This is a genomic window from Asaia sp. Ae19-3 (assembly GCF_059801175.1).
Window position 1 is genome coordinate 1722844 of sequence record NZ_JBCHWF010000001.1, and the last position, 230686, is coordinate 1953529.

Below are 230686 nucleotides of genomic sequence, written 5' to 3' on the forward strand. Positions count from 1 at the left end.
CCACACATCATCGCTGAGTTGCGACGCGACGTCATGCAGCACGGCAAGCCCTGGCGCATCGATACCGTCATCATTGGTCAGCAGAACACGCTGGAACAGGGACCCGCTCATTCAGGGATTTCCTTCATGCGATTATGGCAAGGCAAGATGACAAACAAAAACCCGGCACGAGGGCCGGGTTTTCGATCAAGCCCATCACAAGCCTGACAGAGAGATACTGCCAGAGGGGCGCATCGGGCGATCAGAAGGAATCGTCACCCCAGCCGCCGCCACTATCGCCGCCCCAGTCACCAGCGTCATAGCTCTGACCGGCATCCTGCCCGCCGCCCGCAAAGGGATCATTGCCGCCAGCGTCGCCGTAATTATTGTTGATGATGGTCTCACCACCGCCAAACCCGCCAGCGCCTGAATCGTGATGGCCGGAGAAGAGGCTCTCGATCGCGTTGGCTGCCAGCATACCGCCAGCGACGCCCGTCGCGGTTGTCAGGGCCGAGCCCAGAAAGCCTGAACCGCGCTGCTGGAACATGCCGGTAGAATAGCCAGGCGGCAGATTGGCCTGCGGCGGCGGGGCATAGCCCTGACCATAACCCTGCTGCGGCTGACCACCCCAGCCCGGCGGCGGACCAGCCTGCTGCTGGCGATTGGCGCCACCACCGAACAGGCCGCCAAACAGACCGCCACCGCCCTGCGGGCGCTGCTGCTGCGCCTGCTGAAGCTGCGACTGGGCCTGCTGAAGCTGGAATTCGAGCTGGCGAATGCGGTTCTGCGCCTCGGCCAGAGCCACTTCCTGCACGACAGCCATCTGCGTCACGCGGTAACGGGCCTCGGGATATCTCTGGAAATTATCCGCAATCCAGCGATCAGCCTCAGGATCGATGGGGGGCAGATTGGCCGGGGCCTGAGAGCCACCAAACCCGCTATTGGGCGCACCGCCGACGCGGGCGACGAACTGCGAAATGAGATCACGCTCTTGCTGGTTCATGGGGATGACTCTCCATCCGGTCAAAATGATAACGCCCTATAATGTGGTCGGAGGGCGTCTGAGTTGCAAGAGGCGAGCCCTGCGGCCGGGCTCCCTCGTCGCACTTCCCTGTAGGCGGTATTGGGGAGATCAGGGCAGTGCAGCAGGCATGTGGGCGCTGGAGCGAGACGGGCGGAACGATTATGATCCGTCTGTATGACGGGAATTCATGAACCATGATCGACATCCAGCCTCTGGCGATATTGAGAGAGATTCACCGCACCGGAAGTCTGACGCAGGCAGCCGAACAACTCTGCCTGACACAATCGGCCGTCAGCCATGCCATCCGCCGGTTCGAGGATCGTCACAGCGTCAAGCTGCTCGAACGCGAAGGGCACAAGCTGCGATTCACGCTGGCGGGTGAGTATCTTCTAGGTCTCGCGCATCGTGTTCTGCCGCAGCTCGAACACGGCGCAGGCGTGCTTGAGGATTACGCGCGCGGGCGGCGCGGCTCGATCAGGATCGGAATGGAATGTCACCCCTGTCAGGACTGGCTGATGCAGGTGGTCGACCCGTTTCTGGCTGCCTGGCCCGACGTGGAACTGGATGTCACAACGGCCTTCCAGTTTGGCGGGCTGACCGCGCTTCTGGGGCATGAAATCGATATTCTCGTCACCCCTGACCCTATTGAACGGCCCGAACTCGAATTCACGCCCGTCTTCGATTACGAACTGGTGCTGGCCGTTTCTGAAACGCACCCTCTGGCACGCAAACATCATGTCGAGCCAAAGGATCTCACGACCGAGACCCTGATCACGTACCCGGTCTCCCGTGAGCGGCTCGATATCTACACACGGTTTTTGGTGCCGTCACACACACAACCGCGCCGACATCGAACGGTCGAAACGACGGACCTCATGCTACGCCTTGTCGCCTCGGGTCGCGCCATCAGCGCGACGCCTGACTGGCTGCTGCGCAAGGTGAAGGGCGTGAAAGGCGTGAGGATCGGGGACGGTATTCTCAAATCCATCCATCTCGGGCACCGAACAGGTACGGCGCCACCTTATCTGGAAGGTTTCATCAGCCTCGCCTCCAGCGTCGAGATCTGAACCAGATCAGACCGCTCCAGAGACGGCTGCGCCCCTCCCGAAAAAGGACCCAGTTCGCAACATGACAATAAGTCATGTTATAGCGAAATATAATCATTTGTTTTCATGCCTTCCTCTGCGGAATAAACGGGCCTCGCTCGCACCGCGCGGCGGCATGAAGAGCGTGGCGCGGAGATTCTGGATCCAGAAAAGGATACCCGCCCATCATGACCAATGATTTTGCCTTCACGATCAAAAGCCTGCGCTTTGACGAGAATTACTCTCCCGCCGCTGGCACGAGGCTGACGACCAATTTCGCCAATCTCGCGCGAGGCGACGCCCGTCAGGAAAATCTGCGCGCAGCCCTGCGCATGATCGATCATCGCTTCAACGACCTTGCCTGTTGGGACAATCCGGAGGGCAATCGCTACAGGCTCGAACTCGATATCATCTCGATCGAGATGGATATCGCCGGATCGGGGGAGAGCTTTCCGGCCATCGAACTGCTTCAGACAACCATCTGCGATCTGTCGACCGGCAAGCGCCTTGAGGGGATCATAGGCAATAACTTCTCGTCCTATGTTCGCGATTACGACTTCAGCGTGCGCCTGCCAGAGCATAATCGCGGACGTGACGGCTTTGCCGTGCCTGATGATTTCGGCGTGCTGCATGGCCGGATCTTTCAGGAATTCATCGCCTCAGAAAGCTACAGCAGCCGTTTTGCAAAGCTTCCGGTGATCTGCCTGAGCGTGTCCGAGAACAAGATTTATACCCGCACCACCAACCAGCACCCCGTGCTGGGTGTCGAATATGTGCCCAACGAGACATCGCTGACGGAAAGCTATTTCGGCAAGATGGGCATGCAGGTGCGCTATTTCATGCCGTCTGGCGTGAAGGCTCCTCTGGCCTTCTATTTCTTCGGCGATCTGCTGAACGACTATTCCCCGCTCGAACTGATCAGCACGATCAGCACGATGGAGACGTTCCAGCGCATCTACCGCCCCGAAATCTACAACGCGAATTCGGGCGCCGCTGCGGTCTACAGGCCCAGCCTCAAACAGAGCGATTTCTCCAATACCCGCGTCGTTTACGATCGCGAGGAGCGCACGCGTCTTGCCACCGAGCAGGGAAAATTCGCGGGCGAGCATTTTATTGCACCTCACAAATCCTTTCTCGATGAATGGGCGGCAAGGCACGCTGCCTGAGCGCCATTCTGTCTGCATTTCTGATCTGACTATTCTGGAAAACCACGCCTCATGACGAAGCTTCTCCCAACCGCTACCGCTGGCAGCCTGCCCAAACCATCATGGCTCGCCGAGCCGGAAAAACTCTGGTCTCCCTGGAAAATGGAAGGCGATGCCCTTGTCGAGGCAAAGCAGGACGCGCTGCGCGTCTCACTGCTCGAACAGCAGGTTGCCGGGGTCGATATCGTCAGCGATGGCGAGCAGACACGCCAGCATTTCGTGACGACCTTCATCGAGCATCTTGCCGGTGTGGATTTTGAAAAGCGCGAGACAGTCACGATCCGCAACCGTTACGAGGCCAGTGTGCCGACGGTTGTGAGTGCCGTTGCTCGCGAAAAGCCTGTTTTTGTCGAAGACGCAAAATTCCTGCGCCAGCAGACAAAAGCCCCCATCAAATGGGCGCTCCCTGGCCCCATGACGATGATCGATACGCTCTATGATGCCCATTACAAGAGCCGCGAGAAACTGGCCTGGGAATTCGCTGCCATTCTCAACGCAGAGGCGAAGGAGCTGGAACAGGCCGGCGTCGATATCATCCAGTTCGACGAGCCTGCGTTCAATGTGTTTTTCGATGAGGTGAATGACTGGGGCATCGCCACACTCGAACGTGCCATTGAAGGGCTCAAATGCCAGACCGCCGTGCATATCTGCTACGGTTACGGCATCAAGGCCAATACGGACTGGAAGAAGACGCTCGGCCATGAGTGGCGCCAGTATGAGCGCACCTTCCCCAAGCTTCAGGCCTCGGCGATCAATATGGTCTCGCTGGAATGCCAGAACTCGCATGTGCCTATGGAACTGATCGAATTGCTGCGTGGCAAGAAAGTCATGGTGGGCGCCATCGATGTGGCCAGCAACCGGATCGAGACACCGGAAGAAGTTGCCGCAACGCTGCGCAAGGCGCTGCAATTCGTCGATGCGGAAAACCTCTGCCCCTGCACCAATTGCGGCATGGCACCGCTCTCGCGCAATGTGGCCAGAGGCAAGCTCAAGGCGCTGGCCGCCGGCGCCGAGATCGTCCGTCGGGAACTGACCTGTTCCTGATCGACACAGCCGCAAAGACGGGCTCGTCAGACAGCCCGTCTTTGCCTGCCCGGAAATACTTGCCTAGGTATTCCGGGCCTCTGGATGTCTCGAGCACAAGGATACTCGCCCGGTTATGAGGCTTACGGTTTTCGAGGCTGACCCCATTCACCCCACACAAGTTCTGAACACACTGCTTATCGTGGCTTCCCGACCCGCATTATACGGTTTCACAGGACTTCGAGGGTGAAACACTCCCAATCACTGGGTTCGAGACGGTCGCAGCAAATCCGCCCGTCAGATACGGCACAGAGAAAACGATCTGTCTCATTATGGAAAAACGCTATCCTCCCATCGGGAAAACGATGATACCGATAGTAAATTTCAGCTCCCTGATTGTTGTCTTTCTCTACTGACAGACAATCGCCTAACTGAGTAGTAAAGGCTGCCCAGCCTTGGTGGCCAAGATGGGCTATCAACTGGACTATACGCTCGCCGTCACCGGCACCATGGTGCACGATGCCGGTCTGGCGATCAATTTGAACCACGCTCTGATGGAAAGTCTTTATTCTATAGGATTGTTCTCTACTTATACCCTCAGGTTCGTTTACTTTCTCATTACGCCAGACCTGCGCTGCAATGAGATCGATCAGACCACGGGCTGTGTTAGCTGGATCTTCCAGACGGTAGAATGCCGGTTGCCCTGGATCGCGTCTCATCAGCGTGATCCCCGGCGCAGTCACGTAGCGCATACGGGCATTATTTACGCGATCCATGAGGACGAAGTTAGAGGACACCAGTCCATCGCACGTCATGGCAATACCAGCTGGACACTCACAAAAGATATCATTGTGAAAAGCCGAACCAACGAAGCCCACTGTGGGTCGATGCTCAGAAAACAGGCGTAACTGCTGCCTGACTCCCAATGTCTCTGGCGCGATGATCGTCAACCCTTCACGCGCGAGATAGGAAACGACCTCACGCTCGCCCTCAATATGACGCATCTGACTATTGAATTCTGCCCTGGAAAGATAAATCGCTTTCCCTTCGCCAACGTCTTCACCGAATTCTTGGCCAATATTATTGCAAAACTTCGCGAAAGCTCGATGGGCAAAGTGGTTTTCCTCAAATGAGGTGCCTGCAATCATAAGCGCTTTGACCCGGGTCGGTCTTTCGAAGACAACAAAATCATCCCGCTTGAGGCCGAGAAAGGAGAAAAACTCAGCGAGCCAAGGTATGGCAAAAAGGAAGTCCACGGTCTTTTCAGCATGAACGAGTATCTTGAGACCTGCGTAGACCTGACGCCCACACCAATACCGCGGGAGAGTTTCCGTAATGAAATGCCCATAGTGCGGAACAATATTGCCGCCGTAATAATAAAATGGCTCGGGAGACAAGGGGTAGCCGGGCGATGGACTTATGCAAGAACTCTCAGACTGACCAAGCGCATAGTTCGGCCAGCCTCTTCGGGGACCAGCACTTTGAATCATCCGACCGTACGGATCGTAAATTCCATAGTGCGAGTCATAATGACCCGGTATTCGAGGAATATATAGAACATCACGAAAGGTATCTACGTGCGGATCATTCTCAAAAATCTTCAGACCATGATCTACGCAATGAGATTCGAAAATCATAGCAAAGCCCGACCCCACAATTACCTTTAATGATCAATAAAATATAAGATATATTTGTCAATTATTTTATTTATATAATAAATATCTTTGACAGCCTGTTGCGTGGGATAATTTCATCTCATAATGACGCGCATACTCCATCGGGTCGCAGAGTATTGCTCAACAAAAACTGGGGAAATCTTACCGCCATCAGCTCCGGACAGCACAGGGCTTCCATTGTCCAAGCCCCGCTATAGAGAGCATGACATGTGCCTGCACCTGTACCTTTACGGATATCAAAGCATGACCCGGTAAGCCTGCCGCTTTTGCACTCATGGCGGGACGTCTGGGCGAATTACCCGATAAATTCTTTCGGTTCAGGGGCTCATGACATGGGCTATAAAGGTCGTGCCAGGCCGGAGGAAAGCCATGACGACATCATTGACTGACCTACAGGCCTCAGTGGCGCTGCTTCACGGCTATTCGCTGGAAATCACCGCGAAAGAGCTGTCCGCCGCCCATGACATTGCGTCGGCCCTTCCACCGTCAACCCTGATGATGGTGCCTCATCTGGCGAAAACCCCGGATCAGTCGCGTATGGCCGCTGCCTGCGCCATCAGACAGCTGGGGCTGAGCCCTGTGCCCCATTTTTCGGCGCGGCGCATCGCCTCAGAAGAAAGCTGCGCGCACTTTCTGGCGCAATTGGTGGCGGAGGCCGGGGTCGATCACTGTTTTGTCGTGGCGGGCGATCCAGCAGTGCCTGCCGGTCCCTTTGCCGATAGCGCGACCCTGATCGGGACAGGCCTGTTCGAACGCGCCGGTATCAAAGTTCTCGGCGTTGCAGGCTACCCCGAGGGTCATAAACATATGGCGCCTGCCGAGGCATGGCATGTTCTCGAAGCCAAGTGCCGGAATATCGCGGCGCGGGGCATGCAGCCCGAAATCGTGACTCAGTTCTGTTTCGATGCGCCGACCATACTCACCTGGCTTGCCGCCCTCAGAACACGCGGGATCGATTGCCCGGTCAGGCTTGGCATTCCCGGCCCGGCCACCATTGCATCGCTTTTGCGCTTTGCCGCAAGTTGCGGGGTGGGCGCCTCGGCATCCGTGCTTGCTCATTATGGCATTTCCGCCAGCAAGCTCCTCTCAAGCGCCGGGCCGAACAGGCTTGTCGACGATCTGGCAGAGGGCCTTGGCGACGCGCATGGCAGGGTGAGCCTGCATTTTCATCCTTTCGGTGGCCTTGCGCGCCTGATCGACTGGCTCGAACAATATCGCTGACTAAAACGCCTCCTTGCGGTTTTGTCTGCACCCGCTCCCGGAGAAAACTGCTCAGACAAAGCTCGGCAAATGACCTGAGATTGGCTTGTTCCCCTCATCAGGCTAGAACGGATCGACTGAACAAGACCGGAGCCTCGATCCTTGACCCCCTTGCCCGAAAACGGCGGACGCCCCCTTTCCTTTCAGGATCTGATCCTGCGCCTGCATCAGTTCTGGTCGGCACAGGGCTGCGCCCTGCTCCAGCCCTATGATACCGAACTGGGTGCGGGTACGCTCTCGCCGCATACGACGCTGCGGGCATTGGGGCGCAAGCCGTGGAAGGCCGCGTATGTGCAGCCCTGCCGACGGCCTTCGGACGGGCGCTATGGTGAAAACCCGAACCGGCTCCAGCATTATTACCAGTATCAGGTGCTGCTCAAGCCAACACCCGAAGACAGCCAGCGTCTGCTGCTCGACAGCTACCGGGCCATCGGCATCGACCCGGAAAAGCACGATATCCGCTTTGTCGAGGATGACTGGGAAAACCCGACCATCGGCGCCTGGGGGCTGGGCTGGGAAGTCTGGTGCGACGGTATGGAAGTCACGCAGTTCACCTATTTCCAGCAGGTTGGCGGCATTCCGACCGTTGTTCCCTCGACCGAACTGACCTACGGGCTTGAGCGTCTGGCCATGTATGTGCAGGGCGTCGAGAATGTCTATGATCTCGACTTCAACGGTCAGGGTCTGAAATACGGCGATGTCTTCCTGCGCGCCGAGCAGGATTATTCGCGCCATAATTTCGAGCTGGCCGATACCGAAATGCTGATGCGCCATTTCCGCGACGCCGAAGCGGAATCCGTGCGTCTGGCAGAAGCTGGCGTGGCCCAGCCCGCCTATGACCAGTGCGTCAAGGCCAGCCATCTGTTCAACCTGCTCGACTCACGCGGTGTCATTTCGGTGTCCGAGCGCGCCTCCTATATCGGGCGCGTGCGCAATCTCGCAAAGCTCTGCTGCGAAACCTGGCTTGCTGGCGACGAGGAGTCGAAATAATGGCCGAATTCCTTCTCGTTCTCGATTGCGAGGAAATTCCTGCCCGTATGCAGGAAAGCGCCGGTCAGGATCTGGCGCGTCTCGTTTCCGAGGCACTGGCACCGCTTTCACCGCGCGATGTCACACCGTTCTGGGGCGCCAGACGGATCGGTGTCAGCCTGCAGATCGACGAACAGATCGCAGAATCCACCCAGTCGGAACGTGGCCCCCGTGAGAGCGCGCCCGAACAGGCACTCGCCGGATTCCTGCGCAAGCATGGCGCCGAACGCGACGCTCTGGTTCTGGAAAACGGTTTCTGGGTGCTCAACCGCACCCTGCCTGCCATCGGTGCCGCACAGCAGATTGCCGAGACCATTCCGGCTTTGCTCTGGCGCTTTCCCTGGCCGAAATCCATGCGCTGGGGCCATGGCAGCGCCTTTACCTGGGTGCGCCCGCTGCGCCGCGTGATCTGCCTGCTGGACGGTGCGCTCGTGCCGTTCAGCCTGGCGACGGAAAATGACGATGCCCATGGTCTGGTGGCAGGCACGCAGACCGTTGGCCATCGCTTCATGGCGCCTGAACCCTTTACCGTGACGTCGTTCGAACAGCTCAGAGACGAGCTGTTTACGCGCAAGATCGTGCTTGACCCCGCACAGCGCCTGTCGATCATCCGCGACGGGTTGCAGGCCCAGGCAGACAAGGCCGGTCTGACACTCGTGCAGGATGACAAGCTGGTTGAGGAAGTGTCGGGTCTGGCCGAATGGCCGGTCGCGCTTCTTGGCCGTATCGACGACGCCTATATGGATCTGCCGCCTGAAGTGATGCAGGTCTCGATGCGCATCAACCAGCGTTATTTCGCCCTGCGCAGTGCAGACGGCAAGGCGGCACCGCATTTCGCTTTCATCGCGAATATGGATTTTGCCGATGGCGGCGCCCTGACGATCGCCGGTAATGAGCGCGTGCTGCGCGCCCGCTTTGCCGATGCCCGCCATTTCTGGGATCTTGATCGCAAGACGAAACTGGCCGAACGCGTGGCCGCGCTGGATGGGGTAACCTTCCATGCAAGGCTTGGCAGCCAGGGCGCGCGCGTGCAGCGTATCGTGGCGCTGGCCGGTATCGTCGCTCAGGTGATGGGGCTGGATGACACGGCGCAGAAGCAGGCGCAGCGCGCGGCCCTTCTGGCAAAAGCCGATCTGACGACCGGCATGGTCGGCGAATTCCCTGAATTGCAGGGTGTGATGGGCGGCTATTACGCCCGTCATGACAATGAGGGCGATGCAGTTTCCGACGCTGTAGCCGAGCATTACATGCCACGCGGCCTGAATGACGACACACCGCGCGCGCCCGTCTCCATTGCTGTGGCGCTGGCCGATCGTCTCGATCTGCTGACGGCCTTTTTTGCCATGGGGGAAACGCCAAGTGGTTCGGGCGATCCCTACGCGCTGCGCCGCGCCGCACTCGGCATTATTCGTATCATTCGCGATAACGGGCTGCGCCTCGACCTGACGGCGCTCATCGCCCAGGCCGCACAGAACCTGCCTGAAGGGCTGCGCGACGGTGGCGAACTCGAAAGCCTGCCCGGTTTTCTGGCCGAACGTCTGCGTGTGCAGCTGCGCAGCGAAGGTGAGCGTTACGACGTGCTGGCCGCTGTTCTGGCCGGTGGTCTCGATGGCGATCTGGTGCGTCTGCTGGCCCGTACCGCAGCCCTTGCAGAAATGGTCGGCACAGATGACGGGCGCAATCTGCTCGCAGCAGGCAAGCGCGCGGCCAATATCCTGCGCATCGAAAACCGCAAGGACGGCCCGCATCAGGGCGCGCCAGACAGCGCGCTTTACGTGCAGGATGAGGAACGCGCTCTGGGCGAGGCGCTGGCCTCTGCACAGACAGCGATTCATGCGGCTCTTGAGCAGGAGCGTTTTGCGGAGGCCATGATCGCGGCAGCGTCCCTGCGCCCCGTGCTCGATCGGTTCTTCGAGGTCGTGACGGTAAACGACCCCGATCCCGCCCGTCGCCTCAACCGCCTGCGCCTGCTGGCGCAGATTGGTGAAACCCTGACCGAAATCGCCGATTTCAGCCAGATCGAAGGCTGAGCGTTACCGCCCCACCGTTTCACCCGGTGGGGCAAGGCCGTGTCCTACCAGACTGGCGTTTTGATAAGCCGGTCCAAAAACCCCTATGGCCGCGCCCGTTACGGGATCATGGCCGGGGGTGCCTTCCCCGATGGGAAGGAATTGTTTCACGAAATCGACGGCTTTACCGGCGGTGGTGCGCCTTATCGGCGGAGCTGCCATGGCACGGGGCAATGGTGCGGGCTCCCACTGGGCCGCCCCTGCCCCCGACGGCGATCCCCTGGACGCCGGAGAGATAGTCGTTGGCACCTCGACATGAAACGGCAAGACGGTGGAAAAACCACGCGCCATGCACAAAGCGCTGCTGGCTGGCATACCGCCGAGCGTTACGGTCACAAGTGTCAGGCACAGGTTCTTGTTCCTCATTTCGGGACCCTTTTCTGCCAGAAGCATGATTAAGCCGTTTCTCTGGAGCCCGACGCAACCGGAAAGAGCGAAAGACGGGGGACTCGTCTCGTCAGGAGCCCACCGAAAGAGCCTTCCCTCTCTTCTCCGCGCGTGTTGAAAATCGCGTTCTGAGATCATCGAGCAGCCAGCTGCCTGCGCGACCCAGCGCGCGATCGCGCATGGTCGCCGCAAAGATACGCCTTGGGGCCGGGGCATCGGGGTCATCATCGACGATTTCGAGCCTGACCAGCCTGCCATCGCGCAGAGGGGCCTCGACGAGATAATCGGGCATACGACACCAGCCGAGCCCGCCCAGAAGAAAATCGAAGCGTCGGCCCAGTTCGACAAAGCGCCAGCGTCTGGGGCTCAGAACCCCGTAATGGGGGCCACCGGGCGCGGAGGGGTCAGACAGAACGAGCTGAACATGCTCTGCCAGATCGGCCCGTGTTACAACCCGGTTCAGGCGGGCCAGTTCATGATCAGCAGACACGACTGGCACGAGCACAACATCGCAGACCGGCACGGCAATCAGATCTTCGGGTACGCCGAACAGCAGCACACAGAGCGCCAGCGAGGCATCGCCCTGGCGCAGACGCCGCTCGGCGCCGCCCAGCCCCTCGGTCGAAAAGCTGACGGGCAAATGGGGAAACTGCTCTTCGAGGGCATGCAGGCTTTCGATGAAGGCCCCGGTCGGCACGAGGGGGTCGATGGCAACGGCAAGTTCCGGCTCTACCCCTTCCCTGATTGCTGCAGCAAGCGCCTCGAACTGGGCAGCACCGGACAGGACGCGACGTGCCTGCGCCACCAGAACCCGCCCCATTTCGGTCAGAACGGGGCGATGGCCCGACCGGTCGAACACGACAACACCCTGTGTCGCTTCAAGCGTGGCAACGGCCTGGCTGATAGCAGATTGTGCCCGGTTGAGCCTGCGACCGGCAGCCGAGAAACTGCCTGTCTCGTCGATCGTGACCAGCACACGCAGCTGGTCGAGGGAAAGCGTTCCCAGCATCCATCACCCCACACGATAGAATCGATCGGTTTTTTAACACTGATAGTGAGAGAGCAGACAGGATAGGCTTGTCATCATGCAACCCAGTTTCTTCATCAATCACGGCGGTGGCCCGTGCTTCTTTCTCGAACCCGGCCCCATGCGCCGCGCCTGGGCTCCGCTGGAAGACTATCTCGCAGGCTTTGCTGCCAGATTACCGAAGCGACCGGATGCGCTGGTGGTGATTTCGGGCCACTGGGAAGACAGCGTGCCACGCATTCATTTCGGCGGGTCGCCATCGCTGCTTTACGATTATGGCGGGTTTCCGCCTCACACCTATGCGCTGGAATGGCCCGCGCCGGGGAGCCCCACCCTTGCCGCTCGTATCGCAACCCTGCTCGACGATGCCGGTATCGAGACCGCACGCGAAACAGCACGCGGCTGGGACCACGGCGTGTTCGTGCCGCTCAAGATTGCCTTCCCCAACGCGGAGATCCCCGTGGTTCAGCTTTCGCTACGGCAGGATCTCGACCCAGGGGCACATCTCGCTCTTGGCCGCGCGTTGGCGCCGCTTAGAGCGGAGAATGTGCTGATTATCGGGAGCGGCCAGTCCTATCACAATATTGGCGGCTTCTTCTCCGGCACAATGTTCGACCCGGCCGCGGAATCTTTTGATCGCTGGTTGCAGGCATCGATGAACGACCCGGCCACACGCGAGCAAGCATTGCGCGACTGGCGCCACGCCCCCGGTGCCTGCGCCGCCCATCCACGCGAAGAGCATCTTCTGCCACTGATGGTTGCCGCTGGCGCCGCGACAGGGGAAGCAGCCCATCTCGATTTCGCCGCAACCGTGCTCGGCAAACCGCTTTCGGGCTACCGCTTTGGATAAGACCAGCCTCCCATGACTGCTCTGGCGCCCTCACCTTGAGCGGGGTGGGCCATATCGCTCTGAGGCATCGACAACAGTGCGGTCTGGTTTTTACCGGGCGTCATTGTCGCTTATGATGACCGAGAGACGAATGGCGCCATCCGGAAGACGGGCAATGACGTTCCTCATCGTTTCGATTTGCTCCTGGACGCATTGGAAACGGTCATGGCGAGATTTGCACTTATAATTCTGGCGTTCGCCCTGGTCGCTCTTGTCGCCGATATAGGCGTCATCTTTATCAACGGATTCAGCACGCCCTCTGAGGAGGCATCCGTGGCAGTCATTCTTGGCAACAAGGTTTATGCCGATGGCACCGCCTCTCCCCGCCTTCAGGCGCGACTGGATGAAGGGGTGCTTCTTTATCAGACTGGGAAGATCAAACGGATCATTGTCAGTGGGGGTGTTGAGGAGAATGGTCTGAGCGAGGCTCAGGTCATGGCTGGCTATTTGTCGGCGCATGGCGTTCCATCGGACGTAATTGCCATGGACGATACGGGACGCAACACGCATCTGTCCGCCGTAGCGCTATCGAAAATGCTCAGCCGAGAGACGCCCATCATCGTAGTGAGCCAATGGTTCCACATAGCACGAACCAGATTGGCGATGCGTCAATGTCACTTCACCAAGATATCCGGTGCAGCACCGCATTATGTCGATGCCAGAGATATTTATTCTCTTTTGCGGGAAACACTCGCCCTACCCTATTACGCAGTCACCCATAAGGGCTGTTGACGCCTCGAGTTAAGCCGGAACGACATTTTCTCGATGATTTTAGGCAGGCGTCAAACCACAAGCGGTCGCGGTGGATGCTGGACGGCTACTCGATTCCCTCGCTGAGCGACCACATAGGGTACTATCGGTCAGCACAGGGCATCTAAAAATCGAATTTTTCGAACGTTTCTGCCAAATCAATCAATTGGATTGATTTGAAGCGCTGCCGGATACTCGGCCTTACAGAAAGCAGTGAGGCAGATCATGACAGAGATCCACGATATCGCGATTATCGGCGGAGGGGCGAGCGCCACCCTGCTTGCCTGGAATTTGCGCCAGCACCATGGCAGGTCCTGCATCGTGATCGATCCCACCGACCAGCCAGCCCTCGGTCTGGCCTATGGCACACGCAGCGTCGAAAATCTGCTGAACGTCCCTGCCAGCGGCATGAGCGCTCTTGCGGATGAGCCGGGCCATTTTCTCGACTGGCTGAGACAGAAGATCGACCCGCAGATCGACTCACAGGCTTTCATTCCACGAGCCATTTACGGGCTCTATCTGCAGGATCTGTTTCGTCAGGCGCGGCCGCTTCATCTGCGCGCACGGGTCACGAGGCTGACCTGTGACGCCGACATCACGACACTGCATCTCGATGCCAGGAATTCCGGCGAAGGGCGTTGTCTGCGTGCGCGCCATGTCGTTCTGGCGCTTGGGCATTTTGCGCCCCCTCTCCTGCCCGGTATCCCGACAGAGCTGGCGGGCGGCGGACGCTATCATCATCAGGTCTGGGCGCAGAACGCCCTCGAGGCAATTGCACCGGAAGACCCGGTGCTGCTGATCGGAAGCGGACTGACCGCCATCGACCAGATCATGCAGCTTCGGGCCGCAGGGCATAGCGGCAAGATAACGGTCATTTCGCGCCATGCCCGTTTTCCGCAGCGCCACGCCCCCGCGCCGGTTCTTTCAGCGCCTGTCATCGAACCCGGCCAGTGTGCACCGCGCTGCACCGCCTATCTGCATCGTCTCAATGCTGCGTTGAAACAGGGCATTCCCTGGCGCGCCTGTATCGACAGCCTGCGCCCGGTTACCAATGATCTCTGGGCCGCCCTGCCGCCTGACGAGCGGGCACGTTTTCGTCGCCACCTGCAAAGGCGCTGGGATGTCGTGCGCCATCGCATGGCCCCCCGCATCGCCGAAGCGCTCGATGCCGAGCTGGCAAACGGCACCCTTTCGCTGCGCGCAGGGCACCTGCAGAAAATCACGAGCGTCGCAGACGGGTTATGCGTGACACTTCGCTGCGGTGCACAGCTCGATCACGTCACTGTCGCCCATGTGCTCAACTGCACCGGACCGAACCTGCGTTATGACAGGGTGGACTCACCGCTCCTGCGCGACCTGCTCGACAGAAAGCTGGCCCGCTCCGGTCAGGGCGGCATCGGACTGGACACAACGCGTGACGGGCGGGTTATCGCGGCCGATGGTACGGCGCGGCTCCCGCTTCATACGTTGGGGCCTGCGCGACAGGGCACATTGTTCGAATCCATTGCCATTCCCGAGATACGTGGTCAGGCCTATGATCTTGCCCTGACACTCGACGGGCTTCTGAACGAGGCCTCACCCCAGGATCTGTGCGCATGATAAGCCGATATACCGATCACGCTGCCAATGAGCGCACATTTCTTGCCTGGGTCCGCACGGCGCTTGCCATGGTGGCCATTGGCTGCATGCTGGCAAAATTCACCATCTTCCTTCGGCTGATCAGTTCCGAGCATCCCGATGCCATGCCGGCCGGGTCGGGATCTTCTGCCTGGGTCGGGGTGCTGACGATCTGCGCCGGGCTGATGCTTCTGCCGGCAAGCTGGTGGCGTTTTCGCAAGGTGAAGGCCGCACTCTCTGCCGATGAGCCAAGAGACATCGCCCTCAACGGGCTGGAAGGCCTGTTCTGCCTGCTTCTCTCCCTGCTGGTCGGCGCCATTCTGCTCTCGCTTCTCGGGGTTCTGCCCTCGTGACCCTCGAGCAACTGCGTATCTTCATTGCCGTTGCCGAGCGGCAGCACATGACGCGTGCTGCCGAAGCGCTCGCCCTGACGCAGTCGGCCGTAAGCCACGCCATCATGACGCTCGAAAACAGCTTCGGGCTGCGCCTGTTCGACCGGGTCGGTCGGCGCATTCTGCTGACAGATGCCGGTAAAATCTTTCTGCGAGAGGCACGCGCCGTACAGGCACGGGCCCTCGCCGCCCGCGCCTGTCTGGAAGATCTGGGCGGGCTGCGTGCAGGCAGGCTGCATGTCTGGGCCAGCCAGACATTGGCAAGCTACTGGTTGCCCGCGCGCCTCAACCGTTTTGCGGCACTCTATCCCGAAGTGACGCTGGGCATGACCATCAGCAATACGGAAGAGATCTGCGCTCAGATCAGCGCTGGCACCATAAGCTTTGGCCTGATCGAAGGGGCTCCCATTGGCCCGTCTGTTAGAACCGAAACCCTCGCACGCGACCAGCTTCTGCTTGTGGTGGGCCCCGATCACCCCTGGGCGGAATCCCCACCCGAAATATCGGCACTCGACCAGACGCCCTGGGTGCTGCGTGAGAAAGGCTCAGGCACCAGGGCGAGCTTCGAGAACGCCCTGCAGGGCTGGGGCCTTACCACGGACCGCCTTGATATCGTCATGGAGCTGCCCTCCAACGAGGCCATCGCCACCATGGTCAGCACTGGCCGCGCCGCCACAGTGCTTTCGGCGAGCGTGGTTTCAGGATTGATCGAGAACGGGCTGCTCTGCTCCGTTTCCATGCCCTTTCCGGATCGGCATTTTGCCTTCGCCTGCGGCGCGCGCAGTTTGTCACCGGCAGAGCAGGCTTTCTGCACGCTTCTGCGCGGTGACGCATCGCGTACCCCCTGAAACGCTCAGGCCAGCCAGACGAGACGGACGCGACGATGGGGCTGGGCTAGCACTACGGCATTCTGTCCGAAGAGGCGCGCCAGAACTCGCGCTTTGGGGAGTGGACAGGCCACCGCGAAAAAGGGCTCAGACCACGCGTGCCAGCTGCCTTGACCACGCCATGAAGGGGCTCGACCCAGTCGTGCCCGCAATTGCCGCATGAGACGGATATTGACCCCATCGGGCAGGCGCTGCCCACTGGGGTTGCAGGCGCCAATCAGAACGAGGCTTCTGGCGTCAAAGGGCCAGTCTGATGGCCGTCGCCCGATATGAAGGACAACCGGGCCGATGGCATAGTGGGTGCGATGATAGGCTGCTCTGGCAGCCTGGGTCGGCGGCCTGACGCGGCTCATCCTGATGCCGGATCAGTGATCGTCACGCGCTGCTGGCAGATCGCGATCATTGCGATGCACCCAGGAGGAGAGCAGCAGACCAAAACCGAACATCATGGTCAGCATGGCCGACCCGCCATAGGAAATGAGCGGCAGCGGCACGCCACCGACCGGGATCACCCCCATGACCATGGAAAGATTGACCGCACAGTAGAGGAAGAAATCGACCGAAATGCCGAGGGCGAGAAGCCGACCGAACTGGTTGCGGCTGCGCATGGACATGAGCATGCCGCCCACGACCAGCAAGGCCAGAAGCCCTATAACCGAAACCGCGCCTGCATATCCCCATTCCTCACCGATCATGGTGAAAATGAAGTCGGTCTGCTTCTCAGGCAGGAAGTTCAGCTGGCCCTGCGTTCCACGCAGATATCCCTCACCCCACATCCCGCCCGAGCCGAGGGCGATCTTGGACTGGATGATGTTATACCCCGCCCCCAGCGGGTCATGCTCGGGATGCAGAAAAGTGTCGATGCGCGCTTTCTGGTAGTCATGCAGATGGGCGTAGATGAACTTGCCCAGAAAGGGCACGGGGGCGACAAGCAGGGCGATCTGCCACAGACGCATACCGGCAGCGAAGAACATCGTCGCGCCGATCAGACCGATAATGACCGCCGTGCCGAGATTGGGTTCTTTCAGCACAAGCCCGACAGGAAGGAGCGTCAGCAAGGCTGGCGGTATCAGGCGCAGCGGATTGCCCATGCGCTTGTTGTCGATACGATGAAACCAGCTTGCCAGCGCCAGTACCAGCGCGATCTTGGCAAATTCGGAGGGCTGGAACTGCAACCCGGCCAGATTGATCCAGCGTTCGGCCCCCTTGCCCACATGGCCCATATGCAGAACCAATGCGAGCAATATGACGGCCACCAGATAGACCGGGATGGAAAGAAGCCGCAGCAGGCGCGGGCTGGTAAGGGCCACGGTGATCATCATCACCAGACCGAAACCGAAGCGCACCATCTGCGGGCGGGCAAAGGGTTTGGCTGAGCCACCACCAGCAGAGTAGAGCGCGAGATAGCCCACACCAGCCAGAACGCAGATCAGCAGAACATAGAGCCAGTTGATCTGAAGCAGCTTGCCCAAGAGCCGGAAACTCGGCTCAGGGCGCCAGAGGCGTTTTTGCCAGTTCACTATTCGGCGTCCGCGACAGCCTGACCGGGGGCGTGGTCATGATTGACCGGGTCGCGCAAAAGCGTGTCCGTCATGATATCGCGTGCCAGAGGGGCCGCAGCATCGGCACCGCCATTGCCATGCTCGATGACCACCGCAATCGCATAGCGCGGCGCATCATAGGGCGCAAAGCAGATGAAAAGCGCGTGGGGGCGCTCTTCCCAGGGCAGGTTCATCGAGTTGAAGTGACCGCTCTCACGCAGGGCGCGTGAAACGCGTCGCACCTGGGCAGAGCCCGTCTTGCCCGCCATGGCGACATCGGGAATGCTCAGCTTTGCCTTTGGCGCCGTACCACGTGGCGCGTTGACCACGTCAAACATGCCCTGACGGATGACGGCAAGATGCGCATCCGGGATGTCGAGCGCCGGTGCGGCATCAAGCGGCGTATGCTCGGAATCATGCTCGTTGATCTTCCGCACCAGATGCGGCGCGACGTTACGACCAGAGGCGATGCGCGACACATAGGTGGCAAGCTCGAGTGGCGTGACCTGAACGAAGCCCTGACCGATACCGGCATTGACCGTATCACCGCCATTCCAGTGAAAGCCGTGTTTCTGACGCCATTCGGGCGTGGGGATGACACCGGCGCGAGTATGGGGCAGCTCGATATCCAGCTTGGTGCCGAGACCAAAGCCGTTGGCCATGGCCTTGATGGGCTCCATGCCGATCTTGCGCGCCGCTAGATAGAAATAGACGTCGCAGCTATACATGAGCGCCTGCTGCATGGTGATGCTGCCATGCCCCCAGCGCGACCAGCAATGGAAACGCACACCGCCCATGTCATAATAGCCGGGGCAGGTAAAGCGGTCCTGTGAGCTGACAAGACCGGATTGCAGCGCGGCCAGCGCCACGGCAGGCTTGAAGGTCGAGCCCGGTGGGTAGACACCTGCAACCGTCTTGTTGATGAGCGGCGTGCGGACGTTATTGGTCCACTCGATCCACTGGGCGTGGCTCACACCTGAGTCGAACAGGGACGGATCGAAAGACGGCGTGCTGACCATGGCCAGCACCTCGCCATTGCGGCAATCCATCACCACGACGCTCGCCGCCTGGTCGCCAATGCGATTGAGCACCATCTGCTGCAGACCGGCATCGATGGTCAGAACAACCTCGTCGCCCTGCTGGCCGTCGACGCGATCCATCTCGCCCATGACGCGGCCCTTGGAATTGACTTCCATCTCGACCGAGCCCGGTTCGCCACGCAGCAGCAGATCCTGGGTCTGCTCGATGCCGGCGCGGCCGGCGCGCATGCCGGGCAATGCCATCATGGGCGTGGAGGCGACATCGCGCTCATTGGGGGGCGCGACATATCCGACGATATGGGCCAGTTGCGGCCCGTAGGGGTAAAGCCGCGTCGTGCCGACATCGATGAGCACACCGGGCAGGCTCGGCGCGTTCAGTTCGATACGCGCCATGTCATCCCAGCTCAGGAAGTCCTTCAGGGCAACGGGCACATATTTTCGTATATGACGCAGATCACGCTCGATACGGGCCTGATCGCGCTCATCGAGCGCGATGATCTGGCCGAAACGCGCGATGGTCGCATGGATATCGGTCGTCTCCTCGGGCATGAGGAGGGCACGCCAGTTTACCTTGTTACCCGCAAGCTGCAGGCCAAAACGATCGACAATCTGGCCGCGAGCAGGCGCCAGAAGACGCTTGCTCGTGCGGTTTCGGGCCGCGAGATCGCGTAGATGATCGCCTTCATGTACCTGAAGATCGTAGAGCTTCTTGCCCAGCACACCGAGCACGCCCGCCTGGGTGGCCAGCACCAGCAGCGCACGGCGGGTAAAGACACCGCGTGAGGGCTTCACCTCTTCGCGCTTGGCCCGCAGGCGAGACGGATTACGGGACCGGGAGGATTTGTCGCGTCGGAACTTCATTGCGCGATGACAATCCCGCATCGCATTCCGGCCATGGCGACGCGTTCGCCTGTCGGGCGTCCATCAGGAAGCGCTGCGCTGCGACGGAACATCATGCTCAAAACCGGGCCTTCAGGCTTGTTCAGGGTCTGCCACCGTGCGACGCGCCCAGGCAAACAGGGCGCTCAATGTCGGATAGATACCAATTGTCACCGCTGCCTGAAAGAGACTCGGCACCGGAGACATCATTGCCAACGTCCCGATACACGCGATGATCCATCCAAACAACGACAAAACAAGGGCGAGCCCACCCAGCAGAGCCCAGCCGAACAGGAAGCTGATACGGCTGAGCCCGTAGCGCCACAGATGCGCCACGCCATGAAAAACGAGTAACGAAAACACAAACACACCCGGAGGCCCAAAGCTCAGCACCTCACAGACCAGCCCCACGCAGAAGGTCATGAGCGGCGTCATGGATTGCGGCCTGTGCGCCGACCAGAAGAAGACCGTACTCGCCGCGATACCAAAACACAGCTCGTTCTGCCCCGGAATACCAAGCCCCGCCGAGAGAACAAGCGCGCAGAACACGATGAACAAGGAAGGCAGCAGCGCCCGCATGAGCTGGTCGATACGGCGACGCAGGGTCGGGCGTGGCGCGATGCCGGGGTGGATCTCGGGGGCGTGGCGATGGCCAACCATGGTCTAGCCCTGCCCTTTCGTCGGTTTCTGGAACGGCACGAAAGGCAGTTCGGGGGCAACCGGCATGGGCGGCATCAATCTGACACGACCCGGCGCCTCGGGGCCAGCGTGATCGGCGCTCATATAATTGAACACCCGGATGATGTCGGGATGATCGAGCGAGGCCTCAGGCACCACCACAGGCGTACCGGGGCGCAAATAATGCACCGTACCCACGACCAGCCCGCCCGGCATACCGGCAAATGCGCCGTGCTCATGCCCGTCAGGCGCAGGCTGCTCGCCCGTAACCACGCGCTCACCCTCCACTGGCCGATTATCCTGGGCGTAATAGATCAGCCTCGGATAGGGCGAGCCGTCACCCGCCATGATGGCATTGCCACGCGAAGCGGTGAGCATGACCGGAATACGGCTCGCATCGTCATTGATCATCAGGATACGCACTGTGCGCGCGCCTGTCTCCGTCACGCGGCCAAGCAGGCCTGACGCGTCAAGCGCGACGTCACCCGGCACAATATTATGGTTCTCGCCCACCGCCAGAAGAACGGAGCGCCCATACAACCCGCCTGCATCGCGCAGCGCATGGCCACTGACAAAATTCGGGGCGTTATCGGGAATCCAGTGCAGGCTCGCCTTGAGCTGGGCATTTTCGTCAGCCAGCGCGACCGCCACATTATACCAGCGACGCAGCTTCTGGTTTTCGGCCCGCAGCCGGGCATTTTCACCGGCAATATCGGTCAGCCCCGCGACGGTCTGGCGCAGATGCGCAAAAGCCGTCTCTGGGGCTGTCAGGAGCTGATAGGCTGGTGTTAGGCCGTCAGCCAGCCTCATGCGCAGGGAGTCGACGGCCTGACGACGGGTCAGACCGAGCATGATCAGGCCGATTGCCAGAACGAAGAAGAACGGCAGCATCAGCTTTGCGAGTGCGTGTCGCCCCTGAATCGACAGCATCGACCGGATGCTCCCTGGTTATCAGTACATCGAGATCAGGACATTCCGCAGACGACGCATCTCTTCGAGCGCGCGCCCTGTGCCCAGAGCCACGCAGGAAAGAGGCGATTCACCGACAGTCACCGGCAGACCCGTGGCACTGCGCAGCACATCGTCAAGACGATAGAGCAGCGCGCCACCACCGGTCAGCACGATCCCCTTGTCGACAATATCGGCCGCCAGTTCGGGCGGGGTGTTCTCAAGCGCTGTCGCCACGGCATCGACAATCTGCTGCACCGGCTCGGCAAGGCTTTCCGCCACCTGAGCCTGGCTCACCAGAACCTCGCGCGGCACACCATTGATAAGATCGCGCCCCTTCACTTCCTTGATCGGACCGGGATCACGCGGATCATCAGGCAGGCAGGCCGAACCGATTTCCATCTTCACGCGCTCTGCCGAGCTTTCGCCGATCAGCAGATTGAACGTCTTGCGGATGTAGGAAATGATCGCGTCATCCATCTTGTCGCCGCCAACACGCACGGAGCGCGCATAGACGATACCTCCAAGAGAAATGACCGCGACTTCTGTCGTGCCGCCGCCAATATCGACGATCATGCTGCCCGAAGGCTCGGTGACAGGAAGACCGGCGCCGATAGCGGCTGCCATGGGTTCTTCAATCAGCATCACCTTGCGGGCGCCTGCGCTCTCGGCGCTTTCCTGAATGGCGCGACGCTCGACCGCTGTGGATCCCGACGGAACACAGACGATGATCTGCGGGCTCGCGAAGGCGCGACGGTTATGCACCTTGCGGATGAAATGCTTAATCATTTCTTCCGCCACCTCGAAATCGGCAATCACGCCGTCACGCAGGGGGCGGATGGCCGTGATGTTGCCTGGCGTGCGCCCGACCATCAGCTTGGCTTCATCGCCGACCGCCAGAACCTGCTTCTTGCCACGCACTTCAGCGATGGCGACGACAGAGGGTTCATCAAGAACGATGCCGCGTCCCTTGACGTAAACGAGCGTGTTGGCGGTGCCGAGGTCGATAGCCATGTCTGCCGACATGAGACCCAGCAGACGTGAGAACATTCAAGCCTCCTGGCCGAAAGATGTGCGCGCACGGGTCGCATTCCGCCCCGTCCTGCGCGATGGCACCCCCGGAAAGATTTCAGGGAACCACATGACAGATGGGAGCATGACGCGAGATATTCTGGCGGAGGGATTACCGGGGCCGCGATTGAGGGGCAAGTCCCGATCAGGAGAAATTGCAGTTTAATGACCAAAAATGCCCCGCGCGGAAGCATGAGTCACGCCGGGGTGAAGCGCAGTTACTTTTAGTTACAAACCATCCCAAACTGGCCATGGTCGCGCCACGCTTCGAACGCGGCCCGGCAGGAATGATCCCCTCAAGCTGATCACGAGGCAGTGGCGACAGGAAACTCGCGAAATACCGCCCCGTTGAGCCAGAGTAGAATGAATTTTTAGGATAGTAGACATCATGACCAAGCGTGCATTCATCCTTCGTCCGCGCAATTTCGCAGCACTTGCGGCCTGCGTTGGCATGCTGGGGCTGAGCGCCTGTGGCAATCCGTATGACCCCGGCGCACGCGCTGGCTCGGGTGCGCTGATCGGCGCAGGTGGCGGCGCTGCTATCGGTGCTCTGGCCGGTGGCGGTCGTGGCGCCGCCATTGGGGCCCTTGCCGGTGGTGCACTCGGTGCAGCCGGTGGCGCCGCAACCACGCCCAACCGCCCGCGTTCCGGCTACTGATCTGTTAGAGCCTACGAGACCACGATGAGCGCACCCTCCCTTTTCTCTCCTGCACCCATACGGCGCCTTGCCGCCGGAGCCAGCCTCTGCGGGCTGTGCCTTATGCTGAATGGCTGTGGCAGTCCCTACGATCCGGGCGCACGCGCCGGTTCCGGGGCGTTGATCGGCGGTGGTGCCGGTGCCGCGATCGGTGCGGTGGCTGGCGGAGGGCGTGGTGCCGCCATCGGCGCGCTGGCGGGCGGATTGCTCGGTGCGGCAGGTGGTGCCGCCACAACGCCGAACCGCCCGAGCGGCTACTATAATCAGGGCGGGTATTATAATCAGGCGCCCCAACAGGCCTACCCGCAGCAATATCCAACCGGCTATGCCCAGCCTGCCTATCCTGCCCAACAGGCTTATCCCCAGCAGGCCTATCCGCAACAGGCGTACCCGCAGCAAACCTACCCGGCCCAGCAGGGTTATCAGGGCTATCAGAACGGTTACTGACCCCTCCTGCCACCTGACCGGGGCCTGACGCGGAAGAGCTGATGCTTTTACCGCAGCAGGCGCCAGAGAGGTGACGTGATTTTCGGGGCAGAAACCGCGCAAATCCCGTAAGAAAAACCTCCCGCCGTCTCTGACGGTCGGGAGGTTTTTTATAACTATAGAATACTTTGACGATCAGCCTGAAGCGGCGCGCCGAAGTCACACAGCGCGCCTGTTCAGCCCTCCGCGAGTGATCAGACCGACAAAGCCTCAGGCTCGGCGCGGGTGCGCTTGACCACCAGCTTGTTCAGGGCATGCACATAGGCACGCACGGCAGAAACGATGGTATCCGCATCGGCGCCCTGCCCGTCGACCATCTTGCCCCCTTCCTGAAGGCGGACGGTGGTCTTGGCCTGGGCATCGGTACCCTCGGTCACAGCACCGACAGAGAACAGCTCAAGCGCGGCTTCATGCGGGAAGATCTCGCCGATTGCCTTGAAGGCGGCGTCGACCGGACCATTGCCCGATACCTTGGCCGATTTCACGACACCATCGACAAGCAGTTCCAGCTCGGCCTGCGCCGGGCGCTTGGACCCCGCCAGCAGCTCGAGCGACACGAAGCGGATACGATCGTGATCGCGTGTTTCGTCATCGACCAGAGCACGGATATCATCATCGAATACCGTCTTTTTCTGGTCAGCCAGAACCTTGAAACGCTCGAAGGCATCCTGGATCTTGTCGTCAGGCAGGTCGTAACCCAGCGCCTTCAGCTTGTCGCGGAAGGCAGCGCGGCCCGAATGCTTGCCCAGAACCAGCGAGGTCTTGCTCCAGCCGACGCTCTCGGGGGTCATGATCTCATAGGTGGCGGCGTTCTTCAGAATACCGTCCTGATGGATGCCACTTTCATGTGCAAAGGCATTGCGCCCGACGATGGCCTTGTTCGGCTGCACATCGAAACCGGTGATATTGGCCAGCAGGCGCGAGATACCGAGCAGGCGTGGTGTCTCGATGCGGTTCTGGAACGGGATCTTGTCGCGACGGGTACGGATGGCCATCACGATTTCTTCAAGCGCAGCATTACCCGCGCGCTCACCGATACCATTGATGGTGCATTCGATCTGACGCGCACCGCCAGCAACAGCCGCAAGGGTATTGGCGACGCCCAGACCCAGATCGTTATGGTTATGCGTCGAGAAAATCACCTTTTCCGCACCCGGCACGCGCTCGCGCAGCATGGTGAAAATTGCCTGCAATTCGTCAGGCGTGGTGAAGCCGACCGTGTCGGGAATATTGATGGTGGTTGCGCCATGGCGAATGGCACTCTCGACGCAGCGGCACAGGAAATCGGGCTCGGTGCGCGATCCGTCTTCTGCCGACCACTGCACGTCATCGGTGAAATGACGCGAGGCCTTGTTGCCCTCGGCAATCAGGTCCAGCACCGTTTCCGGCTCCATACGCAGCTTGTATTTCATATGAAGCGGCGAAGTGGAGATGAAATTATGGATACGACGACGCGGCGCCCTGGCGATCGCCTCGCCCGCGGCCTCGATATCGCGCTTGCCGCCGCTGCGAGCCAGGCCGCAAACCACGGCTTCGCGCACGGTTTCCGCAATTTTCTGCACGCTTTCGAAATCGCCCGGAGACGCGACTGGAAAACCCGCCTCGATCACATCCACACCCAGCTCTTCAAGCGCCTTGGCCATGCGGATCTTCTCTTCGAGATTCATCGAAAAGCCGGGTGACTGCTCACCGTCACGCAAGGTGGTGTCGAAAATAATGACCCGGTCGTCAGCAACCGTGCCGAAAGAAGGATGGGTAATGGTCATGGTTTTTTCTTCTCAACGCTTTGAACAACACAATCATGAACCCCCTGAACGCGCCAGACCGGCTGGCGGCGAAATGCGCTCAGGGGCTGATAAGTCGAAGCGTACGAAGAAGGAGGCCCGGGCACAGCGAAGCGCGTGCTGATGCACAACGCGAGATGCCAAAAGAGGGGGCCGAGATAATCATGGAACTCGTCTTACTGCACAAACCAGCCCCTTGCCTAGCGGAACCGGACGATTTTCTAGCCCGATCGCGCAATATTCGTGCCTGCACCCTGAAAATAACGATCGATTGCAGCATTCATGGCGCTGGCGACCTGTTGCCGATACGCCCCCTGACGCAGGGCAGCCTCATCATGACGATTGGACATGAAACCCATTTCGACGAGCACCGAGGGGATATCAGCCGATTTCAGCACCACGAACGCCGCGTGCCTGGCGGGATGACGCAGCAGGCCGATACGTGGCTGAAAGGCAGAGACGACACTGGCCGCCATATGGGCGGAGCCACGACGCGTTTCTTCATGAACAAGACTGGCGAGAATATCCTGAACCTCTGACGACATGCCGTGAAAGGCAGGCCCGGCGAAACGGTCGGCACTGTTCTCCGTCTGGGCAAGCGAGGCCGTCTGGGCATCGGAAGCCCCGTTGGAGAGGGTGTAAACGCTTGCGCCACGCACATCAGGATCATGCAGCGCGTCGGCATGCATGGATATGAAGAGCTGTGCCTTGTGCCGATGGGCAAGATCGACACGCCCCTCCAGCGGAATGAAATGATCATCTGCGCGCGTCATGACGACATCATAGCGCCCGGCGGCCTTGATCTGGCGATAGAGCTCTTTCGCTGCGGCCGCGGCAATATGCTTTTCATAAGTACCGCTCACCCCGATGGCACCGGGGTCCTTACCGCCATGACCGGGGTCGAGCATGATCACAGGCTTGGCCTGCGCCGCCTTGCCTGTGATTGCTGGTGCCTTGCCGGGCGCCAGAGCATGTCCCTTTTTGTGCCTCGACGTTGCCAGGGCCGCCGAACAGGGCAGAAGCGTGGCCGTCGCTACAGCGCTGCCAATCAGATGGCTCATCTGACGGCGTGTCGGTTGAGAGAAGGACATGACGGCGGCCTTGCAAGGAGAGCAGGGAAACTGCGGAGACTGGTCATTTTCTGGCATCACAATGCGGTGTCAACATGGCAGGGCTGCGAGTCTTGCACGAGGCGGGTTTTTCGGTCATCCTGCGGGAGAAGAATTGCGAAACGGTCGATCCGGCATTAATGACAGGGCTTAGCTCTTCAACCCGCCGCTCCCGTTTTATGCCGTGCTTCACGTGTCATCATGGTTTGCAAGAGCCCCCTCCCTTCCGCTGGCCCATGCCGCAGGACTGTAAGAGAGGTCAGTCTTCGAGCCAGTGACGCAGATGACAACTCGCTGGGGCCGCATGAAATCTGCCAGTCTCGTTTTGTGGAAAACTACCGGATCGGGTGATGCCCGGGTTCCGACGCTGTTCCGCGAGCGCTGGTCTGATGGCTCCTTTTCTTTCAAACGTCCTCGACATTCTGCCGCGCGCGCCGGAACAGCCACTGTGTCTGCACAGGGCCTGAGACCGGGCGTGACAAGGGCCGACCGGAGTTTTCCTTTAAATGAACAAGCGTATGCTGATCGACACCACTCACGCGGAAGAAACCCGCGTGGTGGTCATGGATGGTGATCGTCTCGAAGATTATGATATCGAAACATCGTCCAAGAAGCAGATCAAGGGCAATATCTACCTCGCCAAGGTAATCCGCGTCGAGCCGAGCCTTCAGGCCGCTTTCGTCGATTACGGCGGCAATCGCCATGGCTTCCTGGCCTTCAGCGAAATCCACCCGGATTACTTCCAGATCCCGGTCGCCGATCGTGAAAAGCTGCTCGCTCTTCAGGACGAGGATCTCCGTGCCGATGAGCGTGTCGAGAGCGAAAGCGACAGCCAGAGCGGCGACGAGACCGAGACGGCAGAAGCTGGCGATCAGGCCGAGTTCGAAGCGCGCCCCGAAACAGTCGGCGGTGAGCATGATACGGGCGATGAAGGCGCAGCCGCCCGTCGCACGGCCCGCTTCCTGCGCAATTACAAGATCCAGGAAGTCATTCGCCGCCGCCAGATCCTGCTCGTTCAGGTCGTCAAGGAAGAGCGCGGCAACAAGGGTGCGGCGCTCACCACCTATGTATCGCTCGCGGGCCGCTATTGCGTGCTGATGCCCAACGCCCTGCGTGGCGGCGGCGTATCGCGCAAGATCACGTCGGACAGCGATCGCAAGCGCCTGCGCGACATCATCGCCGAGCTCGACCTGCCGCGTGGCATGGCCATGATCGTACGTACCGCTGGTGCCCAGCGCCCGGGGCCAGAAATCACCCGCGACTGCGAGTATCTGCTGCAGCTCTGGGACGATATCCGCAACCACACGCTGTCTTCTGTCGCCCCCACGCTGATTTACGAAGAAGCCAATCTGATCAAGCGCGCTATTCGCGACCTGTTCAGCAAGGATATCGAAGAAATCATCATCGATGGCGAACCGGCCTGGAAGAACGCACGTGAATTCATGCGTCTTCTGATGCCGCATAACGCCAGCAAGGTTAAACTCTGGCGCGACCAGACCCAGAGCCTGTTTGGTCGCTATCATGTCGAGGGTCATCTCGACGCGATCGCCTCGCCCACGGCCCAGCTCAAATCCGGCGGCTATCTGGTCATCAACCAGACGGAAGCGCTTGTCTCCATCGATGTGAACTCCGGCCGCTCGACGGGCCAGCGCAATATCGAGGATACGGCAGTCCGGACCAACCTCGAAGCTGCTGAGGAAGTCGCCCGTCAGCTGCGCCTGCGTGATCTTGCCGGTCTGGTCGTCATCGACTTCATCGACATGGAAAGCCGCAAGCATAATTCCATGGTCGAGAAGCGCCTCAAGGATGCACTGCGCAGCGATCGCGCCCGCATCCAGATCGGCCAGATCTCGCATTTCGGCCTGCTGGAAATGTCGCGCCAGCGTCTGCGTCCTTCGATTGCAGAAGCCGTTCTGGTTCCCTGCCCGCATTGCCAGGGCACTGGCCATGTGCGCGGCGTCGAGAGTGCTGCCCTGCACGTTCTGCGTGCGGTTGACGAAGAGGGTCTGAAGCAGAAGGCTGCCGAGATCTGCGTTCACATCACCTCGGGCACCGCGCTCTATATCCTCAACAACAAGCGCGAGTGGCTGGGCGAAATCGAACAGCGTCATCGCATGCATGTGTCATTCCAGCCGGATGACAGCCTGACGCCTGCCGATCTGCGTATAGAGCGCCTGCGTCCGCAGGTTCCTGCCGAAGCACGCCCTGCCCAGAGGCACCAAATTGAAGCCCCAACGCCTTCGGTCGAAACCGTCACGCAGGATGACGAGATCGAACAGGGTTTCGACAATGTCGTAGAGGCAGAAGAAACCCGCGACGCCGCACCGCGTGAAGAGGGAACGAGGGAAGATGGTGGCCGCCGTCGCCGTCGCCGTCGTCGTCGCAATGGCCGTCGTTCGGACGACACTCGCGATACCCAGAATGCGTCGGATAACGGTGCCAACGATGAGGGTGAAGAAGCACCGCACGAGGCCGCCGCTGAAGAAAGCACTTGGGAAGCGCAGGGAAGCAGCGATGCTGAAGCCCTGATCGTTCCCGGACGCCGCCGGATGCGCACACGTCGCGTGTCACGTGACGAGCGCGGCCAGAATGAGCGCGCTCAGGCTGAACGCCCCCAGGCAGAGCCGGCTCGCGAGGCGCGTCATGACGACGAGCGTCGTACACCTGCCGAGCGGCATGAAAACCGCTGGGTGGGACCGACACCTGCCAATCCGTTCGGTGGCGGGTCGTTCGACATTTTCGACATGATCGAACAGGCTGAATCGCGTCTGGGTGCGCCATCTGCCCTCAACAACGAGCCGAAGCCGACCCTCGCGGTCGAGCCCAAAGACGAGGCAGAGGGCTCCGCCGTTGCAGCACCGGTCGCTGCACAGGCAGAAACCTCGCGTCATGGCGTCGAGAATGAGGGTCGCAAGAGCCGTTCGCGCCCTCGTCGCAAGCCTGTGGCTGCCGAAATCGCGGAACCTGCTCCTACTGAGCCGACCGCTATCGACGCAGCCCCCGTGCCGGAACCGGTTGCTGTTGCCGAGGCCGATCAGGACAAGCCTGCTCCCCGTCGTCGCGGTCGCCCGCGCAAGACACCGGTAGCAGCCGAGATCGCCGAAGCATCAGGTGAGTCGGCAGCCGCTCAGCTCGCCCCGACTGCCGTGGTGAGCGAGCCCGAAGCCCCGAAGCCCCGTCGTGGCCGCACGTCGCGCAAGGCAGAAGAGGCCGCAGCTGCTCCGGCAACCGAAGCCAAGGCCCCTGCTGCCAGGACGCGCGCAGCTAAGGCCAAGCCGAAGGCTGAAGAGCCTGTGGTGCAGCCGATCAATGTCGATGACGTTGCTCCGGCCAAGCCGCGCACAGGCTGGTGGAAGCGTTGATCCCAACGCTGCTCATCTGAGTGCATGAAAAACGGGGCGGCTCACACCGCCCCGTTTTTTTATGCACGATCACCGCCGAGACAGGCAGAATACCCTGCCTTGTGCCCGTCAAACGTGACCAGCCGCCTGCTCCCCCTGCTTCAGAAATGCGATCTGCGCTGCCGGGCTGTTTTTTCCGCGCAAGAGCGAAATCTCCGCAAGCGCCTGACCCGGTTGAGGAAGGATTTTTCCAGGGCAGCCCATTTCTCTCATCACCGGAGCGATGCACGTCATCATCGTTGTCACGCGGTCAGGATCATCATCTGGCGTTGCCTAAGGAAGTCTCCCTGACTGACGGGCGATCAGATCGACCGGGTACCAACTCCAGACAACCAGAGAGCCTTACCGCCCGGTGTTCAGGACGTTTCGAGCCAGCCAGCTTCGCGCAGTTTCGCCACATGAGCGCGTGAGACAGGAACGCGATCGCCATTGATAAGGATAAGACGCAGCGCCCGTGGTGTTCCTTCCCATCCAGCAACGGCCTTGCGGGCCACCCACCATGAACGATGGACCTGCAGACCAGCACAGCCTGACTGACGCAACAGCGCCTCGCGAAATACGCCGTGTACCAGACGTGACCCCTCGCGCTGATGGCAGCGTATGTAATGGTCTTCCATCTGCAGGGCGAAAATCGTCTCCGGTCGCGGATAGTCGTCGGCAAGCCTGATGGGTGGTGTCTCATTCCCGACCAATGCCGGGACGCCCTGCCCTACAGCCACCTCCGCGATAGCAGCTGACCTGTTTCGATAGCGAAGGGCAAGCGTCACGAGCACGACAGACGGCCAGGCGATCAGCAGGACCTGCCCATACCATTGTCCCCATCCGGGCAGACGGGGCGACAGACCCGGCCAGACCGACAGAGCCAGATCACGCGTGATCAGTGTCTGAAGCAGGCTCAACACCATCACGAGGCCGGTCATGCCGACCCAGAATTTTAGGCCATGCCATGCGACCCCGAGGCAGCGCATCAGCAAAACCGGACCGGCATAAAGACCAAGGCCGATAAGCGCGCAGCATGACCAGTAAAGGATACGCGCAACCAGACCCGGATTGAGATAGCTGCCATAGGGGCCGAGCAGCCCCAGAAAGATACCGACCGCCACGACGATCAGGGCACTCCTGAGCACAAAGCCGCGCCCGGGCAAGCGCCTGAACGCTTCCTGTGGGTGAGCTGTCTCATTCTGCGCAGCCTGATGCAAATCAACGCCCTCTTACGAAATGAATGTCCTGCGCCTGCAGGGAGACGCCGCTGCGCCGCATACGGATATGCCCACTCGCCCATTCGCGAAATGACGCTGGGCATCAGCGTCTCCAGAGGTTTTCTGGGCATTCCCCTCTCAGGAGTCCAGCCACGATGTCGCCCTTGTCCCGCCTCGTTTTATGCCTCTCGCTTCTTACCATACCCATCATCTCAGATCAGGCTCTGGGCGCTCCAGTCGGTTGCCAGCATATCGTGACACATGACGGGCTTGAGCTTGGCCTATGGTATCCGAGCACCGGCACAGTCACGCACCAGAACCTCGGCCCCTATGAGCAGGACTGCATCGCTGACGGTCCCCTCACGGGACAACATAGACCGCTGATCGTCATTTCTCACGGCACAGGTGGGTCCTGGACGAGCCATCTCGATACCGCCACGCAACTGGCTGCTTCTGGCTATGTGGTGGTGGCACTCACCGAACCGGGGGATAACTGGCGCGATCAGTCACGTGTCACCGACCTGTCCGGCAGAACGCATGCTCTCAGTGCAGCGCTCGATTATGTGCTGTCGCAATGGTCTGGGGCCGCGAAGCTGGACAGCAACAGGATCGGGGCTTTCGGCTTTTCGGCGGGCGGATTGACAGTGTTGCTTGCGCTGGGCGCGAAGCCGGACCTTTCACGCCTGACGCCATGGTGCGCAGCGCATCCAGACAGTTTTACATGCGCGATGATTGCCCACCAGAAAACACCGATAAATGGCCCTCTGCCCCATCTGACCGATCGACGCATCAGGGCTGCCGTCATCGCAGCACCGGCTCTCGGCTTCACAATGAGTCCTCAGGCATTGGCAGGACTGCGTCAGCCGATCCAGCTATGGCAGGCACAGAATGATCGTATCCTGCCCGAACCCGGCTCGGTCGAACCCGTGCGCGATGCCTTGCCCGGCCATCCCGCAATCCATCTCGTGGAAGGGGCAGGACATTTCGATTTTCTTGCACCCTGCCGCCCCGGCCTTGAGACGCTTCCGATCTGTCAAAGCGCAGCCTCATTCGACCGGACCCGCTTTCATGAGCGGTTCAACGCGGCACTGGTGGCATTCTTCAACGAGACGCTGCCTGCCTCGCCCCGGTCAGGCGGATGACAGACGCCCTAGCGGCAGACGCTCGGCGCGCCCGTTGCCGCAATATAGGTGCCTGTCAGAGGGTTGAAACAGGCGTTTTGCGGGCAGGTGCTGCCAGAGCTGATCCCGTCAGGAAAGACCTGTCCGCCCATGCGGTTGGTTTCCTGCTGCACCGCGCCACAAAGGGGCGTGTTGGTCGGCGCGGAAGGATCATTGGTCAGTTGCGCCTCATTGGCTGGCGGCGTCTCAGTCGTCATGCCCGGCGCAAAATCCTGCGGGGGCTGGCGGGTGGGCACCTGTGCCACAGGCTGGGGCTGGCTGGGTTCGGCGCAGCCTGAGAGCAGGGCAAGGCCCAGAAATCCGGCGCCAAGGCCGGTGCGATAGAAACGGTTCATAACCCGAGATCCCCCTGTTCTTCCTTTTCCGTACCCAGAGGGTCGAGCCGTCCCTGACGGGTGCCATCGGCAAAGCGCAGGGTAATTGCGCCGCCGCGTGGTCGCCCAGAGGCTGTCGTCACCGGTTTTCCGCGAGCATCCTGCACCAAGGCATAGCCTCGCGCCAAGACGGCCTCTGGTGAAACCGCCTCAAGCCGACCGGCAATGCCGGTTAATCTTGCGCGATCAAGCCCGATACGGGCGATGAGCGTCTCGGTGCCGAGCCTTGCATGCACAAAGCCAGCCCGCTCCTGCTGCATTCTGTGCCGTATTCCTGCGGCCAAGGCAGCGCTGGCCAGACCGAGCCCGGCCTGTTTCTGCCCCAGAAAATGGGCAGCAGAGGGCATCCGCGCTTCGAGCCCCATCAGTTTCTGTCGTGCGCGCGAAGCCACCATCGGCAGGGCAAGCTCCAGACGCTGGCCGCGTTCATCGAGTCTGAAACGGGCGGTGTCGAGCAGGCTCGGCAGATCGGGCAGTCTTGCTGTCACCTGCTCGGTGTGCGCCCGGGCCAGTTGCAAATGGCGCGACAGCCCCCCGGCCAGACGCGCGCCACGATGCGCGAGATCGGCAATCATCTCCGAGCGCAAAGGCACCGCCATCTCGGCGGCCGCTGTGGGCGTGGGCGCGCGCTGGTCGGAAACATAGTCGATGAGGGTCGTATCGGTTTCATGACCCACCGCAGAGATGAGCGGTATGGGGCAGGCTGCGACGGCGCGCAGCACATTTTCCTCATTGAAGGCCATCAGGTCTTCGAGGGAGCCGCCACCACGCGCCACGATCAGCAGATCGGGCCTTTGCGGCAGGGTCGAAAACCCGGCAATGGCCGAGGCAATCTGGGCCGCTGCCCCCTCACCCTGCACCGCGACGGGCCACACCAGCACCGAACGCGGGAAACGACGCGAAAGCGTGGTCAGGATGTCGTGCAGCACGGCGCCACGGCTCGACGTCACGAGGCCGATCAGCTCCGGGAGGAACGGAATTTTCTTTTTGCGCTCGGGGTCGAAAAGCCCCTCTGCCAGAAGCTTCTGCCGCAGTTTCTCGATTTTTGCGAGAAGCGCGCCCTCACCGGCAAAGCTCATCTGGTCGATGACGAGCTGATAGCTTGAGCGATCGCCATAGGCCGAGACACGCCCGGTGGCGATCACCTCGATGCCATTCTCAGGCACGATGCCGAGACGTGAGACTGACCCGCGCCAGATGACACCGGAAATCTTGCCGCCCTGATCTTTCAGCGAAAGATAGACATGGCCCGACGGATAGCGTTTGAGCTCGGTAATCTCGCCACGCACGCGCACGCGGCCAAAGCTGCCCTCGAGGATGCGCTTGATCGCCCCCGAGATTTCACTGACCGAATATTCGGGAACGTTGCCGCTCGCGCTCTGATCGTTTTCGCTCATGAGCGCAGTCTATGCTACGGAACGCGGGCTACGACCAGTCAGAACAGGAAGAATGACGATGCGGGTGTTACTTGTCGGATCAGGCGGACGCGAACATGCTCTGGCGGCCTGCCTCTCCCGCTCTCCCGAGCTTGAGGCGCTGTTCATCGCCCCCGGTAATCCGGGTATGGCGCCCCTCGGTACGCTGGTGCCGATTGCCGCCGATGATGTCGCGGCCCTTGTCGCCTTTGCAAAAGAGCAGCGAATCGATCTCGTCGTGCCCGGCCCGGAAGCGCCGCTCGTCGCCGGGCTGACCGATCTTTGCATCGAGGCAGGTATTGCCTGCGCGGGCCCGAGCCAGGCGGCCAGTGCGCTTGAGGGCAGCAAGAGCTTTACCAAGGATGTCGCCGACGCCGCGGGCATCCCGACTGCGCGCTGGGAACGGTTTGAGGAAGCCGAGCCTGCCCTCGCTTTCGTTCGCCGCCGCGGTGCGCCTATCGTGATCAAGGCCGATGGTCTGGCTGCGGGCAAAGGGGTGATTGTGGCCCAGACGCTCGAAGAGGCCGAGGCTGCGATCATTGATATTCTGACCGATCGCAGCTTTGGCGAAGCTGGCGCCAGCATCGTGATCGAGGAATGCCTCGTCGGTCAGGAAGTCTCGCTCTTCGCGTTCTGCTCGGATAGCGAGGCTGTGCTGATCGGTGCGGCGCGCGATCACAAGCGTATCGGTGAAGGGGATACCGGGCCGAATACCGGAGGTATGGGCGCGATTTCACCGCCGCCCCATTTCGACCGTGAGGCGCAGGAACAGGCGCTCGATATCATGGTACGCCCGATGCTGGCCGAGATGGTCCGTCGCGGCACGCCATTTCGCGGAATCATTTTCGCCGGGCTGATGCTGACCGACGCAGGCCCGAAGCTGATCGAATATAATGTGCGTTTCGGCGATCCGGAGGCGCAGGCGCTGCTGATCCGTCTCGACTCCGACCTTCTGCCGGTTCTCAAGGCGCTTGCGGAAGGACGGCTCGATAATGCGTCGATCCGCTTTACCGACGAGGCCTCGATATCGATCGTTCTTGCCGCACGCGGCTATCCGGGCACACCGGTCAAGGGCGGCGCCATTCGTGGCATCGAGCGCGCCGAAGCCGTGCCCGGCGTTTCGGTCTTTCAGGCAGGCACAGCCTTGCGTGACGGCGTGCTCGTCGCCTCTGGCGGACGCGTTCTGACCGTATGCGCCAAGGCCGAAACCGCAGTACAGGCCCGCGCGCGTGCCTATGAAGGCGTTGCGGCTATCGAATGGGAAGACGGCATTTTCAGGCGCGATATCGGCCTCTGATATCAGGCCGGCAACCAAAAGCCGCGTCTGTGGCATGACAGGCGCGGCAAAGGCACTTTCTTGTCTGGCTCGCCCGCAGGAAAACGGGCGCGCCGGTTATTTGGACAATGCCCTGGGGCTCAGGTTGCGACGGGTCCATTTGGCTTTCTTTCTCAGGCGACGTGTCCGCATGTGACTTCTCCTCAGAGGGGTTGTTCTCGCCTCACAATCAGCGAGAACCTGCTTGAATGATCCGACAAGTTCAGGCCGTTCGAGGTTTTCTCACGGCCCGGCAAGGCGTTAATGCATGGTCACGCGAAGGGGGGCGTGATCTCCAAGAATTTTCCTGATCCGGCTTTCTGTCAGCGTCGAGACGGCAATCGTCACGACCATTGGCTCGTTGCGGCTCTGGCTCTCACGGTAGAGCGCTGCCTGCTGTCGACGAAGCGCTGCCGGTGGGGGGTGGTCATTGATAAGCCATGCCCAGGCCCCGAAAGGTCGATGGACCTCGTTTTCGAGCGTTATGGCAGAATCCGGCTCGACCCCCATGGCCAGCCGGTATTGATGAATTGATTCTGACGGAATGTCGCACACCAGAAGGTCATCGACAGCGATCTGGGCATGACGGGCGGTGTCGAACACCGCCATGAGCGTTGGCTGCATCATCCTGTTCTCCGTGTCGTCGCGATGGAATCGACGACATGGCCAGAGTAACATCAAGCCTGTTATATAAAACACTTTTCACGTTGTTTTGATGTTACGGAAACAGTTTCACCCGCCAGTGCTCATCCGTCCTCGTGCCTCCTCCTGACGATGGATGATGTGCTGCCCAGCCATGCTGAAGCCATGATTGCGCGCAAGAAATGACTGGTTCTTTCCGGTCAAGGCATCTACATTTTCATGAATTCCAGTATTGTTGCCACTGGTCGCGATGCGCCAAGCAAAGTCATCCGGCGCAATGACGGTATCGATTGCCTGCGCGGCATGGCCATTCTTCTGGTCGTGATTCACCATCTGGCACTGCGTTTTCCGTTATATCACACCGATCTATCTCGTGTTCTGCCCGAGCGTTTCCTGCGGGCGCTTACCTGGGATGGACCCAAAGGGGTCACGGTGTTTTTCGTCATCTCCGGTTTTCTCATCACGCGCAGTATGATGTTGCGCTGGGGAGGCCCGGCGCGCCTCGATCTGGCGAGCTTCATGTGCCGCCGCGCCGCACGAATTCTGCCCTGCCTGCTTGGGCTTATCGTCATTGCCTCCCTTCTGTGGGAGCTGGGCGTTCCGGGCTTTACACCGCAAACGCCAGAGCAGAGACTTCCCGCTGCCCTCATATCTGCGCTGCTCATGCATCTGAATGTCTATGAGGCCAAGCTGGGCTATCTGCCGGCATGCTGGGACGTGCTCTGGTCGCTTTCGGTAGAGGAAGCCTTTTATGTCGTGTTTCCGTTTCTCTGCCTTATGCTGGGCAGGCAACGCCACGGTCTGCTGCTCTGCGCCATTGCGCTCGCGCTCGCTGCCCCTTGGTGCGACTGGTCTTTACGCCACGCATCCGAAATCTGGCAGGAAAAAGCCTATGGACCGGGTGTCTGTGCCATTGCAACAGGCATCGTTGCAGCCCTTCTCCTGCACCATGCGCCGCGCAATGAGCACGGCCTCCTCACGGCTCTGGCCGGATGGGGCGGGCTGGCAGGAATGACTGCCTACCTGTTCTGGGGCGGGCTGATCTGGCCAGTTCTATCCTGGGGAACAGCGCTTTTCTTCAACAGCGCCATCGCCCTTGCCGTCTGGGCTTTTGCCCGTGGCTGGGGCGCCCGGACAACGCAAAAGGGAACGCTATGGTTACGTCGCTGGGGGCAACGCAGCTATGAAATCTACCTGACCCATATGTTTGTCATTTTGCCGGTTGTGGGGATAGCGCATGGTCTGGCTCTCCCCGCCCGTTGGGGCTGGGTGCTGTTCCTGCCGGTTCTGCTTGTGGCTTTTGCGCTGGGCAGCATTGTCGAGCGCGTCTATTCGCGTCCGCTCGACCGGCTGCTGCTCGCTGGTTTCGCCCGCTGGCGCGCCTCTCCTGCGGGTTCTTAAAGCGGTTTTTTCACTGCACCCAGATCTGCGAGAGCAGCATGTGGTTGAGCAGCGAATAATGGTAATTGCCGAGGCGCTTCGAAACGAAATCGACATAACGCATCTGGATGAGCGGAACGAGCGCGCTCTGGTCCATCGCCATGATTCCGGCCTGCTCCCACAGTGATCTGGTCAGTTCAGGATCGAGGCTTTTGCGTGCGCGCTCCATCAGCGATTGCAAAGGCGGATAGCAGAAGCCACTGGCATTGGTCGCGCTTTCGGTGTGCAGCCGGGCATTGTCACAGCCCAAAAGCGCGTCGAGAAAGGTCGAGGGCGACGGATAATCGGCGTACCAATAGGACAGACTGATCTGGACATGATTATCCGAATTGCGCGCATAACCTTCTGCCGTTTCCGGCGTCATGGGCCTTACGCTCGCGACAAAGCCGAGGCTCTGCAGCATGTTGCGCAGATAGACCCCCATACCCAGACCGATTGCCTGATTGGGCACGATCAGCGTGACGCGCCGCCCCGCCTGACCGCTCTTGCGAATGAGTGCGCGGGCACGATCCATGTCCGGCCCTTGCCACGCGCCTGATGGGTCTATCTGACCGAAGCGACAGGGAATATCCGCGCCCGCAATACCATGCGGCACGATCTGGCAGAGCGGCTCAGCAATTGCACTGCCGCCATAGAGAATGGCCATGGCATGGCGATCGACCGCATGATTGATCGCCTGTCGTACCTCCAGCGAGTCAAAAGGGGCTTCGTGCACATTAAGCGCGAGATAATAGAGACCGAGCAGTGGTTGCAGATGGACCTGATCGGTATAGCGCGCGCCAAGTTCGCCCAGCCTGTCCTGAGGTTTGGCATCGAGCATGGAATCATACTGCCCCTGCTCGACCGCAGTGACCTCTGCCTCGTCTGACAGACCGAAATCATAGACCAAGCGATCAACATAACCCTCGCTCTGGGCCTGAGGATTCCACACATGGAAATACGGATTGCGCTCGATCACGAGCTGATGCGACGGATCGTAATGCGTGATGCGATAGGGACCAGTACCCGGCAAGGGCGTAAGGGCTGACTCGGTCGGTGGGACCCCTGCGGGCAGAATGACCGCATGGGGAAAAGCGAGTTTTTGCAGAAATTCACCATCGGGGGCGCTAAGACGGATCGTGATGCGGCGTGTCACCGCATCGGCACTGACCCCTTCGAGCGCGCAATGGGCCGGATCGGTCAGGCAGGCTTTGGCGCCGATGATCGCACCATAAAACGAAGACGCTGTCGGGCTGCCAACGCGATAGAGGCGTTTGAGCGATGCGACGACATCTTCGACCGTGACGCGCGCGCCATTGGAAAAACGCAGCCCTTCACGCAGGGTAAACACCCAGACCAGCCCGTCGGCGCTGACTTCCGGCAGGGCCTCCGCCAGATCGGGCACGACCTCGAGCCCCTTCGCGCCATCGGCCTGGCGATAGGTCACCAGCCCGTCATACATGTTCACGAAAAGCTGGATATATTCGCTGGTATAATTGATCTGTGGGTCGAGCGTGCCCCCGGACGCATCGGCGGTCAGATGCAAAGTGCCGCCACGATGCGGGCTGCCAGTAGTGCGCCCGTTTGCCGGGTCAGGCTCGGCGAGCGCATTTCCGGCAGAGACAACCGACAGCGAGGCGGCGAGAAAGACCGCGCCGCTTCTGCCCGAAAACCGGAAACGCCGCGCGCTCATTCAGCCACGATGCGCGAACTGATGAATGCCTGTCACGAGCGCCTCTGTGCCCGCCGTGGACTCAATGGTCCCGGCATAGCGCCCCTGAGGGTCCATGATCACGATACGCGGGGCAGGCACGTGATAGCTTGTACCGTCATCGCCTTTCACGAGCTCATTGGGAGCGTGGAATTCTTTCGCCACCTGTTCGATCATGCTCGGTGAGCCCGTGAGCGGCACCACATGATCACCCAGCGTCAGGGCATATTTCTTGAGTTCTTCAGACTCGTCATGCAGCGGGTCTAGGGTAATTGCCAGAGGGGCCGTCTTGATCCCCTCGCTCGCCAGCGCCTTCTTGGCATCGCTCATGGATTTCAGCACAGGGCCGCAGAGTGTCTTCGGGCAATGCGTGTCGAAAAACCAGACCATGACCCAGCTTCCCCTGAAGTCGCCTTCGGTGACGTTGCCCTCACCCAGCGCCACGAGGCGATAACTGCCACCGATCTCATTGCCCTGCGTCGAGACGCTTCCCCCGAATTTGACGGAGAGACGATAGCCGCTCCAGCTCAGGGCAGCCGCGAGAATGAGAACGACAACGGCAATGCGCGGGGCAGTCCATCTCGTACGGGAAGTTTTGCTGTTGTTCATTGTTTAATGTGCGTCCGCCCAGTTTGCGCCAATACCTGTTTCCACAACCAGCGGCACACTCAGTGTCGCGGCTTGTTCCATTTCGGTGCGTACGAATTCTGCCAGAGCTTCGGCCTGATCGGCACGGACCTCGAACAGCAACTCGTCATGCACCTGGAGCAGCATTCTGGCGTCCAGCCCAGTCTGTGGCAAGCGCGCGCCCAGGCGCACCATGGCGCGTTTGATGATATCGGCCGCCCCGCCCTGAAGCGGCGCGTTGATGGCCTGACGCTCGGCATAGCCGCGTCGGGCGCCATTCTTCTCATTGATGCCGGGCACGTAGCAGCGGCGCCCCAGCGGTGTTGTGACATAGCCGTCGCGCTTGGCGTCGTCCTTGGTGCGGTCCATGTAGTCACGGATACCGGGATAACGGGCGAAATAGGCGTCGATGTAACGACGGGCCTCTCCAGCCGGAATGCCGAGCTGACGCGCCAGACCGAAAGCGGAAATGCCATAGATGATGCCGAAATTGATGGCCTTTGCGCGACGACGGGTCAGCGGGTCCATGCCTTCAAGCGGCAGGTTGAATACTTCTGATGCCGTACGGGCATGGATATCCTGCCCCAGCGTGAAGGCTTCCTTCAGCGGGCCGATATCGGCCACCTCGGCGAGCAGGCGCAACTCGATCTGGGAGTAATCGGCAGAGACCAGCACATAGCCTTCCTCGGCAATGAAGGCGCGGCGGATGCGGCCACCTTCCTCGGTACGGATGGGGATATTCTGCAGATTGGGGTCGTTCGATGAGAGGCGCCCGGTCGTGGTGATGGCCATCTGAAACGAGGTGTGAACGCGATGAGTGCGGGCATCCATCTGCTGCACCAGCGCATCGGCATAGGTCGATTTCAGCTTGGCCAGCTGACGCCAGGACAGAATGCGTGCAGGCAGATCGTGCCCGGCATCGGCAAGCTCCTGCAACACGGAAGAATCCGTGCCCCAGGCACCGGCCTTGGTGCGCTTGCCGCCCGGCAGATTCATCTCGTCGAACAGGATTTCACCAAGCTGCTTGGGCGAACCGAGATTGAAGCTGCGCCCGGCAAGCTGATGGATCTCGATTTCCATCTCGGCCATGCGGCTGCCGAAATCCGCCGACATGCGGCGCAGTTCGGCAGCATCGAGCTTGACACCTGCCTGCTCCATCTCCTTCAGGATCGCGATGAGCGGGCGCTCCATCGTCTCATACAGCGCCAGGGCCTGACGCTCGCGCAAGGCCGGTTTGAGCGCGAGCCACAGGCGCAGCGTCACATCGGCGTCTTCGGCCGCATATTCCGTAGCGCGGGCAATCGGCACCTGGGCGAAAGGCACGCGATTGCGTCCTGTGCCCGTCACGCTGTCATAGGAGATCGGGTCATGCGCCAGATGCAGCCGCGACAGCTCATCCATGCCCTGACCATGTTCCCCTGCCGACTGGGCGTAGGAGATAAGCATCGTGTCATCGACAGGGGTGATGGTGTCGATGCCTGCATGAGCCAGAACAAGCAGGTCGTATTTGGCGTTCTGGAAGATCTTCAGCACCGATTCATCAGCCAGAAGAGGACGCAAGGCATCAAGGACCGCTTCCACTTCAAGCTGCCCGCCAGCAGGATGCTCCAGCGTGCCCTCATGGCGCAGCGGGACATAGGCGGCCTCGCCCGGTGCAGTGGCCAGAGAAAGACCAATCAGCGTGGCCTGACGGGCATTCAGACTGTCCGTTTCGGTATCGAACGCGAAATAGCCGGTCTTGCGCGCACGCGCGATCCAGGTTTCGAGCGTTTCGAGAGACTGGATGGTCTCATAGGGGCCATAGGGCTTGTCACCCTCAGCCACCGGCTCTGGCGCGGCCTGGGCACGCGGTGTGGCGAGCGCCCCGAGACCCATGCGCTGGATGACCGAATGGAACCCCATCTTTTCAAGGAAATCGCGCAGCACCGCGCCTTCAGGCTCACGGCACCCGAGAGCCTCGACCGGCTCTGGCAGCGGGACATCACGCGCGAGGGTGACCAGCTTGAGCGAGATACGGGCAGCCTCGGCATGGTCGATGAGCGATTGCTGGCGCTTGGATTTTTTCATGGTCGGCGCAGCAGCCAGAATGGCCTCGAGATCGCCGAATTCCTGAACGAGTTGTGCGGCCCCCTTCGGGCCGATTCCGGGCACGCCAGGCACGTTATCGGTGGGGTCGCCCATAAGCGCCTGGACGTCGATCACACGATCAGGCGCCACGCCGAACTTGGCCTCAACCTCTTCTGACCGGATCGGCTTCTGCTTGATCGGATCGAGCAGGGACACACGCTCGGTCACGAGCTGCATCAGATCCTTGTCTGACGACACGATGGTACAGCGCCCGCCTGTTTTTTCGATGATGTCGGCATAGGACGCAATCAGGTCATCGGCTTCGAAACCCGGCAATTCGATCATGGGCACGTTGAACGCTTTTGTTGCGTCGCGAATGAGCGAAAACTGCGGGCGCAGGTCTTCCGGCGCCTCGGGGCGGTGAGCCTTGTATTGCGGATAGATCTCGTTGCGGAAGGTATGACGCCCCGCATCGAAAATAACGGCCAGATGCGTGCCGACATGATCGCGCAGCAGGCGCTGGAGCATGTTGGTGAAGCCGAACACTGCATTGACCGGCACGCCTGCAGGGCTGCTCATGGGGGGCAGCGCATGAAAGGCACGGAAAATGAAGCCCGAGCCATCGACGAGAACGAGATGGGGCGTAGTGCTCATGCGGCAACCGATCGGAATGAGGTCAACAAGAAGCGCGTCTCCTGAATGGGTCTGGCCTGAAAGCAGTCTTTGTTACCGCGCTCTGGCCAGCGCGCCCGGAGGACGCAATACTCTGCCAATGATACGAGAGTTCCGTCCGCATTCAAACCGCTGCCGCGCATTCAGGCCCAGTTCATGGCGCAGCTTCGCGATGGTTTTCGGTCTGTCGCTGCTCGTCGCGTGCGCCTCTCCCAAACCGGCGAGGGCACCGCAACCCCGCTTGCAGGAAGCAGCGCTCATTCCTGCCACGCTGCATCTTGCCCTTTCCGACGGGGATATCGCGCCCATGCGCGTCTGGCCCGCAATCGGTCGGCCCCGCGCCGTCATTCTGGCTCTGCATGGTTTTGGCGATAGTCGCGACGCCTGGGAGTTTTCGGCCCCCCAGCTGGCTGCTGCGGGCATAGAGACCATGGCTCCCGATCTGCGCGGCTTTGGCGAAACGCGCAGCCGCGGCGCCTGGAGCAGCACGGCACGCATGGTGCAGGATGCCCGTGAAGAGGCGATATGGGTGCATGCCCGAAATCCCGGCATCCCGCTTTATATCATGGGTGAGAGCATGGGTGGTGCCGTCGCGACCCTGCTGGCCACCGCCCCGCCACCAGACACGATCAGCGGTGTCATTCTGATTTCTCCCGCTATCTGGCGTTTCGATCCGCTCTCGCGGCTTGTACTCGGAGGGCTGGATATCATCGCTCCCAACTGGGTTTTCACCGGCGCGCATGTACCGGGCGAGCATATCGCCACCAATAATCTGGCGGCCCTGAGGCGCCTCTATTTCGACCCGCTCACCATGCACGGCTTTCGGCTTGATACCTTGCGCGGCCTCGTGCAGCTGATGACCAGCGGGCAGGACGCCGCCCCCCGCGTGCGCCTTCCCCTGCTCGTGCTCTATGGCGATCAGGACCAGATGATCCCTGCCCCGCCGATGGCCACTTTCTGGAGACAACTGCCGCATTCGGCCCGTCGCGATCTGATACCGGGCGGGCATCATCTGCTTCTGCGCGACCGTAACGGGCGCAACGCCACGGGGGATATCGCGTCCTGGGTGCTGACACCCGACAGGCTTTTACCTTCTGGCGGCGACGTGGCGGCAGCGGCATGGATGGCCGGCGATCCAGAACATTTCGCGCCCTGACGCCCGGGTATGCGGGACGCTGTCCCGCGCCCTTAGAAGGGCCGCCGCCCTCTGGAAACCCTTGAAGGGGAATATCGGCGATACAGATTTTGGGACTGGCGCGTTTCCCGAATTCTGGCTATGAAGCGATCCAGCAGGACCCGTAGCTCAGCTGGATAGAGCGTCGCCCTCCGAAGGCGAAGGTCGAAGGTTCGAATCCTTTCGGGTCCGCCATTTCCTTGAAAATTCAGTGCCAGCTCTGACAGCGGCTCTCCGGGTGACTCTGCATCGTGAGCGAGACATGTCACCGGCAGTCTGCAGGGCGTTGGCACGCGCTGATTGTTGCTCTGCGCGGCTGGAAAGAACAGGCGAGAGGGGCAAGGCACCACAAGCTCCATGCCCGTCCTGCTCTGTCGGGAAGTAGTTGGAACTAGCGAACAGCCGCCTCAGCCAGTCGGGCATCCGTCTCGCCTTCGCCGCCGCTCAGGCCAAGGGCGCCAATGACAGCGCCGTTCAGGACAATCGGAACGCCGCCTCCTGCGGGGAGCATGTTCGGCAGGGTGGCAATCATTGTCTTGCCTGTATGAAGCGCGGTTTCCATGGCTTCGGTTGGGCGCAGGAACAAAGCAGAGGTTCTGGCCTTGAGCAGCGCCAGTTCGATGCTGCCAAGCTGGGTGCCGTCATCTTTCTTGAAAGCGACCAGATGGCCGGCTGCGTCGACAACCGCCACAGCGACAGGCACGCCACGCTCGCGGGCAAGATGAAGCGCCTTGTCGATATAGTCCAAAGCCAGGGTGAGCTGCATGGGGAAACCTCTCTCAGCTATGATCGCCAAGAGTATAACGCTGAAAATCCGAGCCGGGCGATTGGCGGGAGTTTAAAACTATTTATACGCCCCCAACCCGGTCAGTGATGAAGAAAACCCATGCCCGTCTGAAGGGCCGTGCGGGCGATTTCAGGCCAGATGCTGCCACCGGAAGGGCCACCACCCGCCCTGCCCTGCTGCATTCTGTCACTCTGCCCCGATTCATCGGACGTTCCATTGACGTCCATATCCGGCCGGGTGCGCTGCGCACAACCCGACAGGATGAGCGCCAGGCAAAAACACAGCGACACGTAGCGGCTTCCTGAAGCACGAACCCGCAGCCTCTTTCCACTAGCCATGTTCATCGTTCCCCCGGTCCTTCTCCTGGCGGGGGTGGCGGCGGACGGCAACCATGGGGAGGTCTCCCATGAGGCCCCTCACTAGGCGGTGGTCCGCGTCTGTCATCACCATCCGGAGGAGGCCCGTCATATCCATTTCCCGGGGGTGGCGGGGGGAGATGCCCTCGCGGCGGCCGTCGGCAGCGCTTGCTGGAATCCTCTCCGTCGGGCGATGCTCCGTCGACAGCACCAGCGGAAGGGGCGGCAGCATAGACCTGCCCGTTATATACCGTACCGCTCTGCGCGCGGGCCGCTCCCGAGGGCAGTGCCACGAAAAGCAGGGAGAGAGCGGATAAGGTCATCCGGCGTGTCATTGAATGGCGCAACCCCGTTCTGAAGTTTCCTACACCGCCCTATGACAGGCACGCTCGATCCGCACGAGGAACGAAGCGAAAGGGACTGTAACAAAGACCGCGCCAGCGTGTCGTATCGGAACAGAATGACGGATAAGGCCCCGCATCCGGGTCGGATTTTTTTAGAACTGGATATCGATCACGATTGTATCGCTATACGCGCCGGGTGCGGGCGTATCCTGCGTGGTCAGGATATGCGCCGTATAACTGAAAATCTGCTGTGAAACGCCATCCAGCGCCGTTGCATCCGTATCGGCTGATGCTGCCCCCGCCGTGATTACCCTCACTGAGACCGTCCGTATCGCTCTGCCCCCTGCCGCACCTTACAGCGAGGGACTGATGCACATCCCTGAAAGCCCTCCCGAGGGGGCAAGGGGTATTTCTCCTCCGCAGTCATGAAAGATGAGGCTTCGCCATGAGTGGGGACGATCAAGAAACGTTTTATCGCCGATAACGTGTCCAATGAGTCCGCTTATCCCGGTACCAGCAAGGCAAGTCCGGCATCAGCTTGCGAATTTCATCAACGCCAGGCCCATGACAATCAGCAGGGCCGCCAAGACACGCGCAGGGCTGAGGGCCTCGCCCAGAAAGGCAACGCCGATCAGAAAGGCGCCCAAAGCACCAATGCCGGTCCAGATCATATAGGCTGTGCCAAGCGGCAGGGTTTTCATTGCCCAGGCGAGAAGCACGACGCTGACAGCCATGCCTGACACGGTCACCACACTTGGGACAAGACGTGTAAATCCAGCCGACTGCTTCATGGCAGACGCCCAGACGATTTCACTCAAACCTGCAAGAAATAGCACTACCCACGCCATGACGGCCTCCATAAATCGGGTTCCGCCGGGCCGTCCCGGTCTTGAAACTCCACTGGAGGCAGGAACGTCGTCTCTGCACGCCTGTGATAGCGCGTGAGGCTTTAGACTGCAATCGCCTGCCCTTTTGCTGAACGCCGATCAAGCAAGGATCGGTTTTTCAACTGCCCCAGAACAGGCACTACGCGCGGTATAAGCCGCGTTAAATAAATACCTGCGCAAGCTGGTATGTCGCTTGGCGCTCTCCTTAGGAAAAGCTGACGCCCCTAAACGGCGCCAGCTCCCGGAGCAGTCAGACGCTTACAGCGCGCGCCGCCTTATCGGCCAAACACACCGCAGAAATACGGCTACAGTGTCTCCCGGCACATTGTCTTATCGAGCGTATAGAGCTCGAAATGGTCGATCGTGACACCAATTCCATCAGCCTTCAGTCGAAGCATGTCCAGTGGCTTTCCTGGATAGACGAGCGCCGTACCGGTTTCGAGATGCTCATTGGCATAAATCTCGAAAGCGCAGCCATCGAGAAAAAGATGCAGGTCGAGCATACGAGCATCTGGATAGAGCGCCGTGTTGATCGGCGCGGCAAAACGCCCGGTATAAAAAGGATGATCGAAGCCGCGCAGCTTGCTGCGATCAAGCCAGATCTGCGCACTGGGTACATCATAGCCCACAGAGAGTTTTTCACCCGCATCATTGGCGAAAGCTATCTCGAAGCGGTTGATCTCAGGACCGCTGATCGCAGGATCGGTCTGGAAAGACTCATCGACCTTTAGGCGAATTACCAGCTCGATGGCCCTGCCTGTGGGTAGCGAGATGTCACGATGCGCGCCCTTTGGCAGGTAGGCCGCTTTTTCGCACAGCAGCGTGCGACGCAGTTTCTCGATATTCATGGGCGTCTGGACCAGACGCGGGTAACCATTGGGGTCTTGGCGGATCGACAGACGACGCGGCAGCGACATGGCACCGCGCCAGTCCTGCGTCGGCAGTTCCTGGCAATATTGCCAATTGCCCATCCAGGCAAAAGTCACGGCCTCACCCGGCTGCAAGCCGCTATAGACCTGCATGGCATAGGCGTCCTTCGCAAAATCGGTCAGGCGCAGAATGGCATCCGAGGGGGTGAACACAGCGCCATCGAACTCACCAATGAAATACTGCGTGACGCTGCCACCCATCGGGCTGCCTGGATTGATCGAGACGAACAATACCCAGCGCAATGCCCCATGCTCATCACGTATCTGGATGAGATTGGGACATTCGTAATTGACGGTCGGCAGACCCGCCGGGCCGAAATTACTGAGATGCGTCCAGTGAATCAGATCGATCGAGCCGTAAAAGCCGATCTGGTGTTTCTCGACCTCAGCAAGCGCCATGACCCACTTGCGCGTAGGCTCATGAAAGAAAACCTGTGGATCGCGAAAATTCGGGCTGCCAATATCCAGAACGGGGTTACCCTGATACTCTTCGAAGCTCTGACCGTTATTCGTACTGACCGCGAGATACTGGCTCTGCCTCGTCGGGAGAGAACGCGTGTAAAGCGCCGCGATGTTTGTGCCATGGGCATTTGGGAAAAGCCCCGAGCTGTTGTCGCGATCCAGAACGGCACAGCCCGTATAGGCCTGGCCATCGATCGTAGCCGGCACGGCAATCGGCTGGTCTTTCCAGTTCAGCAAATCGGTGCTGATTGCATGGCCCCAGCAGATATTAGCCGAAAAGGCGGCGTCGGGGTTATGCTGATAATAGAGATGATATTGCGCGCCATCGAAGATGAGGCCGTTGGGATCATTCATGAAGCCCGCTGGAGGGGTGAAATGGACTGAGGGCCGATACTGACGGCTCATCTTGGAGAAAACGCAGTCGTTCTTCTTTTCAGTCATTTTTTTCCAGAATTTTTTTCGTCAAAATCGCTTCAACTTGCATCAAAGCAAATTTTTTATATTGGCAAAATGCCAAAATTTCAAGAATTTCTCAGAGCCTGCTTCTTATAACGGGAAAAATGGCATTTCATTGAACCAGGAAATAGAAAATAATAATTAAATCCCGGAGACAATACTAAAATCAGCTCTTAAATTCCGAAGGTATGATGAAGAAAAAGAAAAACCCCATCAAAACATTCATCGGCAAGTTCATCCTGCTTGAAGCCATCGTGGCAGCCTTCATAAGCGGAACAAGCGAGCATTTTGATTTTCGCATCACACCGATCATCATCCTGTCGCTAGTTCTCGCCCTTACGTTGCTGTTGCTCCTGCGTCGATTCAATATTCTCTCAATGCGGATCGTTTCGCTCGATAATCTGGCTTATTTCGTCACGCTTCCCCTTCTGCTTGCACGCGTCATCGGCCAGCTCATTAGCAGAGGTAATGCCTGGCTCTTGACAGCGCTTCACCCTGAAGATGCGCTCCAGATCCTGCAGTTAGGCCATGAAGTTGATCCCAGCCCCACGGTGAAACTTCTCTTTTTCCCTTTGACCGGGTCGATCGCCTGGATGGCCATGAGCTGGCGCCTGAACGGGACGAAACGCCAGGTTATATTCCTGCCCCTTCTCTGCCTCGTCGTGTCAGCCCTGTGTTTGTTCGTCCCCTTGATGGGCGCGTTTATCGTGCTTTCCCCTCACCATCGCTGAACGCCCCTCTTTTTAGGCCTAGTGTTTTTCCGTCCGGGCAGCAGGCAGGTTTCCTTTCTCGATCGCCTCGTTGAAGGCTTTCCAGTCCTGCTTCGTCTGCCCGGCATAGCTTTGTGAAAAGGCGACAACAGCCTCGGCGAAGTTGCCAGCCCCCGGATAACCAACGTTTCCCCCCGCAGATGGGGGATATCAGGGAGGAACAGAGGGGGCATCAGGACGCACTCCCCCTCGCCTGACGTTCAGGCGGTAACGATCAAGCGGAGCTTGACCCTCCTTTTTCTCTTATGCGCCACGGGTTCTGGCGCTTCCGGTCGAAAAAAAAGCAGATGGCATCTGTGGTTACATGATGTACTCATGGGACATGATGAATTGATTATATTTGTTTTGTGGTCAGAGAGTTTTCATGGAAACATATGAAAAATTTCTTGAGAATGCTCGGGAGTATTTCCCTAAGAAGCCCCCTAAAAATCTTCTTACTCTCATGGGGGTCGATCATTATGAAAACCAGATCACCAACCTGTTATCTTTTTTTCTGTTCGAAGAAAATGAGCATGGTCTCGGTAATATCTTCCTGAGGGCCTTGATGTCTGCGCTGGATCTGGACGGAGATGATTACAGAACACTTTTGCGCAAACCCAAGCGTGAAGTGGTAACGGAAGATGGAAAGCGCCTGGACCTGATTCTCGAAGGGCATTCATGGTCCATGATCATAGAAAACAAGATCAGACACAACCAGGCAAATCCATTCATTTCTTACGAAAGATATGCGGTTCAGAATCTTCAGAAAAATAATGAGATCTTACATTATGTAATCCTGTCACCTGCCGGTTGGAGCGAACACGCAGGCTGGAAGGGTATAAGCTATCCTGTTTTCATCAAAGCCGTGCGCAGAAGACTTCCAGCCGTCAACGACCAGACATATAGACAGAAATGGCTCATTTTTGCTCATGAACTACTTGAGCATCTGGAGAATATTACATGGGAACATCACATGGAAAACAGAAACCAGAAATTCGTATTCAACAACCTTGCCGATATTCGGAAAATCAAAAATCTCCAGGCTGAAGTCGTCAAACTCTTTACAGGGGAGATATCGAGCGTGATTTCCTCTGCTATGGAAGGACGCAGAAAAGACGTCATCTCAGGATATTGGCCCAACGGCCCGCGATGGGACATCAAATCCTGGAATGGCAGCCTAGAAGTAAAAATATACTTCAGAAGCCTGACGAATACCATAAAACCGCAAATTAGGGTTTATCTCGATGGAAAATCAAAAGCAGAAAACAGGACAGAAGAAAGAAGAGAGATTTTTATCAAACACTTTTCGGACTGGATGACGGAGAGAGGAGTAAAGGAGAAAGAAAACCTTTATGTTTCCTGGAAATCCGATCTTTACGAGAAAGAATTACTCTTCAATAAGCTGCAAGAATGCATAAAACTTACCAATTATTTTTATGATACCTATAATAAACCACGATTATTTCTGGCATAGAACTATCGAACCCGTCGTAAGCATCGCGACAAATAACCATCGGTAATATACCGGAGCCTCGGTTTGCTTGCCAGTTAACTCTCTGGACGAATAAAGTTCGACAATAACTGGCCTCAGGCTCTTCCGACCCGGTTCTACCCTTCAGACGTACCTTGATCAGGCTCTGCGAGATATCCTTCTGAAAATAAAACCTCGTCGATAGAACAGTCTTCATAAATCCACTTGTTCCAGTTATCTTTAATCCAAGACAAGCTTACCGCTGCGCTATCATGCAAGCACTCTGCAGGCAATAATTGAAATATTATCCCTGCCTTATAACCCGTTGTCACAATGAGACCGAAGTAGCTATCGCTAGAAGGCACTCTGCAAAGCATAAAATCGACTATAGACTCATAAGGATATCTTGCAGGTAATCTGAATACACAACCACTACTTACAAAATCTCTCTTCAATAAAGTTATTTTAGTAAAATTATTCACTCATTCACCTGCGCGTTATTTATATGCCACCACACCATTTTTTAATGGCTCGAACTCAAATCCAGGTTCCCCCAAGCTGCGGCCCCATTGGTGCAAGTATGGAGGTCTTATCCAAACTCTGTGTGAATATAAGCGATCTATATTGGCTGACGCACGAGAAGATGGCACGTCTGGAGCCATTCATTCACCAGGGGCAGCGACCAACCAGAGGTTGATGACCGGCATGTATCGCAAGGAAGCATTCTTGTGGACCATAACGGGCTGCCCGGGCGGTATGTCCTGCAGCAGGATGAGCCATCCAGAACACCCAACAATCGCTGAAAGCGCCGCAGGGATTTCACCCCGATAACGGGGAGCATAAGGACTGGCACCATATTGCCACGCGCTACGACACAGAGCCGAGCTCTTTTCTGCCATCTGCTGCGCCGCCGCCCTCACTATGCGTCATGCACCTAGTGTTTTTTCGCCTGGGCCGCAGGCAGGTCTCCTTTCTCGATCGCCTCGTTGAAGGCTTTCCAGTCCTGCTTCGTCTGCCCGGCATAGCTTTGTGAAAAAGCGACAACAGCCTCGGCGAAGCTGTCACCTGAGCCCAGATAACCGGCAATCATTGCCACGTCGCCAGAGCGGGCATGGGCGCGGGCCAAGGCACGGCCACAAAGCGCCGCATAATCATCAAGCCCTTCCTGCGCCACATCGGCGCCGATAGCCGCGAGGCGACTATCCTTGAGACGCCTCACATAGAACTGCCGGTTTGCGCCATCGAGTTTTCCGGCTCGGCGGTCCGGATTGGCCGGTTCGCTATGCGTCCAGCCAAGGAAAGTATCCGAACTGGCCTGCATCAGTCTCTGCCCCATCACGACGCGCTGTCCCTGATTGTCGTAGCGCGGCCCGGCGAGGTGGGAGGCGAGCACCGATTCCTGCGCCTCCTTGATCTGCAGCAGCAGGGTTTCGCCGTCCGGCGTTGCAAACAGACCGATGGCGCAATAGGTGCCGACACTCCCCACCCCGACGACCTTGAACAGGATGTCGCGCAGCCTGTAGCGCGACAGCAGCACCGCACGCTCTGGTGGCTGGGTCAGAACATAGCGGTCAAAAGCCTCGCGAATGGTGTCATCGCGTGCGGGCAGACGCATGACAAGTGGCGGCTTGACTTTCAGACTCGGTACATTCTTGTCGAACGATACGAGTCCAAAATGGTCGCGCGCACTTTCCAGACGGGCCTCGAGACGAGCCGCAATGCCCTTGCGTGTGTGCTTGTCTGCAAAACCCTCTATGGCAGCCGCCAGATCGATCCGGTCGGACCAGATTTCCAGCGGGCTCATTGGCGCGAGGCGGGTCATTTCGTGCTGATAGGTTTTGGCCATGATCAGCGCATTCTGACGCGCCTGACTTTCTGATGACCCGCTTTCAAGACTGGAGAGAATGAAGGACGTGCCCAAGCGCTTGAGGTCCCATTCAAAAGGCGCCGGATAGGTCTCGTCGAAATCGTTGATATCGAAGACTGCCCTTCCCTCTGCCGAGGCATAGCTGCCGAAATTCGCCAGATGGCAATCGCCACAACTCTGCACTACCGGCCCGGTCGCAGGCGTCGTGGCCAGATCAGCGGCCATCACGACCGCACTGCCGCGCAGAAAGGCAAAAGGCGAGGCGCGCATACGCTCGTAACGTATGGGCAGGAGGTCCTGAATGCGGCTCTCCCCCTGCTTGACCAGTAACGAGACAGGGTCGGCCCGGTCTGGCGCTGCGCTCCATTCGGCATGGGAACTGCGACGAGTCTGTTTGCGCAGATCCTGACCACGGTCATGACGTGCCTGCCGTGGTTCGATTACCGGCCCCGCCAAGCCGGAAGCGGAGAACGAAAGTTCAGTCATAATCATGGAGCTCCAGCAGAAAGGATACGGACGTACCGTCATCCTCTATCAGATTGCGAAAACTTGAGGCTTTCGCCTCATTTTGAACCGAAACGAGCCGAACACTCGGACAGTGCCACAATTTCTCCGTCAGAGATGACCAGTTTGAGGTCTTCTATTCGTCCGATCCGCAGGCCTCTCTCTGCTGCACTCGCCTCCAGGGCACGCCTCCAGCCTGGGATGTCGCCATCATAGGAAAGATCACGAAACATTTTCCCGGATGGCAAGGTGAGCGTGCATAAACCAAGAAGACAGGTACCGCCTTCGATATCTATCTTTTTTCCTGAACTGAATATGCTCGTATTGAGAAGGGCACGAAATTGAGTAGACATTGCCGGTTTTTTTGTGCACTCGAAATACATCACTTCTAGCTTTTCATACCTTTCTATTCCAGCGATTCCAATCTCAGATTGAAATACAATCGGACCACCATATCTTTCTTCGAGACTTCTCCGATTTGCCTCAACAATATCGTCATTATCTTCCATGCCCATTCTCCCCACCAGCTTTATCAAGTCGATCTTATACTCTCGAACTGAATGGTGTTGATCCTTTGCCTTGCCATAAGACCGTAGGCGGAGAACGAAAGTTCAACCATAATCATGGAGCTCCAGCAGAAAGGATACGGACGTACCGTCATCCTCTATCAGAGTGCGAAAACTTGAGGCTTTCGCTTCATTTTGGACCGCGACGAGCCGAACACTCGGACAGTGCCACAATTTCTCCGTCAGAGATGACCAGTTTGAGGTCTTCTATTCGTCCGATCCGAAGGCCTCTCTCTGCTGCGCTCGCCTCAAGGGCACGCCTCCAGCCTGGGATATCGCCATCATAGGAAAGGTCACGAAACATTTTCCCGGATGGTAAGGTGAGCGTCCACAAACCAAGAATACAAGTACCGCCTTCGATATCTATCTTTTTTCCTGAACTAAATATGCTCGTATTCAGAAGGGCACGAAATTGAGTAGATATTGCAGGTTTTTTTTGTGATCTCGAAATAAATTACTTCTCGATTTTCATACCTTTCTATTCCAGCGATTCCTGTCTCATAGTCGAATACAATTGGCTCCCCAAAAATTTTTTCGAGACCTCTCCGATTCTTTTCAACGATATCGTTATTATCTTCCATGCCCATACTCCTTATCAGATTCATCAAGTCGAATTTGTGCTCTTATGTTTGATATTCCTGATTTCTGGCCATGCCACCGGACAACTATCAGCCGATTGAGATCTGATTGTACTACCTGGCCCACAATACACCTTTCCGTACGCCATCTCTCGCGTCTGGAAGATCCTGCAGAAGATCGATCTGATCACAATTTCATCCCCCCCCCCCTCCGATCAAGAAGGCTTTTACTTCCGTCAGATGGTCTGCATGATAGGATCAACCTGACCCATGTGGCAGGAAACAGTGATTTCAGACCCTGGCAAGACGACAACGCTCGCCAGCGACGCCGCCTGCGCCGAGCCGCACGATATTTTCTGGCGCGCACACGCTATTCGCGCTTTTCACCGTAATGGCGAGGCAACGGCCTCTCTACAGCATCAGGACCAGCAAAGACGCAGCAAGAGCTGGCAGAGTCAGTATGACGCCATAGCGCATGAAGCGCGCATAACTGATGTTCAGCCCGTGCTTGCGCAGGATAATGAGCCACAACACGGTCGCCAGAGAGCCACTCAGCGTCAGATTGGGCCCCAGATCGACCCCGATCAGCAGCGCATCCTGCAAGGCAGGGCTATGGGACGCCAGCAAAGGTGCAAGCTGCGCGGCAAGCAGGCCGGAAGGCAGATTATTGATGACATTGCTCAACAGACCTAAGCCGAACCCCGTGACCAGAATTGCCGTCGCCCCGTTCCCGTATGACACTATGAGCGAAGCCAGTTTCTGAATGACGCCGCTCTGTTCGACAGCCGAAACAAGCACGAACAGGCTCGCCACGAGCGGAAAGACCGACCACGAAATCTCGCGAAGCGCCGGGAGTGGTGACTGACGACGCAGCATCGTTGCCACCACACCAAGCCCTGCCCCGCTCAGTGCTGTCGCCCAGCCGAGCGGACCATGCAGAAAGGAGACGAGGGTCAGAAGCACGATCACCCCGAAAAGCGCCAATGCGACGAACCTCGCTATCGGGTCGAGGCTTGGCAGATCGCAGGCGCCAGTAAACCGGCTGGCGATCTCGCGTCGCACCAATGCAAAAAGCAGAATGAAGCTCACACCGACCGCGAGGCAGGAAGGCACCAGGAAGCGCTCGAGCCAAGGCAAAAGACCGGGCGGTTCGCCCCCGTAAAGCACCAGATTGGCCGGATTACTGATGGGCAGCAGAAAGCTCGCTGCATTGGCGACAAACGCACAGGCCAGCAAGGAAGGGAATGCGTCGATCCGCGCCTTCTGCGCTACGGCAATGACGGGTGGCGTCAGGAGAATGATCGTGGCGTCATTTGACAGAAATGCCGTGGTGACGATTGCGACGGCAAAGACAAGCAGGAAGAGCCGCCGCCCCGATCCTTTGGCATGGAGCAGCGCCGACGCCGCGAGCCAGTCGAATAGTTTTTCCTGACGGGCGACCTCGCTGAGAACCATCATGCCAAAGAGGAAAAGATAGACTTCCTTGCCTGAGGCGATGGCCTTGCCCGCATCATGCCAGCTGCACAGGCCAAGAAGCGGCACCATCAGCGCCGCAAGAGACGTCCACAGCGCCTCTGGCAATTGCCAGGGTCTGAAAAGCAGCCCGGCAATCGCAAAAGCGCAAAGCCCCCAGAGACTATATTCAATCATCTGACGACGCCCTCAAGCCGCCTGCGGCAGCTTTGACGGAGACTCATCGGACTCCCGCGTTTCAGGCATGAGGCAAAGGAAAAAGACGAAAGCCAGTATGGCAATGGCCGTCAGGGACAGGAACCCCACACGATAGCCCTCATACTGCACGATATAGCCACCGATGAGATTGCTGAGCCCGCCCCCGATCCCGACAGCCAGCGCCACCATCCCCTGCAGGAAATTGAAGCGTCCGGTGCCATCAGTCAGGTCAGAAGCAATGATGACGGCAATCACCCCGAAAATCCCGGCAGCGATACCGTCCAGTATCTGAATGGCCACAATGGCGTAAGGCGCATCGAACCAGGAAAACAGCAGGCCGCGTATCGGCAGGATGGCAAAAGCGAGCAGAAAGATCGGTTTACGCCCGATCCCGTGCGCCATGGCGCGGCCCACCCCCCATGCCACGAGCATCATCACGAATTGCGCAACGATCACGCAGGCACTCAGCGTCACCGCCTCCGCCCCCGGATGGCTTTTCGCCATGACCTGCGCCGCGAAGGGCAGCATGGCTGCGTTACCGAGATGGAAAAGGACGATCGCGCACAGAAACACCCAGACCGGGCGCTGCGAGAGCAGGCGACCGATCGCTATTGGCGGCTCATTGTTATCGTCCTCGCTTCCGCGAGCGATTTTCTGGTCGATTTCTGTCGGGCGTATCAGCAGCAACCCGCAGGCACTGGCGATGGCTGACCCGCAGACGAGATAGAAGATCCAGTTCAGGCCGAGATACTGGCCACACACCCCGGCCAGAATGGCCGAGACGAACGACCCGCAATGGTTGATGCCCTGGTTGCGGCTGATACGCCCGGGCAGGCGCCTGCGACCGACCAGACCCAGAGAGATTGCCGCCAGCGCGGGGGGTATGACCGCCGCCGCCGCCCCCATCAGAATCTGCGCGGCCAGCACAGGGGCCATGCCCGACATCGAGATGATAAGAAGGCAGGCAAGCGCCGTGACGAGCGCCGACACGGCAACAAGCGCACGTTTGTGAATGCTTGAATCGACAAGCAGCCCCGCCGGTATCTGACACACGGCAGCGGCAAACCCGGCCATGGCCATGGCGATACCGATCGGCCCGGCCTGCCAGTGACGCGCACTGGAGAGATAGACCGTCAGGTAGGGCCCTACCCCGCCCTGAACATCGGCTAGGAAGAAATTGGTGAGATCGAGCCCTGTAATGCTGCTAGCTGAGGGAGTTTTACCCGCCCCTTCCGGTTTCTTCCTGTTTTCTTCCTGCATGATGGTCACGCAATCACTTCCTGCATTACTTTTCGCCTGGTCATCAGAGGGTCTTTCGCTACTCGGATAACCGAGAGAATTCTAGATCAATACATATAAGAGGCGTCTTTTTTCAGAAGAGCCAGCAAAACGGGATCGTGAGGGAAAATGGCCGGACGCGCTCAACAGGGACGTTGAAGAGCGACGCGAGAACGTGCTTTCCTGCCATGGCGTTCCTTCAGGCTGCGGAACGTTTTCGTGTTTCATCCAAATCAGCATCGTCTGCCCTCAGGGCGACGGGCTTACGGGCAGAGGCAGTTTCAAAATGACCCAGCTCCTGCGTGCATCGGCCTGGCTTGTCTGCGCCGTGTTTGCCCTGATCGGGCTCGCCAAACCCTATTTCCCGACTCATGTCGGGTTCTTTGTCTATCCCGACCGTCACTGGGCCTTTGGCCTCATCAGGGACACGCAGGGCAGTAGCGAGATACTTGGGGTTTTCGTCATACCGATTGCCCTGAGCGTGGCCGCCTTTCTGTTGCTGACACTCGACAGAGACCGCGCCTGCTCCTGAAGCGGGCCGAAAGACCCGCGCTTGCCGCGGGGGATTCCTGCTGACGGCAGCCCGCTTCCCGAGCGCTCAGGCCTCGCCGTATCTTGCAGCATGGCGTGGCGAGATCCAACGGGCCGCCAGCACGAGACAGATGACGAAAATCATGATCGAGCAGGCAACGCTGGCCAGCGCCGCCCCGGTTACCCCGCAGAGCGCCATCAACCCGGCCAGGATCGCAAAATAGAGGGCGATCACTGCCAGACGGTATTTGAGAATGATGGCCAGACGCCCCATCACGGTCAGTAGCGTTTCGAGCGGAATGATGCAGACTTCCAGAAGGGCACTGAACACCATCAGCAGGATGATCGGCATCTCATTGGCAAAGCTGTCATGCAGCATGAGATGGACGATGGCCTTGCCGCCAAACAGCGCCACGACAACCGCCAGCGCGGAAAACCCGAAAATGACCAGAGCCAGTCGACGCGCGACATGACGCAGTTCGCTCCAGTTCTGGTTGTCCCTGAAGCGCACGAATTCGGGATAGAGGCTGGGAATCATCATCTGGGCGGGTTTGGCGAGGCCGTCGCATATCTGCTTCGTCACGCGATAGATCGCGACATCGCGCGCCCCAAGCATGGCACCGATTATCAGTGTGCCGCCCTGTCTGAACAGCGCATCGAGGATCTGGTTGACACTGACCCGCAGCGTAAAGCCCCAGATACCGAGCGTCTCGGATGGCGTCAGAAATGACGAAACAAGCCTGATATCGCCACCCATATGCCGTCGCAGCAATACGAGGCCACCAAGACTGGTCAGGGCGAAGAGGGCAAACTGGTGCAGGAACCAGATGAACAGGAAAAATTCGAGCGGCGCATGGCAGAGAGAACCAATCAGATAGCCAAGCGTACGCACGCAGGTCGAACCGAAATCGAACAGGGCTGCCAGACCGAAACGATTGCACAGCCTGATTACGCCGGTAGACCAGCCCGTATTCATGAAAGCGACCGTCAGCATCATCCAGCTCGCATCGCGCTTGACCGGGTCTGACCAGCCCAGAAAATGCGTGCTGGTCAGGGCAATCACGATCACCCCTCCGACAAGGCCGATTGCTGCGCTGATCATGTCCGAACGGATGCAATAGCCAAGGACAGGCATGAAACGACGCCGGTCACGCGCCTCAAACGCGGCGGTACCGTAATGAAGCAGGGTCTGCCATGACTGCAGATGCGTCATGTCGGAAACCAGCGTCACAAAGGTGGTGATCAGCAAAAGCACACCGAACGTCTTGAGCCCGAGGGCGTGAACAGCCCATGCCACATAGGCAAAGCTGCACAGCGCGTTGATGATCCGGCTGGAAATCAGAAATCCGGTATTGCTGAAAATGCGGTGCAGCGCCGAGCGTGGTTCAGAAGCCATGGGGCGGCAAGAGATCGCGATAGAAAGGTTTTGTCAAAGGGCATGCCCAGTGAGCCCTGCATGGGCCATCGAGGCCATGGGGCTCTGAGCTGGCATATCGAGACGCTCCATCAGGCGCGGCTCCCCTGACCGGAAACGCATGAGGGCGAGAAAATCCTCGCCCCCTCGCGAGACATGAAAGGGCGCAACGAGGGAAGCAAGGGCTTCGCAATCCGGCGCAGGGTCTGAAAGCAGCGCGCTCATGGCCCCGGCGAGTGCCGCGACATCGCGTGTCGGTACGCTGCGCCCGGCAATGGCGTCGGCAGTCAGAGTGTCGACAGCGGGTGAGCAACGCGTCGAGACGATCTGCCGCCCAGCAGCCAGGGCTTCGAGCAGAACAGCACCGAAGCTCTCGCAATGAGAGGACAGGACGAACAGGCGCGCCTGCTCCAGATACGGGCGGATGCTGGGCACATAACCTGTCAGCGTCACACGCCCGGCAAGACCGAGCCCATCAATCAGGCTTTCGAGCGCGCCGCGTTCCGGCCCCTCGCCACAGATCACCAGCCTTGCCTCGGGGCGCCGGGCGGCGACCGCATGAAAGGCGTTGATCAGCAGATCGAACCCCTTGATCGGCACGAGGCGCCCCGCTGCAAGAATGGTCGCCGACCCTTCGGGCACAGGGCATGGACGCCCCTCATCCCATAATGCCGGCAAGGGCACGACATCGACATGGGCGCACCCCACGATCTCACGCGTCTCACGCGCCAGAGGTTCGCTGAGTGTGGTGATGACATCGGCCTTGCCGAGCAATCGACGCATACGCCAGTCATAACCAATCTGGACCAGACGCGAGCGATTGCTGCGACAGACCGGCGAACTCACCTGCGCCACGATATGAGGGGCCTGTCCGGCGGGCAGGGATTTAAGCATCGGAATGACGGGCCAGTGGCTGTTGCCCGGCACGTAGCAGGACTCGATCCTACGCTGGCGCAGCACCGCGCGTGCGTGAAAGGCGAGAGACCAGGCGAGACGCGTGTCACCCAGAGCAGGGCTAAGGCCCAGGTCAACAATCTCGACCGAAGGGTCGAGCAGCGCCCTTAGCGGGCCATCGTCGCGACCCACCAGAAGGGTGACGGCAATCTGGCGCGACGCCCAGTAATTGGCGAGACCGATAGCCACGCGTTCGCTGCCGCCAAGACGGAAATCACGCAGGACGATGGCGATGGAGCCCGGCACCGAAGCCGACGGGCCGCACTTGATAGGGGTAATGACGGACATAAGAATCAGTCGTTCTGGCCTGCGAGGGAAGACCCGCCCTGATTGTCATAGTTTGACACAAGATACAATGCGTTACTTTTCCGGATACGGCAAATCCGGCCGGACTGCCCTCGCAGGCATAATACCATACGAGAGCAGAACGCAGTAAGGACGTCAGACCGCAATCAATCCTTTGTTGCAGGCGCGTCCGAAGGGGCCGATTTACCAGGCTGGGTCGAGTGTTCGACATCATAGGCCGTGGCTTTTTCTTCATAGCTGCCCTTGGCGCCCGGATGCTCCTTGTCATAGAGCGCGGCCTTTTCACGAGCTTCCTTGCGGTATTCGTGACGCTTGTACATGCCCGTGGCACACCCACCGACAGCGCCGAGCACGCCATGATTGACCAGATGGCCGCCGACAGCACCGGCAGCCCCGTATTTCAGGCATCCGCCCGGTTCGGCATGGGCGAGAGGGGCGGCGACGACGAAGGCCAGCAGGGTGAGGCCGAGAAGTGGACGCATGGACTTTTTCCTTGAATTATCAGGGCCTCCTCACGTTCGAAGACGCCCTGATGGTAGAAGAGTGAAAAACCGCTCGGGTTCAGATTTCGACCTGATGCCCGATTTCAACCAGACGCTCGCGCGGCAGGGTGAACCGGTCGGAAGCACGCACCGCGTTGCGATAGAGAAACCCGAACAGAATGCGACGCGGCGAGACCATCTTGGGTGTCTTGAGATCTGGCACCACGTCGTCATCGCCAGCAAAGAACACCAGCTTGTCGAGGTCCAGCGTGCAGCCCTGCTCTTTTGCCTGGCCGAGCACGTAATAGAGATTGGGTATCTCGACGAAACCGAAGGTGACGTTGATCTGCCAGATCCCGTTGCCAAGATCCTTGGTTGTCATGCGCTCATCGGCAGGGATGCGGGGTACAGTGTCGAATTTGACGTTGAGCACCACAACCTGCTCCGGCAGGCAGTGAAAATCGGCCACATGGCGCATGACGATGGGCGGCAGGGCGCTCTCATAGCGCGAGAGAAAGACAGCCGCTCCCGGCGTTCTGATCATCTCGCCATTGCGCAGCTTCTGCAGAACCTTGTCCGAACGCTCACCAAGGGGCGCCAGACCGGCTCGAAGCAGAATGATACCACGGCGCCATGTTGTCATGATGATGTAGATGAACAGACCTATCAGAAGCGGCACATAGCCGCCCTTGTCGATCTTGAGCAGATTGGCAACGAAGAACGCGATATCGATGATCGCAAAGAACAGGGCAATCGGCAGCGCCTTCCAGAGCGGCCATTCCCAGCGTTCGCGCATCACATCAAAGACGAGCAGTGTCGTCATGAGCATGGTTGTGGAAACTGCCGTGCCATAGGCCCCTGAGAGCGCATCGGAGCTCTTGAAGCTCAGCGCGATCAGCAGCGTCACGACCATGAGCATCCAGTTGACGACCGAAACATAGATCTGGCCGTATTCGCTGTCCGACGTCTGGCGGATATTGAGGCTTGGAAACCATCCGAGCTGCATGGCCTGACGCGTGAGCGTGAAAGCGCCCGTGATGATGGCCTGGCTGGCAATGATGGTCGCAAACGTCGCCAGCACCACCATCGGCAGCACCAGTGCATGGGGCATGGACGCGAAGAACGGGTTGTCCTTGATCTGCGGGTGGCTGACCAGAAACGCTGTCTGCCCGGCATAGCTCAACACCAGCATAGGCAATACGATAACAGCCAGAGCCAGCCTCACACTGGGGCGCCCGACATGGCTCATATCGGCATAAAGCGCTTCGGCACCCGTCACGGAAAGAAAGACGGCACCCAGAATGACGAGACTATTGGCGCCATGCTCATAGAGAAAGTGCAGCCCATAGAACGGATTGAGCCCGATCAGCACTGACGGATCATGGAGCAGCGAGCTGAGCCCGATCCCGCCCAGGGCGAGAAACCAGAGCAGCATGATCGGCCCGAAGACAGCGCTGATGCGCGCCGTTCCCAGAGGCTGGATAGCGAAAATGCCGAACAGGATAACGGCAGCAATCGGCAGGATGTAGGGCTGTAGTGATTTGGTCACGACCCCGATGCCCTCGATGGCACTCAGAACCGAGATGGCAGGCGTGATCGCCCCATCACCGTAGAGCAGGGCAGCACCAAACAGCCCGGCAGCGGCAAGGAGCGTGCCGCGCGTGTACCAGTGCTTGCCGAAGGAGCCGCCGACAAGAGAGAAAAGGGCGAGAATACCGCCCTCACCCTTGTTGTCGGCGCGCATCACGACGGTCGCGTATTTGACCGCCACGACCAGGATCATGGTCCAGACCAGCAGAGAGAAACCGCCGAGAAGCGTCTCGCGGTCTGTCGACCCTGTGTCGTTCAGGACGGTCTGGAGGGTATAAAGTGGGCTGGTTCCGATATCACCAAAAACGATGCCAAGTGCTGCCAGCGCGCCCGGCAGCACCTTCCTGTTTTCTTCGGCCATACGGCTCCCCGTTTTATGCCGCCTCGGCCCTCATTCGTGATGGGAGGCGTCGGCGTCCAGAAGTTTGACGTCGATGATCATCGCGCCTGAAAAATACATGGGCTTGACGAGATGCTTGATGATGTAGTGCCCATCGCCCCCTTCGATCCGCACCGGCACAGTGATGTCGTAACCGGAGAGACGGGCGTCGTAGGTGGCCTCCTCGCCATTAAGCGAAACGAGGGCGATCAGTTCATCATTTGTCATAATTTTCTCCACAATCCCGCGTCGGGCTGGCAGCAACTCATGAGCAAACGACGCGCCAGCCAGCGCGGTTGCACTTATCCGCAGGTCTGCCAGCCGCAACCGATGAAGGCAATGCGTCGACCCGAGGGCATATCCTGCACGACAATGATCTGACGCTCTTCCAGATAGGCGAGCTGTCTGCGCGCGCGACCGAGGGAATGCGTGCCATAGGCTTCGGCAATCGCGTCATCTCCGGGACAGGGAGCGCCATCGAGCGCGGCACGGGCCAGAAGCAGCACCACGCCCTGCACGTCTTCCGGCACTGTGCGGGCAATTTCGAGCGCCTGCTCCCAGCTTTCCTCCTGCGCCTGCTCGAAGCTGGAGCCCGAGCGCACACTGGCCAGAAGCAGGCGGAAGGCCCCGAGATCGAGCACGTTCCGGTCGAGGCGCTCGATACGCGCTCGCAGCTGGAAATCCTGATAGAGCGTCGCCAGAGGACGATAGGCGGAGTCGTTTTCTGCCACCACGGCTTCGGTCAGGCGCCAGAGCAGATCGGGGGCAGCCTCGACAACAGGCGCAACCTCCTCGACCGGCGCTGCGGCGGCGTAGGAGTCGAGCTGGGCCAGCAGATCGGGCGCCGGCGCACGGCGCTCTCTGGGGCGTGGCACGGTTTCGACCACGGGTTCGAGAATGAGGCTGTAATTATCCTCGGCAGGGCGCGCCTCGAATGGCGTCAGGACCGGCCCCGTCGCATGGCTTGCTGTCTCTACCGCACCGATGGACACCATGAGCGGCCTGCGGCTCAGCGCCGGGCCGAGCGCCATGAACTGCCCACGCGCAAGATCGCGGAAGCCTTCTGCCGTGCGCCGCTCCATGCCCAGAAGGTCGGCAGCGCGCAGCATGTCGATATCGAGGAAGGTGCGGCCCATCAGGAAATTGGAGGCCTCTGCCGCAACGTTCTTGGCCAGCTTGGCCAGACGCTGGGTCGCAATCACCCCGGCAAGACCGCGCTTTCTGCCGCGGCACATCAGATTGGTCATGGCACCGAGCGACAGGCGACGCGCCTCGTCAGAGGTGTCACCACTGGCGACAGGAGCAAAAAGCTGCGCCTCGTCCACCACGACCAGCACGGGATACCAATGGGCGCGCGGCGCCTCGAACATGCCATTGAGGAAAGACCCTGCAGCACGCAGCTGCATTTCAGCCTCGACCGATTCCAGATTGAGCACGACAGAGGCGCGATGAGCGCGGGCACGCTCGCCTGCTGCGCGCAGCGTGGCTTCTGTCTGCTCTGACGCATCGATGACAAGATGGCCGTATTTATCGGCCAGGGTCACGAAATCGCCTTCCGGGTCGACAATGACCTGCTGGACGAGTGTTGCCGTCTGCTCCAGCAGGCGGCGCAGCAGATGCGATTTTCCCGAGCCCGAATTACCCTGCACCAGCAGGCGGGTTGCGAGAAGTTCTGTCAGGTCCAGCTGGACATCCGCGCCGTCACGGCCACGGCCCATCGTGATCGATACGCTCATGCGGCTGTCCCTAGCGCAACTCGCCTCCGGAGTCAGCCATCGCAGGGGCGATTACGGGTTTTGTCGCAGGTGGTTTTTCACCCCCTGTGCTGCATGACGCCCGGTGGCAAAGCAGGCCTGCAACAGATAGCCACCTGTCGGCGCCTCCCAGTCCAGCATCTCTCCTGCCACAAACACGCCCGGGCGTTGTCTCACCATCAGCCCGTCATCGAGCGCCGCCTGCCTTATGCCACCAGCCGTCGAAATGGCGCGGGCGAGGGAATCCGGTGAGATGAGGTCGAGCGGGCAGGATTTGATGCATTGGGCAAGCCTGTCGGCGCTCGCATGAGCGGGTGTGGCCTCACGCAGCAGCCAGCGCGCAGCAGGAGACAGGCCCAGACGGCGCAGCTTGCCTGACTGGCTCTCACGCGCCCGAAACCCTTCAAGGCGAGCCTGCAGGACCTGCTGCGTCATACCGGGTCGCAGATCGAGCATGATCTGCAATCGCCCTTCACGCTGCAAGGCGTCGCGCCAGAATGAGGAGAGCCGATAGACGGGCGCGCCCTCGATGCCCTGACGGGTAATCGTCACATCGCCTCTGGCACTCTGCCCTGCCCCGCTGATGGTTATGGAATGCAGCACCTCACCATGAAACTGCTCGTGAAATGCTGCAGGCAGGCCTGTGATGAAACCGCAATTGGCAGGTTGCAGTGGCGTCAGGCTTTCCGGCGGCAAAAACCGGGTCCAGCCGCCATCGCTGCCGAGGCGCGGCCATGACGCGCCGCCCAAAGCGAGAACGGTCGCTGCGGCCGTCACTGTCTTTTTGCCCTGCGGGGTCTCGAACAGCAGGCTTCCGGCTTCGTCCCACCCTGCCCAGCGATGACGCAATTCGAACCGCGTATTGCGTTCGGCCAGTCGCGCCAGCCATGCCCGCAGCAACGGCGAGGCCTTCATCGCCTCGGGGAAAACGCGCCCGCTGCTGCCGGTAAAGCAGGGCTGGCCGAGAGCCTCTGCCCATCGTCTCAATGCCTGCGGAGGATAGGCCCTGATCATCGGCGCCAGCCAGGAAGCTGCGGTGCCATAGCGGGTAAGGAATTTATCGAGATCTTCCGCATGGGTCAGGTTGAGACCGCTGCGCCCGGCCATGAGAAACTTGCGCGCAGGGCTTGGCATCTGATCATAGACGACCACATCGAACCCGTCGGAAGAGAGGCTTTCGGCAGCGGCAAGACCGGCAGGCCCGGCGCCGATCACGGCGATGGTTTGTGGTGTCAGCATGAGGCGGGTTTAAGCCTCTTCACCAAATAGTGCCATAGAACGCCGCTTTTACCTCTTGAGCCTTTTGCGGGAACCGCCACATCATCCCGCGCGCTGCACTCCAGATCCGCGCCCAGACAGGGCCAGTTTCGAACACGCTGCTTCAGCCACGCCCCTTTTGCGCGATTTTTCCTTTCCATGTCTCGTGATCCTTCAGGACAGCCCATGATCGCTCTCAATTCAGAGACCCTCTCGACCCTCCCTGCCAGTGTCGAGGTTTTTCCCTATGATCGAGCCTCCCTGAAAGCAGGGATCGTGCATCTGAGCGTTGGCAATTTCCATCGCGCCCATCAGTGCTGGTACATTGATCGTCTTCTGAGCCAGCCGGGTAATGAAAGCTGGGCCTTTTGCGGGGTCGGCCTGATCGATGATGCGACCGAACGCCTTAAGCTCGAAGCCTTTCCCGCACAGGATAATCTCTACACGCTCACGCGCTATGCGCCTGACGGCACGACGCGACATCAGGTGATCGGCTCCATGCTCGATTATCTTTTTGCGCCTGCCGACCCGCAAGCCGTTCTTGCCCGCATGGCAGCCCCCGAGACGCGCATCGTGTCGATGACCATTACCGAGGGCGGGTATAATCAAGACCACGCGACCGGCAGCTATCGTCTGGAAACGCCACTGACCCAGCGTGAACTCGCCGCACCGACCAGGCCGGAATCGGCATTCGGCTATATCGTCGAGGCCCTGCGGCTGCGTCGTGAGGCAGGCATTGCCCCGTTCACCGTCATGTCCTGCGACAATCTGCGCGATAATGGCGTCGTGACGCGGCGCTCGGTCGTCAGCCATGCGCGCGCGCTCGACCCGGCACTGGCCACATGGATCGAGGAGAATGTTTCCTTCCCGAGCTCCATGGTCGATCGCATCACCCCTGCCGTGCTCAAGGAAGATGCCGACCGGGTGAACATGGAATGCGGTGTTCATGACCGCCTGCCGGTCATTTCGGAAGAATTCGCCCAGTGGGTGATCGAAGACCGCTTTGTCAACGAGCGCCCGGCACTCGAGAAAGTCGGTGCGCAGATCGTGCCTGACGTGCATCCGTATGAGCTCGCCAAGGTGCGTATGCTCAATGCCTCGCATTCCATGCTTGCCTATCCCGGCCAGCTCTCGGGGCTCGAGACCGTGCGCGATGCCATTATCGACCCGCAGATCGGCAAGCTGGTCGAACGCTTCATGAGCCTTGATGTGATTCCGCATCTGAGTGCCCCGCAGGACATGCCGCTCCCGGCCTATCGCGATCTCGTCATTGCGCGTTTCAGCAATCCGAATGTCGGCGACAGACTGGCCCGCATCACTGGTGATGGCGGCAGCAAGCTGCCCGTTTTTCTCGCCCCGAGCTGGAACAAGCTCGTGGAATCCGGCGGAACGCTTGATCGCATGGCGTTCGTTCTGGCCTGCTTCATTCGCTATCTCGGCGGGCGTACCGATCAGGGAGCAGGCTTCACGCCTTTCGAACCCGCACTCTCCGAAGCGCAGCGCAAGCTGGCCGAAAGCTGGGATACGGTGTTCACCATGACGGTTTTCGAGAGCTTTACACTCGACGACACCCATCGCCGGATGATTCGTGAAATGGCGGAAAGCATGGAACAGAGAGGCACAGAGGCCGTTCTGGCTGAACTCCTTGCGGCAGAACCTGCCAGCGCCTGATCCCTCAGGCCGGAACGAGACTGCCGCCTTTTTCGTCCAGAGGCGCCTTTCATGCTCGCATTCTCATCAGCGGGACGCTCATTCCTGCGCTATTCCGGCCTGAGCCTTGCCCTTGCGCTTTGCGCCGCTCCGATGGCGCAGGCGACACCCCTCGCCTCGCTTTCCGGGGCGACATCATGGCTCAATACCCAGCCCCCTTCTGCCGATGCGCTGAAGGGCAAGGTCGTGCTGGTGGATTTCTGGACCTATTCCTGCATCAACTGCCTGCGTGAACTGCCTTATGTCGAGGCCTGGGCCGATAAGTACAAACCCTATGGGCTAGTCATTATCGGCGTTCATGCGCCGGAATTCGCGTTCGAAAAGAACCTCGACAATATCAGGAAAGCGGTCACGAGGTTTCATATCGGCTTTCCTGTTGCTGTCGATAACGACCGGGCCATTTGGAATGGCTTTGGCAATGAATACTGGCCAGCCGCCTATTTCATCGGCGGGGATGGCAAGATTCAGGCCCATCATTTCGGCGAGGGCGATTACGACAATTCTGAACGCCTGATTCAAACCATGCTGCGTGAAAACGGGGCGAAGGATGTTCCGAGCGATCTGGTCCATCCCAAAGCCGTCGCCGAACAGGTCGAGGCCGATCAGTCGGATATCGGATCGCCCGAGACCTATATCGGCTATGAACGCGCCAGCAATTTCATCTCGACCGGTGGCGCGATTCAGGACGCCCCCAATGATTATGTCATCGAGCGGGCCCCTGCCCTCAACCAGTGGGGTCTGAGCGGCAACTGGAGCGTGGGGCCGGAATCAGCGCGGCTGAACAAGGCAGGCGGCGCCATCGTGTTCCGCTTCCATGCCCGTGATCTGCATCTCGTGCTTGGCCCCGTGAAGGGCGACGCTCCGGTAAAGTTCAGGGTGACGATTGACGGCAAGGCACCCGGGGCCATGCATGGCAGTGATTGCGACGAGAATGGCAACGGGATGGTGACAGGCCAGCGCCTTTATCAGCTCGTCCGTCAAAGCGATGACGCTGTAGGCGAGCACGAATTCAGGATCGAATTCCTCTCGCCCGGCGTCGAAGCCTTCTCTTTCACCTTCGGCTGAACAAGAGGGGCGGTTTCGCCAGCCTGTGGCTCAGGGGGCTTTCGCCCCCTGTCCGGTCAGAAGCTGGTGGAAACCGTACCGGTCATGGTGAAGCGGGCGGCAGTCATGAAGGAATTGCCATAGCCGGTATAGGAGGCAAGGCTTCCGCTATAGACCGTGCTCGGATCCTTGGCGCTGTAGATGGCGCCCATCGCCCCGGTGCGCACGATCGAGCCTGTGACATTGGCAAAGTTCAGCTTGATGGTGGGCGACTGGGCAATACCCATCGGCTTGAAGCGATAGCCAAGCGAGATGGTATTGGTCACAAAGCCCGGCATGCGCTGGTCGCCTGCCACGCTGACCGATTGCGGGCCGGTATAATGCAGGCTCGCATTGCCGAAGAACCCGGCATATTTATAGGTCAGACCGAAATTCGCTAGAACGCGCGGCGCCATGATGGCCTGCGTGCCCTTCGAATTCAGCATGGTATTCGTATAGGGGTCGAGCACATTGCTGTCCTGCACGGCATGCAGATATTCGACCGAGGCATAGGGGCTGAAACCGTGGATCGGGCGGCCCGAAATCATGAAATCAAAGCCGCGCATATGCTGGTTACCGATCGAGAACGGCTTGAACTGGTTCATGCCGAGATACTGGTTCACGATGCGGTTGGTGACATTGTAATTGAAGAATGAGGCATCGAGAATGATGTGCTCATCATGATAGCGATAGCCCAGTTCTTCCTTGATTGAATATTGGTTTTTGGGGATCGGCACGCTCGTATAGAGCCAGCCCAGATCGACTGCACTCGGTTGACGATAATCGCCCTCGGCATTGAGATAGATCTGGCTGTGTTCGTCGATCGTATAGCCGACCGAGAGCTGTGGCAGAGGCTCGGTACGGTTATTGGCCATACGGCCATAGAGATCCTTGTTCCAGGTATTGGCCATCACGAATTTGAAGCCAGCCTGGATATCCAGCTTGTCATGCAGATATTTGGCGTGATCTTCGACAAACAGGCTGTGGATCTCGGTGCCGGCATTCTGCTGATCGCCCGCGTCGATACGATAAGCCGCCCAGTTCGGGCTCGGGGCTGCCCCGTTATCCATGGTGTAGCTGGTGGGGTAGGATTGCTGGGTATAGTTGTTTTCATACCAGTAGCCGAACGCCACATGGTTATGCCGGTCGACATCGATCCCGAGCTTGGCGACGGCGCCACGACGCTCTGTTGCGCCTTGCAGGAAGTAGCTGGTGACATTGCGCGTGGAACCATCGGTCTGTGTGACGGTGCCGCCCGGTGAGGCATCCCAGCCCCTGCCGAGATTGTAATAGGGCTGCAGATCGAAAGCGAGACGACGGGTCAGAACGACATGGATCGGGGCCGAGATGAAGACCTGATTCCAGTAATCGGTATTGTTCTTCCAGTAGTTGATATTATTGGAATTGGCGGACCTGCCGTATCCCTCTCCCGTGTGCTTGTACCGGTAGAATTCCTGCTGGGTCGGGTAATTGTCGATCGTGAAATCTTCCCAGTTCCACGAGACGAAAGTCTTGGCGAAAGAGCCGTTCTGCCAGAACTTGTTCAGGCCGAAATCGACATGGCGACGGTCATTGATACCCGCTCCCATCCAGCTGCGCGTATGGGTGTTTGAAAAGGAGACATAGCCACGCACACCGCTATGACCGATCTCGCCCGTATCGAGACGGATGAACTCACGAGACAGATTATTCGTGCCATAAGAGAAATCGACAAGACCGCCGAATTTCTTGTCGGGCGTATGGGTGGTTTCATTCATCGTGCCGCTCGCCGCAGACATGACTGGCAGCGCAGTCTCTGAACTGCCGGGCGTCAGCGAGACGGATTCAACGTTTTCAGTATCGATATTCTCGGTGATGTATTTCGCTGCGGCAGCCGGTGCGCCATCGACCAGAAGCGCCATATCCAGATCGGTCAGGCCGCGGGTCTGGATCTGCCCGCCCTGCATGCCATACGGATCCGGCGTACTGATGCTGACGCTGGGCAGGTTCTGAATCAGATCGAGCGCCGTGCTCGATGGGTTGCGCATCGAGATATATTCATGATCGACGGTCTGCACGTTGCGCGGGGCATGTTCGATACGCATCATGCCGCCACCGCCATTGAGCGCCTGCCGACTGGTCGTGACCGAAATCTGCTCTTCCCCCCTGGCTTCAACCGGCCCTGTGCGCGCGCGCCGCGTGGCGGGCGCCGTCTGTGCGACCGGCTGACGGGCACCCTGTGGCTGAGCAGCAGTTCTGGCGGCGGCCTGCTTGTGAGAAGTCTTTGCATGGGCGGCAAAAGCAGAGCCTGAAAGCGCGATGGTCGACATCAGGCTCGTCGAAACCATCAGACAGGCAAAAGCCATGTAGCGCGGCGAGGGGCTGCGTGACGTCATACAGAATCCTATCGTTACGAACGTGGTGAGCCACTGGCTGCGTCCAGACCGGGGGGCGAAAACGCCAACCTCCAGCCGGGCCAGACCCGGAAACCGCTTTTTTGTATACAAGACGAAATGATACCGCAACGAATCATTTCACCTGACTTTCACAAAATTCGCAGCTTCGTTGTGCGAAAGTCACGCTCACAGACAGAATAGATCAAGAAACCATCTGTTTTTTCCGTTTAATTTCTTTTGCACGAATTTTCGTCGTTTATTGCGCGTATAAGCGCAATGGTCGGCACCCTGAACGGCAAGGAAACCAGCTGTAACTTTGACCGGTCCTCTCGGAAATTGTCGGTCTGTCGAGAGCGAGGGTCAGGGCAAAAAGACGCGCTTCGAACCTTCGCGATGTCTATCGCGAAAGCGCGGGTGTCGCTCCGTTCGCGTGGGTTCTGTGGCGAAAAGTGCGCGTCCAAGCGGCCCTGTTATCGCTATGAGGCGGAGCGCTTACCACCGGCAGGCCCCGTCCTATGCTGTCAGATGCAATGACAGATCTCGTGGCCTGATTGCACCGCCACTTCAGGCAAGGAAGCTCATCCCTTCCCTGCCTGCCTGAAGAGGCGGCGCTGGTTACCGGGCTGAAGCCGCTTTTCAGAGATCGATATCGAGGCCGATATCCAGCGCCTTGACGCTATGAGTCAACCAGCCAAGCGACAGCACCTCGACACCCGTTGCGGCAATAGCCGGGGCCGTTTCCGGCGTGATGCCACCGGAAGCTTCTGTCACAGCGCGACCATTCACGAGCTGCACGGCCTGACGCAGCATGTCGACAGGCATGTTGTCGAACAGATAGGCATTGGCCCCGCCATTCGAGAGCGCGGTCTCGAGCTGATCGAGCGTATCGACCTCAAGCGCTACGGCCATGAGGTGGCCCGCGCGCTTTCTGGCGCCTTCGAGTGCTGCGGCCACACCACCGCAAAGCGCGATGTGATTGTCCTTGATCAGGATCGCATCATCGAGGCGATAGCGGTGATTGCTGCCACCGCCTGCCTTGACCGCATATTTCTGTACCGCACGCAGCCCGGGCAAGGTCTTGCGGGTGCAACAGATACGCGCATTCGTATCCTGAACAGCATCGACCACCTGACGTGTGGCGGTAGCGATACCGCTCAGATGCGACAGCAGATTGAGGGCCGTGCGCTCACCACCCAGAATGGTCTCGGCACTTCCCTCGACCTCGGCCAGAATATCGCGTGGGGCGATACGGCACCCATCCTCCTTGAGCGCTGTGAAGCCGATCCGGGAGTCGAGCAGGGTAAAGGCAAGGCGCACCGCGCTCATGCCAGCCACCACCCCTTCATGACGGGCGCGAAACACAGCGCGCAAACGCTGTCCGGGCTGTGCGATGGCATAGGTGGTGGCATCACCCCCTATGCCAAAATCCTCGACAAGACCGGCGCGGACAACAGGTTCCCACATCAGATCCGGCAGGGGAGAAATGAAAGAACTCATGCGTAGACAATGCTCCGTTCCTGAAGACCGATATCCTTCAGGGTAAAATGAAAACGCTCGGCCTCGGTGGCCCCCTGACAATCGACACGCCAGTGACTACCCCGGCTTTCGCGTCGGCGCAGGGCCGCAGAAGCGATGGCAGCACCAACCAGCGCGTGATCGTCGCGATCGGCGAGCGGGGTAAGATAGGTGGCCAGCGCCTCCAGCCCATCCTGATCGCGAAGAATACCCGCCCCTTTATCCATCTGCTGGCCGAAACTTGCTGCCCCCAGCCGCGCCGGACGCGATGGATCCTGACAGGAATGGCGCTCGCGCGGCCCATTATTGACGTCCCAGGCAACAGCCCGCCCCATGACGAACGCCTCAAGCAGCGAATTGCTCGCCAGACGATTGGCACCATGCAGCCCCGTGCATGCCACCTCGCCACAGGCCCAGAGCCCGGCAAGACTGGCGCGACCATGCAGGTCGGTCGCGACCCCGCCCATATGATAATGCACCGCCGGACGCACCGGGATGGGCTCGCGATCCGGATCGATCCCGTGCTGTCGACAGGAAAGCGCAATACCGGGGAACTGACGTGAGAAGATCTGTTTGAGCCCCTTGCCCGCCTTGCCGCTTCTGGCATCGAGAAAAACGCGATGCCCTTCGAGGCGATGCCGTGCAATCGCCCGCGACACCCGGTCGCGTGACTGCAACTCGTCGGTGAAACGGGTGCCGGTCTCGTCAATCAGTACGGCACCAGCGCCTCTGACGGCCTCGCTGATCAGCGGCGAGCGCGCACCGCCCGTTTCAACATCGAGTGCGGTCGGATGAAACTGCACGAATTCCATATCCGCCAGTTGCGCCCCGGCGCGGGCCGCTGCGGCAAGGCCGCGCCCTGTATTGCTGTTGGGGCTTGTCGCCCCGGCATAGAGCGCCCCTGCCCCGCCACACGCCAGAATACAGGTATTGGTCGGAATGAACTGCCCCGTGTTGAGCCAGACACCACGCACCCGTCCCTCGACCGCATGGACATGTTCGAGTGTCACGCCATCGAGCACCACAATGCGTGGCAGGCTTTTCACCTGGGCAATGAGCGCCTGCATGATGCCAGCGCCGCTGCCATCGCCGCGCACATGGGCGATGCGGGCACGCGAATGCGCGGCTTCGAGATGCAGATCGAGGCTGCTGCTCCCTTTACGGTTGAAGGCGACGCCCCAGTCGAGCAGGGTCTCGATGGCAGAAGGCCCGGCTCCGATAATGGCCTCGACGGCCCTGCGATCGCACAAACCGTCACCGGCAGCCAGCGTATCGCGAATATGCAGTGCCACATCGTCATCATGACCGATGGCGGCAGCCAGCCCGCCCTGCGCCAGCATACTGGCGGCTTCCTCACCGAGCGGGGTCGGGCTGAGAACCACACAGGGCCGGTCGAGATGCAGGGCAGCGGAAAGTCCGGCGAGCCCGGCACCTGCAATGACCGGCCAGCCTGCAAACCGGGTGAGCGTCATCATCACGGCGCCCTCAGATGGCCAGCATCCGCTCGACCGCTCGACGCGCCTGCGGAAAGAGCGCCTCCGGAATGGTGACTTCCTCTTCCATATTTTCCAGCGCGCGACGGATGGAAGACAAGGTGATGCGCTTCATATGCGGGCAGAGATTGCAGGGACGCACGAATTCCACTGCCGGGTTGAGCGCTGCCAGATTATCGCTCATCGAGCATTCGGTCACGAGGAGCACCTTGCGCGGCTGTTTTACGGCCACGAATTCCATCATCCCTGCCGTCGAGCCGGCATAATCGGCCTCGGCCACCACGTCAGGCGGGCATTCGGGATGAGCCAGTACAACCACGCCGGGATGCATGCGGCGATACTGACGGATTTCGAGAGGGGTGAAGCGCTCATGCACCTCGCAATGACCGGGCCAGGTGAGCATCTCGATGCCGGTCTCGTTCTGGATGTTCTGCGCCAGAAACTCGTCAGGAATCATGATGACACGCGGCACACCGAGGCTTTCGACAACCTTCTTCGCATTGCCGGAGGTGCAGCAGATATCGGTCTCTGCTTTCACAGCGACCGAACTGTTGACATAAGTGACGACCGGCACGCCGGGATAGGTCGCCTTGAGCGCGCGCACATTCTCGGCCGTGATGGATTCTGCAAGCGAGCACCCGGCCATCGAGTCAGGAATGAGTACCGTCTTTTCCGGGTTCATGAGCTTGGCGGTCTCGGCCATGAAATGCACACCCGCCATGACAATAACTTGCTCCTGGGTGTTCTGCGCCTCTCGCGCCAGAGCAAGACTGTCACCGCGTATGTCGGAGATGCAGTGAAAGATCTCCGGGGTCTGATAATTATGCGCGAGGATCACCGCATTGCGCTCGCGCTTCAGGCGCAGAATGGCCCTGATGTCATCGGCGAAATTCTGCTCCCAGTCCTCGCGGGTCATCAAGCGGGAAACGGGCTCGTAAAGCGCATCGCTGCGGTCTCTGACGAGGGTCATCTGATCCATGAGATCCACTCCGCTCTTTATGCTCTTATTGAGCATAATAGGGATAAAACTGTTCGTTCCCCTACATTGGGATCGCCCCCCGGTATTTCAAAGCCACGATCCCGTGATTTCGATGAATTTTCCAGCCTTGGGAAATCAGCTCGCCACCGCGTGGTTTCAGATCGATCGTGCGATGGGCAGTTTCGACCCCATGAGATGACGCGTGCCAATCACGGCGCCCTTGAAGCGATAGAGCCGCGCCGGACGCCCCTGCGCCTGCATTTCCGCCTCGCCGGTTTCTTCCACCAGATCCTGGGCAAGAATGAGCCTGCGGAAATTCTGTTTATGCATCGGGCGCCCGGCAATAGCCTCGACCGTGCGCTGCAACTGCCAGAGGGTGAATGTCTCTGGCATCAATTCGAACACGACGGGGCGATAGCGTATCTTCGCGCGCAATCGGGCCAGAGCCGTGGCCAGAATACGCCGCCTGTCCGATGGCATGGAGCGCCCTGGCGCGAGCCATGACGCCGGATGGCGCGATTCCGGCAAAAGCCCTGCTTCCCAGAGCAGCTCGTAACGGTGCAGCACCAGCTCGTCGTTCCAGGGTTGCCCGTCGAGCCCGAAGGTTTCGGCACATCGCCACAACCGGGCCGCATCACGCCCTGCCCATTGGGAGAGAGCACGGCCTATTTCCGCATCGAGCTGCTCGGCGCCTTTTTCGCGACGGTTCTCCCATGGGAAATACTCGTAAAGCCCCCGCCAGCCTTCCTGCGCATCCTCGAGCCGGGTGAGCCCCATATAGGAGATACGGATCAGCCTTGGCTGATCCTGACCACCGGCCTCTTCTCCCGTCGCCTCGGCAAAGGTGTAGAGCTGTTCGATATGCCCGAGATGGCATTGTGTCTGCTGTTCGACCCAGAGCCTCATCCCCCGCTGCAAGGAACGATGGGCGGTTTCGAGCGGACCGGAGGGCAGATTGCGCCCATGATCGAGAGTCAGGACCAGAGGCATTTCATCCTGCACCGCAATCAGCACGGCCACGAGTTCCGAGCGTATCTCATTCATGCCGAGACGACCCGACCTGTCGTGAGCAGAAGCAGGCCGCGCAGGATTTCTGCCGGTGTCGGCGGACAGCCTCTGAGCGCCACATCACATTGCTCCACCCCGGAGAGACCGGCCTCCATGATTCCCCCGAGCGTTGCATAATTCGTGCTGAACGGCCCCTGCCCCAGCGCGCAATCGCCAATGGCAACAACGCCCTTGGGTGAGGGCATGGCTGCCCAGCGGGCCTGAAGCGCAGGCAGCAGGGCGCGTGTCACACACCCGACGACAAAAAGCAGTTCGGCATCATGAGGGGTATCAACAAAACGTATGTCATGCCGCGCGAGATCATACGCTGCCCCCTGCAGGGCATTGGCCTCGATCAGACAACCATCGCAACCGCCACCGGCAACGAGATGCAGCGTCAGGGGGCGCGGTGCCGGTGGCAGGGCGCTGCGGGGCCGCCAGCGATGGGCGTCCAGAAGCGCGCGCAGGTAAATCATGGACAGATCCGCTCATTCAATTCGACCCGGATTTGATCACAAAGAATGCGCGCGAAAAACCCCCGCCCCCGTCGCGTCATCGGTTCACGCCCTGTTTGCCCCGCCCGGTCGACAGGACCGGAGCACGCCTGACCGCAACCAGAAGCCAGCGTGGCGCGCCATCAACAACGGGGGCAAATCGCCGGGCTGCGTCGTTTTGCCCATGACGATATGCACAAGTTGCGGTAAGCCGGAAACATGACCTGCGACACTGCCCTCCCTTTCGATGCCGATGCCTTGCTCGCCCTTGCCGCCCGACTGGCAGATGAGGCGGCAACGCTCATCAACGCCATTCGTGACCGTGGATTTGAGACGATCATCAAGGCTGACAAATCACCGGTAACAGAGGCTGATCAGGCAGCAGAGCGTCACATTCTGGCCGGTCTGCGCGCTGCCACTCCCAATATTCCTGCCATCGGGGAAGAGGAAGTTGCCAACGGCACCTTCGTTGAACCCGGCGAGACCTACTGGCTGGTCGACCCGCTGGACGGCACGCGCGAATTCGCGGCCGGACGCGATGATTTCACGGTCAATATCGGGCTGGTTCACCAGAACCGTGCCGTTCTGGGCGCCATGGCGCTGCCCGCCTATGGCCAGCTCTATACGGGTCTGGTTGGCAAGGGTGCCTGGCGTCGTGACAGCAATGGGCTGAACGAGATTTCTGCGGTTCTCCCCCCGGAAGGCGGTTTGCGCATTCTCGCATCGCGCCATTATGCCGATGATCCGAGGCTGAAAGAGTGGCTGGCAGGTCGCAAGGTCGGCACGCTGGGCAATATCGGCTCTGCCGCAAAATTTGCCCGTGTGGCTGAAGGCGCCGCCGATTTCTACCCGCGCCTTGGCCCGACCATGGAGTGGGACACGGCCGCGCCCCAGGCCATTGTCGAAGCCGCTGGTGGCCATATTCTGGATGAGCAGGGCAAGCCGCTCACTTATGGCAAGCCCGGCTGGTTCAACCCGCCCTTTCTGTGCACTGGCCGTCATCCCGCAGGAGAGCACGACGCATGACCGAGATCCTGAAAGCCGATCCCGACGCCATCGCCCGTGCCGCCGCGCTTCTGCTCGACGGCAAGCTGGTCGCTTTTGGCACCGAGACCGTTTACGGGCTTGGCGCTCTGGCCACGTCGAACACGGCGGTTGCGCATATCTTCGCTGCCAAGAACCGCCCGCGCTTCAACCCGCTGATCAGCCATTTTGCCCGTACCGAAGCGGCCTTCGCCCATGTCGAGCCGACAGAACTGGCCTATCGCCTTGCCGAAAAATTCTGGCCCGGCCCGCTGACCATGATCCTGCCGCGCAAGAGCGGCTCGACCATCTGCGATCTGGCGACTGCAGGTCTGCCGACAGTGGCGTTGCGTGTGCCACGCGGCAAGACGGCCCTAGCCCTTCTTGAGGCGGTCGGTCAGCCCGTTGCTGCGCCATCTGCCAATCCCTCAGGCCGTGTCAGCCCGTCCGACGCTTTTCATGTGCTGCGCAACATGCATGGCCGTATCGATGCCATTCTTGACTCCGGCCCCTGCTCGGTCGGGCTGGAAAGCACCGTGATCGATCTGTCGCGCGAAGTGCCTTTCCTGCTGCGTCCAGGCGGAATCACGCTTGAGCAGCTCGAATCCGTGTGTGGTACGATCCGCAACCCCGATGATTATGCGACCAAGCTGCCCTCATCGCCGGGCATGCTCGCCTCGCATTACGCGCCTGGCCTGCCCGTGCGGCTGAATGCTGAATCGGTTAGCGAAAACGAGGCCCTGCTGGCTTTCGGTGACACGCTTCCCGGTGCCGGACTCGTGTATAATCTCAGCGAAACAAGCGATCTCGAAGAAGCCGCCGCGCGTCTCTTTGCCGGGCTGCGCTTTCTCGATGGGGAAGGCCAGCGCCGGGGGCTGCAGACCATCGCCGCCATGCCGGTACCCCGCCATGGGCTTGGCCTGGCCATTCTCGACCGTTTGCGTCGCGCAGCGAGCCCACGCCCTGTCGCCGGTGGCGATGACGACGATCTGGAGAGCATGATCGGCTGATGTCCGGCTCGTTCGACCCCAAGGAACTCAAGGTTCTCTCGGATATTCTTGCGCTCGTTCTCGAAGAGCAGGAAGGGCAATCCATCGCAGCGCTCAGCGCGCTGCGCTCACGTGCGAAGAAAAGCGCCATGACCGGGGGGGCACTGAAAAATCTTTTTGTCGCGATTGCCCCCAACCCACCACCTCGCGCCAAACCCAGAGCGACACGCACGACAAAGACCGCCGAGAGCGGTGCCGACACACTGGCTGCCCGCCAGCAGATCGTGACGCTCACCAATAATCTGCGCCAGATGGATCTCGAATTGCGCAATTCCCGCGCAAGACTGGAATCCGTGAGGTCGGAACTGTTCCAGACCCAGCAATCCCGCGCTGAGCTTCAGTCGAAACTCCTCACCAAGGAGTCACGCAAGCCTTTTGCCAGAATTCTCATCTGGTGCGGTTTTGCTGCGGGCATTCTGATCGGCATTGCTGGTACGCAGTTCATTCATTCGGTCGTGGATACACCGCGCATGGATCGCTCGATCTATCTTCGCTAAATTTCCGGGCACTGCGTTGCTACCCTGAACAAAACCATTCGGGCCTTGCGACCTTGTTAAGGCCCGGCGTCCAGTTCCGACGGAGCTTTTCCGTGATCGAACACTTGGTGAAACGAGACGATCGGCCCGTAATTCTGTTCCGAGTTTATGTACTCCACACAAAAATTACGGTCTGGGAAGGTCCGCCTCAAAGATACATCCCATGCAAAGGCGATTATTTTTCCAGCGTCTTCATATGACCTCTCTTCTGCCCCCCAAGGAAACAGATCCCAGATCTTCACCAAATTGAAGCTACGCTCATCCTTCCCCTTGGCTTTACATTGCGGGAAACGCGCTCTCACCATATCTTCATCCACGAAATCAGAAAGGAATACGACATCATCAAATATAAAAAACTCTGGAAATAACACTTTCGAAAAGACGACAATATCACTCGCATCGACCCTGTCCTGTATGTAGGACATGAAACCGAGATCATTAGGCTTTATGAACTGATCAACCCAACCAGAAACCTTCTCTGGAATATCGATCCCACGTATAGTCTCTATTCGTTCCATTTGAATTTACACCTTTATTCGCGACGAGTATTGGCCCGCACAAGGCTCTGGAACAGATCGATGAGGTGCCACGTATGCATCGCCCAATCTCACTTGGGCGGGTGAACAATCGCAATACAACAGATAATCCCGCAATACTGCGCTCGTCATCTTCAATTAAAGGTGCGGGAGCAAACTTGTCTGACGCAGTTTCGCGCAGCGCCCGCAGTCAGGTTTCAGTCACGCAACCCACCCATGATGGGTCGGAGCTCAACGCGGCTCTGGCTGCGTCGCCGGGCGGGCGGGCGGGGCTGGCAGGAGACGAAGTAGAGCCCCATCGTAAAAATCATGTTCGATACGATCATGAAAAGACTGGCCAGCATCAAAGCGCCGCTGCCGGTTACGCCAACCCATAATGAGTAGATCAGAAAACCGACATTGAGCGGGCGCATACCAAACAGCATCGAACGCAGCGGATTGGCCTGACCCGGCTTGACCAGCCCGCGCATTCTCATGATGGCGAGATAGAAAGCGACGAACAGGACCCAGTTCAGGATATTGAATACGGAGTCACCAATCGAGGCATAGCCGCTGATGGAAAGGATGACGATCGCCGCCAGGAAGAAGACGATCGCCCCGAGTTGCAGGCTCATCCCGAGTTCCGCCGAAGGGAGCTTTTCGGGCAACCTGTCTGAGACCGGCTGAAAGACCCTATCGAGCAGCCAGAGATCGGCCTGATTGATGCGTTCGACAAATGTGGACATGGGACTGATTTACCGCGCTCGCGCTCTTCACGCACCCGTTTTCTTCGTCGCCGCAAGAGGGGTCCCCTCCCACCGGACGCCCCCGACAGAAGCGCAGGCATATCCCAATACAAGATAAAATCTCTGAAAGTTAATCATATAATTTTTGACAATAAATACCGTTAAAAAGATGATAAACGTTCCGAATCGACAAAGGTTATCCCTCTATGCTTCATCCGGCCCTTCTCGATCGTCTCTGCAAGACTTACGACGGCAGGAAAATTCTGGATGATATCAGCGTTTCTCTGGCGCCCGGCAGTATCAATGCGCTCCTGGGGCCTAACGGCGCCGGTAAGACGACCCTCATCGGATGCCTTCTGGGGTTGCTCGTGCCTGACTCAGGCGCTGTTCGCATCTGGGGTGAAAACGCCGACAAACTGAGCCCTGAAACGCGGTGTCGCATCGGCTTCGTCCCCCAGACAATGACAGGCCTTACCTGGTTTCGCGTGCAGGAACTCAAGGATTATCTCTCCGCCTTTCGCAACCAGCCGGACGGCGCGGAAGACAGGCGCTGGGCAGATTGGGCGGCACTCGATCCCAAAGCCCGCATCTCCACCCTGTCAGGTGGAGAGCGCCAACGCCTTGCCATCGTGCTGGCCCTGCGCTTCTCACCCGATCTGATCATTCTCGACGAGCCGGTCGCGAGCCTCGACCCGATGGCACGGCATGATTTCATCGCGCTTTTGTCTGAGACCGTACAGCGACGCGAGACGACAGCCCTGATCTCGTCCCATATCATCTCCGATCTGGAACGCATCTGCGATCGCTTTCTCGTCATGAAGAAAGGAAGATTGATCGGCGATCTGAGCGCCGAGGTTTTTGCCGGTGAGATACGGCGCCTCGCCATATGGCCCGATACGGCGCTCGGTCTGGAGGTCCTGGCTGACCTGCCCGATGGCAGTGTCTGGGTGCGTGGCTGGCGACCTGAACTGGACGCGAGGAATCTGCCGGTTCTTGCAGGCGATATGGAAGCCTATTTTCTGGCGCTGACACGATGAACGCCGCCAGAAACCCCTCGATGACACAAGTCCTTCAAGACTGCCTCCGCTCCATGCGGCTTTATGTCTCGCCTGTTTTCCTGCGCGAGAACCCTCTCGTTATCCTGGCCGTTTTTTATACGGCTCTTTGCTTTACTCTCGCATTCCTGTTCTGGAATGTCCGGTCCTGGCATAGCGGGCACTACGCCATTCCCCCTGTTCTGGCCCCGACCTGGTGGGTTTCGCTTTATGCCGGATTTTCGGCAATCAGCCTGCATTACTGGCGACAGGTTCGAACACCGACGACCTATCTCCTCAATCGGCTGCAGCGCGCTGAATATCTTGCCATCCTTGTCATGGCGCTGGCCTTGGGTGTCCTGCTTGCTCTTCCTCCTCTGCTGACGGGCGCCCCCGCGGTCAACTGCTTCGCGCTGGAAGCCATTGCCATGGTTCTCTGGTGCAGCCCCAGGCCCGTCAACCGCGCAGCGGCCCTGCGAAGCGTGATGACGCCACTGGGTATTGTCAGAGCGCTCGGGTTTATCTTTCTGCTTGTTCCCAGAATGCAGAACTATCTGTTCTCCATGCCCTGGTACACCGCAATCGGCATCATGATCGTCTGTCTCGGTATGGTCCTGCACCTCTATCGTCTGAGCGATTACCGTCTGGCAGCCCAAACGCCTCGCCCTATCCTTGATGGCAGCACGAAGCGCATCTCCACTGTCGTTGAGCGTCTCAGCGCCGTCATCCTCTGGCGCCCTTCATGGCTTGTCCGTCTGCCTCTCGCCGATCCTCTTCAGACCGGCAGCCCGATTGCCGTCATCCTGATGGTTGTCGTCGCAACGCTTATTTTCGGAGGCGTGACAGAAATCATTGCGTGGATGGCAGACGGGGTCGCCCCCTCTCTCATCGCCCTGCGCCATCGTTTGCCTGACCTCGCGCGTCAGAGCCTCCTTCTGATCGGCGTAAGTCTTTCAGCCTGGATGACCCAGCGCGCAGACTGGCCCTTTCTCCTGACGCTTGGGCCTTACGGAAGCAAACGCGCCTTTGCCCAGGCAGTCTATCGTCTTCATCTGCAAAGGGCCCTTCAGGCCAGTCTCATCGCGGGTACGATGATCGCCCTGACTGGATGGTTCGATCATCGGGCAACGCTCACCTGGGCTTTGGCGGCAGGCTGGTCCTGTGGCCTGGCTCTGATAGGCACCAGTTGTCTGCCTACGCTCGCCTTTATCATCCCGCGACTCAATCGTCGGGCGACAATCGCGTTTCTAAATATCGGCGCCATGGTGCTGGGATTGCAACTCGCGACATCCCTCATCCTGCAGACAGGGTTCTGGTGGCGCTGGCTGCTGGCACCGGCATCGCTCATCATTGCCGCCCTGTTTTATGTTTTTGTCCCGCCACGTCTTGCCGCACAGGACTGGCCGATCGAACCGCCCCGTTAGCCGCAAGCAACATGGACAGACTACGACAAGCTGTTACGCTGCCTGCTATTCACCGCTTTTCCTGCCATCAGGAGTTCAACATGGCCGTGCTGCCTCATCTGCGCAAAATGCTTCTGGCGTCGAGCCTGCTCGTCGCCCCCGCACTGACCCTCCCCGCTCTGGCAGCCCCCGCCACTCCGGCCCCTCATGCGGCCACTGCGATGGACAGTGCCGTAAAGGCCACCCTGCCGAACGGGCTGCGCGTCGTGATCGTGCCCGATCGCCTTGCCCCGGTGGTGCAGACACAGGTCATCTATCTTGCCGGTTCGGCAGCTGCACCCAATGGCTTTCCGGGTACGGCGCATGCGCTCGAACACATGATGTTCAATGGCTCCAAGGCCCTCAGCCGCGACCAGCTTTCGACCGTCAGTGCGCGCATCGGCAATGTCAGCAATGCCTTCACGACTGAAGACACGACACAGTTCTATTTTCAGGCACCCGCGCATTACCTCGATCTCCTGCTCAAAATCGAAGCCGATCGCATGCGCAATGTCCTGCTGACAGACGCTGATTGGGGACATGAGCGCGGTGCTATCGAACAGGAAGTCGCCCGCGACCTTTCGATGCCTTTCCAGCGCTATACGATCGCGCTGAATCGCGCCCTGTTCGGGGGCACGCCCTATGAGCACGATGCGCTGGGTACGCGTGACTCCTTCGACAAGACCGACGCAAAACTGCTGCGCGGCTTCTATGACAGCTGGTACCAGCCAAACAACGCGATCCTGCTCATTGTCGGGGATATCGATCCGGCGACCACGCTCGACAAGGTGCGCAGCCAGTTCAGCGCCATCCCCTCGGGCAAGCTCCCCGCCCGCCCCGTGGTCGAGCCGGCCCCCGTCACGCCGCAGACCATCAAGATCGACAGCGACTACGCCACAGGCATTCTGAGCATCGCCTATCGTATGCCCGGCTCACAGAGCCCGGATTACGCAGCGGCGCAAATTCTTGCGGATGTCCTGAGCAGTCAGCGCGGCGCCCTTTTCGCTCTTGTGCCCCAGGGCAAGGCATTGGGAACCGAATTTTCCTATAACGCCCGCGTGCATGCCGGTGTCGGCAGTGCGCTGGCCGCCTTCCCCAAGGGGCAGGACCCCAGCGCGCTGCTGGGCGAAGTGCGCGGCATTCTCGAAACGATCCGCCAGAAAGGCGTACCTGCCGATCTGGTCGAGGCGGCCAAGCGCAAGGAAATTGCCGCTCTTGAATTCAACGCCAACAGCATTACCGATCTGACCCAGAGCTGGGCCGATGCCTTGGCCTATAGCGGCGTGAATTCGCCCGCCGATCTGGTGAAGGCCTATCGCGGCGTCACGCTTGAGCAGGTCAATGCTCTTGCCGCCCGCCTGCTCGACCCGGCTCATGCTGTGACCGGCATTCTGACTCCGTCGGGCGGCAAGTCACCCCAGATCGGTGGCGCCAAGGGGCCGGAATCGCTTCTGCCGCCGCCCAGCAAGAATATCACCCTGCCCGACTGGGCTGCGACGGCTCTGGCCGATCTGCCCAAGCCCGAGCCACTCAGCCTGCCCGCACGCTACACGCTCAAGAATGGCATCACGCTTCTGGTGCAGCCCGAGCATGTCAGCCATACAATCCGCCTCTACGGCTCCATCCGCCATAACAGCTACCTGCAGCAGCCCAAGGGCAAGGAAGGCGTTGCCGATCTGACGAGCGATCTTTTCCTGTTCGGCAGCACGAGTCATGATCGCCTCGCTTTCGCAGCGGCCCTCGACGCCCTCGCCTCTGATGCCAGTGGGGGTGTCTCCTTCTCTCTCAGCACGCTAAGCGCCAATTTTGACAAGACGCTGGCGCTCCTGGCTGAAAACGAGCTTCACCCGGCTTTTCCCGCGCAGGCTTTCATGATCATGAAGCAGCAGGCCATCGCGACGCAGGCAGGCGTTCTGCAATCGCCCGGCTATCGCTTCCAGCGTGCCGTGACAAAAGCACTCTCCCCCGCTGATGATCCGTCACTTCGCGAAACCACACCCCAGACGCTCTCGTCGATTTCGCTGGCTGATGTGCAGGATTTCTACAAGGCGGCCTATCGCCCCGACCTGACCACCATTGTCGTGATCGGTGACATCACCCCCGAAAAAGCCAGGGCTTCGGTTGAATCGGCGTTCAGCGCCTGGGCCGCGACAGGCCCACAACCTGCGGTTGACCTGCCCGCGCGTCCCCAGAGCAAGCACTCGCAGGCGATCATCGACGACCCGGGTCGCGTGCAGGATTCCGTCTACCTTGCCCAAACCGTCGCCAGCGGCGTGAAGAACCCCGATCGCTATGCACTTGAAGTCGGCAATGAAGTTCTCGGCTCAGGCTTTTCGTCGCGTCTCATGCAGGATCTGCGCGTGCGCAGCGGCATGGTCTACACCACAGGCTCCGACTTCGCCTGGTCGGCCAATCGCGGCGCTTTCATGATCTCTTACGGGTCGGACCCGGACAAGACCAGCAAGGCCCGCGATGCTGCCCTGCGCAACGTCTCGTCCATGCAATCCAGCCCGGTCTCTGACGACGAACTGCTCAACGCCAAGGCGTCGATCCTGCGCGCTATCCCGATGGAGCGCGCCAGCTTCGGCGGTATTGCCGGTCAGTATCTGTCGCTTGTCGATCTCGGCCTACCCCTCACCGAGCCCGATGACCGCGCCAGGACCGTCTACGCCATGAGCGCCAGACAGGTGCAGGAAGCCTTCCATCACTGGGTTCGCCCTGATGAGATGGCCCAGATCATTCGTGGTCCTGCGCCGAAATAACGGGTCTTTTCGGGGCTTTGCCCCGAGCCTTGCGAACAGGCAGTCGGCCTTTGAGGACGCCAGAGTCAGCAAGACGAGAGAGGGTACGCCCTCTCTCGTATGGAACAGGGCTCAGCCCGGCAGCGCGGCGGGGCGTTCCTGTTTCAGAAGGTGCTTTAGGGGCTCTGCCCCGAACCCCGCCAAAGGGCGGTCGCCCTTTGGATACCCGTTTTTCAGAAGTCTGAAGGGGCGGCGCCTGAGGCTTCAGCAATCGCCGCAGCCTCCTCTTCAAGATAGGCTGCCAGATCGCCGCCAGTAGCCGAATTCAGATCGCGTTCGGAAATACCGGCCTCACCAGCCGCAGCAACACAGGCCTGAGCGGCCTGCTCTGGCGTGCCCCAATGCTGGTGATGCGTTTCGACCCAGCTATCGAGCCATTCATCAATATCTTCGCTGGTCATGATCAGCGGGTTCCAAACAGGCGGTCGCCTGCATCGCCCAGACCCGGGCGGATATAGCCTTTTTCGTCCAGACCGCGATCGACCGCACAGGTCACGACACGCACATCGGGATGACGCTCTGCCAGGCAGGCCACACCCTCAGGCGCAGCAAGCAGGCAGACAAAAATGATCTTGCGTACGCCGCTGGCCTTGATGCGATCGAGTGCCGCCGCCGCGCTGTGGCCAGTGGCCAGCATGGGATCGACCACAATGCAGTCGCGCTCGGCGACGTCATCAGGCAGCTTCATGTAGTATTCGACCGCTTCGAGCGTATCGTGATCGCGATAGAGCCCGACATGGCCCACACGGGCTGCGGGAATGAGGTCGAGCATACCGTCCAGAATGCCGTTGCCCGCACGCAGGATCGACACGAAGCAGAGCTTCTTGCCGGAGAGCTGACGCCCCTCCATGCGCTCGAGCGGGGTATCGATCTCGACCGGCTCGGTGCTGAGGTCGCGCGTGGCCTCATAGCACATAAGCAGGCTCAGCTCGCGCGTCAGCCTTCTGAACCCCGCAGTCGAGGTAGAGGCCTGACGCAGACGGGTCAGCTTGTGTTGAACGAGCGGGTGGTCGAGCACGACCAGGGAGTCAGGAAGGGCAGTCATGGCGCGATCCTTACCGAAAAATCGTTGCGCTGTCAGCTTGGTTCGAAGCGAAGCGCCACACCATTCATGCAAAAACGCAATCCGGTCGGTTTCGGCCCGTCAGGGAAGACATGACCCAGATGACCCTTGCACCCGGCGCAATGCACCTCGATACGTGTCATGCCCAGCGTCTTGTCGACCGTGGTTTCGGTCATGCCGTCGCGCGGTCTGAAAAAGGACGGCCAGCCACTGCCGCTCTCATATTTGGTCGAGGAGTCGAACAAAGGCTCGCCGCAGCCGGCACAATGATAGACGCCCTCGCGCTTTTCATCATTGAGCGGGCTCGAACCCGGTCGCTCCGTGCCATGCTCGCGCAGCACGCGATGCTGCTCGGGGGTCAAGGGCAGGCCACAGCTTGGCATCTGGATATCGTCGCTCATGGAAAGGATCCTTTTCCGGGGCGGGTAGACGGGAGAATACGCCAGATATGGCGCCTCAGCGTGTTTTTTCCAGCGCCTCACTCTGCTTGCGGTTCAATTTCAGCCGGTCGACAAGACGGGTGAGAAAGTCATCGGCAATGGGACGCGTATGATGCCTCATGGGCTGGGCTGCGAAAAGCGCACCCGATGGCAGGCGATAGCCAGGCAGGACGCGCATGAGCCTGCCCTCTGCCAGAGGCTGCGCACATAATTCGAGACTGGCTGCAATGATGCCGCTGCCTGCACAGGCAAAATCGAGACGGATCGGCGCGGGTGTCGCAGCAATGCGACTGTCGAGCGGAATATCGATCTGCCCTGCCGCACATCGTCCCTCCTCCTCTTCGATCGGAATAAGTGTCCAACTCTGCTCGCCGGGGCGGGTAAGGCAGGGAAACGAGGAGAGATCCTGCGGTATGGCGGGATGGCCCTGCCTCGCGAGAAACTCCGGCGAGGCGAACAGGGCGATGTCATAGGTGCCAATACGCCTGATGCGATAATCGCCCTCATTCATCTCATCTCGCCGGTGGCTGAGAAAGATATCGCATTCGGCGCGTTTGAAATCGGGCAGACTAACGCTGGCCTCAAGCGACACCCGCATGGCCGGGTTCTGCGACAGCATTTCCCTGACAATCGGATTGACGCAGGAAATCAGAATTTCGGGCGGCGCCGCAATGCGCAGCACACCACCGCTGCGGGCATCACGACAGAGCGCCGCCACACCATTATCGAGCGTATCAAGCAAAGGCGCCACAAAGGCACTGAGACGCTCTCCGGCTTCGGTCAGACGCAGGCCGTCAGCCCCTGTCTCGACAAGGCTCAACCCGAGACGGGTTTCCAGCCGCTCGACACTGCGCGAGACGCTGGTGGCATGCACACCGAGCCGTCTGGCAGCGCGCGTGTAGCTCAGACTATCGGCGACTGCGACAAAAACACTGTATTCGTTCCGGCTCATCCCTGAATTTATGCAGTCATGACCTGCGTTATTGCAAGATTTCGGCCTTTCGAACTGCGTTATGATCTCTCCAATTCAGTCGGAAAGGCGGCAGTCCTTGCCGTCTCCTGACACAAAGGAGATTTCCCGTGACGAACACCATAATCGAACAGGCCAGAACACGTCCCGCAGCAGTCATTGGCGCGGGTACGCTCGGCAGACGCATTGCGCTGATGCTCGCGGCGCGTGGCGGGCAGGTACGTCTGTTCGACAGCAACGCCTCAGCGGCCCAGGCCGGTCTCGACTACGCACGACAAACACTTGCGAGTGTGGTCGCCACACTCGAGGGTGGCGTGGCCGGTCAGATCGACAGCGCCCCCACGCTGGAGGCCACAATCGACGGCGCCTGGCTGATTATCGAGGCGCTTCCCGAGCGACTGGATCTCAAGATCCCTCTTTTCGGCACGCTGTCGCAAAAAGCCGCACCCGACGCGATTCTGGCCACGAATTCATCGTCTTACCCTTCCAGCAAGATGGCGGCGGAAGTTGCGGACAAATCTCGCATGCTCAATACGCATTTCATGATGCCACCCGAGCAGCGTGCGGTGGAACTCATGTCTTGCGGCGCCACGAGACCGGGATTGATGGAAGAACTCGCTGGCTATTTTTCGACGCTGGGGCTTTCACCCTATATCGCGCAGAAAGAAAGCATCGGCTTCATCGAAAACCGTATCTGGGCCGCCATCAAGCGTGAGGCGCTCTGCGTTGCCGCCGAAGGGGTCGCCACTCCCGAAGTGATCGACCGCATTTACTGCGAGACACAGGGCACGCCCATGGGGCCGTTCCGTGCCATGGACCGGGTCGGGCTCGATATCGTGCTGCAAATCGAGGAGCATTATGCGCGCGCCTATCCGCATCTGCCCGAGGCGCCGCGTGTGCTTCTGAAAAAGATGATTGCCGAGAACCGCCTTGGCCTCAAGACAGGTCGCGGCTTCTATGATTACAGCGAAAAGGGAACCGCATCATGAGTGACGATCCCATCCTCTACACACTCGAAACCGCGCCGCCTGCCATCACGGCGCTGTCGACACGCGACGGGCGCGTCGTTGGGCATGTCGACGCACGCTGGGGAACGCCTGACGGAATCTGTGTCGATCAGGCTGCAGGTCAGATCACCTGGACGAATATGGGGGCAGACTGGGAGGCCCCCGACGGTACGATCGAGCGTGCCCGGCTTGATGGCAGTCAGCATGAGATACTGGTGGGCAAGGGCCAGATCGTCACTCCCAAGCAGCTTGCCGTCGATCAGCACGGCGGGCATCTCTACTGGTGCGACCGCGAGGGCATGAGGATCATGCGTAGCGCTCTCGACGGAACGGCCGTCGAGGTGCTGCTGAAACGCGGAGACTATCCGCAGGACATGCCCGACTTCTCGCGCCAGTGTGTGGGCATCGCCCTCGATCTGGTCAACCGTCAGATCTATTGGACGCAGAAAGGCTCACCCAAGGGCGGTATCGGCCGGATCTTTCGCATGCCCATGGCAATGGCTGACGGCGACGATCCGGCAGACCGCCACGATATCGAGATTCTGGCCGATCATCTGCCTGAGCCCATCGACCTGCATGTCTTTCCCGGCTCCGGTCACCTTTACTGGACCGATCGTGGAGCGCCGCCGGATGGCAACAGCCTGAACATGGCGCGCATCGACCGAAGAGGACTTTTCGACCGCAAGGTAATCCTGCGCGGCCTTGACGAGGGCATCGGCCTCGCCATCGACAAGGCAGAAAAACAGGCCTTCGTCAGCGATCTGGGGGGAACGATCCGTGTGGTCGATCTGGAGACGGGCGAGAGCCGCGTGCTGCGCCAGCAATCAGCGACGACAGGCGTTTATCTGGTGGAATGAGCGCAATTCCCTCCATCCTGAAGAGCGTCTAGAGGGGCCAGCGCCTGCTGGCCCCTCACTTTTCTTGTGATCGCAGTAACCTCAATAAAATTGCCTCCGCCCTCGGGGGGAGAGTTCGCATAAGCGCCGAAATGCGTCATGATACGCGCAAAATTGCAGGAGACTTCTCATGTCCGCATCGCATTCCGGCACGCCACGCCCGGTCATGCTCGTCATCCTCGACGGGTTCGGTGACAGCGCAACCCATGAAGACAACGCTGTTGCCCTCGCCAACACGCCGAATTTCGACCGTCTTTGGGCCAGCTCCCCCCATGCCTATCTCAAGGCCTGCGGTGAAGATGTGGGTCTGCCCGAGGGGCAGATGGGCAATTCCGAAGTCGGCCATCTCAATATCGGTGCCGGTCGCGTGGTCATGCAGGATCTGCCGCGCATCACCCGCGCCGCACGTGACGGCTCTCTGGCCCAAAACCCGGCTCTCTGCGCCTTCATCGATGCGCTGAAAGCCAGCGGTGGCACCTGTCATCTCGTCGGCCTTGTCTCGCCGGGTGGCGTTCATGCCCATATGGATCACATCGCTGCCCTTGCGAAAATCGTGGCTGCCGCCGGGGTAAAGGTGGCCCTGCACGTGTTCTCTGACGGGCGCGACACGGCTCCCGATTCAGGCGATGGCTATATCCGCACCCTTGCTGCCGAACTGCCCGCAGGGGCGTCGATCGCAACCATCAGCGGGCGCTACTACGCCATGGATCGCGATAACCGCTGGGAGCGGGTCAGCCTTACCTATGACGTGATCGTATCCGCCAAGGGCGAGCACGCCGCCGATGCGCTCTCCGTTCTGCCCGCCAGCCAGGCGAAGGGCGTGACCGATGAATTCGTCATCCCGACCGTGATCGGTGACTATGCCGGCATGAAGGATGGCGACGGCATTCTGTCGGCCAATTTCCGCGCAGACCGCATCCGCGAACTGCTCGACGCCATGCTCTTCCCTGATTTTGACGGGTTTGTGCGCTCGAAGATCGTCAAGTTTGCCTCTGTCTGCGGCATGACAGCCTATAGCTCAGCTCTGGCGCCGTTCATGAGCGTGATGTTCCCCAAGCAGTCGATGGAGCATCTTCTGGGCGATGTCGTCTCGCAGGCCGGCCTGGCACAGCTGCGCATGGCCGAAACCGAGAAATATCCGCATGTGACCTACTTCCTCAACGGCGGGCGCGAAGCCATCCTGCCGGGTGAAGAGCGCATTCTGGTCCCCTCACCCAAGGTCGCGACCTATGACCTTCAGCCGGAAATGTCGGCACCTGAGCTGACCGATCGTGCGGTTGAGTCGATCGAGAGCGGCAAATTCGACCTGATCGTCCTCAATTTCGCCAATCCGGACATGGTGGGCCATACGGGCGTGCTGTCTGCCGCCATCAAGGCCTGCGAGGCCGTCGATACCGGTCTTGGGCGTATCGTCGACGCCATCGACAAGATGGGCGGTGCGCTTATCGTCACGGCTGATCACGGCAATTGCGAAACCATGCGCGACCCGGTGACGGGTGGTGTGCATACCGCGCACACGCTCAACCGCGTGCCGGTCATCCTGCATGGCGGGCGCGGCATTCCCGCGATCCATGACGGCCGTCTGGCCGATCTGGCCCCGACGCTGCTGACCCTGATGAACCTGAAGAAGCCGGCAGAAATGACCGGTAAATGCCTCATCAACGGCTAAGCCTGTACATGCCGGTCAAGAAACCGCTCCTGACCGGTTCCCTGCTGCTTGGGGTCTGTCTCATGGGACCGACCCCGACGCTTGCCGCGACCAACGCCAGACATGTCGCCCAGAGCGCCAGCCAGAAGGCCCTCGACAAGGCAAAGCATGACCGCGAGGCTCTGCTTTCGCGCAAGGCCCGCGAAGCAGCGCTGATTGACGCCCAACGCAAGGCCCAGACAAAAGCCGCTCAGGATGCCGCTTTGCAGGCGGAACGCGCGCGCCATTTTTCTGCCCTGAGCGATCAGGCTGCGACAGCGCTCGCCGAGACAGAAAAACAGATCGACAGCCTCACGCAGGAGATTGCGCAGCTCACCGAGCAGCAGAAGCGGCAAACGGCGGCTCTTGCCCGCAGACGGGCCAGCCTGCAGGCCATTCTGCCCGTGGCGCTCCGTCTTGCGCGCTACCCGAGCACGTCATTTGTCGCCCTGTCCGGTCAGGCAGATGAGTCGGTTCAGGGGCTGAGCCTCATTGCAGGTCTGGCCCGCCTCACCACCCGGCAGGCAGACGATCTTCGCGGACAGGAAACCCTTCTTCGCCAGACCGCGCAGCATCTCGCAGAGCGCAACGAGGCACTCGAGACAGCCAGAAAGACGCAGGCAAGACTGCGTGACGCCAATGCGCGCAAGATGGACGATGCGACGAAGCAACAGGAAGAAGCCGAGGCCCGTCTGAAAGAGGCTCGCGCCGAAATCGCTTCGGCCACAGCCACTGCCGCAACACTCGATGACGCGCTCACCGCCATAGACAGGACTCAGGCCCGTCTGCGCGCGCGTATGGAAGAGGAAGCAAAGGCGCTTGCGCTGCAGAACCAGAAGGAAAAGGCCCAGGCCATGAGCAGCCAAGCCAGACGCCTGAGCAGCTCGGCAGGCGGCGGCATCAGCCATGGAGGCGGGCATGGCCCGGTTGCAGGCAGTGTCGTTACTGCGTGGCATCAGGACACGGAAAGCGGCCCGGCCACGGGCATCACCTATATGGCGCAGGCATCGAGCCCGGTCAGCGCGCCCTGCGCCGGTCAGATCGATTTTGCGGGGCCGTTTCGCTCTTTCGGCAATATGATCATTCTCGATTGCGGGCGCCATTACCGCTTTGTCCTGTCCGGCATCGGGCAGCTTTCCGTGGCGAGCGGTCAGAATGTCAGTCGCAACATGGCGCTGGGCGCCATGGACGCTGCGGGCGGGCGGCTCTTCGTGCAGTTGCGCTCTGGCAGAAAGATCATCGATCCGCGCCCCTATCTCTGACGGGAGGCGCGACAGGATCGGGCAAACCGAATTGCATGATCGCGCTTGGCGAGTCTGTGTTGTTTCGACAGACTGCGTTAAGAACGCTATAGATTTCAGACTTCCGCCCGGCAGGGTTCCCGGTTTTCGGGTCCTGCAGGCAAAGAGACGCTAACAGGATCGGCTCCGGGCCGGATTCAAGGGATGAATTGCATGAAGCTCCGCACTGGTCTGCTGCTCGGAACGGCATTCCTGGCCGGAATCACCGCCGGTCCGACGTTGGAAGCCCTGATGGCGCCAAGCCTTGGGCAGATGATCAGCAGCAAGGCCTTCGCGAAGGAGGTCGCCGCCGACCCCGATAATCACAGCGAGACCCTGCGCCTGCTGACCCTGTTCGGCACCGTGCTCGATCTGGTGCGCGCCGAGTATGTCGAACCGGTCAGCGACAAGGATCTGATCAACAACGCGCTCGACGGCATGGTCGGCGGTCTCGATCCGCATAGCTCCTATATGAACGAAAAGCAGTTCAAGGACATGCAGATCCAGATCAGCGGCAAGTTCGGCGGCCTGGGCGTTCAGGTCCAGCAGCAGAACGGCCATATCCGTGTGGTTTCGCCCATCGATGGCACCCCCGCCTCGCGCGCCGGGCTCAAGCCGGGTGACTACATCACCGAAGTCGATGGCAAGTCTCTCGAAGGCATGACGCTTGATCAGGCCGTCACCAAGATGCGTGGCGATCCGGGCACCAAGATCACGCTGACGATCATTCGCGCCAAGGAGCCCAAGCCGCTCAAGATCACCATGACGCGTGAAGTCGTGCATGTGCAGGTCGTGCGTTCGGCGCTCTATGGCAATATCGGCTATATTCGCATTTCCGAATTCGACGACGACACCGAAACCGCAATGCATGAGGCCTTTGACAAGCTCAAGGCCAAGGCGGGCGGCAAGCTGCAGGGTCTCGTGCTCGATCTGCGTCTCAATCCGGGCGGCAAGCTCGATCAGGCCATTTCGGTCAGTGACGATTTCATTCCCGAGGGTGAGATTGTCTCGATCCGCGGGCGCCATGCTGAAAACAACCGTCGCTGGGATGCCAAGGGCACCGATATCACCGGCAAGCTGCCCATCGTGGTCCTGATCGATGGCGGTTCGGCCTCGGCTTCGGAAATCGTGGCCGGTGCGCTTCAGGACCATCGTCGCGCCGTTCTTCTGGGCGAAAAATCCTTCGGCAAAGGTTCGGTCCAGTCACTTATCCCCGTGCCCGGTCATGGCGCGGTGCGCCTGACCACGGCACGCTATTACACGCCCTCCGGGCGCTCGATCCAGGCGCTGGGCATTGCCCCGGATATCATGGTGAAGGAGAGCAAGGAGGACGATGGCTACGGCTATCGAGAGGCCGATCTTGCCCATATCATCACCAATACAGGCGGCAACAAGAACAAGGCACCGGTACGCACCGATCTGCCGTCGATCTCGACCAGCATTCCCAATGCCCCGCCGGAAAACTGGCCGCGCTTCGAACTGTCCAAGCCCGCGACGGATTTCCAGCTTCAGCAGGGTCTGCGTGTGGTGCGCGCCATGGCCTCTCTTCCCGACGAGGCGCTTCCTCTGGGTCAGCCAGCCGCCGACAAACCGTCGGACAAGAAAGACCAGAAACCGGCCCCGGCACCTGCCGCTCCGCCGGCACCGGCACCCAAGCACTGATCTCACCCCTTGCCGGCCCCCTCAGTGGGGCCGGTTTCTTATGAGCCTTCCGTCATGATCGATCCTGAAACCCTTCCCTATCGCCCCAATGTCGGCATCATGCTGTTCAATCGCGCGGGCGCGCTTTTTCTGGCCAGACGCACTGACCTCAAGGATGTATGGCAATGCCCGCAGGGGGGCATAGACGACAATGAAACCCCCGAAGAAGCCGCTATCAGGGAGCTGCGTGAAGAGACCGGCCTGCGTCATGCCACGCTGCTCGGCAGTTTTCCCGGCTGGTTGTCCTATGATCTGCCGCCCCATCTGATCGGCAAGGCGCTGCATGGCAGATATCGCGGCCAGACACAGCGCTGGTTTGCAATGCGCATGACCGAGGAGGACAGCGCCATCGACCTGATGGGCGACGGCACCGAACCAGCAGAGTTCGACCGCTGGGAATGGGTCGCACCTCAGGACGTCACGCGTTTCAATCTGGGCTTCAAGCAACCGCTCTACGAAAAGCTTCTGCCCGTTCTCACTGCGCTCGCCCCCGCCTTATAGGGGCGCGTTCTCCATCGCCTGCTGCGGCGCGTCCTGCGGGACAGCGACAGGCACGTCCACAAGGTCGAGAGACTGGTTGCGTACGAGGCGGGCGTATAGTCCGCCTTGGGCCTGAAGTTCGGCATGGGTACCAAGTTCGACAGCCATGCCCTCGCTCATCACAATGATCAGATCGGCGCTTTTGACCGTCGAGAGACGATGCGCCACGATGATCGTGGTGCGGTCGCGCCTGAGATCGGCAAGCGTCTTCTGAACCTTGGCTTCGCTCTCAGAATCGAGCGCGCTGGTGGCTTCGTCGAGCAGCAGAAGGCGCGGGTCACGCAGAAGCGCACGCGCCAGGGCCACGCGCTGACGCTGGCCACCGGACAGACGCTGCCCGCCCGGCCCGACACGCGTATCCAGCCCCTCAGGCAAGGTGTCGGCAAAATCGACGGCAGCGGCGAGGGCTGCTGCCTCGACTTCGGCACGGCTCGCATTCGGACGGCCGATGCGGATATTTTCCAGCACCGACATATCGAAAAGCGTGGTGTCCTGGCTGACATAGGCGATGGCATCGCGCAGATCGGCAAGACGCAGGTCACGAAGATCGACCCCGTCCAGCAATATCCCGCCGCCATTCACATCATGCAGACGAGGGATAAGCGACAATGCCGTCGATTTCCCTGCGCCTGACGGCCCGACAAGCGCCACGGTCCAGCCTGGACGCACATCGAAATTCAAGCCCTTCAGGCCGATCCGCCCATCGGGATAGGCAAAATGGGCATCCTGAAAGACGAGACGACCATGACCCGGTGGCAAGGGGCGCGCATCGGCACGTTCTGCAACGGCGGGAGGCTCGTCGATTACGGAGAAAACGCGCTCAAGCCCGCCAAGCCCTTCCTGAAGGGCCGCATTCAGCGAGCCAAGCGACCGCAACGGACGCGAGGCGGCGAAAAGCGCTGCGATGAAAGCCGTGAAATCGCCAAGCGTGGCGCCGCCCATGGCCGCACGCCACCCGGCAAATCCGAGAACGGCGGCAATAGCTGTACCACCCAGCACTTCAAGCACGGGATCGACCCGGGCGCGACCGCGTGAGATGCGCCAGAACGCGTTGTGCAGCAGGGTGAGCGAACGATCGATACGCGTCGCTTCGCTGTCTTCCATGCGGTAGACACGAACCTGACGCGCCAGAGCGAAGCTCTCATTGAGCAGGGTCGCCGTCTCACCGATCTGTTCCTGCATGCCGCCAGAGGCACGACGCACACGCTTGCCGAGCTTCTGGATAGGCACAGCCGCGACGGGATAGAGCACGAGCGCAATCAGGCTCAGTTCCCAGTCAGTATAGATCATCGAGGCAACGAGGCCGACAACCGTCACCACATCGCCCAGCGCATTGACCGCTCGGATCATGGCCTCGCGTATCGACACGGCATCGGTAGTGAAACGCGCGGCCCATTGTGCCGGTGCCTCACGCTCGATACGGGCGATATCGGCCGTCAGCGCGTGGGCGAACATGCGCGATTGCAGGCCGCGTATGACCACCAGGACCAGACTCTGCACGGAAAGGGTCTGTCCGTACTGGCTGGCGGCCTTGAGCCCTGTCACTAAAACCACAAGTGCAGGCACCTGATAGAGGATGCGCGGATCATGCACGGCAAACATGTCGACAGCGCGCTTGATAACGAGAGGATAAAGCGCGGTCAGACCTGCTGTCAGAATGGTCAGAACCACCACACCAGCCAGCCGACCGACATGCTGGCGCACTTCTTCGCGCCAGATACGCCAGAGCATCTGTCGGCCCTGCGCACCCTGAGGATCGATGCGGCGCAAAGGGGGCTGGCTTGCCTGCTGCGGTATTTTCATTCCTGCCATTTACCGCCCAAGGCCTTGCGGGGAAAGGGGCAGACGGTTTTTGAGTTCCCTCAGGCAGGCGTCTCGATCGGGCAGGCAGCCTCTGGCGCGCCACCAGCGCGTCACCGCCCCTATCAGCACGCCGATATCCTTGCCTGCCGGAACCCCGAGCGCCACGGCATCGCGGCCCGCAATGGGAAAGACCGGCACGACCATTGCCGCAAGCCGCGCCCGGAGTATGTCCCAGCCTGACTGGCCCTGCTCACCAGAATCGGCCTGGGCAGACCAGCTTCGATCGATCAGGCTTTCTTTCGGGTGGCAGGATAGAAGGCGACGAAGGCAATCATCGCTCAGCTCCGGCACAAACATTGCAGCCTCGGGCATGACACCCCCATCCCGATCGAAGGATGTCAAGCGGTTTGCCGGGTTCATACGTGCCAGACGCTCGCTCTGCTTGCCTGACAGTCGCAGTTTTCTCGCCAGATCGGGCGCATCGCTCAGCACGCCCAGACGCAGCAGCCCGTCTTCAGGCAGACCGTTATCGAGCGCTCGCGCCAGCCGGTCGAGACGCGGGGCAGGAACGATCGGCGCCAGAATGCCAGCCTCATCCATATGCCCGAGCGTGCGCATGAGATGCGGGCCGACCAGAATGCGCAGCATCTCGCTGGCCAGTCTTTCGCCAGACAGCCCGGCAATAAGCCCGGCACGGGCAGTTATGGCAGACAGGGCCTCTGCATCCGGCTTTTCGCCGCCGAACCGGGCATCGAAACGGAAGAAGCGCAGGATACGCAACGCGTCTTCCTCGATACGCTGACCGGCATCGCCGACAAAGCGCAATCGATGCGCCTTCAGATCGTCCTGTCCACCGAAATAGTCGTGGATCTCGCCGTGACGGTCGCAGAACAGTGCATTGATGGTGAAGTCGCGCCTTGCCGCATCTTCCTGCCAGTCTGTGGTCCAGGCTACCTCAGCATGACGGCCGTCAGTCGTGATATCCCGGCGCAATGTCGTGATCTCATAAGGCACGCGTGCGATCAGCGCAGTGATCGTGCCATGGGACAGACCCGTAGGGATGGTCTTGACCCCGGCGGCTTCCAGCCTCGCCTGCATCTCTTCTGGCGGTTCGGGTGTCGCCAGATCGAGATCATGCACATCCTGCCCGCCGAGCAGAAGATCACGCACTGACCCTCCGACCAGACGCGCCTGTGGCAGGATCGACCAGATGCGGTCGAGGCCGGAACGGTCAGGCAGGAGATCGAGAATCGTCACGTCAGATCCAGTGGGAGGGAACGAACCCCCGCCCTGTCTTCAGGATCAGGGCATGGGGGCGAGTGGAAAGAAGCAATCCTGGCTCCACACACCCATGCAGGGCCGGCAGCCAACATGACCCGGCACAGCCAGGGCAACGAGTTCATAATAGACCGGGCGCGACAATCGGGCGAGTATCGGCTTGTCACCATCGCCACGCCTGACCTGCACATAGGGAATCGCCGCACAATCCTCAGAGGGTGGGCGCTGCCAGTCGACGATCAGCGGATGGGCCGGGCCGACGCAGAGCAGTTCATCCATGTTCGTGCGCAGACAGAGATTCTGCTGCCGACCGCATACACCTCTGAAATCGAGCTCGCGCACGATGAACGGCACATCCTCGACCTGAATCGTTCCGTTCTCACTCGGGGTGCGCAGCCAGTACGCCCCCTCTGCGTCGCGTGTGAGCATGGAGCCAAACAGACAGAGCATCTCCTTGCGTCGCACCGGAGAGCCCCGATAGAGCCATGTGCCGTCACGCTTGATGAGAAAAGGCAGCACGCGGGGTGTCACTGCCCCTGCCGCAATCCCGTCATGCCTTTCGACACCGGAAAGACACTCGACCTCATGCATGCCCTGCATCTCTGCGCAATCTGGTGTTTCTGCGCAGTCTGACGTCCGTTTTGCCACTCCGTCTTTCAACGCTCTCTCCGCTTGCGGTCCAAAAATCTCGTCTCATGCTGCAAGTTGGGTCGTCTTATGGCTTGATGAAACCCCCGGAACTGTCAGATTGACAAATATGAGCCAGAACGACCTCTCTTCCTTTTCCGCCGATAGTCCTGCCGATCTCGCCATGGCCGAGCGCCTGACCGCGCAACTCGGCGCTGTCAGAGACGCAATCGGGCAGATTGTGCTCGGGCAACGCGATGTGATCGACCGACTTCTGGTCACCATTCTGTCTGGTGGTCACGCGCTTTTGATCGGCGCACCCGGTCTGGGCAAGACGCTGCTTGTCAGTACGGCGGCGCAGGTGCTGGGGCTCGACACACGGCGCGTGCAGTTCACACCCGATCTGATGCCCTCCGACATCACGGGCAGCGATATCCTCGATGAGGATGAAAACGGCCGTCGTTTCTTCCGTTTCGTGAAGGGGCCGATCTTCACGCAGCTTCTTCTGGCCGATGAAATCAACCGCGCCAGCCCGCGCACCCAGTCCGCCCTGCTTCAGGCCATGCAGGAATATGAGGTGGCTCAGGCTGGCACCAATCACAAGCTGCCGCGCCCCTTCCATGTTCTGGCAACCCAGAACCCGATCGAACAGGAAGGCACCTATCCGCTGCCGGAAGCACAGCTCGATCGCTTCATGCTGCGTATCGCCCTGTCCTTTCCTGAGCGTGATGCCGAGCGCGACATGCTGCTACAGACAACCGGCGCCCTTACTGCAGAAGCGCCTGTGCTGCTTTCGGAACGCAGTCTGATCGAGGCACAGGCGCTCGTACGTCGCCTGCCCGTAGGCGAAAAAGTACTTGAGGCCATTCTTACCCTTGTGCGCGGGCTTCGTCCGGAAACCGCCTACAGGCCCGAACTGGCAAGCTCCCTTCTCTATGGCCCCGGCCCGCGTGCGGCACAGGCGCTCATGCTGAGCTGCCGCGCCCAGGCCCTGCTCGACGGACGACTGGCGCCAAGCCTGGACGATGTCGCCGAACTGGCCGAGCCCGTGCTCGCCCACCGTATGGCGCTGAGCTTTTCGGCCCGTGCCTCGGGGCTCAAGGTCGAAGAGCTCATCGCCAAGGCCGTTGAGGCGCTTCTCTGACCGTGAGCGGTTTTTTCGGGAAGTGGCGGCGTCAGAAAAGCACCGCCAGCGCTTCGTCGGCCCAGACGCCCGCGCTCACGCTAGAAGCCGAGGCCCTTCTGCCTCCTCTGGTGATCGAAGCCGAACGCATCGGGCAGCAGCTTCGCGCAGGTGTGCATCATCAGCATCGTGCCGGTGCAGGCGAGGATTTCTGGCAATATCGCCCGGCCCATGATCATGAGCCCGCCCATCGCATCGACTGGCGCCAGTCGGCGCGCAGCGACCAGCTCTGGGTGCGCGAACGTGAGGCCGAAGGCGCGCAGCAACTCACCTTGTGGTGCGACCCCTCGCCTTCAATGGACTGGCAGTCACGCCCCGACCTGCCACGCAAGAACGCTCAGGCGCAGCTCGCCACTCTGGCCCTTGCCGCAGCGGCGCTGCATGGCGGCGAGCGCGTCGCCCTTCTGAACGGACCGGAACAGGGACGATCGGTCAGCGGCCCTCATGCGCTGCCCCGCCTCGCCCAAAATCTCGTTCTCGGCCCGTCTGTTGCCCTGCCCTCACTCGATACGCTGCTCCCCTATGGCCAGCTCATTCTGGTGAGCGATTTTCTGATCACGCCTGAAGCGATGGAAAAACTGCTGGCCGATGTTGCCGCACGACCGGCACGCACCGAACTGCTCTGTGTGCTCGACCCGGCAGAGCGCAGCCTGCCCTATGCAGGGCGCATCACCTTCGACAGTCTTGAAGCCGAGGGAGATCTGACGCTGCCCGCCGTAGAGACGCTTGCGGAATCCTATGAGCGCGAAATGCGCGCCCATCTCGACCGGCTGTCTCACATGGCCGAAGCCCATCGCGCAGGCTTCACGCTGCATCACACCGATCAACCCCTGTTGCCTGCCCTGCTCGCGCTATATGCGCGGCTCACAGGGGGGCGTCTGCACGCATGATCTTTCTTACCCCCCTTGCGTTGATCGGGCTGGTTGCCCTGCCCGTCATCTACTGGCTGGTCAAGGCGACGCCGCCCCCGCCAAAAGAGCAGGCCTATCCGTCTCTTCAGATCCTGCGCCGCCTGCGAGCTGGCCGGGCCGATACGGCACGTTCGCCACTCTGGCTGCTGGTTCTGCGCCTGCTCGCTGTCGCTCTTCTGGTGCTTGGCCTGTCCCAGCCTGTCTGGCTTGGTCGCGATCTCAGCGCACAGCCTTCCCAGGATCTGGTGCTGGTTCTCGATAATGGCTGGGCAGCCGTCCCTCACTGGCAGGAGCGCCTGCGCGCTGCACGCAGCCTTGCCGAAAGACGGTTTCGCGCCGGACATGAGGTCACGCTTCTTCTGAGCGCGCCCGATGCCGATGGCAGCATGGCTGCGCCGTTTACCACCCGTGACCGTGCCCGTTTCGAAGAGCGTCTTCTCGCGCTCACGCCACATTCCTGGCCTTCCGACCGGGCACAGAGCGCAAGACAAGTCGATGCGCTTCGGGACAATACGTCGCAGGGCACCGTGCGCGACATCGTGCTGCTTTCGGATGGTGTCTCGACCCCGGCCGATCCGTCACTCGCCAGGGCCCTGCATGCCTCAGGCAGTCGCGTGAGTGACATGCGCTGGCCGGGCTGCGACACGATGCTGCTTTCGGCACATCAGGGTGATAACGGGGCCCTGACAGCGTCTTTCAGCGCGCTGCCCTGCCCCACACGCCCTCTTGCCGTGCGGGCACGTGACGAGAATGGCGGTACGCTCGGCATTTTCCCCCTCACCGGGAAAGATGCCAGCGGCACTGACCTCCCCCTGCCGCCTCTACTGCGCGATCGCGCCACCCGTCTGGCGCTGGAAAGCGACACGCTGCCTCTGCCCGGCCCTTCTGCGCTCTATCTGCTTGACGCAGGACAGCGCCGTCACCCGGTGGGCCTGCTGACCCCCGGCACGCAGGACACGCCCCTGACAGGTCAGGGATTCTTTCTGGCACAGGCCATCGAGGGCGTCGGCGAGCTTCATCGTGGCGCGGTGCCTGATCTGCTGAAGCAGAAGCACTCGGTTCTGATCGCGACCGATGGCACGCTTGCCGATGACGACACCCACAGACGCGTTGCCGACTGGGTGCGTCATGGTGGCGTGCTGATCCGCTTTGCCGGTCCGGTTCTCGCATCGGACCCGAACGCATCATCCCCCGACAAGGCCAAAACCCTGCTGCCCGTGCCGCTGATGGGCGGTATGCGTCAGCTCGGTGGCCCTATGTCATGGGGCAAGCCGCAAGTGCTTTCGGCCTTTGCCGAGCATTCGCCTTTCGATGGCCTGGCCCTGCCCAAGGAAGTCACTGTCACCCGTCAGGTTCTGGCCCAGCCCACCGCCGAGCTGGGCGACCATGTCTGGGCACGGCTGAGCGATGGCACGCCGCTGGTGACCGCAAGCGCCTTCGGGCAGGGTGAGCTTGTGCTGTTTCATGTGACAGGCACAGCCGACTGGTCGAGCCTGCCGCTTTCCGGGCTTTTCCCTGCGATGCTCGAGCGGCTGGTTCAGCGCTCTGTCGGTCAGAAAGACCAGTCCGAACTGCGTCAACTCGTTCCCTTCACCATGCTCGACGCGCATGGACAGCTCGTTGCCCCGCCTGAAGCCGCACGCCCGCTATCGGTTGAGGCCTTTGCCACGACCAGACCCGATGTGCAGCATCCGCCCGGCTTTTACGGCCCGCGTCTGTCGCGTCGTGCGTTCAATCTGGGCGACCATCTGCCCCCCATCACGCCGGAAGCCCTGATGGGAACGGCCCTGACGCCCGATCATGTCTCACCCGATCATGCACTTGCCCCGTATTTGCTGGGTGCGGCGCTGCTTCTGCTGCTGGCTGATTTTCTCGTCGCGCTCTGGCTACGCGGGATGCTCGGGCGTCTGGCAATGCTTGGTCTTCTGGTCGCAGCACCAGCTCTCATGGCGCCCCACTGCGCCCTGGCGCAGGAAGATGACGAAGCCCCGAAAACCCAGGCCGTCACCCATGGCACCGTGCCGGGAGCCGCACTCGAAACCCGCCTTGGCTATGTGCTCACAGGTCATGACGATATCGATGAAGCCTCGCGCGAAGGGCTTCAGGGCCTGTCGAATTATGCCTCGGATCGCTCATCTGCCGTGATGGGCCATCCTGATGGGGTGACCCCCGGCAAGGACGATCTGGCCTATTATCCGATGCTCTACTGGCCCATCACCGAAGACGTGCAGGAGGACCCGAAACGCTCTGCGGCCCTGAACAGCTTCATGGCGCATGGCGGTATCCTGATGCTCGACACGCAAGGGGTCGGCTCGGAACTCTCGACGCAGGATGAAGGTCAGACACGCTCGGCCCTCAAACGAGCTACCGCGGGTCTGGTCGTGCCGCCGCTGAGCAAGCTCGACGACCATCATGTTCTGGCCCACAGCTTTTACCTGCTTCACGATTTTCCCGGCCGCGTGCAGGGTCTGCCCGTCTGGGTGGCGCGCAGCGGCGATGACAGCAATGACGATGTCAGCCCTATCATCATCGGTGCGGGCGACTGGGCTCATGCCTGGGCCATGGATGCGCAGGGCAATACACCCTATGCCGTCATTCCCGGCGGTGACGACCAGCGCACCCAGGCCTATCGCTTTGGCGTCAATCTGCTGCTCTACGCCCTGACCGGCAATTACAAGGCCGACCAGATGCGTGTTCCCGAACTTCTGAAGAGGATGGAACAATGATCCATCTCACCTTCATGCCCCTCATCCCGGTCTGGCTGCTCGCACTGGCCGCCGGGCTGGCCGTCATTGTCGGCATCTACGCATTGCTGCGCCGGGTTCCGGGCAGTCTGGCACGCGTGCTGGCGCTGCTGCTGCTCGTCTTCTGGCTGGCCGGCCCGCGCCTGAGCCGTCCTTTATTCGAACCGGCTCCGCAGGATGTCCTGCTGGTGGTCGATCACTCACCCTCCATGGCGCTGCGCAACCGCCTCGACAGCGCCGAAAAAGCCGCTGCACGCCTTCAGGAAGAGGCGCGCGCCATACCGGGCCTCACCTTGCACACCGTCACTGTTCAGGGTGGCGAGGGTCATGGCACACGTCTTTTCGACGCCATCGACCAGGCGGACCTCCCCCCGGGGCGGTTCAGCGGCGCCATTCTGCTGACCGATGGCATGGTGCATGATGCACCCTCTGCCCTCCCCCCGCTTTTCCAGCGTGACGGCAGGATTCTGCCGCTGCATGTTCTGCTGACGGGCAAGGGTGAGGAAACAGATCGCAGACTGCGCATCCTGCAGGCGCCCCCTTATGCCCTTGTCGGCAAGGATGCGACCCTGCGCATGGTGGTGGACGATCTCGGCGCAGCAGGAAAGCAGCCCGTCACGCTCACCCTGCGTCAGGGAGACGAGCCGCCACGGCAAATTCCAGCCATTTCCGGCGAACCGCTCGAACTGACCGTGCCGGTCAGGCATCCGGGTGAAACGCTGATCACGCTCTCGGCTGCGCCTCTCGCCGGTGAGGTCAGCCCGCGCAACAACAGTGCCATCGTGCGCATCAACGGGGTGCGCGACAGACTCAAGGTATTGCTGGTTTCCGGCACACCCAATCAGGGCGAGCGCGTCTGGCGTCGTCTGCTCAAGGCTGACCCTTCCGTCGATCTCGTGCATTTCACCATTCTGCGGCCACCGGACAAGGATGACGGCACGCCGCTTTCCGATCTCGCCCTGATTCCGTTCCCGATCAAGGAGCTGTTTCAGGACAAGATCAAGCAATTCGATCTGATCATTCTCGATGGTTTCCACAATGCCGGAATCCTGCCGCAGGATTACCTCGCCAATATCGCCGATTACGTGCGTGAGGGCGGCGGACTGCTGCTGACTGCCGGGCCGGAATTCACCGAGGACGGCACGTTGCAGGATACGCCTCTGGCCGACATCCTGCCCGCGCATGTGCCATCGAATGGTGTGATCAACGAACGTTTCGTACCGAAACTGACCGAGTCAGGCCAACGTCACCCGGTAACGGCGGGCCTGCCCCAGCCATGGGGACCGTGGTATCGCGGGCTGGCATCGGATTCGCTCCACGGCACGTCCCTTCTGACGGGGCCCGAAAACCAGCCTCTTCTTGTGCTCGACATCGTGCGCAAGGGGCGCGTGGCACTGCTTCTGTCCGATCAGCTCTGGCTCTGGTCACGTGGCGAAGGCGGTGGCGGCCCCCAGGCCGAACTGCTCAAGCGGCTGTCTCACTGGCTGATGAAAGAGCCTGAGCTGGAAGAAAACCAGCTTCGTGCCTCGATCAAAGAAAACAGCCTGCATATCGAACGTCACAGCGATTCGACCCGTCTGACCAGCCCTGCACGCGTGACGGCGCCGGATGGCACCATTTCATCCGTCACCCTCAAACCGGCGACAAATGGCGTGTTCACCAACACTGTGCCGACCAATGGTCAGGACGGTTTGTGGGTGGTGCGGCAGGACGGTCTCACGGCTGTCGCCGCACAGGCGACGCGCAACCCGATCGAGGATGCCGATCTGCGTGCTACGGCGACCATTCTCTCGCCTCTGGCCAGGCAGACCCATGGTGCCACGCTCTGGCTGGGTGAGAATACGGCAACACCGCAGATCAGGCAGGTCACGTCCGGCAATTTTGCGGGTTCGGGCTGGATCGGGTTTCCGCGTCAGCTTGTGCCGGTTGCCTCTTCGAGCCGCCTGACTGAACTCTGCCCGTCCTGGCTTGCCCTTTTGGGTACGCTGGCCCTTCTCTTTATCGGATGGTGGCGCGAAGGCAGACTTCGCCGCCGATAGGGAGTCGCCAGCTTCTTAACGATCGCTTATAGTCTTCTCATGCGCCACTCGAGACGTCACATGAATGTCAAACGACTTTTTCCCCTGATGCTGACGACGGCTCTGGCCGCGTCGCCCGTGTTCTTTATTCCGTGGCATGCCGCGCATGCGCAGTCTGCCGACGATGCGGAAGCGGAACAGGAAGCCGAAGAGGCGCAGAAGAAGGCAGAGGCACGCCGCGCTGCCAAGGCTGCTGCACCGCCATCGGCCCTTCCCGGAGCTGACTCTCAGGAATCGGATGCAGGTCACGCCAATGTCGACCTCAACCCGACCGAGGCCCTTTTCGACGCCATCAACCGTGGCTCGCTGAACGCCGCCAAGGAAGCGCTCAATCGTGGTGCGGACATGAACGCCAAGAACGTTCTGTTCCAGACACCGCTCGATATGGCCATCGATCTGAACCGCAAGGACATCATGTTCCTGCTGCTCTCAATGCGTAACTATGGTGATAACGGTTTCGCCGCCGAAACCACCCATTCTGAGATCGAAACCGACTCTAAGGGCAATGGTCACCTGACCATCAAGGGCAAGGGCCGCAAGGGTACTTCCGCCATGGCTGTTGCGGGCAAGCCCCGGCACGATGTGTCCGGCGGTCAGCCCCAGCCCGCCATCGGCTTTCTCGGCTTCGGCGGCTAATCTTCTCCTTGGCGTTCGATCGCCCCGTCTCCTGACGGGGCGTCGAATACCGGCGCGGATGATCTGAATCGATCCGCGCCCCTTCATATCTTCAGTCTATCGGCGCGTCATGGCGCAGGGAACGCGTCCAGCGCGGCAGAGCAAGGGTAGATCCTGTGATCGGGGTCAACGCATCGCTGCGCACTTCAAGACGATAACGCCCTGCCTCTCGTACCCATTCCTCCCCTTCAATCCGGGCAAGGAGGCGCTTTTCGATCTCTACGGCGACAGAAGCCGTCTCACCCGGTGCGAGCGAGACTTTCGAGAACCCGACCAGACGCGGCTGGAACGACGCATCACCGTCGCGCAGGGCGTAGATCTGCACGACTTCCGCACCAGCAACCGGCCCGACATTGGTGAGGACCACGCTGACGGAGGCGAGATCGGCCTCGGATTGCAGCGGACCGTACTCGAATTGCGTATAGCTCAGCCCGAAGCCGAAGGGATAAGCGACGCTTTTTCCGGTACGGGAGAACCAGCGATAACCGACATCCGCGCCTTCAATATCATAGTCCCGATGCACGATCGGCTTGTCCACGGGCTCACCGGGATTGGAAATGACGGTGTCCGGGTTGATCTGCTCCGGTCTTGGCAGATCCGCCTCACTCAGCGGCGTAGTATAAGGCTGACGTCCTGAAGGGTTGACCTGACCGAACAGGATCGCGGCGATGGCCTCGCCACCACCCGAACCGGCATAGAAGGCGTTCAGAATGGCCGGAACCTGCTCACGCCACGGCATGAGAACAGGCCCTCCGGTTTCCAGCACCACGATCGTCTTCGGGTTTGCCGCAGCCAACTCGGCAATCAGTGCCTCCTGCCCATCCGGCAGGGCAAGCCCCTGAACGTCCTGACTTTCTGTACGCCACAGCTCGGCAAAGAAGATGACAACGTCCGCCTCACGCGCCTTCTCAGAGACGGCGGCATGGTCCTTGCCATCGTCATAGATTACTTCCGTATTGGGCACGAGCTGGCAGATTGCCTGAACAGGCGATGACGGATGATAGACTTTCTCAAGCGGCACACCGGCAAATTCTGCGCCCTTCAGCTTCAGACTGCCTGTTGGCGTGACAGAGGATGACCCACCGCCGGACAGCACACCGCTATCGGCATGGGCCCCCACGACCAGAATACGATCGAGAGTCTTGCGCAGCGGGAGAAGCGCATTTTCGTTACGCAGCAAAACGATACCGCCTTCGGCCGCACGCCTGGCGATTGCCTTATGCGCCTCGTAATCGATCGTCCCGCCCGGTTTCGCAGGATGATCGACAGCACCGACGGCAAACAGACTGCGCAGCTGACGGGTGATGGCTTGATCAAGACGCTCGGCAGGCACGGTGCCGGTCCTGATCGCCTCGTTCAACGGCGCGCCAAAAAACGGCTCGGGATCGATATTGGCGCCGGATTGCACATCCAGCCCGGACATGATCGCCTTGACGGTCGTATGGGTGGCGCCCCAATCGGACATGGCCCAGCCGCGATAGCCCCAGTCATCACGCAGCTCCTGGGTCAGCAGAAACGCGTTTTCCGACGCCCAGACCCCGTTGACCAGATTATAGCCCGGCATAACGGCACCCGGCTGACCGATCTCGATAGCCATTTCAAAAGCCAGCAGATCGCTCTCACGCAAGGCGGCCTCGCTGATATCGGAGCTGATCATCACACGACCCGTTTCCTCGGGATTGATCGCATAATGCTTGATGGTCGACACGACATGACAGGACTGGATGCCAGCAACCGATCCACCGGCGATATGGCCGGTCAGGAGGGGGTCTTCCGACACATATTCGAAAATACGCCCGCCACGAGGCTCACGCAGCAGATTGGCGCCGCCACCCAGCACGACATTAAAGCCTTTTGCGCGCCCCTCACGCCCGACGACCTGTCCGGTTTCTCTTGCCAGGGCAGGATCGAAAGAGGCGCCGAGCATCAGTGAGGAAGGGAGCGCCGTCGCTGTATCGCCCGGCCTGACATCGGCCAGATTGCCTATGCCCAGACTTGCATCGCTCTGCTGCTGCGCTGGCAGACCCAGCGCAGGCATGGCGGGGAAATAACCGGCTGACCCTATCGCGCCTTCGGGCTTCTTCGCGCCGTTGCCGGGAATGGCCATCGGACCGGAAACCCACGACATTTTCTGGTCGTGGCTCATGGCGCGGGTTGCAGCACGGGCGCGGCTGTCGGGGTCGCGGGCCGGGTCCAGCCATTCCTGAGCGTTTTCGAGCTTTTTCTCGTCCATGATCGCTTGATGCTCCTGCGGTCTCAACTCGTACCCGCCCTGCCCCATGGCTGCGCCCTTGCTGCCGGGAAGAGGGATCCGTGCCAATGCGGCGGCACGATCCCCCCCCCCTAAATTCGGAGGCGGGAGCACAGGCACTAAGGTCATCAGAAAGCAGGCCTGTTTTCTGAACGCAGAAAAAGACGATGTTTTTCACAGGAAAGACGCAGGAAGACGCCCGGCAATCATTTGTAAAGTTTTTTATTTCGATATAATAACGAAGTGTCGATCATCATCATTGAGCGAATCCGGTCAATCGTCACCGTGAATACAGGGTGCGAATACTTTCAACTATACCGGACCCATCATCATCCTTTGGTCTTGTTATCGCAAAATCGCCAACAAGACCCGGGATTTACCTGATCGACTTGGCGTTCAGCCAACGTTGCGCAGGGGCGTCTGGGCCTGCTCGGTACGCAGGATATCGATCTGCAGGACTTCACCCTGGCGTTCGAAATACCAGAAGGTCCAGCCATTGCATGAAGGCGCATTGGTCAGAATGGCCCCCATCTTGTGGATCGACCCGCGATGCGAGCCGGAAACAAGACTACCATCGGGCATGACGGTGGCGCTCAGACGACGCTGGCGGTCGAACAACTCCGTTCCGGCAGGCAGTGCCCCCTGCTCGACGAAGCTTCCGAACGGAACGCGCGGCAATTCGCGCTTGGCTGGTGTAATGGCCAGCTGGTCGTCCGACAGACGGGTTTCGGCTTCGACGCGCGCCCGTGCCGCCTCGATATAGTCGGGGTGGCGCTCGATACCGATGAAACGACGCCCGAGACGCTTGGCCATAGCCGCTGTGGTACCGCTGCCCGAAAACGGATCGAGCACAATGTCATCAACGACGGTCGAGGCAATCAGAACGCGATGCAACAGGCTCTCGGGCTTCTGGGTCGGGTGCAGCTTCAGACCATGGGCGTTGCGCAGACGCTCATTGCCGGTGCAGAGCGGCAGGTACCAGTCACTGCGCATCTGCATATCGTCATTGAGGGCCTTCATGGCCTGATAATTGAAGCGGTATTTGCTCTCCGGCCCACGCGCTGCCCAGATCAGGGTTTCATGCGCATTCGTGAAGCGGCGGCCGCGGAAATTCGGCATCGGATTGGCCTTGCGCCATACGATATCGTTCAGGATCCAGAAACCGAGATCCTGCATAATGGCGCCGAGGCGGAAGACGTTGTGATACGAACCGATTACCCAGATCGTGCCATCCTTGGTCAGGAGGCGACGCGCTTCAGCCAGCCATTCGCGGGTGAAATTGTCGTATGTGGCGTAATCGGCAAACTTGTCCCAGGCGTCATCGACACCGTCGACAACGGTTTCATCGGGACGGCGCAATTCGCCACGCAGCTGCAGATTATAGGGCGGGTCGGCGAAAATGCAGTCGATGCTCGCATCGGGCAGGCTGCGCATCGTTTCGATGCATTCACCGCACAGGATCTGATCGAGGGGAAAATCCTGCATTAGATGGCTCCGACCATATGGGCTGCGCCAGCGAGATGGGCGCGTATAGGGGCAAATTCGCGACGGTGATGAGGCGTGACACCAGCCTGTTTCAAACCGGCCATGTGCAGGGCCGTGCCGTAACCGGCATTCTTTTCCCACCCATAGGCATTGTGACGCTCGGAAAGACGCGTCATGAGCCGGTCGCGCGTCACCTTGGCAATGATGGACGCGCCGGCAATAGAGAGACTTTTGCGATCGCCGCCGACAACCGCCACGGCAGGGCAACCCAGATCAGGCAGGCGATTGCCATCGACCAGGGCGCAATCGGGAATGATGCCCAGATGCTGCAACGCCCGCTTCATGGCGAGATGGCACGCCTTGCTGATATTGATCGCCTCGATTTCTGCAACCGATGCGGCGCCCAGCCCGACACGCACCGATGGTGTCTGCATGAGGGCCGCATAGGCGGCATGACGACGCTTTGCCGTCAGCTTTTTCGAATCATCGATCAGCGCGGCCAGAGCCGCGACGGGCGGCGTCAGGAAAATCAGCGCTGCGGCGATGACGGGACCTGCCAGCGGACCGCGTCCGACCTCGTCGAGGCCGACCACGCTCTTTTCAGGTGCCCCATTGGCAGATTCGAGAGCGTAGTCTGGCATGAGCGGTCGCAGGATCCTTGACGAGAAGAAACAGGTCGGACTGCCCGAGTCGCACAGTCATTCGAATCGCTTTTGAATCACCCGAATCGCGCTGTAAACCCCTGTTACGCGTCGCGGATTCTTTTTTCCTCTGTCAATACGAAGAAAGGGGACCGCATCACTGCGATCCCCCCTCCGATATACGTCCCTGACGGGCGATATTATTTCTTCTTCGAACGGCCGAAGAAGATCGCGCCAAGGATCGTGCCGACCAGAATGGCCACGCTGAGCGAGATCAGCGGACGGTCCTGCACAAAGGCGGTTGCCTTTTCGAGCGTGGTCTCGGCATCATCGTAAAGATCGGCGAATTCCTGCTGCGCCATGCCGGAAAGCTGGTCGATCTTGCCTTCGGCCTGAAGCTTTGCGTCGCCCGTTAGGCCACCGGCAGCATCCTTGAGACGGCCCTTGGCCTCGTCGAGCAGGCCTTCACCCTTGTTTTCAACTGCATCGGCCATTGTCATAATCCTTTCACTAAACGGAATGCGAAACATCCGTGACGATAAGAGCAACGAGGCATAAGCAAAACGGTTTCGTTCGGCTACACGCAATATCGGCAGCCATGCGGCGATGCGACGTAACGCAGTGTGTTTTGAATTGTTTCGTCATTGAACTAGAATTTAGCTGACGTCATGATAGGGCGGCCTCAAATAACGTATGTCTCAGACACCAGAACGCACATGTGACCGCGCCTGGATTTGGGTGATGGAAGACGAGAAGAGATGACTGACCAGACGGGCCCCGATCGGACCCAGCCTGCGCGCCATACTGCGCCCCATGCCTCAGCTTCGCCCATGCCGGGCAAGCCGCGCCGGAGGCGCCGCCTGCTCTTCGTGATAGGCGGGGTAATCGTTCTGCTTCTTGCCGTCGCGTTTCTGCGCCCGCACAGCACAACCCATCACGCGGGCCGTGGCAGCCACAGGAGCGGCGCAAGCGCGCAGCGCAATAGCGATGCGAGCCCCGTTGCGGTGGCCGTGGTCAAGACCGGCAACATGCCCGAGATCCTGACCGAACTCGGCACGGTTGTGCCCATCACCAATGTCACGGTGCAGGCGCGTGTGAGCGGCTACATCATGAATGTCGAATTCAAGGAAGGTCAGCACGTCAAGGCAGGTGACGAGCTCGTGCTGATCGATCCGCGCCCCTATCAGGTGGCGCTCGAGCAGCAGCTCGGCACGTTGCAGCAGGACAAGGCCCAGCTTGCCGACGCCCAGGTCAATGCGGCCCGTTATGCCAAGCTGATCGCCCAGAACTCAATCGCGGCCATGACGGCAAAAGACGCCGAATACAAGGTTCAGCAGCTCGAAGGCACGGTCAAGCTCGATCAGGCCAATGTCGATAATGCCCGCCTCAACCTCTATTACTGCCACATCCTGGCGCCTGTTGACGGTCGCGTCGGTATCCGCGCGGTCGATATGGGCAATTACTTTACGGCAGGTCAGTCGGGTGGCCTCACCATCCTGACCCAGATGCAGCCGATCTCGGTCATCTTCACCCTGCCTCAGGACCAGCTGCCGCAGGTCATGGATCGCCTGCGACAGGTGGGCGAGCTGCCGGTCGAGGCCTGGGACAGCGCCAATCTGAACCGGATCGCCACCGGCTCGGTCAAGGCTGTCGACAGCCAGATCGATACCGCCACCGGTACGGTGCGTATGCGCGCCATCTTCTCGAACGAGGATGAGCATCTCTTCCCGAACCAGTTCGTGAATGCCCGCCTGCTGGTCGACACGCTGCATGATGTGATTCTGCTGTCGTCCAATGCGCTGCAGACGGGGCCTGACGGGCAGTTCGTCTATGTCGTGAAGGATGACAACACGGTCGAGATGCGCACCGTCACCACCGGCATTGCGAGCAATGACGTGACCGTCATCAAGTCCGGCCTCAAGCTGGGCGAGCGCGTCGTGACCGATGGCACGAACCATCTGCGCCCCGGTGCCAAGGTGACCATTCCGGCTGATGACAGCGACAAGAGCGCAGACAAGGACGATGCCAAGCCGGCAACGCCTTCCGCTCCCGCCGCCAAGCCCGCGCAGTAAGCCCGCCCATGAACCCGTCACGCCTCTTTATCGATCGTCCGGTCGCAACCTCGCTGCTGATGCTGGCGATCATGCTGACCGGGTTTCTCGGCTATCACTTCCTGCCGATATCGGCCCTGCCTCAGGTCGAATATCCCACCATCACGGTCTCGACCTTCTATCCGGGCGCTGGCCCGGATGTGATGGCCACCTCCGTCACGGCGCCGCTTGAGACGCAGCTCGGCCAGATGCCGGGCCTCGACCAGATGACCTCACAGTCTTCCGGCGGTGCCTCTGTCATCACGCTGCGCTTCGGGCTCGACATGTCGATGGATATCGCCGAGCAGGAGGTGCAGGCGGCCATCAACCAGTCCAATTCGCTGCTGCCGACCGATCTGCCTGCCCCGCCGATCTATGCCAAGGTCAATCCGGCCGACACTCCCGTCCTGACCCTTGGCATCACCTCGCGCACCCTGCCCCTTACCGAAGTGCAGGATTTCGTGAATACGCGCCTGCAGCAGCGCGTCAGCCAGATTTCGGGGGTTGGTCTCGTCACGCTTTCGGGCGGCAACCGCAAGGCCATCCGGGTCAGGCTCAATATTCCCAAGCTGACTTCCTATGGCATCGCGATCGATACGGTTCGCACCACCATCGGGACGGTCAACATCAATTCGCCGACAGGCACGTTCGACGGGCCGCATCGCTCGACCACGCTGCGTATCGATGGCCAGATCTCTTCTGTCGACCAGTTGATGAACCAGATCATCGCCTATCAGAATAACGGCCCGATCCGCCTGCGCGATGTCGGCACCGTCGTTCAGGGGCCGGAGAATGATCAGCTCGCCGCCTGGTCGGACAAGACACCTGCGCTCATCCTGAACGTTCAGCGCCAACCCGGCGCCAATGTCATCTCGGTGGTCGACAATGTGCTGGCCGTGCTGCCGGAACTGCGCAAGACCCTGCCCCCCGGCATCGAGATCACGCCGCTGACCGATCGCACCACCACCATTCGCGCCTCGGTGTCGGATGTGGAATTCGAGCTGGCCATGGCCATGCTGCTCGTTGTCGCGGTGATCTTTGTCTTCCTGTTCAACGTGCCTGCCACGATCATCCCAAGCCTGAGCGTACCGCTGTCACTCATCGGCACGCTGGCGGTCATGTATCTGCTCGATTTCTCTCTCGATAACCTCTCGCTCATGGCACTCACCATCGCGACAGGCTTCGTGGTCGATGACGCCATCGTCGTGATCGAGAACATCGCGCGCTATATCGAGATGGGCGAAGACCGCTATACGGCGGCCGTCAAGGGATCGCAGGAGATCGGCTTTACGATCATCTCGCTGACGGTCTCGCTGATTGCCGTGCTCATTCCGCTGCTGTTCATGAGCGATGTCGTGGGACGCCTGTTCCATGAATTTGCCATGACGCTGGCCATCACCATCGTGATCTCGGCCATTGTCTCCATCACCCTCGTGCCGATGATGTGCGCCCGCCTGCTGAGCGAACGCCCGCATGATGCCGAGCATGGCACGCGCTTCCAGCGTCTGGCTGCGAAGGTTGGCAACGCGATCGATCGTGTCATCGCCGGGTATGCGCGCTGGCTCGATTTCGTGCTGCGCCACCAGACGGCCACGCTCATTGTGGCGCTGGGTACGTTCGTGCTGACCTTCGTGCTGGCCATGGCCATTCCGAAGGGCTTCTTCCCCCGTCAGGATACGGGCGTGGTGCAGGGCATCACGGAAATGGCCCAGGCCATCTCCTTCGACAGCATGAAAAAGCATCAGGAAGCGGTGATTGCCGAGGTCCTGAAAGACCCCGACGTCGCCAGCGTGTCGAGCTTTGTCGGCGTTGATGGTCAGAACATGACGCTCAATGTCGGGCGTATGCTGATCAATCTCAAACCGATAGAACAGCGCACGAGCGGGCTTTCAGCCATTCTCAAGCGCCTGGCCGCCAATGGCAGCGCGACGCCCGGCGCCCGGCTCTATCTGCAGCCGGTGCAGGATCTCTCGCTCGATTCAACAGTTTCGGCCACGCAGTATCAGTTCCTGCTTGAAAACCCCGACTACGACACGTTCAAGATCTGGGTTCCCAAGCTCCTGACCGCGCTGCAGAACGAACCCGCTCTGGCCGATGTGACCTCGGACCTTCAGGCTGAAGGACTGGTGGCCCATGTCAATCTCGACCGCACCAATGGCGCGCGTTATTCGATCACACCCCAGACGATCGACAACCTGCTCTATGACAGCTACGGCCAGCGTCAGATCTCGACGATCTACACGCAGTCGAACCAGTATCGCGTGATCCTAGAGACCGAACCGCGCTTCCAGCACGATCTGGCGAGCCTGAACCAGCTTTATCTGCCCGGCATCTCCAGCGAGGCAGGCCAGAGCTCTTCAGGCCCCACACGACTGCCGACATCGGGGCTGGTGCCGCTACATCAGGTGACGACCATCACCAAGGGTCTGGCACCGCTGCTCATCACGCATTTCGGCCAGTTTCCGGCAACCACGATCTCGTTCAACGTGGCCGATGGCTATTCGCTCGGTACGGCGACCAATGCCATCGATCATGCGGCGACAAGCATCGGCCTGCCGCCAGCCTTCCAGAGTGCGTTCCAGGGCACGGCAGCGGCTTTCCGTTCGTCGCTCAGCAATGAGCTCTATCTGGTGATTGCGGCCCTCATGGCGGTCTATATCGTGCTCGGTGTGCTCTATGAGAGCTTCATCCATCCGATCACCATTCTCTCGACCCTGCCCTCAGCCGCCATCGGGGCGCTGCTGGCCCTGTCGCTTTGCGGCATGGATCTGGATGTAATGGGCATTATCGGCATCGTGCTGCTGATCGGCATCGTGAAAAAAAACGCCATCATGATGATCGACTTCGCCCTTGAGGCGGAACGTCTCGACGGGCTTGCGCCTCTCGATGCGATCCGTCGCGCTGCGCTACTGCGTTTCCGCCCGATCCTCATGACCACGCTGGCTGCGTTCTTCGGCGCGCTGCCGCTGATGCTGGGCCAGGGTGTCGGCTCCGAACTGCGCCGCCCGCTTGGTGTCGCCATTGTCGGCGGGTTGCTGCTGTCGCAGCTCCTGACGCTGTTCACCACGCCGGTCATCTATCTGCTGATGGATCGCATAGCTGCGGCCACACGCCGTCGCTTCGGTATGCGCAGCATGTCCGAGCGTCTTGCTGAACAGGGTGGCGAGTGAACATCACCCGTCCCTTCATCCTGCGGCCGGTCGCGACCTCGCTTCTGACCGCAGCGATGCTGATCGCCGGCCTTCTGGCCTATACGATGCTGCCCGTGGCCGATCTGCCCAATGTGGATATGCCCGTCATCATGGTGCAGGCCCAGCAATCGGGCGGCTCACCCACTGAAATCGCCAGCACCATCGCGGCGCCGCTCGAGCGCCATCTGGGCGCCATTGCCGGTCTGTCCGAGATGACCTCGCAATCGATGGTCAATCAGGCCCGGATCATTCTTCAGTTCGATCTATCGCGTGACATCAATGGTGCCGCACGTGATGTCGAGGCGGCGCTGCAGGCGGCCCGCGCCGATCTGCCCACCACGCTGCGCACGAACCCGAGCTATCAGAAAGCCAACCCGAACGGTGCGCCCATTCTGGTCATGGCGCTGACCTCGCCCACCAAAACGCCCGCCATGCTCTATGATCAGGCAACGAATGTGCTGCAGCAGCAGCTCAGCCAGGTGCAGGGCGTGGGCGAGGTTGAAGTGGGCGGCGGCGCGCTACCTGCCGTGCGTGTCGAGGTCAATCCGCTTCTTCTCTACAAATACGGCATCGGCTTTGAGGACGTGCGCGCCTCTCTGGCCTCTGCCAATGCCAACACCCCCAAGGGCTTCATCGATTCCAACGGGTTTCGCTTCACCCTCGATACCAATGATCAGGCAGAAAAGGCGCAGGCCTATCGCGATCTGATCATCGCCTATCGCAATGCGCGCCCCGTGCGCCTGTCGAGCGTGGCCGAGATCAATGACAGTGTCGAAAACCTGCGCACGCTCGGCGTCTATAATGGCCAGCGCGCCGTCGTGGGGCTGGTCTTCGCGCAGGCAGGGGCGAATGTCGTCAAGACCACGGATGAGATCAAGGCGCGGCTGCCGCTCATCCGCGCTGCCCTGCCGCCCGATATCGACCTGCATATCGCCGTCGATCGCTCCAAGACCATCCGTGCCGCGCTCGATGACACCAAGCTGACGCTGATCCTGGCCGTCATTCTGGTGGTGCTGGTCGTTCTCGTCTTCCTTCAGTCGGCACCGGCCATTCTGGTGCCTGCCATCGTGGTGCCCACCTCGATCATCGCGACATTCGCAGCCATGAAGCTCATGGGGTATCAGCTCGACAACATGTCGCTGATGGCCCTGACCATCTCGACAGGCTTCGTGGTCGATGACGCCATCGTGGTGCTGGAGAACATCACCCGCTATCTCGAGCAGGGATTGTCACCGCTCAAGGCCGCCCTGACCGGCGCTGGCGAAGTCGCCTTTACGGTCGTCTCCATCACGCTTTCACTGATCGCTGTTTTCGTTCCCATCATCCTGCTGGGGGGTATTGCCGGACGCCTGTTCCACGAATTCGCCATGACGATCTCGATCACGCTGGTGATCTCGATGATCCTCTCGCTCTCTCTTACCCCGATGATCTGCGCCCTGCTGCTGCGCCCTGCAAAGGCAGAACACAAGCGCGCGCGCATCGCGATCTATCTCGACCGCCAGATCACCCGCATTACCGACGGTTATGTGGTCTCTCTTGACTGGTCGCTGCGCCATCGCTGGCTCATGCTGCTGAGCCTGCCGCTCACCCTGTTCATCGCTGGCGCCCTTTTCGTGAAAATGCCGAAAGGGTTTTTCCCGGACGAAGATACCGGCATGATGATGGGCCACATCATTGGCGACCAGTCTTCCTCCTTCAGCCAGATGAGCGACAAGACCTATGAGGTGGCCAAAACGGTCTCGCAGGATCGCGACGTGGAGGCAATTGTCGGCTTTCTTGGCGGCAGACAGGCCAATCAGGCCAATCTTTTCGCCTCGCTCAAGGACAAGTCCGCGCGCAATGACACGGTGACCCAGACCATCGAAAGGCTGGGCCGTAAGTTCAGCAAGATGGTTGGCGCCGAGATCTTCTTCATGGCTCCGGGCGCCGTCCGGGCAGGAGCCCGTGGTGGCAATGCCTCTTACCAGTATGCACTGCAGGGCCCGGATGCCGACGAGCTTTTCACTCTGACGCCGAAAGTCGTCGAAGCCTTCCAGAAGCTTCCCGAGCTGATGGATGTCTCATCAGACCTCAGCGAGGGTGGCTCGGCGCTTGATGTGAAGATCAATCGCGACCTCTCCTCACGCTTTCAGATCACCCCGCAGCTCGTCTCCAACATTCTCTATGACGCCTACGGTCAACGCACGGCTTCGGTCATCTACAAGCCCATCAACCAGTATCATGTGATCATGGAAGCCGCGCCGCGCTTCTGGAAAGACCCGACCTCGCTCAATCAGGTCTGGATCAGCACATCCGGTGGCACGGCTTCTGGCAGCGTGGCGTCGAACCGTATCCGCGTCGTCACGACCAGCACGGATTCGACCAGTGTTTCGACCGCCGATTCAAATTACCAGAACCAGATGGCCAATAGTCTGGCCGGGGGCAGCAACACCTCATCGGGTTCTGCCGTTGCGACCAGCACCGAAACGATGGTGCCGCTTTCCCTCACCTCTCATATCCTGCCCGGTACGACCGCGCTCAGCGTCAATCATCAGGGGCAATCAGTCGCCACGACCATTTCCTTCAACCTGCGTCAGGGCGTATCCTTGGGTGATGCCGTGACCGCCATCAACGCGGCGCTGGTCAAGCTGCACGTGCCTTCTGACATCCAGGGCGGTTTTGCAGGCAATGCCGCGCTGTTCCAGAAATCGGTCAATGACGAACCGCTGCTGATTCTCGCAGCGCTGGCAGCGGTCTATATCGTGCTGGGCGTGCTGTATGAGAGCCTGGTGCATCCCATCACCATTCTCTCCACCCTGCCCTCTGCCGGTGTGGGTGCCATTCTGGCCCTGCAGGTTTTCGGCGAGGAGTTCTCGCTGATCGCCATGATCGGGGTGATCCTGCTTATCGGCATCGTCAAGAAAAACGCCATCATGCTGATCGATTTCGCTATGCAGGCCCAGCGCGAGGGCGCCACGCCCGAAGAGGCCATCCGCATGGCGAGCGCGCTGCGGTTTCGCCCCATCATCATGACCTCGCTCGCCGCAGCGCTCGGGGCGGTTCCGTTGATCATTGCCAATGGTTATGGTGCAGAATTGCGCCGCCCTCTCGGCATTTCCATTCTCGGTGGTCTGGTGGTCAGCCAGGCCCTCACCCTTTACAGCACGCCCGCCGTGTTCCTGACGCTCGACGCCATGGGACGCGCGGTCAAACGCCGCCTTCATTCTCTCGTCGCACTCTTCCGCCCGCGCCATCAGGATCAGACTCAAGGATGACTCCCTTTCCGTCCCGCTCAGCCCGACGCTTCAGCCTCCTTGCCGCATGTTGCACGCCCCTGCTTTCAGGCTGCTTCATGGTCGGTCCTGACTATCACCGCCCTCATGCTGTCATCTCGGCCAAGTTCAAGGAGGCCCCAAAGCCACCCCCGGGCTGGGGCGTGGCACAGCCACAGCTCGCCGAGGCCTCCAAGGGGGCCTGGTGGGAGATCTATCATGACCCGCAGCTGAACTGGCTTGAGTCGCAGGTCGCGATCTCGAACCAGAACGTCAAGCAATACGAAGCCCAGTATCGCAAGGCGGAAGCCACGATCGATTCGATCCGCGCCCAGCTCTTTCCGACGCTTTCGGGCTCGTTCAGCTTCAGCCGGAACGCACAGGGTGGCAGTTCGCGCAGCGCAAGCACGGGGTCGGTGGTCAATTATTCGTCCACCACCACGGTCAATACCTGGAATACAGGTCCTTCCGCTTCCTGGACGCTCGATGTGTGGGGGCGTATTCGCAGGCAGATCCAGCAGCAGGTTACCGCCACTCAGGCCAGCGCAGCCGATCTGGCCAATGCCCAGCTCTCCTATCAGTCGCAGCTGGCCAATGCCTATTTCAACCTGCGCTACCAGGACAGCCTGAAGAAGCTCTATCAGGACAATGTCGGCTATTTCCAGCAGGCCCTGACGATCGTGCAGAACCAGGTCGATGCCGGCGTGACTGACCCGAGTTCGCTCTGGCAGGCGCGTTATCAGCTGCAGCAGACACAGGCACAGGCCACACAGGCTGGCGTGGCGCGTGCCCAGTACGAGCATGCCATTGCCGTCCTGATCGGCCGCGCCCCTGCCGATCTGAGCATTCCGGTTGGCACCCTGACGACAACGCTGCCGACGCCTCCGACGGCCGTTCCGTCGCTGCTCTTGCAGCGTCGCCCCGATATCGCTGCGGCAGAACGCAACATGGAAGGGTATAATGCCGAGATCGGCTATTACATCGCCGCTTTCTATCCGGAGATTTCGGTCAGCGCGACCTATGGCTATAGCGGCAACCCTCTGCAGACCCTGATCCAGGCAGCCACACGTTTCTGGTCGCTGGGTGCCTCATCGACCGAGACCCTGTTCAATGGTGGCGCTCGTACGGCGGCAGTGCGTTCGGCCCGTGCCGATTACGACGCCTCTGTCGCAACCTACCGTCAGACCGTGCTGACCGCCTTGCAGGGCGTGGAGGATAATCTCTCCAATCTGCGTATCCTGAACGAACAGATGATCGATCAGGATGTCGCGGTGAAATCTGCGCAGGAAGCCGTTCGCGTGTCGATGAACGAATATATTGCTGGTACGCAGACCTACACGACCGTGCTGACCAGCCAGCAGAACGCCCTGAGCTACGAGGTGCAGGCACTGGGCATTCACCAGAATATCGCCATCTCACATGTCGACCTGATTGTGGCCCTTGGCGGTGGCTGGGATGCCTCGCAACTGCCGAGCAAGGCGTCGCTCCAGACCAACAACCCGCTTCTTCCCGAATTCATGTCCAGGACGAAGCAATAAGGCTCGGGCGTTCAAAGGCCGGAGCACAAAAAAAGGGGAAGGCCCAAAGGCCCTCCCCTTTTTTGTTGTTCAGACTGCTGGTCGGTCAGGTCACGGCCTTGCCGACGAACACCGCAATGACGAGAAACAGCACGAACAGCGCGATGAACAGGAAGAAGAGAATCTTCGCGATACCGGCGGAAGCGGCCGAGATACCGGTGAAGCCGAACAGACCCGCAATCAGCGAGATGATCAGAAAGAAGATAGCAAGCTTGAGCATGGGAGAGCCCTCATTGTTCTGTCCGGGGTCAACGCGATGTCGCAATGAAAGTTCGTCCTGTAATCTCCCTCCGGTTGGCGCATGTCTTATCGGATTTCGGGAAACACAAACACGACAGCAAATTCCTCGCACCAGAGCTCCATCGTCTCATTGAACTGGTTCAGGCGGCTGAAATAACGCTCATGCTCGCGCCGCCAGTACGCGAGGCTTCTGTCGCCTTCCCCTTCCTTTGCAGCGAAATCCTCGCCCACATCGCAATAGCGTCTTTTCTCGAGGCTGCGCGTCTGCGTAATCGCCCGAGGCTGATCCCTGCCGTCACAGACGACGCTCAATTTGCCGATATACGTCTGCTGCCCGTCGGAGGCAGCCCAACAGGTTCCGGTCTTGAGACCGCGCAGAACGAGATCGAGAAGTTCGTCGGCCAAGGCCGGACTATCGCCGAAGGAGAAGCGCTCAAGGCTTTCCCAGTCTTCTGGCGGTTTGGGAAGAAGATCAGACATCGACCCAGAAAAAAGGCGCCGTCGACAACTGTCAACGGCGCCTTGCGAGTGCAACAGATAACCTCGCTGCGGCGGGGCCTAGTGCCCGACTGCCGTGATGCTCTCACCCCGGGCGAGCGCCTCCTGCGTATAGCGGCGGGCTTCATCAGAGATGCGCAGGGTGACCGTCATGCCAGCGGCGGCGAGATAGATCAGGGCGAAAGCCCAGATGATTCCCTCCATGCCGAAGCCGAAGACACTCTCGCAGATACCGGCAATGGCAGGGCCAACCCAAGTGCTTGCACCCGCGCCCAGACCAAGAATCGACAGCGCTGCAGCCTTCTCCTTCGGGCAGATCTGCGGCATCAGGCCGGAGAGCGGCACGAAGGCGGCTACTGTGGCGCCATAGAAGATGCCAACTGCTGCCGCCGCGGCGAAATTGCCCGGATACCAGACAGGAATGTAATAGAAGAGCGGGATCGAGACAAAACCACCAACGCCGCCGAAGACCGACACGATGAACCGGTGACCCAGCGCATCAGCCAGCATGCCTGACACCAGATTGAACAGGATGTTGCTGAGGAAAATCAGGGAGAGCAGGTTCAGCCATTGCCCCTGGGTGAAGCCCAGATGGTCAATGAAGAAGGCGGGCATGATCGCAAGGAAGGCATATTCCGACGACGTGTCGATGGTGCGCACGATACCCGCAATCAGGGTCTTGGGCTCACGCCACATGATGCTGATCGAGCCAAAGAAGATGTCTTTCGTGCTCACATGGTCGGGCAGGAGACGCTTCTTGCCAGTGGGTTCATGCGTAAAGAGCAGGGCCACCAGACCACCCAGAATGACGAGGCCGAGCGAGCACCAGAATGTCGCCAGTTCGCCGATGGCAGGAATGGCATAGCGCGCAAACTGCGAACCCAGCGTCGGCAGACCGGCCGAGAAGGAAAACCAGAACCAGCCAGCAGCGGAGCCCAGCATGTTGGCTGGCGTTGCGGCCGCAATCCACACGAGAAAGCCGTAGGCAAAGAGCGGATAGGCAAAACCGCGCAGCGTGTAGAACAGGAGCGTCATCGTGAAGTTGTTGGGGCCGAGGCCGAGCGCGAGCAGCCCGACTTCCAGAACCGCCCAGAGGATCAGACCGATCCACATCACCTTCTTGGGCCCGTAAAGATCGGAAAGCGGCCCCGAGAACCAGGCCGAGATCATGACCGTTATACCATAGGTCGTGAACAGCAGGTTCACGTCGCCCTGGGTATGACCGTTATGGAGCATGAAGGTATCGAGATAGCCTGCCTCAACGCCGTCACCGATCATGAACAGCAGCAGACCGACGAAGCCGAAGAAGAGAGGGCGTGGAATACCGAGGATCTCTGCGATCCCGCGTCTCTGGGTGGTGGTTGCCTCAGACAAAGAAGCTCTCCTGTATCTACACGCAGCACGAGCGTTGCCGGACCTCATTGCCCGGGGCGGCATGGGATGCGTGGTGACTGGTCCTACGAGAGTGCTCGGACCTGTATGGGGGTCAGGATCGATGAACGCCGTGATGCGCCCAGATATCCGTCCTGACATCGCAATTCCGCATGAATACGGCGATGCGACCCAATCTGCTCATATATCCCACGCTTCGCGCTCAGATTGATCAGATCGGCTTGTTGAGACGGTCTTAACCGAATTGAGAAGAATTTGTAAGCCAAAAACAAAAAGGGCCGGACAGATCCCTGCCCAGCCCTCCCTGCACTCACTGAAGCGTGTAGCTTCAGGCAGCCATCGGCTCTTCACCGGACTGGTTGAACACCGGGCCGCTATCCTTGCCCTTGGCGTCAACGTCGCGGTCAACCATTTCGACAACAGCCATGTCAGCGTTGTCGCCATAGCGAACGCCAGCCTTCAGAACGCGGGTGTAACCACCCGAACGGCCCTGATAGCGCTCTGCAATGGTCGAGAACAGCTTGGTGACGATGGTCTCGTCGCGCAGCTGGGCAAAAGCCTGGCGGCGAGCGTGCAGCGTGCCACGCTTGCCGAGGGTGATCAGCTTCTCGACGATCGGGCGAATTTCCTTCGCCTTGGGCAGCGTCGTCGTGATCTGCTCGTGCTTGATGATAGCCACGGCCATGTTGCGGAACATGGCAGCGCGGTGGGTCGAGGTAACATTGAGCTTACGCCCAGCAACACCATGACGCATGATCGGGTTTCCTTACTCTACTTTCTTCCGGATGGGGCTCAGAACGTCTCGTCGAGACGCTTTGCCAGATCCTCAATGTTCTCGGGAGGCCAGGCCGGAACATTCATGCCCAGCGACAGACCCATGGAAGTCAGGACTTCCTTGATTTCATTCAGCGACTTGCGTCCAAAATTCGGCGTGCGCAGCATTTCCTGTTCGGATTTCTGCACGAGATCGCCGATATAGACGATGTTGTCGTTCTTCAGGCAGTTCGCGCTACGAACAGAGAGTTCGAGCTCGTCAACCTTGCGCAGCAGGTTACGGTTGAACGGCAGATCGTCACGCGGCTCTTCCTGACGGACCGGGCGCGGCTCATCGAAATTGATGAACAGCTGCAGCTGGTCCTGCAGGATGCGGGCTGCGAGAGCGAGGCTGTCTTCCGGAGTAACGGCACCGTTGGTCTCGACCGTGAGCAGAAGCTTGTCGTAGTCGGTGACCTGACCAACACGGGTCGGTTCAACCTTGTACGAGACCTTGCGAACCGGGGAGTAGATCGCGTCGATGGGGATAAGCCCGATCGGTGCGTCTTCCGGACGGTTTGCAGCAGCCGGGACGTAGCCCTTGCCCATGTTGACCGTGAATTCCATGCCGAGCTTCACGCCGTCATCGAGCGTGCAGATCACGAGGTCGGGGTTCATGATCTCGATGTCATGACCGGCCTGGATCTGGCCTGCACGCACTTCGCCGGGGCCAGTGGCCGTCAGCACCATGCGCTTGGGGCCTTCGCCATGCATGCGCAGGGCAAGCTGCTTGATGTTCAGCACGATATCCGTCACGTCCTCGCGGACGCCCGGCACGGACGAGAACTCATGCAGCACGCCGTCGATCTGGATCGCCGTTACAGCGGCGCCCTGAAGCGAAGACAACAGAACGCGACGGATCGCATTGCCGAGCGTCATGCCGAAACCACGCTCCAGCGGCTCGGCGATCACCGTGGCTGTCTGCGTGGGCACGGAGCCGGGCGCGACTTCCAGCTTTTCCGGCTTGATAAGGGACTGCCAGTTCTTCTGGAGGACCAATGTCGTGGCCTTTCAAACAACTTGTCCCGCTGGGGCCCAACGGAACATCAACCGCGCCAGAGCGCGGTCAGAACGTGCCGGTGGCCTCTCCCGGGGGAGAAACCACCTACGGACGGGTGGTGACAGACGAGCGGCCCCCGAGGGGGCCGCAGTCAATCAGACGCGACGACGCTTGCGCGGACGGCAGCCGTTATGCGGCACCGGGGTCATGTCGCGGATCGACGTGATGGAGAAGCCAACGGCCTGAAGGGCGCGAAGCGCGCTCTCACGGCCCGAACCCGGACCCGAAACTTCAATTTCCAGCGTCTCCATGCCGTGGTCGCGAGCCTTGCGGCCAGCGTCTTCAGCAGCAACCTGAGCGGCATACGGGGTCGACTTGCGCGAACCCTTGAAGCCCTGGGCGCCAGCCGAAGACCAGGCAATCGAGTTGCCCTGGGCGTCGGAGATGGTGATCATGGTGTTGTTGAACGTCGAAAGAACGTGCGCGACACCAGAGATGATGTTCTTGCGCTCCTTCTTGCGGATACGCGGAGTTGCGGCCTTGGCCATAGTGAGGTCGTCCTGTCAGTCTTGGCAATGAGCGAAGGGCAGAGGACAGCCTGTTGGCCGCCACTCGCCACGATCCGCTTAAGATGCGCGAATTAGCGCGTAGCTTTCTTCTTACCGGCAATCGCCACGGCCTTGCCCTTGCGGGTGCGGGCGTTCGTGTGCGTACGCTGGCCGCGCACCGGCAGACCACGGCGATGACGCAGGCCACGATAGCAACCAAGGTCCATCAGACGCTTGATGTTCATCGCGGTTTCGCGGCGGAGGTCACCCTCGACGCGGTAGTCGCCATCGATCAGTTCGCGGATCTTCACGATCTCATCGTCGCTCAGCTCGTTAACGCGCTTCGCTTCAGGTACTTCGAGCTTGGAGCAGATTGCCTTCGCCGTCGACGGACCAATGCCGTAGATGTAGCTCAGGGCAATGACTACCCGCTTGTTCGTCGGAATATTTACGCCGGCAATACGCGCCACGCCACTCACTCCCTGCCCGACCGAGTAGGTCAGGCTCTCTTTTTGCTTCGACCCAAAGCTTGGGCCAGTTCAATCGAAACTGTTCAGTCCGCTAAAGAATCGACCGCTCTGAAAGGGTCGATCACCGCGTCTGACAGCACCTGTGTCGAGGGCGCGCAATATATCGAGCACCCCCTGCGAGTCAAATAAAACCGTTCACTTTTGCGTGATCGACTTCGTGAGCCTCATTTGTCAAGGCCGAGCGCCGCCACGATTGACGCATGCACAGCCTCAAGGCTCTGCATGCCATCAACGCGGCGCAGGCGACCAGCATTCTCATAATAAGGCAGGATAGGGGCCGTCTGGTCCTTGTAGACCTGGATACGACGACGCACCGTCTCCGGCTCGTCATCCGCACGCCGCGAGCCATCAGGCGCACGACGTGACGCAAGACGGGCCACAATCTGCTCGGCATCGACCTCGATGAGGATCACGGCGTCAATCTTGACCCCGCGCTCCTGCAACATGACGTCGAGTGCCTCTGCCTGGCTTTCCGTACGCGGGAATCCGTCGAGGATGAACCCCTGTGCACAATCGGCCTTGAGCGTGCGGCTCTTGATCAGGTCGATCATTACCTCGTCGGAGACAAACTGCCCGGACTCGACAATGCTCTTCACCTTGAGGCCGAGCGGTGTCCCCTCTGCCATCTCGCTGCGCAGCATATCCCCGGTGGAGATATGAGCGAGCTTGAATTCCTGCTCCAGCAGATCGGCCTGGGTGCCTTTTCCTGCACCTGGCGGGCCAAGAAGGATGATGTTCATCGACGACGCATTCCTCTTGCCTGATCCGCCTTGCCGTTACCGCGACCGCGCTGCTTGCGAATCAGACCCTGATAGCGATGGGCAACGAGATGCGACTGAACCTGGGTCATGGTGTCGATCGTCACCGAGACGATAATGATCAGACTCGTGCCACCAAAATAGAAGGGCACGTTGTAACGGCTGATCAGGATCTGCGGAAGCAGACACACCGCAACAAGATAGAGAGCGCCGATCGTCGTCAGACGCGAAAGGATACGATCGAAATAACGCGCCGTGTTCGACCCCGGACGGATGCCCGGCACGAATCCTCCCTGCTTGCGCAGGTTCTCAGCCGTTTCTTCCGGGTTGAACGTCACCGCGGCATAGAAATAGGAGAAGAAGAGGATCATCACCGCGTAGAAGACCATATAGAGCGGCTGGCCCTGCCCGAACTCCTGCCCAAGGGTGTTGACCCAGCCAGGCACGTTCTTGCCGTTCATGAAGCCCGAGATCGTGACAGGGATCAGCAGCACCGACGAGGCGAAGATCGGCGGAATGACGCCAGCCGTATTCACCTTGAGGGGCATATGCGACGAATCACCGCCGAACATCCGGCTGCCGACCTGGCGCTTGGGATACTGGATGACCACACGACGCTGCGCCTGCTCCATGAACACGATGAACGCGATCGTAGCACCGGCAAGCACCAGGAAGAGCAGCACGAAGAAGGGCGACAACGCCCCCGTGTAGCCCAGCTGGAAGAGGCTTGAGAGCGCGTGGGGCAGATTGGCAACGATACCGGCGAAGATGATCAGCGAAATGCCGTTGCCCACGCCACGCGAGGTGATCTGCTCACCCAGCCACATGAGGAACATCGTTCCGCCCACAAGGGTGATCACACTCGACAGGATGAAGAACGGACCCGGTGAAACCACCGCAAGCGTACCGGTCTTCGTCGCCATGTGCTCGAGCCCGACCGCGAGACCATAGGCCTGGAACAGGGCAATCAGCACCGTGAGGTAGCGCGTGTAAGCGTTGAGCTTCTTGCGCCCCTGCTCACCTTCCTTCTTCAGCGCTTCCAGCGACGGCAATGCTGTCGAGAGCAACTGCACGATAATCGAGGCGCTGATATAGGGCATGATGTTGAGCGCAAACACGGCCATACGACCGAGTGAGCCACCGCTGAACATGTCGAACATGCCGATGATGCCGCCCTGGTTCTGCTGCAGCAGCTGCCCCAGGACTGTCGCGTCGACACCGGGCACCGGAATATAGGTGCCGAGGCGATAGATGATGAGCGCGCCCAGCGTGAACCAGATACGCTTTTTCAACTCGGTCGCCTTGGCGAACGAGCTCAGATTGAGATTGGCGGCAAGCTGCTCGGCTGCGGAGGCCATCCACCGGTCCTTTCAACAAAAACAGCGTCACCGCGCAGGCGCGGGACGCTGTTCATGATTACCTGTGCCCGCCCTGCACCGCAACGGCACAGAGCGTTCTTATCGGGCGATCAGGCCTCGGCGGGAGCCTCGGCCTTGGCGGCAACCTTGACAGAGCCACCAGCCTTCTCGACAGCCGCGATAGCGGTTGCGGAAGCACCGGAGACTTCGACGGTCACAGCGCGGGTCAGCTCGCCCTTTGCCAGCAGGCGGATACCGGCATACTTGCCAGTGCCAACCAGACCAGCGGCGCGCAGCACCTCTTCCGTGATCGTCACGTCTGCCTGAAGCTTGCCATCAGCCAGTGCACGGTCGATGGCGCCCAAGTTCACAGGAGCAAATTCCTTACGGAAGATGTTCTTGAACCCGCGCTTCGGCATACGGCGATACAGCGGAAGCTGACCACCTTCGAAACCATTCAGGGATACGCCTTCACGAGCCTTCTGACCCTTGACGCCGCGACCCGAGGTCTTGCCTTTGCCCGAGCCGATACCACGACCCAGACGCTTCTTGCGGTAACGCGCACCGGCGTTATCGCGCAGTTCATTAAGGTTCATATCAACCCTCCACCTGGATAAGGTGGGCAACCTTGCGGATCATGCCGCGAACTGAAGGGGTGTCCTCCAGCTCGCGCTCACTGCCGATTCCGCGCAGACCGAGACCCACGAGGGTATCAGCCTGGCCGGGCTTGCGCCCGATAGCGGAAGCGATCTGCTTGACGCGAACAGTCTTGTTCTCAGCCATGGGTCGCCTCCGCTGCGTCTTCGGTCTGCGAATCGCGCTTGGCGAACAGCTCGGAAGCCTTCTTGCCACGGCGGCTTGCGACAGCGCGGGGGCTGCTGCAACGCTCGAGCGCGTCGAAGGTCGCCTTGACCATGTTATGCGGGTTACGGGTCCCGAGGGACTTCGCAACAACGTCGTTTACGCCCAGCGATTCGAAGACAGCGCGCATCGGGCCGCCTGCGATGATCCCGGTTCCGGCTTCAGCTGCACGAACCACGACCTTGCCAGCACCGAAATGCCCGAAAGAATCGTGATGAAGCGTACGGCCTTCCTTCATCGGAACGCGGATCATGGTGCGCTTGGCGCGTTCAGTCGCCTTGCGGATTGCCTCGGGAACTTCACGAGCCTTGCCCGCACCGTACCCAACGCGACCCTTCTGGTCACCAACCACAACCAGAGCGGCAAAAGCGAAACGACGTCCGCCTTTCACCACCTTGGCCACGCGGTTAATGGTTACCAGCTTGTCGACCAGATCGTCGCCTTCGCGTTCCCGCTCGCGACCACCACGGCCGCCTTCTCTTGGCTCACGTGCCATGTGTGATCCTTCCTTAGAACGAAAGGCCGCCCTCACGGGCAGCTTCGGCCAGCGCCTTGACGCGGCCATGATAGAGATATGCACCGCGATCGAACACGACCGCCGTCACGCCAGCGGCGAGAGCGCGCTCTGCAACCAGCTTGCCGACAACCGAAGCGGCTTCGACATTCGCGCCGGTCTTGCCAGCTTCGCGCAGGGTCTTTTCGAGGGTCGAAGCGCTGGCGAGCGTTACGCCCTGCGCATCGTCGATGACCTGTGCATAAATGTTCTTGCCTGAACGGAAGACCGACAAACGCGGCCGGCCACCGCTCTTGCGGCGAAGCTGGAAGCGAAGCCGCTGACGGCGCCGTTCCTGCAATCCATGCTGCGTAGCCATTATTTCTTCTTGCCTTCCTTACGACGGAGAACTTCGGTCTCGTAACGCACGCCCTTGCCCTTATAGGGTTCCGGCTTGCGGAAGTTACGGATGTCGAGCGCAACCTGACCAACACGCTGCTTGTCGTTCCCTTCGACCGTGATGGCCGTAGGACGAGGCGTGGTGATCTTCACGTCGGCGGGGATCGGATAGACGACGTCATGGGAATAACCCAGGTTCATCACCAGGTTCGAACCCTGCACGCTGGCACGGAAACCCGTTCCGGTGATTTCCAGCGTCTTGCTGAAACCCTCGGAAACGCCCTTGACCAGATTAGCGACGATAGCGCGGGTTGTGCCCCACATCGTCCAGGTCTCACGCGAACGGTTACCGACCGGCTTGATCGACACCTTGCCGTCTTCAACCTTGGCCTCGACGAAACGCGTCAGCGGCATGCTCAGAGAGCCACGCTTGCCCTTGGCCGTCAGCGACCCGTTGGCAATGGAAACGTCCACGCCTGCAGGAATGACAACCGGATACTTGCCTACTCGTGACATGTGATCCTCCTTAGAAGACGCGGCAGAGGACTTCGCCACCGACATTCGCGGCGCGAGCCTCGATATCCGAAAGGATACCGCGCGGGGTGGACAGGATCGACACGCCGAGACCGGCATACACGCGCGGCAGTTCCTTGATCTTGGAATACACGCGACGGCCCGGCTTGGAGACGCGGTGGATTTCCTTGATCACGGGCTGGCCGTCAGCATATTTCAGCTCGATGCGCAGCTGGGAGATACCGGCACGCAGCTCTTCCGTGGTGTAACCACGAATATAGCCTTCGCGGCGCAGCGCTTCCAGAACGTTTGCACGCAGCTTGGAAGCAGGTGCGATGCAAGCCGCGTGACGGGCACGCTGGGCATTGCGAATGCGGGTGAGCATATCACCCAACGGATCGGATAGGGACATTCGCTTCTACCTTACCAGCTCGACTTGACCATACCGGGGATCTGGCCGGTTGAGGCCAGGTCGCGCAGAGCGATACGGCTCAGCTCGAACTTGCGGTAGTTCGCGCGGGGACGTCCCGAAACCTTGCAGCGCAGACGGAAACGAACACGCGACCCGTTACGCGGCATTTCTGCCAGCTTCAGGGTTGCGTCGAAACGCTCCTCTACCGGAAGGGTCCGGTCCTTGATGATATCTTTCAACGCGGTCCGCTTCGCCTTGTCGCGCTGCGCCATATAGGCGCGCTTGGCGTTGCGGTTCACGGCGGAGATTTTTGCCATGCTAAATCTTCTCCCGGAACCTGTCGGGCCAATCCCAACGGTTTTCCAAACAGCGTGTGTATATAGGGAGCCGGGATTGCTTTGGAAAGCAAAAAACCCGGCTCAACCCGATAAATCAGGCAGTGAAGGGCAGATCGAACGCCTTGAGCAGCGCTTTTGCCTCTTCATCCGTCTTCGCCGTGGTGACGAAGATGATGTCCATGCCACGTACGGAGTCGATCTTATCGTAATCGATTTCCGGGAACACGATCTGCTCCTTGATGCCCATGGCAAAGTTGCCACGACCGTCAAAGCCCTTGTTCGGGGGCAGACCGCGGAAGTCACGGATGCGCGGCATCGCGATCGTCACGAGACGATCGAGGAATTCGTACATACGCGTGCGACGCAGGGTCACCTTGCAGCCGATGGGCAGGCCTTCACGAATCTTGAAGCCGGCGATTGCCTTGCGGGCAACCGTCTTGACGGGCTTCTGACCGGAGATGGCTGCCATTTCGGCAACGGCGGCATCGAGCTGCTTCTGGTCGCCGGCGGCTTCGCCAACGCCCATGTTCAGGACGATCTTTTCCAGCTTCGGAACCTGCATGATGTTCTTGTAGGCAAACTGCTCACGCAGCTGGCTACGAAGGACATCATTGTAACGCTGCTGCAGGCGCGGCTGAACGCGGATAATGGTCTCGCTCATGGTCGCCCCCTTAGCCTTCGATTACTTCGCCGGTCACCTTGGCGACGCGGACCTTGCGCCCGTCCTCGAGCTGACGGAAACCGACGCGGGTCGGCTTGCCGCTCTTCGGATCGACGAGCTTCAGGTTGGACAGATGGACCGGCATTTCCTTGGCGATAATGCCGCCTTCCTGGTTCATGCGGGTCGGCTTCTGGTGACGCTTGGCCACCGCAACACCGCGCACGATGGCCTTTTCGACCTTCGGCAGAACAGCAAGGACCTCACCGCGCGTGCCGCGCGACGAGCCGGAGAGGACCAGAACCTGGTCACCCTTCTTGATACGAGCAGCCATTATAGCACCTCCGGAGCCAGGGAGATGATCTTCATGAACTTGCGCGCACGCAGCTCACGAACCACCGGGCCAAAGATACGCGTGCCGATGGGCTCCATCGACTTGTTGATCAGCACAGCCGCATTCTTGTCGAAGCGGATGGCGCTGCCGTCAGCGCGACGAACAGGATAGGACGTGCGAACGATGACGGCCTGATGGACGTCACCCTTCTTCACCTTGCCGCGGGGAATCGCTTCCTTGACGGACACGACGATCACGTCGCCGACCGAGGCGGTTTTCCGCTTGGAGCCGCCCAGCACCTTGATGCACTGCACCTGACGAGCGCCGGAGTTGTCGGCGACTTCCAGATTGGTCTCGGGATGGATCATTTCTCAGTCCCCTCTTACGCTGACGCCTGAGCCGGTGCCGTCGCCGCTGCCTCAAGGGCTGCGCCGTTACGGGTGATCACCGTCCAGGTCTTGCGCTTGGAAATCGGAGCGCATTCTTCAATGCGCACCGTGTCTCCGATCTTGCACTCATTCAGCTCGTCATGCGCCGCATATTTTTTAGAGCGACGAATGAACTTCTTGTAGAGCGGGTGCATAATGCGGCGATCAACAAGAACGGTAACCGTCTTGTCCATCTTGTCGCTTGTCACTCGCCCTGTCAGGACGCGCCTCGGCATCGTCCGTCTCCTCTCAGGACTCTGCGGTGGACGTTTTTGCGCCCACCTTGTTCTTCGATTGATGCGCAACCGTCTTGATGCGAGCAATCGCACGACGGAGTACGCGAACGCGGCCGACTCCCTCTGACTGGCCCGTGGCAGCCTGGAACCGGAGGTTCAGCTGCTCACGCTTCAGGTCGAGAAGAAGGGCATCGAGCTCATCAGCGGATTTGGCGCGCAGATCGGCTACCTTGTATGCGTCAGCCATGATCAAGCCTCCCCAATCCGGGTGATGAACTTGGTCTTGATCGGCAGCTTTGCTGCGCCAAGAGCCAGTGCCTCACGTGCCACTTCAGGCGGCACGCCTTCGATTTCAAACAGCACGCGGCCAGGCTTCACGCGGGCCACCCAGAACTCGGGCGAGCCCTTGCCGGAGCCCATTCGGACTTCGGCAGGCTTCGTGGAAACCGGCAGATCCGGGAAAATCCGGATCCACACGCGACCTGCACGCTTCATGGCGCGGGTGATCGCGCGACGTGACGCTTCGATCTGGCGTGCCGTGATACGTTCGGGTTCGAGAGCCTTAAGGCCGAACGCGCCGAAATTCAACGTCGTTCCGCCCTTGGCCAACCCATGAATGCGGCCCTTGTGGGCCTTGCGAAACTTAGTCCGCTTCGGGGAAAGCATGGTGTCGTATCCTCATGCGCCTCGCGGCGCTTGTCATAATCTACTGCTCAGCGCTGCGGCGCTTGTTCCGCTGCACGACGGTCCTGAGCCATCGGATCATGGGCAAGGATTTCACCCTTGAAGATCCAGACTTTCACACCGCACGTACCATAGGTCGTCTTGGCAGTGGCGATACCGTAATCGATGTCGGCGCGCAACGTATGAAGTGGCACGCGACCTTCGCGATACCACTCGATACGAGCGATTTCCGCACCACCGAGACGGCCGGAGCAGTTGATACGAATACCCTGTGCACCCAGACGCATGGCGGACTGAACCGCACGCTTCATGGCGCGACGGAAGGCAACGCGACGCTCGAGCTGCTGCGCGATGTTCTCGGCGACCAGGGTCGCGTCGATCTCGGGCTTGCGAATCTCGACGATGTTCAGCGCAACATCAGTCTTGGCCAGACGGCTAAGATCCTTGCGCAGAGCATCGATGTCCTGCCCCTTCTTGCCGATGACAACGCCCGGACGTGCTGCATAGATCGTGACGCGCGGCTTCTTGGCCGGGCGTTCGATCACAACGCGGGAGACGCCTGCACCTGACAGTTTGCGACGCAGGTAGGCGCGCAGCATCAGGTCTTCATGCAGCAGACGGGAATAGTCGTTGCCAGCGTACCAGCGGCTATCCCATGTGCGGTTTACGCCGAGCCGCAGCCCGATCGGATTGACTTTGTGTCCCATATCAGGCTGCCTTCTGCTCTGCTGCGTCCTTGCCCTTGCCCTTCGGCGCAGGCGCTTCGTCTGCAGCGCGCTCGGCAACGACGATCTTCAGATGGCTGAAGAACTTCTCGATGCGCGAGGAACGACCACGGCCACGAGCGTGGAAACGCTTCATGACGATCGACTTGCCAACTTCTGCGGTCTTGACCACGAGCTGATCGACATCGAGCTGATGATTGTTCTCTGCGTTTGCAACAGCGCTCTCGAGGGTCTTGCGGACCTCCTGAGCGATGCGACGACGCGAGAACGTCAGCGCTGCGATTGCCTTGTCTGCCGGCTGGTTGCGAATCATCGCTGCAACCAGGTTCAGCTTGCGCGGGCTGACGCGGATGTTGCGGGCAACTGCCTGCGCTTCCGTGTCAGCGAGTGTGCGAATGTGCTTCGGCTTGCTCATGATCAGCCCCGCTTCGACTTCTTGTCGGAAGCATGACCCGGGAACGTGCGCGTCGGCGAGAACTCACCGAACTTGTGCCCGACCATGTTTTCCGTCACCTGCACCGGCAGGAACTTGTGGCCATTATAAACGCCGAACGTGAGTCCGACGAACTGCGGCAGGATGGTGGAACGACGCGACCAGATCTTGATCACCTCATTACGACCCGAAGCGCGTGACGCCTCGGCCTTGCCGAACAAGTACCCGTCAACGAACGGGCCCTTCCAGACGGAACGTGCCATCTCTGTTTGCCCCCTTCTTACTTGCCGGTCTTGCGGCGACGGATGATCAGGCTGTCCGTCTTCTTGTTAACACGAGTCTTGTAGCCCTTGGTCGGCTTGCCCCACGGCGTAACCGGATGACGGCCACCAGAGGTACGACCTTCACCACCACCATGCGGATGGTCGACCGGGTTCATGACGACGCCGCGGTTATGCGGACGACGGCCGAGCCAACGGTTACGACCGGCCTTGCCGAGATGCTGGTTCATGTTGTCGGGGTTCGAAACCGCGCCAACAGTCGCCATGCATTCGCCACGGACGAGACGAAGCTCACCGGACTGCAGCTTGATCTGCGCATAGCCGGCATCCTTGCCGACCAGCTGGCAGTAGGTGCCGGCCGAACGGGCGATCTTGCCACCTGCACCGGGCTTCAGCTCGATGTTGTGCACGATCGTACCGACAGGCATCGCGCCCAGCGGCATGGCATTGCCCGGCTTCACGTCGGTGCGTTCGCCAGCGATCACCTGATCGCCAACCTTAACGCGCTGCGGCGCCAGGATGTATGCCAACTCGCCGTCTTCGTACTTGATCAGTGCGATGAAGGCGGTGCGGTTCGGGTCATATTCCAGACGCTCGACCGTACCGGCAACGTCGAACTTACGACGCTTGAAGTCGACATAGCGGTAGGACTGCTTATGCCCGCCGCCACGGAAACGCGACGTGGTGCGACCGTGGTTGTTACGACCGCCCGTCTTGTTCTTACCCTCGGTCAGCTGCTTGACCGGCTTGCCCTTATAGAGCTCGCTGCGGTCGATCAGGACCGTGCCACGTGTGCTCGGCGTCGTGGGATTAAAGTGCTTGAGTGCCATGGTATCCTATCCCGCGTCAGCCCAGCTTCGCGGTAAGGTCAATGGACTGACCTTCCGCAAGCTGAACATACGCCTTCTTGATGTCCGAACGGCGACCAGGACGGCCCTTGACCATCTTGGTCTTGCCCTTCTGCACCAGCGTGTTCACGGAGACGACCTTGACGCCGAAGAGCGTCTCGACCGCAACCTTGATTTCCGGCTTCGCGGCCGTCATGGCCACGCGGAAAACAACCTGGTTGCGCTCGGAAAGGGCCGTCGCCTTTTCGGTGATGAGCGGCGCGCGAACGATGTCGAACATCGATTCGCGTGTCATACGCAGCGCCTTGTTACGGCGCGCAAGAACGATGCTCGTGGTCATGCCAGGCGCTCCTTGAGACCCTCGAGCCCAGCGCGCGTCAGCACGAGAACGTCGTGGTTCAGAATGTCATACACATTGGCACCGATCGTGGGCAGCACGTCGATCTTGGGCAGGTTGCGCACAGCGCGACCGAAAGCCACATCGACGGCACCGTCAACGATCAGGGCAGAGGACCAGCCGAGCGCTGCCAGCTTTGCAGCGGCTTCGCGGGTCTTGGTCACACCTGCGGCCTGATCGATCACGATCAGCTTGCCTGCAGCTGCCTTCTGCGACAACGCAGAGATCAGACCAAGGCGACGCACCTTCTTGGGGAGGTCATAGCCATGATCGCGAACGACCGGACCATGAACAACGCCACCGGTACGGAACTGCGGAGCGCGCAGCGAGCCCTGACGAGCCGAGCCGGTGCCTTTCTGGCGGAACGGCTTCTTGGTCGTGCCAGAGATTTCGCCCATCCCCTTGGTGCGGTGCGTACCGGCGCGGCGCTTGGCCAGCTGCCAGTGGACGACGCGCGCCATGATGTCCGCACGCGGAGTCGCGCCGAACAGTTCCTCTGGCAGAGACACCGTACCGGCGCTGCCATTATCGAGGGTTTTGATATCGTATTCCATCGCCCTCAGTCCTTAACCGGCGGCCGCCGCAGTCGCTGCCGGGTACGGCGCATCTGCATGGCGGGCCTTCTTGATCGCATCGCGGATCATCACCAGGCCATCCTTGGCACCCGGAATCGAACCACGAACCATGATCAGGTTGCGTTCGGCATCAACGGCTGCCACTTCGAGGTTGAGCGTCGTGATACGCTCGTCGCCCATGTGACCGGCCATTTTCTTGCCCTTGAAGACCTTGCCCGGATCCTGGCGCTGACCCGTCGAACCATGCGAACGATGGCTGATGGACACGCCGTGGGAGGCTTCAAGACCAGCGAAGTTCCAGCGCTTCATGACGCCGGCGAAGCCTTTGCCCTTGCTGGTGCCGGTGACGTCGACCTTCTGGCCAACGACGAAATGGGCCGCAGAGAGCTTCGTGCCAGCCTCAAGCACGGCATCTTCTGCCACGCGAAACTCGACAAGAGTCTTCTTCGGCTCCACCTTGGTGCGAGCATAATGGCCACGCATCGGCTTGGTGACGTTCTTCACCTTAGCCTTGCTCATGCCGACCTGTACTGCCGTGTAACCGTCACGCTCCTGCGTGCGGGTATCCACAACCTCGACTTCGTCGAGATGCAGCACTGTGACCGGCACGTGTGTGCCATCTTCCTTGAATAGCCGGGTCATACCCAGCTTTTTTGCGATCAATCCGGTACGCATCGTCTGGACCTTAAAGTTTGATCTCGACATCAACGCCAGCGGCGAGGTCGAGCTTCATGAGGGCGTCCACGGTCTGCGGTGTCGGCTCGACAATGTCGAGCAGGCGGCGATGAGTCCGAATTTCGAACTGCTCGCGGCTTTTCTTGTCCACATGTGGGGAACGGTTCACGGTGAACCGCTCGATATGCGTCGGTAGCGGGATAGGACCCCGAACCCGCGCACCCGTACGCTTCGCCGTGTTTACGATTTCCTTCGTGCTGTTGTCGAGCACGCGGTGATCGTACGCCTTTAGGCGAATGCGGATGTTCTGGTTGTCCATCTTACCAATAATCCAACTCGTTGGGGTTCGGGTCTTACCCTGCTCCCTCCTGGCCCCTGGTAAAGCCGACCCCGGCCGGATCACTCCGACCGGGGCCAGCCAATTCAGGGCCCGTGCTTAAAATCAGGCGCTGATCGAAGAGACCACGCCTGCACCGACGGTGCGGCCGCCTTCACGGATAGCGAAGCGGAGACCTTCGTCCATGGCGATCGGAGCGATGAGCTCGACGTCCATGGCGATGTTGTCACCCGGCATGACCATTTCCGTGCCTTCCGGCAGCTGAACGACGCCCGTGACGTCGGTCGTGCGGAAATAGAACTGCGGACGGTAGTTTGTAAAGAACGGAGTGTGACGTCCGCCTTCTTCCTTCGTGAGGATGTAAGCCTCAGCCTTGAAGTTCTTGTGCGGGGTGATCGAACCCGGCTTAGCAAGAACCTGGCCACGCTCAACGTCTTCACGCTTCGTGCCACGAACCAGCGCACCGATGTTGTCACCGGCTTCACCGCGATCAAGCAGCTTGCGGAACATCTCAACGCCCGTAACGGTCGTCTTGATGGTGTCCTTCAGGCCGACGATCTCAACTTCGTCACCAACGTTCACAACGCCGCGCTCAACACGACCCGTAACAACCGTACCACGACCCGAGATCGAGAACACGTCTTCGATCGGCATCAGGAACGGACGGTCAACCGGACGCTCCGGCTGCGGGATGTAGGTGTCGACAGCTTCCATCAGCTCAAGCACGCGGTCTTCACCGATCGTGGCGTCGCCGTCTTCAAGCGTCACCAGAGCCGAACCCTTGACGATGGGGATATCGTCGCCGGGGAACTGGTAGGACGAGAGAAGCTCACGGACTTCCATTTCGACGAGCTCGAGCAGCTCGGCGTCATCAACCTGGTCGACCTTGTTCAGGAACACGACGAGGGCCGGAACGCCAACCTGGCGAGCGAGCAGGATGTGCTCACGCGTCTGCGGCATCGGGCCGTCAGCAGCGGACACAACCAGAATCGCGCCGTCCATCTGGGCGGCACCCGTGATCATGTTCTTGACGTAGTCAGCATGGCCCGGGCAGTCGACGTGGGCGTAGTGACGGTTCTTGGTCTCGTACTCAACGTGAGCGGTGGAGATCGTGATGCCGCGAGCGCGCTCTTCAGGAGCAGCGTCGATCTGGTCATACGCACGGAAGGTCGCGCCGCCGGACTTGGCGAGCGTCTTCGTGATTGCAGCCGTCAGTGAGGTCTTGCCATGGTCAACGTGACCGATGGTGCCGATGTTGCAGTGCGGCTTCGTCCGCTCAAATTTAGCCTTAGCCATCATTCTCTCCATAACCCACCGCCGAATAAGCGGCGGGGAAGATTGCTAATTCGTACCGGGCGCTCCGTAAAGGGGCACCCGGGGAAACAGGTCAGCTTTTAAAGCTTACCAACGATAGTGGCTGAATGCCTTGTTGGCTTCAGCCATGCGATGCGTGTCTTCGCGCTTCTTGACGGCGGAGCCGCGATTGTTGATCGCGTCCATCAGCTCGTTGGAAAGGCGTTCCTGCATCGTGTTTTCACCGCGTTTGCGCGAGGCGTCGATCAGCCAGCGAATGGCGAGTGCCTGACGGCGCTCGGTGCGAACCTCGACGGGGACCTGATAGGTCGCACCGCCGACGCGGCGGGAGCGAACCTCTACGGCCGGCTTCACGTTGTCCAGGGCCGCATGGAACATGGCAACCGGGTCAGCCGTAGCACCACCACGGCGGCGCACGGACTCCAGCGCGCCATAGACGATGCCTTCGGCTGTGGACTTTTTACCGTCGTACATCAGGGCGTTCATAAAACGCGTGATGACGACATCTCCGAATTTCGGATCGGGAAGGATCTCACGCTTAACAGCGCGATGACGGCGACTCATGCCTGAATTTCCTCTTACTTCGGACGCTTCGCGCCATACAGCGAACGGCGCTGACGACGCTTGGCGATGCCCTGCGTGTCAAGCACGCCGCGCAGGATGTGATAACGCACACCCGGCAAATCTTTTACACGGCCGCCGCGGATCAGCACGACGCTGTGTTCCTGCAGGTTATGGCCTTCACCGGGGATGTAGCTCACGACCTCATACCCGTTGGTCAGGCGCACCTTAGCCACCTTACGCAGGGCCGAGTTCGGCTTTTTCGGGGTAACCGTATAGACGCGCGTGCAGACGCCGCGCTTCTGGGGGCAACCCTGGAGGGCCGGCACTTTATTCCGCTTGGCGGCAGGCTCGCGGCCTTTGGCGATCAACTGGTTGATGGTCGGCATACGCCCTTCCCGATCCTTGTTCACTGCGAGACCGGACCAGGGCCCGATCTGCTCGCTTCCAACAAAATGCAGCGCGCGACAGAATGTCGCCCGCTTTGACTCTTTCACTACCGGCCTGAGCCTCACCCGAAGGCGGCGGCACCGTTAGCGTTTGATGCTGTCTATCAACGGCTCAGACGCCTTACGAGACGGGGGTAGCCGAGGGCGCGAACCCTATGACCGCTCCGAACGAAAGTCAAGCATTCTCTAGAGTTCTGCCCGATTCTCGTCCGAGTCCCGTTTCGAATCGCCGGATACGAAATCGGGCGGGTATTACCCCGCCCGATCTCAAACGTAAACTAGTTTTTCCGAGGTGACGCGGCGTCTTTACTCTGCCGCGTCATCCGTCACTGCCGGGGTGGCCCGGCTGACGCGCTGACGGTCCTGAGAGGCCGCCATGGCGCGCAACTTGTTCATCACACTACCCGTACCCGCCGGGATCAGACGCCCGACGATCACGTTCTCTTTCAGGCCATTCAGCGTATCAACCTTGCCGGCTGTTGCCGCTTCGGTAAGCACGCGTGTGGTCTCCTGGAAGGAAGCCGCAGAGATGAAGGACTGCGTCTGTAGCGAGGCCTTGGTGATGCCCTGCAGGATGGGCATGCCACGAGCCGGCTCTTCACCCATCTTCACGCGCTTCTCGTTCTCGACCTCGAACTCGATACGATCGACCGTCTCACCGATGAGGTAGGTCGTATCACCCGGCTCAAGGATTTCCACCTTCTGCAGCATCTGACGAACGATGACTTCGATGTGCTTGTCATTGATCTTCACGCCCTGCAGTCGATAGACGTCCTGGATCTCGTTGACGAGATAATCGGACAGTGCCTCGACGCCCATGACCTTGAGAATGTCATGCGGCACGCGCGGACCGTCGACCAGCGGATCGCCCTTCTGCACGAAGTCGCCTTCCTGCACCGAGACGTGCTTGCCCTTCGGGATTAGGTAGTTGGTCTCTTCCCCGGTCTCGTCGTTCTTCACGATGATGCAGCGCTTGGACTTGTAATCCTTGCCGATCTCGATCCGGCCTTCGGTCTCTGCGATGATCGCATGATCCTTCGGGCGACGGGCTTCGAAAAGCTCGGCCACGCGCGGCAGACCACCCGTAATGTCACGGGTCTTCGAGCCTTCACGCGGGATACGTGCCAGCACGTCACCGGCATGGACCGTGGCGCCGTTCTCGATCGAAAGCAGCGAGTCGGGCGACAGGAAGTAGCGCGCCTCATTGCCATTGGCGAGACGAACGACGTTGCCAGCCGAGTCCTTGAGCTGCAGGCGCGGACGAAGATCCACACCCTTGCTGCCCTGCTTGTAGTCAACGACCACCTTCGAGGTCAGGCCCGTCACTTCGTCCATACGCTCGACGAGTGTGATGGAGTCGATCAGGTCGAGATATTCGACCGTACCGGCCTGCTCGGTGATGATCGGCAGGGTGTATGGATCCCACTCGGCCATCTTCAGACCGCGTGTGACATCCTGGCCCTCATTGACCATCAGACGGGCGCCGTAAGGCACACGATAGCGGGCGCGCTCGACACCCTTCTCGTCAGTCAGCAGGATTTCGCAGTTACGCGACATCACGATGGTGACGTTCTGGCTGTTCTGAACCACGTTGCGGTTGCGGATGGTCACCTTGCCGTCACGCGACGCCTCGACCATCGACTGCTCTGCACCACGTGTAGCCGCACCACCGATATGGAAGGTACGCATGGTCAGCTGCGTGCCAGGCTCACCGATGGACTGCGCGGCGATAACGCCCACGGCCTCACCGATATTGACCGGCGTACCGCGAGCAAGGTCACGGCCATAGCAATGTCCGCAGACACCGACGCGGCTGTCACAGGTCAGCACCGAACGGATCAGGACGCTTTCAACGCCTGCCTTCTCGATGATCTCTGCTTCGGCTTCCTCGATCAGCGTGTTGCGCGGGAAAAGAACCGCACCGCTCACCGGATCGGTCACGTCAGCCGTCAGGGTACGACCCAGGATACGCTCGGAAAGCGAGGAGATGACCTCACCGCTATCCATGACCGCACGAATCGTCAGGCCACGCTCGGTGCCGCAATCGTTCTCGACGATGATGCAATCCTGCGCCACGTCGACGAGACGACGAGTCAGGTAACCCGAGTTAGCCGTCTTCAGAGCCGTATCCGCGAGACCCTTACGGGCACCGTGGGTGGAAGTGAAGTAATCGAGAACCGAAAGGCCTTCCTTGAAGTTCGCGATGATCGGCTGCTCGATGATCTCACCCGACGGCTTGGCCATAAGGCCACGCATACCGGCAAGCTGCTTCATCTGTGCTGGCGACCCACGAGCACCGGAATGGCTCATCATCCAGACCGAGTTCGTCGGCTTGCCGATGACCTGACGGGAGATCTCCTTCATCATCGCTGCCTGGACTTCGTCCGTGCAACGCGACCAGGCGTCAACCACCTTGTTGTAGCGCTCGCCAGCCGTGATCAGACCATCCTGATACTGCTGCTCGAATTCCTTGATCTCGGCCTGGGTGCGCTCGACCAGTTCCTGCTTCTCGACGGGGATGATCATGTCATCCTTGCCGAAGGAGATACCGGCGCGTGCAGCGTGACGGAAACCGAGGCCCATCAGACGGTCGCAGAAAATCACTGCTTCCTTCTGACCGCAGTGACGATACACGGCGTCGATGACGTCAGACACGTTCTTCTTGGTCAGCTGCTTGTTGACCAGCGAGAACGGAATAGCGACGTTGCGCGGCAGGATCTGCGCGATGAGCGCACGGCCCGGCGTGGTGATCAGGGTCTGACGAACGGTCTTGCCGTCGGCATCCTGTGTCTCCATGCGCAGACGGATCTTGTCGTGCAGCTTGAGCGTGCCTTCGTTCATGGCCAGCTCGATCTCGGCCACCGATGCATAGGCAGACGGACCGGCCTTCACGAGACGACCCTCGGCATCATACTCGGCCGTGTCAGGCGTCGTGTGATACTCGGGAACCTCGAGGCTCAGATAATAAAGGCCAAGCACGATGTCCTGCGACGGCACGATGATCGGCTTGCCGTTCGCGGGGCTGAGGATGTTGTTGGTCGACATCATCAGCACGCGGGCTTCAAGCTGAGCTTCGAGCGACAGCGGCACGTGAACGGCCATCTGATCGCCGTCGAAGTCGGCATTGAACGCGGTGCAAACCAGCGGGTGAAGCTGGATGGCCTTGCCTTCAATCAGCACGGGCTCGAAAGCCTGGATGCCGAGGCGGTGGAGAGTCGGGGCGCGGTTCAGCATCACGGGATGCTCGCGGATGACCTCTTCAAGGATATCCCAGACTTCCGGACGCTCCTTTTCCACCATGCGCTTTGCAGCCTTGATGGTGGTGGCGTGGCCGTATTTTTCCAGCTTGCTGTAGATGAAGGGCTTGAACAGCTCGAGCGCCATCTTCTTCGGCAGGCCGCACTGATGCAGCTTCAGCTCGGGACCGACCACGATGACCGAACGGCCAGAATAGTCGACACGCTTGCCGAGAAGGTTCTGACGGAAGCGGCCCTGCTTGCCCTTGAGCATGTCAGAGAGCGATTTCAGCGGACGCTTGTTGGCACCTGTGATGGCGCGACCACGACGACCGTTATCGAACAGCGCGTCAACAGCTTCCTGCAGCATGCGCTTTTCGTTACGGACGATGATGTCCGGCGCACGCAGCTCAATCAGACGCTTCAGACGGTTGTTACGGTTGATCACGCGACGATAGAGGTCGTTCAGATCGGACGTCGCGAAACGACCGCCGTCCAGCGGCACGAGCGGACGCAGTTCCGGCGGGATGACCGGCACGAGGTCAAGAATCATCCATTCCGGGCGCGAACCGCTCTCGGAGAATGCTTCGAACAGCTTCAGGCGCTTGACGAGCTTCTTGCGCTTGGCTTCAGACGTTGCTTCACGCAGGTCTTCACGCAGCAGGTCGCCGTCAGACTTGTCCTGATCACGGCCGTCACGATCGATCAGACCCGGACGATCGGTCTCGGTGGAGAGCAGACGGGCTTTCCACAGGATCTTCTTGACCGCCTCGGCGCCGATACCGACTTCCAGGCCTTCATCGGCATAGTCGTCCATGGCGTCGAAATACTGGTCTTCCGACAGCAGCGAGTAGCGCTTGAAGGGGCTCGTGCCGGATTCGAGAACGATATAGCTCTCGAAATACAGAACCTTTTCCAGATCCTTCAGCGTGATGTCGATCATCGTCGCGATGCGGCTCGGCAGCGACTTCAGGAACCAGATATGCGCAACCGGCGACGCCAGCTCGATATGGCCCATGCGCTCGCGACGAACCTTGGCGAGCGTGACTTCCACGCCGCACTTCTCGCACACGATGCCGCGGAACTTCATGCGCTTGTACTTGCCGCACAGGCACTCATAGTCCTTGATCGGGCCAAAGATACGCGCACAGAACAGGCCGTCGCGCTCGGGCTTGAACGTACGATAGTTGATGGTCTCGGGCTTCTTGATCTCGCCGTACGACCAGGAACGGATCTGCTCGGATGAAGCGAGCTGGATTTTGATCTGGTCGAAAGACAGGTTCTGGCCCGTCTGACCAAGGATCTTCATGAGTTCGTTCATGCGCCGAAATCCCATTTCACGGAGCGGGCCGGAAGACCGGCCGCGCCCGCGTTAGCAACAAACACAGAAAAGACAGTGGCGGAAATCATCAGACGCCGCTCTGCTCCAGATCGACATTCAGGCCGAGCGACTTCAGTTCCTTGATCAGAACGTTGAAGCTCTCGGGGATACCTGCCTCGAAATCATCCTGCTCACGCACAATGGCCTCATAGACCTTCGTACGGCCGGAAACGTCATCGGACTTGACCGTGAGCATTTCCTGCAGGGTGTAGGCGGCACCGTAAGCTTCAAGAGCCCAGACTTCCATCTCACCGAAGCGCTGGCCGCCGAACTGCGCCTTACCACCCAGCGGCTGCTGCGTGACGAGCGAGTACGGACCGATCGAGCGTGCATGGATCTTGTCATCGACAAGGTGATGCAGCTTCAGCATGTAGATGTAGCCCACCGTCGTACGACGCTCGAAAGCCTCGCCCGTACGGCCGTCGATCAACTGCGACTGACCCGACTTGTCGACACCGGCCTTGACCAGCATGTCTTCAATGTCAGGGATCGACGCGCCGTCGAACACCGGGGTCGCAATCGGCACGCCCTTGCGCAGGTTACCAGTCAGCTCAAGAAGCTGCTCGTTCGGCAGGGTCGCAATGTCGCTTTCGAACACGGCATCGCCATAGACGTCACGCAGGCTCTCGAGCAGCTCAAGCTTGCGCTCACCGGTGCGCTGGTAGTCATCGGCAATCTTGCCAATGTTCTGACCAATATTCGCACAGGCCCAGCCCAGATGCGTCTCGAGAATCTGACCGACGTTCATGCGCGACGGCACGCCCAGCGGGTTCAGCACGAGATCGACCGGTGTGCCATCCTCAAGGAACGGCATATCTTCAACCGGCACCACGCGCGAGACGACACCCTTGTTGCCGTGACGACCGGCCATCTTGTCACCCGGCTGAAGCTTACGCTTCACGGCAACGAAGACCTTGACCATCTTCATCACACCCGGCGGCAGCTCGTCACCGCGCTGCAGCTTCTCGACCTTACTGTCGAAACGGGCCTGAATCTTGCCAACGGCAGCGTCATATTCGCGACGCAGCGTTTCCAGCTCGGACATCACGCTGTCATCGGTGACCGTGATGTTGCGCCAGGCGCCACGCGGCTGCTCGTCCAGCACCTCATCAGTGATGACCGTACCAGCGCGGATACCCTTGAAGCCGGCAGCTGCCGTCTGGTTGAGCAGACGCTCGCGCAGACGCGCAATGAAGCTGCGCTCCTGAATGGCGCGCTCGTCATCGCGATCCTTGGTCAGGCGTTCGATTTCCGAACGCTCGATGGCCATGGCGCGCTCGTCCTTGTCGACACCGCGACGGGAGAAGACGCGAACATCGACGATCGTGCCGCTCGTGCCCGGGGGCAGCTTGAGCGAGGTATCGCGAACGTCCGAAGCCTTTTCACCGAAGATGGCGCGCAAAAGCTTCTCTTCCGGCGTCATCGGGCTTTCGCCCTTCGGCGTAACCTTGCCGATCAGGATGTCGCCCGGATTTACCTCGGCGCCGACATAGACGATACCGGCTTCGTCGAGGTTGCGCAGGGCTTCCTCACCGACATTGGGGATGTCGCGGGTGATTTCTTCCTGACCAAGCTTCGTGTCGCGGGCCATGACTTCGAATTCCTCGATATGGATCGAGGTGAACACGTCATCACGGGCAATACGCTCGGAGATGAGGATCGAGTCTTCGAAGTTGTAGCCGTTCCAGGGCATGAACGCGACGAGCACGTTGCGGCCCAGAGCCAGTTCACCCAGCTCGGTGGACGGACCGTCAGCAATGATGTCACCGGCATGAACCGTGTCACCCACGCGCACCAGCGGACGCTGGTTGATGCAGGTGGATTGGTTGGACCGCATGTACTTGCGCAGACGGTAGATATCGACGCCCTGGGTCGAACCGGCTTCGTCGGTAGCGCGCACAACGATACGTGCACCGTCGATCTGGTCGATCACACCATTGCGCTTGGCAACGATGGTCGCACCCGAGTCATGGGCCACAGCGGCTTCCATGCCCGTTCCGACCAGCGGCGCATCGGCGCGCACCAGCGGCACGGCCTGACGCTGCATGTTCGAGCCCATCAGTGCGCGGTTGGCGTCATCGTTCTCAAGGAATGGGATGAGCGCGGCGGCGACCGAAACAAGCTGCTTGGGCGAGACGTCGCAAGCCGTGACCTGCTCAGGCGGCACCAGGCGGAAGTCACCCGAACGACGGACAGAGACCAGCTCGTCTGTCAGACGACCCGTGCTCTTGTCCTGCGCGGCGTCAGCCTGGGCAACGATCAGCTTGTCCTCTTCCATGGCGGAGAGGTATTTCCAGCCGGCCTGCAGCACGCCGTCCTGAACGAGGCGATACGGCGTTTCGATGAAGCCGTACTTGTTCACCTTCGCATAGGTCGAGAGCGAGTTGATCAGACCGATGTTCGGCCCTTCAGGCGTCTCAATCGGGCAGATACGGCCGTAATGCGTCGGATGAACGTCACGGACTTCGAAGCCTGCGCGCTCACGGGTCAGACCGCCCGGGCCAAGCGCCGAGAGACGACGCTTATGCGTGACTTCGGAGAGCGGGTTGGTCTGGTCCATGAACTGGCTGAGCTGCGACGAGCCAAAGAACTCACGCACGGCAGCAGCGGCAGGCTTGGCGTTGATCAGGTCATGCGGCATGACCGTATCGACATCGACCGAACCCATACGCTCACGAATGGCGCGCTCCATACGGAGCAGACCGACGCGGTACTGGTTCTCCATCAGCTCGCCGACAGAGCGAACACGACGGTTGCCGAGATTGTCGATATCGTCGATCTGGCCGCGACCGTCCTTCAGCTCGCACATGATCTTCACGGCGCGCAGGATGTCTTCCTTGCGCAGGACGCGCATGGTGTCAGGCGCATCGACTTCGAGACGCATGTTCATCTTCACGCGACCAACGGCCGAAAGGTCGTAGCGGTCGGCATCGAAGAACAGGCCCTGGAACATGGCTTCAGCCGTTTCCGGGGTCGGCGGCTCGCCGGGGCGCATGATGCGATAGATATCGATAAGGGCTTCGTCACGACGGTTGTTCTTGTCAACCGCGAGCGTGTTGCGGATCCAGGGGCCATGCGAGGAGTCGACGGCAAGCATTGGCAGCTCGGTGACGCCCGATTCCTCAAGCGCTTCGAGGCGTGCTTCGGTCAGTTCTTCACCGGCTTCGGCGTAGATCTCACCCGTCTCTTCATTGACGAGGTCCTGCGCCATGAAACGGCCCAGCAGATCGGCGCGGCCGACGAGCACGTCCTTGGTCGTCTCGGCGATCTTGCGCACCATGCGGGCGGTGAGCTTGGCATCGGCTTCGGCAACAACCTCACCCGTATCGGCGTCATAAAGCGGCTCGAGCAGCTTCATGCCACGGAAGGCTTCGGGATCGAAGGGACGGGCCCAGCCCTTAGGCATGCGGGTGAAGGGCACGGTGCCGTAGAAATAGGCCAGGATTTCATCCTGATCCATGCCACGGATCGCCATGGACTCAACGTCGCCACCCTCTGCCGCCTTGGCGGCGCGGGCTGCGATGGAGTGCTCGCCTTCAAGGGCATAGAGCAGCGTGGTGACCGGCAGCTTGCGCTTGCGGTCGATACGCACATAGATCAGGTCCTTGGCGTCGAATTCGAAATCGAGCCAGGAACCGCGATAGGGGATGACGCGGGCAGCGAAGAGATACTTGCCGGAAGAATGCGTCTTGCCCTTGTCGTGATCGAAGAACACGCCGGGGCTGCGATGCATCTGGCTGACGATGACACGCTCGGTGCCATTGATGATGAAGGTGCCGTTATCGGTCATGAGCGGCATGTCGCCCATATAGACCGGCTGCTCCTTGATATCGCGGATCGAGCGCGATCCGGTATCTTCATCCACGTCCCAGACGATCAGACGCAGGATGACCTTCAGCGGCGCTGCAAAGGTCAGACCACGCTGAATGCATTCCTCGACATCATATTTCGGCTCTTCGAGTTCGTAGGAAACGAACTCGAGACGGCCACGTCCCGCAAAATCGTTGATCGGGAAAACCGACCGGAACACTTCCTGAAGACCCGTCTGCTGACGGCTGTCAGGCGCCACGTTCATCTGAAGGAACGTCTCGTAGCTTGCGCGCTGCACGTCAATCAGGTTGGGCATCGGCGCAACTTCGGGGATCCGCCCGAAGCTCTTGCGAATCCGCTTGCGTCCTGTGAACGATTTGGTGATTGCGTTCATCTATCCCTGCCCTCTCGCACCAGACCTTCGGGTCGTCCACACGCCAGGAACCCTGCCATGTCGGGCGACCGGAACGACCGGCACCGTGAATTCGTGATGTTGTTGCGTGACAACCGGCCCTTATACAGGGTTTGTCCGCAACGGCAAATCGGGCGGAAACCCGAAAGGATTTCCGCCCTGACCTGTCTCAATCCACAACCGGCCCCGCCCGAAGGCGAAGCGCGGTTCGTGGGCTTGATTACTTGACTTCGACCTTGGCGCCGTTGTCTTCAAGCAGCTTCTTGATCTTGGCTGCTTCGTCCTTGGAAACGCCTTCCTTGACGGTCTTCGGAGCGCCTTCGACCAGGTCCTTGGCTTCCTTCAGACCCAAGCCCGTGATGCCACGGATTTCCTTGATCACGTTGATCTTCTTGTCGCCGGCTTCGGCGAGGATCACGGTGAACTCGGTCTGCTCTTCAGCAGGAGCAGCGGCAGCAGCCGGGCCAGCAGCAGCAACGGCAACCGGAGCAGCAGCGGAAACGCCCCACTTCTCTTCGAGCAGCTTCGAGAGTTCAGCAGCTTCGAGAACGGTCAGAGCGGACAGTTCGTCAACGATTTTGTTCAGATCGGCCATGATGATGGTCCTATATGGTAACTGGTTTTCGATTCACAACCCGCGCCCCTGAAGAGGAGCGGCGCTGCGTAAGACAATTCAGGCGGCTTCGCCGGTCTTGGCATAGGCGCCGAAAACGCGAGCAAGCTGGCCGGCCGGAGCCTGGACGACGCCTGCGATACGCGTAGCGGGGGTAGAAATCATACCCACCAGCTGCGCACGCAGTTCGTCCAGCGACGGCAGTGCGGCAAGAGCCTTGACACCATTCGCATCAAGCGTCTGGCTACCAAGGGCACCACCGAGCACCACAAGCTTCTCATTCGTCTTGGCGAACTCGACGATCGCCTTCGCAACTGCAACCGGATCCTCAGACCACGCAAGCGCGGTCGGGCCCTTCAGCAGCGGAAGAATCCCGTCGAATTGGGTCCCATGCAGAGCGAGGCTGGCCAGCCGGTTTTTCGCAACCTTGTACGTCGCACCCGCCGCACGAACGCGTCGACGCAGCTCCGTCACATCAGCTACCGTGAGACCTTTGTTTTCGGTCACGACAACCATGGACGTGCTGTTGAACACGTTGGCGAGGAATTCGACGAAGGCCCGTTTTTCCTGACGGTCCAAATCCATTCTCCTCGTCAGTCCGGAAACCTTGGCTTCCAGACCGGGTTACCCATGGCACTTCCCCGCAATCGGAAAAGTACCGCTCGCCTGTCCATTCAATCGGAACCCAGCATTCCGGCAGGTTACCCCGCCCTGTCTGCTGGCGCCCCGTCTCCCGCTCGCGGATCTCTCTCAAGATCCCTTAGACTGTTCCGTGGAACAGCACGCCCGGTCTCGGACAGGTTCGGAAGCGGGAAAAACTCCCCGCCCCTGCGCCGCCGCACGGTCAGACCGTACGGCGTCATCTCTCAAATCAGGCCGTGAACGTCGCGACGTCGACACGCACACCCGGACCCATCGTGGAAGACAGGGCTGCCTTCTTCAGATAGGTGCCCTTGGCGCCGGTCGGACGAGCCTTCTGGACGGCATCGACCAGAGCCTTGATGTTCTCGACCAGCTTGCCTTCGTCGAACGAAGCCTTGCCTACGCCGGCATGGATGATACCGGCCTTCTCAGCGCGGTATTCGACCTGGCCGGACTTGGCTGCCTGAACGGCACCCTTGACGTCCATGGTCACCGTGCCCAGACGGGGGTTCGGCATCAGGCCACGCGGGCCGAGGATCTTACCCAGACGACCGACCAGTGCCATCATGTCCGGGGTCGCAATGCAGCGATCGAACTCGATTTCACCGTTCTGGATCTTCTCGGCCAGATCATCTGCACCGACGACTTCTGCACCAGCTGCTTTGGCTTCTTCAGCCTTCGGGCCGCGGGCGAAAACGCCAACGCGCAGGGTCTTGCCCGTGCCGTTCGGCAGCGAGATCAGACCACGGACCATCTGGTCAGCATGACGCGGGTCGATGCCGAGGTTCAGCGAGATTTCGATGGTCTCGTCGAACTTGGCCTTTGCATTGCCCTTTACCAGAGCAACAGCTGCGGCGAGGTCATACTGCTTGTCGGTGTCAACCGTCGCGCGGGCGGCGGTCAGCCTCTTGTTCTTGGCCATAGGATCAGCCCTCCACCACGTTCAGACCCATCGACTTGGCCGAACCGGCCAGCATGCGCACTGCGCCGTCGATGTCATTCGCGTTCATATCCTTGAACTTCTCTGCAGCGATCTCGCGCAGCTGCGCGGTCGTGACAGAACCGACTGCGGCGGCCTTGCCGACGGTCTGGCTGCCCTTGGAGACCTTGGCGGCCTTGAGCAGGAAGTAGGTGTTCGGCGGGGTCTTGGTGACGAAGCTGAACGTACGATCCGCATAGGCCGTGATGACGACCGGGATCGGCATGCCGGGCTCGAGGGTCTGCGTCTTGGCATTGAACTCTTTGCAGAACTGCATGATGTTCAGGCCGCGCTGACCCAGGGCCGGACCGACTGGCGGCGACGGATTCGCCTTACCTGCCGGGATCTGCAACTTGATGTAGCCAACAACTTTTTTGGCCATATCCGGGACTCCTTGATGGTTTGCCCGAACCGCGGTTCCAGTGAGGGGCTGCCCGCCTTGCGGCTGGCACACCCTCTCCCGCGTTCCGAATTGGAGCGGCCCCTTAACGCCCCGAAGACGCGGCTGTCAAGTCTTTCATGGGGGGATTCGCTGGCGTCACCCCGCTCAAATCCTGGTCGGCAGGGCTTGTACGGGTATCGACATCGCCCGCCGGACGGGGGTGATGCAGCCCGTCATATTGCAGGATACCAAAGGGATTGATGTCCTTGACCGCAGGCAGGGCGACCTTGTCCCAGCCACCGCCCAGCGCCTTGATCAGACGGACGCTGGCCTGCACCTGAATGGTCTGGGCCTGCACCGCATCAATGCGCGCCACAAGAGCCGCCTGCTGCGCCACGACGACGTCGAGGTAATTGGTCAGACCACCCGTATAGAGCGCCATGGTCATGCGCTGTGTCCGCAATGCGGCATCGACAGCAGCCATCTGCTGCTTCTGCTGGTCAGCAAAGGCCTGCGTCTGGGAGATGCCATCCTCGACATCCTGAAACGCGGCCAGCACGGTCGAGCGGTAATGATCGGCGCTCTCGCGATATTGCGACCAGGCACGCTGCAGGGCGGCACGACGCAGACCACCCGTGAAGAGCGGCTCGACCGCCTGCACGCCATAACTCCACATCGAATTGCCCAGACTGGCGAGGTCGAAGCCGTTATTCATGAAGCCACCGTTCAGGCTGAACGTGACATCCGGATAAAAGGCCGCACGAGCCACACCGATAGCCCGGCTATTGGCCGCCAGATTGCGCTCGGCAGAGGCAATATCAGGGCGACGCTCGAGCAATTGCGACGGAAAGCCCGTCGGAATACGCAGGATTGTATAGGGCAGCGTCTGGCTTGTTGACGGGGCGATATGGAAACTGCCCGGCACGGTATTCACCATGACGGCAATGGCATGTTCCATGACCTGACGCTGTGCGCGCACATTGCTTTGCGACGCCATGGTCGCGAAGAGCTGGTTTTCAGCTCGGGAAACGTCCAGTCCGGCTGCAATCGCACCAGCCTGACGTAGCCGGGTGATCTTCACCGCGGTCTGGTAGTAGCGGATCGAGTCGTCATAGACCGCGTATTGCGCATCGAGCCCGCGCAGGCCGAGATAATTCGAGGCCAGCTCTGCCTCGAGCATCAGGCGAAGATTGGCGTAATCGGCCGCACTCGCCTGAGCCATGTTCTTCTGCATGCGCGTGGCGTTGCGGATGCGGCTGAAGAAATCAGGCTCCCACGTCGCAGCGCCGCTATAGAACACGCTGGACTCGGTCGTCGGCGAGTTCGCATTGGCGCCTCGCCACAGCCGGGTAAGCGATGTCTTGTTGTTCGACATCCCGGCTGACCCGTTGAGCTGCGGCGCCAGCTGGGCCTGTGTCTCGCGGGCGATATCGCGTGACTGGGTAAAGATTTCAGCTTGGGCCTGCAGGTCGGGGTTCGAGGCCAGCATCTTTTCTTCAAGAGCATTGAGCTGGGGATCATGGAAGACCTCCCACCATTTGCCCTTGGGAACGTCATCGGCAGGCTTGCCGTCTACCAGCACGCCCTTGCCGCTCCACCCATTGGGATAGATGAATTTGGGGGCTTCATATTTCGGCGCCAGATCGCAGCCGGACAGGAGAGACAGGCAAAGAACCGCGCTTGCCACACCGCCGCGCAATGCGCGGCGCTTGAAACTCTCTCTCATCGACGCGCCCCGTTCTCGTTGCCACCATCATCGTCTTCAGGAGCGACGGGTTTCGGTGCGGGCGCAACATTCTTGCGAGGCGCTGCCGTCGCATCGTTATAGCCGCGGGTTGCGGCAACCACCTTGACCTCATCGCCTTCAAGCATATCGGCGGTCGGGTTGGCCACGATCTGGTCCTTTGCCTCGATGCCCCCAAGAATCTGGATGGTCATGCCGTAATTGATGCCGGTCTTCACGTCGATCAGATGAACATGATTGTCGACAACAGTGGCAAGCTGGGTGCCCTGGGCTCGGAAAATCAGCGAGTTGACCGGCACGATCAGCACGCCCGGCTCACCCGGCGCGGTGAAATGCGCTGTTGCGTAGGAATCAGGCCAGAGTGACCCGTCCTCATTGCTGAGTTCCAGCTCGGTCGTGACCGTGCGCGTTGCCGCGTTGAAGGCCTGAGCCGTGGCGAGGAAGCTCGCATCATAAACCCGCCCCGGGAATTGCGGCAGGGTCAGTTTGGCAGCGAGCTTGTCGGAAATGACCGCCGCATAATCCTGCGGCACGGAAACGAAGACGCGCATGCGATGCGTGTCGGCAACCGTAAAGAGCTCTGATGCATTGCCACGAGAGTTGAGATCACCCCCACCCGCATTCACGTAGTCGCCCACGTTCACCAGACGCGACGTCACGATGCCATCGAACGGCGCCACGATGCGCTTGAAGTTCTCCAGCGCCTCGAAACGCTCGACCTCGTGCTGTGCCTGATCGACCTGCGCCTTCTGGGCGGCGGCGTTAGCCGCCTGCACATCGACTTCCTGACGCGACACGGCCTGGGTGTCTCGCAGATCGGCCCAGCGCTTGGCCGTAATCACGGCCAGTTTGTAGCGGGCCAGCACGACATTGTAGTTGGCTTTTGCTGCCTCATACTGCGCATCAAGGCTCGGCGTGCTGATTTCGGCCAGGAGATCGCCCGATTTCACATGGGCGCCGTAATCCTTGTACCACATTTTCACATAGCCGGAGACCTGCGCGTAGATCGGCGCCTGATACCAAGCGGCCAGATTGGCCGGCAGATCCAGATGGCGCACGGCAGGGCCAGGTTGCGGGTTGATCAGGCTGACACGGGCGCGGGCATTGTCGTCCGCCTCTTTCTCGAGACTGCTGTAATGCACCGAACGGGTGAGTATCCCCCAGGCAGCCACAAGCAGGGCAATACCCAGCACGATGAGGATGACAAGGCGGCCCCGCTTGCGGTTCGGCTCGGCACCGGGATTCTGGTGCTGGGTCATGCGTGGGCTCCCTCATCTCCGCGTTCGCGCGGCTTTCTGTAATGGACGATGGCAAAGACACAGGGGACGAACAGAAGCGTCGCTGCGGTCGCTACAATGAGGCCGCCGATAACGGCCTTGCCGATCGGGGCGTTGTCGGAATTGCTCATGGACATGGGCACCATGCCGATGATCATGGCGAGTGCTGTCATCAGCACGGGGCGGATACGTTCATACCCGGCCTCGAGTGCGGCCTTCAGCGCGTCGCCGTGAACCTCCATACGTTCACGCGCAAAGGAGACCACCAGAATGGCGTTGGCTGTGGCGGTACCCATGCACATGATGGCACCCGTCAGGGCAGGCACCGAAAGTGAGGTATGGGTCAGGAACAGGCTCCAGGCGATACCGCCCAGGGCTCCGGGCAGCGCCGTAATGATCACGAACGGATCGAGCCAGGACTGAAAATTCACCACGATAATCAGATAGACCAGCGTGATGGACATCGCGAGGCCAACGATCAGCTGCGAATAGGCATCTGTCATCGTGACAGCCTGACCACGCACGACCAGATGCGAGCCGCGCGGCAGTTCGGACTTCATGGAATCCGCCACGCGCTGCACCGAGCGTGCCACCGTGCCGAGATCGATATCCTCGTTTGAGGCGTAGATATCGAAGACCGGCATGATGTTGTAATGCGCGACTTCCGCCGGTGTGCCCGTCTGCTCGATATCGGACAGCGCGCCCAGAAGCTGGGGCTGGGCATTGGTCGGGTTGCCGTCGCCACGGTCGATCGGGAGGGTCTTCAAATCGTTGAGCGTCTGCAGGTAGTTCGCAGGCGTCTGCACGTCGATGAGCTGCGCCACACCCGAGGCGTTCAGATAATATACCTGCCCCACCTGAGCTGAACCCGACAGGGCGACGAGTGCGTTCTGCGCGATATCCTGCTCGGTGATGCCTGTGCCGAGCGCGAAGCTGCGCTTGGCGTTGATGCTGAGCGTCGGCTGCGTCATAGGCTGCTGGATCGCCACATCGGTAATGCCCGGTATGGCGGCAAGCTTGCGACGCAGCTTCTTGGCGAAAGCAAAATTGCCGTAGAGATCGCGCCCGACAACCTGCACATCGAGCGGTGCAGGCAGGCCGAAATTCAGGATCTTTGCCGTCAGATCGGCAGGCTGAAAGGTGATCTGCGTGCCGGGGAAGGCTTCGATCAGACCCGCGCGTATCTTGCGGCGATATTCGGCTGTCGGGCTCTCGTCATTCTTGAGCGAGACAGTGATATCGCAATCTTCCGTACCGACGGTTGGTGTCGGGATGAACGCCTGATTGAGCTGCGAGAAGGGCAGACCGCAGTTATTCAGCACTGCATCGATCTGGCCCGGCAGAATTTCGTGCATCTTCTTTTCGATCAGCACGGAAATCTTGCCCGATTCCTCAAGGCGCGTACCGATGGGTGCGCGCATGTGGAGCTGCAGCGTGCCGGATTTGATCTCCGGGAAGAAATCCTGCCCGACGAAGAAATACAGCCCACTGGAGGCGATCGAGACAGCCATAAAGAACGGCACGAATTTTGCGCGCTCTTCGATCAGGCCACCGAGCACCACCTTGTAGCGCTCGCGGAAACGGGTGAAGCCGCGCTCGAAGCCGCGCTGGAAGCGGCCGAAAAATCCGGGCTCCTTGCCATCGTCGCCGCGCTCATGGGCAGCAACCTGCGCCGCGAGCATCCAGTTTGCCATGGTGGGCACCAGCGTACGCGACAGGATGAAGGAGGCGATCATGGCGAAGATGATGGCTTCGGCCATTGGCATGAACAGCCAGCCTGCAACGCCGGTCAGCTCGAAGAGCGGCAGCCAGACGATACAGATACAGGTGGTCGAGACGAAGGTCGGTATGACGATCTGGTTGGCAGCATCGATGATGGCCATTTCCAGATCCTTGCCCATCTCCAGATGGGCATCGATATTCTCGATCATGACGGTCGCGTCATCGACGAGAATACCGACCGCCAGCGCAAGCCCGCCCAGCGTCATGACATTGATCGACTGCCCGGCAAGACTCAGCCCGATGACCGAGCAGAGAATGGCGAGCGGGATCGAGGTCGCAACAATCAGCGTCGAACGCCACGACCCGAGGAAGAGCAGGACAGCCAGAGAGGTCAGAAGTGCCGCGATGATCATTTCGCGCACAACGTCTTCAACCGAATCCTTCACGAAGCCGGAGGCATCGGTCAGGATCTTGATGCTTGTGCCCTTTGGCAGGGTGTCGATGACCTGGGGCAGCAGTTTCTTGACGCCCGCCACCACGTCGAGCGTCGATGCATCGCCGCTTTTCATGATGACCATCATGACCGCCTGACGGCCCTTCACCAGCACCATATTGGCCTGTGGCGGTCCGCCGCGATGCACATAGGCCACGTCGCGCAGATAGACCACCGCGTTACCCACCTGCTTGAGCGGCAGGTTGTTGAAGGTTTCCACCTCTCGGGGCTGGGCGTTGGTACGGACCATGTAATCGAATGGCCCGACACGCTGGTCGCCGGCAGGAAGAACGATATTCTGCTTGTTGAGCGCCGCGCTGACATCCACCGCCGAGAGATTATGCGCCATCAGCTTGGCAGGATCGATATCGACCGTGATGTAGGGCGCAAGACCGCCATAAGGGTTCGGGATCGAAACGCCCGGCACGGAAATAAGCTGTGGCCTGATCAGGTTCGAGGCCATGTTGTACAGCTCTGACCCGTTCAGCTTGTCCGAATTGATCTGCAGCGTGAGCACCGGCACGGACGAGGCGTTGTAGGCCAGGATAAGTGGCGGCGTGGCCCCTGTCGGAAGCTGCTTGATGACGGTCTGGGAAACGGAAGTGATCTGCGTCTGGGCGACCGACGTATCGGTGCCGGGCTGGAAATAGACCTTGACGATACCACGACCGTAATACGACCCGCTTTCGATATGCTCGATATTGTTGACGGTCGTGGTCAGGGTGCGTTCGTAATAATAGACGACGCGCCCCGACATATCCTCAGGCATGAGCCCGAGATAGGACCAGACAATCGCGACAACCGGGATGTTGATGTTCGGGAAGACGTCTGTCGGTGTCTTGATGACCGACCTTACGCCGAAAATCACGATGAAAATGGACAGGACAACGAAGGTGTAGGGCCGCTTCAGCGCGGTGATGACAACCTGATTCATGCAGCTGTCCCGAGACGCGATGCCCGCCCTGCCCGATGCCTGTGCTCATAGACCGGCATGAGGAATCCCCATCCGTTTCCCGATATCATCAAGGACATTCCTTTTCCTGTTACGTCCAGAAATACAAATACGCCCGGAGGCGACAAGGAAAATTCCTTTTAAGTTCCGATCTGGAACGACCTTTCATCTCTCTGTCACAGCTCCGGCCCTGCCGGCGACAACAGCGCATAAGCCCGCGTTCATGCGCTTTCGGAGACCGCCGAAAGCTGGAACACCATCTCGAAAGCGCATCCCGGCATTTCGGGAGAACCATCTCCATCAGCGATGGCAAGATCGACCCCGTGCAGCCTGAGAATGGCCATGACGAGGCTGAGCCCGAGTCCGCTGCCCGGCACGTGGCGGCTTTTGTCTGACCGATAAAAACGCCCCAGAACAGCCTCACGTTCCGCCTCAGGAATACCGATGCCGGTATCGGCAACGCGAAGCCTGATCGCACCCGGGGTCGAGACCGCCGAGACGGTCACGCGACCACCGGCAGGCGTAAATTTCATGGCGTTGTCGAAAAGATTGGCCAGAACCTCAACCAGCAGATCACGATCCCCGAACGTCGTCATAGCTTCGGAGGTAGCGGGATCCTGCGCGATGGCATTGGTCAGAACGAGACCATTCGTCTCGGCAATGGGCTCGTACAGATCAACGATATCGGCCACGAGATCGCCCAGATTGACCTGGGCAAAGCCCGCGCGCCTGCGGCCATTTTCGATTTCGCCAATGCGCAACAGCGCCGTGATGACGGAGAAGCACTGGTCCAGATCGAGCGTTGCCCGCTCGATGACCGAATTCAGATAATCGGCGTCATGAGGGCTCGACGTCGCCCGCTCCAGCCGCGCCCGCACTCTCGAAAGCGGTGTACGCAGGTCATGGGCGATATCGTTACCCACATCGCGTATCTCATCCATGAGATGCTCAAGCCGGTCGAGCATACGATTGACCGAACCGGCCAGCCGCTCCAGCTCGTCACGCTCGCGTGCTGCAGGCAGGCGCTCATGCACATCGCCCTGCATGATACGGTCGATCGCCTCATGCATGGTCTTCACACGCGCCAGCGCCCTGTGGCTCAACACGACACCCGTCAGAAGGGCGAACATCACCACCGGAAAGACCGAGAGCAGCGCACCGCGACGGATCATGTAACGCAATTCGGAAAGCAGGTGCAGCGAATGGGCCAGCACCAGAACGCGTCCGCCCGGCACCCTGACCGCGAGAAACCGCATTTCATAGGGTTCATCATCGGTAGGAGAGAGTGTCAGCCGATGTACCTTGCCATCGACGACCAGCCCTTCAGGCCAGCTTTTGAGATCGCCCGCGATATGACGATAGTGACCGTCGAACAGCCCCACCCAGTTGATGACCACACGCAGGTCATTGGTGGCGCGTTCGCGCACCTGATATTCGAGCCGCTCGGGTGTTTCCTGCACCAGCACATCGGCTTCACGATGCAGGATGCCGCTCGATCTCTCGGCCTCGAAATGCGTCATCTGCACGAAAAGCAGGACGAATTGCAGCACCATGCCGCAGATGATCGCGGCAACGAATGCCAGTGTAAGCCGGAACGTCGCCGTCCGGAAAATGCCGAAGCGGGAGTTCTCAGAGAGCGACACGCAGCATGAACCCCGATCCTCTGATGCTGTGGATCAGGGGCGTTTCACCCGGTCCATCGACCTTGCGACGCAGCTTGCCGATATGCACATCCACCAGATTGGTCTGGGGGATAAAGCGGTAATTCCAGACATCTTCGAGCAGCATGGTGCGCGTCAGAACCTGATTGGGCCGGCGCATCAGATATTCGAGCAGACGGAACTCACGCGGCAGCAATTCGATCTCGCGCCCTTCGCGCATGACGGTGCGATCGATCAGATCCATGTCGAGCGGACCAACGCGCAACGTGGTCGCACGGGTATCATTGGGGCGACGCAAAAGTGCTTCGATACGCGCGACCAGCTCGTCCATGGCAAAAGGCTTGGTGAGATAATCATCCCCCCCTGCCTTGAGACCCGTCACGCGGTCATCGACGGCAGAGAGTGCCGACAAGACCAGAACCGGAGACTGAACGTTCTGGCTGCGCAGTTTCTCGATGACCGAAAGCCCGTCCAGAAGGGGCAACATGCGATCGAGCACCATCAGGTCGTAGGACTCACTGATGGCGGCGTCGAGCCCGGCCTGGCCGGTCGAAACATGGGAAACGGCAAAACCGCGCGCCGAGAGTTCCTCAACCACTTCACGGGCGAGAGTGTCGTCATCCTCGACAAATAACAGGCGGGCCTTGGCAGGCACCTCAGGCGGGGCAAAAGAGAGGCTCTGATCCGATGTCATGCTGTCATCTCTGCCCAAACCCTTGCTGCTTCGATAGTAAATTCGGCTTAAAGCTCTTCCAGTGTCTCAAGGTCGTCGCCCGGCGCCTGTCCGTCAAGTCCTCGCAATTTGCGCCCCAGCACACGGGTGCGCCGCCTGGCTTCATCGATCGTATTGCTCATGGCACCCGCGCCACGCGAGAGTTTTTCAAGCACGCCATCCATGCGCAGCATTTCCTGCCGTGTCAGCCCGAGCAGGCGCGCAATCGCGTCCGTCCGCTCCTCAAGGGCCAGGGTCACATATCCGAGATGAACGGTGCGCAGCAACGCAGGCATGAGAGACGGCCCCATGATGATCACCCGGTGCAGACGCCCGATCTCATCGATCAGCCCCGGAATGCGCGCCACCTCCATGTAAAGCCCGTCAGTAGGCAGATAGAGGACCGCAAACTCGACGGTGATGGGCGGCTGGATGTATTTCTCACTGATCTTGCGCGCTTCCAGACGCACCGCATTATCGAGGGCCCTGCGGGCAATACGCTCGGCTGCCTGATCCGTCCGGTCCACGGCGTCGAGCAGACGCTCATAGGCTTCAGTCGGAAACTTGCTATCTATGGCCAGCCTTGGCGGCACGGCACTTCGAACAGGCATGCGCAGGGCGAATTCCACGGCCTCGGTGCTGTCGCCGACGCGAAAATTGCTGTCATACGACCCGGCAGGCAGAATATCGTCGAGAATGGCGCGCAACTGCGCCTCACCCCATCCGCCACGCGTCTTGACGTTGCCGAACAACCTCTTGAGATCGCCGATCTGGGCCGTGACGGCCGAGACCTCGCCGATCGCTTTCTGCATGGCTGAAAACTGCTCTACCACGCGCTGGAACGAGGTCTGCATCTGCTTTTCGACGGTGACGTGAAGCTGCTCGCTGACAGAGGCCCTGATCTGCGCCAGCTGTTCCGCATTTTCGCGCATCATGTCTCGCAGCATTTCCGACTGGGCGAGCCTCGTTTCGGCGAGTTCCTGACCCAGACGGTGGCTCAGGCTCGCGAGGCGGTCGCTCGTATCGCTGCGCTGCTGGTCGAGCCTCGCAGCGAGGGCGCGCTCGGTTTCGACCAGCGCCTTGCGCTGGAAATCGAGATCGGCACTGCGCTCGGCAGCCTCACGCTCCAGCAGTACATAGATGCGCGAGAGAAGATCGCGATCAGTCCCACGCCGCGAAAGACGCGACCACAGAAAGACGGCGACGGCCAGAGCCAGAACGGCCACAAGCCAAGGGAAGAAACTGAAGAAATCCTGCGACAATTCGGGCTCCGTATTCTGCTCCCTCTATAAGAACAAAATAGGAATAGCGAAAGGCGTTTCGGCTTTGCCAGCCTCCCCCTTCACCTTAGGGCAAGGCTGGCAGGGAACGAACTCAGGGCTGATGGATATTCCCGTAGGAAGCCGCACCAATACCGGGGCAGGAGCACGGATTGCCGAGCGGCACCTGGGTTGGCATCTTGCAGGTATAGATGCCAGCCTTGCAGGTGTAGCCATAGCCGACCACCTGCATACCCGGCGGCGTCGGACCCGGCGCTGCGGTGCCCTGGCAGGCAGCGAGCAGCATCAACCCGGCCAGACCGCCAAGAATGCGGGCGGAACGGCGAAATGATGTCGGTGATGTCATGATAATCCCTTTTCTGCTTCGGGTCCGTCACCCATCAGACTGGATGGGTCCGGACCGCCTTGCTGCGAAGAACGACCGAAAATGAAGGCAGTTTTCAGGCAGTTTTGTCACGATATTGCGCTACCACGGCATCGCAGAAAGCAGGCAGATCATCAGGGCAGCGCGAACTGACCAGATTGCCATCGATCACAACCTCACGGTCCAGCCAGTTTGCACCGGCATTAAGCAGATCGGTCTGGAGCGAGGGCCATGAGGTCAGGCTGCGTCCCTTGACACCACCCGCCTCGATCAGCGTCCACGCACCGTGACAGATACTGGCAATCGGCTTTCCCTCAGCCACAAAGCCGCGCAGAAAGGCGACAGCTGCCTCGTCCATGCGCAGCTTGTCGGGGTTGGTTGTGCCACCTGGCAGCACGATACCCGCCAGTTCCATGTCGGCGGCAACGCCGATCGTCGCATCGACCTTGTGCCGCGACACCGGCGTGACATCGCCCTCCATCGCCTGGACCTCGCCCTTTGCGGGAGAGACGAGCAGAGTCCTGATGCCGGCGTTTTCGAGCGCCTGACGCGGCTGGACGAGTTCGCATTCCTCGACACCGTCGGTTGCGAGAATGGCCACGCAAAGAGTCATGAAATCGACCTTCCTGAAGCGGGTCCGCATTGCTGCGGCCTCTAGATGAGCGTGGGCTCAAGACGTATCAGGACCGGACAGGTTCGAAAACCCAGAGCATCAGACGCTCAATGCCGCTCTGCAATCGCCCTGCCTGCTGCGACGCCGCTCGACCATGCCCACTGGAAATTATAGCCGCCCAGCCAGCCGGTCACATCGACGGCCTCGCCAATAGCGAACAGCCCCGGCACATCCCGCGCTTCCATGGTCTTGGAAGACAACACCCGTGTGTCGATACCGCCCTTCATGACTTCTGCCTTGGCGTAGCCTTCGGTGCCCGAAAGCTTCGGCTTCCAAGCCGAAATCTGGGCGGCCAGCGAAGCGATACGCTTGTCGGGAAGATTGGCGAGCGTGCAGGTGAGATCGGACAATGTATTCTCGGCGATATGACGCGCCAGACGCTGGGGCAGATCCTGCAAAAGCGAGGGCGGCTCGGCCCGCGGCCGCGCCTTCTTGATGGCGCCCAGAGCTTCCCTTGCATCGCGCCCGGGCAGCATGTCGATCACGGGCGCATCGAGCGGCCCGTTCTGATAGGACGAAATCTGCAGAATGGCCGGACCGGAAATGCCGCGATGGGTAAAGACCATGCCATCGGTGAAGCCGATCTTGCCCATGCTGGCCCGCACCGGCAGTGAGACACCAGCCAGTTCGGGCAGAGGGGTCTCAAATGTCAGCGGCACGAGACCCGGCACGGTTGGCACGACAGACAAGCCGAACTGACGGGCAAGGCGCAGAGAGAGATCGCTCGCCCCCAGCTTGGGAATGGATAGGCCGCCCGTGGCCAGCACCACATTGCGGGCGCTGAATTCGCCCATATCGGTCTGGATATGAAAGACATCGCCCCTGGTAACGCTGCGTATGGCGGTGCTGAAACGCATCTCGCAGCCCTCAGCCTCACGCAGCAGAAGCGACACGATTTCGCGGGCCGAATTGGCGCAAAAGAGCTGCCCCTTGGCTTTTTCTTCCCACGAAATGCCGTGGCGCTCCACCAGCGTGAGAAAATCACGCGGCGTATAGCCTGCCAGCGCCGAGCGCATGAAATGGCGATTGGCCGAAAGGAAGTTATCCGCCTTCGTCGCCAGATTGGTGAAATTGCAGCGCCCGCCGCCGGAGATCAGGATCTTGCGACCGGCTTCTGCCGAGTGATCGAGCACAAGAACGGACGCCCCGCCCTTGCGCGCGGTGGCAGCCGCCATCAGCCCGGCAGCGCCCGCCCCGAGGATGACAGCATCGAAAATCTTGTTCATTCAGAAATCCAGATCGGCGTAATGCGCAGGCGGGTTGAACCCGTTCACTCGGTCGTTGAGCAGCGAGCGAAAGCTCGGACGCGACTTCATGCGGGCATACCAGTCCTTGGCCGCAGGCGCCTTGGACCAGTCGATATCACCGATGAAATCGAGACAGGAGAGATGCGCCGCCGCGGCAAAATCGGCAATCGACAGCATGTTGCCCGCCAGCCACGAGCGCGTTTCTGCCAGCCAGCCGATATAATCGAGATGGAAGCGCATATTGGCATAACCGGCGCGCAAGGCCGTTCCGTCGGGGTTGCCACGACCTGCCAGACGCTTGTCTACCTTCTCACCCAGAAGATTGCGCGAGACCTCGTGTCCGAACTTGCCCTCGAACCACGCCATCAGACGGCGCACCTCGACGCGCTCGGCGAGAGTGCGCCCCATGAGCGGCGCATCGGGATAGGCCTCTTCGAGATATTCGCAGATCACCCAGGCATTCGGAATCGACAGCCCGTTCTCTTCAACGAGCAGGGGCACATCACCCGCGGGATTGAGCGCGAGATATTCCGGGCGATTTTCCCAGACCTTTTCGGTCTTGGGCTCATAGGGTAACCGTTTCTCGGCAAGAACAAGCCGGACCTGACGGCTTTGCGGCGAGAGCGGCAGATGGTACAGAATGCGCATCCTGCATTCTTAAGCGTCTGCCCCGTGGCGAAGCAAGAGAGCTGCATAGTCAGACCGACCGAATTCCCGTTCATGAGCCCTCAGAGCGTTCCCAGACGATGACAGACCAGACGACAAGCGCCGATCTCGACCCTGCCCCCGCCAGAGCGCCAATGCGCATCAGGGCACGCGGGCGTTCCTTTCTGGCGCTCGTCCTGTCTCCCGAAGCGCCGCTCGATGCATGGCTCGAGGGGCTCGACAACCAGATCGCCCGCTCTGTCGGTTTTTTTGTCGGCCGCCCCGTCATTCTCGATCTTGGCCTCGTGGCACAGGATGCCGAGGGGCTCGAAAGCCTTCAGGCAGCGCTGAAAGAGCGCAGCATCCACATGATCGGCATCGAGGGGGCCGACCGCAGCTGGCCGGCCCTCGCTGCATGGGACTGGCCGGCATCGCTCGAAGGTGGGCGCGCAAGCGGCGCCGTCGAGTTTCCCGAAGCCGAAGGCGAAGACCCGGCGCCGGTCGAAGCGCCGCCACAGCGTGCTGAAAGCCTCATTATCGACCGGGCCATACGCTCGGGCCAGAGCATCATGCATCTGGATGGCGATGTCGTGGTCATCGGTTCGGTCGCCTCTGGCGCCGAACTGGTCGCTGGCGGGTCGATCCATGTTTATGGCGCGCTGCGCGGACGCGCCATCGCAGGCGTGGGCGGTCAGCCGAATGCGCGTATCTTTGCTGCCCGTATGCAGGCTGAATTGCTGGCGATCGATGGTTTTTACATGATTGCCGAAGAAATGGACGCGGAGATTCATGATCAACCGGCGCAGGCCCTGCTCTCGGAAGATCGTGTTACAGTAACAAAACTCCCCTGAAGGGAACTATTTGCGCGCAAGAGATTGCGGCGCAAACCCTTTCCTCATTAAGATTGCGACGCCGCACCATCGGGATTGCGGTAGTTACCGTTAAAGTTTTGGTGGAGCGCACATGGCCAAGGTGCTGGTAGTCACTTCCGGTAAGGGCGGGGTCGGAAAGACGACCACGACAGCAGCACTGGGTGCCGCTCTAGCCCAGTCGGGACAGAATGTCGTCGTGATCGATTTCGATGTCGGTCTGCGTAATCTCGATCTGGTGATGGGTGCCGAGCGCCGCGTCGTGTTCGACTTCATCAATGTCGTTCAGGGCGATGCCAAGCTGTCGCAGGCGCTTATCCGTGACAAGCGCTGCGAAACGCTCTCGATCCTCCCGGCCTCGCAGACGCGCGACAAGGATGCCCTGACCGCCGAAGGCGTTGCGCAGGTCATCGACGAACTGCGTGAGAAATTCGACTGGATCATCTGTGACAGCCCGGCCGGTATCGAGCGCGGCGCACAGATGGCCATGTACCATGCCGATGTGGCCGTGGTCGTGACCAACCCCGAAGTCAGCTCGGTGCGTGACAGCGATCGCATCATCGGCATGCTCGACAGCACGACGGAAAAGGCCAAGAACGGCGAGAAGGTGGAAAAGCACCTGCTCATGACCCGTTATGACCCGTCGCGCGCCGCCAAGGGCGAAATGCTGAATACGGAAGACGTGCTGGAGATCCTGTCCATCCCGCTGCTCGGCATCGTTCCCGAAAGCGAGGAAGTGCTGCGCGCCTCCAATGTCGGCTCGCCCGTCACGCTTTCGAATCCTGAATCCGCTCCGGCACGCGCCTATTTCGATGCAGCGCGCCGCCTGCAGGGCGAGAAGCTCGAAATACAGATCCCGATTGAGCGCAAGGGGTTGCTCGACTGGCTGTTCAAGAAGAGGGTCGCATGAGCCTGTTCGGTCTTTTCACCAAACGCAACACCAGCGCCGTCGCCCGTGATCGCCTGCAGATCCTGCTGGCCCATGAGCGGTCGGGAAATGGCAACTCCGAACTGATCAGCCAGTTACATCGCGAGATCCTTGAAGTGATCAAGCGCCATGTCGCGGTCGATCAGGACAAGGTGCAGGTCAAGCTCGATGGCGGCCTCGATGGCTGCTCGGTTCTGGAAATCGATATCGAGATGCCGCAGATCGACAAGGAAACAAGACGCTCGGCCTGAAATCTCCGGGCCGGGCCAGAAACGGGAGACAAGGTTTGAGCGGTTTTTTAGGTTCCATGATCAATTCCGCCCTCGGTTCCATGGGTGACAAGCTCAGGGAAAAGCTCGGCGGCGGCCTTGGTGAGTATCTCACCAGCGAGCAGGGCCTGCAGGTGCTGATCGATCAGGCGCGCAAGGCCGGTCTCGAAGACAAGGTGCGGTCATGGATCGGCTCGGGTGAGAACCTGCCGATTTCCGCTGACGAACTGCGCGCGCTTCTGACCGACGAGCAGATCCAGATGCTGGTCTCAAAGACTGGCCTGCCCGCAGGCGCCCTGCTTCCGGCACTGGCCCAGTTCCTGCCGGGCGTGGTTGACCAGCACACCAGCGAGCAGAACGGGACGCCGTCAGCTTCCTGACGGCACTAACAGGTTTTTGCGAAGGGCCGGATCGTGATGCGATCCGGCCCTTTCTCGTTTCAGGGCTCTATTTCGGCTGACGCTCAGCCTTAAGGTCTCTCTCGCCGGCGAATGACTGATCGTCTTTGCTGTTCCCCAGGCACTGACAGTCTGTTTCCCGAAAACCGTTCTCCTATTCATGCTCATCATCATGGGCCGAGAAGAGGGGAGACTGATCCTGCCTGTATTCACTGGGGGCATTTTCGCCCGGTCTTCAGTCGCATCAGGAGACGCGCTTTCACGTTCACCATGGATGACCAGAGATGTCGAAACCGCATCAGGGCCGAGGCGGTGGCAGGCATCATCACCACGTCCAGATAGGTGCTGACCTCAAACGTCGTGAGCCAGACAACGGCATCTGGCAGGGTGCTGGCAGCAACGCGTATCCCGTCGCCTCGACCGTACCACGCGAGAACTGCGCCAAGCCCGATGACAGCGACCGCAATGAGTATGTGCAGAGGCGTGATTCGGTTAAGCATCCGAGCTGGCATGACGACCATCAGACGGTGCAGAAAACGCCCTGTCGGCGTTTCGTCCGATACGGTCATCAAGGCCAAGACTGTCAGAAATATCACCACAACCGACATTGCCTGCCCTGCGCCCTGCCTTCTTCCTCCCTACACCCTTTCTTTGCGTCTCTGCTCGGTTTTCAGTTCATCAGGGATGCGCAACGTTACGCATCCCACCCGGCGACGCTGGAAGCCTCGTGCCCACTGTCTATTTCCGGGGCGCCTCTGGTGCCGCGTTGAGCGGCGTGAGCGGCTCGACCGGAAAACGTATCAGCAGATAGGGCGGCCTGCGACGGTTCTGCCCCTCATTGAACGATGGCAGACGATTCCATTGGCCAAGAGTGCAATAGATCCAGTCCTTCGTGGCGCAGATGCCGTCGGGCGACAGGATGCGTGAATCCCTCACCGCCATCGCAAAGGACCCATCCGGGTCCCGGCGCAGGATGCAGTCATGCTCGTAATTGGTCGTATAGAGACGATTATGCCGGTCGAAGCACAACCCGTCTGCCGTGCCTTTTTCACCCTCATCACGCACCAGCGCCCCGAGGGCCTGATCATCGAGAGCCTTGTCTGCAAGCGCCTTGGTCGGCAGGCTGTAAAGACGGCGGCTGGTGAGCGGCGAATAGTAAAGCCGCGATTCATCGCTGGGCAGGGCGATGCCGTCTGCCCCGCCTGAAACCATCTGCGGGTGATGGGGAATATAGCGCCTTGGCTCCCCTTCAACGATCGCCATGAAGCCCTCCACTGCCTGGGTGGAAGGGTGATGGGACAGCATCCGCCGCGCTTCACCGGTGGCAATATCGGCCACCACAAGCGCAGGCTCCGTGCCAAAGGAGGAATCCGTCACGAATACCGTCCCCTTCTCGCCCACAGACAAGGCCACGCGCAGGTCATTCATATGGCTGTCAGGCCGCATCGCAGGCGCCTTGAGCACGATGCGATGCACGATCTTGTCCGTGGCCGGGTCGATGCAGATGATCTTCGCCGCCCCTTCGGGGATATCGTGCTTGGCCAGCTTGCCGTCATCAATGAGCCAGAGCCGGTTCTGACTGTCGAGCGCGAGCCCATGCACTGACATCAGCCTGTCAGCCGGAGCGCGATTTGAGGGGAGGCTTACTTCTGCGGAAGGGTAGGGAATGATCTTGCCATTTTTCACCTCTCCCAGCGTCGCGCCGGGGTGGTTGTCAGCATGGCGGGGGAAGCTGACAAAAAGGCGTCCGTCGGGCAGCACCGCCACACCCGATGGCCCCGGCCCTGTAAATTCGGCCACGATATCGAACACGCCTGACGAGCTGGTGCCGTCATCGGCATTGCCGCTCGCCTTCGCCTCCCCCGTCATACCGAGAAGGGGCGCGCAGGAGGCAGCAGAGAGAAAGGACCGGCGTTTCATGGCATGGCACCTTGGCAGAAGCATGGACGGATCAGGGCTGAACGCCCCATCGTCACGCAGGCTCCCCGATTAAAACGCTTTTCACAGCGCCAGCCCTGTCGCCAATTTGTCACGCTCTGACACAATATGGGCAGAGAACACCGCGAGGGATTGTTATGTTATATCATACACAATAGGAACGAGATCGATCTGTTTCGCTTCCAGCCCGTGGATTGTCATGATGTCTCCCCGATCCCTGTGGTCGTCCAGCCTGCTCCTCTCCTGCTCGGTTCTGGCACTTACCCTGCCCGCCCATGCCCAGACGAGCGACACGACCACTACGCCTGCCTCGACCCTGCTGCCTGAAACGAAGCAGGCCAAAAAGGCTGCGGCCTCGCCGTCACAGGGCACGACCGGACAAGGCGCAGCGCGTTCCACCGATCAGGCGTCGCGCACCTCTTTCGATGGCGACCAGACGGCCCCGGCCTCGGTCGAGGCCACTCATGAGGAGCACATCATCGTCAATGCGCGTCTGGACGAGATCCGCTCGGCGCTGCAATCCTCGACCGGTGCCACGACCTATCGCTTCACACGTCGCGATATCGAAACCAATCCGGGGGGTGACAACGCCCCGCTCAACACGCTCCTGCTTCAGGCACCCGGCGTCGCGCAGGACAGTTTTGGCCAGATCCATGTGCGTGGTGACCATAACGAGGTGCAGTTCCGTCTCGATGGCGTGCAGTTGCCTGAAGGGCTCAGCGTTTTCGGCCAGGCACTCATGACGCGCTTTGCCCATTCGGCGTCGCTCACCACAGGGGCCCTGCCCAGCGAATACGGATTTCTGCAGGCTGGCGTGATCGATATCACCACTAAGAACGGCAGCGCCGATCCGGGTGGCGATGCGTCTGTCTATGGGGGCGCACGCGACTATTTCTTCCCGTCGCTGCAATATGGCGGTCATGCGGGCAAATGGGATTTCTTTGCGACCGGCGATTTTGTGCATAATCGTGTGGGCGTCGAGAACCCGACCCCCAGCTTCAACGCCATCCATGATCTGAGCAACCAGTACCATGCGTTGGGCCATCTGCGGTACACGGCGAACGAAAACACCCGTATCAGCCTGACCGGTGGCGTTTCGAACGCGCAATATCAACTGCCGAATAATCCGGGCCAACAACGCCAGTTCGCCAATCCGAGCTTTCTCGACTCCGCCCTGTCGCAGCAGGTCTATGGCAGCGTCGATAGCGCGAGCCTGAACGAACGCCAGAAGGAAATCACCGATTTCGGGATTCTGTCGCTGCAAAAGGACATGGGTAAGGTCAGCCTGCAAAGCTCGATCATCACCCGCTATTCCTCGCTCGGCTATTCACCGGATCCGCTGGGCGACCTGGTCTATAACGGCATCAGCCAACACGCCGCGCGCTCCGTCTTCTCAACCGGCTCGCAGACCGACGTAACCTGGAAGGCGACGCCCAAGCACACGGTGCGTTTCGGCTATCAGGTCTATGTCGAGCGCAACAGCTCCAAGACGGATTCCATCGTCTATCAGCAGACAGGTGCCGAAGATGACGGCACGCCGATCTATGACGGCAGCACCACCAATGTGCATGACGGCAGCGGGCGCACCGGCTGGATGTATGGGCTCTACGCCCAGGATGAATGGCGCCCGGTGCGCGATCTGACCATCAATTACGGTCTGCGCTTCGATGGCGTCGATGAATACACCCATTCCAAGCAGGTGAGTCCGCGCATCAACATCGTCTGGCGTGCCTGGCGCGGCGGCGTGCTTCATGCCGGTTATTCCCGCTATTTCACACCGCCGCCTTTCGAGCTCGTGGCCAATACCTCGCTCAGCAAATATGTCGGCACGTCCAACGAGCCCCAGACGCTGCAGAACAACACGGTCAAGGCCGAGCGTGACCATTATTTCGACGCGGGTGTCACCCAGTCTCTCCTGCCCGGCTGGCATGCCTCATTCGACGCCTATGTGAAGCTCGCCAAGAACATGATCGATGAGGGCCAGTTTGGGGCACCGATCATTCTCTCAGCCTTCAACTACCGACGCGGTCAGGTGAATGGCTACGAGCTTTCAACCAATTACGAGCACGGGCCGCTCTCTCTTTACGGCAATGCCTCCTGGTCGCGCGCCATCGGCAAGGATATCACCACAGCCCAATGGACCATGGACCCCGATGATCTGGCCTATATCCAGCATCGCTGGATCCATCTCGATCATGACCAGCGCTGGACGGCCTCGGCAGGTGGCAGCTACTCCTTCTTCTACCATACAGGCCACCCGACACGGATTTCAGCCTCCATGGTCTATGGCAGCGGGCTGCGCGCGGATGGCACCGTGCCGAATGGCCGCTCCGTGCCGATCTACGCGACGTTCAATCTCTCTCTTGTTCAGTCCTTCAGGGATCTGTTCCGTGTGCCGTTCCTCAAGCGCACCGAACTGCGCCTGGATGTGCTGAACCTCTTCGACAAGACCTATGAAATCCGTGATGGCTCGGGCATCGGCGTCGGCGCCCCGCAATACGGACTGCGCCGCACGATCCTGACGGGTATTTCCCAGCGTTTCTGATACTGCTTCGGGGTCTCGCCCCGAACCGCACGAAAGGCGGCAGACTCTGGAACCCTATCCAAGGGGATGAAAGGGGTGCGCCCCTTTCCGGGGCGCGGGGCAGCGCCCGCATCACCCTTACACAAGCGGAAAATGACACGCCACGCGGCGCTGGCCCGATCGTTCCTGCAGTTCCGGCCGATCGACCGCACAGCGCGGCTGGGCCACAGGGCAGCGCGTGTGAAAGCGGCATCCTGTCGGCGGCGAAAGCGGGCTCGGCACGTCGCCTTGCAGGGGCGTCCCCAGCCGTTTGCCCGGCTGAGGCACAGCCTCGACAAGGGCAAGGGTATAGGGATGTGACGGTGCTGCGAGCAGCGCGAGCGTCTCGCCCTCCTCCACGATTGCGCCAAGATACATGACCGCAATGCGGTCTGAAATCTGACGCACCACGGCAAGGTCGTGGGAGATGAACAGGCAGGCCAGATCGAGATCGGCCTGAAGCTGACGCAGGAGATTGACGATCTGCGCCTGTACCGAGACATCGAGTGCCGAAACCGGCTCATCCGCCACGATCAGACGGGGCGACAGAGCTATCGCACGGGCGATATTGAGCCTCTGACGCTGGCCACCCGATAGAGCCGCGGGATAGCGGTCGAAGAATGCAGCCGAAAGCCCGACACGGTCGAGCAGGGTTTCAAGACTCTCGCGAGACCAGGGGCGCCCGTGAATGCGAAAGGGCTCGGCAAGCGCGTTGCCAATGGTCCAGCGCGGGTTGAAAGCCGAGGCGGAATCCTGAAAGACCATCTGCAACTGACTGCGCAGCGCGCGCTGCTCTCGTGCGGAGCATTTTGCGAGATTCTGGCCATCGAACAGGATCTCGCCGCTATCCGGGCGGTCGAACCCCATGAGAAGTCGGCCTAGAGTGGATTTGCCACAGCCGGACTCGCCCACAAGGGCCAGCGTCTCGCCGCGCGCCACATTGAGAGAAATACCATCTACCGCACGCAGGGCAGCGCCACCGCCGAGCTTGTACATTCTGGCGACATTTTTCGCCTGAAGAAGCGCCTTCATGGCACCAGCACGCAGGCTGCACGATGCGCCCCCTCCCCCCGCATGGGCGGACGGATGGCACAGTCATGCGTGACTTGCGGGCAGCGTGGCGCGAACACGCAGCCCACGGGGCGGGTATCCGGTGAGGGTGGCACCCCGTCAATGACCGGAAGGCGCTCTGGCCGTGGGCCAGTCATGGGCGGAATGGCGCGCAGGAGGGCTTTTGTATAGGGGTGGAGCGGCGCCTGAAGCACTTCAGCGACCGGGCCGGTTTCGATCACCACGCCAGCATAGAGCACGGCCACATCGGTGCAGCTTTGCGCCACCACGCCCATATCGTGCGTGATGAGCATGACGCTGGCCTCGCGCGCGCCGATCTTCTTGAGAAGGGTGAGGATCTGGGCCTGAACCGTTACATCCAGCGCCGTTGTCGGCTCATCTGCGATAAGAAGCTCGGGATCGCAGGAGAGCGCCATGGCAATCATCGCGCGCTGACGCAGGCCGCCGGAAAGCTCATGCGGAAAACGCTGCGCCGTCTGCTCGGGCGACGGCACGCCCATGCGCCCCAGAAGCGACACCACACGCTCTCGCGCAGCCTGATGCGAAAGCGCGGTATGCACTCTTATCTGCTCGACAATCTGTGGGCCGATGCGCCGCACCGGCAGAAAAGCCGTCATCGGGTCCTGAAAGATCATGGCGGCGCGACGCCCCCGAAACCGACGCCAGTCACGAGAAGAGAAACGGGTCAGATCTTCGCCGTCAAACCTCAGGGTGCCGCTGATCTGGCCCTGGGGCTGCAAACCCAGCACGCTGAGCCCCGTCAGGCTCTTGCCTGAGCCGGACTCCCCCACCACACCCAGTATCTGGCCCCGTTTGACGGTCAGGGACACCCCATCGAGCAGAATTCCTGCCTGTCGATGCTGCAGGCGAAGATCGGATACGCTGAGAAGTGCCTCACCCGTCATGAGACCCCCTTCCCATACGTGGGTCCAGCAGGCGGTAAAGCCCGTCGATCAGGGCATTCGCAATAACCACGAAGAAAGCGGCATAGAGCACTGTCGCCATGATCAGGGGCAGATCGAGCGTGCTCAGGCCCTGATAGGTGAGATGCCCGACACCGGGCAAGGCGAACACCACTTCAATCAGCAAGGCGCCACCGCCCAGCAACTGCGCAAAATCGAGACCGAAAAGAGAGAGCGCGCTCAACCCCGAAAGACGCAGGGCATGGCAGAACCAGAGGCGCCACGGCCCAACGCCCTTGGCGCGCGCCGTGCGAAGCGCATCGTCCTGCATGGCTGTAAGCAGATCGGTTCGCAGTACGCGGCTGTAGAGACCGATGAAAGCGACAGCGAGTGTCATGGCGGGCAGGATCAGAGCCTTGGCCCAGCCAAGCGGGCTGGTCATGAACGGCACATAGCCCAGCGGCGGCACCCAGCTGAAAAGCCAGCTGTCATGAAAACGGCTCTGGCTCACCAGATTGACCATTTCTCCCAGCCAGAAAACCGGGATCGACAGACCGATCAATGCGAGCAGGGAGACCAGACGATCGATCCACTCGCCCTGAAACGCAGCACCGATCAGACCGAAAACAAGGGCGCCTGCGACCCAGAACAGAGCCGCCCAGAGCACGAGAGAGAGCGTGACAGGCGCCGCCGCGAACACTTCGGACACGACATTCTGGCCGTGATTGACATAGGAGGTCAGGTTTCTGGAGATGAAAAGATGGTCCATCATCGTCAGATAGCGCATGGGCAGGGGACGATCGAAACCATAGGCGTGACGCACCCGCTCGATGACCTCAGGGCTGGCCCCTCTTCCTGCAATACGCACTGAGGGATCGGAACCCGGTGTGGCAAAGAACACCGCAAAGACCAGCACCGAGATGCCGAAAAGCACCAGCACCATCTGACCAAGACGCGAGGCAACGCCCTTCATCTTCTGCCTCGTGCGCGAAGTTCGGCCTGCGCCGCGTCACCCAACGCGTTGAGCGCGAGCACAGTCAGGATAATGGCAACACCGGGCGCAATCGCCACAACAGGACGGCTATAGATCAGCCCCTCGCCATCATGGATCAGGCTCCCCCAGGACGCGGCAGGCGCCTGCACGCCCAGACTCAGAAATGACAACGCTGACTCGGCAAGCAGGCAGAGCGCCATGATGAGGGGCGAGAGAACCAGTACCGTCTCTGCCAGGAGAGGCAGGATCTCGCGAAACACGATACGCAGCGACGACGCCCCAAGCCCGCGTGCGGCCAGCACGAAACCGGCACTCGACAGGCTTCGGGTGCGGGCTCTGATAGGCCTTGCGGCATAAGGCACGTAGATGAGCGCGATGATACCTATGGGCAGCAACAGACTATCGGGTTGCACGTGAAACGGCCCGAAAGACAGATCATGCCCGACCGTTACAACGCTCAGGCTGATGGCAAAGAGATAAACCGGCACAGCCCAGAGAATATCGAGCGCCCGGGAGATGATGATATCGATCCAGCCACCGCAATAACCGGCCAGCAATCCGCAGAACGTCGCCATGACAAGACAGAGACAGGCCGCGGAAAAAGCGATCAGCAGTGACGCCCGCGCGCCGTAAAGCAGACGCGCGGCAATATCGCGCCCCTGGGAATCTGCCCCAAGCGCATAAGCTCCCCATCGCCATGACGGCCCGATAGGAGACAGGCCCAGATGAAGCGGGTTGTCATTGGGCTGCATGATATCGACACGCTTCCCGTCACGCAGCACCGTGCCCGCCAGAGAGGATTCCATCGGGTCGACGCCGACGTTTTCTGCGTAAAGCGGCGCTGCAAGAGCGCAGAGTATGAGTAAAAGCAGCATGCCCAACGCGGCCGCAGCGCTTTTCCGGCGGTACAGAAATCTTCCGGTCGCAGAGAAAATCATACCACGCACCAGGCCTTGCCAGCGTGATCCGGCATCAGGGCCTGCGACAGGAGGATGAAGCAGAGACGACTGATCGGATAACCTCCCCCTGTCAGAATACGGCACTCTCAGCCGTGGCAGAATCACGGCATAATTTCAACGCAGGAATGATCGCGGACCGAGACAAAGCTGGGCGATCAGACGGCGCGACAGGGCAAGATCGGGGCAACCCGTCTGCTTGCAGGCCAGCTCGAACCCCTGCACCGCTTCGCAGGCCCGCCTCAATCCCGCACCATCCCAACGCTCGAGCGCCTTGGTAAAACTGTCCATTTTTTTGAAGAAGACGGGCGGCTTGAGCAGCTTGATGGCTTCCTGGCGCGATTTTCCCTCATCCATCCAGTCGAGCACGCGCTGAAGTCGCGTCATCAGGGAAAGGCAGGCACGCGCAAGGGCTATGGGAGAGAGACCATCGGCAAGGGCCCGCTCGAGCGCGATATCGGCCACGGCGCGGTCGCCTGCCATGGCAGCGGTCGTCGCATCATCGAGCGTGGCATTGGCCGAATCACCAATACAATCCTGCACATCATCGAGCGAGAGCTTGCCGCCTTCCCCCGCATAGAGCACGAGTTTTTCGACCTCGCTGCGCACTGCCGCCCGATCGGCGCCCAGAACGGAAGAAAGCCAGAACAGCGCCTCCCGATCGACCGCCACAGAGGCATCGCGAAAAAGATCGCTCAGTGAGGCGATCAGCGTACGCCCCTCTTCAGGATAGCAGCCGATCGAGGCGATTTTCGGATGGGCTTCGAGGGCGCTGCGCAGTTTGGCGCGTGACGCAAGGCCGGGGGCCTCGATCACCAGCACAGTATCGCTATCAATGGCCAAGGCAGAAGTCACACGAGGAAGCAGCGCATCCTGAGCATCACGCACCCAGACCACGCGGCGCCCGCCGATGAGTGAAAGCGCACCGACTTCTTCTTCCACGCGACCATGCTGTTCCTGGTCGAGCAGGGCCACACGAAACGGATCATCAAGCGAGTCAGCAATCTGACGCACGCATTGCGCGGCGCGCTCGCGGATCAGCCCCAGATCATCGCCGTAAAGCAGAACCCCGCGCCACTTGCCGATTTCGGCAAGTGTACGCGCAGTCGAACGGGCATCGATCTTCATGCGCGATCAGTCGTCGTTCTGGCTGTTCATGTCTGTACGACCCGTCGCCGCTGCAGGGAAGCCGTCAGGACCGGCCTTTTCGTAGGGCTGTCCATCCTTGGTCGGCATGGCTGTCGGATCGAAATAGGACGGTATTTCGCTCGGGTTGTTGCGAGAAGGCTTGATCTGCGTCTTGAACCAGGTTGCGATCTGCTGGCGAATGGCGCCAGCGAGGGTTTCGGCAATACGCGCCCTGACCGTCTCGTCATTGAGTGTCTGGGCAAGATATTGCTCGAAGGTCGCATTGAACCCATCAAGCGTCGATACATCGCCCTCGGCGAGGAATTTGGGCGACGGCTCGACGGTCCACAGACGCCAATGGGCCGTGCCAAGCTCGCGATACCGACCCGAGGTATTGTCGCTGTGAATATCGATGGCTGATTGATTGACGCCAAAACTTACATTCAGCGTGTAGCCATCAGGCGCCTTGGTGCTGGCGCCACCAAGCTGCTCCTGCAACGCCAGACGCAGTTCCTGCCCCTGACGTTCCGGAATTCTGGCAACGTAGATGCGCTGCAACTCATGCATGACGTGCGCCCCGCCTGCCCCGTTGCTTCCGTAAAGCGGCTGGAAACCACAGCCGCTCAAGGCCAGAGAGGCAAGCAGAACGAAACGACGCATGAAATCAGCCTGCCACCACGAAATTGACGATACGGTTCGGCACGTGGATGCGCTTGACGATCCGCTTGCCTTCGAGCATCCGCGCCACATTGGGCTCAGCCTCGGCGAGAGGCAGGACCATATCAGAGGGCGCATCAGGCGGCACCTGAATTGTGCCGCGCAGCTTGCCCATGATCTGGATACCAAGCGTGATGCTGTCGAGCGCGAGGAATTCCTCGAGCGCAACCGGCCAGGCACGTTCGACAACCATCGCGCTTTCCGGCTCGAGCAGCGCCACCATTTCCTCGGCCAGATGGGGCATCATGGGCGCAATGAGAAGCGCCAGCGCCATGGCGGCTTCGCGACGGGCTGCACCGATCCCTTCCTCATCCGTTTTTTCGGCTTCGGAAAGCGCTGCGCTCAGCTCATGCAGACGGGCCACAGCCACATTGGGCGTGAACCCTTCCAGGGCTTCGGTCACGGCCTTGATGGTGCGATGCGTCGCCTGACGCAGGCTGCGCCCACCCTCGGCAAAAGCGGCACCCTGCGGTACCGAGACTGCAACGGCCTGGACCAGACGATAGAGACGCTGGCCGAAACGGGCTGACGCCGCAACACCTGCCTCGGTCCATTCCATATCGCGTTCCGGCGGGCTGTCAGAAAGCACGAACCAGCGCGCCGTATCGGCGCCGAAACGCTCGATGATCGCGACCGGCGACACCGTATTACGCTTGGATTTGGACATCTTCTCGAGACGGCCAAGCTGTACCGGGCCGCCATTGTCACGGCGCACATAGCCATCGCCCGAACGCACGACATCTTCCGGGGCCAGCCAGCCATTCTCGTCGCGATAGCTCTCATGGGTGATCATGCCCTGGGTGAACAACCCGCCAAAAGGCTCGTCGAGATCGAGATGCCCCGTTTCATGCATGGCGCGCGTGAAGAAGCGCGCATAAAGCAGATGCAGAATCGCGTGTTCGATGCCGCCGATATACTGATCGACCGGCAGCCAGGAATTGGCTGCGATCGGGTCCGTCGGTGTCGAGGCATGAGGCGCCGTGAACCGCGCAAAATACCAGGAGCTGTCGACGAACGTATCGAAGGTGTCGGTCTCGCGCCGCGCCGCGGCCCCGCATTGCGGGCAGGCGACATGTTTCCAACTCGGATGATGATCGAGCGGGTTGCCGGGGCGGTCGAACGTCACATCATCCGGCAGCTTGACCGGCAACTGGTCATCAGGCACCGGCACGGCGCCGCAGGACTCGCAATGCACGACGGGGATCGGGCAGCCCCAGTAACGCTGGCGCGAAATACCCCAGTCGCGCAGGCGCCAGTTCACGACTGAACGGCCAATGCCCATTCCTTCGAGGCGTTCGATGGCCTTGCGCTTGCCTTCTGCCGTGCTCAGCCCGTCGAGGAAGCCCGAATTGATCAGTGTGCCATCACCCGTGACGGCGGTCTTGCCGACGGTAAAGCTGCTTTCTTCCTGACCTGTCGGCAGGATGACAGGACGCACGGACAGATCATATTTACGGGCAAAATCGAGATCGCGCTGATCGCCGCAAGGGCAGCCGAATACGGCGCCCGTGCCGTAATCCATAAGCACGAAATTGGCGATCCAGACCGGCACCGTTTCGTCAGGGGCAAACGGGTTGCTGACGCGCAGCCCGGTATCGAAGCCACGCTTTTCGGCTGCTTCGATCGCCTCTTCAGACGTACCGAGGCGCTGGCACTCCTCAATAAACGCACGCGCGCCCTCATTATCCTGCGCCACCTTCGCGGCAAGCGGATGATCTGCCGCAATGGCGACAAAGCTCATGCCGAAAAGGGTGTCGGGGCGTGTCGTGAAGACCTCGACAGAGTCCAGATCGACATCGAACCCTTCCGGCGGCGCATGGAGCGCAAAGCGCACGCGTGCGCCTTCCGAACGGCCGATCCAGCGTTCCTGCATGACGCGCACACGCGCAGGCCAGCGATCGAGCTTGTCCAGCCCTTCAAGCAGGGGGGCAGCAAAATCGGTGATCTTGAGGAACCACTGCGACAGGCGCTTCTTCTCGATCAGCGCGCCTGAACGCCAGCCGCGGCCATCGACCACCTGCTCATTGGCCAGCACCGTGTTGTCCACAGGGTCCCAGTTGACCGCCGATTCACGACGTTCGACCAGGCCCTTGCGCCACATATCGAGAAACAGCTTCTGCTGATGTCCGTAATATTCCGGCAGGCAGGTGGCGATTTCACGCTCCCAGTCCAGCGAGAAACCCAGGCGCTGCAACGTGCCACGCATGGCGGCGATGTTGTCGAGTGTCCACTGGCCAGGATGCACACCGCGTTCGCGCGCCGCATTCTCGGCAGGGAGACCGAACGCATCCCAGCCCATCGGATGCAGCACCGAGAAACCGCGCGCACGCTTGTAGCGGGCAACCACATCGCCAAGCGCATAGTTGCGCACATGGCCCATATGGAGCTGACCAGACGGATAGGGAAACATCTCGAGCACATAATATTTCGGCTTGTCGGCAGCGGGATGATCCTCCGCTGCAAAAGCGCGCGCGCTATCCCATCTGGCTTGCCATTTGGGCTCGGCCTTGTCGAAATCGTAGCCGAGTGTCTCTTGTTCCGTCATGATCTTCTATCGTTTGTTCCGGTCGCGTTTACGTCGAAAGGCCGGGAATTAATCCCGGTTGCCATTATCAGCACGAAGCTGACGCGCGCGGGCGAGAATACGGGTGGTGATGTCGGAGGTCGTGTTGGGCGCCACAGGGGTATCGACCCATTCCGTGCCCTGCTTTTCCTGACGGAAAACCGAGACGCGCAGTGCATCGGAGCGCAGACGACGGTCAAGAATATAGGCCGCAATCTTGAAGCGCTCGTTGGTGCTGGCCGGCGGCTGATACCAGTCTGTCAGGATCACGCCACCATTGGCATCGGCCGATGCAAAGGGCATGAAAGACAGGGTATCGATCGCACCACGCCAGAGATAGGCATTCACGCCACCCTTGAGCTCGTCGTCACCGCCTGTCGCGCCACGATCAACGCCCAGAAGATGGTTGCGGGGCTGGGTCAGGCTGTCCGGATCGCGACCACCGCCACAGGCGCTTAGCGCCATCAGGGCGCAAAGCGGCAGAACGGGCAGAAACCGTCCCAGAGAGAGGGGCGCCCTGACAGGCGCATTGAGAGGGGCAATCGGCTGCAAACGAGGAGTCATGATGTCCCTATTAGACTGGCACTGGCCGCGTGTCGAAATCCCCGATCGCGATACCCGCGTCCGGCGCTGAAAACAGTTCATATCGCGCCCGCCCGGTCACGCCAAGCGGGGCAATAGCTTTATCCTCTGGGGATACTGACGCGTTCAAGCATCTCGCGCAGCCATGTCTGCATGGTGTCAGGCAGATAGGCATGGCGTGAGAGGACACCAGCGATGGTCACTTCCGGCACCAGACGCAGGAGATGACGCTTCACGCGCTCGGCCTCTTCACCCACGCCCTGTGCGGCGAGTGCGACAAGGTAGTACAGCACACCAGCTGCACTTCTCGGATAAAGACTGACAAAAGCCGCACCGGCCTGACGGGCTTCCTCGGCATTGCCGGACAGTTCGAGCACGAGAATGCTGAAGGGCTCGGACAGCACGGCGAAAGGCTGAGACGCCCGCAAGGCGCGGAACTGCTGGATCTCTTCCAACGCGCTGGCTTTCTCCTCCGAGAGAAGGGCTTGCGTTGCCTTGAGTGCGTGAATGGAAGGCGAAATTGCAATTGCCGGGAAGACACCGCCTGCACCGGTATATTCGGTTGTCAGCGCCTTCGCCTCGTCCAACTGCCCCGGCGTAAAGGTGCGGGTGATCATGGAGAGCCAGACGCCCAGCGGGTTCGCCCGAAGCTGGATCGCGACATAACCGGCAGCAGAGGCAATCTCTTCCATCTCCTCCTGTGCGCTGCCGGACCAGTTATCCTGATAAAGGAAGAACCGGATGAGCGACCGCACATACAGGACGAAAACCGATTCCTGATCGGATTGATAGGCACGCTCGGCGAGTTCGCTCACCTCGCTCGACAGCGTAACATCGCAGCGCAACAGCAGGGTCAACGCCCGGATGGCCATCTGGAAAGCAGAGAGCTCGGCAATCGGACGCGACATCATCCGCTGCCCCTCGGAGAGGAACAGAGACCATTGCAGCGACTTCATGACGTAGAACAGCAGCGCGCGCTGGGCGCGTGTGTCCTTCGGCAGCTCGAAACGATCTGCCCAGACAACGCTTCCTTCCTGACGCAGGCTCAGCAATCTGATGATCACATAGCCTTCCGACGTCTCATCATGCGCGCAATTGGCGCGCACCAGACCCGAAATAACGTAATCGGTACCCGGATTATGGGTATTGCCCAGAAGCGGCCCGGTCTCTCCCTGAGGAGTCTCGGGGAAAGGCACGACCGTGAAGGTCTGCAGGCCTACCAGCTTCACCTCGAGACGTTCCGTCAGCTCTGCCGCAAGGGCCTCGGCATGCTCGCCCCCCGTCGCCTTGATCGGTGCGACGGCAATCGAGCCCAGCGTGCGCAGTGGCGGGCCAGCCGATAGAAATGAACCCTCTCCTCCCGCCGCGGCGAAAAGACCCACGCTTTCGGCATGGCGGTCGGCGTGAATCAGAGCGGAATCGACTTCGGGCGAAGCACCATGATGTGACTTGGCATAGGAATCGAAAGCGATTCGTTCCTGCAGCCCACGGACCAGACCCATGGTTGCCGGGCCAGGCACCGTGCCAAGCTGATCCTGAAAAAGCTGCACGACCTGATCGCCCAGGGCAGCAGCCTGAGCGTATTCACCCTTGGTCACCCAGGCCTGGATACGCGCGCGCCAGGCAGCTTCGTTCAGACCGTCGCGCAGCAGCAGATGATCGGCCGTCTCAAGGATCGCATCCGGATCGACCTGTGTGCGCAATGCACTTTCGAAAAGCTGATAGATGTGACGGTTAAGGCGCGTGCGCTGCCCTTCGATCCACTCATTGAAAGCAGGATCGATGCCATTCAGTTCACCCAGCAGAACCTCGCTCGGTGGAGGCAGTTCGCGCAGGATAGATTTGCCACCATTGAGAATTCGCTCGACATCGACCGAAGTCAGGGCAGGCTTGAGAGCAAGCGCATGACGCTGGACATCGATTACATCGACACCGAGCGGGCTCAGCGCATCGAGAAGGCGATGAATTTCCTGACGCAGTGACGCACGCGCCAGATCATCAGGGCGACGGCTCCATAGCAACTCAGCCAGATGCGACCGCGCAACGGGTTTACGATCCGACAGCGCAAGTATGGCGAGCAGGCCCTTGGTCTTTCCGCCGACAGGAAGCACACTTTCGCCAGTAAGCGTTGTCGCTTCCATGCGACCGATAAGTCGCAAACGCAGCAGGGTGGAATCAGTTTTAGCAACACCACGGAGGGCCAGATCGAACATTACTTCACGCTTTCACTTCTTAAAGCCTTATATCACATTTTTATCTCGGTTTTTTTACGAAACGTATTTCACACTTCAACATCGCGCGCAGTCGAAGGAAAGACGGTGGTGCCGAGACTGTGCTTGTCGACAATGGCCCCTTGGGGGACAAGACGCAGTAAATCTTTCGTCCCTCACAAACAGAACATCTCTACATACCCGACGTCGACCGGGCAGGAGACTTACTACAAGAAACAATCTTAGTTTGACTTGGCAGTATTGCAACCGATGATAGGGAACAGAAAAATTTGAAAGCCCGGCGCTTGCCTAGCCTGCGTGCGGCCCCTAGAATGGCTATGGTGGTCCGCGTAGCTCAGCAGGATAGAGCACAGGATTCCTAAAAATTGGGCGCCATGGTCGGAAACGTCATGGTGGATCTGCTCAAATTCGGGGAAAGCTCTGGCAATATGCCGTGCCAATCCCGAGCCAAGCGCTTCTCTGAAAAGAGCGGTGAAGGTGTAGAGACTGTACGGGCAGCGCCTGTCGTCCGGCTTGCCGGGCCATGGTGAAGAGACAGTCCAGACCACGAACGACAAGCCGGGCTCTCTGCCCGCCTGTCGGCGGCGAAAGCCGAAGTGGGATGAATCCTGGGGCCGTGGGTTCGAATCCCGCCGCGGACACCATTATTTCATGATCACCGCAAAATCCGGATTTTGCCTGACCGGCCCCTTTCGGGGCACTGACCGATGGCTGGCGTCAGAACGCGACCGCAGTCGTCTCCGGGGCAAACAGCGCGTGCAACAGCAATGCGATCAGAACGACCCCGATCAACACCCCGAAAAGACGTCCGAAGAGACGAAAAGAGCCCACGACAAGGAGGAGGAGCAGCAGGGCCAGAAGCGCCGTCTGCACCTGATGTGGGATGCCCAGCGCAACAAGGCCTCTTCTGGCCGCCTCTTCGATTACGGCGATCACGGAAACGATCAGGGTAAACAGCCCCAGAATCAGGCCGACCACCACCGAGATTGCATTCTGGATCACGCTATTACCCTCCGACGCGGCCCGACCGCTGTGTTGCCACGCTTGGTGTTCATATTACCGAGATCGTTCCCCCTCACAACGCGCCATTTGCTTGCAGCCCTGAAAACCGCTGCAAACCACCATGTCACCATCGACCCGTTCCGCGAGCGTCATTTGATATACTGTGACGTAATGGCCTAGACCATGAGCCATCGGGAGCCCCTGCCAGACCGGACAGGGTTGCCCGATGGGCTGTTTCCCGATCTGCGCCGCAATAGCGTATTGTCTGGCGGATCAGTTTAAGGCCCGGTCTTCAGGAAGGAAGAAACATCACCATGAAGCGCATGAGTATGACCACGATCATCGTCATCGCGATGCTGCTCGGCATCGGCGTAGGCGGTACGGCCCATGCGCTTATTGCCGACACTGTCATGCAGCAGCATTTCGCGCATTACGTCTCGATCGGCTCGACCGTCTTTCTGCGCCTCATCAAGATGATCATCGCCCCGCTGGTTTTCTCGACGCTTGTGGTGGGCATTGGCCACATGTCCGACGCTGCCTCGGTGGGGCGCGTAGGGGCGAAGGCGATGATCTGGTTCGTAGCGGCCTCCCTCTTCTCGCTGACGCTCGGCATGGTGCTGGTCAATCTCTTCGGTCCGGGCCTTGGCATGCACCGCCTTCAGGGCGTTGCAACCTCGCCGGTTGCCACGGCTGGCATGTCGCTCGACAGTTTTGTAAAACATATCGTGCCGGATTCCGTGTTTCGCGCCATGACCGATAACGAGATCCTGCAGATCGTGGTGTTCTCGGTGTTTTTCGGTATCGCCTGCGCCTCGATGCCTGAGAAAGCCCGTGTGGTCATGGAATGGACCGAAAGCCTGTCCCATATCATCCTGAAAGTGACGGGCTATGTAATGATGCTCGCACCCGTAGCGGTTTTCTGCGCCATGGCCGCCACCATCACCACGAACGGGCTCAGCGTTCTGATCAATTACGGCAAGTTCATGGGCGAATTCTATATCGCCCTCTTCCTGCTGTGGTGCGCCTTGATCGCAGCAGCGTTTCTCATTCTCGGGCGACCGGCACGTCGCCTTGTCTCGCTGATGCGTGAGCCCTTCCTGCTCGCCTTCTCGACGGCGAGTTCAGAGGCCGCCTATCCGCTGATGCTCGACCAGCTTTCACGCTTCCCGATTTCGCGCCGGATCTCGTCTTTCGTGCTGCCGCTCGGCTATTCGTTCAATCTGGACGGCACGATGATGTACTGCACCTTTGCCAGCATCTTCATCGCGCAAGCCTATGACATCAGCCTGCCCTGGAGCACGCAGATTATCATGCTGCTCACGCTGATGCTGACGAGCAAAGGTGTGGCGGGTATTCCGCGTGCCTCTCTGGTAGTGATTGCTGCGACACTCAGCCAGTTCAAGCTGCCGGAAGAAGGCGTGCTGCTCATTCTCGGCATTGATACATTTCTGGATATGGGCCGCTCTGCCACGAATGTCGTTGGCAATTCTCTGGCGACCGCCGTGGTCGCCAAATGGGAGGGCCAGCTCCCGTCTGAACCCGCCCAGCCCGTCAAGGGCTGAGCGGAGCAGGTCGCAGGGTCAGGCCCTGCGACGGCTCAGGGCGATCAGCCCCCAGCCAAGGGCCAGGATCAGCCCAATGAACGGTATGGCGATAACCGTGTAGGTGCCCTCGGGGTAGTCGAGGGCCATCATCACAACCACAAAGCCCAGAAAGCCGAGGGTCAGCCAGGCGGTATAGGGCGCACCCGGCATACGGAAGCCTGCGCTCTCGATCTCACCGCTATTGACCAGTTTGCGCATGCGTATCTGGCAGATCAGGATGAAGCTCCAGGTGCTGATGATACCCAGGGCTGCCACATTCAGCACGATCTCGAAGACGCGCGCGGGAATGAGATAGTTCAGCCCAACGCCTACGAGATAGACGCCAACCGTGGTCAGAATGCCGACATAGGGCACTGACTGACGGTTCATTTTGGCCAGAGCACGCGGCGCCGACCCACCGAGCGCCAGAGCGCGCAGAACACGTCCAGTCGAGTAGAGGCCCGAATTGAGGCTCGACAGCGCCGCCGTCAGCACGACGATGTTCATGACCGTATCGACATGTGGCACACCAAGCGCCTGAAAGAAGGTCACGAAGGGGCTGATACCCTTGTGATAGGCCGTCCAGGGCAGCAGGCAGACCAGCAGGATGACCGATCCGACATAGAAAAGGCCGATGCGCCAGATCACGCTGTTGATGGCACGGGGAATGATCTCACGCGGATTGGCACACTCACCTGCGGCAGTGCCCACAAGCTCGATGGCCGAATAGGCAAAGACCACGCCCTGCATCAGAAACAGGGCCGGCATGATGCCATGCGGGAATATGCCGCCATTTTCCGAAATGAGGTGAAAACCGGGTACAGCGCCACCAACGGGCATTTTCAGGCCAAGCACGACGCAGCCGAAAATCAGGAAAAGCGCGAGAGCCACCACCTTGATGAGCGAGAACCAGAATTCCAGCTCGCCGAAATAGCGCACGCCAATCATGTTCATGGTGCCGACGATGCCGAGCGCCACGAGTGCAAACACCCATTGCGGCACATGATCGAACGTGCCCCAGAAATGCATGTAGAGCGCAACAGCCGTGATATCGACAATGCCGGTCATGGCCCAGTTCAGGAAGGACAACCATCCCGCTGCATAGGCCGCCTTCTCACCAAGAAACTCACGGGCATAGGAGACGAAGCTGCCCGCACTCGGGCGATACATCACCAGTTCGCCAAGGGCTCGCAGGATGAGGAAGCAGAAAAGACCGCAAACCAGATAATCGATAGCCAGAGACGGCCCTGCCTGTTGCAGTCTCGTCCCTGCCCCGAGGAACAGGCCGGTGCCGATGGCGCCACCGATGGCGATCATCTGGACCTGACGTCGCCCCAGATCCTTGTGATAGCCCTCATCCACTTGTGGCGGCGGATGGTGATGTGACTTGGATGGAATGTCCAAAACTTTGTAATCCTGACCCAGTTGACGAATTTTCTTATGTAATCGTAACGAAATCTTTGACCTCTGCCAATCGTTTACATGAACGACGGGCCGAAGGCGGCGATAATGAAATCGAGATCACAGGGGCCTCTCTGTCAAGACATGACCCGTCCCGCAGGCGCGCTGGACACCTGGATTTCAGGCAGGATCAGGGGCCGCCCAGATGTCACATCAATGTGTCTTTCATCACATCGATATGTCATATTCCTGAACCGTTTCCCCTCCTAGTCTGACCGGCCTGAACGACATAGAGGGCGCAAAAGCCCGGAAACTGACGCGGAGACGAAGCATGAAGCGGTTTTTCAACACGCGCGAGACCATTGTGAAAGAGGGGCTGGAGGGCCTGCTGCGCTCCTCCTATGGAGCCGATCTCTGCCGGTTGGATGGCGCGGAAGACATTCACGTCATCCTGCGCAAGGACTGGCAGAAAGAGCGCGTCGCCGTGCTCTCCGGCGGTGGCTCGGGTCATGAGCCCGCCCATGCCGGATTCGTCGGCAAGGGCATGCTGACAGGCGCAGTCTGCGGCCAGCTTTTCGCCTCCCCCGGTGTCGACGCCATTCTGGCCGCCATCAGGGCTGTCACCGGCGAGGCGGGCTGCCTTCTGATCGTCAAGAACTATACCGGCGACCGTCTGAATTTCGGCATCGCAGCCGAACAGGCAAAGGCACTGGGGCTGAAAGTCGATCTGGTCATCATCGGTGACGACATCGCCCTTGGCCGCACCGACAAGGCGCGCGGCATCGCGGGCACCGTCCTCGTTCACAAGATCGCTGGAGCAGCCGCTGAAGCAGGTCAGTCGCTGGCAGAAGTCGCCGCTCTTGCCCGCAAGGTGGCAGGCTCGCTCAGTTCGATCGGTCTGGCGCTGAGCGATTGCAATGTGTTTACCCCGGACCAGAAGCCACGCCTTGTCGATAACGAGGCAGAACTCGGGCTTGGTATTCATGGTGAAGCCGGGGTCGAGCGCATCCCCATGGCAAATCTCGACACCCTCATGGCGCGCACGGCGGGCAAGCTCGAAGCATCCCTGCCGGATGAGGGTAAATTCGTCATTCTACTGAACATGCTCGGCAGCGTGCCCCCTCTCGAGGCTTTTGCGCTGCTGGATGGTTTTTCACGCACGTCTCTGGCCGGTCGCACGGAATGGATCATAGGCCCGGCACCCCTCATGACCGCGCTCGACATGAACGGGTTCTCGCTGACAGCCCTGCCCGCAGACCCGGCCTTCATCGCTGCCCTTGCGGCCGATGCCGCGCCGCGATCCTGGCCGGGACTGGCGCATTTCGCTCCCGTCGCGACGCTGCCCTGCCCGGCCCTGCCGGATACTTTCGTCGATGCGCCTTCCGATGATCCCATCCTGCGCAAGCTGATCACAACAGGTGCTGAGGCGCTTCTGGCCAATGAGGCGCGGCTGAACGCCCTCGACGCCAAATGCGGTGACGGTGATGCCGGATCGACCTTTGCAGAATCTGGCCGACAGATTCTCAAGGCGCTCGACTCATTGCCGCTCGCTTCACCACAGAAGCTGCTGGCCACAATCGGGCGCCTGCTGGCGCGGCATAGCGGCGGCTCCAGCGGCGTTCTGCTTTCGATCCTTGCCACGACAGCGGGGCATGACGAAAACTGGCGCGAAGGCCTGCAGAAAGGCGCAGCGCAGATGCAGGCCTATGGGGGGGCCCATGCGGGTGACCGCACCATGCTCGACGCGCTGCTCCCTGCTATCGAAGCGCTCAATGCTGGGAAGTCCCCGGCTGCAGCCGCTGCTGCTGCCCGCGCAGGAGCTGATGCCACACGGAGCATGAAAGCCCGCGCTGGCCGTGCCTCGTACATCCCCGCAGACCAGCTTGCCGATATTCCCGACCCGGGCGCTGAAGCCATTGCGGTGCTTTTCGAAAGCCTCGCAAAGAGTCTCTGAAAAGAGCGGCTTTCCCATCATGGCGACGGGGAAGCCGAATTCTTCCCGCTTTGCACATCGGCCTCGAAAAGCAGGAAGCGCCTTGTGACCAACGCAATCGATGAAAACGATACCGCTCTGGTCACTTCCCATCCGGGCGGGCGTCTCATGAAGAGAGGCATCGCGGGCCGCAACGCACAGTCGATGTCGGGACAAGGCATTATGTGACGGTTCAGCCCACCATCTCAGCGTCGCTGCCGGAGAGAGTCGCCGCTCGCCACAGCTCTTTCGTTCACGAGCGTCTGGCCTGATCTCCTGCCCGGCCTGTCGGGCAGAAAAGCGGCGTTCTGTTTATTCACTGTGCAGAAGTTTCCCCCGCTACGCAGCGCCCCGTCCTGATCAGCCGTGAGCGTCGTAGACCCGCTGAAGCCTGGTTTCAAACCTCGAGCCGGTCGAGCAGGCTTTCGACCATGCCGAGATAGGTCTGGCCGAAAAGCCGATAATGCACGAGGGCTGGCCACAGGCGATAGACATCAATCGAACGATCATAACCGCCAGGCAACGGGCCGTAGCTGCGCCAAAAGCTTTCGGGCGGTGCGGAGAAAAGTGTCAGCATCGCGAAATCGGCACTGGCATCCCCGATAAGCGATGCCGGGTCTATCAGCACAGCTTTGGTCTCGGCGCGCTCGGTTCGGGTCAGAATGAAATTCCCGCCCCACAGATCGCCATGCAGCAGACTGGGACGCGGCGCCTCGGGAAGGAAACGCTCGAGCGTCCTGCCGATATGGCTGACTCTTGCGGCAATCTCTCTGGGTAAAAAGGAGAGACAGGGTTCCAGCCGGTAATCGCGCCAGAAACCACGCCAGTCGGAGGTCCAGGCATTAGCAATCGGCATGGACCCGAAAGCATAATCTTCAGACCAGCCATAACGGGGCGGTTGATTGGCCGCGTGCAGGGTCGAAAGGGTTTTTCCCAACGCGGCCCATCCTGCCTCGGAAATCCTTGCCGCCCTGATGAAAGATAGAACGAGCAGATCCCCCTGTGCTGCCAGTATCTCCGGCACCGGGGCACCGGTCGCCCCAATGGCACGTAGCATGGCCGCCTCTGCCGCAGCCTGACCGCCAAGTTTGACAACCGCCTCACGACCCGATTCGAAACGCAGATGCCAGATTTCAGAGAGGTCGCCGCCGCCCATCGGCGCGGCGTCGAAACTGAATGACTCTCCGATCAACAGGGCCGCGCTTTCAAGCCGTGTGGGCATCAGGAATCCAGCGTGAAACTGGCAAGACTGGCGCAACCAAGCGCGATTTCCTGCCACGCTGTCTCGAAGTCGATATCCTTGCCATAGAACGGGTCGGAAATTTCCTCCCCGCTACGTTCGGGAACGTAATCGAGCAGGAGGCGGATGCGTTCATGATCCGCCTTGGGTGCGAGGCGACGCAGGGCCCGCAAATGGCCGGAATCTAGGGCAATGATGTGATCAAAGCGGGTGAAATCGTTCTCCTGAACCTGCCTGGCGACATAGTTCTCGATATCGAGGCCATGACGCTTGGCAACGCGGCGGGCACGGATATCGGGCGCTTCGCCCACATGCCACACGCCGGTGGCAGCAGAGTCGATATCCAGAGTCAGACCGCGTTTGGCAGCTTCGGCGCGCATGGCAGCTTCAGCGAGCGGGGAACGGCAGATATTGCCTGTGCAGACAAAGAGAAAAGAAGGCAGAGGCATAGGGATATTCCCGCTTGATCACTATTCAGAGCCCATGGCGGGGATAACGCCCCTGCCATTAAAGGATCGATACAGAATAGACCGCCCAGCGCCGTTGAAAATGGCGCGCCTTATCAAGACTTTGCTACTTCAGATAAACGGAACTTTCCTCCTGATGGAAGATCAGCCCGTCAGCGCGGCCAGTTCCCGAGAATGTCGTCCCGCACAAAAGCCGGCAGGGTGATGTAGTCGAGCTTTCTGGCCTCATCCTCTCCATCGCGCAGACCAATTTCGAAGAACCGCCTGACCTCCGGGTGCGAGGCTCTGGGTACGATGGCATAGGTTGCACTCATGATCGGCCAGGCGTTTGCGCCGGGCCCATCGAGCAGATCGATCACATGGCCCTGCGCGTGCTGCCAATCAGCCTGTGCCGCCGCAGCAGCGAAATTCGCCGGATTGGCCTCAACATACGCCCCGTCATGGCTCTTCATGCGCGCCATAGGGATGTGGTTATGGCTCGCATAGGCATATTCCACATAACCGATCCCGCCAATCGTCTCGCGCACACTGGCCGCTACACCATCATTGCCGCGCGCGCCTGCGCCCTCGGTCCAGGCGACGGAGGTGCCAGCACCGGTCGTGGCGCGCCATTCGGGCGAGACGTGAGAAAGATAGGATGTGAACACAAAGCTCGTTCCCGATGCGTCGGCACGATGGATAGGGGCCACATCGATATCCGGCAGGGTCAGATCGGGATTCAGCGCCTTGACGCGCGGATCATTCCACTCGCTGATGCGTCCATCGTAAATCGCAGCAAGCGTCGGACCATCGAGACGCAGGATGCCGGCAGGTAGATCGGGCAGATTGACGATGACCACAATGGCACCGAGCGCCGTCGGGAATTGATAAAGCTGATGATCAGCCAGAAGCGCCTTCCCGGCAGGCTTGTCCGAGGCGCCGAAATCGACCGTCCCCGCCACAACCTGATTGAGGCCCGCGCCAGAGCCGACACTCTGGTAATTGACACTGATACCGCCCTTGCCTCGTGCCAGCACGCCCCAGCTTTCGTAAAGTGGAGCAGCAAAGCTTGAACCGGCGCCCGTGACGCTCTGGGCATGCGCCACAGAGGGCGAAACGAAAGCTGCCAGAGTAAGCAAAGTCAAAATACGCGAAGACGAAATCATGTCACCGATCAGTTTTCTGTAACAACAGCGGGCCTCTTCAGGGTAGCGTGAGCGCAGAAGACCCGACTCTTTCATTACCACAGCACGGCAAAAGGATCGAAATCCCCATGCAACCCGGTTTTTCTCAGGCGTGGCCTGTTTCTCAACGCAGCGAACGGGCAAGGCGTTGGGCCTGGATCGTGCACATTCTGTTCATCGCGTCGTTTTTCTTCGGCATCACCAGTATTCCCGGTGTGATCGTGGCCTATCTCAAGCGTGGCGATGCAAAGGGCACGATCTATGAGAGCCACTTCACCTACGCAATCCGCACTTTCTGGCTGGGTCTGTGCGGCGCGGCCATCTCAGGCGTCCTCTGCCTCGTCTTCGTCGGCTATATCCTGTTCAGCCTGCTTTTCGTCTGGTGGCTGATTCGCGTTATCCGTCCGATCATTGCGCTCACCGACGAAGTACCCATGCGTAACCCGCGTGGCTGGTTCTGAAGCTGTCTCTGCGCCTCCCCTGCGGGAGGTAGGTCAGCTCGCCTTTGGCAGCCAGATACGGCAGGTCATGCCTTTGCCAAGGGCGCTTTCGATACGAAGGCGCCCACCATGGCGATCAACGATGTGTTTCACGATCGCCAGACCAAGCCCGGTCCCGCTCTGGGAAGCCGTGACGCGCCCTTCCACCCGGTAGAAACGTTCGGTCAGCCGTGGCACGTGCTGCGTATCGACACCACGCCCATTGTCAGAGACCGAAATCTCGACCCCCCTGCCATTATCGGCGACGATCCCGACACGGATCTCGATCTCAGACCCTGCATATTTGAGCGCATTTTCGACCAGATTAAGCAGAACCTGCACAATCTGGTCTTCATCTGCGGGAAAGAACAGATCTTCATCCGTCGGCAGAAGGATCAGCTTTGCGTCTGAGGATCGTATCAGGATCTGGCTGTCTTCCAGCAGGCGATCCATGATGTCCTGCGCCGCCACGAGATCATTGGGGCGCATATGCTCGAGACGCTGCACGCGGGAGAGATAGAGTAGACGCTCGATCAGACGCTCCATACGGGCGGACTGAGCCGCCATGACAGCCAGAAACTGCTGCTGCGCCGCCGGATCGTCAGAAGCAGGCCCCTGCAAGGTCTCGATGAACCCGATCAGCGAGGCGAGAGGTGTGCGCAGTTCGTGGCTAGCATAGGCCACGAAATCGGCGCGCATACGATCCACCACCTCGACTTCCGAACAATCCTCGAGCACGGCAAGAACGCCATCAACCCAGCCGATATCGCTTGCGAAACGCTCGGACCATTTGCGGAAGGTCACCTGCACGATGCGTCGCACAGGCACGTCTAGTTCGACACGCGTGACGACACCGGTCTCAGGCGTCAGGGTCGCGAGTACCGATTGTACCGCCGGATGACGGATTACCGCACCCAGCGCATCGCCAAAGGTGGAATGCGCGACACGATTGGCATGATAGATACGCCCGCCCTGATCGAGCAGCACGGCCGGAATTGGCAGTAGATCGCAGAAAACCGGCGCCCCTGGCGCCTCACCTTGAACGGGCTTGGGCGTCAGGGCGGTGGGGGGAACCAGAACCAGCCGGCGCCGCCAGGCGCGCCATGAAAAACCCCACCCCAGAAGCGAGAGCGCAAGAAGCGCGATAAGAGCAAAGGTCAGGGCCGGGCTCCCTCAGGCCTGATCGTCGAGGGCGTAGCCGGCAGAGCGCACGGTACGCACATAATCCATCTCGTCATCCAGATTGAGCGCCCGGCGCAGGCGCCGGATATGCACATCGATCGTCCGCAATTCGACATGCACATTCGAGCCCCAGACCTTCTGAAGCAGATCCTCGCGCGAAAAGACGCGCCTCGGGTGGCGCATCAGGAACTCAAGCAGACGGAACTCGGTCGGGCCCAGCGTAAGGGCGCGCCCGTTGCGCTCGGCACGATGTGTCTGCAGATCGAGTTGCAGGTCGGCAAAATTCAGCACGTTCTGCTTGACCGGTTGGGTGCGACGCAGCAGCGCGCGCAGGCGGGCGTCGAGAGCCTCAATGCTGCATGGTTTGGCGATATAGTCATCCGCCCCGCTGTCGAGGCCGCGAATGCTGTCCTGCTCGTCAGCACGGGCCGTCAGCATCAATACCGGCAGGTCGTGAAGCGACGACGTGCCTCTGATGCGCCGACAGAGATCAAGGCCCGACATACCCGGCAGCATCCAGTCGAGCACAATCGCATCGGGACGTGCGCGCGAAATATGCTCCCACGCCTGCTCGGCTTCAGGGAAGGCCGAGACGTCATAGCCAAGCTTGTCGAGATTATAGCGTATCATCAGCTGAAGAGACGGATCATCTTCAACGACAACGATCTTTACGAGGGCACCGCTCATCGTGAAACCAGATCATCCCCGGCTGCAATCCCGCCACGCGGGCGCACCGCAGGCAGATTCTCACCCGTCACAGCATAATAGACGCGCTCGGCAATATTGGTCGTGTGGTCACCGATACGCTCGAAGTTCTTCGCGATGAAGAGCAGATGCGTACAGGGGCTGATATTACGCGGGTCTTCCATCATATAGGTAACAAGCTCGCGGAACATCGCCGTGTAGTATTCGTCCACTTCGCGGTCAGCCTGCCAGACTTCCGTCGCGCGGTCAGAATCCTGCTGGGTGACGGCATCGATAACGCGACGCAGATTTTCCTGCACAAGGCGCCCCATGCTGCGCAGGCCCGAAAGCGAGATCTGACGGTCAACCAGGTCAAAACGCTGGCTGCGACGCGCGATGGAGGCCGCGTAATCGCCGATGCGTTCGAGATCTCCCGTGATCTTGAGTGCAGCCACGATCTCGCGCAGATCGCCAGCCATCGGGCTACGCAAGGCGAGCAGACGAATGGCCAGCGCCTCGACATCGCGCTCGAGCATATCAACCTGCGGGTCCTGCGCAGGGGCCGCCTGGGCCGCGTCTTCATCATGCTCGGTCACGGCGGCAACGGCCTGCGCCACCTGGCTTTCGACGATGCCCCCCATACGCGCCATCATGGCGCGCATGCGGTCTAGTTCCTGCTCGTAGCTCTTGACGGTGTGAAGGCTGTCCGCTGGCATAATTGCTTGTCCCTACCCGCTTGGGGAAAACTTAACCGAAACGCCCGGTAATATAATCTTGTGTCTGCTTCTGACGCGGATTGGTGAACATCCGGTCAGCACTATCCATTTCAATCAGAGAGCCAAGATAGAAAAAGGCCACCTGATCGGCGCAGCGTGCCGCCTGCTGCATGTTATGCGTCACGATGGCGATAGTGAAATCCTGTTTGAGCTCGTCGAGCAGTTCCTCGATACGCGCCGTCGAGATGGGGTCCAGCGCCGAGGTCGGCTCATCGAGAAGCAGAACCTCGGGCTTTGTCGCAATGCTGCGCGCAATGCACAGGCGCTGCTGCTGACCGCCCGACATGCCGCCTGCCGGCTCCTTCAAACGGTCGCGCACTTCCTTCCACAGGGCCACGCGCGTCAGGACGTCCTCAACGCGGGCATCCATCTCGGAACGCGAAAGCTTTTCATGCAGGCGTACCCCGAAGGCGATGTTGTCGTAGATCGACATCGGGAAGGGCGTCGGCTTCTGGAAAACCATGCCGATACGCGACCGCAGCATGTTGAGATCAAGGCCCGGATCGAGAATATCCGCACCATCGAAAAGCACCGTTCCCGTGGCTTTCTGACCCGGATAGAGATCGTACATTCGGTTGAAAATGCGCAGCAGCGTGGATTTGCCACAGCCCGATGGGCCGATCATGGCGGTCACATTCTGCTTGCGAAAATCCATGGTGATGGATTTGAGAGCCTGTTTCTCACCGTAATAGAAATCCAGCTCACGCACAGCGAGAGCGGCCTCAGGCGAGGCGGGACTCTGCGACGAGAGGGAAAGATCCTGCAGGGCTTCGCTCATGAGCGTAACGTCCTCTTGCTTATGACTGTTTGCTGCGGAAGCCGAACCGCACGATGATATTGATGCTCAGAACGCCAAGTGTGACCAGCAAGGCGCCGGTCCAGGCAAGGCGAACCCAGTCGTCATAGGACGCACCAGCATATTGATAGATGGCGATCGGTAGGCTCGCCATGGGTTTGTTGAGGCTGAAAGACCAGTTCTGATTGCCCAGCGAGGTAAACAGGAGCGGCGCCGTCTCGCCGCTGACACGTGCCAGCGCCAGCAGGATGCCCGTCAGGACACCCGGCAGGGCCGAGCGCAGGCAAAGGAACAGCACCACACGCCAATGCGCTGCCCCAAGCGCCGAGCCAGCCTCGCGCATAGCCACCGGCACGAGGCGCAGCATGTCTTCGGTCGTGCGCACGATGATGGGCACAGCCAGAATGGCAAGCGCCACCGATCCGGCAATGCCGGAGAAATGGCCGAACGGCGCCACGAGAACGAGATAGACGAACAGACCGATCAGGATGGACGGCGCCGAAAGAAGCACGTCGGACACAAATCGAACCGCTGTCGCAAATTTCGAGCCACTGCCGAATTCGGAAAGATAGATGCCGCAGCCAAGGCCGATCGGCGTTGCCAGAATGAGCGCCACCGCCGTCTGAATGAAACTGCCGAGAATAGCATTGGCCAGACCGCCGTTGCTGCCCGGCGGCCCCATCGGATGGATCAGCGCTGCGATGGAAAGACCGGCAAGGCCGTTCCAGAGCAATGTCCAGAGGATGGATGCCAGGGCAAGCACGAGAATGCCCGTCGCGACGAAGCTCATGCCCGTTGCAAGGCGGTCCATCACGAGGCGCTGTGTGGCGCGCGGGTCCTTGCGCCAGCCCTCTCCCATGGTCTTGCTCATGCCTTTTTCTCCCGCAGCAGCCAGCGCGCAATCGCAAGGGTCGTGAAGGAAAGCAGCATCAGAATGAAGCCGAGTGCGAGTAGCGAGGAAAGCTTGAGACTACCTGCAGCACTTTCGGGAAATTCTAGTGCTACCAGCGAGGCCACCGTGTTGCGCGGGGCAAAAAGCGACCAGCCGATCGTATTGGCGTTGCCGATCACGAAGGTGACGGCCATCGTCTCGCCAAGGGCGCGGCCCATACCCAGCACCACACCGCCGATCATGCCAGCGCGTGACCAGGGAACAATGACCCGTCGCATGACTTCCCAACGCGTGGCGCCCAGCCCATAGGCACTCTCCTTGAGCATGGAGGGCATGACAGCAAACACGTCACGCATGACGGCCGTGACGAAAGGCGTGATCATGACGGCCAGAACGATGCCGCCCGTCAGCAGGCCATAACCAAACGGTGCGCCATGCACGAGCCAGCGGATACCGGGCACATGACCAAAATGGTGACGAAAGAAGGGCTGCACATGCTGCGCCATAAAAGGCACGACGATAAAGAAGCCCCACATGCCGAAGATGATCGACGGCACGGCGGCAAGAAGCTGCACGGCTGTACCGACAACACCAGCCACCATCGGGGGTGCAATATTGGTCAGCCAGAAGGCCGCGCCGAAGGCCAGAGGTACACCGATCAGGACTGCGATAAGCGTGGAGCCGATCGTGCCGAAAACCGGAGCCAGCGCCCCGTATTCGTTGGTAACCGGGTTCCAGACATTGCGAATGACAAAGGATGGACCGAAGGTGCTGAACGCCTTGCTGCCGCCGAATGCCATCGTGAGAACGAGCCCGCCGAGCGATACCAGAACAAGCAGGGCGCAGGCAGCGACAAGCAGCCGAAAGAGGCGATCGCCCTTCCAGAACGGGATTTTTCGGGCTTCCTGTATCGGTGCAGGCTGGGTCCGCGGAGCGGCGGCGCTAGTCATTCGGTCGGTACGTCCTGGCTCAGACAAGAAGTAAACAGGTCAACAAGGCACCATGTGCCAGTCTGTCGTGTAGCTTCCCCGTCACGCTGAGACAACAAGCCTCGCCAATCGGGCGCCATGAATATTTCATGACATGCTCAAAACTGCCGCCCTTCTGCCCAGCCGTGAAGGAGGAAATGCATCAATGGGCCAAGAGCCCAGCCTTTCACATCCTCATGCCGCGCCTCATAGGCGCTGCTGGACCAGGGCTGAACCATCCGACTGTCGCGCATCAGAACCGGAGCATTATCGAGATGCACAGGCAAGGCTGACGCAGATTTCGCCCATGGCAGGTAAAGATGGAGCATACCATTATAGCGTGACAGGTAATACTCCTCGTCCTCAAGCAGGATATCGACGAGATGACGTCCCGGAAGATTGGGGGTGGCCGCATAGCGCGTCAGCATGGTGCGATCGGTAGGATCAAGCAGGGAATTGGATAGTTTCACCCGGGTCCGGCGCTGCATTTCCTCATAATCATGGTTATGCCAGTGCAGATAGGAAAAGCGTGTCATCGCGTAGCCGGATGCCAAGCGCGAAGATGGATTATGCTGCCCGTTATCCATCACCCCGATGCTGCAGGCGGGAACAAAGCCCTTGAAAAACTCGATATCAAGGGCGAACCAGCCGGGACTGGAAGGGATATTGAAAAGGGAGCTTCCAATACGGAGCGTCCGTCTCTCACCGATATGCGCGCTGAATTCGCGCATTATGCTCTCTCTGCTCGTCGATATTCCGAAATCTCCAAAGACGACGAGGAACTCATCGCAATCGACAGGCAAGGCGAAGTCGTAATGATCGCCTTCATCCCAGAGCCGGATCTGCTCCGCCAGATGAAGACCCTTGCCATGAAAATCGGCCGGATCGTTTCGGTCGCGCCTGACGGTCGCACCACATCGCGCGGCGTGGTCAAGCAGATGGAGCGTAAAGGGGTCGCACGACCCATTGTCGAAGATCGTCAGATTCTCAAATCCGAAGATCTGACCGTAATAGGAAAGCCATGCCATGAGCATGTTTCCCTCATCACGCTGCATCATCACGACGCGTATTCTGGGCTCACCTGTTCTGGGCTTGGGCCTCATGAAACAGCCCCATCGGGTCGAAATCGGGGCATTTATCTAGCCATAAAGATGGAACTGCGGCATCTCTGGAAGCAACGACGCAAAACGGTTATCGATCCGATCGGCACGAAAGACAGAATATGCACGCTGCCCCAGCCAACAGTCCGTTCATCGGTTATTGCGATGGTGTCCATAAGGACACCCTGATCGGATGGGCCGTCAACAGGCTCGACCCGACAACCTCCACACGCCTGCATATTCTGATCGACGGACAGGAAATTGCCCAGATCCTGGCAGATCAATCGCGCAGCGATGTGCAAACAGCGCTGAAGGCGCCGCATGACAGACTGGGATTTACATTTTCCATTCCACCGAAATTCATGGATGGAAAAGAACATAATATTTCCATACGCCTTCCCGATCGGACAATTCTACCAATTACAGACCAGACTGCACCAGAAGGCAAAACATTATTTCATGTTTTTACAATAGAATCGAGAGCTGAATACACCAGCTGCGTCGATGGTATCAAACAGGGCGCGCTCAAAGGCTGGATCCTGCAGAAAATGCCAGGCGAAGACGAATGGCGTGGCGATTGCGTGGTATCGGTGTCGGCCAATGGCGTTCTGGTGGCGCAGGTCAGAGCCGATCGTTACCGCGGAGACGTGGCCGCCGCCGTTGGCTGCGCGCCCAATTGTGGATTCGATATCCCGATTCCGCAACGTTTTCGTGGGTCTTCCCCACGCAGCTTTTCGGTCAAGGTTCTTCCCGAGGGCGATGAACTCATGGGAAGTCCCTTTACCAGTTCCATCGCTGACGATGCGCTCGAAACCCGCCTGCTCGATATTGCCGATACCATCGACAAGCTTCATCGCGAACTGACCAAGCTTCGCACAGAAATACGCAGCGCCATCCCGCAGGCGGGCTATAATCTTGGCAATTATGACCGCTGGGCATCACTTTACTACACTGCGCTACGCGAGCGCACTGCGATGCTGCGTATCAAGGCGCCGATTGCAGAAGAGCCTTTGATCAGCATTCTCTGCCCGACCTACAAACCTCTCCGGGCCGATTATGTTACGGCCATCAACTCGGTTATCAGTCAGACTTGGCGCAACTGGGAATTGATCCTGATCGATGACGGCATGGTCTGCCCGCAGACCACCGCACTCATGGAGGATTTTGCGGCAAAGGACAGCCGCATCCGCATTCTGCCCCTCAGCAAGAACCTTGGCATCTCAGGCGCGACCAACGAAGGCATGAAAGCTGCGACAGGGCAGTATACGGTCTTCTTCGACCATGACGATATGCTGGTCGATGTCGCCCTCGAAACCATGATGCGCAAAGTGCAGGAAACCGGCGCGCGTCTGCTCTATTCAGATGAAGACAAGGTTGATCAGGCCAATAACTGGCAGTCGCCCAATTTCAAGCCGGATTTCAATTATCGCTATCTGCTGGGCTGCAACTACATCTGTCATCTGACCATGATCGAAACCGCCACCATGCGTGACGTCGGGCTTCTGCGTGCAGAGTATGACGGGGCGCAGGATCACGATTTCATTCTGCGCGCCTGCGAGATCCTGCCTCATGACGAGATCGCCCATGTGCCAGAGCTGCTCTATCACTGGCGCATGACCCCCAACTCGACGGCGGTGACGGTCGGCAACAAGAATTACGCCATCGCAGCCGGGGTCAAGGCGGTATCCGACCACCTTGCGCGCCGGGGATACGAGGCCGCGGTTTCCTCCATCAACGGGCTGACGCTCTATCGCGTTGACTGGCGCCTGACAGACACGCCCTCCGTGTCGATCATCATCCCCTTCAAGGACCAGATCGACATCACCCGGCGTTGTGTCGAGGAATTGCTCAACCATACGGATTACAGCAATTTCGAAATCGTTCTTGTCGATAACTGGTCGGTCACAGCCCAGGCACGCGACTTCATGCGGGAATATGCCGCAAAGGAAAAAATACGCTTCCTGACAATCGAGGAGGCTTTCAATTATTCACGCCTGAACAATATTGCCGCCCAGACCTGCACGTCAGACTACCTCCTGTTCCTCAATAACGATGTTTTCGTCGAGCAGGCTAACTGGCTGCGTCTGATGATGAATGAGGCACTGGCGGGCAATCGCGTCGGCGCTGTTGGCGCGCGCCTTCTCTACCCCAACCAGACGATCCAGCATGCCGGTGTCGTCGTGGGGCCGGCAGGTGTCGGTGCCCACGCCCATCGCGGCTGCGGCCCCGAGGATTACGGCTATATCGGGCGAATTCTGCTTAGCCATGAGGTGACCGCCGTTACAGCAGCCTGCATGCTCGTGCGTCGTGACATCTTTGACGAAGTAGGATGCTTTGACGAGGAGCATCTCAAGATCGCCTATAACGATGTCGATCTCTGCCTCAGAATTCGGTCGGCAGGGCATCGCATCATCTATTGCGCCGAAGCCGTTGCAGCCCATCATGAAAGCCTCACCCGTGGCTCCGATGACGTGCCGGAGCACGAGGCCCGCTTCTTCGAAGAGGGACAGGTGATGCAGCGGCGCTGGGCAGGACAGGCGCTCTATGATCGCGACCCTGCTTATCCGCGCTTCTTCACAGTCGACCTGCAGCCTTTCTTCGACCTGGTCGATCCGCGCAGCACATAAAAAAGGGGGCCGAGGCCCCCTTCCCCTTATTCACGGGATGGCTCAACTTTCTTGTTCTTGAACTCGTCGGCGATGCTCAGGAGATAGATGGCAAACCCGCCCAGGGAGAGCGCCAATCCAACCCAGCCGACAGACGTCCAGCCGAGCCCGGCGGAGATGGCAAGACCGCCGAGCCAGGGCCCCACTGCATTGGCGATGTTGAAGGCGCTCTGGTTGAGGGCTGCCGCCAGGCCTTCGGCACCAACCGCAACTGTCAGCAGACGCGCCTGCACCACCGTTGCCAGACCACCGCTCGCACCGATCATGAACACGTTGATGGCCAGCGGTATGAATTTATGCGCCGCCTCTGGAAAGCCAGCCATGGCTGCCGCCCCCATCAGAAGCACACCAGCGAGGGTTGGCATCATCTTGTGGTCGGCCAGCCAGGCGCAAACCAGTGTCCCGATCGTCATGCCCACACCGAACACGGCAAGCATGATCGGCACATAGGATTCAGGCACCTGGGTTACATGGATCATGATCGAGGCAAGATAGGTATAGACGCAGAACACACTACCAAATCCGACCGCTCCGATGGCGAGGGTAAGCCAGACCTGCTTGATCTTGAGTGCCGTAAATTCATTGAGAATGCTGGCATCCTTACGCGGCGCATCCTTGGGGGCGAACAGGATGATGAGAAGCGCCGTGCAGAGTGCGAGAGCCGCGATAAGACCAAAGGCCCAGCGCCATCCCACAATCTGCCCGATCCCGTTTGCCAGCGGCACGCCACCGATCGTGGCAATCGTCAGGCCGAGAATGACCCGTCCCACTGCCTGCGAGCGCTTGTTCGGCGGCACGAGAGAGGAAGCCAGAATGCTCGCGATGCCGAAATAGGCACCATGCGGCAGACCGCTGATAAAGCGGCAGACAAGAAAAAGCAGATAATTGGGAGCAACCGCGCTCAGCCCGTTCCCGAGCGTATAGAGCAGCATCATGCTGATCAGCATGATGCGACGGCTGATTCCGGCGCTGAAAAGCGCGATGGCCGGCGCACCGATACACACACCAGCGGCATAGAGCACGATGGCATGACCAGCCTCGGGATCACTCACACCAAAAGTATGGGCGATCATCGGCACGAGACTCATCGCGGCAAATTCTGCCGTGCCGATTGCAAAGGCACCCAGGCCAAGACTAAAAAATATGACGCGTATGTCACGCATCGACCGTGCCAGATCGCCAGATCTCAAGCCGCTCATGCCACCCTCAGCAATTCTTTCCAAAATTGTAATCTTGAATCAGGGCGCGCCCATGGACCTTACCGCCAACCCCGAGACAGTTTCAGCCCTTAGCCTAGCTTCGGATCAATACGAAGAGGCTTTGGCGCAGAATGATGTTGCGACGCTCGACGCATTATTCTGCGACGACTCGAACGTCATCCGGCTGGGAGCGACCGAAAATCTCTTCGGCCCTCTCGAGATCGCAGAATTCCGCCGTCAAAGGCGTGGCGGAGCCCCGCCACGCGAGCGGCTGAGGCGCGAAATTGTCGCTCTGGGGCCAGAATCAGGCTGCGTGACAGTCATCTTCAAAAATCTGCGAACAGGCCAGACCGGGCGCCAGAGCCAGACATGGATTCGCCAGAATGGCGTCTGGCGCGTGCTGGTTGCGCATGTGTCTTTCCTTGTCTGAGCGCGCAACCGTCCCATGTCTTTCACGTTCAATCATCATCGCTTTCTGCGACTGTCCGATAGAAAATCGTAAGGGTGAAACCATGACAACGAAACATGCGATGCACACGACACAGAATGCTCTCAAGTCGAATGCAAAGACCGTCTCGATCGAGACGCTGAATGCCCGCCTTGCCGATCTTATTGATCTTGCGCTGATCACCAAGCAGGCTCACTGGAACCTCAAGGGCCCACAGTTCATCGGCGTTCATGAAATGCTCGACGGCTTCCGCGACAGTGTCGATAATCTGGTCGATGAAGTGGCTGAACGCGCTGTCCAGCTCGGTGGCACGGCTTACGGCACAACGCAGGACGTGACCAAGAGCTCGTCTTGCAAGCCCTATCCGACCGACATCTACAAGATTGCCGACCACATCTCGGCACTGATCGACCGTTACGCCACGGTTGCGAACAACGTGCGCGCCTCGATCGACATTACCGATGAAGCCGGCGATGCCGATACCGCCGATCTGTTCACCGAAGCGTCGCGCGCGCTCGACAAGCATCTGTGGTTCCTTGAAGCACACACCCAGGAGCCGACCGGCCAGATGCGCGACGGCGATCACGATGGCACCCGGTAATCTAAATTTTTCTTAAATATTTTGAATAATTTAGAAAAATCCCTGCCTCCAACCGGTGGCAGGGACTTTTTTTGTCTTATCAGTCAGCAAAAGCATCTACATAAGCGCGAAGACCCATTAATTATTTTCTAAATTAAACAGTATAATTATGTTTTGATGTTTTTTGACGATTTAAGGACGCTTATGAACGATAATCTTATAAAGATAACGTAACTGGTCGTTTCAACTACACTCGTTTAACGACAATACGCTCGTAGCGCCCCCGGGCTTCCTAAATGAGGGTGGAACATTATGAGCATTGTCACGATTGTCGGGAGTTCCGGCACCGCAATTCACGTCACTGTCGGCGGCGGCAAGGCGCAGGACCTCGCTGAGGTCTATGCGCGGCAGATGGTCGACGCCCTGGCGCGCGACAAACTCACAACTGTCCTCCTCTCACCCGGTGTTTCCACCCCCCATGACGCGGACGGGAGCCTCTATAGTGGCTTCGTCACAACCGGAGGCAGCTACGCTCCTACCGGCACCTATGATTTCATCGGGGTGGGGGCACTCAACGACGCTACGAATTCAATGGCCTCGCTCAATGAGCGGGTCACGGTCAACGGTTCGGGCATCAACGCCACGGGCGTCCTCTCGGTGCTCGGCGGCACTACTGCGGGCCTGACCTACGAAGCTGGCGTAAGCGATGGCAGCTTTCTGGCGGTGACTGGCGACAACTATTTCAACGGCGGTACACAAAGCGCGAACTGGACTATCGTCACGGCCGGTGGCAACGACACCATTCTTGCTACGAACGGCACCAACTCCATCGACGCAGGCACCGGTAACAATCTGATCCTGCTGCAGCAGGGAACGAATAACGTCGTCTCCGAGGGAAGGGACACGATTACGGGTGGCACAGCAGGCAATGCCTCCATCACAATCCAGGGCGGCAATACAATCGTCTCGTTGGGCGGCACCGCTTTCATCAGTGACGATGCCACGATCGGCAGTCTTATCACGGTTGGCGATAACAGCACGGTGCAATCGGGCCAAGGCTCTACCGTGGTCTTCTCTGGTGCCAACGGCACATTATCTGGCGCGCAGAATGACACTGTTTCGGCGTTGGGCAATCTGTCGGTAGTTCACGGCAGCAACCAGACGATCAGCGTCTCGGGTTCGCTGCAGTTCATCGCGGGCACGGGCAGCACCAATATCTCGGCCGCTCAGAGTACGCTCTGGGGTGCCAACGATCTCTCAGCGACCGTCTCCGCCGGAAACACGGCCCTGTGGACCGGCAACCAGCTGGGATCGAGCAGTAACCAGTTGATTGATGCCTCTTCTTCGAAGGGAACGCTGGAAGCATGGACGGGCGCTGGTGATCAGACCGTCATCGGGGGACAGGGAAGCGATCATTTCGTCTTCGGTACAGAATATGACGGAAACACCGACGCTACTCATGTAACCGTCTCAGGCGGCAGTGGGTCAGCCAACTCTTTCGGCGTTCTTGCAGGTCACACGGCGGGCGACATTACAATCACCGATTTTGCTGCGGCCAGCGGCAACAAGTTCTTCATGTATAATTACAAGCCGGAAGACGCCGAAGCAGCCGTAAAGAACCTGCTTGCCACAGCCACAGTCCAAGGCGGTAATACCTCAATCATGCTGGATAATAACATGAAGGTCACGTTTATGGGCGTGACCGACCTCAACTCGTCGAATATCAATATCAGCTGAGACAGCTTTTGACCGTCCGCAATACGGAAGATGAGGTTTCTGCCTCAGCGATTGACGAGCGCCATATTGCCTTCGTTATAGCGCGGCCCCGACACCTGATCGGCTGTCAGCGCCCTGTCGAGCTGGGCCATATCCTCATCGACCAGGCGGACATCCAGAGCACCGAGATTCTCGTCGAGATAACGCGTACGCTTGGTGCCCGGGATTGGCACGATATCGGGCCCCTTGGCCAGCAGCCAGGCTAGAGCGATCTGCGCAGGCGTGACCTGATACCGCGCGGCTACGTCTCCGACGCAGGCCGCAGCCTTCATATTGGCCTCGAAGCATGCCCCCATGAAACGGGGATCGGTATGGCGGAAATCCGTAGCAGGATAGGATTCCGCAGGTTGCGCCGTCCCCGTCAGAAAACCGCGCCCCAGCGGGCTGAACGGCACGAAACCGATACCAAGCTCGCGCAGAACGGGCAGAATGTCAGATTCCACATTGCGCTCCCACAGGGAGTATTCGCTCTGAACCGCCGTCACAGGATGCTCGGCATGAGCCTCTCTGATGGCGGCAGCTCCGGCTTCTGACAGGCCGAAATGCAGAACCTTGCCTTCCTCGATCAGGCGTCCGACTGTGCCTGCCACCTCAGCCATGGGCACCTCGGGGTCGACGCGATGCTGATAGAGCAGATCGATCCTGTCGGTTTGCAGACGCTGCAGCGATGCCTCGACAACCTCACGGATATGGGCGGGACGGCTATCAACGCCGTTCACCTTTCCATTGTCGATTTTGAAACCGAACTTGGTGGCGATTTTTATCCGACTGCGCCTTGAGGCCAGGGCACGACCCAGCAGCGCCTCATTGGTGAACGGACCATAGACCTCGGCCGTATCGAACAAGGTAACACCGCGCTCGATGGCACGGTCCAGCGTTGCAAGACTCTCCTGCTCATCTGCCGCGCCATAGGACTGGCTCATACCCATGCAGCCCAGCCCGAGCGCGGAAACCCTGAACCCTGACGATCCGAGAACCCGATAGTCCATCCCTCATACGCTCCCTGCCTGTCTGATCTTGGGAATGAGAAAGCCTTTCCGGGTTCAGGGTTGCCTTCATGCGTGGGTCACGTTGGCGGGTTTGCGCAAAAGCCGCGTGAGATAGCCCATCATCATGGTCTCATCCGCAGAGAGATCATGGGCACCGGCTTCGCTGTCCAGCAGGGTTTCTGCCTTGCGCGCGAAGGCTTCTCGCAGACTGCCATCGAGATAGCCCGTCAGGATCTGGGGATGGATGTAGCATTTCCGGCAGACCGAGGGCGTGTTGCCAAGCTGCGCTGCGACATGCTCGATCGTCCGCAGGACGTTCTTCTTGGCCCGAGCCTTGGTATCGCTCTGTGCAAGACTGGACAAGGTAAGGGCGGCGAGATGGGTCGCGGCCCAGGTCCGGAAATCCTTCGCCGTTATATCCTCGCCCGTGATTTCCTGCAGATAGGCATTCACGTCATGCGAATGAATATCGTGGCGCGCGCCCTCATCATCGAGATATTGAAAGAGCTTCTGGCCAGGCAAATCCTGCAATCGCGTCAACACCCGCACAAGACGGGCATCCTTGATTGCAAAATGCGCCTCGATCCCGTGCTTGCCCTTGAAATCGAGCGCGACCTGCCCGCCCTTCAGCTTGACGTGCCGATGACGCAGCGTCGTGAGCCCGAAACTGCGATTGTCACGCGCATAGCTTTCATTACCAATGCGCGCCATGGTGCGTTCCATCAGACGTACGACGGCAGCAAGCACGCGCATACGATTGAGTTGGGGATGACGCAGATCTTCATCCACACGACGGCGGATTTCGGGAAGTTTTTCGCCAAAGACAAGCATCCGCGCGAACTTGTCTTCATCACGCACGAGGCGCCACCGGGGATGATAGCGATATTGCAGTCGGCCACGCTTGTCCTTGCCGACTGCCTGAAGATGACCACGCGGATTGGCGCAGATCCACACCTCATCATAAGCAGGCGGGATGGCGAGCGATTTCAAACGTCTGAGCGTTGGCTCATCGGTAATCCGCTCACCCTGCGTGTCGCGATAGAAGAAGCCGCGCCCAGCGCGATGCCGGGTTATGCCGGGTCTGGTGCGGTCGACATAAATCAGGCGCGCCGCTTTGGCGTGATCGCGCGCTTCCTGCTCTGCACTCGAAGTCGTCTCGTCGCTCATGAACCGCTCTTCCCTCCGGGAGGGGGAGAGCGCAGGAGAGGGAAAATGGTTCCGGCCCTCTCCCGCAGGATCGATCAGTTACCCGGCAGACGGATCAGGTAATCAAAGGCTGAGAGAGCTGATTTGGCGCCATCGCCGACGGCGATGACGATCTGCTTGTAAGGCGTTGTCGTCGCATCGCCCGCAGCGAACACGCCCGGCACCGATGTCGCCCCGTGATCATCAACCCTGATCTCACCGAAATCATTCAGCGCCAGGGTATTGCGCAGCCATTCGGTATTGGGCAGCAGACCGATCTGTACGAATACGCCTTCGAGGTCGATATGATGGTCCTTACCATCGCCACCACGATAGGTCAGGCCATTCACCTTGGTGCCATCACCCTCGATCTGCGTGGTCAACGCCTCGGTCAGCACCGTCACATTGGGCAGGCTCAGCAGCTTGTCCTGCAGCACCTTGTCGGCTTTCAGCTTCGAACTGCGCTGAAGCAGCGTGACATGGCCGACAATGCCAGCAAGATCGATCGCTGCCTCGACACCACTATTGCCACCACCTGCAACGGCAACGCGCTTGCCCTTGTAGAAGGGGCCATCGCAATGCGGGCAGTAGGCCACGCCCTTGGTGCGATACTGTTCCTCACCCGGCACACCGAGCTGGCGCCAATGAGCCCCTGTCGCCAGAATTACCGTCCGGCTGTGCAGAATGGCCCCACTCTCGAGCGCGATCCCATGCAGCCCACCGGGCTTGGCAGTCGGGAAGAGTTCCTTGGCGCGCTGTCCGGAGATGATCTCGACGTCATAGCTGCGGACATGCGCCTCGAGTTGTGCCGAGAGCTTCGGCCCCTCAGTCTCCTTGATCGAGATGAAGTTCTCGATTCCGGCCGTATCCATCACCTGACCGCCAAAGCGATCGGCCACCAGACCCGTACGAAGCCCCTTGCGCGCTGCATAAACGGCTGCAGAGGCACCGGCAGGCCCGCTACCGATGATCAGCACATCGAAAGCAGGCATGTCCTTGAGACGCTCGGCAGCGCGACGCGGCGCATCATCATCGAGCCTGGCCAGGATCTGCTCGACATCCATACGGCCGGAGCCAAACACCACGCCATTCAGATAGATCTGCGGCACGGTCATGATATTCTTAGAAGCGACTTCTTCCTGGAAAAGAGCGCCGTCGATGGTCGTTACTTGGATAGCCGGATTGAGCACGCTCATGGCGTTGAGCGCCTGTACCACGTCAGGGCAGTTCTGGCAGGAAAGCGAGACGAAGATCTCGAAGCGGAAATCGCCTGCCAGCCCTTTGATCTGGTTTGCAATCTCGGGGGAGATCTTGGGTGGATGGCCCCCGGCCTGCAACAGGGCCAGAACGAAAGAGGTGAACTCATGCCCCATCGGAATGGCAGCGAAACTCACCCCGTGACGCAGATCTGCCCGGCGAATGACGAAGGAAGGGCGCCGTTCGCTGACGCCCTCTTCCGAAAAGGACAGGTTTTCGGAAAGGGCAGCTACTTCCACCAGCAGGTCGCGCATTTCGCGTGCCTTGTCGCTGCTGTCGAGAGAGGCTTCCAACACGACCGGATGGGCCAGATTGGCCAGATAGGTCGTGAGCTGTGACTTGATGGCGTCCTGCAACATCAGGCTTATCCTGCTCTTTTCCGAAAAACTGCATTATCGCGGCGCGCCATCGGGGCGCGCCGGAAATGACCCGGCGCAATACGCCGGGTCATGACGACCTCAGATCTTGCCGATCAGGTCGAGCGACGGGGAAAGGGTGGCTTCGCCTTCTTTCCACTTGGCCGGGCAGACTTCACCCGGATGCGACGCGACATACTGCGCTGCACGCACCTTTTCGATCAGTTCGGCTGCCGAGCGACCGACGCCACCGGAGGTGACTTCGATGTACTGGATCTTGCCTTCCGGATCGATCAGGAACGTGCCGCGATCGGCCATGCCTGCTTCTTCGATCATGACGTCGAAGTTGCGGCTGATGGTGCCGGTCGGGTCAGCAAGCATGACGTACTTGATCTTGCCGATAGCCGGCGACGTGTCGTGCCAGGCCTTGTGCGTGAAATGCTTGTCGGTGGAAACCGAGTAGATCTCGACACCGAGCTGCTTGAAGGTCTCGTAATTCTCTGCGAGGTCTTCAAGTTCGGTCGGGCAGACGAAGGTGAAGTCAGCCGGGTAGAAGAAGAAAACGGACCACTTTCCCTTGACGTCGGCGTCGGACACCTTGACGAACTTGCCTTCGTGATAAGCGTCGGTTTCGAAAGGCTTCACTGACGAATTGATGCGTGGCATGTCATATGCTCCTGGGTTGCACATCTCTATTGGGTGACGGGGAGACTGTCACACGCATACGAACGCTTCGGAAATCGTTTCTGTCAATGGCAGTTATCGGTAAAACCTTTTTCCTCTGACACAAGGATTGGTCCTATCTATGGGTATGACCTATATTCCTCTTTCAGGCCTCTCCCTGCGCGATATCGAGTATGTGGTGGCGGTTGATGATCTGCGCAACTTCTCACGTGCGGCCGAACGCTGCGGCGTCAGTCAGGCTGGATTGTCAGAACAGGTACGTAAGCTCGAATTGCTGCTGGATGTCACCTTGTTCGAGCGGTCTCGCCGCCATGTGGCCCCGACTCCGGACGGAATCCGGCTGATCGCCATGGGCCGCGAGGTTCTTGCCTCGGCCCGCGCCATGATCGAAGCCGCCCGTGCACGCACCGGCCCGCTTGAAGGGCTGCTACGCATGGGGGTGATTGCCACGCTTGGCCCCTATTATGTGCCAAGTCTTCTGCCGCTTCTGCGCCGCGCCTATCCCGAATTGCGGCTGCAACTGACAGAAAGCCTCACCCATCTCATGCTGGCCAAGCTGCGTCAGAACGAGCTCGACCTCGTCTTTGCCGCCCTGCCTATATCGGGGGAGAGCTTCGAGACAGCACCGCTTTTCGAAGAGCCCTTCATGGCTGTCTTTCCGAAGCCGCATCCACTGGCTGCGCGTGAGACGCTGACGATGGAAGATCTGGCGAGCCACGATCACGAAAACGGGCTTCTGCTTCTCGAAGACGGTCATTGCCTGCGTGATCAGGCGTTGTCTGTCTGCGGCATGATGCCAATGCGCGACCAGCAGCGCCTGGCCACGAGTCTCGAAATGCTCTGGCATATGATCGGCGCCGGTGAAGGCTACTCTCTCATTCCGCAGCTTGCGCTCAGAAACCGGGCGGAATGGGACGAACTGGTCGTTACCCGCCCCATGACACCCGCCAGCCGACAGATCGGCCTGGTCTGGCGCAGCTCCGACCCACGCGGACCCGCCTTTCGCGATTTCGCCGCGTTTCTGGCCAGCAAGATCCCTGAAGGGTGCCTGCCAGTCACGGCAGAATGACCCGTTGGGTCTGACCTGAAGGGAGGAACAAGCCCCTTCCCTTCAGGTCAGCCCCGGAAACCCGAGCGCCGCGACAGCGTCAGAACAGCCAGCTCCAGAAGCCCTTGTCCTTGAGATCGCTCTCGCAGCTTGAATATTGCGCGGCATAGACATTGGCGCGCGCGCCTACCTTCCTTGCTGCCGTCATCAGCCAGCCCTTGCTGGCGTAGGAACGCTTGCGATAGCCACCCCACCCTTCGTGATAGGCAAGATACTGCCGCATCCCGTCGGTCACGGGCACCCGCGCCTGTTTCTTCGTGTTGGTGACATACCAGTTGATGAAATCGAGCGAGTCGGAGAAATTCTCACGGCTGGCGCTGGTATCGGTCGCCTTCTGGTAATCCTGCCAGATATCCGTCTTGGCCTGAGGATAGCCATAGGCGGTGGTCACGTAGCCCCAGGGGATGAACCAGAGCAGATAAGTCCGCTTGGTGTGCAGGTTACTGTGGAAGCCCGACTCTTGGTACATGATGGCCATGGGTACCGAGAACGGGACATTCCATTTCTTCTCCTGCCGCAGAGCCGCGTGATACCAGCCGCGCTTTTCGTGAAAGACGGAGCAGATATCGTCCGGATGGGCCGGTGGCGCCGGGGTGCAGGCACAGAGAAGCAGGGATGCCAGAGAAGAAGATGAGACGATCCTGCTGACTGACACCTTGTTCCTTACCCTTCCCTGCTCAAAGCCGATCCCTGCCGACCGGCTCTTGTGCAGGGTCAGGAACGATGCGGCGCCTCAGTCCTCGAGTTTGACATCTCCGGCCCACTGGTCGCGGGGCACGAGTGTCAGATCGGCTGCGCAGGTGCCGACCATATAGCGATCGGCATCCCAGGACCAGATTTCGGGTGCGTTCAGCGGCTCATCGCCACCATAGGTTGGCAGCGAAAACGACAACCCTACTGCGCCTGTCTTGATTGCCTCGAAGAGGCTGTCCAATGTCGGATACATCATGTGCCGTGTGCCTTTTGTTGCGATGAACCGGTTATTGTTTTCCGGCTTGCAGGCAAAACCTTCCATGCACAGGCGAGTTTCCCTTGAGCGTCTGGAGACTCGTCTCACATTTTCGACAGTACCGAGAAGGATCTTTCCCCGTGACACATAGCGCCGAAACGGAGCGTTCCGATGAGCAGGAAAGACAGCGGCGCCTGAATCTGCTGATCGACAGGCTGCCTGAACGGCTGCAGCGACTCACACGCTGGCTGCTGGCCCCCTCCCGTATCTGGGTGAGAATACCGGCAGGCATCCTGTTCATGATCGGGGGATGTCTCGCGTTTCTGCCCATTCTCGGCGTGTGGATGCTGCCGCTGGGCTTCTTTCTTCTGGCCGAGGATGTGCCGTTTCTGCGCCGGCTCAGCGGGCGCCTGCTGCTCTGGATAGAGCAGCGTCATCCAGGCTGGATGGGTCTCAAGGACTGAGCCCCCCGCCCGGGCTCGCCCCTACTGCGCGGCGGCGGCAGGCTCTGGTGCCTTGCGGACACAGGCATCCTGCGTCTGCACCTGGTCGGTGCATTGTGGCAGAGGCTGCGTGGCTGGAACCGGCCAGAACAGCCGGATGCCAAGCGAAACCAGGACCAGCACAAGCGCCACCAGGGCCCAGGGCATGATCGAGGGCAGTTTTTTCGGGGGCTCCGGATCAGGAACCCCCTCCTGCATGATCCGATGAAGATCGTTCACCCGCTCAGCCCTTTTTCAGGACGGCCTGCATCTCTTCCCATTCGCGCTTGGTCAGCCCGGAATCGGACTGGGCAACCACTTCACCGGCAAGCTGGCGACGCAGCACGTCGATCATGCCGGCAGAGAAGGTAAAGGCACCCAGACGATAATCCTCGAAAGCGAATGCCGTGATCGGCACCCAGGCGCGCAGCACATCGAGCATCGCCTCGGCATAGACGCGTATCTCATACTGGGCGTGGCTGTCGGCGCGCAGGCTCAGGAAATGCAGCAGGTTGTGAAGATCGATCTTCCAGTACCACTGCGTGTAGGTGTTGAGCGTCAGGTTCATGCGTGCGAGTTCACGCGCCAGACCCAGACCCTCAGGATCGAGCATGGTCTCATAGTTTTCATAGCAGCGCGACGCATCCTGACGCAGCAGATCGAGCACTTCCGCCGCCTTATCAGGCGAGAGGGCCTCTGCCCGGCCCTGACGGTTCGAGACGCTCTGGGCCGAAACCTGACCGGGTTCGGGCAGATAGAATTCGCGGTCGAGAATTGAATAGCGCGCCGAATATTCGTTCACGCTCGCCATACGATGGCGAATCCACTGACGGGCAACGAAGACTGGCAGTTTCACATGGAACTTGATCTCGCACATCTCGAACGGCGTCGAATGGCGATGACGCATGAGATAGCGGATCAGCCCGGTATCTTCAGAAACCTTCTTAGTGCCGCGCCCATAGGAAACGCGGGCGGCCTGAACCACGGCCCCGTCATCGCCCATATAGTCGATAACGCGGACGAATCCGTGGTCGAGCAGCTCGATAGGGGTGAAAAGAAGCGCCTCGAGCGCAGGCACGGTCGGCCGGCTCGTCTGGGAGGGCGCAAGGCGGGAGGCGTCGATCTCGGCGCGTTGTTCTGGTGTCAGCGGCATGGGGCGAGGCTTACCACAAGATGCCGGGTCATGACACCGCTCGATGGGGTCACAACGCAGTTTGCCCGGCGTACTTCCTGCGCCTGCAGCCCCGCACAGGGCCCCTTGTCGCCGGAGGCCAGAGCGCCTATATGCAGCGGTGCCGGAGGGCTTGCCCTTGGCTATGGTGATAAACGGTAAGTGGAATAATCGTTACGGACCCGGGGGCAGTGCCCGGCGTCTCCACCATTCTTTCCTTATGGAAAGTCAGGGGACGAAACAGGCTCGACGTGCGTGGTAAAGACTTATCTTTTGCTCGGCATTGTACCGCCGTTATCGGGCTAAATCACAAGTGCCAATGATAACACAAAGGTGCTCGCTGTCGCTGCATAAGCGATAAGCGCGGTTCGGGAGGGCACCGGGCAACAGAAGCCCTCCCACTTTTCTCCATCCCCTTCTCTGCCCTTGCCATGAGGCATGAAACGTCGCATCCCTGCGGGATCGTTTTTCGAAAAATGGATGGGTTGGAATGAGCGACGATCAGGGCGACGGCATGGATCACGATTTGCCAGAAAGCCTGCTGCCCTATGACGAGTGGGTCGAGGACGCCTATCGCGAGGTCATGCTGCGCGCACTCGATTACGCCGGCGCCGAAGGCCTGCCGGGCGAGCATCACTTCTATCTGACTTTCCTGACCGATTATCCGGGCGTCATCATTCCCGACCGTCTGCGCGCGCAGTATCCGCACGACATGACGATCGTGCTCCAGCACCAGTTCTGGGACCTGAAGGTTGATCGTGAAGCCTTGACCGTCTCTGTCGGACTTTCTTTCGGCGGGATCGGCAGCGTGCTCGTCATTCCGTTTGCAGCGATCACCGCCTTTGCCGATCCGCATATCCGCATGGCACTGCGCTTTACGGTCGCGCCGAGCGAGATAGCGACGGAAGTGGAAGAGCCCGAGGCCGAAACGCCCGAAGAATCCTCCTCTCAGGCATCTGGCGAGGAAGGTCAGGTCGTGAGCCTCGACGCCTTCCGCAAACGCCCTCACTGATTTTTCTACTACGGACCGACAGGTTTTGCTGTCGGTCCGTTCAGGGTTTCAGGCGGCGCTGACCAGCGAGAAGACGAGTTTGCGGATCTCCGCCTCGACCGCCCCCTGCCCCTCACCTGTCACGAGCTGCGGTGCCAGCTTGAGCACATGAAGCAGCACGATACCGCGTGCCGCTGCAGTGTCCTGCGCTTCAGGACAGGTCTTTTCCAGAACAGCCACGACACGCGCCAGAAACTGGTCGCGCCACGCCTTGCCTGACTGCTCGGCATCGGGACGCGCTGCCAGAAGCAGCGTCGTATAATCACGCTCGTCACGCTTATCGAGCCAGGCCCCCAGCAACTGCCCCGTCACTGCATCGCAGTCACCCGGTCGTGCTCCGGCGCAGATCTCGTCGAGCCGCGCCAGACGATCATGGATGAAGCGCTCGAGCAGGGTGAGAGACAGGCTCTCCTTGGTTGGAAAGAAGCGATAGAGCGAGCCGATTGCCGTGCCAGAGCGCGCGGCAATCTCTGTCATGGTCGCACCGTCAACCCCCTTTTCGAGGAACAGGGCTCCAGCCGCGTCGAGAATACGCGCCACGCGCTCACGCCCGCGCTGTCTTTTCGGCGCAATAGCGTTTGACTTATGCGAGGATTCCCTCTCATAAGTGGGGGGTGACGTGCTCATAAGCGGAAAGATCTCCCATGCTTGCTCTTGATCCCAAAACGACAGCGCTCGTTCTGATTGACCTGCAGAAAGGCATTCTGAGTATGCCTGTCACGCCCCATTCCAGCAAAGACGTGCTGGGAAAAGGCACGTCGCTAGCGCAGCGCGCTCGTGCCGCGGGCGTGCCGGTGGTGCTCGTTCATGTCGGCTTTGCTGCCGATTTCGCCGATGCGCCGCCCCAGAATGTCGATGCCCCTCTTTCTTCCGCAGCGCCACTTCCCGCTGACTGGAGCGATTTTGCTTCGGGCTTGCAGCAGGAGGGCGATCTGGTTGTGCTCAAGCATCAATGGGGCGCTTTCACCGGAACCGATCTCGATCTGCAGCTGCGCCGCCGCGGCATCAAAACCATTATCCTTGCAGGCATCGCGACCAATTTCGGGGTCGAATCAACCCTGCGTCATGCTTGGGAACTCGGCTATGACCTCGTGGTTCCCGAAGATGGCTGCACCTCTCTCGACAAGGACCTGCATGAGATGGCGTTCACACGCGTCTTTCCGCGGCTTTGCCGTGTGACACGCACCGACGAGATCAGCTTCACGGCATGAGGGCATGATCATGACGACCAGAGCGCAGACGAGAGCACGGACACTTGCCGGGCTGGGAGTGCTCTCCGCGCTTCTGACCGGGGGCCTTGCTCTTGCAGGTTTCCCTGCCGCGTTTCTGGTCGGCCCCATGATCGCCGCGATCATCATCGCCGTGATGGGTGCAGACATACCACTCGATCGACGATTGCCGCCTCTGGCGCAGGCCGTGATCGGGCAGCTCATGGCGCATAGTCTTACGCTCAAAGTGCTGCATGAAGTCGCAGCGCAATGGGCCATTTTTCTTGGCGGCGTTTTCTCAGTCATCATTCTCAGCTTCACGCTCGGCTGGATACTCGCGCGCTTGCGGGTCATGCCGGGCAATGTGGCGCTCTGGGGAGCCTCTCCCGGCGCCGCCACGGCCATGACATTGCTATGCGAGAGCTATGGGGCCGATCAGCGCCTTGTCGCCTTCATGGTCTATCTGCGTGTCCTTCTGGTCACACTGGCCACTTCCATTGTCTCGCATCTCGTTGTGACGACACGCAGCCCCGTTCATGCCCTGACATCAGGGGCAGACCTGCCCTGGTGGCCCAGCCTGGCCATTGTGGCTGTGACGGCCCTGATCACGCCTCTGGTCAGACTTGGCGCAGCCCCGCTGCTGCTAAGTCTCGCAGGCGGGCTGATCGTGCAGACCGGTCTTGGCTTTCACTACCGGCTGCCGCTCTGGCTGCTGGCGCCGAGCTATGTGGTTATTGGCTGGATGATCGGGCGGCGCTTCACCAGAGACGTGCTTCACCATGTCTGGCGCGCCCTGCCTGCTGTCACGGTTTCGACCAGCATCCTGATTGCGGGCTGCGCTCTGCTTTCCTGGCCATTGGCGCATATCGCGCATGTCGATCTGCTGAGTGCCTATCTGGCCACAAGCCCCGGCGGCGCCGATTCCGTTGCTATTATTGCCGCCTCAACGCCGATCGATGTGCCGTTCGTCATGGCCATGCAGATCGCCCGTTTCATGGTTCTGATCCTTGTGGCGCCGGGCATCGCCACCTTTCTCACCCGCTTCCTTCCGGCTAACGGGACATCAGGTGTTAGGGCCCGCTAGCGCTTAAGAATATAGCGGAATGACGGGACTCCTTGCGATGAACAGGATGCAGGGTGTGGTATCTGATTGGGGATAGAGGACGCAGAAAGCGCTGCTTGATGCGAGACGCACGGAAGGTAAAACATCGGCTCGGGCTGTGCGTTGAGCAGTAGTGGCCATTGTCTGGTGTTACCAACAGCGCGCAACGTGGTGCGTTCCTTCTGGAAAGCCTGATCACCAGGTGGGCGCTACCCGCCTATCCATCCTTCAGACGAAGCGAGGCGTCTGGGCAGACTTCCGGGATAGAGGGGTCGACCCGCTTGCCCTGCAGGTGCACCACGAAACTGCGCTCGTCCCCCGAATGGGCCTGATGCCACTGAGATCTCGATGCCAAGCTCCGGGCAAGTCTCAGAAAATGGCGCGCTGTCGAAACACGACAGCAAAAAACCACGTCTTCCCTCCCCTTGGTGACTCGCATTGCGTCCGCCGCAGATCGCTTCCGGAACCGACAGACCCTAGTCAGGCAGGGCGCAACCCTGATAGTGCTTGATCCGCTTCTGTTTGATGCGCCCCTGTCAGCGAAGGTTCGGCCCGCATGCGTTTTACCGTCGATCGCCTCGACCATATCGTTCTCACGGTTCGTGACCGTGCGCTCTCCGCCAACTGGTATCAGCGCGTTCTGGGCATGGAAATCGAGGAATATGGCCGCAACAACCGTGTCTCGCTGAGCTTTGGCGGCCAGAAGATCAATCTTCGCCCCGTCGAGTCCGAGGGCTGGACCACAGCCGAGCGCGCTGCCCCCGGTGTAAGCGATCTGTGCTTTACCACGGCCATCGACTCAGAAAATATCCAGCGTCATCTCGAGAAATGCGGCGTTGCCGTGATCGAGGGGCCGGTTATCCGTATCGGCGCGCTGGGGCCGATCACCTCGGTCTATATTCACGACCCTGACCAGAACCTGATCGAGATCGCTTCCTATCAGGGATAGGCTGAAAGGCGGGGCATACCCCGCCTTTCGATAGTCGTGCTTACCAGTTCTTGCTGATGAGCCAGAACTCTTCGGATGTCAGCGTGACCAGACCGCCGCCCGGCAGCGAGGTTTCTGCCGCTGCTGAGGCGAGGGCCTCGATGCGCTCGACCATGACAGTCTTGCGCACATGGGTCTCGGACTGTTCCTTGACCTGACCAAGAGCAGTCAGGGCAGATTTGGCGGCCTTGGCGACGCGGGCGGCATCGAGTGCTGCATAAGACATGGCGGATCTCCTGTGACGTTTGTTCTTTCTGTCTAATCCATTCCGCCCGTCACTTCACCCCCCGGAATGCGCGGGGCAAAACCGCTTACGGTGCCTGATCGGCAACAAAGTCGAAGGTGACTGTCACAGGCAGACCGACCCACTGCCCCGAAGCCCATGGCCCCTGCCCCACACCGAACAGGGCGCGTGAAAAGGCAGCCTGCCCCTGGGCATGAGCTTTGCTCCCATCGATATGCAGCGTGAAATCGAGCGTCACCGGATGGCTGAGATCGCGCAATGTCAGCGTGCCAACAGCCTCATAATGGTCACCCGAAATCTGACGGACGCTCGTGGAAACGAAATGCGCCTTTGGAAAATGCGCGATATCGAACCAATCGCTCCCCGGCAGAGCCGTATCGCGCTGCGTGTCGCCAGTCTTCGCGCTGGCGAGATCGATTGTCAGTTCGAAATGCGCCTTTTCCGGCGCAGCCGGATCGAGAATGATCGTCGGTTCGTAGCGCGTGAAAACGCCCTTGAAAGCCGAGCCCGTCTGGGTGCCGGCAAAGCCGAGCTGGCTATGGTCCTTTTCCACCTGCCAGCTCGCTGCCTGCGCAGTAGCCTGACAGGCAATACCACCGCACAGCAGAAGCACGGGCACGAAGGGCTTGAGAACAGACATCATATCAGAGGTCCTCGTGTCTGGTTCGACGCCATGAGGGCAGCATCCGCATCAGCACGGCGTCGCGCAGAATGAAATGATGGCGCAGTACCGCCAGAATATGCAGCGCGAGCACCGCCATCAGAAAATAGGCGCCGTAAGCATGAAGCGTGGTGAACACAGCCTCGACCGGGCGCTTGTCCGCGAGATGGGGCAGATAGGGAAGATCGGGCCACGGAATCAGACCGAACAGCACAGTCGGTATGGCAAAGACCGAACTCGAGACCAGCGCCCAGCCCGTCAGCGGCAAAAAGAACATTTCACCGTAAAGCAGGAAATGGCCCAGTTTCGCCAGCCGGATCTCATGCTGCGCCATGCTGGCAGGCAAGCCAGGCGGTCGGTGCAGAAGGCGCCAGATCAGCCGCAGCAGCGCCGCAAGCAAGATCGTGATGCCGATCGATTTGTGCAGCTGGAACAGGCGGAACATGGTGCCCGGATCGAGTGACCCATGAACCATGATCAGCCCGATGGCGAGAAGAGCCAGGATGCCAAGGGCCATGATCCAGTGCAGGATCATGGCCACGGCGCCATAACGTTGTGTCGCTAGCGACATGTCCCGTCATCCACCTGAGAGTCAGATCAGGACTGGCGCTCGAACGCACCTGCGATATGCAGGGTGACACTGTCGCCCACCAGCGGCACATAACGGCTCACGCCGAAAGCCGAGCGCATGATGACGGCATTGCCCTCGAAACCGACCGTTTCCTTCTTGTCGAGCGGGTTGATGCCGCTCCCGATCAGGCGGGCCTTGATCGTGACCGGATGAGTTATGCCATGAAGGGTCAGATCGCCCGTAATATTGGCAGTTTTCGCGCCGGTCTTGACCACCTTGGTCGAGACAAAATGAGCGGTCGGGAATTTGTCGGCATCGAACCAGTCAGCGCTCTTGAGCTCGCCATCGAGCTTTGCCACCGTGGTCTGGACCGAGTTGATCGGCAGGGTGATATCGAGCTTCGTGGCATCGATATGCGCCGGATCAAGGGTCAGCGTACCCGAGGCCTGTGAGAAGAAACCCGAGAAATCGCTGAACCCCATATGGAGCAACGAGAAGCTGATCTGGGTGTGATAGGGCTCGACTGCATAGCTACCCGCCTGAACGGCCTTCGGGTCGGGCGATCCGCCCTGCTGGGCGTGCGCCCGCGGCGTGCCGGCAGCGGCTAGGGCGGTGATGAGGGCGGCGCTGGCGAGAAGGGTCTTGTGCATGAACAAATCCTGTTGGCTAAAAAAGACTGGATCGGGGTCGGCCCGAGAGAAGACTCCCGGGAAAGAATCAGAGAGCGAGCGCGGCAATTTCAGCGCGGGCAGCGCTCATGGCCGTCTCGCGGGAATCACCGCCGCGGCTCAGGCCTTCGGCGCGGATCCAGGTGACATCCTTCAGCCCGACAAAGGCGAGAACGGCAGCGAGATAGGGCTCCTGATGATCCATCGAGGCTGCCGGATGACCTGCACTGTACTGGCCGCCGCGCGTCGAGATCAGAATGGCCTTCTTGCCCTCGGGCAGCAGGCCGACCGGCCCTTTTTCGCTGTAGCTGAAGGTCTTGCCCGCCACCATAATCCGGTCGATCCAGTTCTTGAGCTGGGCAGGGACCGTGAAATTGTACATCGGCACGCCAATCACCACGATATCGGCTGCGAGCAGCTCGTCGATATGCGCGTTGCCACGGGCCAGATCGGCCTGAAGCGTCTCATCGGTCACCTCACCGCCAAAGCGCGCCGCGATATGTCCTGAGCCAAGCTCGGGGATCGGCTGGGCAGCCAGGTCGTGATAGGTGATTTCGGCCTCGGGATGAGCGGCCTTCAGATGGGCAATCGTCTCTGCCGAAAGTGTGCGGCTGGCCGAATTATCACCCAGAATGCTCGAATCGAGATGAAGGATCTTCATGAGAGCTTCGCCTTATGTCGTGTCGGATGAAGCGGTCCGGCATGAAAGGAAAAACATACCGGTCCGCTGGTCTTTGTTACCGTCCCACATCGTGACCCATCTCGACAGTCAATATATTCCGATGGATAGTATCGCTTTACACGATAGGTGAAGGCTCCATGCTCGACAGGATCTCTCTCGACCAGCTGCGCGTATTCATAGCCGCTGCCGACGAGGGCAGCTTCTCTGCGGCTGCACGACGCTTCAGGCGTTCGCAGCCCGCCATCAGCGAAATGATCGCAACCCTCGAATCACAGATCGGCGTTCAGCTTTTCGACCGTATCGGTCGCTATCCGCAGCTGACCAAGGCCGGTGAAACCCTGCTGGCCGATGCACGCGGCATTGTCATGAATGTCGATCATATGAAGGCGCGTGCCTATGGCATGTCATCGGGTATCGAACCCGAGCTGTCGGTCGTGGTCGATGTGTTCTTCCCCATGGACCGCATGACCCGCGTGGCGCGCGGCTTTCGTGAGACTTTTCCCCATACGCCGCTGCGCCTGTTCGTCGAGGCTCTTGGCGGCGTCTTTCAGCCTGTTCTCGACGGGCGCGCCCAGATCGCGATTGCGGGGCCCCTGCCGGACGTACCGCCGTCCTGCTCGACCGAAACCCTGGGCGATATACGTTTCATGATGGTGGCCTCTGCCGAGCATCCTCTCGCCCGCCATAACGGCCCGATCCCGCGTGACGAACTCGCGCGGCATGTGCAGCTCGTGCTGACCGACCGCACCGATCTGTCGGCGGGACGCGAACGCGGGGTGCTTTCTCCCTTCACCTGGCGCCTCGCCGATCTCTACGCCAAGCATCATTTTCTTCTTGGCGGGCTCGGCTGGGGCGGCATGCCGGTCCATAGCGTTGCCGATGATCTGGAGGCTGGCAGACTGGTCGAACTGACCATTCACGGGATCTCGCCGGGTGGGGCGAACATGCCCATGAGCGTGGTCTATTCGACAGCTGAACCCCCCGGCCCTGCGGGGCGCTGGCTGATAGACCATCTCAAGCTCTGCCCCAGAAGACAGGCTGCGCGTGAAGCTGAAGAAGGCATGAACGAGGAGCAAGCAACGACCCTCGCGATCTGACCCCCGCGACTGCCATCGCTGGGCGGCGGCGGTTGGCGCTGACGGAGAACCCGGTTTTTCCTGATTTGCGCTGGCATTTTCCGACCGATCTGGCCTAAACGAAGCCGCCCATGCAGATATCCGATTTCGATTTCGATCTTCCGCGCGAGAATATCGCTCTGGAACCCGCCCGCCCGCGTGACAGCGCCCGCCTGTTGCGCGTTGCTGCCGGTCAGAATCTGGCCGAAACGCGCATCAGCGACCTGCCCGGTCTGCTCGAACCCGGCGATCTGCTGATTGCCAATGACACGGCAGTCATCCGTGCCCAGCTCGCAGCAAGGCGGGGCGAGGCGAAAATCGGCATCACGCTCGATCGTATCCTGAGCGACGGCAGCTGGCATGCGCTCGCGAAAAACGCCCGCAAGCTGAAGCCGGGCGACACGCTGCATTTCGGCACGGACCCGGTGACCGCCGAGGTGGTCGAGAATGAGGGCGATGGCGCGATCTCGATGCGCTTCTCTGCCGAGGGCGAGGCGTTTGACGACTTCCTCAAACGGGCCGGTGTGCTGGCCCTGCCGCCCTATATCGATCGTCCTACCGGCCCAACCATGCAGGATGACAGCGACTACGCCACGATTTTCGAGCGCCACAAGGGCGCCGTCGCCGCTCCGACAGCGGGGCTGCATTTCACCCCCGATCTGCTGGCAGCGCTCGATGCGCGCGGTGTGAAGCGTCACACCCTCACCCTGCATGTGGGAGCTGGCACCTTTCTGCCTGTGCGTGACGAGATTGCCAGCCACAAGATGCATGCCGAATGGGGCCGCATCGACGCCCGGACGGCACAGCTCATCAATGACACCCGCGCCAGTGGCCGGAAAATCGTGGCCGTAGGCACAACCAGCCTGCGCCTGCTTGAAAGCGCCGCAGACGAGCACGGCATCGTTCACCCCTGGGAAGGTGAGACCTCGATTTTCATCAAGCCGGGCTATCGTTTCCGTGCGGTCGACAGGCTGATGACCAATTTCCACCTGCCGCGCTCGACCCTGTTCATGCTCGTCTGTGCGCTGGCCGGAACCGAGACCATGCGCGACGCCTATCGCCATGCGATTGCCGAGGGCTTTCGCTTTTATTCCTACGGAGATGCCTGCTTGCTGGACCGCGCCCCATGACCGAATCCGCCACGAAAATGCAGTGGAAGGCCGAGGCCTGTTGCGGTCAGGCGCGTGCGGGCCATCTGCATACCGCCCATGGCACGATCCCGACGCCTACGTTCATGCCGGTCGGCACGGTCGGCACGGTCAAGGCCATGACCATGGATGCCGTGCGCTCGACGGGTGCGGGTATCATTCTGGGCAATACCTACCACCTCATGCTGCGCCCCGGCGCCGAGCGCGTGCGCAAGATGGGCGGCCTGCATCGCATGATGGACTGGTCCGGCCCGATCCTGACCGATTCAGGTGGTTTTCAGGTCATGTCGCTCGGCGCGCTGCGCAAGCTCGATCAGGACGGTGTGACGTTCAACTCGCATATCGATGGCTCGAAGCATCGCCTGACGCCGGAAAGCAGCACCGACATCCAGCACGCGCTCGATGCCACCATCACCATGTGCTTCGATGAATGTCCTGCCCTGCCCGCCACGCCGGAGCGTCTCGAATCCTCCATGGAATTGTCCATGCGCTGGGCAGCGCGCTCGCGCGAGGCCTTTGTGCAGCGCCCCGGCTATGGCCAGTTCGGCATTGTGCAGGGTGGCACGGAACGCGATCTGCGTGCCCGCTCAGCGAAGGCCCTGACCGATATCGGCTTTGAAGGTTATGCCATTGGCGGTCTGGCGGTGGGCGAAGGTCAGGAGCTGATGTTCTCGACGCTCGATTTCACCACCCCGCTCCTGCCGCAGGACCATGCGCGCTATCTGATGGGCGTGGGCACCCCCGATGATTTGCTGGGCGGTGTCGAGCGTGGCGTCGATATGTTCGATTGCGTCATGCCCACGCGCGCAGGCCGCACGGCACGCGCCTATACCGAGCGCGGCACGCTCAATATGCGCAATGCGCGCCATGCAGAAGACAACCGTCCGATCAGCCCCGATTGCGATTGTCTGGCCTGCTCACGCCATAGCCGCGCCTATCTGCATCATCTCTTCCGTGCCAATGAAATTCTGGGGCCGATGCTGCTGACATGGCATAATCTGGCTTATTACCAGCGGCTGATGCGCGAGATAAGGGTTGCCATTGTCGACGGCACCCTGCCGCAGAAAGCGCTTGCCCTGCGCGCCGACTGGGCTGCCGGAGACTGGGCACAGGACGAGTTCCCCCAGCCGGACTGGCCGCCCGTCCCATGACGCCTCTCTCCCCATGAGCAAGAGCATCGAAGACCGCATTGCCGACCATGCGCGGCATCTCGGTTTCGATGCGATCGGCTTTTGCGACGCCTCCCTGCCCGAAGAAGCCCGCACGCGGCTGCGCCAGTTCGTGGAAGACGGGCGGCACGGCACGATGAGCTGGATGGAGCAGCGCATCGAACAACGCGGCGACCCCAAGGCCCTCTGGCCTGAAGTCCGCAGCGTGATTTCACTCGGGCTTTCCTACGCGCCTGAGGCCGATCCTGCCGAAACGCTCGACCAGCCCGATACGGGCACGATCTCGGTCTATGCCCGCCATCGCGATTATCATGACGTGCTCAAAGGCATGCTCAAGCATCTGGCGCAATTCGTGGTGCGTCAGGATGTTGGCGGCGACGACACGCAGGTAAAGGTGTTTGTCGACACCGCGCCGGTCATGGAAAAGCCCCTGGCCGAACAGGCCCAGCTTGGCTGGCAAGGCAAGCACACCAATGTCGTCTCACGCATTCATGGCTCCTGGCTGCTTCTGGGCGAAATCTACACCACGCTTGAACTCACCCCATCGCCGCCCCGCGCCGGGTCATGCGGCAGCTGCACACGCTGCCTGACAGCCTGCCCTACCGATGCCTTTCCGCGCCCCTATGCGCTCGATGCGCGGCGCTGCATTGCCTATCTCACCATCGAGCATGACGGGCCGATACCGGTCGAATTTCGCAAGGCCATGGGCAATCGCATCTATGGCTGCGATGACTGCCTCAATGCCTGTCCGTGGAACCGGTTTGCTGCGACCTCGCGCCACATGAAGCTCCAGCCCCGTGCCGATCTGATGGCCCCCAGACTGGATGATCTGGCCCGGCTGGACGATGCCGGATTCCGCAGCTTTTTTTCCGGCTCACCTATCAAGCGCATCGGGCGCAATCGCTTTGTACGCAATGTGCTGATTGCGCTCGGCAATTCCGGCAATCGCGCGCATCTGCCTCTGGTCGCGCATCTGACGCAGGACGAAAGCCCGATTGTCGCCGACGCTGCCGCATGGGCACAAACCGAATTACAGGAAGCCGCATCGAATGAGTGATCTCGTCAAACGCAGCTTCACCTTGTCACGCCATCGCACCAGCATCGCCCTCGAGCCTGAATTCTGGGCCGTGCTGGAAGAGATGAGCGCAGAGAATTCTCTGGCCTCACTGATCGCCAGCATCGACGCAACCCGCCCACCGGAGCGCCCGCTCGCCTCGGCATTGCGGGTGGCCTGTCTGGTTTTTCAGCGCAGCAGGTGAGCGTGATCCATCGAACTGCCGCCCCTTGCCCCAATACACTCCACACACATAGGAACCACCATTTCATTCAAAGATGATTGATTCGTTTTCCTTTCACCACCAAAGCTGCACATGCAAAAGCATAAAGACAAAAAGATCATGCAGCGTATATATCCAATAGATTTGATCAATATCAAATGGAAATGAAAATGGCATTAAATAACTACCATCAAACCACGTTCGCGCAGCCTATGATCAAATGCGAAAAATGTAACGCCCTTTTCCCATGCAATAAAAATATCATTGATACGATGTTCACAAATGAGAAAATAAAATGTTCGAATTGCAATAAACATCTAGATATAAGGCAATCATTTCTGAACACTATGTGCTCCGAACTAGGAGCGGAAATGGTTTCTCATTTTATCGGCTACAAATCAAAAATATTCGAAATATATTTATCGGAAAACCAAACTATAGAGTTAGATTTTACTAAATATGGCATTACCAAATTATCAAGAATTATTAGAGTGAATTACACTGTTCAGGGACCACCGCATGTCCATCCAATTGAGATTCACGCAAATGATGTACCCATGCGTCGCGCTGGCACAACAGTGTCTTTATATGGCCGCCCTTGGCCCGGGCAACCATTTACTCGTTCCCCCTCAAAGGTTTGCGTATATGTAAATTTTTTTGAACCCGCCGATGACGAACATGCACAATCTGAACTTGCAAGAGCCTATGCTAGCTTCTTCGCTGGAGAGTACGCAGAAATGATTGTCCCCGCTGTAATCTCGATTGAATTTTCTTGTAAAAAATTCATTAGGGACTTGAAAGGATCTATCAGCATAGAAAGAGAAAAAGTCCGCGATAAAGAAATATTTTCTAAAATTATTATTAAAGAAATTGCCCCTCTATTACACGCCCCAAAATTTCCTACGGGAATGCTAGATCCAATAAAAAGACTATGGGGGCAGCGAGATAATATTTCTCACGAAGGAAAAATACATCAGCCATATGAAAAATCGAATGCAGCATCTCAATTAATAGCAACAATATTAGCAGTTCGCTACTTGCAAAAGTTGAGAATTATTGCAAAAGTAAAGGGTTATATAAGGCCTGATTTTCAAATAACTCATAAATTTGATATGCCATACAATATATATTTCAATATTAAGGAAATATATGTTCGAAATCAAAAAGAGTGATTTGAACTCCTTTCCGAGAGAAATTTCCCTCAAGAGGCGACTCAAAATGTCGATAGAGGTGCCTGCGCCGCGCTTGGCAGCAAAATCATAAGCCACCAAGCGCCGCTTTCTAGCCTTTACGCCGCCTCTCACCCGATCGTGAGCGAACCCCTAGCCAATGACGATTGTTGTCGATATTTAACGACAACATCATATTGCTCACCTCTGTGACGCTGGGGCTTCATCGATCCATGACGTCTTGCCCATCTGGCACTGCCACTTCTCCTGACAGCCTCGAAGCCTTCATCGACGCCGAGATCACGCGTGGCAGCTTTGGGAGTGAGCGCGCCATGATCGAAGCCGGACTGACCCTGCTGCGTGAGAAAATGGCTCTTTCGGCAAAGCGGGAGGGGATCGCCTTTCCTCCTGCCGGGGGGCAATGCGGGGCGCTGATACGCGGGCTGGACTGGTCACAGCATGCCGTTGGCCCGACGCGCATATGGTCTGATCCGCTGAGAGCGACGATAACCAATGTCGTCAATTCCCCGGTGGCCAAGATGCTGCTCTGGGGGCCGGAGCAGATCCTGTTCTATAATGACGCCTTCAGTGTCATTGCTGCCGACCGCCATCCCTGCGCGCTTGGCACCTCACTCGCCAAGGCTTTCCCTGAACTCAATGACTGGACGAGACCCGTTCTCGAATCGGGGCTGCGCGGAGAAGCTGCCAGTTTTCTCAACCGAAAGGTCAGGCTCAACCGCAAGGATCAGGTCGAGACGCTGATCCTCGATTTCTACTTCACCCCTGTCTACGAAACGGCCGAGACGCCCGGGGGGGTGCTCTGCACGATCGTCAACAACACCGAGCGCGTCCATGCCGAGACGCGCCTTGCCTCAAGCGAGTCCGAATTGCGCCGCGTCACTGATGCGACGCCCATGCTCGTCTCCTATGTCGATCAGGCGCATGTCTATCGCTTTGCCAATGCCGCTTATGAAGCCTGGCTTGGCCTGCCGCTGGAGCGCATCGTCAACCGCCCCGTCACTGAGGTGCTGGGTGCACGCGTCTATGAAGACCGGCGCCCCGATCTCGAAGCCGCACTCTCGGGTCGGTCGATCACGGCTGAAACGCTTCTACCGCAGCCTGACGGTACAGAGCGACATACAGAGTTCCGCTATGTGCCGCATATCGATGATGACGGCCTGGTGCATGGCGTGCATATTCTTGGCATCGATATTGAAGACCGGGCACGGCGTATCGCCGAGGTTGCAGCGAGCGACCTGCGTTTTCGCACTGCCATGCAGGCGGTTCATGGTGTGCTCTGGACCAATAGCGCTGATGGCCGCATGACTGGCGAGCAGCCCGGCTGGGCGGCACTGACGGGACAGACCTACGAGGAATATCAGGGTTTCGGCTGGGCCAATGCTGTCCACCCTGACGATGCCGCCGCCACTGTTGTCGCATGGAACGCCTCTGTGAGGGCGCGCAGCATGTTTGTGCATGAACATCGCGTTCTGAGCCGTGATGGCGCCTGGCGCAATTTTGCCATTCGGGCGCTGCCGATCCTGAATGAGAAGAACGAGATCACCGAGTGGGTGGGGGTGCATACCGACATCACCCATCAGCGCGCTGCCGAGGCTGCCCTGCGCGAGCGCGCCGATGATCTGGCCCGTCAGGTGCGCCATCGCCAGCGTGCAGAGGAACAGCTCCGCGCACTCAACGAGACGCTTGAAAACCGTGTGATTGAAGAGATCACTGAGAGACGCGCTGCCGAAACACGCCTGGCTCAGGCACAGAAAATGGAGTCGATCGGCAAACTCACCGGCGGCGTCGCCCATGATTTCAATAATCTGCTTCAGGTCATCAGCGGCAATCTGCAATTGCTGGGCAAGGATGTGGCAGGCAATGCCCGTGCCGAGCGCCATGTCGCCAGCGCCATGGGGGGCGTGCAGCGCGGCTCGCGGCTCGCCAGCCAGCTGCTCGCCTTCGGGCGCCGCCAGGCGCTTGAGCCCAAGATCGTCAATGTCACGCGCTTCGTACGCGGCATGGATGACATGCTGCGCCGTGCCATAGGCGAAGGGATCGAGATCGAAACCATCGTTTCGGCTGGGCTGTGGAACACCTTCATCGATCCGAACCAGATCGAGAATGCCCTGCTCAATCTCGCCATTAACGCGCGCGATGCCATGGACGGTCACGGCAAACTCACGATCGAACTCGGCAATGCCCAGCTCGACGATGCCTATGTGCGTCAGCATGACGACGTGAAAGCTGGTCAGTATGTCCTGCTTGCCGTTTCGGATACCGGCATGGGCATGACCCCGGAAATCCTCTCGAAAGTTTTCGAGCCCTTCTTCTCGACCAAGGCCGAGGGCAAGGGATCGGGGCTTGGCCTGTCGATGGTCTACGGCTTCGTCAAACAGTCGAACGGCCATATCAACATCTATTCGGAGCCCGGTGAGGGTACGACTATCAAGCTCTATTTGCCCCGCGCCATGGATGCCGAGGATATGGAGATCGATCTGCACATGGCCCCCGTCACCGGCGGGACCGAAACAGTGCTCGTGGTGGAAGACGACGACGAAGTGCGTGCGATCGTGGTCGAGATGCTGTCAGATCTCGGCTATCAGGTACTCAAGGCCACAGACGCTGCCAATGCGCTTGTCGTGATCGAAAGCGGCATGCCTATCGACATTCTGTTCACAGACGTGGTGATGCCCGGCACGCTGAAAAGCCCCGAACTTGCGCGCCGCGCCAAGGAACGCCTGCCCGATATCGCGGTCCTGTTCACCTCCGGCTACACCGAAAATTCCATCGTGCATGGTGGCCGGCTCGATGCCGGGGTCGAGCTGCTTTCAAAGCCCTATACGCGCGACGCCCTCGCCCGGAAGTTCCGGCATGTGCTCGCCAACCGCCAGCAGCGCCAGCAATCCGCCACGTCGATTACCCACACCGCCGCAATGCCGCCCATCGATAACGCGCCGGTCTCGACACCCCCGTCACAATCGCTGTGCATGACGATCCTGTTGGTGGAAGATGATCGGCTGATCCGTCAGGCCACATCGGAAATGCTGAAGGAGTCGGGTTATCTGACAGTCGAGGCCGCAGATTATGATGAAGCCCTGATTGTGCTCCAGACCATGCCTGTCGATGTGCTGCTCACTGACGTGAACCTGCCCGGCCTCTCAGGCAAGGATCTGGCAGAACAGGCGCGCAGCCTGAAACCCGATATCGGGGTGGTGTTCGCCACAGGCGACAGCCACGCGATACAGGGAGATAGCTCGGTCGAGATACTGCCCAAACCCTACGACCTCGCCCAGATGCGTGCAGCCATTGCGCGAAGCCTGCCGCGCCTTGCTGCCGAGCCTGAGAATAGCGAGACGTCGCTGGCCACACCGGACCGACCGGCAACCGTTTGAACTTCTGCCGCGCGTCATGCTACCGATAGGCCATGGCATTCTGGGGCAAGATGTTCGGCGGCGTGGCCGGTTTCGCTGTAGGCGGACCGATGGGCGCTCTCATGGGGGCAGCACTCGGTCATGCGGCCGATCGCGGGTCGCTGCTTGAAACACCCGCAGGGGGCTGGCACGAACACTGGCGCACCAAGGGGCAGCCCGACCCCAACGGTGCGGCCTTCATGGCGGCCGCCAAGATGTCGACCCTGCTTGGCAAGACAGATCAGCTTTATGCCATCGGTTTGGTCGCCCTTTGCGCCAAGATGGCCAAGATCGACGGCCCGGTGAACAAGGCCGAAATCTCGACCTTCAAATCGCTCTTCCAGTTTCCTGCCGATAACAGCCGCGAAGTGGGTATGCTCTTCGATCGGGCACGCGACCGCACAGATGATTTCGAGATGTATGCGCGTGAACTGGGCAAAGGCTTTGCCAAGGATCGCGCACCGCTCGAAAACCTGCTCATGGCCCTGTTCGTCATCGCACGGGCTGACCTGCCCCCCGGTGCGGCACTCCACCCTGCGGAAACCGCTTTCCTGAGGAAGGTGCACGCTGCCTTCGGCCTGCCCCCCGGCGCATGGGACCGTGCAGAGACGGGGCGCTCCGGCTCGGCGAGCAATGAAAACGACGCCTATATCGAGCTTGGTCTGGCACGCTCTGCAAGCGATCAGGAAGTTCGGACACGCTGGCGCGTGCTGATCAGGGAGCATCATCCGGACGTGCTGGGACAGAAAAATCTCAGCCCCGAAGCGATGGCCAAGGCCGCTGACCGCGTGGCCCGAATCAACGCCGCCTGGGACCGTATCAAGCGCGACCGCAAGCTCTGAGAGCTGCGACAAACTGACATGATTTGATATCTATATGAGAATTGTTCTCATGTAGACTGCTGGCCAGCCCTCCTCCTTTCCTGCCCGAAGCCGGGCGGTCGATACGGGATGCACCGGTCATGCTGGTTTTTCTGCTGCTGTTCTGCCTGTCCTGCGCTGCTTTCACCATTTCCTCGGTCGCGGGCGGTGGCGCGGGTCTGGTCATCATGCCGGTTCTGGGCCTGATACTGGCAGCGCCTCAAATACCGGCTGCGCTTTCCATCGGCACGATGTGCAGCACTGTCGGCAGGATTGCGACCTTCCGGCGCGCCATAGACAGGCGCGTCGTGCTCTTTTTCCTTCCCGCGGCTCTGCCCGGCGCGGCGCTTGGCGTGTTCTGCCTGCGGCTCATGCCCCCGGTCTATCTTGAATTGCTTCTGGGCCTGTTTCTGAGCGGCAATGTGGTGCTTCTGCTCCGTCCCGCCGCCCCGATTGCGCTTGATGAGGGCGCCTGGAAGCGCCTTCCGGCTATCGGTTTTGCCGCTGGTTTCATTTCAGGCTTTACCGGCGCGACGGGACTCTTGTTCAACCGGTTCTATCAGAAACTCGGCCTGCAGAAGGAAGCCATCATTGCAACACGTGCGGCCAATGAGGTGCTGCTTCACGCCCTCAAACTGATACTCTACGCACAGTTTGGCCTCTTCAACCGCTCGGTTCTCATCGCCGGGCTTTGCGTCGGCGCGTCGGCAGTTGCTGCGCTCAAGGTCACCAGACTGGTCCTTCCCCTCCTCACCCACGCCCAGTTCTGCCGCATCGGCCATGCCGCTGCCGCCCTTGCCGGAGTGTTCATGCTCGTCTCAGCGTCCAGACAGATCGTACAGAGAGACGCCATGTCGCTGCATTATGGGCA

213 protein-coding genes, 1 tRNA gene, 1 other RNA gene and 1 pseudogene (2 of these 216 running past the window's edge) are annotated in these 230686 nt (G+C 60.0%); 73 read left to right on the forward strand and 143 right to left on the reverse strand.

The window, feature by feature from the left end; genetic code table 11:
• On the reverse strand, nt 1-111 hold the start of the coding sequence (gene surE, locus AAID99_RS07440) for a 5'/3'-nucleotidase SurE (protein ID WP_498493555.1). The gene continues 672 nt to the left of window position 1, outside the view; the window shows 111 of its 783 coding nt (coding positions 1-111); it begins with the start codon at nt 109-111; its stop codon lies beyond the left edge, outside the window.
• A gap of 130 nt (nt 112-241) precedes the next feature.
• Entirely contained in the window at nt 242-982 is a 741-nt protein-coding gene (locus AAID99_RS07445; protein WP_188425967.1) for a DUF2076 domain-containing protein, read from the reverse strand.
• A 215-nt stretch (nt 983-1197) separates the two neighbouring features.
• Here AAID99_RS07445 and AAID99_RS07450 point away from each other — a divergent pair, with 215 nt between their 5' ends.
• The 3 genes from AAID99_RS07450 to AAID99_RS07460 all read left to right on the forward strand — a co-directional run bounded on the left by AAID99_RS07450 (nt 1198) and on the right by AAID99_RS07460 (nt 4337).
• Nucleotides 1198-2070 (forward strand): LysR family transcriptional regulator, encoded by an 873-nt coding sequence (locus tag AAID99_RS07450; protein WP_498493556.1) that lies wholly within the window; start codon nt 1198-1200, stop codon nt 2068-2070.
• Between the two features lie 206 nt (nt 2071-2276).
• Nucleotides 2277-3254 (forward strand): putative oxygenase MesX, encoded by a 978-nt coding sequence (locus tag AAID99_RS07455; RefSeq protein ID WP_498493557.1) that lies wholly within the window; start codon nt 2277-2279, stop codon nt 3252-3254.
• A 51-nt stretch (nt 3255-3305) separates the two neighbouring features.
• Nucleotides 3306-4337, forward strand: a complete 1032-nt coding sequence (locus AAID99_RS07460) for a methionine synthase (protein ID WP_188425970.1) — start codon at nt 3306-3308, stop codon at nt 4335-4337.
• 209 nt (nt 4338-4546) lie between these two features.
• Here the strand turns inward: AAID99_RS07460 and AAID99_RS07465 are convergent, their stop codons facing one another.
• Nucleotides 4547-5953: a glycosyltransferase 61 family protein gene (locus AAID99_RS07465; protein WP_188425971.1), complete on the reverse strand. Its 1407-nt coding sequence runs from the start codon at nt 5951-5953 to the stop codon at nt 4547-4549.
• Nucleotides 5954-6361: 408 nt separating this feature from the next.
• Between AAID99_RS07465 and AAID99_RS07470 the strand changes: the two genes are divergently transcribed.
• The 3 genes from AAID99_RS07470 to glyS all read left to right on the forward strand — a co-directional run bounded on the left by AAID99_RS07470 (nt 6362) and on the right by glyS (nt 10311).
• Nucleotides 6362-7213: a methylenetetrahydrofolate reductase gene (locus AAID99_RS07470; RefSeq protein WP_498493558.1), complete on the forward strand. Its 852-nt coding sequence runs from the start codon at nt 6362-6364 to the stop codon at nt 7211-7213.
• A 141-nt stretch (nt 7214-7354) separates the two neighbouring features.
• Complete coding sequence (locus AAID99_RS07475) at nt 7355-8242, forward strand: glycine--tRNA ligase subunit alpha (RefSeq protein ID WP_031240773.1); 888 nt, start codon at nt 7355-7357, stop codon at nt 8240-8242.
• Nucleotides 8242-10311 carry a glycine--tRNA ligase subunit beta gene (glyS, locus tag AAID99_RS07480; RefSeq protein WP_498493559.1) on the forward strand — a complete coding sequence of 690 codons (2070 nt, stop codon included), beginning with the start codon at nt 8242-8244 and terminating at the stop codon, nt 10309-10311. The genes AAID99_RS07475 and glyS overlap by 1 nt, the downstream gene beginning before the upstream one ends.
• A 3-nt stretch (nt 10312-10314) precedes the next feature.
• On the opposite strand, the gene AAID99_RS07485 is transcribed toward glyS, so the two are convergent.
• Both AAID99_RS07485 and AAID99_RS07490 read right to left on the reverse strand, forming a co-directional pair.
• Nucleotides 10315-10716, reverse strand: coding sequence for a hypothetical protein (locus AAID99_RS07485; RefSeq protein WP_498493560.1), 402 nt, complete (start codon nt 10714-10716; stop codon nt 10315-10317).
• 91 nt (nt 10717-10807) lie between these two features.
• On the reverse strand, nt 10808-11746 hold the full coding sequence (locus AAID99_RS07490) for a LysR family transcriptional regulator (RefSeq protein WP_498493562.1): 939 nt from the start codon (nt 11744-11746) through the stop codon (nt 10808-10810).
• Between the two features lie 76 nt (nt 11747-11822).
• Between AAID99_RS07490 and AAID99_RS07495 the strand changes: the two genes are divergently transcribed.
• The 5 genes from AAID99_RS07495 to AAID99_RS07515 all read left to right on the forward strand — a co-directional run bounded on the left by AAID99_RS07495 (nt 11823) and on the right by AAID99_RS07515 (nt 16260).
• Nucleotides 11823-12614: a DODA-type extradiol aromatic ring-opening family dioxygenase gene (locus tag AAID99_RS07495; protein WP_498493563.1), complete on the forward strand. Its 792-nt coding sequence runs from the start codon at nt 11823-11825 to the stop codon at nt 12612-12614.
• A gap of 312 nt (nt 12615-12926) precedes the next feature.
• Nucleotides 12927-13385: a YdcF family protein gene (locus tag AAID99_RS07500; protein WP_498493564.1), complete on the forward strand. Its 459-nt coding sequence runs from the start codon at nt 12927-12929 to the stop codon at nt 13383-13385.
• A gap of 243 nt (nt 13386-13628) precedes the next feature.
• Entirely contained in the window at nt 13629-15002 is a 1374-nt protein-coding gene (locus tag AAID99_RS07505; protein WP_498493565.1) for an FAD/NAD(P)-binding protein, read from the forward strand.
• The gene (locus AAID99_RS07510) at nt 14999-15373 is read left to right on the forward strand and encodes a YidH family protein (RefSeq protein ID WP_498493566.1); all 375 of its coding nucleotides are present in this window, start codon (nt 14999-15001) and stop codon (nt 15371-15373) included. The genes AAID99_RS07505 and AAID99_RS07510 overlap by 4 nt, the downstream gene beginning before the upstream one ends.
• Nucleotides 15370-16260 carry a LysR family transcriptional regulator gene (locus AAID99_RS07515; RefSeq protein WP_188425981.1) on the forward strand — a complete coding sequence of 297 codons (891 nt, stop codon included), beginning with the start codon at nt 15370-15372 and terminating at the stop codon, nt 16258-16260. Before AAID99_RS07510 ends, AAID99_RS07515 begins: the two co-directional genes overlap by 4 nt.
• 5 nt (nt 16261-16265) lie before the next feature.
• Here AAID99_RS07515 and AAID99_RS07520 read toward each other — a convergent pair whose 3' ends face one another.
• From AAID99_RS07520 to AAID99_RS07545, 6 genes are all read right to left on the reverse strand, one after another.
• The gene (locus AAID99_RS07520; RefSeq protein ID WP_188425982.1) at nt 16266-16652 is read right to left on the reverse strand and encodes a DUF3293 domain-containing protein; all 387 of its coding nucleotides are present in this window, start codon (nt 16650-16652) and stop codon (nt 16266-16268) included.
• 12 nt (nt 16653-16664) lie between these two features.
• Nucleotides 16665-17819: a rod shape-determining protein RodA gene (gene rodA / locus AAID99_RS07525; protein WP_188425983.1), complete on the reverse strand. Its 1155-nt coding sequence runs from the start codon at nt 17817-17819 to the stop codon at nt 16665-16667.
• The gene (gene mrdA / locus AAID99_RS07530) at nt 17819-19741 is read right to left on the reverse strand and encodes a penicillin-binding protein 2 (protein WP_188425984.1); all 1923 of its coding nucleotides are present in this window, start codon (nt 19739-19741) and stop codon (nt 17819-17821) included. Before mrdA ends, rodA begins: the two co-directional genes overlap by 1 nt.
• Before the next feature lie 111 nt (nt 19742-19852).
• Nucleotides 19853-20419, reverse strand: a complete 567-nt coding sequence (locus tag AAID99_RS07535; protein ID WP_188425985.1) for a hypothetical protein — start codon at nt 20417-20419, stop codon at nt 19853-19855.
• A gap of 3 nt (nt 20420-20422) precedes the next feature.
• Nucleotides 20423-21367 (reverse strand): rod shape-determining protein MreC, encoded by a 945-nt coding sequence (locus tag AAID99_RS07540; protein ID WP_498493567.1) that lies wholly within the window; start codon nt 21365-21367, stop codon nt 20423-20425.
• Nucleotides 21368-21388: 21 nt separating this feature from the next.
• Nucleotides 21389-22435 carry a rod shape-determining protein gene (locus AAID99_RS07545; protein WP_188425987.1) on the reverse strand — a complete coding sequence of 349 codons (1047 nt, stop codon included), beginning with the start codon at nt 22433-22435 and terminating at the stop codon, nt 21389-21391.
• 409 nt (nt 22436-22844) lie between these two features.
• Between AAID99_RS07545 and AAID99_RS07550 the strand changes: the two genes are divergently transcribed.
• Entirely contained in the window at nt 22845-23114 is a 270-nt protein-coding gene (locus AAID99_RS07550) for a YMGG-like glycine zipper-containing protein (protein ID WP_188425988.1), read from the forward strand.
• A 24-nt stretch (nt 23115-23138) separates the two neighbouring features.
• Nucleotides 23139-23405: pseudogene (locus AAID99_RS07555) on the forward strand (YMGG-like glycine zipper-containing protein); the annotation flags it as partial.
• A gap of 428 nt (nt 23406-23833) precedes the next feature.
• Here AAID99_RS07555 and AAID99_RS07560 read toward each other — a convergent pair.
• Nucleotides 23834-25405, reverse strand: a complete 1572-nt coding sequence (locus AAID99_RS07560) for a 2-isopropylmalate synthase (protein WP_498493568.1) — start codon at nt 25403-25405, stop codon at nt 23834-23836.
• A 239-nt stretch (nt 25406-25644) separates the two neighbouring features.
• Nucleotides 25645-26484, reverse strand: coding sequence for an N-acetylmuramoyl-L-alanine amidase family protein (locus AAID99_RS07565; RefSeq protein ID WP_498494281.1), 840 nt, complete (start codon nt 26482-26484; stop codon nt 25645-25647).
• A gap of 554 nt (nt 26485-27038) precedes the next feature.
• Here AAID99_RS07565 and AAID99_RS07570 point away from each other — a divergent pair.
• A complete protein-coding gene (locus AAID99_RS07570) occupies nt 27039-29894 on the forward strand; it encodes an Rne/Rng family ribonuclease (RefSeq protein WP_498493569.1) in 2856 nt (951 codons plus the stop codon).
• A gap of 395 nt (nt 29895-30289) precedes the next feature.
• Here AAID99_RS07570 and AAID99_RS07575 read toward each other — a convergent pair whose 3' ends face one another.
• On the reverse strand, nt 30290-31078 hold the full coding sequence (locus AAID99_RS07575) for a LytTR family DNA-binding domain-containing protein (RefSeq protein ID WP_498493570.1): 789 nt from the start codon (nt 31076-31078) through the stop codon (nt 30290-30292).
• Nucleotides 31079-31287: 209 nt separating this feature from the next.
• Here AAID99_RS07575 and AAID99_RS07580 point away from each other — a divergent pair, with 209 nt between their 5' ends.
• Entirely contained in the window at nt 31288-32274 is a 987-nt protein-coding gene (locus tag AAID99_RS07580; RefSeq protein WP_188425993.1) for an alpha/beta hydrolase family protein, read from the forward strand.
• 8 nt (nt 32275-32282) lie between these two features.
• Here AAID99_RS07580 and AAID99_RS07585 read toward each other — a convergent pair whose 3' ends face one another.
• Both AAID99_RS07585 and xseA read right to left on the reverse strand, forming a co-directional pair.
• The gene (locus AAID99_RS07585) at nt 32283-32648 is read right to left on the reverse strand and encodes a hypothetical protein (RefSeq protein WP_188425994.1); all 366 of its coding nucleotides are present in this window, start codon (nt 32646-32648) and stop codon (nt 32283-32285) included.
• The gene (xseA, locus tag AAID99_RS07590) at nt 32645-34084 is read right to left on the reverse strand and encodes an exodeoxyribonuclease VII large subunit (RefSeq protein WP_498493571.1); all 1440 of its coding nucleotides are present in this window, start codon (nt 34082-34084) and stop codon (nt 32645-32647) included. Before xseA ends, AAID99_RS07585 begins: the two co-directional genes overlap by 4 nt.
• A 58-nt stretch (nt 34085-34142) precedes the next feature.
• Here xseA and purD point away from each other — a divergent pair, with 58 nt between their 5' ends.
• Nucleotides 34143-35399: a phosphoribosylamine--glycine ligase gene (gene purD / locus AAID99_RS07595; protein ID WP_188425996.1), complete on the forward strand. Its 1257-nt coding sequence runs from the start codon at nt 34143-34145 to the stop codon at nt 35397-35399.
• A 279-nt stretch (nt 35400-35678) separates the two neighbouring features.
• Here purD and AAID99_RS07600 read toward each other — a convergent pair whose 3' ends face one another.
• Nucleotides 35679-36044 (reverse strand): hypothetical protein, encoded by a 366-nt coding sequence (locus tag AAID99_RS07600; protein WP_188425997.1) that lies wholly within the window; start codon nt 36042-36044, stop codon nt 35679-35681.
• Nucleotides 36045-36278: 234 nt separating this feature from the next.
• On the opposite strand from AAID99_RS07600, the gene AAID99_RS07605 reads away from it, so the two are divergent.
• A complete protein-coding gene (locus AAID99_RS07605; protein WP_498493572.1) occupies nt 36279-37460 on the forward strand; it encodes an acyltransferase family protein in 1182 nt (393 codons plus the stop codon).
• A gap of 10 nt (nt 37461-37470) precedes the next feature.
• Here the strand turns inward: AAID99_RS07605 and AAID99_RS07610 are convergent, their stop codons facing one another.
• From AAID99_RS07610 to polA, 3 genes are read right to left on the reverse strand one after another with little or no spacing between them, the layout of a single operon-like run.
• Nucleotides 37471-39171: an ABC transporter substrate-binding protein gene (locus AAID99_RS07610; RefSeq protein ID WP_498493574.1), complete on the reverse strand. Its 1701-nt coding sequence runs from the start codon at nt 39169-39171 to the stop codon at nt 37471-37473.
• Entirely contained in the window at nt 39172-39798 is a 627-nt protein-coding gene (locus tag AAID99_RS07615; protein ID WP_188426000.1) for an SCO family protein, read from the reverse strand. It lies immediately after the preceding gene.
• A gap of 3 nt (nt 39799-39801) precedes the next feature.
• Nucleotides 39802-42537, reverse strand: coding sequence for a DNA polymerase I (gene polA / locus AAID99_RS07620; RefSeq protein ID WP_498493575.1), 2736 nt, complete (start codon nt 42535-42537; stop codon nt 39802-39804).
• A gap of 190 nt (nt 42538-42727) precedes the next feature.
• On the opposite strand from polA, the gene AAID99_RS07625 reads away from it, so the two are divergent.
• Together AAID99_RS07625 and AAID99_RS07630 are read left to right on the forward strand one after the other, a co-directional pair.
• Nucleotides 42728-43711: an alpha/beta fold hydrolase gene (locus AAID99_RS07625; protein ID WP_498493576.1), complete on the forward strand. Its 984-nt coding sequence runs from the start codon at nt 42728-42730 to the stop codon at nt 43709-43711.
• Between the two features lie 136 nt (nt 43712-43847).
• Nucleotides 43848-43924, forward strand: a tRNA-Arg gene (locus AAID99_RS07630).
• Between the two features lie 196 nt (nt 43925-44120).
• Here the strand turns inward: AAID99_RS07630 and AAID99_RS07635 are convergent.
• The 5 genes from AAID99_RS07635 to AAID99_RS07655 form a co-directional block, all read right to left on the reverse strand.
• Complete coding sequence (locus AAID99_RS07635; RefSeq protein WP_498493577.1) at nt 44121-44495, reverse strand: GlcG/HbpS family heme-binding protein; 375 nt, start codon at nt 44493-44495, stop codon at nt 44121-44123.
• Nucleotides 44496-44596: 101 nt separating this feature from the next.
• On the reverse strand, nt 44597-44806 hold the full coding sequence (locus tag AAID99_RS07640) for a hypothetical protein (RefSeq protein WP_498493578.1): 210 nt from the start codon (nt 44804-44806) through the stop codon (nt 44597-44599).
• A gap of 562 nt (nt 44807-45368) precedes the next feature.
• Complete coding sequence (locus AAID99_RS07645) at nt 45369-45533, reverse strand: hypothetical protein (protein WP_498493579.1); 165 nt, start codon at nt 45531-45533, stop codon at nt 45369-45371.
• 216 nt (nt 45534-45749) lie between these two features.
• The gene (locus AAID99_RS07650) at nt 45750-46064 is read right to left on the reverse strand and encodes a DMT family transporter (RefSeq protein ID WP_498493580.1); all 315 of its coding nucleotides are present in this window, start codon (nt 46062-46064) and stop codon (nt 45750-45752) included.
• 344 nt (nt 46065-46408) lie between these two features.
• Entirely contained in the window at nt 46409-47935 is a 1527-nt protein-coding gene (locus tag AAID99_RS07655; RefSeq protein WP_498493581.1) for a glycoside hydrolase family 32 protein, read from the reverse strand.
• A 203-nt stretch (nt 47936-48138) separates the two neighbouring features.
• Between AAID99_RS07655 and AAID99_RS07660 the strand changes: the two genes are divergently transcribed.
• Nucleotides 48139-48681: a hypothetical protein gene (locus AAID99_RS07660; protein WP_498493582.1), complete on the forward strand. Its 543-nt coding sequence runs from the start codon at nt 48139-48141 to the stop codon at nt 48679-48681.
• Nucleotides 48682-49084: 403 nt separating this feature from the next.
• The gene (locus tag AAID99_RS07665) at nt 49085-50173 is read left to right on the forward strand and encodes a PD-(D/E)XK nuclease family protein (protein WP_498493583.1); all 1089 of its coding nucleotides are present in this window, start codon (nt 49085-49087) and stop codon (nt 50171-50173) included.
• A 134-nt stretch (nt 50174-50307) separates the two neighbouring features.
• Here AAID99_RS07665 and imm45 read toward each other — a convergent pair whose 3' ends face one another.
• From imm45 to AAID99_RS07690, 5 genes are all read right to left on the reverse strand, one after another.
• The gene (imm45, locus tag AAID99_RS07670; RefSeq protein WP_188426009.1) at nt 50308-50652 is read right to left on the reverse strand and encodes an Imm45 family immunity protein; all 345 of its coding nucleotides are present in this window, start codon (nt 50650-50652) and stop codon (nt 50308-50310) included.
• A gap of 452 nt (nt 50653-51104) precedes the next feature.
• Nucleotides 51105-52523, reverse strand: a complete 1419-nt coding sequence (locus AAID99_RS07675) for a DUF2252 domain-containing protein (protein ID WP_188426010.1) — start codon at nt 52521-52523, stop codon at nt 51105-51107.
• A gap of 77 nt (nt 52524-52600) precedes the next feature.
• Nucleotides 52601-53050 carry a hypothetical protein gene (locus AAID99_RS07680; protein WP_188426011.1) on the reverse strand — a complete coding sequence of 150 codons (450 nt, stop codon included), beginning with the start codon at nt 53048-53050 and terminating at the stop codon, nt 52601-52603.
• A 1046-nt stretch (nt 53051-54096) separates the two neighbouring features.
• Nucleotides 54097-55335 (reverse strand): SLC13 family permease, encoded by a 1239-nt coding sequence (locus AAID99_RS07685; protein WP_188426012.1) that lies wholly within the window; start codon nt 55333-55335, stop codon nt 54097-54099.
• 12 nt (nt 55336-55347) lie between these two features.
• A complete protein-coding gene (locus AAID99_RS07690) occupies nt 55348-56616 on the reverse strand; it encodes an MFS transporter (protein ID WP_188426276.1) in 1269 nt (422 codons plus the stop codon).
• 304 nt (nt 56617-56920) lie between these two features.
• Between AAID99_RS07690 and AAID99_RS07695 the strand changes: the two genes are divergently transcribed.
• The gene (locus AAID99_RS07695) at nt 56921-57166 is read left to right on the forward strand and encodes a hypothetical protein (RefSeq protein WP_188426013.1); all 246 of its coding nucleotides are present in this window, start codon (nt 56921-56923) and stop codon (nt 57164-57166) included.
• Nucleotides 57167-57232: 66 nt separating this feature from the next.
• Here AAID99_RS07695 and AAID99_RS07700 read toward each other — a convergent pair whose 3' ends face one another.
• From AAID99_RS07700 to AAID99_RS07730, 7 genes are all read right to left on the reverse strand, one after another.
• Nucleotides 57233-58561, reverse strand: coding sequence for a lipopolysaccharide biosynthesis protein (locus tag AAID99_RS07700; protein ID WP_498493585.1), 1329 nt, complete (start codon nt 58559-58561; stop codon nt 57233-57235).
• Between the two features lie 33 nt (nt 58562-58594).
• Nucleotides 58595-59821 (reverse strand): glycosyltransferase, encoded by a 1227-nt coding sequence (locus AAID99_RS07705; protein ID WP_188426015.1) that lies wholly within the window; start codon nt 59819-59821, stop codon nt 58595-58597.
• 164 nt (nt 59822-59985) lie between these two features.
• A complete protein-coding gene (locus AAID99_RS07710) occupies nt 59986-60321 on the reverse strand; it encodes a hypothetical protein (RefSeq protein ID WP_267312456.1) in 336 nt (111 codons plus the stop codon).
• 79 nt (nt 60322-60400) lie between these two features.
• Nucleotides 60401-62272: a potassium transporter Kup gene (locus tag AAID99_RS07715; RefSeq protein ID WP_498493586.1), complete on the reverse strand. Its 1872-nt coding sequence runs from the start codon at nt 62270-62272 to the stop codon at nt 60401-60403.
• A gap of 30 nt (nt 62273-62302) precedes the next feature.
• Complete coding sequence (locus AAID99_RS07720; RefSeq protein WP_188426018.1) at nt 62303-62518, reverse strand: hypothetical protein; 216 nt, start codon at nt 62516-62518, stop codon at nt 62303-62305.
• 74 nt (nt 62519-62592) lie between these two features.
• Entirely contained in the window at nt 62593-64026 is a 1434-nt protein-coding gene (locus tag AAID99_RS07725) for a helicase HerA domain-containing protein (protein WP_498493587.1), read from the reverse strand.
• A 51-nt stretch (nt 64027-64077) separates the two neighbouring features.
• Nucleotides 64078-65283 carry a TIGR03862 family flavoprotein gene (locus AAID99_RS07730; protein WP_498493588.1) on the reverse strand — a complete coding sequence of 402 codons (1206 nt, stop codon included), beginning with the start codon at nt 65281-65283 and terminating at the stop codon, nt 64078-64080.
• A gap of 204 nt (nt 65284-65487) precedes the next feature.
• Between AAID99_RS07730 and AAID99_RS07735 the strand changes: the two genes are divergently transcribed.
• Together AAID99_RS07735 and AAID99_RS07740 are read left to right on the forward strand one after the other, a co-directional pair.
• Entirely contained in the window at nt 65488-66972 is a 1485-nt protein-coding gene (locus tag AAID99_RS07735; protein ID WP_498493589.1) for a mannitol dehydrogenase family protein, read from the forward strand.
• Between the two features lie 51 nt (nt 66973-67023).
• Nucleotides 67024-68076, forward strand: coding sequence for a redoxin domain-containing protein (locus AAID99_RS07740; protein ID WP_498493590.1), 1053 nt, complete (start codon nt 67024-67026; stop codon nt 68074-68076).
• Nucleotides 68077-68132: 56 nt separating this feature from the next.
• On the opposite strand, the gene AAID99_RS07745 is transcribed toward AAID99_RS07740, so the two are convergent.
• The 6 genes from AAID99_RS07745 to AAID99_RS07770 form a co-directional block, all read right to left on the reverse strand.
• Complete coding sequence (locus AAID99_RS07745; protein WP_498493591.1) at nt 68133-70469, reverse strand: TonB-dependent receptor; 2337 nt, start codon at nt 70467-70469, stop codon at nt 68133-68135.
• 636 nt (nt 70470-71105) lie between these two features.
• Nucleotides 71106-71966: a carboxylating nicotinate-nucleotide diphosphorylase gene (nadC, locus tag AAID99_RS07750; RefSeq protein ID WP_267312449.1), complete on the reverse strand. Its 861-nt coding sequence runs from the start codon at nt 71964-71966 to the stop codon at nt 71106-71108.
• Entirely contained in the window at nt 71963-73459 is a 1497-nt protein-coding gene (locus AAID99_RS07755) for an L-aspartate oxidase (protein ID WP_188426025.1), read from the reverse strand. Before AAID99_RS07755 ends, nadC begins: the two co-directional genes overlap by 4 nt.
• A gap of 10 nt (nt 73460-73469) precedes the next feature.
• Nucleotides 73470-74447: a quinolinate synthase NadA gene (nadA, locus tag AAID99_RS07760; RefSeq protein ID WP_371869851.1), complete on the reverse strand. Its 978-nt coding sequence runs from the start codon at nt 74445-74447 to the stop codon at nt 73470-73472.
• A gap of 165 nt (nt 74448-74612) precedes the next feature.
• The gene (locus tag AAID99_RS07765; RefSeq protein ID WP_229719731.1) at nt 74613-75500 is read right to left on the reverse strand and encodes an NUDIX hydrolase; all 888 of its coding nucleotides are present in this window, start codon (nt 75498-75500) and stop codon (nt 74613-74615) included.
• Nucleotides 75497-75979 (reverse strand): NADH-quinone oxidoreductase subunit B family protein, encoded by a 483-nt coding sequence (locus AAID99_RS07770; RefSeq protein ID WP_188426027.1) that lies wholly within the window; start codon nt 75977-75979, stop codon nt 75497-75499. Before AAID99_RS07770 ends, AAID99_RS07765 begins: the two co-directional genes overlap by 4 nt.
• A 237-nt stretch (nt 75980-76216) precedes the next feature.
• Here AAID99_RS07770 and AAID99_RS07775 point away from each other — a divergent pair, with 237 nt between their 5' ends.
• The 3 genes from AAID99_RS07775 to AAID99_RS07785 are packed head-to-tail and all read left to right on the forward strand — an operon-like array spanning nt 76217 to nt 78566.
• Nucleotides 76217-77023, forward strand: coding sequence for a 3'(2'),5'-bisphosphate nucleotidase CysQ family protein (locus AAID99_RS07775; protein WP_188426028.1), 807 nt, complete (start codon nt 76217-76219; stop codon nt 77021-77023).
• Nucleotides 77020-78030 (forward strand): L-threonylcarbamoyladenylate synthase, encoded by a 1011-nt coding sequence (locus AAID99_RS07780; RefSeq protein ID WP_498493592.1) that lies wholly within the window; start codon nt 77020-77022, stop codon nt 78028-78030. The genes AAID99_RS07775 and AAID99_RS07780 overlap by 4 nt, the downstream gene beginning before the upstream one ends.
• Entirely contained in the window at nt 78030-78566 is a 537-nt protein-coding gene (locus tag AAID99_RS07785; protein WP_188426030.1) for a hypothetical protein, read from the forward strand. Before AAID99_RS07780 ends, AAID99_RS07785 begins: the two co-directional genes overlap by 1 nt.
• A 56-nt stretch (nt 78567-78622) precedes the next feature.
• On the opposite strand, the gene AAID99_RS07790 is transcribed toward AAID99_RS07785, so the two are convergent.
• Complete coding sequence (locus AAID99_RS07790; protein ID WP_188426031.1) at nt 78623-79123, reverse strand: hypothetical protein; 501 nt, start codon at nt 79121-79123, stop codon at nt 78623-78625.
• A 215-nt stretch (nt 79124-79338) separates the two neighbouring features.
• Nucleotides 79339-79866 (reverse strand): hypothetical protein, encoded by a 528-nt coding sequence (locus AAID99_RS07795; protein ID WP_188426032.1) that lies wholly within the window; start codon nt 79864-79866, stop codon nt 79339-79341.
• Nucleotides 79867-80072: 206 nt separating this feature from the next.
• Here AAID99_RS07795 and AAID99_RS07800 point away from each other — a divergent pair, with 206 nt between their 5' ends.
• The 3 genes from AAID99_RS07800 (at nt 80073) to AAID99_RS07810 (ending at nt 85104) form a co-directional block, all read left to right on the forward strand.
• Nucleotides 80073-80903 (forward strand): ABC transporter ATP-binding protein, encoded by an 831-nt coding sequence (locus AAID99_RS07800; RefSeq protein ID WP_188426033.1) that lies wholly within the window; start codon nt 80073-80075, stop codon nt 80901-80903.
• A 20-nt stretch (nt 80904-80923) separates the two neighbouring features.
• Nucleotides 80924-82324, forward strand: a complete 1401-nt coding sequence (locus tag AAID99_RS07805; protein WP_188426034.1) for a hypothetical protein — start codon at nt 80924-80926, stop codon at nt 82322-82324.
• 80 nt (nt 82325-82404) lie between these two features.
• Nucleotides 82405-85104, forward strand: a complete 2700-nt coding sequence (locus AAID99_RS07810) for a M16 family metallopeptidase (protein WP_498493593.1) — start codon at nt 82405-82407, stop codon at nt 85102-85104.
• A gap of 212 nt (nt 85105-85316) precedes the next feature.
• On the opposite strand, the gene AAID99_RS07815 is transcribed toward AAID99_RS07810, so the two are convergent.
• Genes AAID99_RS07815 through AAID99_RS07830 form a run of 4 tightly spaced genes read right to left on the reverse strand, consistent with a single transcriptional unit; the run spans nt 85317 to nt 87598 of the window.
• Complete coding sequence (locus tag AAID99_RS07815) at nt 85317-85544, reverse strand: hypothetical protein (RefSeq protein ID WP_188426036.1); 228 nt, start codon at nt 85542-85544, stop codon at nt 85317-85319.
• Between the two features lie 2 nt (nt 85545-85546).
• Nucleotides 85547-86188, reverse strand: coding sequence for a uracil phosphoribosyltransferase (gene upp, locus AAID99_RS07820; RefSeq protein ID WP_188426037.1), 642 nt, complete (start codon nt 86186-86188; stop codon nt 85547-85549).
• Nucleotides 86189-86220: 32 nt separating this feature from the next.
• Nucleotides 86221-86607, reverse strand: coding sequence for a peptide-methionine (R)-S-oxide reductase MsrB (gene msrB / locus AAID99_RS07825; protein ID WP_188426038.1), 387 nt, complete (start codon nt 86605-86607; stop codon nt 86221-86223).
• Nucleotides 86608-86662: 55 nt separating this feature from the next.
• Nucleotides 86663-87598: a LysR family transcriptional regulator gene (locus AAID99_RS07830; protein ID WP_188426039.1), complete on the reverse strand. Its 936-nt coding sequence runs from the start codon at nt 87596-87598 to the stop codon at nt 86663-86665.
• 128 nt (nt 87599-87726) lie between these two features.
• On the opposite strand from AAID99_RS07830, the gene AAID99_RS07835 reads away from it, so the two are divergent.
• The 6 genes from AAID99_RS07835 (at nt 87727) to AAID99_RS07860 (ending at nt 94688) form a co-directional block, all read left to right on the forward strand.
• Nucleotides 87727-88605 carry a 3-hydroxyacyl-CoA dehydrogenase family protein gene (locus tag AAID99_RS07835; RefSeq protein ID WP_498493595.1) on the forward strand — a complete coding sequence of 293 codons (879 nt, stop codon included), beginning with the start codon at nt 87727-87729 and terminating at the stop codon, nt 88603-88605.
• Nucleotides 88602-89480 (forward strand): SMP-30/gluconolactonase/LRE family protein, encoded by an 879-nt coding sequence (locus tag AAID99_RS07840; protein WP_498493596.1) that lies wholly within the window; start codon nt 88602-88604, stop codon nt 89478-89480. The genes AAID99_RS07835 and AAID99_RS07840 overlap by 4 nt, the downstream gene beginning before the upstream one ends.
• Nucleotides 89481-89649: 169 nt before the next feature.
• Nucleotides 89650-91188, forward strand: coding sequence for a 2,3-bisphosphoglycerate-independent phosphoglycerate mutase (gpmI, locus tag AAID99_RS07845; RefSeq protein ID WP_188426041.1), 1539 nt, complete (start codon nt 89650-89652; stop codon nt 91186-91188).
• Nucleotides 91189-91196: 8 nt separating this feature from the next.
• Complete coding sequence (locus tag AAID99_RS07850; RefSeq protein ID WP_188426042.1) at nt 91197-92468, forward strand: murein hydrolase activator EnvC family protein; 1272 nt, start codon at nt 91197-91199, stop codon at nt 92466-92468.
• A 192-nt stretch (nt 92469-92660) separates the two neighbouring features.
• Complete coding sequence (locus AAID99_RS07855) at nt 92661-94148, forward strand: S41 family peptidase (RefSeq protein ID WP_188426043.1); 1488 nt, start codon at nt 92661-92663, stop codon at nt 94146-94148.
• Nucleotides 94149-94202: 54 nt separating this feature from the next.
• Nucleotides 94203-94688 (forward strand): RNA pyrophosphohydrolase, encoded by a 486-nt coding sequence (locus tag AAID99_RS07860; protein WP_498493597.1) that lies wholly within the window; start codon nt 94203-94205, stop codon nt 94686-94688.
• On the opposite strand, the gene AAID99_RS07865 is transcribed toward AAID99_RS07860, so the two are convergent.
• From AAID99_RS07865 to AAID99_RS07875, 3 genes are all read right to left on the reverse strand, one after another.
• Entirely contained in the window at nt 94683-96458 is a 1776-nt protein-coding gene (locus AAID99_RS07865; RefSeq protein WP_229719766.1) for an ABC transporter ATP-binding protein, read from the reverse strand. The two genes, AAID99_RS07860 and AAID99_RS07865, sit on opposite strands and share 6 nt — an antisense overlap.
• A gap of 81 nt (nt 96459-96539) precedes the next feature.
• Nucleotides 96540-97787, reverse strand: coding sequence for a CCA tRNA nucleotidyltransferase (locus AAID99_RS07870; protein ID WP_188426045.1), 1248 nt, complete (start codon nt 97785-97787; stop codon nt 96540-96542).
• A 45-nt stretch (nt 97788-97832) separates the two neighbouring features.
• Nucleotides 97833-98399 (reverse strand): DUF1285 domain-containing protein, encoded by a 567-nt coding sequence (locus AAID99_RS07875; protein WP_229719736.1) that lies wholly within the window; start codon nt 98397-98399, stop codon nt 97833-97835.
• A 166-nt stretch (nt 98400-98565) separates the two neighbouring features.
• Between AAID99_RS07875 and AAID99_RS07880 the strand changes: the two genes are divergently transcribed.
• The 5 genes from AAID99_RS07880 to AAID99_RS07900 all read left to right on the forward strand — a co-directional run bounded on the left by AAID99_RS07880 (nt 98566) and on the right by AAID99_RS07900 (nt 105987).
• Nucleotides 98566-99579, forward strand: a complete 1014-nt coding sequence (locus AAID99_RS07880; RefSeq protein ID WP_188426047.1) for an AAA family ATPase — start codon at nt 98566-98568, stop codon at nt 99577-99579.
• 2 nt (nt 99580-99581) lie between these two features.
• Nucleotides 99582-100508: a DUF58 domain-containing protein gene (locus tag AAID99_RS07885; RefSeq protein WP_188426048.1), complete on the forward strand. Its 927-nt coding sequence runs from the start codon at nt 99582-99584 to the stop codon at nt 100506-100508.
• On the forward strand, nt 100505-103255 hold the full coding sequence (locus AAID99_RS07890) for a DUF4159 domain-containing protein (RefSeq protein ID WP_498493598.1): 2751 nt from the start codon (nt 100505-100507) through the stop codon (nt 103253-103255). Before AAID99_RS07885 ends, AAID99_RS07890 begins: the two co-directional genes overlap by 4 nt.
• Nucleotides 103252-105312, forward strand: a complete 2061-nt coding sequence (locus tag AAID99_RS07895; protein ID WP_498493599.1) for a VWA domain-containing protein — start codon at nt 103252-103254, stop codon at nt 105310-105312. Before AAID99_RS07890 ends, AAID99_RS07895 begins: the two co-directional genes overlap by 4 nt.
• Before the next feature lie 87 nt (nt 105313-105399).
• Nucleotides 105400-105987 (forward strand): ankyrin repeat domain-containing protein, encoded by a 588-nt coding sequence (locus tag AAID99_RS07900; protein ID WP_229719767.1) that lies wholly within the window; start codon nt 105400-105402, stop codon nt 105985-105987.
• Nucleotides 105988-106078: 91 nt separating this feature from the next.
• Here the strand turns inward: AAID99_RS07900 and AAID99_RS07905 are convergent, their stop codons facing one another.
• From AAID99_RS07905 to AAID99_RS07920, 4 genes are all read right to left on the reverse strand, one after another.
• Complete coding sequence (locus tag AAID99_RS07905) at nt 106079-108346, reverse strand: beta-glucosidase (RefSeq protein WP_498493600.1); 2268 nt, start codon at nt 108344-108346, stop codon at nt 106079-106081.
• A gap of 327 nt (nt 108347-108673) precedes the next feature.
• Nucleotides 108674-109762 (reverse strand): site-specific DNA-methyltransferase, encoded by a 1089-nt coding sequence (locus tag AAID99_RS07910; protein ID WP_188426053.1) that lies wholly within the window; start codon nt 109760-109762, stop codon nt 108674-108676.
• Nucleotides 109762-110403: a ribonuclease HII gene (gene rnhB, locus AAID99_RS07915; protein WP_188426054.1), complete on the reverse strand. Its 642-nt coding sequence runs from the start codon at nt 110401-110403 to the stop codon at nt 109762-109764. The genes AAID99_RS07910 and rnhB overlap by 1 nt, the downstream gene beginning before the upstream one ends.
• Nucleotides 110404-110603: 200 nt before the next feature.
• On the reverse strand, nt 110604-110897 hold the full coding sequence (locus tag AAID99_RS07920) for a CsbD family protein (protein WP_188426055.1): 294 nt from the start codon (nt 110895-110897) through the stop codon (nt 110604-110606).
• A 264-nt stretch (nt 110898-111161) separates the two neighbouring features.
• Here AAID99_RS07920 and AAID99_RS07925 point away from each other — a divergent pair, with 264 nt between their 5' ends.
• From AAID99_RS07925 to AAID99_RS07940, 4 genes are read left to right on the forward strand one after another with little or no spacing between them, the layout of a single operon-like run.
• Nucleotides 111162-112475 (forward strand): efflux RND transporter periplasmic adaptor subunit, encoded by a 1314-nt coding sequence (locus AAID99_RS07925; RefSeq protein WP_188426056.1) that lies wholly within the window; start codon nt 111162-111164, stop codon nt 112473-112475.
• A gap of 8 nt (nt 112476-112483) precedes the next feature.
• A complete protein-coding gene (locus AAID99_RS07930) occupies nt 112484-115663 on the forward strand; it encodes an efflux RND transporter permease subunit (RefSeq protein ID WP_498493601.1) in 3180 nt (1059 codons plus the stop codon).
• The gene (locus AAID99_RS07935) at nt 115660-118938 is read left to right on the forward strand and encodes an efflux RND transporter permease subunit (protein ID WP_188426058.1); all 3279 of its coding nucleotides are present in this window, start codon (nt 115660-115662) and stop codon (nt 118936-118938) included. The genes AAID99_RS07930 and AAID99_RS07935 overlap by 4 nt, the downstream gene beginning before the upstream one ends.
• Nucleotides 118935-120473, forward strand: coding sequence for an efflux transporter outer membrane subunit (locus AAID99_RS07940; protein ID WP_498493602.1), 1539 nt, complete (start codon nt 118935-118937; stop codon nt 120471-120473). The genes AAID99_RS07935 and AAID99_RS07940 overlap by 4 nt, the downstream gene beginning before the upstream one ends.
• An 85-nt stretch (nt 120474-120558) precedes the next feature.
• Here the strand turns inward: AAID99_RS07940 and AAID99_RS07945 are convergent, their stop codons facing one another.
• The 49 genes from AAID99_RS07945 to fzlA all read right to left on the reverse strand — a co-directional run bounded on the left by AAID99_RS07945 (nt 120559) and on the right by fzlA (nt 163828).
• Nucleotides 120559-120732, reverse strand: coding sequence for a DUF1328 domain-containing protein (locus AAID99_RS07945; RefSeq protein ID WP_023978976.1), 174 nt, complete (start codon nt 120730-120732; stop codon nt 120559-120561).
• Between the two features lie 86 nt (nt 120733-120818).
• A complete protein-coding gene (locus AAID99_RS07950; RefSeq protein ID WP_498493603.1) occupies nt 120819-121232 on the reverse strand; it encodes an ASCH domain-containing protein in 414 nt (137 codons plus the stop codon).
• 78 nt (nt 121233-121310) lie between these two features.
• A complete protein-coding gene (locus tag AAID99_RS07955) occupies nt 121311-122672 on the reverse strand; it encodes an MFS transporter (RefSeq protein ID WP_188426280.1) in 1362 nt (453 codons plus the stop codon).
• Nucleotides 122673-122970: 298 nt separating this feature from the next.
• Nucleotides 122971-123396, reverse strand: a complete 426-nt coding sequence (gene rplQ, locus AAID99_RS07960; RefSeq protein WP_062164123.1) for a 50S ribosomal protein L17 — start codon at nt 123394-123396, stop codon at nt 122971-122973.
• A 38-nt stretch (nt 123397-123434) separates the two neighbouring features.
• Entirely contained in the window at nt 123435-124454 is a 1020-nt protein-coding gene (locus AAID99_RS07965) for a DNA-directed RNA polymerase subunit alpha (RefSeq protein ID WP_023978980.1), read from the reverse strand.
• Between the two features lie 156 nt (nt 124455-124610).
• Nucleotides 124611-125003, reverse strand: a complete 393-nt coding sequence (gene rpsK, locus AAID99_RS07970) for a 30S ribosomal protein S11 (protein ID WP_023978981.1) — start codon at nt 125001-125003, stop codon at nt 124611-124613.
• A 92-nt stretch (nt 125004-125095) separates the two neighbouring features.
• A complete protein-coding gene (gene rpsM, locus AAID99_RS07975) occupies nt 125096-125473 on the reverse strand; it encodes a 30S ribosomal protein S13 (protein WP_023978982.1) in 378 nt (125 codons plus the stop codon).
• Nucleotides 125474-125697: 224 nt separating this feature from the next.
• Nucleotides 125698-126273 (reverse strand): adenylate kinase, encoded by a 576-nt coding sequence (locus tag AAID99_RS07980; protein ID WP_188426061.1) that lies wholly within the window; start codon nt 126271-126273, stop codon nt 125698-125700.
• Complete coding sequence (secY, locus tag AAID99_RS07985) at nt 126270-127649, reverse strand: preprotein translocase subunit SecY (RefSeq protein ID WP_188426062.1); 1380 nt, start codon at nt 127647-127649, stop codon at nt 126270-126272. Before secY ends, AAID99_RS07980 begins: the two co-directional genes overlap by 4 nt.
• A 110-nt stretch (nt 127650-127759) precedes the next feature.
• Nucleotides 127760-128245, reverse strand: a complete 486-nt coding sequence (rplO, locus tag AAID99_RS07990; protein ID WP_188426063.1) for a 50S ribosomal protein L15 — start codon at nt 128243-128245, stop codon at nt 127760-127762.
• A gap of 1 nt (nt 128246) precedes the next feature.
• Complete coding sequence (rpmD, locus tag AAID99_RS07995) at nt 128247-128432, reverse strand: 50S ribosomal protein L30 (protein ID WP_025840910.1); 186 nt, start codon at nt 128430-128432, stop codon at nt 128247-128249.
• Entirely contained in the window at nt 128425-129006 is a 582-nt protein-coding gene (gene rpsE / locus AAID99_RS08000) for a 30S ribosomal protein S5 (RefSeq protein WP_188426064.1), read from the reverse strand. Before rpsE ends, rpmD begins: the two co-directional genes overlap by 8 nt.
• Nucleotides 129007-129019: 13 nt before the next feature.
• Nucleotides 129020-129382, reverse strand: a complete 363-nt coding sequence (gene rplR, locus AAID99_RS08005) for a 50S ribosomal protein L18 (protein ID WP_035446907.1) — start codon at nt 129380-129382, stop codon at nt 129020-129022.
• Entirely contained in the window at nt 129382-129918 is a 537-nt protein-coding gene (rplF, locus tag AAID99_RS08010; protein ID WP_188426065.1) for a 50S ribosomal protein L6, read from the reverse strand. The genes rplR and rplF overlap by 1 nt, the downstream gene beginning before the upstream one ends.
• 10 nt (nt 129919-129928) lie before the next feature.
• Nucleotides 129929-130327, reverse strand: coding sequence for a 30S ribosomal protein S8 (rpsH, locus tag AAID99_RS08015; RefSeq protein ID WP_188426066.1), 399 nt, complete (start codon nt 130325-130327; stop codon nt 129929-129931).
• Nucleotides 130328-130338: 11 nt separating this feature from the next.
• Nucleotides 130339-130644, reverse strand: a complete 306-nt coding sequence (rpsN, locus tag AAID99_RS08020; RefSeq protein WP_188426067.1) for a 30S ribosomal protein S14 — start codon at nt 130642-130644, stop codon at nt 130339-130341.
• A 115-nt stretch (nt 130645-130759) separates the two neighbouring features.
• Nucleotides 130760-131326: a 50S ribosomal protein L5 gene (gene rplE, locus AAID99_RS08025; protein WP_188426068.1), complete on the reverse strand. Its 567-nt coding sequence runs from the start codon at nt 131324-131326 to the stop codon at nt 130760-130762.
• A 10-nt stretch (nt 131327-131336) separates the two neighbouring features.
• The gene (gene rplX, locus AAID99_RS08030; protein ID WP_025840917.1) at nt 131337-131657 is read right to left on the reverse strand and encodes a 50S ribosomal protein L24; all 321 of its coding nucleotides are present in this window, start codon (nt 131655-131657) and stop codon (nt 131337-131339) included.
• Nucleotides 131657-132025 (reverse strand): 50S ribosomal protein L14, encoded by a 369-nt coding sequence (gene rplN / locus AAID99_RS08035; RefSeq protein ID WP_025822040.1) that lies wholly within the window; start codon nt 132023-132025, stop codon nt 131657-131659. Before rplN ends, rplX begins: the two co-directional genes overlap by 1 nt.
• Nucleotides 132026-132039: 14 nt before the next feature.
• A complete protein-coding gene (gene rpsQ, locus AAID99_RS08040; RefSeq protein ID WP_025885438.1) occupies nt 132040-132321 on the reverse strand; it encodes a 30S ribosomal protein S17 in 282 nt (93 codons plus the stop codon).
• Nucleotides 132322-132334: 13 nt separating this feature from the next.
• Nucleotides 132335-132568, reverse strand: a complete 234-nt coding sequence (rpmC, locus tag AAID99_RS08045; RefSeq protein WP_025822036.1) for a 50S ribosomal protein L29 — start codon at nt 132566-132568, stop codon at nt 132335-132337.
• Between the two features lie 2 nt (nt 132569-132570).
• Nucleotides 132571-132987 carry a 50S ribosomal protein L16 gene (gene rplP, locus AAID99_RS08050; RefSeq protein WP_023978997.1) on the reverse strand — a complete coding sequence of 139 codons (417 nt, stop codon included), beginning with the start codon at nt 132985-132987 and terminating at the stop codon, nt 132571-132573.
• 47 nt (nt 132988-133034) lie between these two features.
• Nucleotides 133035-133712 (reverse strand): 30S ribosomal protein S3, encoded by a 678-nt coding sequence (rpsC, locus tag AAID99_RS08055; RefSeq protein ID WP_023978998.1) that lies wholly within the window; start codon nt 133710-133712, stop codon nt 133035-133037.
• A gap of 1 nt (nt 133713) precedes the next feature.
• Complete coding sequence (gene rplV / locus AAID99_RS08060) at nt 133714-134145, reverse strand: 50S ribosomal protein L22 (RefSeq protein ID WP_188426069.1); 432 nt, start codon at nt 134143-134145, stop codon at nt 133714-133716.
• A 2-nt stretch (nt 134146-134147) separates the two neighbouring features.
• Complete coding sequence (rpsS, locus tag AAID99_RS08065; protein WP_023979000.1) at nt 134148-134426, reverse strand: 30S ribosomal protein S19; 279 nt, start codon at nt 134424-134426, stop codon at nt 134148-134150.
• A gap of 17 nt (nt 134427-134443) precedes the next feature.
• A complete protein-coding gene (rplB, locus tag AAID99_RS08070; protein WP_188426070.1) occupies nt 134444-135274 on the reverse strand; it encodes a 50S ribosomal protein L2 in 831 nt (276 codons plus the stop codon).
• A gap of 16 nt (nt 135275-135290) precedes the next feature.
• On the reverse strand, nt 135291-135587 hold the full coding sequence (locus AAID99_RS08075) for a 50S ribosomal protein L23 (RefSeq protein WP_188426281.1): 297 nt from the start codon (nt 135585-135587) through the stop codon (nt 135291-135293).
• 41 nt (nt 135588-135628) lie between these two features.
• A complete protein-coding gene (rplD, locus tag AAID99_RS08080; protein ID WP_188426071.1) occupies nt 135629-136243 on the reverse strand; it encodes a 50S ribosomal protein L4 in 615 nt (204 codons plus the stop codon).
• A gap of 12 nt (nt 136244-136255) precedes the next feature.
• Nucleotides 136256-136939: a 50S ribosomal protein L3 gene (gene rplC, locus AAID99_RS08085; protein ID WP_025822021.1), complete on the reverse strand. Its 684-nt coding sequence runs from the start codon at nt 136937-136939 to the stop codon at nt 136256-136258.
• Between the two features lie 10 nt (nt 136940-136949).
• On the reverse strand, nt 136950-137258 hold the full coding sequence (gene rpsJ / locus AAID99_RS08090; RefSeq protein ID WP_007282720.1) for a 30S ribosomal protein S10: 309 nt from the start codon (nt 137256-137258) through the stop codon (nt 136950-136952).
• Between the two features lie 123 nt (nt 137259-137381).
• Entirely contained in the window at nt 137382-138572 is a 1191-nt protein-coding gene (gene tuf, locus AAID99_RS08095) for an elongation factor Tu (protein ID WP_188426282.1), read from the reverse strand.
• A gap of 105 nt (nt 138573-138677) precedes the next feature.
• Nucleotides 138678-139154 (reverse strand): 30S ribosomal protein S7, encoded by a 477-nt coding sequence (gene rpsG, locus AAID99_RS08100; protein WP_025822017.1) that lies wholly within the window; start codon nt 139152-139154, stop codon nt 138678-138680.
• 14 nt (nt 139155-139168) lie between these two features.
• Nucleotides 139169-139540, reverse strand: coding sequence for a 30S ribosomal protein S12 (rpsL, locus tag AAID99_RS08105; RefSeq protein WP_023979007.1), 372 nt, complete (start codon nt 139538-139540; stop codon nt 139169-139171).
• Between the two features lie 366 nt (nt 139541-139906).
• Nucleotides 139907-144157, reverse strand: a complete 4251-nt coding sequence (gene rpoC / locus AAID99_RS08110) for a DNA-directed RNA polymerase subunit beta' (RefSeq protein ID WP_188426072.1) — start codon at nt 144155-144157, stop codon at nt 139907-139909.
• Between the two features lie 88 nt (nt 144158-144245).
• Entirely contained in the window at nt 144246-148421 is a 4176-nt protein-coding gene (gene rpoB / locus AAID99_RS08115) for a DNA-directed RNA polymerase subunit beta (protein ID WP_188426073.1), read from the reverse strand.
• A gap of 238 nt (nt 148422-148659) precedes the next feature.
• On the reverse strand, nt 148660-149034 hold the full coding sequence (gene rplL / locus AAID99_RS08120; protein WP_023979011.1) for a 50S ribosomal protein L7/L12: 375 nt from the start codon (nt 149032-149034) through the stop codon (nt 148660-148662).
• A gap of 78 nt (nt 149035-149112) precedes the next feature.
• Nucleotides 149113-149631 (reverse strand): 50S ribosomal protein L10, encoded by a 519-nt coding sequence (rplJ, locus tag AAID99_RS08125; RefSeq protein ID WP_062165691.1) that lies wholly within the window; start codon nt 149629-149631, stop codon nt 149113-149115.
• A gap of 292 nt (nt 149632-149923) precedes the next feature.
• Complete coding sequence (gene rplA, locus AAID99_RS08130; protein WP_188426074.1) at nt 149924-150616, reverse strand: 50S ribosomal protein L1; 693 nt, start codon at nt 150614-150616, stop codon at nt 149924-149926.
• Between the two features lie 4 nt (nt 150617-150620).
• Nucleotides 150621-151055 carry a 50S ribosomal protein L11 gene (rplK, locus tag AAID99_RS08135; RefSeq protein WP_023979014.1) on the reverse strand — a complete coding sequence of 145 codons (435 nt, stop codon included), beginning with the start codon at nt 151053-151055 and terminating at the stop codon, nt 150621-150623.
• 103 nt (nt 151056-151158) lie between these two features.
• Entirely contained in the window at nt 151159-152781 is a 1623-nt protein-coding gene (locus AAID99_RS08140) for an efflux transporter outer membrane subunit (protein ID WP_188426075.1), read from the reverse strand.
• Nucleotides 152778-154058, reverse strand: coding sequence for an efflux RND transporter periplasmic adaptor subunit (locus AAID99_RS08145; protein ID WP_188426076.1), 1281 nt, complete (start codon nt 154056-154058; stop codon nt 152778-152780). The genes AAID99_RS08140 and AAID99_RS08145 overlap by 4 nt, the downstream gene beginning before the upstream one ends.
• Nucleotides 154055-157225: an efflux RND transporter permease subunit gene (locus tag AAID99_RS08150; RefSeq protein ID WP_267312410.1), complete on the reverse strand. Its 3171-nt coding sequence runs from the start codon at nt 157223-157225 to the stop codon at nt 154055-154057. The genes AAID99_RS08145 and AAID99_RS08150 overlap by 4 nt, the downstream gene beginning before the upstream one ends.
• A gap of 239 nt (nt 157226-157464) precedes the next feature.
• A complete protein-coding gene (locus AAID99_RS08155) occupies nt 157465-158886 on the reverse strand; it encodes a sensor histidine kinase (protein WP_498493605.1) in 1422 nt (473 codons plus the stop codon).
• Entirely contained in the window at nt 158873-159598 is a 726-nt protein-coding gene (locus AAID99_RS08160; RefSeq protein ID WP_188426078.1) for a response regulator transcription factor, read from the reverse strand. Before AAID99_RS08160 ends, AAID99_RS08155 begins: the two co-directional genes overlap by 14 nt.
• Before the next feature lie 47 nt (nt 159599-159645).
• Entirely contained in the window at nt 159646-160878 is a 1233-nt protein-coding gene (locus AAID99_RS08165) for a DNA recombination protein RmuC (RefSeq protein ID WP_371869845.1), read from the reverse strand.
• A 112-nt stretch (nt 160879-160990) separates the two neighbouring features.
• Nucleotides 160991-161242 carry a hypothetical protein gene (locus AAID99_RS08170; RefSeq protein ID WP_267312407.1) on the reverse strand — a complete coding sequence of 84 codons (252 nt, stop codon included), beginning with the start codon at nt 161240-161242 and terminating at the stop codon, nt 160991-160993.
• Nucleotides 161243-161336: 94 nt separating this feature from the next.
• Nucleotides 161337-161873, reverse strand: a complete 537-nt coding sequence (locus tag AAID99_RS08175; protein WP_498493606.1) for a type 1 glutamine amidotransferase domain-containing protein — start codon at nt 161871-161873, stop codon at nt 161337-161339.
• Between the two features lie 107 nt (nt 161874-161980).
• On the reverse strand, nt 161981-163159 hold the full coding sequence (locus AAID99_RS08180; RefSeq protein ID WP_498493607.1) for a BaiN/RdsA family NAD(P)/FAD-dependent oxidoreductase: 1179 nt from the start codon (nt 163157-163159) through the stop codon (nt 161981-161983).
• Nucleotides 163160-163828, reverse strand: coding sequence for an FtsZ-binding protein FzlA (gene fzlA, locus AAID99_RS08185; protein WP_188426082.1), 669 nt, complete (start codon nt 163826-163828; stop codon nt 163160-163162).
• A 98-nt stretch (nt 163829-163926) separates the two neighbouring features.
• Here fzlA and minC point away from each other — a divergent pair, with 98 nt between their 5' ends.
• The 4 genes from minC to AAID99_RS08205 all read left to right on the forward strand — a co-directional run bounded on the left by minC (nt 163927) and on the right by AAID99_RS08205 (nt 166271).
• Entirely contained in the window at nt 163927-164676 is a 750-nt protein-coding gene (gene minC / locus AAID99_RS08190; protein WP_498493609.1) for a septum site-determining protein MinC, read from the forward strand.
• Nucleotides 164677-164788: 112 nt separating this feature from the next.
• On the forward strand, nt 164789-165604 hold the full coding sequence (minD, locus tag AAID99_RS08195) for a septum site-determining protein MinD (RefSeq protein WP_188426084.1): 816 nt from the start codon (nt 164789-164791) through the stop codon (nt 165602-165604).
• Nucleotides 165601-165873, forward strand: a complete 273-nt coding sequence (gene minE / locus AAID99_RS08200) for a cell division topological specificity factor MinE (RefSeq protein WP_127100476.1) — start codon at nt 165601-165603, stop codon at nt 165871-165873. The genes minD and minE overlap by 4 nt, the downstream gene beginning before the upstream one ends.
• Complete coding sequence (locus AAID99_RS08205; protein WP_498494286.1) at nt 165870-166271, forward strand: YidB family protein; 402 nt, start codon at nt 165870-165872, stop codon at nt 166269-166271. The genes minE and AAID99_RS08205 overlap by 4 nt, the downstream gene beginning before the upstream one ends.
• Before the next feature lie 227 nt (nt 166272-166498).
• Here AAID99_RS08205 and AAID99_RS08210 read toward each other — a convergent pair whose 3' ends face one another.
• Nucleotides 166499-166858 (reverse strand): hypothetical protein, encoded by a 360-nt coding sequence (locus AAID99_RS08210; RefSeq protein ID WP_498493610.1) that lies wholly within the window; start codon nt 166856-166858, stop codon nt 166499-166501.
• Between the two features lie 169 nt (nt 166859-167027).
• A complete protein-coding gene (locus AAID99_RS08215; protein WP_498493611.1) occupies nt 167028-168209 on the reverse strand; it encodes an SMP-30/gluconolactonase/LRE family protein in 1182 nt (393 codons plus the stop codon).
• Nucleotides 168210-168426: 217 nt separating this feature from the next.
• Here AAID99_RS08215 and AAID99_RS08220 point away from each other — a divergent pair, with 217 nt between their 5' ends.
• Nucleotides 168427-170772 (forward strand): TonB-dependent receptor, encoded by a 2346-nt coding sequence (locus AAID99_RS08220; protein WP_498493613.1) that lies wholly within the window; start codon nt 168427-168429, stop codon nt 170770-170772.
• A 117-nt stretch (nt 170773-170889) separates the two neighbouring features.
• On the opposite strand, the gene AAID99_RS08225 is transcribed toward AAID99_RS08220, so the two are convergent.
• From AAID99_RS08225 to AAID99_RS08270, 10 genes are all read right to left on the reverse strand, one after another.
• Nucleotides 170890-171822: an ABC transporter ATP-binding protein gene (locus AAID99_RS08225; protein ID WP_498493614.1), complete on the reverse strand. Its 933-nt coding sequence runs from the start codon at nt 171820-171822 to the stop codon at nt 170890-170892.
• Nucleotides 171819-172766: an ABC transporter ATP-binding protein gene (locus AAID99_RS08230; protein ID WP_498493615.1), complete on the reverse strand. Its 948-nt coding sequence runs from the start codon at nt 172764-172766 to the stop codon at nt 171819-171821. The genes AAID99_RS08225 and AAID99_RS08230 overlap by 4 nt, the downstream gene beginning before the upstream one ends.
• On the reverse strand, nt 172756-173736 hold the full coding sequence (locus AAID99_RS08235; protein ID WP_498493616.1) for an ABC transporter permease: 981 nt from the start codon (nt 173734-173736) through the stop codon (nt 172756-172758). The genes AAID99_RS08230 and AAID99_RS08235 overlap by 11 nt, the downstream gene beginning before the upstream one ends.
• Nucleotides 173733-174632 carry an ABC transporter permease gene (locus AAID99_RS08240; protein ID WP_229719739.1) on the reverse strand — a complete coding sequence of 300 codons (900 nt, stop codon included), beginning with the start codon at nt 174630-174632 and terminating at the stop codon, nt 173733-173735. The genes AAID99_RS08235 and AAID99_RS08240 overlap by 4 nt, the downstream gene beginning before the upstream one ends.
• A 198-nt stretch (nt 174633-174830) precedes the next feature.
• Nucleotides 174831-175841: a DNA polymerase III subunit delta gene (holA, locus tag AAID99_RS08245; protein ID WP_188426093.1), complete on the reverse strand. Its 1011-nt coding sequence runs from the start codon at nt 175839-175841 to the stop codon at nt 174831-174833.
• A 6-nt stretch (nt 175842-175847) separates the two neighbouring features.
• Nucleotides 175848-176501: a hypothetical protein gene (locus AAID99_RS08250; RefSeq protein ID WP_188426094.1), complete on the reverse strand. Its 654-nt coding sequence runs from the start codon at nt 176499-176501 to the stop codon at nt 175848-175850.
• 4 nt (nt 176502-176505) lie between these two features.
• Entirely contained in the window at nt 176506-179103 is a 2598-nt protein-coding gene (gene leuS, locus AAID99_RS08255) for a leucine--tRNA ligase (protein ID WP_498493617.1), read from the reverse strand.
• A 48-nt stretch (nt 179104-179151) separates the two neighbouring features.
• The gene (locus AAID99_RS08260; RefSeq protein ID WP_188426096.1) at nt 179152-179685 is read right to left on the reverse strand and encodes a DUF3576 domain-containing protein; all 534 of its coding nucleotides are present in this window, start codon (nt 179683-179685) and stop codon (nt 179152-179154) included.
• Between the two features lie 119 nt (nt 179686-179804).
• A complete protein-coding gene (locus AAID99_RS08265) occupies nt 179805-181916 on the reverse strand; it encodes a hypothetical protein (RefSeq protein WP_498493619.1) in 2112 nt (703 codons plus the stop codon).
• Between the two features lie 735 nt (nt 181917-182651).
• Nucleotides 182652-182936: a hypothetical protein gene (locus AAID99_RS08270; RefSeq protein ID WP_229719740.1), complete on the reverse strand. Its 285-nt coding sequence runs from the start codon at nt 182934-182936 to the stop codon at nt 182652-182654.
• 314 nt (nt 182937-183250) lie between these two features.
• Here AAID99_RS08270 and AAID99_RS08275 point away from each other — a divergent pair, with 314 nt between their 5' ends.
• On the forward strand, nt 183251-184498 hold the full coding sequence (locus AAID99_RS08275; protein ID WP_498493620.1) for a dicarboxylate/amino acid:cation symporter: 1248 nt from the start codon (nt 183251-183253) through the stop codon (nt 184496-184498).
• An 18-nt stretch (nt 184499-184516) separates the two neighbouring features.
• On the opposite strand, the gene AAID99_RS08280 is transcribed toward AAID99_RS08275, so the two are convergent.
• Nucleotides 184517-185923 (reverse strand): amino acid permease, encoded by a 1407-nt coding sequence (locus AAID99_RS08280; protein WP_498493621.1) that lies wholly within the window; start codon nt 185921-185923, stop codon nt 184517-184519.
• A 328-nt stretch (nt 185924-186251) separates the two neighbouring features.
• Between AAID99_RS08280 and AAID99_RS08285 the strand changes: the two genes are divergently transcribed.
• Entirely contained in the window at nt 186252-187874 is a 1623-nt protein-coding gene (locus AAID99_RS08285) for a dihydroxyacetone kinase subunit DhaK (RefSeq protein WP_498493622.1), read from the forward strand.
• A gap of 415 nt (nt 187875-188289) precedes the next feature.
• Here AAID99_RS08285 and AAID99_RS08290 read toward each other — a convergent pair whose 3' ends face one another.
• From AAID99_RS08290 to pstS, 3 genes are all read right to left on the reverse strand, one after another.
• On the reverse strand, nt 188290-189114 hold the full coding sequence (locus AAID99_RS08290; RefSeq protein ID WP_498493623.1) for a fructosamine kinase family protein: 825 nt from the start codon (nt 189112-189114) through the stop codon (nt 188290-188292).
• Nucleotides 189114-189581, reverse strand: a complete 468-nt coding sequence (locus AAID99_RS08295) for a low molecular weight protein-tyrosine-phosphatase (protein ID WP_498493625.1) — start codon at nt 189579-189581, stop codon at nt 189114-189116. The genes AAID99_RS08290 and AAID99_RS08295 overlap by 1 nt, the downstream gene beginning before the upstream one ends.
• 170 nt (nt 189582-189751) lie before the next feature.
• Nucleotides 189752-190744 (reverse strand): phosphate ABC transporter substrate-binding protein PstS, encoded by a 993-nt coding sequence (gene pstS / locus AAID99_RS08300; RefSeq protein ID WP_498493626.1) that lies wholly within the window; start codon nt 190742-190744, stop codon nt 189752-189754.
• Between the two features lie 107 nt (nt 190745-190851).
• On the opposite strand from pstS, the gene AAID99_RS08305 reads away from it, so the two are divergent.
• Nucleotides 190852-191223, forward strand: a complete 372-nt coding sequence (locus AAID99_RS08305) for a DUF4870 family protein (protein ID WP_332364052.1) — start codon at nt 190852-190854, stop codon at nt 191221-191223.
• A gap of 33 nt (nt 191224-191256) precedes the next feature.
• On the opposite strand, the gene AAID99_RS08310 is transcribed toward AAID99_RS08305, so the two are convergent.
• The 7 genes from AAID99_RS08310 to AAID99_RS08340 form a co-directional block, all read right to left on the reverse strand.
• Entirely contained in the window at nt 191257-192228 is a 972-nt protein-coding gene (locus AAID99_RS08310; protein ID WP_498493628.1) for a sensor histidine kinase, read from the reverse strand.
• Nucleotides 192229-192414: 186 nt separating this feature from the next.
• Complete coding sequence (gene phoB / locus AAID99_RS08315) at nt 192415-193110, reverse strand: phosphate regulon transcriptional regulator PhoB (protein ID WP_188426105.1); 696 nt, start codon at nt 193108-193110, stop codon at nt 192415-192417.
• A complete protein-coding gene (gene phoU, locus AAID99_RS08320) occupies nt 193107-193823 on the reverse strand; it encodes a phosphate signaling complex protein PhoU (protein ID WP_188426106.1) in 717 nt (238 codons plus the stop codon). Before phoU ends, phoB begins: the two co-directional genes overlap by 4 nt.
• A gap of 31 nt (nt 193824-193854) precedes the next feature.
• A complete protein-coding gene (gene pstB, locus AAID99_RS08325) occupies nt 193855-194661 on the reverse strand; it encodes a phosphate ABC transporter ATP-binding protein PstB (protein WP_188426107.1) in 807 nt (268 codons plus the stop codon).
• A gap of 19 nt (nt 194662-194680) precedes the next feature.
• Nucleotides 194681-195550 (reverse strand): phosphate ABC transporter permease PstA, encoded by an 870-nt coding sequence (pstA, locus tag AAID99_RS08330; RefSeq protein ID WP_188426108.1) that lies wholly within the window; start codon nt 195548-195550, stop codon nt 194681-194683.
• Nucleotides 195547-196521 (reverse strand): phosphate ABC transporter permease subunit PstC, encoded by a 975-nt coding sequence (gene pstC, locus AAID99_RS08335; RefSeq protein ID WP_498493629.1) that lies wholly within the window; start codon nt 196519-196521, stop codon nt 195547-195549. The genes pstA and pstC overlap by 4 nt, the downstream gene beginning before the upstream one ends.
• 137 nt (nt 196522-196658) lie before the next feature.
• Nucleotides 196659-197642, reverse strand: coding sequence for a glycosyltransferase family 2 protein (locus AAID99_RS08340; RefSeq protein WP_188426110.1), 984 nt, complete (start codon nt 197640-197642; stop codon nt 196659-196661).
• A 119-nt stretch (nt 197643-197761) separates the two neighbouring features.
• Here AAID99_RS08340 and AAID99_RS08345 point away from each other — a divergent pair, with 119 nt between their 5' ends.
• The gene (locus tag AAID99_RS08345) at nt 197762-200266 is read left to right on the forward strand and encodes a glycosyltransferase family 2 protein (RefSeq protein WP_498493630.1); all 2505 of its coding nucleotides are present in this window, start codon (nt 197762-197764) and stop codon (nt 200264-200266) included.
• Between the two features lie 26 nt (nt 200267-200292).
• Here AAID99_RS08345 and AAID99_RS08350 read toward each other — a convergent pair whose 3' ends face one another.
• A complete protein-coding gene (locus AAID99_RS08350; protein ID WP_498493631.1) occupies nt 200293-201504 on the reverse strand; it encodes an MFS transporter in 1212 nt (403 codons plus the stop codon).
• Between the two features lie 52 nt (nt 201505-201556).
• Here AAID99_RS08350 and AAID99_RS08355 point away from each other — a divergent pair, with 52 nt between their 5' ends.
• From AAID99_RS08355 to AAID99_RS08365, 3 genes are all read left to right on the forward strand, one after another.
• Nucleotides 201557-201934, forward strand: coding sequence for an AtzH-like domain-containing protein (locus tag AAID99_RS08355; protein ID WP_498493632.1), 378 nt, complete (start codon nt 201557-201559; stop codon nt 201932-201934).
• An 82-nt stretch (nt 201935-202016) separates the two neighbouring features.
• Nucleotides 202017-202553, forward strand: a complete 537-nt coding sequence (gene dps / locus AAID99_RS08360) for a DNA starvation/stationary phase protection protein Dps (RefSeq protein WP_498493633.1) — start codon at nt 202017-202019, stop codon at nt 202551-202553.
• Nucleotides 202554-202844: 291 nt separating this feature from the next.
• Nucleotides 202845-204269, forward strand: coding sequence for a beta strand repeat-containing protein (locus AAID99_RS08365; protein ID WP_498493634.1), 1425 nt, complete (start codon nt 202845-202847; stop codon nt 204267-204269).
• Between the two features lie 44 nt (nt 204270-204313).
• Here AAID99_RS08365 and AAID99_RS08370 read toward each other — a convergent pair whose 3' ends face one another.
• The 4 genes from AAID99_RS08370 to ahpC all read right to left on the reverse strand — a co-directional run bounded on the left by AAID99_RS08370 (nt 204314) and on the right by ahpC (nt 208761).
• A complete protein-coding gene (locus AAID99_RS08370; protein WP_188426116.1) occupies nt 204314-205297 on the reverse strand; it encodes an aldo/keto reductase in 984 nt (327 codons plus the stop codon).
• A 66-nt stretch (nt 205298-205363) separates the two neighbouring features.
• The gene (locus AAID99_RS08375) at nt 205364-206464 is read right to left on the reverse strand and encodes a DNA topoisomerase IB (protein WP_188426117.1); all 1101 of its coding nucleotides are present in this window, start codon (nt 206462-206464) and stop codon (nt 205364-205366) included.
• A gap of 74 nt (nt 206465-206538) precedes the next feature.
• Nucleotides 206539-208098, reverse strand: a complete 1560-nt coding sequence (ahpF, locus tag AAID99_RS08380; protein ID WP_498493636.1) for an alkyl hydroperoxide reductase subunit F — start codon at nt 208096-208098, stop codon at nt 206539-206541.
• 99 nt (nt 208099-208197) lie between these two features.
• Nucleotides 208198-208761: an alkyl hydroperoxide reductase subunit C gene (gene ahpC / locus AAID99_RS08385; RefSeq protein WP_188426119.1), complete on the reverse strand. Its 564-nt coding sequence runs from the start codon at nt 208759-208761 to the stop codon at nt 208198-208200.
• Nucleotides 208762-208906: 145 nt separating this feature from the next.
• Between ahpC and AAID99_RS08390 the strand changes: the two genes are divergently transcribed.
• On the forward strand, nt 208907-209848 hold the full coding sequence (locus AAID99_RS08390; protein WP_498494287.1) for a hydrogen peroxide-inducible genes activator: 942 nt from the start codon (nt 208907-208909) through the stop codon (nt 209846-209848).
• 79 nt (nt 209849-209927) lie between these two features.
• On the opposite strand, the gene AAID99_RS08395 is transcribed toward AAID99_RS08390, so the two are convergent.
• Together AAID99_RS08395 and AAID99_RS08400 are read right to left on the reverse strand one after the other, a co-directional pair.
• Nucleotides 209928-210542 carry a transglycosylase SLT domain-containing protein gene (locus tag AAID99_RS08395; protein WP_229719743.1) on the reverse strand — a complete coding sequence of 205 codons (615 nt, stop codon included), beginning with the start codon at nt 210540-210542 and terminating at the stop codon, nt 209928-209930.
• Nucleotides 210543-210620: 78 nt separating this feature from the next.
• Nucleotides 210621-210902, reverse strand: coding sequence for a hypothetical protein (locus AAID99_RS08400; RefSeq protein ID WP_188426120.1), 282 nt, complete (start codon nt 210900-210902; stop codon nt 210621-210623).
• Nucleotides 210903-210976: 74 nt separating this feature from the next.
• Here AAID99_RS08400 and AAID99_RS08405 point away from each other — a divergent pair, with 74 nt between their 5' ends.
• Nucleotides 210977-211300 (forward strand): hypothetical protein, encoded by a 324-nt coding sequence (locus AAID99_RS08405; RefSeq protein ID WP_188426121.1) that lies wholly within the window; start codon nt 210977-210979, stop codon nt 211298-211300.
• Nucleotides 211301-211321: 21 nt separating this feature from the next.
• Here AAID99_RS08405 and AAID99_RS08410 read toward each other — a convergent pair whose 3' ends face one another.
• Both AAID99_RS08410 and thyX read right to left on the reverse strand, forming a co-directional pair.
• Nucleotides 211322-211558, reverse strand: coding sequence for a hypothetical protein (locus AAID99_RS08410; RefSeq protein ID WP_188426122.1), 237 nt, complete (start codon nt 211556-211558; stop codon nt 211322-211324).
• A 4-nt stretch (nt 211559-211562) separates the two neighbouring features.
• Nucleotides 211563-212471, reverse strand: coding sequence for an FAD-dependent thymidylate synthase (gene thyX, locus AAID99_RS08415; protein WP_498493638.1), 909 nt, complete (start codon nt 212469-212471; stop codon nt 211563-211565).
• A gap of 101 nt (nt 212472-212572) precedes the next feature.
• Between thyX and ssrA the strand changes: the two genes are divergently transcribed.
• Nucleotides 212573-212892, forward strand: a transfer-messenger RNA (tmRNA) gene (gene ssrA / locus AAID99_RS08420).
• Nucleotides 212893-212979: 87 nt separating this feature from the next.
• Nucleotides 212980-213501 (forward strand): SspB family protein, encoded by a 522-nt coding sequence (locus tag AAID99_RS08425; protein WP_188426124.1) that lies wholly within the window; start codon nt 212980-212982, stop codon nt 213499-213501.
• A 48-nt stretch (nt 213502-213549) separates the two neighbouring features.
• Here AAID99_RS08425 and AAID99_RS08430 read toward each other — a convergent pair whose 3' ends face one another.
• Entirely contained in the window at nt 213550-214167 is a 618-nt protein-coding gene (locus AAID99_RS08430; protein ID WP_188426125.1) for a TetR/AcrR family transcriptional regulator, read from the reverse strand.
• A gap of 17 nt (nt 214168-214184) precedes the next feature.
• Between AAID99_RS08430 and AAID99_RS08435 the strand changes: the two genes are divergently transcribed.
• From AAID99_RS08435 to AAID99_RS08445, 3 genes are all read left to right on the forward strand, one after another.
• Nucleotides 214185-214751 carry a hydrolase gene (locus AAID99_RS08435; RefSeq protein WP_188426126.1) on the forward strand — a complete coding sequence of 189 codons (567 nt, stop codon included), beginning with the start codon at nt 214185-214187 and terminating at the stop codon, nt 214749-214751.
• Between the two features lie 10 nt (nt 214752-214761).
• The gene (locus tag AAID99_RS08440) at nt 214762-215832 is read left to right on the forward strand and encodes an AbrB family transcriptional regulator (protein ID WP_188426127.1); all 1071 of its coding nucleotides are present in this window, start codon (nt 214762-214764) and stop codon (nt 215830-215832) included.
• Nucleotides 215833-216406: 574 nt separating this feature from the next.
• Entirely contained in the window at nt 216407-216799 is a 393-nt protein-coding gene (locus AAID99_RS08445; RefSeq protein WP_188426128.1) for a VOC family protein, read from the forward strand.
• Nucleotides 216800-216839: 40 nt separating this feature from the next.
• On the opposite strand, the gene AAID99_RS08450 is transcribed toward AAID99_RS08445, so the two are convergent.
• The 5 genes from AAID99_RS08450 to AAID99_RS08470 form a co-directional block, all read right to left on the reverse strand.
• Nucleotides 216840-217064, reverse strand: coding sequence for a hypothetical protein (locus AAID99_RS08450; protein ID WP_188426129.1), 225 nt, complete (start codon nt 217062-217064; stop codon nt 216840-216842).
• A gap of 85 nt (nt 217065-217149) precedes the next feature.
• On the reverse strand, nt 217150-217725 hold the full coding sequence (locus tag AAID99_RS08455; RefSeq protein ID WP_229719745.1) for a YceI family protein: 576 nt from the start codon (nt 217723-217725) through the stop codon (nt 217150-217152).
• A 1-nt stretch (nt 217726) separates the two neighbouring features.
• The gene (locus AAID99_RS08460; RefSeq protein WP_188426130.1) at nt 217727-218314 is read right to left on the reverse strand and encodes a cytochrome b; all 588 of its coding nucleotides are present in this window, start codon (nt 218312-218314) and stop codon (nt 217727-217729) included.
• Nucleotides 218315-218340: 26 nt separating this feature from the next.
• Nucleotides 218341-218964, reverse strand: coding sequence for a YceI family protein (locus tag AAID99_RS08465; protein WP_498493639.1), 624 nt, complete (start codon nt 218962-218964; stop codon nt 218341-218343).
• Nucleotides 218965-219031: 67 nt separating this feature from the next.
• Nucleotides 219032-219643, reverse strand: a complete 612-nt coding sequence (locus tag AAID99_RS08470; RefSeq protein WP_188426132.1) for an FMN-dependent NADH-azoreductase — start codon at nt 219641-219643, stop codon at nt 219032-219034.
• Between the two features lie 158 nt (nt 219644-219801).
• Here AAID99_RS08470 and AAID99_RS08475 point away from each other — a divergent pair, with 158 nt between their 5' ends.
• From AAID99_RS08475 to AAID99_RS08515, 9 genes are all read left to right on the forward strand, one after another.
• Complete coding sequence (locus AAID99_RS08475; RefSeq protein ID WP_498493640.1) at nt 219802-220761, forward strand: LysR family transcriptional regulator; 960 nt, start codon at nt 219802-219804, stop codon at nt 220759-220761.
• A gap of 110 nt (nt 220762-220871) precedes the next feature.
• Nucleotides 220872-221909, forward strand: coding sequence for a tRNA preQ1(34) S-adenosylmethionine ribosyltransferase-isomerase QueA (gene queA, locus AAID99_RS08480; RefSeq protein ID WP_498493641.1), 1038 nt, complete (start codon nt 220872-220874; stop codon nt 221907-221909).
• Nucleotides 221906-223078 (forward strand): tRNA guanosine(34) transglycosylase Tgt, encoded by a 1173-nt coding sequence (gene tgt, locus AAID99_RS08485; RefSeq protein ID WP_498493642.1) that lies wholly within the window; start codon nt 221906-221908, stop codon nt 223076-223078. Before queA ends, tgt begins: the two co-directional genes overlap by 4 nt.
• A gap of 13 nt (nt 223079-223091) precedes the next feature.
• Complete coding sequence (gene queG / locus AAID99_RS08490; protein WP_188426136.1) at nt 223092-224153, forward strand: tRNA epoxyqueuosine(34) reductase QueG; 1062 nt, start codon at nt 223092-223094, stop codon at nt 224151-224153.
• Nucleotides 224146-224355 (forward strand): ribbon-helix-helix domain-containing protein, encoded by a 210-nt coding sequence (locus tag AAID99_RS08495; RefSeq protein WP_188426137.1) that lies wholly within the window; start codon nt 224146-224148, stop codon nt 224353-224355. Before queG ends, AAID99_RS08495 begins: the two co-directional genes overlap by 8 nt.
• 389 nt (nt 224356-224744) lie before the next feature.
• Nucleotides 224745-225545 (forward strand): hypothetical protein, encoded by an 801-nt coding sequence (locus tag AAID99_RS08500; protein WP_498493643.1) that lies wholly within the window; start codon nt 224745-224747, stop codon nt 225543-225545.
• 230 nt (nt 225546-225775) lie between these two features.
• The gene (locus AAID99_RS08505) at nt 225776-228937 is read left to right on the forward strand and encodes a hybrid sensor histidine kinase/response regulator (protein ID WP_498493644.1); all 3162 of its coding nucleotides are present in this window, start codon (nt 225776-225778) and stop codon (nt 228935-228937) included.
• 32 nt (nt 228938-228969) lie between these two features.
• On the forward strand, nt 228970-229797 hold the full coding sequence (locus AAID99_RS08510) for a TerB family tellurite resistance protein (protein WP_188426140.1): 828 nt from the start codon (nt 228970-228972) through the stop codon (nt 229795-229797).
• A gap of 119 nt (nt 229798-229916) precedes the next feature.
• Nucleotides 229917-230686: the 5' portion of a sulfite exporter TauE/SafE family protein gene (locus tag AAID99_RS08515; protein ID WP_188426141.1), read on the forward strand. Its footprint extends 238 nt past the window's final position; the window shows 770 of its 1008 coding nt (coding positions 1-770); it begins with the start codon at nt 229917-229919; its stop codon lies beyond the right edge, outside the window.

What these genes read in the sequence shown, in the direction of transcription:
- AAID99_RS07755 (WP_188426025.1), bottom strand. Translation starts at nt 73,459, where the DNA reads ATGATGACGCTCACCCGGTTTGCAGGCTGGCCGGTCATTGCAGGTGCC.
- AAID99_RS08345 (WP_498493630.1), top strand. Translation starts at nt 197,762, where the DNA reads ATGCACGCTGCCCCAGCCAACAGTCCGTTCATCGGTTATTGCGATGGT.
- AAID99_RS07720 (WP_188426018.1), bottom strand. Translation starts at nt 62,518, where the DNA reads ATGACAAATGATGAACTGATCGCCCTCGTTTCGCTTAATGGCGAGGAG.
- AAID99_RS07920 (WP_188426055.1), bottom strand. Translation starts at nt 110,897, where the DNA reads ATGGCCGATGCAGTTGAAAACAAGGGTGAAGGCCTGCTCGACGAGGCC.
- AAID99_RS08465 (WP_498493639.1), bottom strand. Translation starts at nt 218,964, where the DNA reads ATGCACAAGACCCTTCTCGCCAGCGCCGCCCTCATCACCGCCCTAGCC.
- glyS (WP_498493559.1), top strand. Translation starts at nt 8,242, where the DNA reads ATGGCCGAATTCCTTCTCGTTCTCGATTGCGAGGAAATTCCTGCCCGT.
- AAID99_RS08370 (WP_188426116.1), bottom strand. Translation starts at nt 205,297, where the DNA reads ATGGACTATCGGGTTCTCGGATCGTCAGGGTTCAGGGTTTCCGCGCTC.
- rplX (WP_025840917.1), bottom strand. Translation starts at nt 131,657, where the DNA reads ATGGCTGCTCGTATCAAGAAGGGTGACCAGGTTCTGGTCCTCTCCGGC.
- AAID99_RS08235 (WP_498493616.1), bottom strand. Translation starts at nt 173,736, where the DNA reads ATGAAGGGCGTTGCCTCGCGTCTTGGTCAGATGGTGCTGGTGCTTTTC.
- AAID99_RS07810 (WP_498493593.1), top strand. Translation starts at nt 82,405, where the DNA reads ATGGCCGTGCTGCCTCATCTGCGCAAAATGCTTCTGGCGTCGAGCCTG.
- AAID99_RS07850 (WP_188426042.1), top strand. Translation starts at nt 91,197, where the DNA reads ATGCCGGTCAAGAAACCGCTCCTGACCGGTTCCCTGCTGCTTGGGGTC.
- AAID99_RS07570 (WP_498493569.1), top strand. Translation starts at nt 27,039, where the DNA reads ATGAACAAGCGTATGCTGATCGACACCACTCACGCGGAAGAAACCCGC.
- AAID99_RS08285 (WP_498493622.1), top strand. Translation starts at nt 186,252, where the DNA reads ATGAAGCGGTTTTTCAACACGCGCGAGACCATTGTGAAAGAGGGGCTG.
- dps (WP_498493633.1), top strand. Translation starts at nt 202,017, where the DNA reads ATGACAACGAAACATGCGATGCACACGACACAGAATGCTCTCAAGTCG.
- AAID99_RS08470 (WP_188426132.1), bottom strand. Translation starts at nt 219,643, where the DNA reads ATGAAGATCCTTCATCTCGATTCGAGCATTCTGGGTGATAATTCGGCC.
- purD (WP_188425996.1), top strand. Translation starts at nt 34,143, where the DNA reads ATGCGGGTGTTACTTGTCGGATCAGGCGGACGCGAACATGCTCTGGCG.
- AAID99_RS08425 (WP_188426124.1), top strand. Translation starts at nt 212,980, where the DNA reads ATGAGCGACGATCAGGGCGACGGCATGGATCACGATTTGCCAGAAAGC.
- queG (WP_188426136.1), top strand. Translation starts at nt 223,092, where the DNA reads ATGAGCAAGAGCATCGAAGACCGCATTGCCGACCATGCGCGGCATCTC.
- AAID99_RS07650 (WP_498493580.1), bottom strand. Translation starts at nt 46,064, where the DNA reads ATGGCGTGGGTAGTGCTATTTCTTGCAGGTTTGAGTGAAATCGTCTGG.
- secY (WP_188426062.1), bottom strand. Translation starts at nt 127,649, where the DNA reads ATGGCCTCCGCAGCCGAGCAGCTTGCCGCCAATCTCAATCTGAGCTCG.
- AAID99_RS07805 (WP_188426034.1), top strand. Translation starts at nt 80,924, where the DNA reads ATGACACAAGTCCTTCAAGACTGCCTCCGCTCCATGCGGCTTTATGTC.
- AAID99_RS07740 (WP_498493590.1), top strand. Translation starts at nt 67,024, where the DNA reads ATGCTCGCATTCTCATCAGCGGGACGCTCATTCCTGCGCTATTCCGGC.
- AAID99_RS08220 (WP_498493613.1), top strand. Translation starts at nt 168,427, where the DNA reads ATGATGTCTCCCCGATCCCTGTGGTCGTCCAGCCTGCTCCTCTCCTGC.
- upp (WP_188426037.1), bottom strand. Translation starts at nt 86,188, where the DNA reads ATGACTGCCCTTCCTGACTCCCTGGTCGTGCTCGACCACCCGCTCGTT.
- AAID99_RS07560 (WP_498493568.1), bottom strand. Translation starts at nt 25,405, where the DNA reads ATGACCATTACCCATCCTTCTTTCGGCACGGTTGCTGACGACCGGGTC.
- AAID99_RS07655 (WP_498493581.1), bottom strand. Translation starts at nt 47,935, where the DNA reads ATGACTGAAAAGAAGAACGACTGCGTTTTCTCCAAGATGAGCCGTCAG.
- AAID99_RS07725 (WP_498493587.1), bottom strand. Translation starts at nt 64,026, where the DNA reads ATGAGCGTATCGATCACGATGGGCCGTGGCCGTGACGGCGCGGATGTC.
- pstC (WP_498493629.1), bottom strand. Translation starts at nt 196,521, where the DNA reads ATGACTAGCGCCGCCGCTCCGCGGACCCAGCCTGCACCGATACAGGAA.
- AAID99_RS07450 (WP_498493556.1), top strand. Translation starts at nt 1,198, where the DNA reads ATGATCGACATCCAGCCTCTGGCGATATTGAGAGAGATTCACCGCACC.
- minD (WP_188426084.1), top strand. Translation starts at nt 164,789, where the DNA reads ATGGCCAAGGTGCTGGTAGTCACTTCCGGTAAGGGCGGGGTCGGAAAG.
- rplE (WP_188426068.1), bottom strand. Translation starts at nt 131,326, where the DNA reads ATGAGCGAGACCATTATCCGCGTTCAGCCGCGCCTGCAGCAGCGTTAC.
- holA (WP_188426093.1), bottom strand. Translation starts at nt 175,841, where the DNA reads ATGAAGATCGATGCCCGTTCGACTGCGCGTACACTTGCCGAAATCGGC.
- ahpC (WP_188426119.1), bottom strand. Translation starts at nt 208,761, where the DNA reads ATGCCACGCATCAATTCGTCAGTGAAGCCTTTCGAAACCGACGCTTAT.
- AAID99_RS07490 (WP_498493562.1), bottom strand. Translation starts at nt 11,746, where the DNA reads ATGCTGGGAACGCTTTCCCTCGACCAGCTGCGTGTGCTGGTCACGATC.
- AAID99_RS07545 (WP_188425987.1), bottom strand. Translation starts at nt 22,435, where the DNA reads ATGTTCTCACGTCTGCTGGGTCTCATGTCGGCAGACATGGCTATCGAC.
- AAID99_RS07700 (WP_498493585.1), bottom strand. Translation starts at nt 58,561, where the DNA reads ATGGCTTCTGAACCACGCTCGGCGCTGCACCGCATTTTCAGCAATACC.
- AAID99_RS07580 (WP_188425993.1), top strand. Translation starts at nt 31,288, where the DNA reads ATGTCGCCCTTGTCCCGCCTCGTTTTATGCCTCTCGCTTCTTACCATA.
- AAID99_RS07955 (WP_188426280.1), bottom strand. Translation starts at nt 122,672, where the DNA reads ATGAGGTCCGGCAACGCTCGTGCTGCGTGTAGATACAGGAGAGCTTCT.
- rplC (WP_025822021.1), bottom strand. Translation starts at nt 136,939, where the DNA reads ATGCGTACCGGATTGATCGCAAAAAAGCTGGGTATGACCCGGCTATTC.
- AAID99_RS07485 (WP_498493560.1), bottom strand. Translation starts at nt 10,716, where the DNA reads ATGAGGAACAAGAACCTGTGCCTGACACTTGTGACCGTAACGCTCGGC.
- AAID99_RS08295 (WP_498493625.1), bottom strand. Translation starts at nt 189,581, where the DNA reads ATGCCTCTGCCTTCTTTTCTCTTTGTCTGCACAGGCAATATCTGCCGT.
- rplL (WP_023979011.1), bottom strand. Translation starts at nt 149,034, where the DNA reads ATGGCCGATCTGAACAAAATCGTTGACGAACTGTCCGCTCTGACCGTT.
- rplK (WP_023979014.1), bottom strand. Translation starts at nt 151,055, where the DNA reads ATGGCCAAAAAAGTTGTTGGCTACATCAAGTTGCAGATCCCGGCAGGT.
- nadA (WP_371869851.1), bottom strand. Translation starts at nt 74,447, where the DNA reads ATGACCCTCGTCAGAGACCGCAGCGATGCGCTTTACGAGCCCGTTTCC.
- AAID99_RS08250 (WP_188426094.1), bottom strand. Translation starts at nt 176,501, where the DNA reads ATGCGTCGTTTCGTTCTGCTTGCCTCTCTGGCCTTGAGCGGCTGTGGT.
- AAID99_RS07980 (WP_188426061.1), bottom strand. Translation starts at nt 126,273, where the DNA reads ATGAACATCATCCTTCTTGGCCCGCCAGGTGCAGGAAAAGGCACCCAG.
- AAID99_RS08150 (WP_267312410.1), bottom strand. Translation starts at nt 157,225, where the DNA reads ATGAATCAGGTTGTCATCACCGCGCTGAAGCGGCCCTACACCTTCGTT.
- rpoC (WP_188426072.1), bottom strand. Translation starts at nt 144,157, where the DNA reads ATGAACGAACTCATGAAGATCCTTGGTCAGACGGGCCAGAACCTGTCT.
- rplQ (WP_062164123.1), bottom strand. Translation starts at nt 123,396, where the DNA reads ATGCGTCATGGTGTTGCTGGGCGTAAGCTCAATGTTACCTCGACCCAC.
- AAID99_RS07800 (WP_188426033.1), top strand. Translation starts at nt 80,073, where the DNA reads ATGCTTCATCCGGCCCTTCTCGATCGTCTCTGCAAGACTTACGACGGC.
- AAID99_RS07505 (WP_498493565.1), top strand. Translation starts at nt 13,629, where the DNA reads ATGACAGAGATCCACGATATCGCGATTATCGGCGGAGGGGCGAGCGCC.
- AAID99_RS07925 (WP_188426056.1), top strand. Translation starts at nt 111,162, where the DNA reads ATGACTGACCAGACGGGCCCCGATCGGACCCAGCCTGCGCGCCATACT.
- AAID99_RS08430 (WP_188426125.1), bottom strand. Translation starts at nt 214,167, where the DNA reads ATGAGCACGTCACCCCCCACTTATGAGAGGGAATCCTCGCATAAGTCA.
- AAID99_RS07890 (WP_498493598.1), top strand. Translation starts at nt 100,505, where the DNA reads ATGATCTTTCTTACCCCCCTTGCGTTGATCGGGCTGGTTGCCCTGCCC.
- AAID99_RS07785 (WP_188426030.1), top strand. Translation starts at nt 78,030, where the DNA reads ATGTCCGGCTCGTTCGACCCCAAGGAACTCAAGGTTCTCTCGGATATT.
- AAID99_RS07540 (WP_498493567.1), bottom strand. Translation starts at nt 21,367, where the DNA reads ATGCTGTCGATTCAGGGGCGACACGCACTCGCAAAGCTGATGCTGCCG.
- AAID99_RS07710 (WP_267312456.1), bottom strand. Translation starts at nt 60,321, where the DNA reads ATGCGTCCACTTCTCGGCCTCACCCTGCTGGCCTTCGTCGTCGCCGCC.
- minE (WP_127100476.1), top strand. Translation starts at nt 165,601, where the DNA reads ATGAGCCTGTTCGGTCTTTTCACCAAACGCAACACCAGCGCCGTCGCC.
- AAID99_RS07550 (WP_188425988.1), top strand. Translation starts at nt 22,845, where the DNA reads ATGACCAAGCGTGCATTCATCCTTCGTCCGCGCAATTTCGCAGCACTT.
- AAID99_RS07600 (WP_188425997.1), bottom strand. Translation starts at nt 36,044, where the DNA reads ATGATGCAGCCAACGCTCATGGCGGTGTTCGACACCGCCCGTCATGCC.
- rplP (WP_023978997.1), bottom strand. Translation starts at nt 132,987, where the DNA reads ATGCTTTCCCCGAAGCGGACTAAGTTTCGCAAGGCCCACAAGGGCCGC.
- leuS (WP_498493617.1), bottom strand. Translation starts at nt 179,103, where the DNA reads ATGACGGAACAAGAGACACTCGGCTACGATTTCGACAAGGCCGAGCCC.
- AAID99_RS08225 (WP_498493614.1), bottom strand. Translation starts at nt 171,822, where the DNA reads ATGAAGGCGCTTCTTCAGGCGAAAAATGTCGCCAGAATGTACAAGCTC.
- AAID99_RS07665 (WP_498493583.1), top strand. Translation starts at nt 49,085, where the DNA reads ATGGAAACATATGAAAAATTTCTTGAGAATGCTCGGGAGTATTTCCCT.
- rpsN (WP_188426067.1), bottom strand. Translation starts at nt 130,644, where the DNA reads ATGGCAAAAATCTCCGCCGTGAACCGCAACGCCAAGCGCGCCTATATG.
- AAID99_RS08375 (WP_188426117.1), bottom strand. Translation starts at nt 206,464, where the DNA reads ATGAGCGACGAGACGACTTCGAGTGCAGAGCAGGAAGCGCGCGATCAC.
- AAID99_RS07715 (WP_498493586.1), bottom strand. Translation starts at nt 62,272, where the DNA reads ATGGCCGAAGAAAACAGGAAGGTGCTGCCGGGCGCGCTGGCAGCACTT.
- AAID99_RS07585 (WP_188425994.1), bottom strand. Translation starts at nt 32,648, where the DNA reads ATGAACCGTTTCTATCGCACCGGCCTTGGCGCCGGATTTCTGGGCCTT.
- AAID99_RS08500 (WP_498493643.1), top strand. Translation starts at nt 224,745, where the DNA reads ATGGTTTCTCATTTTATCGGCTACAAATCAAAAATATTCGAAATATAT.
- gpmI (WP_188426041.1), top strand. Translation starts at nt 89,650, where the DNA reads ATGTCCGCATCGCATTCCGGCACGCCACGCCCGGTCATGCTCGTCATC.
- AAID99_RS07680 (WP_188426011.1), bottom strand. Translation starts at nt 53,050, where the DNA reads ATGGAAGATAATGACGATATTGTTGAGGCAAATCGGAGAAGTCTCGAA.
- AAID99_RS07685 (WP_188426012.1), bottom strand. Translation starts at nt 55,335, where the DNA reads ATGATTGAATATAGTCTCTGGGGGCTTTGCGCTTTTGCGATTGCCGGG.
- AAID99_RS07625 (WP_498493576.1), top strand. Translation starts at nt 42,728, where the DNA reads ATGGTTTTCGGTCTGTCGCTGCTCGTCGCGTGCGCCTCTCCCAAACCG.
- AAID99_RS08460 (WP_188426130.1), bottom strand. Translation starts at nt 218,314, where the DNA reads ATGTCGCTAGCGACACAACGTTATGGCGCCGTGGCCATGATCCTGCAC.
- AAID99_RS08215 (WP_498493611.1), bottom strand. Translation starts at nt 168,209, where the DNA reads ATGAAACGCCGGTCCTTTCTCTCTGCTGCCTCCTGCGCGCCCCTTCTC.
- rplA (WP_188426074.1), bottom strand. Translation starts at nt 150,616, where the DNA reads ATGGCCAAGAACAAGAGGCTGACCGCCGCCCGCGCGACGGTTGACACC.
- AAID99_RS08275 (WP_498493620.1), top strand. Translation starts at nt 183,251, where the DNA reads ATGAAGCGCATGAGTATGACCACGATCATCGTCATCGCGATGCTGCTC.
- phoU (WP_188426106.1), bottom strand. Translation starts at nt 193,823, where the DNA reads ATGCCAGCGGACAGCCTTCACACCGTCAAGAGCTACGAGCAGGAACTA.
- rpmD (WP_025840910.1), bottom strand. Translation starts at nt 128,432, where the DNA reads ATGGCTGAGAACAAGACTGTTCGCGTCAAGCAGATCGCTTCCGCTATC.
- AAID99_RS07565 (WP_498494281.1), bottom strand. Translation starts at nt 26,484, where the DNA reads ATGAGCCATCTGATTGGCAGCGCTGTAGCGACGGCCACGCTTCTGCCC.
- rplO (WP_188426063.1), bottom strand. Translation starts at nt 128,245, where the DNA reads ATGAACCTTAATGAACTGCGCGATAACGCCGGTGCGCGTTACCGCAAG.
- polA (WP_498493575.1), bottom strand. Translation starts at nt 42,537, where the DNA reads ATGAGCACTACGCCCCATCTCGTTCTCGTCGATGGCTCGGGCTTCATT.
- AAID99_RS08455 (WP_229719745.1), bottom strand. Translation starts at nt 217,725, where the DNA reads ATGATGTCTGTTCTCAAGCCCTTCGTGCCCGTGCTTCTGCTGTGCGGT.
- AAID99_RS08140 (WP_188426075.1), bottom strand. Translation starts at nt 152,781, where the DNA reads ATGAGAGAGAGTTTCAAGCGCCGCGCATTGCGCGGCGGTGTGGCAAGC.
- AAID99_RS08390 (WP_498494287.1), top strand. Translation starts at nt 208,907, where the DNA reads ATGACCTATATTCCTCTTTCAGGCCTCTCCCTGCGCGATATCGAGTAT.
- AAID99_RS08365 (WP_498493634.1), top strand. Translation starts at nt 202,845, where the DNA reads ATGAGCATTGTCACGATTGTCGGGAGTTCCGGCACCGCAATTCACGTC.
- AAID99_RS08145 (WP_188426076.1), bottom strand. Translation starts at nt 154,058, where the DNA reads ATGACCCAGCACCAGAATCCCGGTGCCGAGCCGAACCGCAAGCGGGGC.
- AAID99_RS08445 (WP_188426128.1), top strand. Translation starts at nt 216,407, where the DNA reads ATGCGTTTTACCGTCGATCGCCTCGACCATATCGTTCTCACGGTTCGT.
- AAID99_RS07855 (WP_188426043.1), top strand. Translation starts at nt 92,661, where the DNA reads ATGAAGCTCCGCACTGGTCTGCTGCTCGGAACGGCATTCCTGGCCGGA.
- thyX (WP_498493638.1), bottom strand. Translation starts at nt 212,471, where the DNA reads ATGCCGCTGACACCAGAACAACGCGCCGAGATCGACGCCTCCCGCCTT.
- AAID99_RS07745 (WP_498493591.1), bottom strand. Translation starts at nt 70,469, where the DNA reads ATGACGTCACGCAGCCCCTCGCCGCGCTACATGGCTTTTGCCTGTCTG.
- AAID99_RS07705 (WP_188426015.1), bottom strand. Translation starts at nt 59,821, where the DNA reads ATGTCCGTCATTACCCCTATCAAGTGCGGCCCGTCGGCTTCGGTGCCG.
- pstA (WP_188426108.1), bottom strand. Translation starts at nt 195,550, where the DNA reads ATGAGCAAGACCATGGGAGAGGGCTGGCGCAAGGACCCGCGCGCCACA.
- rplR (WP_035446907.1), bottom strand. Translation starts at nt 129,382, where the DNA reads ATGGCTACGCAGCATGGATTGCAGGAACGGCGCCGTCAGCGGCTTCGC.
- AAID99_RS08290 (WP_498493623.1), bottom strand. Translation starts at nt 189,114, where the DNA reads ATGCCCACACGGCTTGAAAGCGCGGCCCTGTTGATCGGAGAGTCATTC.
- AAID99_RS07815 (WP_188426036.1), bottom strand. Translation starts at nt 85,544, where the DNA reads ATGACCAGCGAAGATATTGATGAATGGCTCGATAGCTGGGTCGAAACG.
- rpsH (WP_188426066.1), bottom strand. Translation starts at nt 130,327, where the DNA reads ATGTCCCTATCCGATCCGTTGGGTGATATGCTCACCCGCATTCGCAAT.
- AAID99_RS07675 (WP_188426010.1), bottom strand. Translation starts at nt 52,523, where the DNA reads ATGACTGAACTTTCGTTCTCCGCTTCCGGCTTGGCGGGGCCGGTAATC.
- AAID99_RS08355 (WP_498493632.1), top strand. Translation starts at nt 201,557, where the DNA reads ATGGACCTTACCGCCAACCCCGAGACAGTTTCAGCCCTTAGCCTAGCT.
- AAID99_RS07470 (WP_498493558.1), top strand. Translation starts at nt 6,362, where the DNA reads ATGACGACATCATTGACTGACCTACAGGCCTCAGTGGCGCTGCTTCAC.
- AAID99_RS08180 (WP_498493607.1), bottom strand. Translation starts at nt 163,159, where the DNA reads ATGAACAAGATTTTCGATGCTGTCATCCTCGGGGCGGGCGCTGCCGGG.
- rpoB (WP_188426073.1), bottom strand. Translation starts at nt 148,421, where the DNA reads ATGAACGCAATCACCAAATCGTTCACAGGACGCAAGCGGATTCGCAAG.
- msrB (WP_188426038.1), bottom strand. Translation starts at nt 86,607, where the DNA reads ATGAGCGACGATATCCAGATGCCAAGCTGTGGCCTGCCCTTGACCCCC.
- AAID99_RS07605 (WP_498493572.1), top strand. Translation starts at nt 36,279, where the DNA reads ATGAATTCCAGTATTGTTGCCACTGGTCGCGATGCGCCAAGCAAAGTC.
- AAID99_RS07840 (WP_498493596.1), top strand. Translation starts at nt 88,602, where the DNA reads ATGAGTGACGATCCCATCCTCTACACACTCGAAACCGCGCCGCCTGCC.
- AAID99_RS08305 (WP_332364052.1), top strand. Translation starts at nt 190,852, where the DNA reads ATGCAACCCGGTTTTTCTCAGGCGTGGCCTGTTTCTCAACGCAGCGAA.
- AAID99_RS08440 (WP_188426127.1), top strand. Translation starts at nt 214,762, where the DNA reads ATGACGACCAGAGCGCAGACGAGAGCACGGACACTTGCCGGGCTGGGA.
- AAID99_RS07690 (WP_188426276.1), bottom strand. Translation starts at nt 56,616, where the DNA reads ATGCAGGAAGAAAACAGGAAGAAACCGGAAGGGGCGGGTAAAACTCCC.
- nadC (WP_267312449.1), bottom strand. Translation starts at nt 71,966, where the DNA reads ATGAGTTCTTTCATTTCTCCCCTGCCGGATCTGATGTGGGAACCTGTT.
- rpsE (WP_188426064.1), bottom strand. Translation starts at nt 129,006, where the DNA reads ATGGCACGTGAGCCAAGAGAAGGCGGCCGTGGTGGTCGCGAGCGGGAA.
- AAID99_RS07795 (WP_188426032.1), bottom strand. Translation starts at nt 79,866, where the DNA reads ATGTCCACATTTGTCGAACGCATCAATCAGGCCGATCTCTGGCTGCTC.
- AAID99_RS07510 (WP_498493566.1), top strand. Translation starts at nt 14,999, where the DNA reads ATGATAAGCCGATATACCGATCACGCTGCCAATGAGCGCACATTTCTT.
- AAID99_RS07695 (WP_188426013.1), top strand. Translation starts at nt 56,921, where the DNA reads ATGACCCAGCTCCTGCGTGCATCGGCCTGGCTTGTCTGCGCCGTGTTT.
- AAID99_RS07465 (WP_188425971.1), bottom strand. Translation starts at nt 5,953, where the DNA reads ATGATTTTCGAATCTCATTGCGTAGATCATGGTCTGAAGATTTTTGAG.
- AAID99_RS07790 (WP_188426031.1), bottom strand. Translation starts at nt 79,123, where the DNA reads ATGGAACGAATAGAGACTATACGTGGGATCGATATTCCAGAGAAGGTT.
- AAID99_RS07635 (WP_498493577.1), bottom strand. Translation starts at nt 44,495, where the DNA reads ATGCAGCTCACCCTGGCTTTGGACTATATCGACAAGGCGCTTCATCTT.
- AAID99_RS07460 (WP_188425970.1), top strand. Translation starts at nt 3,306, where the DNA reads ATGACGAAGCTTCTCCCAACCGCTACCGCTGGCAGCCTGCCCAAACCA.
- AAID99_RS07950 (WP_498493603.1), bottom strand. Translation starts at nt 121,232, where the DNA reads ATGTCTGATCTTCTTCCCAAACCGCCAGAAGACTGGGAAAGCCTTGAG.
- xseA (WP_498493571.1), bottom strand. Translation starts at nt 34,084, where the DNA reads ATGAGCGAAAACGATCAGAGCGCGAGCGGCAACGTTCCCGAATATTCG.
- rpsQ (WP_025885438.1), bottom strand. Translation starts at nt 132,321, where the DNA reads ATGCCGAGGCGCGTCCTGACAGGGCGAGTGACAAGCGACAAGATGGAC.
- rplD (WP_188426071.1), bottom strand. Translation starts at nt 136,243, where the DNA reads ATGGAATACGATATCAAAACCCTCGATAATGGCAGCGCCGGTACGGTG.
- AAID99_RS07455 (WP_498493557.1), top strand. Translation starts at nt 2,277, where the DNA reads ATGACCAATGATTTTGCCTTCACGATCAAAAGCCTGCGCTTTGACGAG.
- rplV (WP_188426069.1), bottom strand. Translation starts at nt 134,145, where the DNA reads ATGAGCAAGCCGAAGCACATTCGCACACTCGCTGACACGGAAGCGCAG.
- AAID99_RS07780 (WP_498493592.1), top strand. Translation starts at nt 77,020, where the DNA reads ATGACCGAGATCCTGAAAGCCGATCCCGACGCCATCGCCCGTGCCGCC.
- rplN (WP_025822040.1), bottom strand. Translation starts at nt 132,025, where the DNA reads ATGATCCATCCCGAGACCAATCTGGAAGTCGCCGACAACTCCGGCGCT.
- AAID99_RS07445 (WP_188425967.1), bottom strand. Translation starts at nt 982, where the DNA reads ATGAACCAGCAAGAGCGTGATCTCATTTCGCAGTTCGTCGCCCGCGTC.
- AAID99_RS08510 (WP_188426140.1), top strand. Translation starts at nt 228,970, where the DNA reads ATGGCATTCTGGGGCAAGATGTTCGGCGGCGTGGCCGGTTTCGCTGTA.
- AAID99_RS07865 (WP_229719766.1), bottom strand. Translation starts at nt 96,458, where the DNA reads ATGCTCTGGCGTATCTGGCGCGAAGAAGTGCGCCAGCATGTCGGTCGG.
- pstB (WP_188426107.1), bottom strand. Translation starts at nt 194,661, where the DNA reads ATGAGCGAAGCCCTGCAGGATCTTTCCCTCTCGTCGCAGAGTCCCGCC.
- phoB (WP_188426105.1), bottom strand. Translation starts at nt 193,110, where the DNA reads ATGAGCGGTGCCCTCGTAAAGATCGTTGTCGTTGAAGATGATCCGTCT.
- rpsS (WP_023979000.1), bottom strand. Translation starts at nt 134,426, where the DNA reads ATGGCACGTTCCGTCTGGAAGGGCCCGTTCGTTGACGGGTACTTGTTC.
- rplF (WP_188426065.1), bottom strand. Translation starts at nt 129,918, where the DNA reads ATGTCACGAGTAGGCAAGTATCCGGTTGTCATTCCTGCAGGCGTGGAC.
- AAID99_RS08400 (WP_188426120.1), bottom strand. Translation starts at nt 210,902, where the DNA reads ATGGAAGGTTTTGCCTGCAAGCCGGAAAACAATAACCGGTTCATCGCA.
- AAID99_RS08495 (WP_188426137.1), top strand. Translation starts at nt 224,146, where the DNA reads ATGAGTGATCTCGTCAAACGCAGCTTCACCTTGTCACGCCATCGCACC.
- rnhB (WP_188426054.1), bottom strand. Translation starts at nt 110,403, where the DNA reads ATGCCAGACTACGCTCTCGAATCTGCCAATGGGGCACCTGAAAAGAGC.
- tgt (WP_498493642.1), top strand. Translation starts at nt 221,906, where the DNA reads ATGACCGAATCCGCCACGAAAATGCAGTGGAAGGCCGAGGCCTGTTGC.
- AAID99_RS08435 (WP_188426126.1), top strand. Translation starts at nt 214,185, where the DNA reads ATGCTTGCTCTTGATCCCAAAACGACAGCGCTCGTTCTGATTGACCTG.
- AAID99_RS07770 (WP_188426027.1), bottom strand. Translation starts at nt 75,979, where the DNA reads ATGATTTACCTGCGCGCGCTTCTGGACGCCCATCGCTGGCGGCCCCGC.
- AAID99_RS07615 (WP_188426000.1), bottom strand. Translation starts at nt 39,798, where the DNA reads ATGAACAACAGCAAAACTTCCCGTACGAGATGGACTGCCCCGCGCATT.
- AAID99_RS08350 (WP_498493631.1), bottom strand. Translation starts at nt 201,504, where the DNA reads ATGAGCGGCTTGAGATCTGGCGATCTGGCACGGTCGATGCGTGACATA.
- minC (WP_498493609.1), top strand. Translation starts at nt 163,927, where the DNA reads ATGACAGACCAGACGACAAGCGCCGATCTCGACCCTGCCCCCGCCAGA.
- AAID99_RS07945 (WP_023978976.1), bottom strand. Translation starts at nt 120,732, where the DNA reads ATGCTCAAGCTTGCTATCTTCTTTCTGATCATCTCGCTGATTGCGGGT.
- AAID99_RS08175 (WP_498493606.1), bottom strand. Translation starts at nt 161,873, where the DNA reads ATGACTCTTTGCGTGGCCATTCTCGCAACCGACGGTGTCGAGGAATGC.
- AAID99_RS07940 (WP_498493602.1), top strand. Translation starts at nt 118,935, where the DNA reads ATGACTCCCTTTCCGTCCCGCTCAGCCCGACGCTTCAGCCTCCTTGCC.
- AAID99_RS07730 (WP_498493588.1), bottom strand. Translation starts at nt 65,283, where the DNA reads ATGCTGACACCACAAACCATCGCCGTGATCGGCGCCGGGCCTGCCGGT.
- AAID99_RS08265 (WP_498493619.1), bottom strand. Translation starts at nt 181,916, where the DNA reads ATGTTCGATCTGGCCCTCCGTGGTGTTGCTAAAACTGATTCCACCCTG.
- tuf (WP_188426282.1), bottom strand. Translation starts at nt 138,572, where the DNA reads ATGGCTAAGGCTAAATTTGAGCGGACGAAGCCGCACTGCAACATCGGC.
- rpsG (WP_025822017.1), bottom strand. Translation starts at nt 139,154, where the DNA reads ATGAGTCGCCGTCATCGCGCTGTTAAGCGTGAGATCCTTCCCGATCCG.
- AAID99_RS07520 (WP_188425982.1), bottom strand. Translation starts at nt 16,652, where the DNA reads ATGAGCCGCGTCAGGCCGCCGACCCAGGCTGCCAGAGCAGCCTATCAT.
- rplB (WP_188426070.1), bottom strand. Translation starts at nt 135,274, where the DNA reads ATGGCACTCAAGCACTTTAATCCCACGACGCCGAGCACACGTGGCACG.
- AAID99_RS08260 (WP_188426096.1), bottom strand. Translation starts at nt 179,685, where the DNA reads ATGACTCCTCGTTTGCAGCCGATTGCCCCTCTCAATGCGCCTGTCAGG.
- AAID99_RS07830 (WP_188426039.1), bottom strand. Translation starts at nt 87,598, where the DNA reads ATGAGCCGGAACGAATACAGTGTTTTTGTCGCAGTCGCCGATAGTCTG.
- AAID99_RS07775 (WP_188426028.1), top strand. Translation starts at nt 76,217, where the DNA reads ATGACCTGCGACACTGCCCTCCCTTTCGATGCCGATGCCTTGCTCGCC.
- AAID99_RS07495 (WP_498493563.1), top strand. Translation starts at nt 11,823, where the DNA reads ATGCAACCCAGTTTCTTCATCAATCACGGCGGTGGCCCGTGCTTCTTT.
- AAID99_RS07860 (WP_498493597.1), top strand. Translation starts at nt 94,203, where the DNA reads ATGATCGATCCTGAAACCCTTCCCTATCGCCCCAATGTCGGCATCATG.
- rpsK (WP_023978981.1), bottom strand. Translation starts at nt 125,003, where the DNA reads ATGGCCAAGGCCGCAACTCCGCGTATCCGCAAGAAGGAGCGCAAGAAC.
- AAID99_RS07735 (WP_498493589.1), top strand. Translation starts at nt 65,488, where the DNA reads ATGATCGCTCTCAATTCAGAGACCCTCTCGACCCTCCCTGCCAGTGTC.
- ahpF (WP_498493636.1), bottom strand. Translation starts at nt 208,098, where the DNA reads ATGTTGCAGGACGCCATCAAGTCACAGCTCACGACCTATCTGGCCAAT.
- rpsL (WP_023979007.1), bottom strand. Translation starts at nt 139,540, where the DNA reads ATGCCGACCATCAACCAGTTGATCGCCAAAGGCCGCGAGCCTGCCGCC.
- AAID99_RS08450 (WP_188426129.1), bottom strand. Translation starts at nt 217,064, where the DNA reads ATGTCTTATGCAGCACTCGATGCCGCCCGCGTCGCCAAGGCCGCCAAA.
- rpsC (WP_023978998.1), bottom strand. Translation starts at nt 133,712, where the DNA reads ATGGGACACAAAGTCAATCCGATCGGGCTGCGGCTCGGCGTAAACCGC.
- AAID99_RS07900 (WP_229719767.1), top strand. Translation starts at nt 105,400, where the DNA reads ATGCTGACGACGGCTCTGGCCGCGTCGCCCGTGTTCTTTATTCCGTGG.
- AAID99_RS07910 (WP_188426053.1), bottom strand. Translation starts at nt 109,762, where the DNA reads ATGCAGGATTTTCCCCTCGATCAGATCCTGTGCGGTGAATGCATCGAA.
- AAID99_RS08340 (WP_188426110.1), bottom strand. Translation starts at nt 197,642, where the DNA reads ATGAGGCCCAAGCCCAGAACAGGTGAGCCCAGAATACGCGTCGTGATG.
- AAID99_RS07660 (WP_498493582.1), top strand. Translation starts at nt 48,139, where the DNA reads ATGATGAAGAAAAAGAAAAACCCCATCAAAACATTCATCGGCAAGTTC.
- AAID99_RS08210 (WP_498493610.1), bottom strand. Translation starts at nt 166,858, where the DNA reads ATGACCGTATCGGACGAAACGCCGACAGGGCGTTTTCTGCACCGTCTG.
- AAID99_RS07930 (WP_498493601.1), top strand. Translation starts at nt 112,484, where the DNA reads ATGAACCCGTCACGCCTCTTTATCGATCGTCCGGTCGCAACCTCGCTG.
- rpsJ (WP_007282720.1), bottom strand. Translation starts at nt 137,258, where the DNA reads ATGGACAACCAGAACATCCGCATTCGCCTAAAGGCGTACGATCACCGC.
- AAID99_RS07765 (WP_229719731.1), bottom strand. Translation starts at nt 75,500, where the DNA reads ATGAATGAGATACGCTCGGAACTCGTGGCCGTGCTGATTGCGGTGCAG.
- AAID99_RS08230 (WP_498493615.1), bottom strand. Translation starts at nt 172,766, where the DNA reads ATGACGGGTGAGGCACTTCTCAGCGTATCCGATCTTCGCCTGCAGCAT.
- queA (WP_498493641.1), top strand. Translation starts at nt 220,872, where the DNA reads ATGCAGATATCCGATTTCGATTTCGATCTTCCGCGCGAGAATATCGCT.
- AAID99_RS08075 (WP_188426281.1), bottom strand. Translation starts at nt 135,587, where the DNA reads ATGACACGCGAATCGATGTTCGACATCGTTCGCGCGCCGCTCATCACC.
- fzlA (WP_188426082.1), bottom strand. Translation starts at nt 163,828, where the DNA reads ATGCGCATTCTGTACCATCTGCCGCTCTCGCCGCAAAGCCGTCAGGTC.
- mrdA (WP_188425984.1), bottom strand. Translation starts at nt 19,741, where the DNA reads ATGAAGTTCCGACGCGACAAATCCTCCCGGTCCCGTAATCCGTCTCGC.
- AAID99_RS08170 (WP_267312407.1), bottom strand. Translation starts at nt 161,242, where the DNA reads ATGACATCACCGACATCATTTCGCCGTTCCGCCCGCATTCTTGGCGGT.
- AAID99_RS07895 (WP_498493599.1), top strand. Translation starts at nt 103,252, where the DNA reads ATGATCCATCTCACCTTCATGCCCCTCATCCCGGTCTGGCTGCTCGCA.
- AAID99_RS07610 (WP_498493574.1), bottom strand. Translation starts at nt 39,171, where the DNA reads ATGAGCGCGCGGCGTTTCCGGTTTTCGGGCAGAAGCGGCGCGGTCTTT.
- pstS (WP_498493626.1), bottom strand. Translation starts at nt 190,744, where the DNA reads ATGATTTCGTCTTCGCGTATTTTGACTTTGCTTACTCTGGCAGCTTTC.
- AAID99_RS08505 (WP_498493644.1), top strand. Translation starts at nt 225,776, where the DNA reads ATGACGTCTTGCCCATCTGGCACTGCCACTTCTCCTGACAGCCTCGAA.
- AAID99_RS07880 (WP_188426047.1), top strand. Translation starts at nt 98,566, where the DNA reads ATGAGCCAGAACGACCTCTCTTCCTTTTCCGCCGATAGTCCTGCCGAT.
- rpmC (WP_025822036.1), bottom strand. Translation starts at nt 132,568, where the DNA reads ATGGCTGACGCATACAAGGTAGCCGATCTGCGCGCCAAATCCGCTGAT.
- AAID99_RS07535 (WP_188425985.1), bottom strand. Translation starts at nt 20,419, where the DNA reads ATGGTTGGCCATCGCCACGCCCCCGAGATCCACCCCGGCATCGCGCCA.
- AAID99_RS08160 (WP_188426078.1), bottom strand. Translation starts at nt 159,598, where the DNA reads ATGACATCGGATCAGAGCCTCTCTTTTGCCCCGCCTGAGGTGCCTGCC.
- AAID99_RS08475 (WP_498493640.1), top strand. Translation starts at nt 219,802, where the DNA reads ATGCTCGACAGGATCTCTCTCGACCAGCTGCGCGTATTCATAGCCGCT.
- AAID99_RS08240 (WP_229719739.1), bottom strand. Translation starts at nt 174,632, where the DNA reads ATGCTGCTTTTACTCATACTCTGCGCTCTTGCAGCGCCGCTTTACGCA.
- AAID99_RS07875 (WP_229719736.1), bottom strand. Translation starts at nt 98,399, where the DNA reads ATGCATGAGGTCGAGTGTCTTTCCGGTGTCGAAAGGCATGACGGGATT.